At 63.3% G+C, this 183,667-nt stretch carries 154 protein-coding genes and 2 riboswitches; of the genes, 75 read left to right on the top strand and 79 right to left on the bottom strand.

From position 1 onward, the window contains the following. Window positions 1-112: 112 nt before the first annotated feature. From OUZ45_RS10870 to OUZ45_RS10860, 3 genes are all read right to left on the bottom strand, one after another. Window positions 113-688, bottom strand: a complete 576-nt coding sequence (locus OUZ45_RS10870) for a hypothetical protein (protein WP_266170072.1) — start codon at window positions 686-688, stop codon at window positions 113-115. 97 nt (window positions 689-785) lie between these two features. Beyond that, the gene (gene hemP, locus OUZ45_RS10865) at window positions 786-1,004 is read right to left on the bottom strand and encodes a hemin uptake protein HemP (RefSeq protein ID WP_266170071.1); all 219 of its coding nucleotides are present in this window, start codon (window positions 1,002-1,004) and stop codon (window positions 786-788) included. 185 nt (window positions 1,005-1,189) lie between these two features. Further along, window positions 1,190-2,158, bottom strand: a complete 969-nt coding sequence (locus tag OUZ45_RS10860) for a potassium channel beta subunit family protein (RefSeq protein ID WP_266170070.1) — start codon at window positions 2,156-2,158, stop codon at window positions 1,190-1,192. A gap of 149 nt (window positions 2,159-2,307) precedes the next feature. On the opposite strand from OUZ45_RS10860, the gene OUZ45_RS10855 reads away from it, so the two are divergent. The 9 genes from OUZ45_RS10855 to OUZ45_RS10815 all read left to right on the top strand — a co-directional run bounded on the left by OUZ45_RS10855 (window position 2,308) and on the right by OUZ45_RS10815 (window position 10,140). After that, window positions 2,308-2,718, top strand: coding sequence for an SRPBCC family protein (locus OUZ45_RS10855; RefSeq protein ID WP_266170069.1), 411 nt, complete (start codon window positions 2,308-2,310; stop codon window positions 2,716-2,718). Window positions 2,719-2,837: 119 nt separating this feature from the next. Beyond that, on the top strand, window positions 2,838-3,773 hold the full coding sequence (locus OUZ45_RS10850; RefSeq protein WP_266170068.1) for a DUF6662 family protein: 936 nt from the start codon (window positions 2,838-2,840) through the stop codon (window positions 3,771-3,773). Between the two features lie 9 nt (window positions 3,774-3,782). After that, entirely contained in the window at window positions 3,783-4,313 is a 531-nt protein-coding gene (locus OUZ45_RS10845; protein ID WP_266170066.1) for an FMN-binding protein, read from the top strand. Next, window positions 4,288-5,160 (top strand): FAD:protein FMN transferase, encoded by an 873-nt coding sequence (locus OUZ45_RS10840; protein WP_266170065.1) that lies wholly within the window; start codon window positions 4,288-4,290, stop codon window positions 5,158-5,160. The genes OUZ45_RS10845 and OUZ45_RS10840 overlap by 26 nt, the downstream gene beginning before the upstream one ends. Further along, on the top strand, window positions 5,157-5,636 hold the full coding sequence (locus OUZ45_RS10835) for a hypothetical protein (RefSeq protein WP_266170064.1): 480 nt from the start codon (window positions 5,157-5,159) through the stop codon (window positions 5,634-5,636). Before OUZ45_RS10840 ends, OUZ45_RS10835 begins: the two co-directional genes overlap by 4 nt. 279 nt (window positions 5,637-5,915) lie before the next feature. Next, window positions 5,916-6,377: a Csu type fimbrial protein gene (locus tag OUZ45_RS10830; protein ID WP_266170063.1), complete on the top strand. Its 462-nt coding sequence runs from the start codon at window positions 5,916-5,918 to the stop codon at window positions 6,375-6,377. A gap of 19 nt (window positions 6,378-6,396) precedes the next feature. Then, window positions 6,397-7,140: a fimbrial biogenesis chaperone gene (locus OUZ45_RS10825; RefSeq protein ID WP_266170062.1), complete on the top strand. Its 744-nt coding sequence runs from the start codon at window positions 6,397-6,399 to the stop codon at window positions 7,138-7,140. A gap of 62 nt (window positions 7,141-7,202) precedes the next feature. Then, window positions 7,203-9,599, top strand: a complete 2,397-nt coding sequence (locus OUZ45_RS10820; protein ID WP_266170061.1) for a fimbria/pilus outer membrane usher protein — start codon at window positions 7,203-7,205, stop codon at window positions 9,597-9,599. After that, window positions 9,592-10,140: a Csu type fimbrial protein gene (locus tag OUZ45_RS10815; protein ID WP_266170060.1), complete on the top strand. Its 549-nt coding sequence runs from the start codon at window positions 9,592-9,594 to the stop codon at window positions 10,138-10,140. Before OUZ45_RS10820 ends, OUZ45_RS10815 begins: the two co-directional genes overlap by 8 nt. On the opposite strand, the gene OUZ45_RS10810 is transcribed toward OUZ45_RS10815, so the two are convergent. Together OUZ45_RS10810 and thiL are read right to left on the bottom strand one after the other, a co-directional pair. Then, on the bottom strand, window positions 10,137-10,634 hold the full coding sequence (locus OUZ45_RS10810) for a phosphatidylglycerophosphatase A family protein (RefSeq protein WP_266170059.1): 498 nt from the start codon (window positions 10,632-10,634) through the stop codon (window positions 10,137-10,139). The genes OUZ45_RS10815 and OUZ45_RS10810 overlap by 4 nt on opposite strands. After that, window positions 10,631-11,614, bottom strand: a complete 984-nt coding sequence (gene thiL, locus OUZ45_RS10805; RefSeq protein WP_266170082.1) for a thiamine-phosphate kinase — start codon at window positions 11,612-11,614, stop codon at window positions 10,631-10,633. Before thiL ends, OUZ45_RS10810 begins: the two co-directional genes overlap by 4 nt. 142 nt (window positions 11,615-11,756) lie before the next feature. On the opposite strand from thiL, the gene OUZ45_RS10800 reads away from it, so the two are divergent. Beyond that, window positions 11,757-12,251, top strand: coding sequence for a nuclear transport factor 2 family protein (locus OUZ45_RS10800; RefSeq protein WP_266170058.1), 495 nt, complete (start codon window positions 11,757-11,759; stop codon window positions 12,249-12,251). Between the two features lie 195 nt (window positions 12,252-12,446). Here the strand turns inward: OUZ45_RS10800 and OUZ45_RS10795 are convergent, their stop codons facing one another. The 7 genes from OUZ45_RS10795 to OUZ45_RS10765 all read right to left on the bottom strand — a co-directional run bounded on the left by OUZ45_RS10795 (window position 12,447) and on the right by OUZ45_RS10765 (window position 18,238). Continuing rightward, window positions 12,447-12,968: a GNAT family N-acetyltransferase gene (locus OUZ45_RS10795; protein WP_266170057.1), complete on the bottom strand. Its 522-nt coding sequence runs from the start codon at window positions 12,966-12,968 to the stop codon at window positions 12,447-12,449. Further along, window positions 12,968-13,414 carry a transcription antitermination factor NusB gene (gene nusB, locus OUZ45_RS10790; RefSeq protein WP_266170056.1) on the bottom strand — a complete coding sequence of 149 codons (447 nt, stop codon included), beginning with the start codon at window positions 13,412-13,414 and terminating at the stop codon, window positions 12,968-12,970. Before nusB ends, OUZ45_RS10795 begins: the two co-directional genes overlap by 1 nt. After that, complete coding sequence (gene ribH, locus OUZ45_RS10785) at window positions 13,414-13,875, bottom strand: 6,7-dimethyl-8-ribityllumazine synthase (protein ID WP_266170055.1); 462 nt, start codon at window positions 13,873-13,875, stop codon at window positions 13,414-13,416. Before ribH ends, nusB begins: the two co-directional genes overlap by 1 nt. A gap of 47 nt (window positions 13,876-13,922) precedes the next feature. Beyond that, entirely contained in the window at window positions 13,923-14,888 is a 966-nt protein-coding gene (ldcA, locus tag OUZ45_RS10780) for a muramoyltetrapeptide carboxypeptidase (protein WP_266170054.1), read from the bottom strand. A gap of 121 nt (window positions 14,889-15,009) precedes the next feature. After that, window positions 15,010-16,101 carry a bifunctional 3,4-dihydroxy-2-butanone-4-phosphate synthase/GTP cyclohydrolase II gene (ribBA, locus tag OUZ45_RS10775; RefSeq protein ID WP_266170053.1) on the bottom strand — a complete coding sequence of 364 codons (1,092 nt, stop codon included), beginning with the start codon at window positions 16,099-16,101 and terminating at the stop codon, window positions 15,010-15,012. A 147-nt stretch (window positions 16,102-16,248) separates the two neighbouring features. Beyond that, window positions 16,249-16,890: a riboflavin synthase gene (locus OUZ45_RS10770; protein ID WP_266170052.1), complete on the bottom strand. Its 642-nt coding sequence runs from the start codon at window positions 16,888-16,890 to the stop codon at window positions 16,249-16,251. Between the two features lie 132 nt (window positions 16,891-17,022). Beyond that, window positions 17,023-17,202: riboswitch (FMN riboswitch) on the bottom strand. 124 nt (window positions 17,203-17,326) lie between these two features. Further along, window positions 17,327-18,238, bottom strand: a complete 912-nt coding sequence (locus OUZ45_RS10765; RefSeq protein ID WP_266170051.1) for a LysR family transcriptional regulator — start codon at window positions 18,236-18,238, stop codon at window positions 17,327-17,329. 89 nt (window positions 18,239-18,327) lie between these two features. Between OUZ45_RS10765 and OUZ45_RS10760 the strand changes: the two genes are divergently transcribed. Then, a complete protein-coding gene (locus OUZ45_RS10760; RefSeq protein ID WP_266170049.1) occupies window positions 18,328-19,338 on the top strand; it encodes a zinc-dependent alcohol dehydrogenase family protein in 1,011 nt (336 codons plus the stop codon). 118 nt (window positions 19,339-19,456) lie between these two features. Here the strand turns inward: OUZ45_RS10760 and OUZ45_RS10755 are convergent, their stop codons facing one another. The 5 genes from OUZ45_RS10755 to glyA form a co-directional block, all read right to left on the bottom strand. Next, window positions 19,457-20,482 (bottom strand): Gfo/Idh/MocA family protein, encoded by a 1,026-nt coding sequence (locus OUZ45_RS10755; RefSeq protein ID WP_266170047.1) that lies wholly within the window; start codon window positions 20,480-20,482, stop codon window positions 19,457-19,459. After that, window positions 20,479-21,318, bottom strand: a complete 840-nt coding sequence (locus OUZ45_RS10750) for a phytanoyl-CoA dioxygenase family protein (protein ID WP_266170045.1) — start codon at window positions 21,316-21,318, stop codon at window positions 20,479-20,481. The genes OUZ45_RS10755 and OUZ45_RS10750 overlap by 4 nt, the downstream gene beginning before the upstream one ends. A 10-nt stretch (window positions 21,319-21,328) precedes the next feature. Continuing rightward, window positions 21,329-22,450, bottom strand: a complete 1,122-nt coding sequence (gene ribD / locus OUZ45_RS10745; protein ID WP_425601684.1) for a bifunctional diaminohydroxyphosphoribosylaminopyrimidine deaminase/5-amino-6-(5-phosphoribosylamino)uracil reductase RibD — start codon at window positions 22,448-22,450, stop codon at window positions 21,329-21,331. 41 nt (window positions 22,451-22,491) lie between these two features. Continuing rightward, window positions 22,492-23,013, bottom strand: coding sequence for a transcriptional regulator NrdR (gene nrdR / locus OUZ45_RS10740; protein WP_266170044.1), 522 nt, complete (start codon window positions 23,011-23,013; stop codon window positions 22,492-22,494). An 84-nt stretch (window positions 23,014-23,097) separates the two neighbouring features. Further along, window positions 23,098-24,351 (bottom strand): serine hydroxymethyltransferase, encoded by a 1,254-nt coding sequence (gene glyA / locus OUZ45_RS10735; protein WP_266170043.1) that lies wholly within the window; start codon window positions 24,349-24,351, stop codon window positions 23,098-23,100. Between the two features lie 164 nt (window positions 24,352-24,515). On the opposite strand from glyA, the gene OUZ45_RS10730 reads away from it, so the two are divergent. After that, the gene (locus tag OUZ45_RS10730) at window positions 24,516-25,511 is read left to right on the top strand and encodes an aldo/keto reductase (protein WP_266170042.1); all 996 of its coding nucleotides are present in this window, start codon (window positions 24,516-24,518) and stop codon (window positions 25,509-25,511) included. Between the two features lie 439 nt (window positions 25,512-25,950). Here OUZ45_RS10730 and OUZ45_RS10725 read toward each other — a convergent pair whose 3' ends face one another. Then, entirely contained in the window at window positions 25,951-26,817 is an 867-nt protein-coding gene (locus OUZ45_RS10725; RefSeq protein ID WP_266170041.1) for a DUF817 domain-containing protein, read from the bottom strand. A gap of 230 nt (window positions 26,818-27,047) precedes the next feature. On the opposite strand from OUZ45_RS10725, the gene ettA reads away from it, so the two are divergent. The 3 genes from ettA (at window position 27,048) to OUZ45_RS10710 (ending at window position 30,721) form a co-directional block, all read left to right on the top strand. Next, complete coding sequence (gene ettA, locus OUZ45_RS10720; protein ID WP_266170039.1) at window positions 27,048-28,715, top strand: energy-dependent translational throttle protein EttA; 1,668 nt, start codon at window positions 27,048-27,050, stop codon at window positions 28,713-28,715. A gap of 152 nt (window positions 28,716-28,867) precedes the next feature. After that, a complete protein-coding gene (gene pyrF, locus OUZ45_RS10715; RefSeq protein WP_266170038.1) occupies window positions 28,868-29,695 on the top strand; it encodes an orotidine-5'-phosphate decarboxylase in 828 nt (275 codons plus the stop codon). Window positions 29,696-29,758: 63 nt separating this feature from the next. After that, window positions 29,759-30,721, top strand: coding sequence for an MBL fold metallo-hydrolase (locus OUZ45_RS10710; protein ID WP_266170037.1), 963 nt, complete (start codon window positions 29,759-29,761; stop codon window positions 30,719-30,721). A 41-nt stretch (window positions 30,722-30,762) separates the two neighbouring features. Here the strand turns inward: OUZ45_RS10710 and OUZ45_RS10705 are convergent, their stop codons facing one another. The 7 genes from OUZ45_RS10705 to OUZ45_RS10675 all read right to left on the bottom strand — a co-directional run bounded on the left by OUZ45_RS10705 (window position 30,763) and on the right by OUZ45_RS10675 (window position 41,664). Further along, the gene (locus tag OUZ45_RS10705) at window positions 30,763-32,310 is read right to left on the bottom strand and encodes a methyl-accepting chemotaxis protein (protein ID WP_266170036.1); all 1,548 of its coding nucleotides are present in this window, start codon (window positions 32,308-32,310) and stop codon (window positions 30,763-30,765) included. Between the two features lie 133 nt (window positions 32,311-32,443). Further along, window positions 32,444-33,637 carry an acyltransferase family protein gene (locus OUZ45_RS10700; RefSeq protein WP_266170035.1) on the bottom strand — a complete coding sequence of 398 codons (1,194 nt, stop codon included), beginning with the start codon at window positions 33,635-33,637 and terminating at the stop codon, window positions 32,444-32,446. Further along, the gene (locus OUZ45_RS10695) at window positions 33,609-34,769 is read right to left on the bottom strand and encodes a threonine aldolase family protein (protein WP_266170034.1); all 1,161 of its coding nucleotides are present in this window, start codon (window positions 34,767-34,769) and stop codon (window positions 33,609-33,611) included. Before OUZ45_RS10695 ends, OUZ45_RS10700 begins: the two co-directional genes overlap by 29 nt. Window positions 34,770-34,886: 117 nt before the next feature. After that, window positions 34,887-35,675: a virulence factor family protein gene (locus OUZ45_RS10690; protein WP_266170032.1), complete on the bottom strand. Its 789-nt coding sequence runs from the start codon at window positions 35,673-35,675 to the stop codon at window positions 34,887-34,889. Further along, window positions 35,672-38,236: a bifunctional lysylphosphatidylglycerol flippase/synthetase MprF gene (gene mprF, locus OUZ45_RS10685; protein ID WP_266170031.1), complete on the bottom strand. Its 2,565-nt coding sequence runs from the start codon at window positions 38,234-38,236 to the stop codon at window positions 35,672-35,674. The genes OUZ45_RS10690 and mprF overlap by 4 nt, the downstream gene beginning before the upstream one ends. Before the next feature lie 346 nt (window positions 38,237-38,582). Beyond that, window positions 38,583-40,574, bottom strand: coding sequence for an OPT family oligopeptide transporter (locus OUZ45_RS10680; protein WP_266170030.1), 1,992 nt, complete (start codon window positions 40,572-40,574; stop codon window positions 38,583-38,585). A 199-nt stretch (window positions 40,575-40,773) separates the two neighbouring features. Next, window positions 40,774-41,664, bottom strand: a complete 891-nt coding sequence (locus OUZ45_RS10675) for a LysR family transcriptional regulator (protein ID WP_266170029.1) — start codon at window positions 41,662-41,664, stop codon at window positions 40,774-40,776. A 122-nt stretch (window positions 41,665-41,786) separates the two neighbouring features. Here OUZ45_RS10675 and OUZ45_RS10670 point away from each other — a divergent pair, with 122 nt between their 5' ends. Next, the gene (locus OUZ45_RS10670; RefSeq protein ID WP_266170028.1) at window positions 41,787-43,031 is read left to right on the top strand and encodes an MFS transporter; all 1,245 of its coding nucleotides are present in this window, start codon (window positions 41,787-41,789) and stop codon (window positions 43,029-43,031) included. On the opposite strand, the gene def is transcribed toward OUZ45_RS10670, so the two are convergent. Continuing rightward, window positions 42,986-43,522, bottom strand: coding sequence for a peptide deformylase (gene def, locus OUZ45_RS10665; protein WP_266170027.1), 537 nt, complete (start codon window positions 43,520-43,522; stop codon window positions 42,986-42,988). The two genes, OUZ45_RS10670 and def, sit on opposite strands and share 46 nt — an antisense overlap. A gap of 360 nt (window positions 43,523-43,882) precedes the next feature. Between def and OUZ45_RS10660 the strand changes: the two genes are divergently transcribed. From OUZ45_RS10660 to OUZ45_RS10645, 4 genes are all read left to right on the top strand, one after another. Further along, a complete protein-coding gene (locus OUZ45_RS10660) occupies window positions 43,883-47,395 on the top strand; it encodes a hybrid sensor histidine kinase/response regulator (RefSeq protein WP_266170026.1) in 3,513 nt (1,170 codons plus the stop codon). An 86-nt stretch (window positions 47,396-47,481) separates the two neighbouring features. Beyond that, the gene (locus OUZ45_RS10655; RefSeq protein WP_266170025.1) at window positions 47,482-49,557 is read left to right on the top strand and encodes a carbon starvation CstA family protein; all 2,076 of its coding nucleotides are present in this window, start codon (window positions 47,482-47,484) and stop codon (window positions 49,555-49,557) included. Window positions 49,558-49,568: 11 nt separating this feature from the next. Then, window positions 49,569-49,763 carry a YbdD/YjiX family protein gene (locus OUZ45_RS10650; RefSeq protein WP_266170080.1) on the top strand — a complete coding sequence of 65 codons (195 nt, stop codon included), beginning with the start codon at window positions 49,569-49,571 and terminating at the stop codon, window positions 49,761-49,763. Window positions 49,764-50,388: 625 nt separating this feature from the next. Next, window positions 50,389-50,934: a DUF2127 domain-containing protein gene (locus OUZ45_RS10645; protein WP_266170023.1), complete on the top strand. Its 546-nt coding sequence runs from the start codon at window positions 50,389-50,391 to the stop codon at window positions 50,932-50,934. Here OUZ45_RS10645 and OUZ45_RS10640 read toward each other — a convergent pair whose 3' ends face one another. The 7 genes from OUZ45_RS10640 to xerD form a co-directional block, all read right to left on the bottom strand. Then, the gene (locus OUZ45_RS10640; protein WP_266170022.1) at window positions 50,935-51,846 is read right to left on the bottom strand and encodes a DMT family transporter; all 912 of its coding nucleotides are present in this window, start codon (window positions 51,844-51,846) and stop codon (window positions 50,935-50,937) included. It lies immediately after the preceding gene. Beyond that, entirely contained in the window at window positions 51,843-52,748 is a 906-nt protein-coding gene (locus OUZ45_RS10635; RefSeq protein WP_266170021.1) for a glycosyltransferase family 2 protein, read from the bottom strand. Before OUZ45_RS10635 ends, OUZ45_RS10640 begins: the two co-directional genes overlap by 4 nt. Window positions 52,749-52,867: 119 nt before the next feature. Beyond that, window positions 52,868-53,611, bottom strand: coding sequence for a hypothetical protein (locus OUZ45_RS10630; RefSeq protein ID WP_266170020.1), 744 nt, complete (start codon window positions 53,609-53,611; stop codon window positions 52,868-52,870). 10 nt (window positions 53,612-53,621) lie between these two features. Continuing rightward, window positions 53,622-54,767, bottom strand: a complete 1,146-nt coding sequence (locus tag OUZ45_RS10625) for a hypothetical protein (RefSeq protein WP_266170019.1) — start codon at window positions 54,765-54,767, stop codon at window positions 53,622-53,624. A gap of 68 nt (window positions 54,768-54,835) precedes the next feature. After that, entirely contained in the window at window positions 54,836-58,696 is a 3,861-nt protein-coding gene (purL, locus tag OUZ45_RS10620; protein WP_266170018.1) for a phosphoribosylformylglycinamidine synthase, read from the bottom strand. A gap of 251 nt (window positions 58,697-58,947) precedes the next feature. Further along, window positions 58,948-59,709 (bottom strand): DsbC family protein, encoded by a 762-nt coding sequence (locus tag OUZ45_RS10615; RefSeq protein ID WP_266170017.1) that lies wholly within the window; start codon window positions 59,707-59,709, stop codon window positions 58,948-58,950. A 112-nt stretch (window positions 59,710-59,821) separates the two neighbouring features. Next, window positions 59,822-60,733, bottom strand: coding sequence for a site-specific tyrosine recombinase XerD (xerD, locus tag OUZ45_RS10610; RefSeq protein ID WP_266170016.1), 912 nt, complete (start codon window positions 60,731-60,733; stop codon window positions 59,822-59,824). 44 nt (window positions 60,734-60,777) lie between these two features. On the opposite strand from xerD, the gene OUZ45_RS10605 reads away from it, so the two are divergent. The 5 genes from OUZ45_RS10605 to OUZ45_RS10585 all read left to right on the top strand — a co-directional run bounded on the left by OUZ45_RS10605 (window position 60,778) and on the right by OUZ45_RS10585 (window position 65,454). After that, entirely contained in the window at window positions 60,778-61,275 is a 498-nt protein-coding gene (locus OUZ45_RS10605; RefSeq protein ID WP_266170015.1) for an RDD family protein, read from the top strand. A 257-nt stretch (window positions 61,276-61,532) separates the two neighbouring features. Beyond that, complete coding sequence (locus OUZ45_RS10600) at window positions 61,533-62,282, top strand: class I SAM-dependent methyltransferase (RefSeq protein ID WP_266170014.1); 750 nt, start codon at window positions 61,533-61,535, stop codon at window positions 62,280-62,282. A gap of 100 nt (window positions 62,283-62,382) precedes the next feature. Continuing rightward, the gene (locus tag OUZ45_RS10595) at window positions 62,383-63,636 is read left to right on the top strand and encodes a polyhydroxyalkanoate depolymerase (RefSeq protein ID WP_266170012.1); all 1,254 of its coding nucleotides are present in this window, start codon (window positions 62,383-62,385) and stop codon (window positions 63,634-63,636) included. Window positions 63,637-63,654: 18 nt separating this feature from the next. Further along, complete coding sequence (locus tag OUZ45_RS10590; protein WP_266170011.1) at window positions 63,655-64,476, top strand: AraC family transcriptional regulator; 822 nt, start codon at window positions 63,655-63,657, stop codon at window positions 64,474-64,476. A 36-nt stretch (window positions 64,477-64,512) separates the two neighbouring features. Further along, entirely contained in the window at window positions 64,513-65,454 is a 942-nt protein-coding gene (locus OUZ45_RS10585) for a nitroreductase family protein (RefSeq protein ID WP_266170010.1), read from the top strand. Window positions 65,455-65,499: 45 nt separating this feature from the next. On the opposite strand, the gene ltaE is transcribed toward OUZ45_RS10585, so the two are convergent. Together ltaE and OUZ45_RS10575 are read right to left on the bottom strand one after the other, a co-directional pair. Beyond that, complete coding sequence (gene ltaE, locus OUZ45_RS10580; protein ID WP_266170009.1) at window positions 65,500-66,519, bottom strand: low-specificity L-threonine aldolase; 1,020 nt, start codon at window positions 66,517-66,519, stop codon at window positions 65,500-65,502. A 206-nt stretch (window positions 66,520-66,725) separates the two neighbouring features. Then, window positions 66,726-69,431, bottom strand: a complete 2,706-nt coding sequence (locus tag OUZ45_RS10575; protein WP_266170008.1) for a hypothetical protein — start codon at window positions 69,429-69,431, stop codon at window positions 66,726-66,728. 310 nt (window positions 69,432-69,741) lie between these two features. Here OUZ45_RS10575 and OUZ45_RS10570 point away from each other — a divergent pair, with 310 nt between their 5' ends. Then, window positions 69,742-70,878, top strand: a complete 1,137-nt coding sequence (locus tag OUZ45_RS10570) for a J domain-containing protein (RefSeq protein WP_266170007.1) — start codon at window positions 69,742-69,744, stop codon at window positions 70,876-70,878. 170 nt (window positions 70,879-71,048) lie between these two features. Here the strand turns inward: OUZ45_RS10570 and OUZ45_RS10565 are convergent, their stop codons facing one another. The 3 genes from OUZ45_RS10565 to lptF form a co-directional block, all read right to left on the bottom strand. Further along, entirely contained in the window at window positions 71,049-74,345 is a 3,297-nt protein-coding gene (locus OUZ45_RS10565) for a TonB-dependent receptor (RefSeq protein WP_266170006.1), read from the bottom strand. Window positions 74,346-74,663: 318 nt separating this feature from the next. After that, window positions 74,664-75,764 (bottom strand): LPS export ABC transporter permease LptG, encoded by a 1,101-nt coding sequence (lptG, locus tag OUZ45_RS10560; RefSeq protein WP_266170005.1) that lies wholly within the window; start codon window positions 75,762-75,764, stop codon window positions 74,664-74,666. Continuing rightward, entirely contained in the window at window positions 75,764-76,873 is a 1,110-nt protein-coding gene (gene lptF / locus OUZ45_RS10555; protein WP_266170004.1) for an LPS export ABC transporter permease LptF, read from the bottom strand. The genes lptG and lptF overlap by 1 nt, the downstream gene beginning before the upstream one ends. 99 nt (window positions 76,874-76,972) lie before the next feature. Here lptF and OUZ45_RS10550 point away from each other — a divergent pair, with 99 nt between their 5' ends. Together OUZ45_RS10550 and OUZ45_RS10545 are read left to right on the top strand one after the other, a co-directional pair. Next, window positions 76,973-78,469: a leucyl aminopeptidase gene (locus OUZ45_RS10550; RefSeq protein ID WP_266170003.1), complete on the top strand. Its 1,497-nt coding sequence runs from the start codon at window positions 76,973-76,975 to the stop codon at window positions 78,467-78,469. A gap of 74 nt (window positions 78,470-78,543) precedes the next feature. Beyond that, window positions 78,544-78,966 carry a DNA polymerase III subunit chi gene (locus OUZ45_RS10545; protein WP_266170002.1) on the top strand — a complete coding sequence of 141 codons (423 nt, stop codon included), beginning with the start codon at window positions 78,544-78,546 and terminating at the stop codon, window positions 78,964-78,966. 21 nt (window positions 78,967-78,987) lie between these two features. Here OUZ45_RS10545 and OUZ45_RS10540 read toward each other — a convergent pair whose 3' ends face one another. Then, the gene (locus tag OUZ45_RS10540; protein WP_266170001.1) at window positions 78,988-82,542 is read right to left on the bottom strand and encodes a hybrid sensor histidine kinase/response regulator; all 3,555 of its coding nucleotides are present in this window, start codon (window positions 82,540-82,542) and stop codon (window positions 78,988-78,990) included. 363 nt (window positions 82,543-82,905) lie between these two features. Here OUZ45_RS10540 and OUZ45_RS10535 point away from each other — a divergent pair, with 363 nt between their 5' ends. The 5 genes from OUZ45_RS10535 to OUZ45_RS10515 all read left to right on the top strand — a co-directional run bounded on the left by OUZ45_RS10535 (window position 82,906) and on the right by OUZ45_RS10515 (window position 87,994). Then, a complete protein-coding gene (locus OUZ45_RS10535; protein ID WP_266170000.1) occupies window positions 82,906-84,372 on the top strand; it encodes a GTPase in 1,467 nt (488 codons plus the stop codon). A gap of 501 nt (window positions 84,373-84,873) precedes the next feature. Continuing rightward, window positions 84,874-85,494 carry a YceI family protein gene (locus tag OUZ45_RS10530; RefSeq protein WP_266169999.1) on the top strand — a complete coding sequence of 207 codons (621 nt, stop codon included), beginning with the start codon at window positions 84,874-84,876 and terminating at the stop codon, window positions 85,492-85,494. Continuing rightward, the gene (locus OUZ45_RS10525; RefSeq protein ID WP_266169998.1) at window positions 85,491-86,069 is read left to right on the top strand and encodes a cytochrome b; all 579 of its coding nucleotides are present in this window, start codon (window positions 85,491-85,493) and stop codon (window positions 86,067-86,069) included. The genes OUZ45_RS10530 and OUZ45_RS10525 overlap by 4 nt, the downstream gene beginning before the upstream one ends. Beyond that, on the top strand, window positions 86,069-86,632 hold the full coding sequence (locus OUZ45_RS10520; protein WP_266169997.1) for a YceI family protein: 564 nt from the start codon (window positions 86,069-86,071) through the stop codon (window positions 86,630-86,632). Before OUZ45_RS10525 ends, OUZ45_RS10520 begins: the two co-directional genes overlap by 1 nt. Before the next feature lie 6 nt (window positions 86,633-86,638). Then, window positions 86,639-87,994, top strand: coding sequence for a GTP-binding protein (locus tag OUZ45_RS10515; RefSeq protein WP_266169996.1), 1,356 nt, complete (start codon window positions 86,639-86,641; stop codon window positions 87,992-87,994). Between the two features lie 148 nt (window positions 87,995-88,142). Here OUZ45_RS10515 and OUZ45_RS10510 read toward each other — a convergent pair whose 3' ends face one another. Beyond that, the gene (locus tag OUZ45_RS10510) at window positions 88,143-88,379 is read right to left on the bottom strand and encodes a glutaredoxin family protein (protein WP_266169995.1); all 237 of its coding nucleotides are present in this window, start codon (window positions 88,377-88,379) and stop codon (window positions 88,143-88,145) included. Window positions 88,380-88,470: 91 nt separating this feature from the next. Between OUZ45_RS10510 and OUZ45_RS10505 the strand changes: the two genes are divergently transcribed. From OUZ45_RS10505 to OUZ45_RS10490, 4 genes are all read left to right on the top strand, one after another. Continuing rightward, the gene (locus tag OUZ45_RS10505; protein WP_266169994.1) at window positions 88,471-89,853 is read left to right on the top strand and encodes an L-serine ammonia-lyase; all 1,383 of its coding nucleotides are present in this window, start codon (window positions 88,471-88,473) and stop codon (window positions 89,851-89,853) included. 187 nt (window positions 89,854-90,040) lie between these two features. Beyond that, entirely contained in the window at window positions 90,041-92,623 is a 2,583-nt protein-coding gene (locus OUZ45_RS10500) for a LysM peptidoglycan-binding domain-containing protein (RefSeq protein WP_266169993.1), read from the top strand. A 211-nt stretch (window positions 92,624-92,834) separates the two neighbouring features. Beyond that, entirely contained in the window at window positions 92,835-94,499 is a 1,665-nt protein-coding gene (locus OUZ45_RS10495) for an APC family permease (protein WP_266169992.1), read from the top strand. Between the two features lie 151 nt (window positions 94,500-94,650). Beyond that, complete coding sequence (locus tag OUZ45_RS10490; protein WP_266169991.1) at window positions 94,651-94,914, top strand: hypothetical protein; 264 nt, start codon at window positions 94,651-94,653, stop codon at window positions 94,912-94,914. A 72-nt stretch (window positions 94,915-94,986) separates the two neighbouring features. Here the strand turns inward: OUZ45_RS10490 and OUZ45_RS10485 are convergent, their stop codons facing one another. The 3 genes from OUZ45_RS10485 to metX form a co-directional block, all read right to left on the bottom strand. Beyond that, a complete protein-coding gene (locus OUZ45_RS10485) occupies window positions 94,987-96,072 on the bottom strand; it encodes a homoserine dehydrogenase family protein (RefSeq protein WP_266169990.1) in 1,086 nt (361 codons plus the stop codon). Continuing rightward, on the bottom strand, window positions 96,069-97,259 hold the full coding sequence (gene metB / locus OUZ45_RS10480) for a cystathionine gamma-synthase (RefSeq protein ID WP_266169989.1): 1,191 nt from the start codon (window positions 97,257-97,259) through the stop codon (window positions 96,069-96,071). Before metB ends, OUZ45_RS10485 begins: the two co-directional genes overlap by 4 nt. Before the next feature lie 87 nt (window positions 97,260-97,346). After that, the gene (metX, locus tag OUZ45_RS10475; RefSeq protein WP_266169988.1) at window positions 97,347-98,369 is read right to left on the bottom strand and encodes a homoserine O-succinyltransferase MetX; all 1,023 of its coding nucleotides are present in this window, start codon (window positions 98,367-98,369) and stop codon (window positions 97,347-97,349) included. Window positions 98,370-98,446: 77 nt separating this feature from the next. Beyond that, window positions 98,447-98,561: riboswitch (SAM riboswitch) on the bottom strand. Between the two features lie 189 nt (window positions 98,562-98,750). Between metX and OUZ45_RS10470 the strand changes: the two genes are divergently transcribed. Continuing rightward, window positions 98,751-99,494, top strand: a complete 744-nt coding sequence (locus OUZ45_RS10470) for a 2OG-Fe dioxygenase family protein (RefSeq protein WP_266169987.1) — start codon at window positions 98,751-98,753, stop codon at window positions 99,492-99,494. A gap of 45 nt (window positions 99,495-99,539) precedes the next feature. Here OUZ45_RS10470 and OUZ45_RS10465 read toward each other — a convergent pair whose 3' ends face one another. Continuing rightward, entirely contained in the window at window positions 99,540-100,331 is a 792-nt protein-coding gene (locus OUZ45_RS10465; RefSeq protein WP_266169986.1) for a hypothetical protein, read from the bottom strand. A 250-nt stretch (window positions 100,332-100,581) separates the two neighbouring features. On the opposite strand from OUZ45_RS10465, the gene OUZ45_RS10460 reads away from it, so the two are divergent. The 6 genes from OUZ45_RS10460 to OUZ45_RS10435 all read left to right on the top strand — a co-directional run bounded on the left by OUZ45_RS10460 (window position 100,582) and on the right by OUZ45_RS10435 (window position 106,356). Continuing rightward, window positions 100,582-100,935 (top strand): DUF1304 domain-containing protein, encoded by a 354-nt coding sequence (locus OUZ45_RS10460; RefSeq protein ID WP_266169985.1) that lies wholly within the window; start codon window positions 100,582-100,584, stop codon window positions 100,933-100,935. 91 nt (window positions 100,936-101,026) lie between these two features. After that, window positions 101,027-101,638: a M24 family metallopeptidase gene (locus tag OUZ45_RS10455; protein WP_266169984.1), complete on the top strand. Its 612-nt coding sequence runs from the start codon at window positions 101,027-101,029 to the stop codon at window positions 101,636-101,638. Between the two features lie 46 nt (window positions 101,639-101,684). Then, window positions 101,685-102,179 carry a GFA family protein gene (locus tag OUZ45_RS10450; RefSeq protein ID WP_266169983.1) on the top strand — a complete coding sequence of 165 codons (495 nt, stop codon included), beginning with the start codon at window positions 101,685-101,687 and terminating at the stop codon, window positions 102,177-102,179. A gap of 116 nt (window positions 102,180-102,295) precedes the next feature. Further along, the gene (locus OUZ45_RS10445) at window positions 102,296-103,465 is read left to right on the top strand and encodes a fatty acid desaturase family protein (protein ID WP_266169981.1); all 1,170 of its coding nucleotides are present in this window, start codon (window positions 102,296-102,298) and stop codon (window positions 103,463-103,465) included. A 138-nt stretch (window positions 103,466-103,603) separates the two neighbouring features. Next, complete coding sequence (locus tag OUZ45_RS10440) at window positions 103,604-105,205, top strand: peptide chain release factor 3 (protein ID WP_266169980.1); 1,602 nt, start codon at window positions 103,604-103,606, stop codon at window positions 105,203-105,205. 230 nt (window positions 105,206-105,435) lie between these two features. After that, entirely contained in the window at window positions 105,436-106,356 is a 921-nt protein-coding gene (locus tag OUZ45_RS10435; RefSeq protein ID WP_266169979.1) for a CPBP family intramembrane glutamic endopeptidase, read from the top strand. A gap of 101 nt (window positions 106,357-106,457) precedes the next feature. Here the strand turns inward: OUZ45_RS10435 and OUZ45_RS10430 are convergent, their stop codons facing one another. The 3 genes from OUZ45_RS10430 to OUZ45_RS10420 form a co-directional block, all read right to left on the bottom strand. Beyond that, window positions 106,458-106,928 (bottom strand): hotdog fold domain-containing protein, encoded by a 471-nt coding sequence (locus OUZ45_RS10430; RefSeq protein WP_266169977.1) that lies wholly within the window; start codon window positions 106,926-106,928, stop codon window positions 106,458-106,460. A gap of 58 nt (window positions 106,929-106,986) precedes the next feature. Next, window positions 106,987-109,455, bottom strand: coding sequence for an acyl-CoA dehydrogenase (locus OUZ45_RS10425; RefSeq protein WP_266169976.1), 2,469 nt, complete (start codon window positions 109,453-109,455; stop codon window positions 106,987-106,989). 80 nt (window positions 109,456-109,535) lie between these two features. Then, window positions 109,536-110,402 (bottom strand): alpha/beta fold hydrolase, encoded by an 867-nt coding sequence (locus tag OUZ45_RS10420; protein ID WP_266169974.1) that lies wholly within the window; start codon window positions 110,400-110,402, stop codon window positions 109,536-109,538. A 139-nt stretch (window positions 110,403-110,541) separates the two neighbouring features. On the opposite strand from OUZ45_RS10420, the gene OUZ45_RS10415 reads away from it, so the two are divergent. From OUZ45_RS10415 to OUZ45_RS10395, 5 genes are all read left to right on the top strand, one after another. Beyond that, entirely contained in the window at window positions 110,542-111,120 is a 579-nt protein-coding gene (locus OUZ45_RS10415; RefSeq protein WP_266169973.1) for a TetR/AcrR family transcriptional regulator, read from the top strand. Between the two features lie 126 nt (window positions 111,121-111,246). Further along, the gene (locus tag OUZ45_RS10410) at window positions 111,247-113,025 is read left to right on the top strand and encodes a phosphoenolpyruvate carboxykinase (GTP) (protein ID WP_266169972.1); all 1,779 of its coding nucleotides are present in this window, start codon (window positions 111,247-111,249) and stop codon (window positions 113,023-113,025) included. Between the two features lie 127 nt (window positions 113,026-113,152). After that, on the top strand, window positions 113,153-113,701 hold the full coding sequence (locus tag OUZ45_RS10405) for an RNA polymerase sigma factor (protein ID WP_266169971.1): 549 nt from the start codon (window positions 113,153-113,155) through the stop codon (window positions 113,699-113,701). Continuing rightward, entirely contained in the window at window positions 113,698-114,138 is a 441-nt protein-coding gene (locus tag OUZ45_RS10400) for a hypothetical protein (RefSeq protein WP_266169970.1), read from the top strand. The genes OUZ45_RS10405 and OUZ45_RS10400 overlap by 4 nt, the downstream gene beginning before the upstream one ends. Window positions 114,139-114,155: 17 nt before the next feature. Further along, window positions 114,156-115,058, top strand: a complete 903-nt coding sequence (locus tag OUZ45_RS10395; protein WP_266169969.1) for a DUF4097 family beta strand repeat-containing protein — start codon at window positions 114,156-114,158, stop codon at window positions 115,056-115,058. 93 nt (window positions 115,059-115,151) lie between these two features. Here OUZ45_RS10395 and OUZ45_RS10390 read toward each other — a convergent pair whose 3' ends face one another. Continuing rightward, window positions 115,152-116,069 (bottom strand): hypothetical protein, encoded by a 918-nt coding sequence (locus tag OUZ45_RS10390; RefSeq protein ID WP_266169968.1) that lies wholly within the window; start codon window positions 116,067-116,069, stop codon window positions 115,152-115,154. 261 nt (window positions 116,070-116,330) lie between these two features. On the opposite strand from OUZ45_RS10390, the gene OUZ45_RS10385 reads away from it, so the two are divergent. After that, window positions 116,331-119,234 (top strand): bifunctional diguanylate cyclase/phosphodiesterase, encoded by a 2,904-nt coding sequence (locus tag OUZ45_RS10385; protein WP_425601683.1) that lies wholly within the window; start codon window positions 116,331-116,333, stop codon window positions 119,232-119,234. Between the two features lie 31 nt (window positions 119,235-119,265). On the opposite strand, the gene hslO is transcribed toward OUZ45_RS10385, so the two are convergent. Beyond that, window positions 119,266-120,162: an Hsp33 family molecular chaperone HslO gene (gene hslO, locus OUZ45_RS10380; RefSeq protein WP_266169966.1), complete on the bottom strand. Its 897-nt coding sequence runs from the start codon at window positions 120,160-120,162 to the stop codon at window positions 119,266-119,268. Between the two features lie 222 nt (window positions 120,163-120,384). Between hslO and mtgA the strand changes: the two genes are divergently transcribed. Together mtgA and OUZ45_RS10370 are read left to right on the top strand one after the other, a co-directional pair. Beyond that, complete coding sequence (gene mtgA / locus OUZ45_RS10375; RefSeq protein ID WP_266169965.1) at window positions 120,385-121,128, top strand: monofunctional biosynthetic peptidoglycan transglycosylase; 744 nt, start codon at window positions 120,385-120,387, stop codon at window positions 121,126-121,128. Between the two features lie 190 nt (window positions 121,129-121,318). Beyond that, the gene (locus OUZ45_RS10370) at window positions 121,319-121,747 is read left to right on the top strand and encodes a CBS domain-containing protein (RefSeq protein WP_266169964.1); all 429 of its coding nucleotides are present in this window, start codon (window positions 121,319-121,321) and stop codon (window positions 121,745-121,747) included. 9 nt (window positions 121,748-121,756) lie between these two features. On the opposite strand, the gene OUZ45_RS10365 is transcribed toward OUZ45_RS10370, so the two are convergent. Continuing rightward, on the bottom strand, window positions 121,757-122,998 hold the full coding sequence (locus OUZ45_RS10365) for an NTP/NDP exchange transporter (RefSeq protein ID WP_266170079.1): 1,242 nt from the start codon (window positions 122,996-122,998) through the stop codon (window positions 121,757-121,759). 169 nt (window positions 122,999-123,167) lie between these two features. Here OUZ45_RS10365 and OUZ45_RS10360 point away from each other — a divergent pair, with 169 nt between their 5' ends. Further along, entirely contained in the window at window positions 123,168-124,769 is a 1,602-nt protein-coding gene (locus OUZ45_RS10360; protein ID WP_266169963.1) for a GMC family oxidoreductase, read from the top strand. 6 nt (window positions 124,770-124,775) lie between these two features. Here the strand turns inward: OUZ45_RS10360 and OUZ45_RS10355 are convergent, their stop codons facing one another. Beyond that, the gene (locus OUZ45_RS10355) at window positions 124,776-126,713 is read right to left on the bottom strand and encodes a M48 family metallopeptidase (RefSeq protein WP_266169962.1); all 1,938 of its coding nucleotides are present in this window, start codon (window positions 126,711-126,713) and stop codon (window positions 124,776-124,778) included. A gap of 53 nt (window positions 126,714-126,766) precedes the next feature. Continuing rightward, window positions 126,767-127,354 carry a LemA family protein gene (locus OUZ45_RS10350; protein WP_266170078.1) on the bottom strand — a complete coding sequence of 196 codons (588 nt, stop codon included), beginning with the start codon at window positions 127,352-127,354 and terminating at the stop codon, window positions 126,767-126,769. Window positions 127,355-127,409: 55 nt separating this feature from the next. Here OUZ45_RS10350 and OUZ45_RS10345 point away from each other — a divergent pair, with 55 nt between their 5' ends. Next, the gene (locus tag OUZ45_RS10345) at window positions 127,410-128,735 is read left to right on the top strand and encodes a serine hydrolase domain-containing protein (protein ID WP_266169961.1); all 1,326 of its coding nucleotides are present in this window, start codon (window positions 127,410-127,412) and stop codon (window positions 128,733-128,735) included. A 104-nt stretch (window positions 128,736-128,839) separates the two neighbouring features. Here the strand turns inward: OUZ45_RS10345 and OUZ45_RS10340 are convergent, their stop codons facing one another. The 4 genes from OUZ45_RS10340 to gcvT all read right to left on the bottom strand — a co-directional run bounded on the left by OUZ45_RS10340 (window position 128,840) and on the right by gcvT (window position 133,020). Next, complete coding sequence (locus tag OUZ45_RS10340) at window positions 128,840-129,877, bottom strand: energy transducer TonB (RefSeq protein WP_266169959.1); 1,038 nt, start codon at window positions 129,875-129,877, stop codon at window positions 128,840-128,842. A 343-nt stretch (window positions 129,878-130,220) separates the two neighbouring features. Next, window positions 130,221-130,763, bottom strand: coding sequence for a met regulon transcriptional regulator MetJ (gene metJ / locus OUZ45_RS20785; protein ID WP_345781258.1), 543 nt, complete (start codon window positions 130,761-130,763; stop codon window positions 130,221-130,223). Window positions 130,764-131,439: 676 nt separating this feature from the next. Continuing rightward, window positions 131,440-131,835, bottom strand: a complete 396-nt coding sequence (gene gcvH / locus OUZ45_RS10330; protein ID WP_266169958.1) for a glycine cleavage system protein GcvH — start codon at window positions 131,833-131,835, stop codon at window positions 131,440-131,442. 84 nt (window positions 131,836-131,919) lie between these two features. Then, on the bottom strand, window positions 131,920-133,020 hold the full coding sequence (gcvT, locus tag OUZ45_RS10325; protein WP_266169957.1) for a glycine cleavage system aminomethyltransferase GcvT: 1,101 nt from the start codon (window positions 133,018-133,020) through the stop codon (window positions 131,920-131,922). 178 nt (window positions 133,021-133,198) lie between these two features. Between gcvT and OUZ45_RS10320 the strand changes: the two genes are divergently transcribed. The 4 genes from OUZ45_RS10320 to OUZ45_RS10305 are packed head-to-tail and all read left to right on the top strand — an operon-like array spanning window position 133,199 to window position 136,752. Next, entirely contained in the window at window positions 133,199-134,344 is a 1,146-nt protein-coding gene (locus tag OUZ45_RS10320) for an ABC transporter permease (protein WP_266169956.1), read from the top strand. Further along, the gene (locus OUZ45_RS10315) at window positions 134,341-135,168 is read left to right on the top strand and encodes an ABC transporter ATP-binding protein (protein WP_266169955.1); all 828 of its coding nucleotides are present in this window, start codon (window positions 134,341-134,343) and stop codon (window positions 135,166-135,168) included. The genes OUZ45_RS10320 and OUZ45_RS10315 overlap by 4 nt, the downstream gene beginning before the upstream one ends. 1 nt (window position 135,169) lies before the next feature. After that, window positions 135,170-136,108 carry an MlaD family protein gene (locus OUZ45_RS10310; RefSeq protein WP_266169954.1) on the top strand — a complete coding sequence of 313 codons (939 nt, stop codon included), beginning with the start codon at window positions 135,170-135,172 and terminating at the stop codon, window positions 136,106-136,108. Beyond that, complete coding sequence (locus OUZ45_RS10305; protein ID WP_266169953.1) at window positions 136,105-136,752, top strand: ABC-type transport auxiliary lipoprotein family protein; 648 nt, start codon at window positions 136,105-136,107, stop codon at window positions 136,750-136,752. The genes OUZ45_RS10310 and OUZ45_RS10305 overlap by 4 nt, the downstream gene beginning before the upstream one ends. Here the strand turns inward: OUZ45_RS10305 and OUZ45_RS10300 are convergent, their stop codons facing one another. Beyond that, window positions 136,753-137,385: an alpha-ketoglutarate-dependent dioxygenase AlkB family protein gene (locus OUZ45_RS10300; RefSeq protein ID WP_425601682.1), complete on the bottom strand. Its 633-nt coding sequence runs from the start codon at window positions 137,383-137,385 to the stop codon at window positions 136,753-136,755. Window positions 137,386-137,390: 5 nt separating this feature from the next. After that, on the bottom strand, window positions 137,391-138,788 hold the full coding sequence (locus OUZ45_RS10295; RefSeq protein ID WP_266169952.1) for an amidase: 1,398 nt from the start codon (window positions 138,786-138,788) through the stop codon (window positions 137,391-137,393). A 204-nt stretch (window positions 138,789-138,992) separates the two neighbouring features. Here OUZ45_RS10295 and OUZ45_RS10290 point away from each other — a divergent pair, with 204 nt between their 5' ends. The 6 genes from OUZ45_RS10290 to OUZ45_RS10265 all read left to right on the top strand — a co-directional run bounded on the left by OUZ45_RS10290 (window position 138,993) and on the right by OUZ45_RS10265 (window position 149,075). Beyond that, entirely contained in the window at window positions 138,993-140,594 is a 1,602-nt protein-coding gene (locus OUZ45_RS10290) for an electron transfer flavoprotein-ubiquinone oxidoreductase (RefSeq protein WP_266169951.1), read from the top strand. A gap of 117 nt (window positions 140,595-140,711) precedes the next feature. Beyond that, window positions 140,712-142,703, top strand: coding sequence for a glycosyltransferase (locus OUZ45_RS10285; RefSeq protein ID WP_266169949.1), 1,992 nt, complete (start codon window positions 140,712-140,714; stop codon window positions 142,701-142,703). Window positions 142,704-142,718: 15 nt separating this feature from the next. Continuing rightward, window positions 142,719-145,559 carry a rhamnan synthesis F family protein gene (locus tag OUZ45_RS10280; RefSeq protein WP_266169947.1) on the top strand — a complete coding sequence of 947 codons (2,841 nt, stop codon included), beginning with the start codon at window positions 142,719-142,721 and terminating at the stop codon, window positions 145,557-145,559. A 163-nt stretch (window positions 145,560-145,722) separates the two neighbouring features. After that, a complete protein-coding gene (locus OUZ45_RS10275; protein ID WP_266169946.1) occupies window positions 145,723-146,469 on the top strand; it encodes an electron transfer flavoprotein subunit beta/FixA family protein in 747 nt (248 codons plus the stop codon). Between the two features lie 21 nt (window positions 146,470-146,490). Further along, on the top strand, window positions 146,491-147,435 hold the full coding sequence (locus OUZ45_RS10270) for an electron transfer flavoprotein subunit alpha/FixB family protein (protein ID WP_266169945.1): 945 nt from the start codon (window positions 146,491-146,493) through the stop codon (window positions 147,433-147,435). Between the two features lie 260 nt (window positions 147,436-147,695). Further along, entirely contained in the window at window positions 147,696-149,075 is a 1,380-nt protein-coding gene (locus OUZ45_RS10265) for a hypothetical protein (RefSeq protein WP_266169944.1), read from the top strand. Here OUZ45_RS10265 and OUZ45_RS10260 read toward each other — a convergent pair. The 9 genes from OUZ45_RS10260 to OUZ45_RS10220 all read right to left on the bottom strand — a co-directional run bounded on the left by OUZ45_RS10260 (window position 149,064) and on the right by OUZ45_RS10220 (window position 157,900). After that, window positions 149,064-149,507, bottom strand: a complete 444-nt coding sequence (locus OUZ45_RS10260; protein WP_266169942.1) for a hypothetical protein — start codon at window positions 149,505-149,507, stop codon at window positions 149,064-149,066. The genes OUZ45_RS10265 and OUZ45_RS10260 overlap by 12 nt on opposite strands. Further along, the gene (locus OUZ45_RS10255) at window positions 149,504-150,598 is read right to left on the bottom strand and encodes a glycosyltransferase (protein WP_266169941.1); all 1,095 of its coding nucleotides are present in this window, start codon (window positions 150,596-150,598) and stop codon (window positions 149,504-149,506) included. The genes OUZ45_RS10260 and OUZ45_RS10255 overlap by 4 nt, the downstream gene beginning before the upstream one ends. Then, window positions 150,595-151,548, bottom strand: coding sequence for a glycosyltransferase (locus OUZ45_RS10250; RefSeq protein ID WP_266169939.1), 954 nt, complete (start codon window positions 151,546-151,548; stop codon window positions 150,595-150,597). The genes OUZ45_RS10255 and OUZ45_RS10250 overlap by 4 nt, the downstream gene beginning before the upstream one ends. Continuing rightward, entirely contained in the window at window positions 151,545-152,198 is a 654-nt protein-coding gene (locus OUZ45_RS10245) for a NeuD/PglB/VioB family sugar acetyltransferase (protein ID WP_266169938.1), read from the bottom strand. Before OUZ45_RS10245 ends, OUZ45_RS10250 begins: the two co-directional genes overlap by 4 nt. Window positions 152,199-152,210: 12 nt before the next feature. Next, on the bottom strand, window positions 152,211-153,293 hold the full coding sequence (locus tag OUZ45_RS10240; protein ID WP_266169937.1) for a DegT/DnrJ/EryC1/StrS family aminotransferase: 1,083 nt from the start codon (window positions 153,291-153,293) through the stop codon (window positions 152,211-152,213). A 20-nt stretch (window positions 153,294-153,313) separates the two neighbouring features. Beyond that, a complete protein-coding gene (locus tag OUZ45_RS10235) occupies window positions 153,314-154,468 on the bottom strand; it encodes a class I SAM-dependent methyltransferase (protein ID WP_266169936.1) in 1,155 nt (384 codons plus the stop codon). Beyond that, complete coding sequence (locus tag OUZ45_RS10230) at window positions 154,465-155,844, bottom strand: ABC transporter ATP-binding protein (protein WP_266169935.1); 1,380 nt, start codon at window positions 155,842-155,844, stop codon at window positions 154,465-154,467. Before OUZ45_RS10230 ends, OUZ45_RS10235 begins: the two co-directional genes overlap by 4 nt. Beyond that, window positions 155,834-156,583 carry an ABC transporter permease gene (locus tag OUZ45_RS10225; protein WP_266169934.1) on the bottom strand — a complete coding sequence of 250 codons (750 nt, stop codon included), beginning with the start codon at window positions 156,581-156,583 and terminating at the stop codon, window positions 155,834-155,836. The genes OUZ45_RS10230 and OUZ45_RS10225 overlap by 11 nt, the downstream gene beginning before the upstream one ends. Window positions 156,584-156,736: 153 nt before the next feature. Beyond that, entirely contained in the window at window positions 156,737-157,900 is a 1,164-nt protein-coding gene (locus OUZ45_RS10220; protein WP_266169933.1) for a cystathionine gamma-synthase, read from the bottom strand. A gap of 216 nt (window positions 157,901-158,116) precedes the next feature. On the opposite strand from OUZ45_RS10220, the gene rfbB reads away from it, so the two are divergent. Genes rfbB through OUZ45_RS10195 form a run of 5 tightly spaced genes read left to right on the top strand, consistent with a single transcriptional unit; the run spans window position 158,117 to window position 162,953 of the window. After that, a complete protein-coding gene (gene rfbB / locus OUZ45_RS10215; protein ID WP_266169932.1) occupies window positions 158,117-159,166 on the top strand; it encodes a dTDP-glucose 4,6-dehydratase in 1,050 nt (349 codons plus the stop codon). Next, window positions 159,163-160,047, top strand: a complete 885-nt coding sequence (gene rfbA, locus OUZ45_RS10210) for a glucose-1-phosphate thymidylyltransferase RfbA (RefSeq protein WP_266169931.1) — start codon at window positions 159,163-159,165, stop codon at window positions 160,045-160,047. The genes rfbB and rfbA overlap by 4 nt, the downstream gene beginning before the upstream one ends. Beyond that, window positions 160,044-160,601 (top strand): dTDP-4-dehydrorhamnose 3,5-epimerase, encoded by a 558-nt coding sequence (gene rfbC, locus OUZ45_RS10205; RefSeq protein ID WP_266169930.1) that lies wholly within the window; start codon window positions 160,044-160,046, stop codon window positions 160,599-160,601. Before rfbA ends, rfbC begins: the two co-directional genes overlap by 4 nt. Further along, a complete protein-coding gene (gene rfbD, locus OUZ45_RS10200; RefSeq protein ID WP_266169929.1) occupies window positions 160,598-161,533 on the top strand; it encodes a dTDP-4-dehydrorhamnose reductase in 936 nt (311 codons plus the stop codon). Before rfbC ends, rfbD begins: the two co-directional genes overlap by 4 nt. A 7-nt stretch (window positions 161,534-161,540) precedes the next feature. Beyond that, window positions 161,541-162,953: a mannose-1-phosphate guanylyltransferase/mannose-6-phosphate isomerase gene (locus tag OUZ45_RS10195; RefSeq protein WP_266169928.1), complete on the top strand. Its 1,413-nt coding sequence runs from the start codon at window positions 161,541-161,543 to the stop codon at window positions 162,951-162,953. Between the two features lie 65 nt (window positions 162,954-163,018). On the opposite strand, the gene glmS is transcribed toward OUZ45_RS10195, so the two are convergent. The 5 genes from glmS to OUZ45_RS10170 all read right to left on the bottom strand — a co-directional run bounded on the left by glmS (window position 163,019) and on the right by OUZ45_RS10170 (window position 168,359). Beyond that, window positions 163,019-164,848, bottom strand: coding sequence for a glutamine--fructose-6-phosphate transaminase (isomerizing) (gene glmS, locus OUZ45_RS10190; protein ID WP_266169927.1), 1,830 nt, complete (start codon window positions 164,846-164,848; stop codon window positions 163,019-163,021). 159 nt (window positions 164,849-165,007) lie between these two features. Next, the gene (locus OUZ45_RS10185; protein ID WP_266169926.1) at window positions 165,008-166,378 is read right to left on the bottom strand and encodes a pyridoxal-phosphate dependent enzyme; all 1,371 of its coding nucleotides are present in this window, start codon (window positions 166,376-166,378) and stop codon (window positions 165,008-165,010) included. Between the two features lie 172 nt (window positions 166,379-166,550). Beyond that, window positions 166,551-166,778 carry an HP1242/YdcH family protein gene (locus OUZ45_RS10180; protein ID WP_266169925.1) on the bottom strand — a complete coding sequence of 76 codons (228 nt, stop codon included), beginning with the start codon at window positions 166,776-166,778 and terminating at the stop codon, window positions 166,551-166,553. A 379-nt stretch (window positions 166,779-167,157) separates the two neighbouring features. Further along, a complete protein-coding gene (locus OUZ45_RS10175) occupies window positions 167,158-167,802 on the bottom strand; it encodes a hypothetical protein (protein WP_266169924.1) in 645 nt (214 codons plus the stop codon). Next, the gene (locus tag OUZ45_RS10170) at window positions 167,799-168,359 is read right to left on the bottom strand and encodes a DUF4398 domain-containing protein (RefSeq protein WP_266169923.1); all 561 of its coding nucleotides are present in this window, start codon (window positions 168,357-168,359) and stop codon (window positions 167,799-167,801) included. The genes OUZ45_RS10175 and OUZ45_RS10170 overlap by 4 nt, the downstream gene beginning before the upstream one ends. 85 nt (window positions 168,360-168,444) lie before the next feature. Between OUZ45_RS10170 and OUZ45_RS10165 the strand changes: the two genes are divergently transcribed. Then, on the top strand, window positions 168,445-169,560 hold the full coding sequence (locus OUZ45_RS10165; RefSeq protein WP_266169922.1) for a PilT/PilU family type 4a pilus ATPase: 1,116 nt from the start codon (window positions 168,445-168,447) through the stop codon (window positions 169,558-169,560). 27 nt (window positions 169,561-169,587) lie between these two features. Here the strand turns inward: OUZ45_RS10165 and maiA are convergent, their stop codons facing one another. Beyond that, window positions 169,588-170,256: a maleylacetoacetate isomerase gene (maiA, locus tag OUZ45_RS10160; protein WP_266169921.1), complete on the bottom strand. Its 669-nt coding sequence runs from the start codon at window positions 170,254-170,256 to the stop codon at window positions 169,588-169,590. 151 nt (window positions 170,257-170,407) lie between these two features. On the opposite strand from maiA, the gene OUZ45_RS10155 reads away from it, so the two are divergent. Together OUZ45_RS10155 and OUZ45_RS10150 are read left to right on the top strand one after the other, a co-directional pair. Then, window positions 170,408-171,586, top strand: coding sequence for a phosphoglycerate kinase (locus OUZ45_RS10155; protein WP_266169920.1), 1,179 nt, complete (start codon window positions 170,408-170,410; stop codon window positions 171,584-171,586). Window positions 171,587-171,597: 11 nt separating this feature from the next. Next, window positions 171,598-172,239 carry an HAD hydrolase-like protein gene (locus OUZ45_RS10150; RefSeq protein ID WP_266170076.1) on the top strand — a complete coding sequence of 214 codons (642 nt, stop codon included), beginning with the start codon at window positions 171,598-171,600 and terminating at the stop codon, window positions 172,237-172,239. A 115-nt stretch (window positions 172,240-172,354) separates the two neighbouring features. On the opposite strand, the gene tkt is transcribed toward OUZ45_RS10150, so the two are convergent. Further along, window positions 172,355-174,364: a transketolase gene (gene tkt, locus OUZ45_RS10145; RefSeq protein WP_266170075.1), complete on the bottom strand. Its 2,010-nt coding sequence runs from the start codon at window positions 174,362-174,364 to the stop codon at window positions 172,355-172,357. Between the two features lie 239 nt (window positions 174,365-174,603). Here tkt and OUZ45_RS10140 point away from each other — a divergent pair, with 239 nt between their 5' ends. Beyond that, window positions 174,604-175,329 carry an outer membrane protein gene (locus tag OUZ45_RS10140; protein ID WP_266169919.1) on the top strand — a complete coding sequence of 242 codons (726 nt, stop codon included), beginning with the start codon at window positions 174,604-174,606 and terminating at the stop codon, window positions 175,327-175,329. Window positions 175,330-175,639: 310 nt separating this feature from the next. Beyond that, window positions 175,640-176,233 (top strand): porin family protein, encoded by a 594-nt coding sequence (locus OUZ45_RS10135; RefSeq protein WP_266169918.1) that lies wholly within the window; start codon window positions 175,640-175,642, stop codon window positions 176,231-176,233. A 184-nt stretch (window positions 176,234-176,417) separates the two neighbouring features. Here OUZ45_RS10135 and OUZ45_RS10130 read toward each other — a convergent pair whose 3' ends face one another. The 3 genes from OUZ45_RS10130 to pyk all read right to left on the bottom strand — a co-directional run bounded on the left by OUZ45_RS10130 (window position 176,418) and on the right by pyk (window position 179,612). Beyond that, entirely contained in the window at window positions 176,418-177,422 is a 1,005-nt protein-coding gene (locus OUZ45_RS10130; RefSeq protein ID WP_266169917.1) for a class I fructose-bisphosphate aldolase, read from the bottom strand. A 137-nt stretch (window positions 177,423-177,559) separates the two neighbouring features. Continuing rightward, window positions 177,560-178,012, bottom strand: coding sequence for an energy transducer TonB (locus OUZ45_RS10125; RefSeq protein ID WP_266169915.1), 453 nt, complete (start codon window positions 178,010-178,012; stop codon window positions 177,560-177,562). Window positions 178,013-178,136: 124 nt separating this feature from the next. Further along, a complete protein-coding gene (pyk, locus tag OUZ45_RS10120) occupies window positions 178,137-179,612 on the bottom strand; it encodes a pyruvate kinase (RefSeq protein WP_266170074.1) in 1,476 nt (491 codons plus the stop codon). A gap of 514 nt (window positions 179,613-180,126) precedes the next feature. Here pyk and OUZ45_RS10115 point away from each other — a divergent pair. Further along, window positions 180,127-182,142: an alpha/beta hydrolase family protein gene (locus OUZ45_RS10115; protein ID WP_266169914.1), complete on the top strand. Its 2,016-nt coding sequence runs from the start codon at window positions 180,127-180,129 to the stop codon at window positions 182,140-182,142. Window positions 182,143-182,176: 34 nt separating this feature from the next. Here OUZ45_RS10115 and OUZ45_RS10110 read toward each other — a convergent pair whose 3' ends face one another. Further along, a complete protein-coding gene (locus OUZ45_RS10110) occupies window positions 182,177-183,019 on the bottom strand; it encodes a S1/P1 nuclease (protein ID WP_323137545.1) in 843 nt (280 codons plus the stop codon). A gap of 62 nt (window positions 183,020-183,081) precedes the next feature. Next, the gene (locus OUZ45_RS10105; protein WP_266169913.1) at window positions 183,082-183,549 is read right to left on the bottom strand and encodes an OsmC family protein; all 468 of its coding nucleotides are present in this window, start codon (window positions 183,547-183,549) and stop codon (window positions 183,082-183,084) included. Window positions 183,550-183,667: the final 118 nt, after the last annotated feature.

Raw genomic sequence — 183,667 nt, 5'->3', positions numbered from 1 at the left:
CGGGCGCCGCCTCGACAGACAGCCAGTCTGCCTTCGCCGTCGCCCGGGCCGCAGGCGAGCTGACACAGCGGTGACGCCTACGTTGAATAGATCAGAGCATCCCTAGCCGTGGTCATGCCCCCCCGGCCAACTCAAGCGCATCGGCTCGGGCCACTTCGCGCGCAATGCCCTGCCCCAGGCTGGAGAGGCGGCGCGCGCCCCTGCTGCCGAGAACATGCAACCCACCCAGTCGCTGATGACGGAAATTCACCAGGCGAGCACACGCCGGACGAAACGGCCTCAGCACACGCCGAAATACAGGGCTGGCCTGCGGGGTGCCGGCGGTTAGCAGTACATCCCAGGCGAGATAGTCGGTATCGGGAAGCAGATGCAGACGTGCGCGCAGGCGCCCTTCCGCATCGATGCATTCGACCCATTCGCGCGGCCCTTCGGCGCCGATGACGCAATGAGTCGCCAGCCAACGCGTGCGCAGCAAAGGCATCAGCTCTGCTTGATCCACGAGCCAGCCGTGCGCCGGATGCTCCATCGCATCGCCATCCGCATGCATGGGCAGGTAGAGCACGCTGCCAAGCAACGGAAGACACGACGCCAACGTGTCCGGGCGGACATGCAGCCAATGTGTGTTGCCGGTGTGGGTGTGGAACTGCGGACAAACTGCCGCAAGGGCATGGGCGAACCAACCGAACATGGTCATTCTCCTGACAAGGAGACCCGGCTGGCGGCAAGGAGGGAATGCGCTGGCGATAGGCCTGTGGTGTTTGGAGAGTGGGCGTCCCCACCCTCGCTTACTTGGTGAGGATCAGCTTGCCGTTGCGGGTGAGGCGCAGGTGGTACTCGCTACCTTGGTGCGTAATCACCAGTTCGCGCTCACCTTCCAACAGCACCTGACTGGAAATGCGCCGTGTGGTGACGGCCGGCGCAGATGCCGGCTTCAGGCGTAGCAGGCTGAGCGGGCGAGACAGCAGTTCGGCCGGCTGAGGCAGGGAAAGCGTGGACATCGACATGAGCAACTCCGCGATCTGTCAAAGGGCGAAGTTGATGATAATCATTCTCATTTAAGTGTCAACAGCCTTGGTTGACGCTTCCCAGGACGGGAGTGGAGTAAGGGACACACGCGGCGACGGCACACCCCCTCCCCTGCCCCACGGGACTAGCTTCGCGTCGCAAGCAAGGGAGGAGCTAGAAGCGGTCACGCTACCGCTTGCTTGATCTTCGACAACACTGTCTCGTCCAGCTTCGGCAACACATCCAGCGCCGTCAGGTTGTGCTCCAACTGCTCCAACCTGCTCGCTCCCAACATCACCGTGGACACATGCGGATTCGCCAGACACCAGGCGATGGCCAGTTGTGCCTGCGTCACCCCGAGTTCTTCGGCGATCGGCTGCAATCGGCGCACCTTGGCGATGCGCTCGTCGCCCCGCTCCAGCTTCGCCTTGCGCAACCACTCGTAGCCCGGCTGCGCCAGGCGCGCATCGCCCGGGATGCCGTCGTTGTACTTGCCCGTGAGCAGGCCGGACGCGAGCGGCGACCAGATGGTGGTGCCCATGCCGAAGTCGCGGTACAGCGAGGCGTATTCCTCTTCTACACGTTCGCGGTGCAGCAGGTTGTACTCCGGCTGCTCCATCACCGGCGCGACCATATGGTTCTCGCGCGCAGCGCGGTGCGCCTCGCGAATCTCTTCCGCCGACCATTCGCTGGTGCCCCAGTACAGCACCTTGCCCTGGCGCACGAGGGTATCCATGGCGGCTACGGTCTCTTCGATCGGCGTGTCCGGATCGGCGCGGTGGCAGAAATACAGGTCCAGATGCTCTACGCGCAGGCGTTGCAGCGCCTGGTGGCAAGCTTCGATCACGTGCTTGCGCGACAGGCCGCGCTGGGTCGGCAGCGGGTTGTTCCGCGCGCCGAAAAACACCTTGCTGGACACACAGTAGCTGTCGCGCGGAAAGCGCAGATCGGCCAGCACGTCGCCCATCAGCGTCTCGGCCACACCGTGGTTATAGGTCTCGGCGTTGTCGAAGAAATTGACGCCGCGATCATGCGCCAACGCCAATAGGTCGCGCGCCAAGCTACGCCCTACCTGCTGCCCGAACGTGACCCAGGCGCCGAACGACAATGCGGAAAGTTGCAGGCCACTTTTGCCAAGGCGACGGTATTGCATGGGGAGGGCTCCAATCAGGGAATGAGCCAGCATGCCAAGAGCACGGCGTCAGCGTCCATGCCCTTCGGCTTGACCGGTGCTCCGATGGCCCACACGATACGGCCCGCCCGGCTGCCTAGCCGTCAGCCACTATTTCAAGGAAGCCGACGATGTGGACTCACGAACACAGCATGGAAACCAGCGCCTCGCCCACCCGCGTCTGGGCGCTGTTATCGGACGTGCCCGGATGGAAGCGCTGGAACGCCGGCATTGAAGAGATCCATATGCATGGGCCTTTCGCCGAAGGCACCACCTTCACCATGAAGCCCCCAGGCGAAGATGCTTTCACCAGCACCCTGATCGAAGTCGCCGCGTACGAAGTCTTCGTCGATGAAACCATCATCGACGGTACCCGCGTGCTGGTCGCCCACCGCATCGTGCCGCTCGCATCCGGGCGCACCCGGGTCACCTACAGCACCGAGATCACCGGCCCGGCCGCGGATATGTTCGGGCCGATGGTCACGGCCGATTTCCCCGACGTATTGAACGCCTTGAAGCAACTGGCCGAACAAACTGCCTGAGGCGAACCCGCCAGAGGTAGTGATTCGCAATATGTTGCGATTTTAATCGCGTGAATTGCAGATGCGAATCACTATCACTCATAATTGCACCCTGTTATTCGCACCACTCAGGGAGCTTTATGTCGCGTGCCTCCGCTCGCCGCTCGCGCGGCTTGCCCATCCTTTTTGCGCTCGCCGCCACCCTTGGGTTGAGCTTTCAACCCAGCGCCAAGGCTGAGGAGAGCCAGTTCGGCTACGTCTACACCACCGACCTGCTGCCCAAAGGCGCGAAAGAGGTCGAGCAATGGGCCACCTGGCGACGACAGAAAGTGGGCGGCCATTTCGATCAGATCGACGGCCGGACCGAGTTCGAATATGGCGTGACCGACAAGCTCCAGGTGGCGTTCTACGCTAACTATGTGTGGGCCCGCGCCTATCACAACGGCCCGTTCGGCGAGACCACCCCGCCGGAGCCGCTGTCCTATGACAAGCCCGGCCCGGATGACCACTACAACGCCAAGCGCTTTGTCGGTTTTTCGGGCGAGGCCATCTACCGCCTGTGGAGCCCGTACACCGATCCGCTAGGCGTTGCCGTGTACGTCGAACCCACGGTGGGCCCAGCCTTTCGCGAGCTGGAAACCAAGCTGATTCTGCAGAAGAACTTTCTGGATGATCGCCTGGTGACGGCGTTCAACTTCACCTACGCGCCGGAGTGGCGCTACGACCAGGTCGATGGCGACCCGACCCGCAAGAAATGGCAGGAAGAAACTGACATCAACGCGAATATCGCCGCGTCGTATCGCTTCGCACCGAATTGGTCGGCTGGCTTCGAGCTCGTCAACGAGCACGAATACAACAGCTACAACTTCAGAAAGGAATCGAACAACGGCTACTTCTTTGGCCCAGTGATCCATTACGGCGGCAAGCAGTTCTTTGTTACCGCGACCTTCCTTGAGCAGATGCCCTGGGCTACGTCGCATTCGGATTCAGTGCCCGGCGCGATTATCGGCCATCGCACCTTCGACAACGATTTCGAAAAGTATCGCCTGCGCATCAAAGCCGGCTGGTACTTCTGAGGCGATCCTATGAAATCACGATTCCTGCTGATTCCCGCCTATGCACTGGTGATAAGCGCACCGGTGCAGGCTACGGTATATCTCAGCGTCGAACAGGCGCAGGCGGTGATGTTTCCGGGTGCCAGCTTCACCCCGGATTTCGTCACCCTGACACCCGAGCAGATGAAGGCGATCGAGAAAGCCAGCGACGTCAACGTGCTCTCGCCGACTCTCAAGGTGTGGCGTGTTTCCACCGGCGGCTGGTTCATCGCCGACCAGGTGGTGGGCAAGCACGAATACATTCCCTTCGCGCTCGCCATCGATGCCCAAGGCGCGGTGAAAGCGGTAGAGATTCTTGAATATCGGGAAACCTACGGCGACCAGGTGCGCAACGAAGCCTGGCGCGCGCAATTCACCGGCAAGACCAAGGATGCGCCGCTCAAGCTCGGCAACGACATCAAGAGCATCTCCGGCGCCACACTGTCGAGCCGGCACATCACCGACGGCGTCAAGCGTCTACTCACGACCTACGACCTTGTGCTCGCCCACTCAAACCATTGAACGCGCGCGCCCGCTGCTCGGCACCACCGTCAGCGTTCGCGTCGAAGGCGCCGACGAAACGCGCGCGCATCGGGCGATCGATGCGGCGTTCGCGGCGGTCGAACGTGTGCATTCGCTGATGAGTTTCCACGACGCCGGCAGCGACTTGTCCCGCCTGCATGCCGCGCAGTCCGGCGAGCGCGTGATCGTTGATGCGCAGACGGCCGAGGTCTTGCACGAAGCCTTGCGACTCTCCGAACTGAGCGATGGCACCTTCGACGTCACCGTCGCAGAGCAGCTGGTGGCGTGGGGCCTGCTTCCCACACCGCGCAGCAGCCAGCTCCCCGCCACGGGAGCCAGCTGGCGGGACATCGATATCGATGCCGATAACGGTGTGCGTCTGCAACGCCCGCTGTGGATCGACCTCGGTGGTATCGCCAAAGGCTATGCCGTCGACCGCGCCATCGATGCCTTGCGTGCACACGGCATCGAACACGCCTGCGTCAACGCCGGCGGCGACCTGCGCACATTGGGCGAAGGGCCACACCTCATCGCCATAGCCACCGACGAATCAGCACCATCGCATCACCCCATACTCGAACTAGGCGAAGCCTCCGTAGCGACCAGCAGCGGACGCGCTTTCTCCGGCGCCGGCGTGGGACCGCACATCGACGGACAACACCGCGCAGGGATCGGACTGAGCCAGAGCGTCACCGTCGTCGCCGAGCACTGCATGCACGCCGACGCATTGACCAAGATCGTCATGGCGATGGGCATGCGCAGTGCCGACGTCCTCCAGCATTTCGATGCCGTGGCTTATCTGCAGGATGCATCCGGCCATTGGACATCCATCGGTGCCTCGGCATGACCGCGCATTCCCATCCGCACAACGTCGTCGGCCACCGGACACCACTCCGGCTGTCTCGCCGTCGCCGTCATATGGTGTACGCCATCGGCTGGACGCTATGGCTCAGCGGCGTGCTCTGGCTGCTGTTCCACTACGCCTTGATGCGCAAAGGCGAATTCGGCGACACCCCGCACCCGCTGGAACCATGGTGGTTGCGCCTGCACGCCGCGATGGCGTTCGCCACGTTATGGAGCTTCGGCCTCGTCTGGGGCGTCCACATCGTCGCGGGCTGGCGCACCCGCCGCCAGCGCCTCTCCGGCGGATTTTCCGTTGCGTTGCTGGTCTGGCTATCCGCCACCGGCTACCTGCTCTACTACCTCACCGACGACCATTGGCGAGGGATCAGCGCCGTAGCGCACTGGGCTACAGGCCTGGCGATGCCCGTGTTATTAGCCATCCATATCATGCTTGGACGCCGACGGTCCAAGCGGATGTAGGCGACCTCATCCGGAGCAACTCGCTGTTCTTGCTCTTGGTGTCGTGCGAAGCACTAGACATAGTTTTTGGTGTGCGGCCCATTGGCGTGTACAAAACGTCGAAACAGATGCAGCCCAAATGCATCTGCTTGCACCCTGCGTTGTAAAGATATAAACAGCTTGGCAAATTAGCCAAAGCTGAGGCTACTATGCGCCTGCCAATGGTTATATCTCTCCGCTTATCTTACGCACCGTATTGAGACTGGTTTCTGGTTTACTGCTTTCCAAAAAGGGGCCTCCATGAATGTTCTCTCGGCACGTAGTGTTTTTCTTGCGCTTCTTCTTGTGACTTCTGTCACGACCATGGCGGATACCAGCAGCATCGCCGTTCGCGCCAGCGTGCGCGGCAGTTGCGTCATTACCAGCGCGGACGATGTCGATTTCGGCACCCTCGAAACCGGTGATGTCACATCTCATGAGGCCACTGCAAACGTCCAGTATTGGTGCTCCAACGGCCTCTCCTACACGCTTGCCCTGGATGATGGCCTCCATGCCGGTGGTCCTGGCCAACCCGCCATGAAGCGGACGACTGGCGTGGAAAAGATTCCGTATTCGGTCACCATCACGCCGACATCGGGTATTGGCCTCGGCCCTACGCCCAGCCAAACGGCCGTGGTCAAAGCCACCATCGAAAAAGACCACGCCCAGGCTGCCTCCGTGGGCGATTACGAAGACACGCTAACCGTTACCCTCGAACCGTAAGCGGCCAAGGAGTCGCCTCATGCGCACAACCATGTATGGAAGCCTTGCACTCGGCCTGATCTTGTTTTCGAGTGCGGCAGGAGCCGTGAATTTTTCCGTAGCGCCGGTGCATCTCGATTTTGCAGCCAACCGCTCGGCCAGCATCGAGGTGAGCAATCCGTCCGACAAACCATTGGATCTGCAGATCCAGGCACAGACATGGACGCAGGGCGCCAACGGCAAAGATCAGCATGACGACACGGATGCCTTGAGCATCTACCCCGCGCGGCTGACCCTTCCTCCGCAAGGAAAGCGCACCGTGCGCATTGCACCCACCGGCAAAAGCGATCGCCCAGCCACCGAGCAAGCGTACCGGCTGTACATCACGGAACTGCCGCCGCCCCGTGCCAGTGACAAGCCGGCGGCCGAACACATAGCCGTACGCCTGCGCTTCGGACTGCCGGTATTCGTGCATCAACCCAAAGCCTCGCCGCATCTTGAAGGCCTCGTGGTCGGCGGTTCGAACGGCGCCGTGGACGTCAAGGTATCCAACACGGGTTCGGCGCATGCGCGCCTGACCTCCGTGACATCCGTTCCAGAAGGCCCGTCGCAGAGCAAGCTGGATGAGTGGTACCTGCTTGCCGGCAGCTCCCACGTTTATCGCGTGGCGGTGCCCACGGCGCTGTGCCAGCAAGACCACTTCACACTGCGCTTGGCGACCGACAACGGCAAGCCCACCGACATACCTGTGAAAGTGCCCAGGGAAACCTGCGGCAGGAGCTGACCTCGCCGCATCGGGAGCCGATCCGCGCCATCCAGCGCGGGTTGGGAAGGAGCATGTGCTTGATGTTTCGGACGGATCGTCCACACCCGTGGATGCGCCGCAGCGGGTTGGCCTGGTGCATGGTCGCGGCGCTCGCGACGATGCCGCCGGTGATCGCCCAGGAAACACCTCCATCGACGAACGTCCGGCACGCGCTCACCGAAGTGATGTGGACGATCGACGTCAATCACGACAAACCGTTCGAAGCCGATGCGCTTACCGACGGCGAACACGTTTACCTGTCGGAAGCCACGTTTGCGCGCCTGGGGTTTCAAGCCGATGCAACCCCTCCCGCGCCAATGCATCCATTCAAGGGCAGGAACTATTTCCTGCCGCAGAACATCCCGAGAGTGGAGGCAAAGGCCGATTTCGATCGCCTGGCCTTGCATCTGCTGGTGCCCGGCACGCTGCTGAAGTCGCAGGCGATCGAACTGACCCGCAGCAATGTACGGCCCATCACCCCCACACCCTATTTCTCGGGCTTCCTCAATTACAGCTACAGCCAGACGCGTTCGCAAAACGCCGTCTACCAGTCGGCATGGCTTTCGCCTCACGTACGTGTCGGCGGGTGGTCCCTGTTCGACGATCATGTGCTGCAGGACAGCCCAGAAGGCTTTCATCAGACACGCCTTCGGACGACCGCGTTCCGCGACTGGCCCAGCGATGCGCTGCGTTTCAGCGTCGGCGACAGCGTGCTGGACACCGGAGATCTGGGGATAGCCATCCCGTTCGCCGGGCTGCGCCTGCAACGCACCTACAGCTTGCAGCCCGGGGAGATCACCACGCCTACCGCAACCGTCGCCGGCGTCGCGCAGGCTCCGTCAGTCGCCCAGATCTACATGGATGGCGTATTGATCGGCGAAACCCGCGTCACGCCCGGGCCTTTCAGTTTTCAGAATCTGCAGAATTACGGCGGCCTGCGCACCATCCAGGTGGTGCTTCGCGATGCCACCGGTGGCGAACAGCTGTATCGCGTTCCGTTCTACTTCGCCAACAACCTCCTGAAAGCGGGCCTCGATACCTTCGACATCGGCCTGGGCGCACTGCGTCAACGCATAGGCAGCGGCGACTACGCCGACTACGCCGGCGCCCTGTCCTACCTCTATGGCGTGACCGATAACTGGACCGTGGGTCTCCATGCCAGCGCTGTCCCAGGTGACCGTCGCGTCACGCCGCTGACCACGATTGGCCTGGGGCCACTCGGCACGGTCACCCTGATCAACGCGTGGCGCGACCATCACGGCCTGCACCGTCGCGCCAGCGAACTCAACTACAGCACGCAGTGGCCGCGAACGCTCTGGCGCTTTCAATGGCGACATAGCCAGCGAGGCTTTGACGACCCGCTGCCCGGCAGCGGTATCGAAAGCGTGCTGCCCGACTTGCGTGCACGCGACAGCTACACGATAGGGCTCTCACAAGCGCTGGGCCGGTTAGGCAACGTGTCGATCAACTTGGCCGAACTGCGCAGGTTCGATGGCAGCGTGCTGCATAGCGCCTCAGCCTCCTGGTCCACCGGCCTGCCAGGACGCGGCTTGTTCCAGCTCAGCGGCCTGTCGACCCATGGCGCAGGCACCCGCCTCCGCGGCTTCATGGCATCGATCATTTATGCGTTCGGCCAACGCGGCCATGTCAACACCGGTTATCGGCGGACCACTGGCAGCGACCCGCAAATCTACGCGCAAGCCTCCTCGGATCCACCGGTGTCCGGTGGGTTCGGCTACCGCCTCTACGCAAGTCATCAGGAAGGCTTGAACGACCGCGACGTCGATCTGGAATGGCGCACATCGTGGATGGATATGAGCGTGGGTGCGCGGCAAGTGGAGGCCGGCGGCGACGAGCGCCATGCCCAGCGATTCAGCATGGCCGGATCGCTCGCCATGGTCGGCGGCCGCGTCTATGCAACACCGACCGTCGACAATGCGTTCGCGGTCGTGTCGGTGGGCTATCCGGGCGTCGGCGTCTATCGCTCCAGCACACTGGTCGGAAAAACAGACAGCCAGGGCACGCTGCTCATCCCCCAATTGGCGCCCTATGCGGGCACGCGACTTTCGGTGAAGGAGGAGGACCTGCCGCTGGACGTCGATCTCGTGTCGCCCAGTATGGAGGTCGTACCACCTGATGGCGCTGGGCTACTGCTTCACTTCGTCCTTCCGAAGATCGCCGCCGTAACGGGCATGCTGCGTTTTTCGCCCTCGCTCGGGGCGGCCCCTATCGACAATCACACCATCAAGGTGACGACACCTTCAGGTGCGGTCGTCGAGTCGCGCACCGGCGACCGCGGCTTCTTCGAACTGGAACAAGTCACGGAAGGCATGTACCGCATCGATGTCGACGGTATCGATACCCGGTGCAACGCGCATCTGAGCATACCGGCGCATGCGCCGCCCATTTGGCAGGCAGGCGAGGTGATCTGTGAATAGATGGCTGAAGCCGGCAAGCCTGATGCTCTTGCTAGGCACAGCAGCCTGCGGCGCCGCGCAAGCACAGTTCACCCTGCCGCCCTCCCCTCACCCCATCGACAGCATGCCTGCGGCGCGGCATGCCGCGTCGCGCAGCGCCCCGGCGGTACCGAACGCCGACGCATGCCACATGATCATCAATGACTTTTACTTCGGCACGTACACGGCGGGTCAAAGTGCTGTACTGCTGGGAACGCTAGGCATCACCATCCATTGCGATACCCCCATGGTGGTTCAATTGTCCGTATCGCCAAGCGCCAACATGCCCGACTTCGTGTCACGCGCCATGAAGAAAGTCGGAGGCGACGATCTGCTGCATTACCAGCTCTTTACGGATTGGACTCGAACCAGGATTTGGGGCGATGGCAGCGGGCAGACCTCACTACTCGTCCTGGATACCTCCGATAGCGACACTGCAAATGCTTTCGGCAGTGTCGGTGCGTTGCAGAACGTTTCGGCTGGCGACTATGTGGATGACGTGACGGTGACACTGGAGTTTTAGCGAATTTGTGCGAGCACACCCAACACGACGGCGGCGAACAGCCCGGCCACGACGTCGTCCATCATCACGCCGAGCCCCCCCTTCAACCGACGATCGAGCCAGCCGATGGGCCAGGGCTTCCACACGTCGAACAGGCGAAACAGCGCGAAGCCGGCGAGCACTGCCCACCATGGCGCCAGCAGAGCCGGGGCAAGCGCAATCCATTGCCCGATGAATTCGTCCCAGACGATGCTGCGGTGGTCGTCCACGCCCAGCGCACGGCCCGCGACGTCGCACGCCCACACGCCGATCGCGAAACCAAGCACGATCACGAGCAAGTACAGCGGCATCGATAGATGGCGAAGCAACAGCCATGGCAGCAGCGCGGCAAGCGATCCGAAAGTGCCTTGCGCTATGGGTGCAAGGCCCGAGCCGAAGCCGCAGGCAAGCCAGCCGGCCGGACTCGAGATAAGCACGCGGCGCTGCGCATCAGTGAGGGTTTTCTTGTCGCTCATGCCGCGAAATGATCCCAGCCTTGCCGCGCTGGTTCCAGCCAGGAACCATCCGCCTCGCGTACGCGCACACCGCTGCCTTCGACAATGCGACCGATGCGCGTAGCGCCACAACCGAGACGCGCCAGGTCGGCCTGCACATCGGCCACCCGCGTCGAAGGTACGGTGAAGCACAACTCGTAGTCGTCGCCACCACTCAGGGCAAAATCGCGCGTGCTGGTTTCGTCGAACAAGCCAAGCAGCGCGGAAGAACGCGGCAACAGCACGCTATCGATCTCGGCGCCGACGCTGCTCTCCTCACAGATGTGGCCGAGATCGGCCAGCAGGCCATCGGATATGTCCAGGCACGCATTCGCACGATCGCGCAACGCAACACCGGCGGCCAGTCGTGGCGTCGGGCGATTCAATCGACCCACTAAATAGTCGCGCGGTGCATCGCCTGCCTCGACACGCCCGCCGTGCTGCAGCAGATACAAACCAGCGGCCGCATCGCCCAGCGTGCCGGTGACAAGCACGACATCGCCGACCTTCGCGCCGGCACGCGTGAGCGCCTTGCCCGGTGGCACGAAGCCGTGCACCGCCACGCTGATGGTCAACGGCCCGCTGGTCGTGTCGCCCCCCACCAGAGCCAGACGATGCGGCTGTGCGAGTTGCGCAAAGCCTTCGGCGAAGCCATCGATGAAAGCCTGAATCGCGTCGGCGGATTGCGCTTTGGGCAGGGTCAGCGCGAGCAAGGCCCAGGCCGGGCTCGCGCCCATCGCGGCAAGGTCAGAGAGATTCACCGCCAGCGACTTCCAGCCGATATCGGCCGGCGCGGTATCGCGGGGGAAATGCACGCCTTCGACCAGCGTGTCGATCGTCACCGCCAGCTCCTGCCCTTCCGGCACGGCGAGCAGTGCGGCATCGTCGCCAATGCCCAGGCGCACGTCGTCGCGGCCTTGCGCGGTACGTTCGCGAATGCGGTCGATCAGGCGGAATTCCATGGGCATCGGCAGCTGCTAAACAGCGCAAAGCAGACCATCTGCGCAGGGACAGTGCAAGCTGGCATCTAGGCAAATGGTCATGCAGTCGCCCGGTTGCTGCCTCGCTAGACTCCGCTGACCGCCCTTTCGAAAGGCTTTGCACATGCGTATCCAGCTGTCATCCACGCTCGCTCCCTTCGCCGCGCTGGCCTTTATCGCGATGCTCGCGCTGGCACCCTTGGCATCCGCTCGCGCCAGCACCCCGGAAGAACGAGCCGTTGAAGAACAGGCCGTGCTCGCTCCGTTCCAGTCGGTGCTCGACGCTATTGCCAAGCGCGACCACAACCTGATGCGCGACAACCTGCTGCCAGGTGGCATGGCCACGCTCAAGCGCGGCGACAAGATCACGCAGCTGCATTTCGACACGTTCATCGACCACATCCCCGTGACTGGTTCACAGCAGCTGCTGGAACGCATCCATGACCCGCTGGTGCGGATCGACGACGATATCGCTGTGATCTGGACGCCTTACGAGTTCCTGATCGACGGCAAGGTCGATCACTGCGGCACCGATATTGCCCATCTGGTGAAGCGCGAAGGGCGTTGGTTGATCGCTGGCATCGCAGATACGCAGCGCATGGACTGTCCGGCGAAGTGATGTCTTTGGTGGCGATGCCCCCGCCGGAGCTTGGGTGAGGTGTTCGCAAGGGCTTACCCCCTCCCAGCCTCCCCCTGCAAGCAAGGGGAGGAGCTAAGAGCTCGCGACGTCCTGCTCCCTCCCTTGCTTGCAGGGGAGGGTTGGGGAGGGGTAAGCCCTTGTGACAGCCTGCCCTACTAGCTTCCGCGAGCCCTATCAGCGAGCAAACACGATGGTCGGCTTGCCGTGATATACGGTGCGCTGCCACTCGCGGAAGCCCGCCTTCTCCGCCACGCGAATCGACGGCACGTTCTCGGGCGAGATAATGCACACAGCGCGCAGGTGGCTGAAGTTCTCCTGCCCCCACGCCGTAACCGCAGCCACGGCTTCGCCCGTATAGCCCTTGCCGTGAGCGTGGGGCGCCAGCGCCCAGCCAAACTCCAGCATGCCTTGCAGCGAAGGGGCGATATCGCGCTTCAGATCGGCATGGCCGATATCGCCGATGTAACGGCCGCTGTCTTTTTCCTCAACGGCCCAATAACCGTAGCCAAGCAGGCCCCACATACCGGCATAACGCAGCATGCGATCCCACACTTGCTCGCTGGTGAAGGGAACGCCGCCGATGTAGCGCGTGACTTCGGGGTCCGACCAGATCGCAAGGCAGGTGTCGTAGTCGTCGATGCGATGTGCGCGCAGCACGAGGCGCTCGGTTTCGAGCACCGGCACCTGCATCGACATCAGCCCCTCTTCTCCGTCGCGCGCAACGCACCGGCGAGCTTGTCCAGCACGCCGTTGACGTAGCTGTGGCCATGGTCGGCGCCGAAGCGCTTGGTGACCTCGATGGCCTCGTTGATGATCACGCGGTACGGCACATCCGGGCGGTACTTCAATTCGTACGCCGCGATGCGCAGCGCGGCGCGCTCGATCGGATCGATCTGCCCGACCTCGCGGTCCACATAGGGCTTGAGGCTGTCGTCGATGGCGTCGATGTTGCGCTCCACGCCGTGCAGCAGATCCTCGAAGTATTCGAGGTCGGCCACTTCCATGTCCTGCTCGTGGCGGAACTGATCGATCACCGCGTTCATGTGGCTGCCGCTGAGTTGCCACGCGTACAGCGCCTGCAGAGCGCGACGGCGGGCGCGGGAGCGGGCGGCGAGATCGATGCCTTCGGGACGCTGGCTCATCACAGCTTTCCGTACAGGTTGACCATCTCGAGCGCAGCGATGGCAGCGTCGGCGCCCTTGTTGCCGGCCTTGGTGCCGGAGCGCTCGATGGCCTGCTCGATGTTGTCGGTGGTCAGCACGCCGAACGCCACCGGCACGCCGGAACTGTACGCCGCCTGGGCCAGGCCCTTGGCGCATTCGCCGGCCACGTAGTCGAAGTGCGGGGTGGAACCACGGATCACCGCGCCCAGCCCGATCACCGCAGCGTACTTGCCGGAGTTGGCCAGCTTGTGCGCGGCCAGCGCGATTTCCCAGGCACCGGGCACGCGGATCAGCTCGATGTCGTCGTCTTTCACACCATGGCGCACCAGCGCGTCGCGCGCACCGGCCACCAGCGGCTCCACGACGAAGCCGTTGAAACGGCCAGCGACGATGGCAAAACGGCCCTTGGGCGTGGCGAAATCGCCTTCGATGATCTTCATGGTCAATGTGTTCCTGGTGGACCGCGGGCCCATGTGAGCCGCGTATTTTACGGGATTTCGGGAAGCCTGCCCGGATCGGGCCGCGAAGCGCCCTCCGGCAGGTGCGGATAGCCGCCGAACGACAGCGTCGCCTGCCCCGCCGCCACGCGCAGCCGTGCTGGAGCGCCGAACGGCAGGGTCAGTTTGTCTGGCTCGTGCCCCCAGGGCAGGCCGTGGACCACCGGCACCCGCGTCACGCGGCTGATCTGGGCGAAACCGGCGTCGAGGTCGTAACCGTTGTCGTAGGCGCTGGGGCGGCACTGGCTGAAGTCGCCCAGCACCAGGGCGCGCTGGCGATCCAGCACGCCGGAAAGGTGCAGCTGGTAGAGCAGACGCTCGATGCGGAACGGTGGCTCGCCGATGTCTTCGACGTACAGGATGCCGCCATCGATCGCGGGGAAATACGGCGTGCCGATCAGGCTACACAGCACCGCGAGATTGCCGCCCCATAGCGGGCCTTCCACGTCCAGCTCGGCATCGCCCGGCGCGCTCCAGCTTCCGCTCGCCTGCGGCGAGGTCAGCGTCTGCCAGAAGTGCTGCCAGGTGAAGGCACTGGGTTCGGCCGCACCGAAATCCGGCCCCAGCATGGGTCCGCCGAAGGTGGTGAGCCCGCTGCGCGCGTAAAGCGCCAGCTGGAGTGCGGTGAAGTCGCTGTGGCCGACCAGCAAGGCTCCGCCGTCGCCGAGGCGTTCGCGCAGCGCGTCGTAGTGGAGGTGTTCGAGCAAGCGGGTGGCGCCATAGCCGCCCCGGATCATCAGCGCGATGTCCGGCAGCACGTCGGCCGTGGCCAGCGCGTTGATATCGGCCACCCGTTCGGGATCGGCTCCGGCGTAGCGCAGGTCTGCGCGATCCAGCACGTCCAGACCGTCCAGCTCACAACCCGCAGCGCGCAAACGCGCCACGCCGCGCGCCATCGCGGGGCGATCATGGGGGTAACCGGAAGGGGCGATCAGGCGGATGGTCGTCGAGGTCATGGCGCTGGGTCGTTGAGGGAAGCCGGCAGTATGCCGTCGGCAAGATGGCCTGCGCATGGCGAGCGTCAGGCGCTGCGCGGCAGGTTGGGACGAGCGTATGCAAGCCCCAACCCATGCGTACTCACACGTGCTCGACCACTTCCAGGCCGAAGCCGGCGAGGCCCACCAGCTTGCGCGGCGTGCCCAGCACGCGCAGCCGATGCACGCCGAGGTCGGCCAGCATCTGCGCGCCCAGACCCAGCTGGCGCCACTCCTGCTGTTGCACCTCTTCTGGCGCCTGCGTCGTCGGCTGACGATTCAGGCGGCGCAGCAAGGCATCGGGCGTGTCTTCGCCAGACAACACCAGCAGCACACCGCGGTCTTCGTCGGCGATGCGACGCAAGGCCGACGTCACGGTGAGACCGAGATCATCGCGCTGAAGATGCAGCACGTCCGACAAGGTGTTGCGCACATGCACGCGCGACAACACGGGCTCGCCGTCGTTGACCTTACCGCGGACCAGAGCGAAGTGCAGGCCGTGGTGAATCGCATCGCGGTAAGCGACCAGCCGGAACGAACCGAACTCGGTTTCGACCTGTTCTTCGTGCACCCGCTGCACGGTCTTTTCGGTTTCCAGGCGATAGCGAATCAGGTCCGCGATCGTGCCGATCTTCAAACCATGCTTCCGCGCGAACACTTCCAGCTCGGGACGACGCGCCATCGAGCCGTCTTCATGCAGAATTTCGATCAGCACGGCGGACGGCTCCAACCCCGCGAGCGCGGCGAGATCGCAACCGGCTTCGGTATGCCCGGCACGCGTCAGCACACCACCCGGCTGCGCGGTGAGCGGGAAGATATGCCCCGGCTGCGACAGATCCTGCGGCTTCGCATCCGACTTCACCGCCACCTGGATGGTGCGCGCACGATCATGCGCAGAGATACCGGTGGTGACGCCTTCGGCCGCTTCGATCGAGACGGTGAAGTTGGTTTGATACGGCGAGGTGTTGTCGCTGACCATCGGACGCAGGCCGAGCTGGCGCGTGCGCTGTTCGGTGAGCGTAAGGCACACCAGGCCGCGTGCTTCGCGCACCATGAAGTTGATGTCTTCCGGCCGCACCATCTGCGCAGCCATGATCAGATCGCCTTCGTTCTCGCGATCTTCATCGTCGAGAAAGACGACCATGCGGCCGGCGCGGATGTCTTCGAGAATTTCGGGGATGGTGTTGAAAGCCATGTATGGGATCTCGGAGTAATGTTCGTTTTGCCCCTCCCCCTGCTCACAGGGGAGGCTGGGAGGGGGTAAGCCCTTGAGTCAAGCTTCACGATTCACGTGAGGGGCTTGACCCCACCCCAACCCTGCTTCACGCAAGGGAGGGAGTCATTAGGCGAAGCCGTGCTGCTTGAGGAACGCCTCGTCGATACGGGGCGCTTCACCGCTGCCGATCAGCCGCTCGATATAACGCGCCACCACGTCCACCTCGATATTCACCGCATCGCCCGCGCGGCGCGCATGGAAGGCGGTGTGTTCGACGGTGTGCGGAATCAGGTTGACGCCGAAGCGGTTGCCGGAGACCTCGTTGACGGTGAGGCTGGTGCCGTCGATGCAGATCGAGCCCTTGGCGGCGATGTAGCGCGCGAGTTGCGCGGGCACTTCAAACACCCAGCGCAATGAACGGCCGTCCGGCGTGATGGACACCACCTTGCCCACGCCATCGACATGGCCGGAGACGAGATGGCCACCCAAACGGTCGGCGAGGCGCAGCGCTTTTTCCAGATTCACCGGATCGCCGGCTTTCAACTTGCCCAGCGTGGTGAGCGAGAGCGTCTCGTTGGAGACATCCGCGCTGAAGCCACGCGACTCTAGCGTTACGGCGGTCAGGCACACACCGGAGACGGCAATGCTATCGCCCAGCTGCGCGTCGGAGAGATCGAGATCGGCCGTATCGACATGCAGGCGCACGTCGCCGCCACGCGGTTCCAGCCGCGCGATGCGGCCTACGCTCTGAATGATGCCGGTGAACATCAGTGCACCTCCTGCATGGAGGCGTTGGGATGACTATGACTCTGGTCGGACATGAAACGTTTCCCGCGTTGGAAGCCAGCGAAAAACGCCCCAAGGCGCATGGCACGCGCACGCCGATAAGGGCGAGCGCGGTACCGTCTTCTCTTATCCGGACTTTCTGGAAACTGCTGCCAGCTTCCAACCGTCGGCTCCGGCATCGGACCGGATCTGCTGACCCTTCGCCATACTTGCGAAGGCGCTCGCGGGCTCGTTGTCAGGTCACCCTTTCAACCTACCGCCGGTGGGGAGTTTCGCCCCGCCCTGAAGACGCTATGAGTTTGCCGGGAGACCCGGCCGGCGGATTCTAGCACCCATCATCCCCTGGACTTCGGATAGCACGATGCCTCCAGGCAAACGCAGCGTTCCATGGGGCGCACGACCATCGCCTGCTCCGCCCTCAATCCGCGGCCAGCGCTTCGACCAGATAGTCGATCAGCCGCCGCAAGGCCGGCGTGCGATCCGCACCGGGCAGCCACACCAAATGAATCGGCGAACTGGCCAGTTGCCAGTCCGGCAATACTTCGATCAGACGGCCGTTGGCGACCAGGACATCGGCCATATAGTCGCCCTGGATCGCGATGCCGACGCCGGCCAGCGCGGCATCACGCACGGCCTGCGAGTCGTTGCTGGTCAATACCGGATCGATACGCACCGAACGGCGCCGACGCTGCTGGCTGAACTGCCATAAGGTGCCGGTGCGCAAGCCGCTGAAAGCGATGCAGCGATGTGCCTTCAAGTCGGCCGGGTCGGCCAGGGCCGGCGCGGATGCCAGATACCCGGGCGCAGCGCATAGGTAGCGCCGCATGATGCCCACCCGGCGCGCCACTAGTTGCGTGTCGGCAAGCCGGCCCACGCGAAGCGCCAGGTCGATCTTCGCCTCGACCAGGTCGACATAGGCGTCATCGTAGACCGCTTCCACCCGAATCTTTGGATGACGCTGCATGAAGGACGCCAGCAGCGGTGCGATGCAATGACGCCCGTAAGCCGCCGGCAAGTGCAGGCAAAGGCGCCCGGACGGCTCGTCGCCACGCGGACGCAGCTCGGTCGCCAGCTCGGAAATCACGCCTTCCAGGCGCAGGCAATGCGTCAGCAATTGTTCGCCGCGCGCCGTCAGGCTCATCCGCCGTGTCGTGCGCAGAAACAACTTGGCGCCCAACGCGCTTTCCAGCGCGGCGATGCGCCGGCTCAACACCGACGGCGTACAGCCAGCCTCGCGCGCCGCCTGCGAAAAATTCAGCCGCCGGGCCGCCACGGTGAAACCGCGCAGTTCCCGCAGGCGGGTCGGCGTCAGCTCGAATGATTTGTTCATAGAGTGAATTAAAGATATGCCAATTCGATGAATTATCACCGAAGCCAGTTAGGCCGACCATGCCGCCATTCCCAACACGGAGCATCGTCATGCGCGCCTATCAACTCCCCGCTTTTGGCCTGGAACACCTGCAGCTCGTCGACTTGCCCGCGCCCCGCCCGGGCCCGGGCGAGGTGCTGGTGAAGATGGAAGCCGCCTCGCTCAACTATCGCGACCATCTGCTGGTCAGCGGCCAGCTCTACCGCGGCGTGAATCTGCCGATCGTGCCGGTCTCCGACGGTGCCGGCACGGTGCTGGAGGTCGGCCCCGGCGTCACCCGCTTCAAGCCGGGCGACCGCGTCACCACGTTCTACAAATCGCGCTGGCTCGCTGGAAACGTCAGGCCGGAATGGGAAGGCGCCGATCTTGGCGGCCCCTACGATGGCGCCATGCGCGAGCTGGCTTGCTTCGACGCCTACTCGCTGGCCCATGCGCCCAAGCATCTCTCCAGCCTGCAGGCCGCCAGCTTGCCGATCGCGGCACTGACGGCCTGGCAGGCCTTGGAGATGGCACGGATTACGACCGGACAGAGCGTGCTGGTGATTGGCACCGGAGGCGTCGCGCTGTTCGCGTTGCAGTTCGCCAAGCTGCGCGGCGCGAAGGTGATCATGGTTTCGTCCAGCGACGAAAAACTCGAACGCGCCAAGGCGCTCGGTGCGGACGTCGGTATCAACTATGCGAAACAGCCCGCATGGGGCAACGCCGTGCGCGAAGCCAACGGCGGCATCGGCGTCGATGCGGTGATCGAAAACGCCGGCGCAGCCACCCTCGCGCAATCGCTCGAAGCGGTAGGCATGCACGGATTCATCGGCTTGATCGGATTCATCAGCGGCATCGATGCGCCCTTGTCGCTGACCAAGGCGATCCTCAAGCGCGTGCACTTGCAGGGCATCTCGGTGGCTTCGCTGGAAGAGCACGAGCGCATGGTGCGGGCCGTCGAGGCGACTGGCCTGGAGCCGGTGATCGATCGCAGCTTCGGCTTCGGCCAATTGCACGAGGCCTTCGAATACCTGGTCGAAGGCAAGCACTTCGGCAAGATCGGTATCGATTTTGCGAGGTGATGGCCGGTGCGGGTTCCGCTCGCATTCCTCAACGGCAGGGCTTTCGCGAGCACCCGCCCCTCCCCCCAACCCTCTCTCCCCCCAACTGAATAGGGATGGGGGGAGAGGGTGCAAAGCGTCAACGGCCGTTAGTCTGGCCGGTCATGCGGCGGTAATCGCGCAGCACCTGATCCATCACCCAGCTGGTGCGCGCGCCGGTCTCGGCGTTGGATGGGCAGGCCCCGGCCTGCCCGGCGAGTTCAGCCACGATGGTTTCGATCAGCGGCTGCTGGATGTGTGCCGGATTGTCGATACGGAACTCCTTCACACCCTCCGCGTTCTCGACGCGGATGGGACCGTCACCAAAGGTGGCGAAGGCGATGCGACCGTGATCGCCGATCACTTCGATGCAGTCGTGATGCTTGAAGCTGTCGAAATTCCACAACCCCGTGCCGAGGATGCCGTTGCCGAAGGCGAACGACATGGCGACGGTGTCTTCCGGCGGATAGGCCTTGAGTTGATTGCTGGCGTGACCGCTCACGGAGACGATGGGACCGAACAGCCAATCCAGGATATCCAACGTGTGGCAGCCGATATCCATGAAGATGCCGCCACCGGAAATCTCCGGGCGCACATGCCATGGCAAGTTGCTGCTGTCGTGATAGCGCGGGTGGTGCGGTTCGTACAACACCGTGTTGACGATCCTCGGTGTACCAATGGCCTTCGCCTCGAACAGCAGCTCGCGCACCTTGTGGAAGCGCGGCAGCATGCGGCGGTAATAGGCGACGAACACCGGTACGTTTGCCTCGCGCCCGGCGCCAATGATGGCCTCGCACTCGGCGTGATCCATTGCCATCGGCTTTTCCACATACACCGGCTTGCCCGCGGCGATGCTCATCAATGCGTAGTGCTTGTGCGTTGACGGCGGTGTCGCGACGTACACCGCATCCACCTCGGGATCGGCGATCAAGGCGGCCGCATCGTCATACCACTTCGGTACGCCATGGCGCTGGGCATAGTCACGCGCCTTCTCGCCATCGCGGCGCATCACCGCGACCAGCGCGGAGTGCGGCGCCTTCTGAAAGCCCGGGCCACTCTTCACCTCGGTAACGTTGCCGCAACCGATGATGCCCCAGCGAATGACTTTTACGCTCTCGCCGCTCATTTGATGACGAATTCCTTGCTGATGAATTGCTGGTGCCAGGCATGGTACTGGTCGACCTGCGGATAGCGCTCGCGCTCGGCGATATGCGCTTCCAGGGCGGCGCGCACGTTCGGGGCCAGGCTGCTCAGATAGTCCGCGGTGTACTCGCGATGATCGAGCACGCCGAAATGGCAAGTCGGCTCGCGCAGGCTGGAATGAAAACCGAGATGGATGGTGATGCGCCGCTCCGCCAGCACACCGGCGTAACCACGATGCACTGCGTAGTTGTTGTAGAACACCGCCTGCCCCGGCTGCAGCACCAGCTGAAGGCCATCCTCCAACGGCTCGGCATCCACCGGTGCGATGCGCAGGTCGTTGCCGAAGATGCGCTGCTCCGCTTCGTTGAGTGCGCGGCGATGACTGCCGGGCACGATCCACAAACAGGGATCGGGCGTGAGCGAGATATTCGCCTGCACGTAGTTGTAGTGGTAGTCGTCGCTGAACCAGTGCGGGTCGATTTGATCATCCGGCACCTGCATCAGATCGCGGTGCCAGCCTTGCCGGTAATCGACACCGGCGTCGGCGCAGAACAGCGAAGCGCCGTCGATGATGATGCCCTCGCCGAGCAGGTCGGCGGCGATCGCGCAAATGGTCGGATGGCAGATGATGTCCTGGATCGCACGGACATCTTTGCCCGGCTGCAGGAACTGCAGGTTCATCATCTTCCCGCGTTCGCCGCGCTCGCGCCGCGCCGCGTCGACACCGTCTACGTAACGCGCAACTTCACCGGCATCCAGCACCTGGCGGATTACGTAACCCTGGGTTCGGAACTGCTCCAGCTCCGTGTGGGAAAGCATGTGTGTACCTCTAAACCATGTTGTCGCGGGCTGTCGGCGCGGGACGCAGCCTCAGCCTGATATCCGATCCCAGCATACGCTGGTCAAGTAGCTGGAGATTCCAGCGTTCGCCCATGTCACTCAAGGCAGGCAACTGCAGCAGCGGACGCCCATGATTGCCCAACAACAGAGGTGCCATATAGATCAGCAACTCATCCGCCAGACCCGCGGCCAGCAAGGCGCCGCAAAGCGTTGCGCCTGCTTCCACGTGTACCTCGTTGCAGCCACGCTCGGCCAGCAGGCGAAGCACCGCCGCCAGATCCAATTGCCCGTTCTGCTCAGCTACCAACGCACGCTCGACGTGGGCGACATGCGTCGGCTCGACAACGCCAGCCGCATGCAGCACGAGCGTTGGTGCAGCGTGGTCGAGAACATGGCTTGCCGTTGGCGTGCTCAGCCGGCGATCCAGCACCACGCGCAGCGGCGCCGTGAACGCTTCGCCTTCCGGCAGGCGCACAGTAAGGCGTGGGTTGTCCGCCAGCACGGTGCCGCTGCCGGTGAGGATCGCGGAGCTGCGTGCACGCCAACGCTGCACGTCGGCACGCGCGGCATCACCAGTGATCCACTTCGATTCGCCATTCGCCAGTGCGGTGCGTCCATCCAGACTCATCGCCAGCTTCACGCGCACCCAGGGACGGCCACGTTCGATGCGGCTGAAGAAACCGATATTGAGTTCGCGCCCCGCCTCCCGCATCAACCCGGACTCGACGACGATGCCGGCGCCGCGCAGCTTGCCGATGCCACGGCCAGCCACCTGCGGAAAAGGGTCCTCGGTAGCGATCACCACGCGCGATACGCCAGCGGCAACCAACGCGTCCGCACAGGGTGGCGTACGCCCGTGATGCGCACAGGGTTCCAGCGTCACATACGCGGTCGCGCCACGGGCGCGCTCGCCAGCCGCACGCAACGCGAACACTTCGGCATGCGGCTCGCCTGCGCGCTGATGCCAGCCTTCGCCCACCACCACGTCGCCGTGTGCGATAACGCAGCCGACGCGCGGATTAGGTTGGGTCGTGAACAGGCCACGCTCGGCCAGGCGCAGCGCGTGCGCCATATGCTGATGATCGATTGCACTGAAGGGGATGGGCGACATGCGAGGCATTCTCGCAGAATGCTGCGGACGGCGGAGAAGAGTCAGCTCTTCTTACTACGCTTGATGCCGCCCTCGCCCAGCAGCGAGAGCTGCAGGTTTTCGAGCCCAGGCAGATCGCGCTCGAGTTTCTCGATCTCCTCGCGGAACGCCTGCACGTCTTCGAACTTGCGATAGACCGAAGCGAAGCGCACGTAAGCCACCTGATCCAGCTTCTTCAGCTCGCGCATCACCAGCTCACCCACCTCCCGCGACGGCACTTCGCGATCGCCGCTCTTGCGCAGGTCGTTGACGATGGTGCGCACGGCCACATCCACCGCGTCGCTCGCCACCGGCCGCTTCTGCAAGGCGCGCTCGAAACTCACGCGCAGCTTGCGTTCGTCAAAGCTCTCGCGCCGTTCACCGCTCTTCACGATGGCCGGCAACTTCAGCTCGGCCGTCTCGAAGGTATTGAAGCGCTCGCCGCACTGCGGACACTCACGACGACGGCGCACGGTGGCGCCGTCCTCAGCAAGCCGCGAATCGATCACGCGGGTGTCTTCGTGCTGGCAGAAGGGGCAATGCATAGGTCAGGAGTGAGTGTAGAGAAGTGAGCAACGAGAGAAAGGGCTTTTACTCACTTCTCACTCCTCTTCACTGATTTCTGACTCTCAGCCGTAAACCGGGAACTTCTTGCACTGCGCCGTGACTTTTTCACGCACCGTGGCGATCACCGCCTCGTCGGCCGGCGCGTCAAGCACGTCGCAGATCCAGCCGGTCAGCTCGATCGCATCCGCTTCCTTGTAGCCGCGGGTGGTGATGGCCGGCGTACCGATACGCAGGCCGGAGGTGACGAAAGGCTTGCGCGGGTCATTTGGCACGGCGTTCTTGTTGACGGTGATGTGGGCCTTGCCCAGCGCCTCTTCCGCGTCCTTGCCGGTGACGTCGCGGCCGATCATGTCGACCAGCATCAAGTGATTCTCGGTACCGCCGGACACGATCTTGTAGCCGCGCTCGATAAAGGTCTTGGCCATGGCCTTGGCGTTCTTCACCACTTGCGCCTGATAGTCCTTGAACGACGGCTCCAGCGCTTCCTTGAACGCCACCGCCTTGGCGGCGATCACGTGCATCAGCGGGCCACCCTGGATACCGGGGAACACGATGGACTGCAGCTTCTTCTCGATCTCTTCGCCAACGTCCTTGGCGATCACGAAGCCGCCGCGCGGACCGCGCAGGGTCTTGTGCGTGGTCGAGGTAACGATGTGCGCGTGCGGGACCGGGTTCGGGTACACACCCGCGGCGATCAAGCCTGCGACGTGAGCCATGTCCACGAACAGATAAGCACCCACCTTGTCGGCGATAGCGCGGAAGCGCGCCCAGTCCATCACCTGCGAATAAGCGCTGAAGCCAGCGACGATCATCTTCGGCTTGTGCTCGACGGCGAGGCGCTCGACTTCGTCGTAATCGACCAGGCCCTGCTCGTTGACGCCGTACTGCACGGCGTTGAACAGCTTGCCGGAGATGTTGACCTTGGCGCCGTGGGTCAGATGGCCGCCGTGCGCCAGCGACATGCCGAGGATGGTGTCGCCCGGCTGCAGCAGGGCCAGATACACCGCCTGGTTGGCCTGCGAGCCGGAATGCGGCTGCACGTTGGCGTAGGTAGCGCCGAACAGCTGCTTGAGGCGGTCGATGGCCAGCTTCTCGGCCACATCCACGTACTCGCAACCACCGTAGTAGCGCTTGCCGGGATAACCTTCGGCGTACTTATTGGTCAGCACGCTGCCCTGGGCTTCCATCACACGCGGGCTGGCGTAGTTCTCCGAGGCGATCAGTTCAACGTGATCTTCCTGGCGACGGGCTTCGTCGGCGATGGCCTGGGCCAGTTCAGCGTCGTAACCGGCGATCGTCTCGTTCTTCGGGAACATCCTGACCTCTGCATGTGGCGAGCGGGGATAGAGCCGGAAAGTGTAGCGCCCGGGGGGCTTAGCGGCCACCGCCAGGCGAGCGGTGGCCATCCGCCCTATCTCAACGCTTGCCGGAAGGCGAAACCCGGGGGCAGCATGAGCATCTCTAGACCGGAGCCCAGTCCATGAAATGGCGTTCTCTCGGCAAGCAGAACCTGCACGTCTCCGCCCTGGGCCTGGGCTGCATGGGCATGTCCGACATGTACGGCGCTACCGAGCGAAGCGAGAGCAGCGCCACCATCCTCGCGGCGCTCGATGTGGGCATCAGCCTGCTCGACACCGGCGATTTCTACGGCATGGGCCACAACGAGATGCTGCTCGGCGAGGCCCTGGCCGACCGGCCGCGCGACGGCTACCTGCTCAGCGTGAAGTTCGGCGCACAGCGCGGACCGGGTGGCGAATGGCTGGGCTACGACGCGCGCCCCTCGGCGGTGAAGACCGCCCTCGCCTACTCGCTCCGGCGGCTCCGCACCGACTACGTCGACATCTACCGCCCTGCCCGGCTAGACCCGAACGTGCCGATCGAAGATACCGTGGGCGCCATCGCCGACCTGGTCAAGGACGGCTACGTGAGGCACCTGGGCCTGTCCGAAATGGGCGTCGACACCATCCGCCGCGCCTCCAGCGTGCTGCCGGTGGTCGACCTGCAGATCGAATATTCGTTGATTTCGCGCGGCGTCGAACAAGCCATCCTGCCCGCCTGCCGCGAACTGGGTACCGGCATCACCGCCTACGGCGTGCTATCGCGCGGCCTGATCAGCGGCCACTGGTCGAAGGAACGCAGCACCGACGCACGCGACTTCCGCACCCACAGCCCGCGCTTCCAGGGCGACAACCTCAACCACAACCTGGCCCTGGTCGACCTGCTGCGCGAACTGGCCCAGGCCCGTGGCGTAAGCGTGGCGCAGCTGGCCATTGCCTGGGTGCTGGCGCGTGGCGAAGACGTGGTACCGCTGATCGGCGCACGCACGCGCTCCCGCTTGACTGAGGCACTGGGTGCGCTCGACGTCATCTTGAGTGCCGACGACCTCGCCGCGATCGGGCGCGCCGTGCCTGCTGGCGCGGCAGCCGGGGACCGCTACAGCACGCAGGGCATGGCATCGCTGGATAGCGAGCGATAACGCGCTGCGGCCAAAAACCTCAAGCCGCAAAGTAGCGCCGTTGTACCGAGCGCCCACACCCCTCCCCAACCCTCCCCTGTCCCACGGGACTAGCTTTGCGTCGCAAGCAAGGGAGGGAGCAAAAGCAAAGCGATGCAAAGCGAGCCCGTGACGGGTCCCCTGTGCAGCGGTGAGGGCTGGACGATCAGGCCCCGAAGGGGGCATCGACAGGACGTCGATGCCTTTTCGACACGACAGGGACGTCGTGTCGAAAAGCCCGGCCAGCCCTCACGGACCCGCAGGCGAAGCCGGAGGGCGCGGAACCGGGGTGGCCTCTCTTTTGGTTACTTTTCTCTGGCCAAACAGAGAAAAGTGACCCGGCCTCCGGCAGGAGGACGGAAGCCCGCCGCAGGCGAACCAGGCCGCAACAACGCAACAACCGAGCGATACCACATCGGCATCACCGCCCCTTCCCCAAGCGCCTCCCAGCCACCGCCGACACCATCACATAACTAATGATCATCAACAGCAACCAAGCCCCCAGCTTGCCCAGCGGCACCATGCTCCACCCATGCCGCTGCGCCGGGTAACGCCAGGCCGCAGTGAACGTACCCACGTTCTCCGCCAGCCAGATAAAACCCGCCACCAACACAAAACCCAGTAACAGCGGCATCCGCCGATAAGCATCGCGCACCCGAAACAAGATCCAGGTCCGGCCGAACAGGATCGCCACCGCCGCAAACAGCAGCAGCCGGGCATCCGGCAAATAATGGTGCGCAAAGAAATTGAGGTAGATCGCCAGCGCCAGCCATGCCGTCGCGCCAAACGACGGATGGCGCACAAAACGGAAGTCGAACAATCGCCACGCCCGCGCGATGTAGCTGCCAACCGAGGCGTACATGAAACCGGTGAACAGCGGCACGCCGCCGATACGCAGCAGCGAGGCCTCGGGGTACGCCCATGAGCCCACCGCCGTCTTGAACACCTCCATCGCGGTGCCAACCAGGTGGAACAACAGGATCACCCAGGCCTCCTCCCGGCTTTCCAGCCCGAGCAGGATCAATGCGCCCTGGATCGCCAACGCCGCCAGCGTGAGGAAGTCATAGCGCGCCAGCCAGGCGCCTTGCGGATAGAAGGCCCAGGTCAGCACCAACAAGGCCACCATGCAGCCGCCGAAGAGGCAGGCCGACGCCTGCTTCACTCCAAAGCAGACGAACTCGTGCAGTGCCACGGCCCAGCCGCCGCCCCGCAAGGCCCATCGCTCGGCCCGGGCGTCGAGCCGCGCCATCCCGCGCATCAGCGCCTCTCCCGCTCCCAGCCGTTCCATAACACTCCCTCCGGCCCATCCAAAGAACGACGCAGGATGGACGATGGGCATGGCGCACGGACGCCGGAAGATGGCGGCCAGCGGCCAACTGCCGCGAAAACGCGGGCAATCATCACCTCAGACCGTCACCGGCAATGCCCCGCCACCCGCTATAATGCGCGGTTTGTTACCCACGCCCAGCGCATCGCCCACCTTTCCGGACAGGCGGCGCGCACGCCTCCGGAGACTCCATGAGCTCGCAATACATTTACACCATGAACGGGGTCAGCAAGATCGTTCCCCCGAAGCGCCAGATCATCAAGGACATCTCGCTCAGCTTTTTCCCCGGCGCCAAGATCGGCCTGCTGGGCTTGAACGGCGCGGGCAAGTCCACGGTGCTGAAGATCATGGCCGGCGTGGATACCGATTTTCAGGGTGAAGCCCGCCCGCAGCCGGGCATCAAGGTCGGCTACCTGGCGCAGGAGCCGCAGCTGGATCCGGAAAAGACTGTGCGCGAAGCGGTCGAAGAAGGCGTTTCCGTCATTCTCGACGCGCAGAAGCGTCTGGAAGAGGTCTACGCCGCTTACGCCGAGGAAGGCGCCGACTTCGACAAGCTGGCGAAAGAACAGGAGCAGCTGGAAAGCATCCTCGCGGTGAACGACGCCCATGCGCTGGAGCGTCAGTTGGAAGTGGCCGCCGACGCGCTGCGCCTGCCGCCGTGGGACGCCAAGATCGGCCCGCTGTCCGGTGGTGAAAAGCGCCGCGTGGCACTGTGCCGTCTGCTGCTGTCCAAGCCCGATATGCTGCTGCTCGACGAGCCGACCAACCATTTGGACGCCGAGTCGGTGGATTGGCTGGAGCAGTTCCTGCAGAACTACCCGGGCACCGTGGTGGCGGTCACCCATGACCGCTACTTCCTCGAGCATGCCGCCGAGTGGATTCTCGAACTCGACCGCGGCCGCGGTATTCCGTGGAAGGGTAACTACACCGACTGGCTCGAGCAGAAGAGCGAGCGTCTGGCCCGCGAAGAAGCCGCCGAAAAGGGCCGTCAGAAAGCCCTCGCACGAGAGCTTGAGTGGGTGCGTTCGGCCGCCAAGGGCCGTCAGTCCAAGGGCAAGGCGCGTATCAACCGCTTCGAGGAACTGAACTCGGTCGAGTACCAGAAGCGCAACGAAACCAACGAACTCTACATTCCGCCGGGCGAGCGCCTGGGCCAGGAAGTGATCGAGTTCAAGAACGTGTCCAAGCAGTTCGGCGATCGCCTGCTGATCGACGACGTCTCGTTCAAAGTGCCGCCGGGCGCCATCGTCGGCGTGATCGGCCCGAACGGCGCCGGCAAGTCCACCCTGTTCAAGCTGATCACCGGCCAGGAACAGCCCGACCAAGGCGAGGTCAAGCTCGGCCACACCGTGCAGCTGGCTTACGTCGACCAGTCGCGCGACAGCCTCGATCCGAACAAGAACGTGTGGCAGGAAATCTCCGACGGTGCCGACATCATCACCATCGGCAAGTACGAGCTGCAGTCGCGCGCCTATATCGGCCGCTTCAACTTCAAGGGCACCGACCAGCAGAAGATGGTCGGCAGCTTGTCGGGCGGTGAGCGCGGCCGACTGCACCTGGCCAAGACCCTGATGCAGGGTGGCAACGTGCTGCTGCTCGACGAACCGTCCAACGATCTGGACGTCGAAACGCTGCGTGCGCTCGAAGACGCGATGCTTGAATTCCCCGGCTGCGCGATGGTCATCTCGCATGACCGCTGGTTCCTCGACCGCATCGCCACGCACATCATCGCGTTCGAAGGCGATTCGCACGTGGAGTTCTTCCCCGGCAACTACAACGAGTACGAGGCCGACAAGAAGCGCCGCCTCGGCGATGAAGGCGCCAGGCCGCATCGCGTGAAGTACAAGAAGCTGGCGTAATCGCAACACGAGACGTCATTCCGGCGAAAGCCGGAATCCAGTTAGGCCAATCGTGCGAAGCACACCTCAGCGGTGCCGCCTCTTCAAACGCATACGCCACTGGATTCCGGCCTGCGCCGGAATGACGAACACAAAGATCACCGGAGACCACCATGAGTTTCATGCAGGCATTGCAACAGGCATGGGCACGCAACAACTCACTGGTCTGCGTCGGCCTCGATCCCGAGCCCGCGAAATTCCCCGCCCACCTGCGTAACGACGCGGATGCGGTGTTCACCTTCTGCCGCAACATCGTCGACGCCACCGCCGACCTGGTCTGCGCCTATAAGCCGCAGATCGCACACTTCGCCGCACTGCGCGCGGAGGATGCGCTGGAGCGCCTGATCGCGCACATCCACGCTAATCACCCGGGCGTGCCGGTGATCCTCGACGCCAAGCGCGGCGACATCGGCAGTACGGCGCAGCAGTACGCCAGCGAGGCATTCGATCGCTACGGTGCCGACGCCGTCACCTTGAATCCGTATCTCGGCCGCGACTCGATCCAGCCATTTCTCAATCACGCCGATAAGGGCGTGATCCTGCTTTGCCATACGTCCAACCCGGGCGCAGCCGACCTGCAGGATCTCTCCGTGACTGACGAACACGGCCACACCATGCCGCTATACCAGCACGTAGCGAAGATCATCGCGCGCGACTGGAACAGCCACGGCAACTGCGCCCTGGTCACCGGCGCCACCTGGCCAGAGCAACTGGCCGAAGTGCGCGCACTGGTCGGCGACATGCCACTGCTGGTGCCGGGTATCGGCGCGCAGGGGGGCGATGTCGAAGCCGTGGTGCGTAATGGCCGCACGGCCCATGGCGCCGGCCTGATGATCAGTTCCTCTCGCGCCATCCTGTACGCCGGCAACGGTGAGGACTTCGCCCACGCGGCACGCAAAGCCACGCTGGAACTACGCGACACGATCAATAGCTATCGCTGAACGTTCTTTTCATGCCACCGGGATCGCGGCATAGTCCGGGCTTCTCTGGCGCTTGGCGTTGTCATGCACACCGATAGCGAGATCGATCATCGCCGCCGCCGGCTACTGAAGGCCGCTGGCCTTTCGCTCGGCCTCGCCGCCTGCGGCGCCCTACCCTTCGCGCTCCGCGCCGCACCCGCCTCGCGCTCGCGCCTGATCCTGCTCGGCACGGCTGGCGGCCCTACGCCAAAACCGAATCGCGCGGCACCGGCGCAGGCCATCGTGGTGGATGGCGTCATCTACGTGATCGATTGCGGCAACGGCGTGGCACAGCAGATGGTGAAGGCCGGGCTCGATCTTGGCGCCATTCGCAACGTCTTCATCACCCACCAGCATTCCGACCACAACGCCGACTACGGCAATCTGTTGTGGCTGGCCTGGGCAGCGAAACTGCACACGGGTGTCGACACCTGGGGACCGCCGCCGCTGGCGAAGATGACCGAGTTGTTCCTGCAAATGAACGACTACGACATTCGCACACGCATCGCCGACGAGGGACGCCCTGCCCTGGCACCGCTGATCGCTCCGCATGAAATCACTCGCGGCGGCCTGGTGATGCAAGACGAGCGGGTCAAGGTCACCGCCGCACTGGTGCAACACCCGCCGGTCGCACCCGCTTTTGCCTATCGCTTTGACTGTCCGGACCGCTCCATCGTGTTCTCCGGCGATACACGGCCGTCAGACGCGCTGATCGAACTCGCGCACGGCGCCGACGTGCTGGTGCACGAAGTGATGTATCTACCCGCCCTGGAAAAACTGATCGCAAGCGAGCCGAACGCAGCCTACCTGCGCGAGCACCTGCTCGCCAGCCACACCACCACCGAACAGGTCGGACGCGTCGCCAGCGAGGCGGGCGTAAAAACCCTGGTGCTGTCGCACTTCGTGCCGGGTGGCGATGCCTCGCTTGCCGACGAGGTATGGCGCGACGCGGTGGCACCGCATTTCAAGGGACGGCTGGTGGTAGGGCGCGACCTGATGGAGCTTTGAAAGCGCGCCGCAGGTTGGGGTTCGCTGGCGCTCAACCCAACCTACGCCACGACGTTGACCTTGAAGAACGCCATCTGGCGCAGCAGATCCTGCGCCAGGTGCAGTGCGCTACAGCTGGCAGCGCTGGCCTGTTCCACGAGTGCAGCGTTCTGCTGAGTGACACCGTCGATGGTGGCGATGGCGATGTTGACCTGGTGGATGCCTTGCGACTGCTCCTGCGAGGCTGCGGCAATTTCTTCGACGATGCCACTGACACTACGGGCGCCGGTCTCGATGCCCTGCAGCGCCTGACCGGTCTTGCCGACCAGTTCGGTGCCATGCGCGACTTTTTCGTTGCTGTCGTTGATCAGCCGCTTGATGTCTTTGGCGGCGGCAGCGCTGCGTTGCGCGAGGTTGCGCACTTCGCTGGCGACGACGGCGAAGCCGCGGCCATGCGCACCGGCGCTGGCCGCTTCAACCGCGGCGTTGAGTGCGAGCAGGTTGGTCTGGAACGCGATCTCGTCCATCAGGCCGATGATCTGCACGATATTGCCGCTGGCGCCGCGGATGTCCTGCATGGCCTCGATCGCCGCCTTGGCGATGCGGCTGCCGTGCTCGGCATTCTGGCGCACGCTGTAAGCCAGGTCGCGCGCTTGTTCGGCGCCCTCAGCGTTGCGGGTGACGGTGGCGGTCATTTCCTCCATGGAGGCGGCGGTTTCCTCCAGCGAGGAGGCTTGCTCCTGCGTGCGCTGCGATAGATGGTCGTTACCCTGCGAAATATCGCGCGCGGCGGCGGTGACCAGCTCGGAAGTGCTGCGCACGCTGCCGACCATTTCAGCCAGCTTGCTGTCCATCGTTCGCAGGGCATGCAGCGTATCGCTGAACTCATCACTACCCTCTACCAGCAGCGCATTGTTGAGGTGGCCTTCACTGATCGCCGTGGCCAGGCCGCGGGCGCGCATCAACGGGGTCATGATGCGGCGCGTGGTGAGAAAGGACAGGATGGCGGCGATCAGGATGGCGCAGCTGACGGTGGTGCCGGCGGCGATCATCGCAACGCGCGCGCGGGCATGCAGTTGGGGCTCGATGCCGCTGACCCGTGCATCGGCATCGGCGGCGAGCGATAGCGAGAGCTCGTCCAGCGCGCGGATGGCATCCTTGAACTGGGTGAAGTAGGTATTCGCTTCGCGAGTGCTGGCGAGGGTGCCGGAGACGACGCGCTGCATGGTCGCGCTGTAGCCGTCGGCGTAAGCGTGCAGGTGCTCGGCGAATTTGGCTGCCGCCACGGCGCCGGCCGGGAAACTGCGCATGGTCTCCAGATCGCGCACCGTGGTGTCGTGAGCCTTGGTCCATTTGGCGCGATAGGAGGCCACGGTATCGGCATTGCCGATGTTGATGAAGCTGTCCTTCTCGTAACGGCGCAGCTCCAGCAGATCGGCCTGGATGCGGCGCACGGTGGTGGAGAACTTCACGTCGCCTTGCAGTGTAGCGACTGCGGTACGGTTGAGGCCCGTAATGCCCCAGGCGCCCACCGCCGCGGTGGTCAGTACCAGCAATGTGAGCAAGCCGAAAGCGGCGGTGAGGCGGGTGCGGACGGTAATTCTTTTCATGGGCATTCAACTACGAAACGACAGGTGGCGTTACGTAGAAGGTAACGGCGCGGGTGGTTGCTTCTTGAGCAGTACCCGGCCACACAGGCCGGCGGGTGCCGTGCCTACCCACTCGTCAGGTTCGCGCAAGCGCTCACCCTAATCCAGGGATGCTCGCTGGCGATTCGTGCTGCGATTCGGGACGAAGCAGGCGCCCACGCAGCCACCGCTCGCATGGCGTGGACAGATAGCACTCCACCGCTATGCCAAGTAGCCAGCACAGCGGCAGCGCCGGCAGATACCACACCCATCCCCAGCGCAGGTCGCCGCCGGTAGCCTGGAACAGCCGCACGATCGCAAAGACCACGAACATATGCGTGAGGTAGATCTCGTAGCTGAGGCGTCCCCACCGACGCAGCCAGCCGAAACCCGGAAGCGGACGCGACGGCCCAAACGCCTCGCGTTGATGGCAAGCCATCAGCACACAGAGCGCCGAGAACGTGAGCAGCAACATCACGCCATCCTGCAGCAGCGGCCACAGCCAGTGCATGCCGATGAACACCGCAACCAGCCCCGCCGATCCGATCCATTGCAGCAGGCGCATGGCCCAGCGCGGCGCCTGCCAACGCGCCACCATCAAGGCGCCAAGCACGCCGGTGGCGATGGCCGCCATGCCCGGCAGGTAAGCCTTCTCCTTCCATATCTCATTGCCGTCCAGCGAGGCGAGCGCCCATGGCAAAGCCAGCGCCAAAACCAGCAACAAGGGCGCCAGCAATCTGTCGCGCCGCATCAGCAGGCATACCAACGGAAAACCGAGATAGAACACTTCCTCGATCGACAGGGACCACAGCACGTCCCAGTTGCCAGGCAAATAACCGGTCTGCCCTTCGTACCAGTTCAGGTGCAGTCCCAGCGCGGCAAAAATCGCGCGCGGAAGCGACTGGCCTTCTCGGGCAATGACGTAGTCCTGCACATCCAGCAGGTGCAGTGCGCTGAGCACCGCCACCAATGCCAACAGACAGGGCACGATGCGCGCAAAGCGACGCGCATAGAACGCCCGCACGTCGATCTGGCCGAGAGCTCCCCAGCGGCGTATGGCATTGCTCGCGATCAGGAAGCCGGAGATCACGAAGAACACGAACACGGCCTCGTAGCCGTTGAAGTTCAACGCACTCAGCAAACGGGCCGGAAGCACGTCCGCCAACGCCGTCTTCTTCAGTGGTATGCGCAAGCCAATGTGATGCAGCACCACCAGCAGGATGGCGATGCCGCGCAGAAGATCGATGCCGGCATTGCGCCCGGCATCGGCGATGGGAGACTCAGCTAGCGAAAACTTTGACGATCTCACCGGGATCCTTGCGCAGCAGGGTTTCGTTGAAGGTCAGCGACAGACGCCCTTGTTCGATGTCGCCAACATGGATATTCGCCGCGCGCAGACGCTGCACCAATCCCTGCTGCCGGCCGCTCGCCACCTGGAGGAAATGGATGTTGCTGCCGTGTTCCACACGCTGCACGGTCAGACCGTCGACCTTGGCCAATCCGGCCAGCAACTGATCCCCAGCAACGCGGACGCGCGCGAAGCGCTGCTCGAAACCGTCCAGCCCATCGAGCGCCAACAAGGCCGCCTGCCAACCGTGATAAATAGTGCCGCCGAAGATATGCCGCATTTCGCGCGCCTTGGCGACCGTGGTCTTGGTGCCGGCAAGGATGGCGCCGAACGGCGCGCCCAAATACTTGTAGAGCGACACATACACCGTATCGAACAGTGCGCTGTATTGGTCGACAGCGAAACCATCAGCTCCCATGTTGAGCAATAGGCGCGCGCCATCCAGATGCGTGCCGATGCCTTTCGAACGAGCCAGCGTGGTGATCTTTGCCGCGGCGTCGTAGGGCACCATCGCACCGTCCGCGCGGCGCACTGGGCTTTCCAGCGACAAGGCGCCGATCGGCAACGGATACGCGGCTTTCTCCGCCAGCGTGATGGCGGCCTCCACTTCGGCCAGATCCGGCGTCGCCCGTCCCGGAGCCAACGGCACCAGATTGATGCCGCTGAGCGTCGTCACCGCATCGCTCTCATCGCGATAGACATGGCTCTCCTGTTGCACCAGCGCACGCCGATGCTCGCCGCACAACACACGCAATGCCACCTGATTGGCCAAGGTGCCGGTGGGAAGGAAGGCGGCGTCCTCCTTGCCGAACAAGGCCGCGAAACGCTGTTCCAGTTCCGCCACGGCGCCCCTTGCCAGATAACCGTCGCTCACCTTGTCGCGCGACTGCAACAACTGATCCAGCCGGGCCAGCACGTCGCGGTTGTAGCGAGGAACGGCGTCGCCGATCAGGATGACCGCGTCGTGGATGTGGTCGGGATCGTCCGGGCTCTTCGGCGACATCGACGCAGGGAGCGCCGACGCACCGAAGGCGGGAAGCAGGCCGGCCGCACCGGCTGCGAACGAAGAGAGGAGAAAATCGCGACGATCCATGGGCAAACCTCGCAGGTAAGGCGCAACCGGAACACCCGGATGGGATCGGCGGATCTTAAAGCCCGTTACCGCGAGGGATATCGGACAAAGGTCATGCCGCGTCAGCTGACGCAGGCATCACGGAACGGTAGACGCCGCGGGCAGGTCCGAAATCATCTGCCGCGCCAGCCCTTCGTAGTCGTAATCGAAGTGGTGGTCGCCCGGCTTCCGGTACACCTTGATCCACGCCGGCAGACCCGAGGTGGCGCAGATGGTCTCGTCCTCATCGTCCTTGCCGTAGTAGCACATCACCGGCGGCTTGCCCTGCAAGGCGAGCAAGGGCGGTCGCGCGTCGTAGTGCTTGACCGGATTGAGCCACTGGAAGAAATCCTGGGTGTGGGTCTTCCACCAGCCCTCGACCATATAGCCTTCCATCTCGATCTCGAAGTTGGCGTCCTTGCTGGGCGACAGCAGCACCACTTGCGCCACGCGAGCACGATTCTCCGGGCTGAGATGGTCGACCACGGAGGGCAGCACGTCCGCACCGAACGAGAAGCCGATCAGCCACACGCGCTTCTTGCCGAGCTTGTCGGTGTACTGGGAGATCAAGGCATCGAGGTCGGCGGCGGAGGCTTCCGGCGAACGCTCCCGCCAGTAGTACTGGAGCAGGCTCACGCCGAGTACCGGAATGCCGTGATCGGACAGGATGGCGCCGAGTTGCTTGTCCAGATCGCGCCAGCCGCCATCGCCGGAATAGAAGATGGCGACCACGTCGTCGCGGCCGGCCATCGGCGTCACGCCGGTCTTCGCCGGCAGAACCAACAGGGATTCCTGCATGGTCGCGTGATGCCATGGCTGCCAGACCAGCAGGCCGCCCGCAGCGGCGATCAACACCGCGATGGAAAAAATCTTCGTAACACGTTTCATCGACGCACCATACCCGAGAGCCCACCCGAGATCAGGCTGGCGACATTGGCCAGTACCAGCGGCAGCGCAATGCCCCCTGGTACGGCGAGATAACGCGGCTCCCATTCGGGATCGAACTTGTCTTTGTATTTGTACAGGCCGCGGAAGTTGTAGAAACGCTCGCCGCGGCCGAACAGCATCGCGCCAAGGCGACTCCACAGCGGCGCGGTACGCCGGTTCTGCAGGCCCGACAGCGGTGCCATGCCCAGGTTGAACCAGCGATAGCCCTGCTGCTTCGCCCACTGCATGAGTTCGATGAACAGGAAATCCATGATGCCCGAGGTGCCGTCCGGCAGATGGCGCATCAAATCCAGCGAAGCTTCGTCCTTGCTGTCGGTGAGGAACAAGTTGGCGAACGCCACCAGCTGCTCGCCCTGCCACACCACCGCCATCGGCGTGCGTGCGAGGTAGTGCGGATCGAAGCTGCCCAGCGAGAAGCCCTTCTCGCGCACGCCCTTGTCGCGCATCCACGCATCGGAAATCTGCTTGAGCCGCGGCAGCAGCGCCGGCACCGATTCGGCCGGCACGATTTCCATGCGCATGCCTTCGCGCGTGAGTTTGTTGATCGTGTTGCGCAGCACCTTCTTCGACTTGCCATCGAGATTGAAGGTGTCCAGGCGCACGCGGGCTTCCTCACCGATCTTCAGCAAGTTCATGCCCACTTCCAGGTACAGATCCAGATCCTCCGGACGCACCTGGTAGAACAGCGGCCAGCCACCGGCACGCTCGCACTGCTCACGGAAGGTCCACACCAGCTCGCGGCGCGTGTCGTCGTCCTCGCCGACAGGGTCGCCCATAGCAACCCAGCTGCGGCCTTCGACGTCGTACATGATGAAAGCTTTGTCTTCCGCGTCGAACAGCAAGGTCTTGTCGCCCATCAGCGCGAGATGCGCCTGCGCGGAGGAGTAGTGCTTGATGAGCGGCAGCGCCTTGGTCAGCTCCTCCTCGTTCGGCAGGCGCAGCTTGGGCCGCGCCGGGCGGATCAAGTTGGCCAACGCGAACAGCAGGCCCACCGCCATCGCGCCCACCAGCGCGCGCAACGCGCGCGGCGCACCGCCGTGATAGAAGCTGAACTCCCACCACAGGTTGGTGCTGTACTCCACGTGCTTGTAACTGAAAGCCACCAGCCAACCGGCGCAACCGAGCACAGCGAGGATCGCGATGATCCAACCCACCGAGAAGGTGGCGCTGAACAGCGAGGCGCGGCGATAGAACAGCTTGTGCGCCGGCGCCAGGCACAGCGCCAGCAGCGACAACAACGTGGCTTCTTCGTAATCGATGCCCTTGAGCAGCGACAGCACCGCACCCAGCAGCAACAGCACCAGGGTCAGCACATAGGCCGCGTCCAGCCGACGCTGCAGGCCGCGCGCGAGGATCAGCAACAGCATGCCGACCATGCTGGCCAGGAAGTGCGAGAACTCCAGCACTGGCAGCGGCAGCACATGGCGCAGGATTTCCATGCGTCCTGGCAACGCCGACGTCGCGCCCGAGAACAGCAGCACCGCACCCGACACCAGGGTCAGCCCGGCGAAGAACGGCGGCAGCAACCCCGTGAACCACGGTGCCAGCAACGCCTTACTGCGCATTCCACGCACTTCGCGCAGCAACACCATCATGGTGGCGGCGCATAGCGGCAGGAAGTAGTAGATCAGCCGATATGCGGCCAGCGCGCCCAGGATCGGCGCTTCAAGACCTTGGTTGCCGGTGGCGCCGAAGCCGGCCAGCATCACCGCTTCGAACACGCCCAGGCCACCCGGCACGTGGCTGATCAGGCCAGCGATCTGCGCCAGTACGAAGATCGCCATGAAATGGCCGAAGCCGGTGTCGACCTCGTTCGGCATCAGCAAGTAAAGCACCCATGCCGCCAGCCCCCAGTCCACCGCACCGGTCAGGATCTGCCGCGCCGCCGTCATCGGCGACGGCAGATTCACATGCCAGCGCCACAGGCGCAGCGGCCGGCGCAGCAACCGATTACCGCCCAACCACAGCAGCGGAATCAGGGTAAGCACGATGGCCACCGGTATGCGAAAGCCGGCCAGCGGAAGGAACGGCGGTACCGGCACCAGCAGCAAGGTGACGCCGGTCAGTGCGATCAGGCCCAGCCAGAAACTGACCGTGCAATACAGCACCACCTTCGCCACTTCGACAGTGGACAGACCCGCCTGGATATAGAAGCGGTACCGGATGGAGCCGGAGATCAGCAGCGCCATGCCCAGCGCATTGCTGAAGGCGTAACTGATAAAGGAGATCAGCGTGACGCGTGCCCGCGGCAGCTGGCGCCCGATCGAGGCCAGGCCGAACCAGTCATACAGCGTCATCACCCCGTAGCTGGCCGCCGTGAGCAGCACGGCGAGCACGATACGGTGATTCTCCAGTCCATGGACGTAGCGCGCCACCTGGCGATAGCTCACCTCGCTCGCCAGCGAATGCAGGGCCCATAGCGCCAGGCACAGCATGCCCACCGACAACAGCGGTCCGGCGAGCCGGCGCAACCAGACGGCGCTCAGACTCGGGCTTACCAAGATACCTGCCGGATTCGGGGCCTCCGCCCCTTTTTGCTCCACCACTCGACCACGGCCTCCACAACACAATCAGGGCATGCGGGAAGACAGGAACCAGGGCCTGACCGCCCCGTGCCGTCTAGGCACACAAACGCTCGCCGGCCGGGCCAGCTCCACCCACCGCAACGGTAAAGAATAGCCTGTCGAACCTGCATCCGTTCTTTATCGGTGCGATTCGTCCCCTTGCCGACACGGAGTCGAGCGTGCCGCAGTGTACGACCTGCCCCTGCCTGGATGGTGACACGGGCATGTCAGCGCCCCTTGACTCTCCCCTGCAGGCAGCAGGGGGAGAGTAAGGGCGGGTAGATCAGCCTGCCGAACGCCCCATGCGGGCGATCCAGCGATACAGCACCACCACGATCGCAGCGAAGGCGATGCCGCCGATCCACTGGGCGGTCGGCCCGAAACTCTCGCCGACCAGGGCCAGCGGCGCCCCCTTGCCGGAGAACGCTACGATCGCAGCGATCACCACGCCGATCACGCTCTCGCCGACGATCAAGCCGGAAGCCAGCAACACACCAAGCTGCTTGGTCGCCTCCGGCTTGGCTGAACGCTCCGCGCGCTTGTCGAAGTACCAACCGATCACCGCGCCGACCACAATCATCAACGTGCTTTGCGTGGGCAGGTAAATGCCCAGGCCCACGGCGAGCGGCGGAATGCGCATATGCTTGGTGGTACGCGACAGCACCTCATCCACGGCGATGATCGCAACGCCGATCCAGATGCCGGTGACGATCAGGCTCCAATCGATGTTGTTGGTAATGACGCCTTGCGCCAGCGCCGAGATCAGGCCCGCCTGCGGCGCCGGCAACGCATGGGCGCCCGCACCCGGCACACCCACAAAGCCGTAAGCGTGGTTGAGCAGATCCAGCACCGGCGGAATGACCGCCGCACCGGCGATCACGCCGATGACCAGGGCCACCTGCTGCCGCCACGGCGTGGCGTCCACCAGCTGACCGGTCTTCAAGTCCTGCAGGTTGTTATTGGCGATTGCCGCAACAGTGAAGATCACCGACGTAGTAAACAGCGCAAACGCCACCAGGGCCTTGCCCGCCTCGACCGGCACATAGGGCTTGATGCCGGCCACCAGTAGCAACGCCGCGCCGATCACCACCAAAATGCCGACACCCGACAGCGGGCTGTTCGACGAACCGATCAGACCGGCCATGTAGCCGCATACCGTCGAGACGAAAAAGCTCATCAGCACGACGTAGGCCACGCCGCCGATGGCCAGCACCGCCAGATGGTCGCCCAGTCCGCTGGTGGTGGCGAAATAGCCGAGCAGCCACGCGATCGGCACGAAGCAGACCAGGGTGATGATGCCGACGATGCCGATCGGGATGTCCTGTTCCGTGCGCGGCAGCGTATCCGCCTTGCCGGCCTTGCGGACGCGCGCGGCGGCCATCGCCGAAGTCAGTCCGCTGATCACCGGCTTCACCAGCTTGGCCAGCGTCCAGATCGCCGACACGCCGATGGCGCCGGCACCGACGAAGCGCACCTTGTGGCTCCACGTCGCCTGCGCCAGATCGGCGACCGCGCCGGAGGCCTGCGCCAGCAACGAGTAGTGGGGAACGCCCCAACCCCAGCCGATCAACGCACCGACCAGCATGGCGATACCCACCGACAGACCTACAAGGTGGCCGATCGCGAACAGGGCAAACGAGAGGTTGAAGTCGAAACCGCTCACCGCGCCCTTGTCGCCGACGCGGAAATAGCTCACCACATCGCCAGCGAACACCTGCGTGGCCACCACCACCGCGAACACGGCGGACACGATCGAGCCCCACAACACCGCCAGCAGGCCGGCCTTGCCTTCTTCGACACTGCCGTCGCCGCCGTCGCCGCCGCTGCCTACCTTCAGCACCTCGGCACAGGCCAGGCCTTCCGGGTACGGCAGATCGGAATTGGTCACCAGCGCGCGGCGCAGCGGGATCGAATACATCACGCCGAGCACGCCACCCAGCGCGCAGACCGCGAACGACGTCCAGAACGGGAAGCCCGTCCACCAGCCGATCATGATCATGCCCGGCAGCACGAAGATGATCGAAGACAACGTGCCCGCCGCCGAGGCGATCGTCTGCACGATGTTGTTTTCCTGGATCGTCGAATCCTTGAAGCTGCGCAGCAGCGCCATGGAAATCACCGCCGCCGGAATCGACGTGGCGAAGGTGAGGCCGGCCTTGAGGCCGAAGAACACGTTGGCTGCGGTGAACACCAGGGTGATGATCACCCCCAGGATGATGCCGCGGATGGTCAGCTCCTTGCGCGCATCCGCGCCTGTCGCGAGATTGGTGCTCACGAATGCTTTCCTGTCATGGTGGATTCTCCCGTGGTTGTGCTGTGGGCGGCGTTGGAATGAGATGGCGGCCGCTCGCCATTCTAACGAGCCTGACTCTAACGAGCCCGTTCAAAGGCTCTTAGTTTCGCCACACTTTGGCCTTCTAGCAAAGCGCGGTGCAGCAGAAACTCTAGGGCCCCTCATTGCAGCCCGGCGCTTTTCATGCCTCGGGCACCCAGCGCGACGCCACGAAATCGATGAAAGCCCGCGTGCGCGCCGGCAGCTGCTTGCTGGCCGGCCATACGATGTGCACCGGCATGCTGGGCAGACCATAGGGCGCCAGCACCTGCTCCACCAGCCCTTGATCGAGCAAGCTGCGCACCTGCCACAACGGCGCCAGGCCGATGCCAAGGCCTCCGGCCACCGCCACATTGCAGGCCGCGGCATTGTTGGCACTGAAGCGTCCTTCTACTTCGACGGGCAGCGATTTGCCGTGGCGCGTGAACGTCCAGGTCTGCGCATCCCTCGCCGAGCGCCGCAGCACGCACTCATGCCGTGCCAGCTCCGCAGGGGTGCGCGGCCGGCCATGGATGGCCAGATAGCCGGGCGAGGCGAAGGCGATCTGGCGCAACCGTCCCAGCAGGCGCGCCTGCAGGCGACTATCCGGCAATTCGCCCAAGCGCACGGCGGCATCGAGACGGTCGCGCAGCAGGTCCGCGTGGCCGTCGTCCACCACCAGCTCTACCTCTACGTCGGGGTAGCGCTCCATAAAGGCGGCCATCAGAGGCACCACGTGCACCGGAGCGTATTGGGTGGAGCCGCCGATGCGCAGGCTGCCTTCGATCTTCGCGCCATGCTCGGCGAGCGAGGAACGGGCCAGATCGATGTCAGCCAGTGCCGCCTTGATGCGCGCATGGAAGGCCAGCCCCGCCGCGCTCGGCTGCGCGCGGCGGGTGGTGCGATGGATCAGCTCCACGCCCAACTCGCGTTCCAGCCCGGCAAGTACGCGACTCACCGTCTGCAAGGAGCAACGCAGGTGCCGCGCCGCTGCGCTGAGATTGCCCTGTTCCACCACCGCGATAAAGACGCGGTAGTCATCGATGCCAGCCATGAAGGATGCCCTGATCTATTCTCACTATTTACGTGATAGTACCTACCTTAACTCGTCGATTCTCTCTCACAGCACCCAGCCCAATACTTCCAGCCCCACGACATACATCCCTGGAGCTGCCCATGACCACGCCCCTCCCGCCTGTGCGCCTGTTCGCGCTCGCCACGGCGGTGATCGTGCTGAGCCTTTATCTGGCACAGCCGCTGGTGGGGATGATCGGCCCTTCGCTAGGCCTGTCGCCCGCGGCCGCCGGACTGATCACCACACTGACCTTGGCTGGGTATGCACTCGGCTTGTTCCTGCTGGTGCCGTTGTGCGATCTGGTGGAGAACCGCGCCCTGGTGCTGGTCACCCTGGCCGTGCATGTCGCCGCCTTGACGATGGCGGCCTGCATCGACACACCGGCCGTGTTTCTCACCGCCAGCCTGCTGGTAGGGCTCAGCGCTTGCGCGATTCAGATGCTGATTCCGATGGCCGCCGCCATGACCGTCGAAGCGCGACGCGGCCAGGTGATTGGCAACGTCATGAGCGGCCTGTTGCTGGGGGTGATGCTGTCGCGTCCGCTAGCCAGCCTGGTCGCCGGACGCTTGGGCTGGCACGCGGTGTACGGCCTGCTCGCTGCTGCCGTTGCCTTGCTGCTGGTGGCACTGATGTGGGCCCTGCCACGCCGCCGCCCCGTGGGTGATCACCGCTACGTCCAGCTGATCGCCTCGCTCTGGGGGTTGCTGCGCGAAGAAGCGGTGCTGCGCCGGCACGCAACGACCGCCGCGTTGTGCTTTGCCGCCTTCAATGCGTTCTGGAGCACGGTGGCGCTGCAACTGGCGCGTGCGCCGCTGTCGCTCGGTAACACCGGTATCGCCTTGTTCGCGCTGGCAAGCATCAGTGGTGCGGTCAGCGCGCCGATCGCCGGCCGGCTGGGCGATCGCGGCAAGACTCGGCTCGCTACCCGCGCCGCGCATGTGGGCGTCGTCGCTGGACTGGTGCTGGCGGGGCTGGCCGGCATGCCCTGGGCAATGGCGCATATCCCACCGGCCTTGTTGCTGATGCTATTGGGCCTCGCCGCGATCCTGCTCGATGCGGGCACCATCGCCGATCAGGCGTTGGGACGGCGCGCCATCAACCTGCTTCGCCCTGAAGCGCGAGGCCGCATCAATGGTCTGTATACCGGCCTGTTCTTTCTCGGCGGCGCCGCAGGTTCCGCGGTTGCCGGGCTGGCCTGGGTCTTGGCGGGCTGGAGCGGCGTGTGCCTGGTCGCCCTCGCTTTTGCGTTGGCGGCGTGTGTTGCTGGCCATGCTGGAACAGCTGGCCGAGCATCCCTAGCTCACTCGTCCGCAACGTCCATGCCCGGAAACAGCACCTCGGTGTAACCGAACTTGCTGAAATCCGTGATGCGCGAGGGATAGAGCCGGCCGATCAGATGATCGCATTCGTGCTGCACCACACGCGCATGGAAGCCATCCGCCTTGCGATCGATGTGCCCGCCCTTGGGATCGATACCCTGGTAGCGGATCAGCGTGTAGCGATTGACCGCGCCGCGCAGGCCGGGCACGGACAAACAGCCCTCCCAGCCCTCTTCCATGTCCTGCGACAGCGGCATGATCATCGGATTGAGCAGGATGGTCTGCGGCACCGGCGGCGCATCCGGGTAACGCTCGGAGCTGTCGAAGCCGAAGATCACCAGCTGCAGGTCGACACCGATTTGCGGGGCCGCCAACCCTACGCCACCGGCGTCGTGCATGGTGTCGAACATGTCGGCGACCAACGCATCGAGTTCGGCTGTGCCGATCATCGCGTCGGGTACGGGTGGAGCGACACGCAGCAAACGCGGATCGCCCATCTTCAGGATTTCGCGAATCATGGAAGCCTCGCTAGCGACATTACTGGCCTACTGACTGTGGTCCACCGGATGTGAATGCAAGCGCCAAGACAGATGATCCCGTAGGAGCGCACCCTGTGCGCGATGGCGTAGCGCTAATGTAGATAAGCCATCGCGCACAGGGTGCGCTCCTACCTGTAAACCGCATGCTTAGCTGCCGAACACCTTCAATCGTATCCCGGCAGGACCCTCCCACCGAAGCCTCAGGCTGAAGGCGCGCTCGACATGCAGGTGTTGTGACTCCTGAAACTGCAACCGGCCGTGCTATGGGGCATCATCGTCCCTCCTCGCTCCCCCTGATAGTCCAGGCGCCCCTGCCGCGCCGCCAAGGAGACTGCACCTTTGCTTTCCGCATTGATCCTACAGGCGCTGCTGGCCACAGCCAGCGCGTCGCCGCCGGCATGGGTCGACCCTAGCTTCCGCAACTATGGGGTGGCCGAGGGGCTACCCAGCAGCGGCGTCGATATGCTGGCGCAGGACGGCGATGGTTACCTGTGGATCTCCACCGAATCCGGGCTCGCGCGCTACGACGGCAGCAGTTTCAGAGTCTGGCGGCACGATCCACGGGATCCCCATTCGGTATCCGCGGTACCACTGGCAACGCTCATGGTGGATGAGCAAGGACAACTGTGGGGCGGCAGCCGCGACGGCCTGGTGCGCTACGACCCGGTCCACGAAAACTTCATCCACTGGCGCCACGCCCCGACCGATCCGGCATCTCCCGGCAGCGACGACGTCACCGCGTTAACGCGCGCAGGCAGGGGGCCACTGTGGGTCGGGCACTTCGATGCAGGGATCGACCGCCTGCGCGAGGACGGGCGCGGCTTCGACCATATCCGCCACGATCCCGCCGATGCCGGCAGCCTTGCGTCGGACATGGTGTATTCGCTGCTTGCCGAAGAGGATGGGACGCTCTGGATCGGCACCGGCCTTGGTCTCGACCGGCGCACGCCGGACGGACGGATCAACCATGTCGTGTTCGAACGGCCCGACGATGCCTTCCGCGATAAGCCGTTGCGCATCTATCGGCTCGAGCGCATCGACAAGGTGCTCTACATCGCCAGCAACTTCGGGCTGTATGAGCTGAGCCCGTCCGCGCCCGCGGCTGTGTTGGTGGCCCCGGGCATCCTGCCCCGCAAGGCCGTGCTCTCGGTGGCCGACGATGCCCAGGGCCAGCTGTGGATTGGCACCAACGACGACATGTATGTGCGCGATGCCAACGGCCGCTATCACCGCATCCAGGCGCAACCCCTGCTGCGCCAGGGCCTGCCGAACGGCTATGCCGCCAGTCTGCTGCGCGACCACGAAGGAGGGCTGTGGATCGGCACCATGAACGGCCTCGCCTATCTCTCGCCAAGCTGGGCCGACTTCCGCTTCATCACTCATACGCCGGAAAATCCGGACAGCATCGTACCCGGCGTCTATCGCGCAGTAGCTACGCGCAGCGACGACCACGCGTGGATTGCGGGGAAGAATGGCGTGATCGACCGCCTGGACCTCGTTACCGGCAAGGCCCGCCATGTTCCGTTCCAGATACCCCAGGGACGCAACGTCAACAGCATGGCCGAGGATGCACGCGGCCGCCTGTGGCTGAGCTCGGTGAGCGGCAACTTCGTGCTCGACGGCGACAAGGCCATCGAGTTCAAGGCGCCGATGGCCGAGCGCATCGTGTTTGGCGAGGACGGCACGGCCTACCTGCAGGCCGACGGCGGCGTGTTTGCCTGCGACCCGGATACCTTCAAGGCACACCCCCTTGCCTTCGACGAACGCGCCAAAGGTGTCGCCATCGCTGACATGCGCTTGCACGATCACGCGCTTTGGTTTGCGACGGACGCCGGCGTGATGCGCTGGGCGCCAGGCGATGCGCGGGCCGCTTTCGTCGATGGCGTGAAGGCCACCGGCTATAGCGCACTGGATCTGCGCGACGGCCAGTTGTGGATGCTGGACGACGAGAACCTCTATACCTACCGGCTGGAGAATCAGCGCGCCACGCCGGCGGGCACGTTCCCCATCTACCGGCAGCGCACGGTCAGCGACATATTGGGCATGCACGCCGACGGCCTGGGCCGGGTCTGGTTCTTCTCGCGCAGCGGGCTGTGGCGCTACGACCCCGTCAGCGGCAACGTGCGCGAGCTGGGCCTGGATCAGGGGCTGCCGGAAGGCCAGTTCAGCAACGTATCCAATGCCGAAACGCCCGACGGACGCGTGTTGGCGGCGACTGCCAGCGGCATCGCGATTTTCGTCCCGGAAACCATCCGCGAGCTTTTCCGCGAACCGCGCGTGCGCCTGGAAGGCGGCCGTGTTCGCCGGAACGGCGAGGCGCTGCGGCTCGTTCCCATCGAGCAGCCGTGGCTGTTGGGGTGGAGCGACCGCGACCTCACTATCAATGCCCGCGCACTGACCTACATGGCGCCAGAACGCACGCGCTACCGTTTCCGCCTGGATGGCCTGGACAGCGACTGGGTGGATAGTGGCGCTCGCGGCGACCGTACCTTCACCCAGCTGCCCGGCGGCGACTACACCTTGCATGTGCAGGCCGCTGGTCCCGACGGCGTGTGGGGCGAGCTGCCGGCGCCACTGCGCATCCATGTGGACAGCCCGCCTTGGCTGCGCTGGTGGGCGTGGCTGAGCTATGCCGCCCTGCTCGTGGTGCTGTTCGCCGCGGTGCTCGCGGCCATGCGCCGCCGGCAAGCGCAGCGCCATCGCCTGGAGCTGATCACCCAGGAACATCACCTGGCGCAGTCAGCGAACCTCGCCAAGACCGAGTTCCTTGCCGAGCTCGGCCACGAACTCCGCACGCCGATGACCGGAGTACTGGGCATGGCCGAGCTGCTGCTCAGCCGGCCCCTGGAGCCGACGGAGCGGCGTTATGCGCAGACCATCCGCAACTCCGGCGAGGTGTTGCTGACCCTGGTCAACGATGCTCTCGATCTGGCACGCATCGAAGCGGGACGATTGCAACTGACACCCGCCCCCTTCGATCCGCGCGCTTTGCTGCACGACGTGGCGGAGCTGCAGCGCGGCAAAGCCGTCACGAAGGGGCTCGATCTGTGCGTCATGGTGGCCGACGCCGTCCCCGCCGAGGTGCTTGGCGATGCGGTGCGCGTCAAACAGATCCTGCTCAACCTCAGCAGCAATGCACTGAAATTCACTGAGCATGGCGAGGTCCGACTGGAACTGGGCATGCAGCCGGAAGGGTTGTGCTTCACCGTCAGCGATACCGGCCCTGGCATTGCTTCGGCCGACCAGGCCAAGTTGTTCCAGCGCTACGAGCAGCTTGAAAGTCCTCAACGCGGCTCGGGCAGCGGCCTGGGTTTGTCGATCTGTCGCGAACTGGCGACGTTGATGGGCGGCTCGGTTGCGCTGGACTCGACGCCGGGACAAGGCAGTGTGTTTCGCGTCGTGCTGCCGTTGCCGGCGATCGCTGGCGGCGTCGCCGAACGCCGGCCGGCCAAACCGCACGAAGGCCCCGCCTGGCATCTGCTGTTGCTGGAGGATGAGCCGATCGTGGCGGCGGTGATCGTCGGTCTGCTGGAGGCGCAGGGGCACACCGTTCGCCATGCGTCGAACGGCCTGCGTGCACTGGAATGGCTGGAGCAAGAGCGCTTCGACGCGGCCTTGGTCGATCTCGATCTACCGGGATTGGATGGGTTCCAGTGGGCACACCTGGTGCGCTCCCGCGAAACCGACGAGCGAATGCCGATGGTGGCCGTCACCGCGCGCTCCGGTGGCGATGAGGAAACCCAGGCGCGGGCGGCCGGCATGGACGACTTCCTGCGCAAGCCTCTGCACGGCGAACAGCTTTCCCGCACCTTGGCGGGGTTGATCAAAATCAGACAGCCGGCCTCGACCTAAGGCTAATACTCGCGGGCGCACAATGGGATTGACCCCCGTTGCGACGGGGACGACTCTTGCCGAGGATTTTCAGAGGGAGTCCGCTCATGCAAACCGCTGTCACCCAACCGAGCCCGGCAGGCAAGATCCTGTGGGCCGCCATCGCCATTGTCGGCGCATGGTGTTTAGGCGTCGTGGCCTTGCGCCGCGGCGAGCCGATCAATGCCATCTGGCTGGTGGCGGCAGCGATCGCGGTATTCGTGATCGGCTACCGCTTCTACAGCAAGTTCATCGCCAACCACGTACTGCGCATGGATGCGAGCCGCGCCACACCGGCCGTGTTGCGCAATGACGGCCTGGACTATGTGCCGACCGACAAGTGGGTGGTGTTCGGCCACCACTTCGCCGCGATCGCTGGCGCCGGCCCGCTGGTGGGTCCGGTGCTCGCCGCGCAAATGGGTTACCTGCCCGGCACGCTGTGGATTTTGCTCGGCGTGGTGTTCGGGGGCGCGGTGCAGGACTTCATGATCCTCGGCCTGTCGATCCGCCGCGACGGGCGCTCGCTCGGCAACATGCTGCGCGACGAGCTCGGCCCGGTGGCCGGCGTGGTCGCGATGTTCGGCGTGCTGGTGCTGATGATGATCGTGCTGGCGGTGCTGGCTTTGGTCGTGGTGAAAGCGCTGACACACAGCCCGTGGGGCACGTTCACTGTGGCCTGCACCATTCCCATTGCGCTGTTGATGGGCGTGTATCTGCGCTTTATCCGCCCCGGCAAGATTCTGGAGGTGTCGATCATCGGCCTGGTGCTGCTGCTGGCGTCGATCTGGTTCGGTGCCTATGTCGCCGCGTCGCCGACCTGGGGGGCCGCGTTCAATTTCGACGCAAGGGCATTGGCCTGGCTGCTGATCGCCTACGGCTTCTGTGCCTCCGTGCTGCCGGTGTGGCTGCTGCTGGCACCGCGAGATTATTTGTCCACCTTCCTCAAGATCGGCACGGTCGTGCTGCTTGCACTGGCCATCTTCCTCGCCGCACCAACTTTGCAGATGCCCGCCGTCACCAAGTTCATCGACGGCACCGGCCCCGTATTCCAGGGCAACCTGTTCCCGTTCCTGTTCATCACTATCGCCTGCGGTGCCGTCTCCGGCTGGCATTCGATCATCGCCTCCGGCACCACGCCCAAGCTGCTCAGCAGTGAAGGCGAAGCACGCATGGTCGGCTACGGCGGCATGCTGATGGAGGCCTTCGTGGCGATCATGGCGCTGGTTGCCGCCGCTTCGCTGCATCCGGGCGTGTACTTCGCCATGAATTCACCGAGCGCGTTGATCGGCACTACCGCGCAGGATGCGGCCACCGCGATCAGCCAATGGGGTTTCGTAGTGACGCCGGATGAGTTGCTCAACACCGCCAAGAACATCGGCGAGGGCAGCATCCTCAGCCGTGCCGGTGGTGCGCCGACGCTAGCCGTAGGCATGGCCCAGCTGCTGCACGGCATCATCCCCGGTGAAGGCATGATGGCGTTCTGGTACCACTACGCCATCCTGTTCGAAGCGCTGTTCATCCTCACCACGGTGGATGCCGGCACACGCGTGGGCCGCTTCATGATCCAGGAGATCGCCGGCCTCATACACGAGCCGCTGAAGCACACCGAATCATGGACCGGCAACCTGGTCGCCACCGCCGTCTGTGTGGGCCTGTGGGGTTACTTCCTGTACCAGGGCGCGGTCGATCCACTGGGCGGCATCAACACCTTGTGGCCACTGTTCGGCATCGCCAACCAGATGCTCGCCGCCGTGGCGCTGATGCTGGCGACGGTAGTGACGGTGAAGCTCAAGCGCGAGCGTTATGTGTGGGTGCCGGGCATCCCGGCGATCTGGCTGGTGGTGTGCACGCTCACCGCCGGCTGGTACAAGCTCAGCGGCTCGATCAGCTTCACCGCCGCCGCGCAGAAATACGCCCAGGCCATCGCCGACGGCAAGCTGCTGGCCCCGGCGAAGAGTGCTGCGGAGATGCAGCGTATCGTCACCAATAACTACGTCGATGCCACGCTCACTGCAATCTTCATGCTATTGATCCTCACCATGCTCGGCTTCGCCCTCAACGCGATCGCCAAGGCATGGCGCATCAACCACCCGACTGCGCGCGAAGAACCGTACGTAGCCCTGGGAAGCGTGACCACCCGATGAGGGCTGCGATGATGAAACCGAACCTGCAATCCATCTGGAAACGGGCGGTGCAAACCGCCCGCCTCTGCTGCGGCGTGCCCGACTACGACGTCTACATAAAGCATCTACGGGAGCACCACCCGGAGCGCGATGTGCCGACCTATGCGGAGTTCTTCCGGGAGCGGCAGGTGGCGCGGTACAAGGGGACGGGTGGGCGCTGCTGTTGAGCGCATTCTGGAGGCCACACAGAGACCCTGCGTGGCCTTCTCGCTTCATTCCTCGCAGGTAGACCAGACTTAGGTTGTCTTCATTGCCTCACTGCCGGTAGCGATCTTCGCCGATAGCACCAGCACAGCTCGACGCGTATTCAAGTAATGCGAGCTTGCTGAAGACGGCAATGTGCAAATTTTGCACATTGCCGGATCGGATAAACCGGTACGGTTCTGATGGCGGAATCCGCCCCGGTACAGAAGGACACCATGATCCGGCTGGTCATTAACGTGCTCGCCACTTCGACCTGACTTGCGCCAGGCATTCCCTACGTTTGATGCTCTTAGAGCCTGTTCAAAATCTCTACGCCGGAACATAGGGAGGGGGCAGCGCTGTGGGGTGTCTTTTGTGTTCGCGTCGATCGTTGAGTTATCGCGACCTGGCCGCTTACGCAGCGGGCGAGCAGTTCAATACAGAACCAGAGACTTTGAACAGGCTCTTAGCCTTGAAGGATGCTCGCCCAGCCGCATGTACCATGATTCAACGCCCTCGCCCACCACAGCATGGGTTTTCTGCCGCACGAGTATTCCCGCCCCGCCCCCTCCGGGAGACAATGCCCTGACTCCCCCGCCCTCAGCCGCCATGCCCCATAGCGATCACCACATCACGCAGCCCAGTTCCGAAATCGAGGCGCAGCACAGCGTCGGTCTGCGCATTATCGCGATCTACAAGGCGGTGAAGACCGTCTGCCTGATCCTGGTGGCCATCGCGGCATTCCGCCTGAACAAACAAGTGAACTTCGAGCATCTGGTGCACTGGCTGGAACATCTATCGCTGACCGACAGCAACAATCTGCGCTGGCGGCTGGTCAATACGCTGGTGGAATGGGGGCCGAGCAAGTTCGTCGCCATCGGTATCGTGGCGCTGGGCTATGCCGCTATTTTCGCTACCGAAGGCACCGGGCTATGGCTGCGCAAGCATTGGGCGGAATGGTTCACGGTCATCGCCACCGGCTCGTTGATTCCGCTGGAGCTGTATGAAGTCGTGGTCCACTTCACTTGGCTGAAGCTGGCCGCCTTGGTGGCGAACATCGCTATCGTGGTTTACCTGGTGCGCATTGCGATGCAGCCGCATCCGTCCAGAAAGAAGAAAGCCGACGCGGCAGCATCAACACCTCGCATCGGATAGCTACACTTCGTGATGGATCGCCTCGGCCGACATGGCGGTGACATCACCCTGTCGACGGGGCGCGAGTTCCACCAGATACATCGCCGCTAGTACCAGCGCGCCGCCGGCGAGCATGCGCCAGGTCAGCGCCTCGCCGCCGAAAATCACAGCAAACGCGGCAGCGAACACCGGCTCCGTCGTCATCACGATCGCCGCGCGTGTGGCGCTGAGATGAGCCTGCGCCCAGGTCTGCATGAGCATGGCGCCGGCACCGGCCGCCAGCGCCATGTACACCACGGCGATCCATGCCGCGCGATCTGGCGGCAACGAGGGTCCATGCGGCGAAGTGGCGAGCAGGCAGATCGTCGCGATCGCCAGCATCTGCACTGTCGACAACGCGAAAGCACTGCCTGGCCTCGACCAAAGGCCCAGGCCGACAATGTGCAAACCGTAGAGCAAGGCCGAAACCAGTGTGAGCCACACGCCGTAGCCGAGACTCAACCCGTGCAGCGCCAGCAGACTCAAGCCGCCCAGAGCGAGCAGCACGGCAAGCCAGGTGATCGATGGCAGGCGTTGGCGCAGCAGCACCGTGCCCAGCAGCGGCGTGAACACCACATACATCCCGGTGGCGAAACCACTGATACTGGCTGAGGTGTGCTCGAGTCCGCGGGTCTGAAGCAACTGGCCGATCCCGTACACCGCGCCCAGCGCCAGGCCTTGCCACCATTCGCGCCGCGACAACTGCAGCAGCGACCGATGGAACAGCAGCAGCATGGATAGCGAGGCGATCACGAAGCGCACCGCCAGAAAGTCCGCCACCGGCATGCGCCCCACCAGATCCTTGATCAGGAAAAAGGTGGAGCCCCAGATCGTGGTGACCGAAATCAGGCCCAGCGTGGCGAGCCCTGCGGCACGCGAACGCGAGGCGCTCATGCCCTGCGGGATGCTGGGACGAGACGGCGCACCAGCAAGCGCGCATATTGCCCAGGGATTTGCAGCAGGAAATGCGTCCAGATGCCCAGCCACACGACCGCGGCCAGCCAAAACCTGCGCGCCGCCGGATCGAACTTGCGGAACCAGCGCCACATGCCGCGGTGCTTGTGCCAGCTGACAAAGACCGGCCGATGACGGCTGGAGCCGCCCTTCCCATGCACCACGCGCACGTCGCCGGCCAACCAGACCTGGTAGCCGGCATCGCGCGCGCGGCGGCACAAGTCCAGATCTTCGCAGTGCAGGAAGTAGCCCTCGTCGAACCCCTTCAAGTACTCGAATACGCGGCGCGGCATCAACATCAGCGCGCCGGAAATGGCCTCGGCCTCGACGGGCCCCTCGGGCATCGCCCCCCCGATATTGACGCCCTGGCCTTTGCGCCCGGACACACTGCGCAAGGCCCGGCTCAGCAGCGGGTCGCGCCGGTAGGACGCCGGGTCGGGCACGCCTTTCTCGTCGCACACCACCGCCCCGACCACGCCAGCCTTCCGATGGGTTTCCAGCATGCCGAGCAGGCGGTGCAGGCTGTCGTTGTCCAGCAGGCAGTCCGGGTTGAGGATCAGCAAAGTCTCGCTACGCGCTTGCGCGGCGCCGCGATTTACCGCGGGACCGAAACCGAGGTTGGCATGGTTGTACAGCAGGCGTAGCCGCGGCTCGTTCTCCAGCGCACGCTCGATCGCCTGCGGCACGCCATCGGACGAGCCGTTGTCGACCAGGATCAATTCCAGCGGAACGTCACAGGCCATCACGTGGCGTACACATTCGCGCAGCGTCGGACCGCTGTCGGCGGCCACGACGATCACGCTGACGGCGATGGGTGAGAAATGGAAAGCGGAGGTAGTCACCACTCAAGTATGCGCGAGGCGGGTCGCGGCGTGAATCGGGAAATGCGGATCGGTATACCGCCTCGTTCCCCGCCGGTCGGTACGGCCTAGGGATGCCCTGAACAGGCTCTTAGACTTGCTCAGAGCATCCCAAGCACTTCGTGGAGGTTGACCGGCATGCCATCGACTTGCCGGGACAACCACGGCTGCCCGCCTTCCCATCCATAGAGGTGCCAGCCGTGCAGGCGATGCAGTTTGCCGGCATCGCGGTCCCACAGCACATCGCCGCGTCCATCGGGCAGTTGAGCAGCGAACCAGCGGCCGCCTGGGCTGAAGCAGTAGCGCGCGCTCAATCGGTCAAACCCGCGATCGGTGAAACGGTAGCTGCCCGCCTCGTAGTTGGCCGTGCCGCCGCGCGGATCCACGATGACGCCATTCGCTTCCCGCCACGCAATGGATTGCAGCTCGATGATGTGCGCCGCAGGACCGACCGGCGCCAGCGCCAGCTCGCTCCATTCCGGCTGCACGGTGGCCGTGGCCCGATGTTGGACACGATGGAACAACAGCGATTCCAGCAGCGCCACCAGCGAGAACCCCACCAAAGCGCCCAACAACGCCGCTCCCCAGGCCAGCAGATCGCCGCCCATCGCGCGTTGTACGGCGAACAACAGGCCAGGCAACCCCCACTTCAGGCCGCGGCGACACCCTTCGGCGTACTGCACCGAGCGCCGGGCGTACACAGCAGCGCCGAGCGCGAGCCCTAGCAGCAGAACCAACCCGAGCCACCAAGGCAGCAAGGCGAGCAGCACCAGCCAGGATGCCGCTAGCAGCAAACTCAGCAGGGTGTGCAGGGACCATGACGATGGCGGCAGGAACCGGTGCATGCCGCCATTATCAGCTAGGGATGCTCTGCCAGCCCGTGAGCCGGGTCCAATGCCAGGCCGCGATGGACGTGGGCGCCGCATCGACTTGCCAAGCGTGCACGCGCAGGGTCTGCCCCGCGGCGTCCCAGGCATCGTGCAGCCCATAGACGAGCAGGCCGCTGTCAGCGCCATTCACCGCCAGCCGGAACTGCGGCCGATGCAAGCTTTCGAGGGGATCGAAAAGGGCGGCGAACGCATCCGGCAGCCGCATGTCGAGGGTCGCGATATGCGGCCCGGCCGGCGGATGCGCGGTCTGTCGCGAAAGCGGCAGGGATTCGACAAACCGGCGTGGCAGCCAGAGGTCGCGCAACGGCAGATAGTCGTCAGTCTGTTCCGGTGTGGCCACCTGATGCAGTGGATACGACACGCCCTCCCTGCCCTGTGACAGCCACGGCCCTTCGGCGCTCCATCCGCGCACATGCCAGGACGGCAACGCGTAAAGGCGCCGTTCGAGATGATCGTGCAGATAGTCGCAGCAGCCAGGGTGGTTTTCCGGCCTCGAGGCGAGGAACCAGCGACCATCCGGGCTTTCGGCATAGCTCGCGCCGGCCCAGCCGATCACCACCAGGCCGCCGGACAACAGGAAGTCACCGGTGGGAGGGCCGAAGCGGATTTCACCGTTGACCAGATAACACGGCCGCTTCGATGCGAGCCGTGCCGCGCGGTCTTCCACACCGCCCCAGGCCGGCACGTCTTGCCATTGCAGGGATCTCAGGTGGGGGGTCTTGCCCGGCGCAGTGTTCGGCGCCGCAGGAACCGCTTGCGCATCAGCGGGCGCGTTGGGCGCCTCATTGAGCAGTCCGTAGCGAGTTTCCACCCACGCCTTCAGCAGAAAGCCGAGCAGCGCCAACAGCACCGCTACAAACCACGCCCCTGCACCGCCGCCCATCGCTCGCGCCAACGACACGGCCAGGCCGGCTAGACCCAGCATGCCGTAGAACACCAGCCAGGAAACGACGCGCCTGGCCTTCAATCGCGGCAAGCCCAGCGCGGCGGCCTCCATCGCCATCGCGCTCGGCACGCCGGCCCACCAGGGGAGGCTAGCCAGCACCGCCACCCAGGCCAGCCCGAGCAGAAGGAGAAAGAGCGTGATTACTATCGAGTCACGAGTGCGCACGGACGCAAATCGTCGTCAGTTACAACGCTGGCGGTCGGTAGCATCCTTGCTACTCATCGCATGTCCCCTCAGCCGCACCACACGCGTGCGTTGCGGAACATGCGCATCCACGGCGAATCCTCGCCCCACTGTTCCGGATGCCAACTCATCTGCACGCTGCGGAAGACGCGCTCGGGGTGCGGCATCATGATCGTCACGCGGCCATCGGCGGCGGTAAAGCCGGCCAAGCCGCCTGGCGAACCGTTCGGGTTGAGCGGGTAATGCTCGGTCGGCCTGCCGCGGTTGTCGACGAAACGCAGCGCGCCGCCGGACTTCGCCGGGCTGCACGCCTGCGGAAAACTCACGCGGCCTTCGCCGTGCGCTACGGCCACAGGAATACGCGAGCCAGCCATGCCCTTGAAGAAGATGCTCGGCGTGTCGAGCACTTCCAGCGTGGCCAGACGACCTTCGTATTGCTCGGACGTGTTGCGCAGGAATTTCGGCCAGTGCTGCGCGCCCGGGATGATGTCCTTGAGTTGCGACAGCATCTGACAGCCGTTGCACACACCGAGCGCGAACTTGCTGGTGTCGGCGAAGAACGCCGCGAAGTCGGCGCGCAGCATCTCGTTGTACAGGATCGACGTGGCCCAGCCGCGGCCGGCGCCGAGCACGTCGCCATAGGAGAAACCGCCGCAAGCCGCGAAACCGCGGAAGTCCGCCAGCTTGATACGGCCGCTGGCCAGGTCGGACATATGGACGTCCACCGCCTCGAAGCCGGCGCGACTGAGTGCCGCCGCCATCTCGACCTGACCGTTCACGCCCTGCTCGCGCAGAACCGCCACGCGCGGCTTGGTGCCCTTGGCGATAAACGGCGCGGCAATGTCGTCAGCTAGGTCGAAGCTGAGCTTGGGACTGATGCCCGGATCTGCGTCGTCCAGGCGCCACTCCAGTTCCGCATCGGCGGTGAGCGGGTTGTCGCGCAGACGCTGCATGGCGTGGCTGGTTTCGTTCCAGGCGGCAAACAGCGTGGTCCAGTTCCACTTGAAAAGAGTATCGCCCCCCTGGAACAGCTTGATGCCGAGCTTTTCCTTGGGACGGCCAATGCGGTAGCTCATGCCAGCCAGGCCATGCTTGACCAGCAGCGCTTCGAACGCCTCGCGGTTGGCCGTAGCTACCTGCACCACGGCGCCCAGCTCTTCGTTGAACAGCGCGCGCAACGCTGCCTCGCCCCAGCCCTCGAGCTGGATTTCAAGGCCGCAGCGGCCGGCGAAGGCCATTTCCAGCAAAGTAACGATGACACCGCCATCGGAGCGGTCGTGATACGCCAGCAGCAGGCCACCGGCGTTCGCTTCCTGCACCAGATCGAACAGCGCCTTCAGCTGCCCGGCGTCATCCAGATCCGGCGGCACGCCGCCGCTGCGGTTGAACACCTGGGTCAGCGCCGATCCACCGAGACGGTCGCGGCCGGCGCCGAGGTCGAGCAGCCACAAGTCGGAATCGCCGCGATCCAGACGCAGCTGCGGCGTCAGCGTGCGACGCACGTCGGTGACGCGAGCGAAGCCGGTAATCACCAGCGACACCGGCGACACCGTTCGCTGTGGCTGATCGCCGTCATTCCACACGGTCTGCATGGACAGCGAGTCCTTGCCGACCGGGATCGAAATATCCAGCTCCGGGCACAGCTCCATGCCGACGGCCTTCACGGCGTCGAACAGCGCGGCGTCCTCGCCCGGGTGATTCACCGCGGCCATCCAGTTCGCCGACAGACGCACTTCGCTCAGCGAGGCGATCGGTGCGGCGGCGAGGTTGGTAATGGCCTCGCCCACGGCCAGACGCGCAGCGTCGGCACTGTTGAGCAGCGCCACCGGCGCACGCTCGGCCATCGCCATCGCTTCGCCGGCATAGCCGTCGAAGTCGGCGATGGTCACCGCGCAATCGGCCACCGGCACCTGCCACGGACCGACCATCGGATCGCGATGATTGAGGCCGCCCACGGTGCGGTCGCCGATGGTGATGAGGAAGTTCTTGCTGCCGATCGTGGGCAGACGCAGCACGCGCAACAGCGCCTCGTCCATGCCGATACCGGTGAGGTCTGGCACCACGTCGATGCGCGGCTTGATGCGCTTGGCATCCCGATGCATGCGTGGCGGCTTGCCGAACAACACGTCCATCGGCAGGTCGATCACGGTGAGGTCGCGGCGCGGATCGCGCACCGTCAAACGGCGCTCTTCGGTGGCATCGCCGACCACGGCGTACGGGCAGCGTTCGCGTGCGCAATAGGCTTCGAACTCCGCCAGATCGGCCGGCTCGATCGCCAGCACGTAGCGCTCCTGCGACTCGTTGCTCCACACCTGCATCGGCGACAGCGACGGGTCGTCGCACGGCACCTTGGAAAGATCGATCACGCCGCCGACGCCGGCATCGTTGAGCAGCTCGGGGATGGCATTGGAAAGACCGCCCGCGCCCACGTCGTGGACACTGACGATGGGATTCTTGTCGCCACGCGACCAGCAGCTGTCGATCACCTGCTGGCAACGGCGCTCCATCTCGGCGTTGTCGCGCTGCACGGAGGCGAAATCCAATTCCGCGCTCGACGTACCGGACGCTACCGACGACGCCGCACCGCCACCCAGGCCGATCAACATGGCCGGGCCGCCAAGCACGATCACCTTGTTGCCCGGCTGCACATCGCGCTTCTGCACGTGATCCGCGCGCATATTGGCGAGGCCGCCAGCGATCATGATCGGCTTGTCGTAACCACGACGCAGGCCGGCTTCGCCGGTTTCATGCTCGTAGGTACGGAAATAGCCACCCAGACACGGGCGGCCGAATTCGTTGTTGAACGCAGCGGCGCCAAGCGGGCCGTCGCGCATGATCTCGAACGCCGACGCCATGCGTGGCGGCAGCGGGCGATCCACTTCCCACGGCTGCGGTTTACCGGGAATGCGCAGGTCGGACACCGAAAAGCCGGTGAGGCCGGCCTTCGGCTTGGCGCCGCGACCCGTCGCGCCTTCGTCGCGAATCTCGCCGCCGGCACCGGTGGCCGCACCCGGCCACGGTGCGATGGCGGTGGGGTGGTTATGCGTTTCCACCTTGATCGCGTATTCGATGCGCTCGTTGTGCGTGCGCCACACGCCATCGTGATCGGCGTAGAAGCGCTTGCCTTCGTTGCCCTCGATCACCGCCGCGTTGTCCTTGTAGGCGGACAGCGTGTAGTTCGGCGAATGCTGATGCGTGTTCTTGATCATGCCGAACAGGCTCTTTTCCTGAGCCTCGCCGTCCAGCGTCCAGCTGGCGTTGAACACCTTGTGGCGGCAATGCTCGGAGTTCGCCTGGGCGAACATGAAGAGTTCGGCGTCGGTGGGGTCGCGCCCCATCTCGGCGTAGCGCTCGGCCAGGTAGTCGATCTCATCGTCGGCCAGCGCCAGACCCAGCTCGGCATTGGCCTTGGCCAGCGCAGCACGGGCATCACCGCCCAGCGCGATATGCACCAGATCGCCAGGCTGGCCGGCGAGGAACAAGCCCTTGGCATCTTCGATGCGATGAAGCACCGACTGCGTCATCGCATCGCACAGCACCGCCATCACGGCGTCGTATTCCGGCGCGTCGGCGGCTGGCAGGCCGATCACCTGCCAGGCGATGCCACGCTCCACGCGACGCACCGGGAAGCCGGCGCCATGCAGGATGTCGGTAGCTTTGCTCGACCAAGGCGAGATGGTGACCAAGCGCGGCACGACCCAAAGCGAGGCGTGCTCGGTCGGGGCATCCTTGGCCTCTAGCACCTCCAGCAAGCGCTGGCGCTGCTCGCCCTCCGGGGCGACGTCGGCGTCGATGAAATAGACAAACCACGAAGCCTGCACGCGGGCGCCACGATGCAGGGCATCCAGGCGGGCATTGAGGCGTTCGAGGCGGAACGGCGAAAGGGCGCTCTGCCCGTCGAGTGCGATCATGCGGGGAACGGGAGCTATGCGAAGGAAGCGCGCATTCTACCCTATGCTGCAGAACAACATCGCAGGCGACGCTAGAAACGAGCAGCGGCGCCACCTGACGTAGCTCCCCTTTCTCTCGGGAGAGGGGTTGGAGTGAGGGTTCGGGGCTTGCGCGAGTCCTTAGCAGGTAGCTCCGCCCGACCCCTCATCCGCCTGCCGGCACCCTCTCCCCCAGGGAGAAGGCATCAGCCACGCAGGCTTGAACCGACCGATCAGCCGCCGACGGCCTTGCTGCGCTTGTCCAGCGCCTTCAGCAATTGCTCCGGGGTCATGTAACCGCCCAGCACGCTGCCGTCCTCGGCCACGATGGTCGGCGTGCCGGTGATGCCCAGGCGCACACCCAGGTCGAATTCATCCTTCACCGGGTTCGTGCACGTGGTCGCCTTGGGCGCCTGGCCCGCCTTGGCGGCAGTGAAGGCCGCCTTGCGGTCGGCGGCGCACCAGACCGATACCATCTCGGTATAGGTCGGTGTGGGGTTGCCAGCCGTGGTGTTCACACCCTCGCGCGGCCAGGCGATGTATTCCAAGGCGATGCCCGCCTTGTTGAAATCGGCCACATGCTCATGCAGGGCGCGGCAATAGCCGCAATTGACGTCGGTGAACACGGTGACCGTATGCAGCGGCTTGGCCGGCGCGAACACGATACGGTCCGAGGTCGGCACCTTGGCCAGTTCGGCCTTGCGAAACTCCGCCCAGGCCGCGTCGCTGATGTCCTTTTTGCTGCCCAGATCGATCAGGTTGCCGGTCATCATGTACTTGCCGTCGGCGCTGACATAGACCAGCTGGCCGGAGGCGATCACCTGATAGAAGCCCGGCAGGGGGGAAGGCTTGATCGACTCGATCTTCACCTTGGCAAGGCCCATCACGGCTTGGCGAACGGCGTTCTCGGCGCTGGACGGCGCCGCCACATCGGCCGCAAAGGCCTGGGAGGCCAACAGGCTGGCGCAGAGGGCCAGCAACCACTTCTTCAACATGTCAAACCTCGCTCGCTTCCGGTTCCGCGCTCGGGAATGACGGCGGAAGCGCTTGATTCTCGCACAGCTGGATGAATGACTCCGTCAGACAATTCTCAGTTGTGCCCGGCAATTATCCGCGCGGATGGTGCTGCGCATGCAGCCGCTTGAGGCCTTCCTTCGCCACCAGCGTATAGATCTGCGTGGTGCTGAGCGCACTATGCCCAAGCAGCATCTGCAACGCGCGTAAGTCGGCGCCGTGGTTGAGCAGGTGGGTGGCGAAGGAGTGGCGCAGCACATGCGGCGAGATGCGTTTGGACACGATCCCCACTTGCACGGCGTAACGCTTTACCAGCGTCCAGAACATCTGGCGGGTCATGCCCTCACCGCGCTTGCTGAGGAACAATGCCGCCGGCTGCCGCCCCTTCGCCAGTACCGGCCGCGCGGCGGCGAGATACGCCTCGATGCGCTCCAGCGCCATCTCGCCCACCGGCACCAGGCGATCCTTGCCGCCCTTGCCCGTCACGCGCAGTACGCCCTGGCGCAGGTTCAAGCCGGCCAACGGCAGCTCCACCAGTTCCGACACGCGCAGGCCCGAGGCATACATCAGTTCCAGCATGGCGCGGTCGCGCAAGCCCAGCGTGGTGGCGACATCCGGCGCGTTGAGCAGCCCTTCGATCTCACGTTCCGCCAATGCCTTCGGCAGGCTGCGCGGCATCTTGGGCCGCTCGATCAGCAGGGTCGGGTCCTCGAAGCCCGGCTCGTTCCGCGCCACAAAACCGTAGTAGCGCCGGAACGCCGACTGCCGGCGCGCCAGCGAGCGCACCGCCACCGGCTGCGCCCCGTGATACTCCGAAAGATGCTGGCGCCGCGCTGTGTGCAGACCTAGCCCGCGACCGGCCAGCCAGCGCGCCAACCCTTCCAGGTCGCGCCGGTAGGCGTCCAGCGTGCGGTCGGACAAACCATCCTCTGACCACACTCGTTCGATAAAGGCGGCGATGCTGCGCTCATCGGCATCGGCGATACTTGCTGACTTCTCTGACATGCGCGCGATGCTGGCCATTGCGCGCGCCCGACGCAAGCGAACCGATGAGCACAAGCCTCCAAGTCCCGCCCTGCCCGCTGTGGCGACGCCTGATCGCACTGGTCTACGACCTGCTCGCGGTGATCGCGATGGTGATGGTGGTCGGCTACGTCTGCCAGCGCATCACCGGCGGGCAGCTGATCAGCACCGGCGACCACGCACGCATCGCGTGGTGGTATCAACCGCTGCAAGGCCTGGTGGTATCGGCGTACTTCGTGGTGTCGTGGCTGCGTGGTGGGCAAACGCTGGGCATGCGGCCTTGGCGCATCCGCGTGACGCGGGCTGACGGCGGTCGCCTCTCGCTGCCGCAGGCGTTGATTCGCTTGATCGTGGCGGGCGCGCCGCTGCTGTTGCTGGAACTCGCCCCATGGATCGGTACGCGCGGTGCGCTATGGGCCGTCGCCATCACCTGGGCCGCATGGTTCGCCATGGCGTTGATCGATCCGCGCCGCCGCGCTATGCACGACATCGCGGCCAGTACGGAATTGCGGCGGATCGGCTGACGGTTTGCTTTGGCGTCTGCGGATGCTGGACTGAGGAGGGGCTTTCTCAAGGGCTTACCCCTCCCCAGCCCTCCCCTGTCCCACGGGACTAGCTTCGCGTCGCAAGCAAGGGAGGGAGCAGGTTGTCGCGAGCTCTTAGCTCCTCCCCTTGCTTGCAGGGGGAGGCTGGGAGGGGGTAAGCCCTTGCGACCACCTCACCCATTCCCAGCAACCTGCTTCACACCCGCCTCAGCACGCTCCGAGCGACACTAACCGTCATGCCCAGTCCAAGCGCTCTAACTCAGCCCCCCAGCGACGCCGACCTGATCCGCACCAATCACAGCTTCTATGAATCGCTGTGGTCCGAAGCCCGGCTGGTGCCACCCGAACGCTTCAACACCTGGCCACTGGTCAGCGAGCTGGCCACAGCCGCGCCGCGCCGACTGGAAGTTGCCCCCGGTCTGCGCCCCCGCCTGCCGCTCGAAGGCACCCGCTTCGTCGATCTCAGCCATGCCGCACTCCGCAAGCTAGGCCAGCGCGGGGCGGAAGCCGTGCACGGCATGATTGGCGCCCTGCCCTGGGCCGATGCCAGCTTCGATCTGGTCTGCGCCTTTGACATCCTTGAGCACGTGGCTGACGACCAAAGTGCCCTGGCGGAACTGGCGCGCGTCGCCGCACCCGGCGCCACCTTGCTGATGTCGGTGCCGCTGCACCCCGAAGCCTGGACCGCGTTCGACGACTTCGTCGGCCACTGCCGCCGCTACGAACCGGCCCAAATCGAAACCCTGCTTGCCCAGCACGGCTTCTACATCGAACGCAGCGCCATCTACGGCATGCAGCCCAAATCCTCGCGTCTGCTCGAACTGGGTCAGTGGTACCTCATCCATCAGCGAGAGCGCGCCATGTGGTGGTACAACCGGGTGTTCATGCCGCTGGCACTGCACCTGCAGAAACCGCTGCAATGGCGGCCCGGCATGGGCGATACGGAGGGTGTGGACGAGCTGCTTCTGGTCTGTCACAAACGCTAAGCAACTGATTCAACTACAGCTAGCTGATTTGCGGCATCGCAGCAGACCGCCGCCAGACCGGGTAAGATGCCGTCTTTCGAACCCCCGGTGGTCCCGCACCATGCTCTACCAGATCCACGAGTGGCAACGCTCGATCCTCGGCCCGCTCAGCTACTACGCGGACGCCAGCGCACGGATGCTCGCCGACCAAGCCAGTCCTTTCGCCCACATCCCCGGCGCCCAGCGCATGGCGGCTGGCTACGAGCTGCTGCATCGCCTGGGCAAGGAGTACGAAAAGCCCGCTTTCGGCATCCACCAGGTAGAGGCTCACGGCCAGGAGATCGCTATCGTCGAGCGCGTGGCACTGGACAAGCCGTTCTGCCAGCTCAAGCGCTTCAAGCGCTTCAGCGACGATCCGGACACCATCGAAAAGCTCAAGACCGACCCGGTCGTGCTGGTGGTCGCGCCACTCTCCGGTCATCACTCGACCCTGCTGCGCGACACCGTGCGCACCCTGCTGCGTGACCACAAGGTGTTCATCACCGACTGGGTCGACGCGCGCATGGTGCCTACCAGCGAAGGCACGTTCCATCTCGATGACTACGTGGCCTACATCGAGGAATTCATCCGCCACATCGGCGCGCGCCGCCTGCACGTGATCTCGGTGTGCCAGCCCACCGTGCCGGTGCTCGCCGCCGTGTCGCTGATGGCCGCGCGCGGTGAAGACACCCCGCTCAGCCTGACCATGATGGGCGGCCCGATCGAACCACGCAGCAACCCCACCGGCGTCAACAACCTCGCTATCAAGCAGCCGCTGAGCTGGTTCAAGGGCAACCTGATCCACACCGTACCGTCAAACTATCCCGGCCGCGGGCGCGAGGTGTATCCCGGCTTCCTACAGCACGCCGGCTTCGTCGCGATGAACCCCAATCGCCACCTCAACTCGCACTGGGATTTCTACCTGGACCTGTTGCGCGGCGACCTTGACGACGCGCAGGCGCACCGCAAGTTCTACGACGAATACAACGCCGTACTCGACATGCCGGCCGAGTACTACCTCGACACCATCAGCACCGTGTTCCAGCAAGCCCTGCTGCCGCGTGGCCTGTGGGATGTGGCGGGCGAGCGCGTGAAACCCAGCGCGATCAAACACAGCGCCCTGCTCACCGTGGAAGGCGAACTGGACGACATCTCCGGCCTCGGCCAGACCGAAGCCGCGCATGACCTGTGCAGCGGCATTCCCGCCGATCATCGCGCGCACAAGGTGATCGAAGGCGCCGGCCACTACGGCATCTTCAGCGGCCGACGCTGGCGCGAAGTCGTCTATCCGCAGGTGCGCGACTTCATTCGGCGCTTCGACCAAGCCGTCGGCTGAGCCAACACCCAGGACGACATGAAGATCGTTCACCGCCTTCCCGCCGCACCGTTGAGATCAGTCATCGATCGCTACTGGAGCTGGGAAGGCGCAGACGCGCTTCGCCTGCTGCCGTTGATGCCCAGTCCGGGCGGACTGGAGATTTTCTTCCATTACGGCCGTCCGTTTGCCGCACGCAACGACTGCGGCATGGACACCTTGCCACAGGCGCACCTGAGCTGTGTTCGCACGCAGCCGGTGGAATTGTTCCAACACGGTGGACTGGGTTTCATCGCCGTACGTATAAAGGCGGGCGCAGGCACTCAGCTCACTGGCATGCCGGTCACCTTGTTCGCCGACAGCTTCATCGCGGCGACGGATGTCTGGGGCGAAGCCGCGAACGATTTGCTCGAACAGATCGCGCAGGCGTCCTCCATGGACGAACGCGTAGCGCTGCTGGATAGCTTTTTCCTGGCACAGCGCCAGCGCCCTCGTCGCGGCGCCGCCATCGACTTGGCGGTCGGTACGTTGCTGCAACAGCCATCGCGCGTAGCCGACATCGCACGAGACGTCGGCCTCGGCGCACGCCAGCTGGAAAAGCGCTTCCGCGCGGCCACTGGACTGACGCCCGCGCGCTTTCGCCGGCTGGCACGCCTGCGCCGCTCGATCCGCAGCCTGCTGCTGGCACCGCCCCAGACCACATTACCCCAGGCCACACTCACCACCCTGATCGACACGGCCTACTACGACCAGGCGCAGCAGGTGCGCGAGTTCCGCGAACTCACCGGCTTCACGCCTGGCGAGCTGCGCCGCGTCGCGCCGGACTATTCGCATTTCTACAATCCGCCCTGGCCGAAATGACCGAGGCTGGCGGCTCCCTTCCCCAGGAGCCACGCCATGATCTTCGTTGCCGAACTGCAAGCGCGTGAGGATTCGATCGGCACCGTGCACGCCTTGCTTGCCGACCTCGCCAGAACCACCGCCGCCGAGGATGGCGCCCTCGCCTACAGCGTGCGCCAACACCTCGACGACCCCACCCGCTTCCAGGTCAGCGAGCACTACCGCGACCACCTTGCCTTCGAGCAGCACATGGCCTCGCCACCTGTGCAACACGCCCTGGCGCGCTTCGCCCAGCTACTACAGGCGCCACCGGCGGTGTCCCGCTATGAGGAAAAAGCTGCGCTACCCCGAACCCAAGGAGCCAGCCTGTCCGTCGCCGACGCCATCCGTCAGCGACGCGCGGTGCGTCACTACCGCCCTGACGCGGTCGATCCGCGCGTGCTGGACGAACTCATCGAACTCACGCTCGCCGCACCGTCGAGCTGGAACCTGCAGGATCGCCAGCTGGTGATCGTCACCAGCGAAGGCGGACGTCAGGCCTTGGCGCACGCCACCGGTGGGCAGCCACAGCCTCAAGAGGCACCGGTGATGGTGGTCTTTCTTGCCGACTGCATGGCGCACACGCACGATCGCTCCGACATCGTGAATCTGGCTCGCACCAACGGCGCCTGGAGCGAGGCCTTCGCCAACTTCTTCGCCGCCGAATCGCAATCGTTCCAGGAAGCATTGGCTGCTCGTGGCGCACTGCGCGAGTACGCGATCAAAGACGCGATGATCGCCGCCAGCTTCTTCATGCTCGCCGCGCAAAGCCGGGGCCTGGCGACGTCCCCCATGAACGGCTGGGACGAAGCCCTGGTGAAGCAGGCGATCGGTGCCGAGCGGCGCGACGACCTGGCCGTAGCGCTGCTGGTCTCCCTGGGGCACGCAGCGGAACAGCCACTGGCGCCCGGAAGGCGCCCCGCGACGATGAATGTATTTCGAGAGCGAGTGCCGGATTGAGAGCTTGATGCCCGCCCTTATCCCAAGGGCGGGCACCATCAGCCGTCAGCCGCCTGCAAAGAAGGCGTGGAACGCCTCCACCGTGCGCGCCACACCAGCATCGTCGACATCCAGATGCGTCACCAACCGCAGCGTGGGCAGATAACCGATGCTGATGCGCACCCCAGCCGCACGCAAATGGGTGTCTAAATCGCGCAAGCGATCCGCCGGCACATCGATAAACACCATATTGGTGTACTGCCCCAGCAATCGAACGCCCGCGATCTGACCAAGCTGCTCGGCGAGCGACACCGCACGCGCATGGTCCTCCGCCAGCCGCGCCACATGATGATTCAGCGCATACATCCCCGCCGCCGCCAACATGCCCGCCTGGCGCCAGCCACCACCGGCCACCTTGCGCCAGCGCCGCGCCTTGTCGATCAGCGCCGCCGATCCCAGCAACACCGAGCCCACCGGCGCACCCAGCCCCTTCGACAGACACACCGACAAGCTGTCGAACAGAGCCGCAATCTCACGCGCCGGCACGCCACTAGCCACCGCCGCGTTGAACAGCCGCGCGCCATCGAGATGAAAACCCAGCCCTCGCTCGCGGGCAAAATCGCGCGCGGCCCGCAGATAGCCCAACGGCAACACCCGACCATGCCAGGTGTTTTCTAAAGCAAGCAAACGCGTGCGAGCGAAGTGCGGATCGATCGGCTTGATCGCCGCAGCCAGCTTGTCCAACGGCAGCGTGCCATCGGCATCATGCGCCATCGGCTGCGGCTGGATCGAGCCCAGCACCGCCGCGCCGCCGCCTTCGAACTTGTAGGTATGCGCATCGGCGCCAACCAAATATTCGTCGCCACGCTCGCAGTGCGACATCAGCGCCAGCAGATTGGACTGCGTGCCCGTAGGCACAAACAACCCCGCCTCGAAACCAAGGTCCGCCGCCAGCCGCGCCTGCAGCGCATTGACCGTCGGGTCCTCCCCATAAACATCGTCGCCCACGTCTGCCGCCACCATCGCCGCTCGCATCGCGGGCGTGGGCCGGGTCACCGTATCGCTGCGCAGATCCACCCATTCCACGTGATCGTCTCCCTGCCGAAACAGAAGCCAAGCTTGGTCTTCTGGCCGGCGCGTGACAAGCCAACCGCCTTCCGTCTCCCGGTCGGCATTCGACAGGCAGGAGGCGAACCGCCCCGGCCCGTCGAGACCATCGGCCCAGGTCAGGGTGCTGGTAGGCCCCGATATCGATCAAGCCCGCGCTGCGTGTGCGCGGGCGCAAAGCCCAGTCACGGTTCGTCCTCCGGGATGATTCTCGGTCTCTTGGTCTTTCGTTTAGATGGCTTCAGGGTAGGCTCCGTTGCCGTGCTGGCATCCTGCGGCAAATCGTCGACCTCATCCGCTGCCGTCGACTTTATCGAGGGCGAAGATGAGGATGAAAGCGCAGGCTGCTTACGCTTTGTCCCTCCTGTCGTTACTGCAGCCGTTAACGGTGTTGGGAGCGAACTGGACGATGATGGTGACGATAAAGACTTCTTGGCCGGCCGCTTACGCACAGTTTTCGATGCACTCGCGCGTGGTGACGGCGTGGTGGACCGAGAAGATGAAGACGGCGAACCACTTTTTATCGCGCGCTTACGCACAGCCTTCTTTGCACCAGCATCCGCCTTTCGCGTGGTGGACCGGGAAGACGAGGAGGAAGATGAAGACGCCTTATCACCGAGCGGTAGTGGGGCTATACCGAACGACTTCGGTCCGGTTCGATAAATCAGCCGCGACTGATTCTCGCGCGCAATGATCTCCGCCTTTTCAATGGCACGAATTTCCGCATGCATGGCGAGGAAAGTCGATAGCAGCGCCTCCACGAATATGCGCTCATCACTTCCCGGATCAGTCGCCCGTATGGCTTCACGGAACCCATCGAACGTTTCCTTCGAAAGCCCATATTTTTCCGCGTAAACGGTTTTATAGGGTCTGCGGAAATCGGGAAACTTCGCCGCCAGCTGATGTTTTATCCGGCCAGCGCCAAGGTAACCTTCAAAAGGCGTCTCGCGCTCTGGCAAGATCACTTGCCCGATATTGATACGCTTTTGCCGCTGCAGTTCAACCAGCGCTTCTGGCCCGTTCTCTTCATAGTCCGTCAACGGATGTAGCGAGACGTATATACGTCCGGAATAGGGATGTTTGGGTGTGCCGTGCTCGTCGTACTCGGGCTCCAGCACTTCGCTTTCATGGCCTTTATACGGCTTCAAGCCATAGGCGTAGCGAGCAGCGTGAGTAGGCACGTCACCTGTGGATACTTTGGGGTTGCCACCGCCCGTCAGACCCTCAAACAAGGGATACAGTGGATCTTCTTCATCCAGATCGCCACTGACAAATTGGCCAAGCGCCTTGTGGTAGGCATCATAATTCTGGCTATAGAAGTGTGTACTGATGTCGGCCAACGACGTGGGTTTGAAATTCTCCGTGGCACGCCCGACTGCCTTGCGGGTTGGTTCGAGCGACTCTTTTGGCTTCGGCGCTCGCAAGGCCAGCAATGTCTGCTTGATGCTTTCGGCAACCTCAAGGATCTGGCTTTGATAAGCATTACGCGCCCCCTCCCTCCCTTCGGCACTATTGAGATAGTAAAAGCCGCCGGGGCCCAAGGACCCTTCATCCAGAGCAGCGCTGGAGAACGCTGGCTGGTTTCTTTCGTCCAGCCCGCGATGGCGAGCTCGCTTGCGCTTCGTAAAGCTCTTGTGAGAATAGAACAGCCCCCGGTATTGGGCGACGACAAAGCGTGAGGCGAGCTGTCTTTCCGCATCACCGATGGACAAACCTCCGGCCAGGAGCTCATTGAGCTTGGCCAGATCTTCGGCCTCCTGCGCGGTCGGCTTTGTAGGAAGCGCTGCTCTATCAGCAACCTTGACGCTTGGATAAAGAAACTTGGGGCTCTTGCGAAAGAGCTTCGGTGGCCTCTGGCCCTTTTTGAATATCACTTTATTGATGGCGTCCTGCCTGGAGCTCTCTGCTTCCTCGATGTCGGAATCACTTAGTTTCGTTGTTTCGACCAGCTTCGATAGCTTGGTCGTCGCCGCCTTTGGCTTGAGCAGCACCGACTCGCGCGCGATCCGCTTTGCCGTTGCCTTTTTCCGAGCATCGCTGGCGACGTACTGAGCTTCGTCTTCGGTGTCGCTACCGTCGGTATCCGTACCGGAGTCAGAGTCACTGTCGCTGAAGTAAGGGTTTTCATAGTGCTGGCGCTTACCTTTCTCTCTATCCGCATCTTCGGCACGCTGCTCAAGCGTCAGGCTCTGCACCAGGACCAGTTCCCGCCGCGCAGCATCATGCGGCGCATCACGCTCGCGCAGCTGACGATATAACGCCTCCAATTCACCCGCCGTGTATTCGTCCTCATCCAAGCCAATTTGGAATTCGAGCAATTCGTCGTCGGCATCGGAGGGAACATCGCCACTGCCACGTACCACTGCCTTCGTTGTCCTCAACACCAGCGGCACGCTGCGAACGACACCCCTGGCCCAGTCGTCGACATCGCGCATGGTGACCCGTATATGCTCGGTCAACCAGGTATCGATAAGAGTCCTTTTATCCTCATCACGCTCGATATCCGCAAATTGCGCGGAAAGATCCGGCCTCAATGCAGCGACGTAGTCTCGCGCGCGCTTCAATGATAAGGCGCTGAGCTTGCGGGTTGCGGATGTCGCGAAATAGCACTGCATCACGCCGGGCCCGACTGAGGTAGATACAACAGGCACGATCGCAGAGGAGTTGGCCGCCGAAAAGTTTGCGGCACGCGCACCCATCACATCGGCTTCGGTTAACGGTGCGGGGACTATGCCCGGTGATCCTGCATCCGTCGCGTGACGTTGCGCTGGCGCCGTGCTGTAGTGCAATTCTCCCGGCATATGCACGAGCGTCATGCCGCGGCCGGTGGAAGATACCTCCACCGACGAGCTCATACGTGGCTTGGCGATAACGGGCAGGTATCTACTCACGATGCATCATGCTAGCTAGACGTGGCCCACATTAGAACGGGTCTCTCCAAAGCACATGCCAGCAGGCGTTGGCGACCAGGGCGCCCGCTCAGAGCAGGAGGTGTCGTGACAGATGCGCCACCTCCCACTGCGTTCAACCGCGTCGAACAAGGGATGCTCTGATCTATGCCACGCACCCGGCATGACGTCCAGAAGGCTTGCAGGGTGGGTTGCGCGGCACTGGGCAGACTGGCCCGCGTGGCGCAGCCTGCGGGCCTTCTGGACGGCAGCCAAGTTAAACTGATGCCATTGATTCGACCGGGGCTTATCCGTGACGCGAAACCAACTGAAATTCGTCAGCATTGCACCCGGTGCAGATCAGGCCGGCCTTTCGAAAGAGCAGAAAACCTTTAATTCGCTGATCAAGCAGATAGAGAAACGGCGCGCGACACTGCGAGATTGGGAAGCGATCACCCCTCATATCCAGAAAAAGGTGCTCGACGAACTGCTCCCCCTGGTGAAAACATCTCAGGACATGCTGGCCGGATTGGTGCGCGCCATGGATCAAGCACATGACCTCAAGGGCCTGACAAAGACCGAACGCCGCATGCTGTCGAAAGTCATTGCCGTGCTCGCCGGCGACCTGGCCGAAAAACTCGACGATGCCGAACTGAAGGCGATTTACAACCGGCATAGCGACCTCGACTTCGACAGTGAGCTCGCCGCTAACGTCGATGCGATGAAACAGACCGTCGAGGATATGTTCGGCTTGGATCTTGGGGAGGACATCGCCTCGTTCGAAGACGTGCTGGGACGCGCCCAAGATCATATCGAGCAGAAGATGAGGGACGAAGAAACCCGCGATAGCGCGCGCAAAGAACAAAAGTCCAAGCAGCGAAAAAAGACCGCCAAGCAAATAGCCGCGGAAGAAAAAGCACGTACCGAACAGGCGCAGCTGAGTCTTTCCATTCGCGAGGTCTATCGAAAACTAGCTAGTGCGCTTCACCCCGACCGCGAAACCGATCTCGCCGAACGCAAGCGCAAAACGCTTTTGATGCAGCAGGTCAATCAGGCCTATGAGAAGCATGACTTGCTGAGGCTGCTGGAATTACAACTTGAGCTGGAACACATCGACCAGGCAGCGATCGACAACATCAACGAAAGTCGCCTGACTCACTACAACAAGATCCTGAAAGGGCAGATCGGCGAACTGGACCGCGAGCTACTCGATGTCGAAGCAAGGTTCCGCGATCAATTCAACTTGAACCCTTTTGAGCCCCTTACGCCCAAGTCCGCCTCACGCTCGCTTGCCGCTGAGATCAAGGGAGTCAGAGGTCACATCCGCCATATTGAATCCGACATGCTGGCATGCCAAGACATCAAGCAGCTCAAGAAGCGGCTGAAACTTTGGCATCAGGAAATCTCCATGCGTGATTTCGACGCCGAGCTGCAAGACATACCGTTCTGAGGGTCTATGGAGTTTGAAGGATGACGGGGCGGGAGCTACTTGGCAGCGCAGTTCGCCCAGCCGTTCATGCAGCAACAGATGCAGCGACTGTAGGAGCTGGCGATGCAGCATGGGCATGGCATGTCGCATTACGACATACCATGCCCCGTCCCGCGTTCATCGTTCATCGTCTAAAACGTGTAGCGCACCGTCGCCTGCACCGACCAACGCGACTGCGCGCGGTCGTCTTCAAGCACGTAGCCGCCGCTGTTGAAGTTGCCGGCCTTGTCGGTCGGCAATGCGTAGACGTACTTGCCGGTGGCCGGATCGACGCCAGCGAAGTTGGCGAGGCTGCGCATGTAGGGGTAGCCCACATCGTGCACCTGGCCCCACTTCTTGTTGAACATGTTCATCACGTTGAACAGGTCCAGCCGCAGCTCACCCTTGTTGCCCTTGAAGATGCCCGGAATTTCCTGACGGAAGGCCAGATCCAGCTCGTTCACCCACGGCGAGCGCGCATCGTTGCGGCCGGCCACTTGGCCCTGGTGATCCTTCAAATAATTCTCGCGCTGGATGAAGGCGTAGAACTGGTCGATGGCCTGCTGCGGCGTGCCCTTCTGGAACAGCACATCGCCCTGGCGCGGGATGTACATCAACCCAGGCGGTGCAGAAAGACCCGCCGGCTTGATGCCGCTGACGTCGTTGCCGAACACCCAGCTGTATGGCTGGCCGGTGTGGCCGTCGTAGAACGCGCTGATGCTGGTGGCGTAGTCGCCGAAGAAGCGATGCTGCCAGGTGAGCGAGGCGATGACACGGCGTGCGATTTCGAAGTTGGTGTGGCCAGCCTTGTCGGCGTTCGGATTGACCACTGCGTCGTTCGCCCAAGTGCTGGCGGCGACCTTCTCATTGCCTGAGCTGACGTCGGTGGCGCGGCCGAACACCAGACCGAGCGAGCCCGACCAATCCGAATCCGCCGTAAATGGACGGCTGAGCTTGAGCGTGAGGTACGTCGCCTCGCCGTTTTTGGTGTTGCTCAGGTAGATCACGTTGCCAAACTGCGGATTGCGGTTCGCACGTGCGGCGGCACAGCTGCGATCAGGCGTGGCACACAGCGTCTGGCCGGTGGGGCTTTTGCCGTTGGCGAGGAACGCATTCGGATCGGTGGTGTTCCAGTAGCTCAGACGGCCATCCGGCAATGCGCCCGTGGACTTACCCAGGTTGAGATCCTGGAAGTAGATGCCGTCGCGCGTGGACAGGTGCTCCACCTCGGCGGTGAACACCGTGTTCCACCACGGCAGCTGGCGATCGAAGCCCAGGCTCATCTTCCACACCGACGGCATGCGGAAGCGTGCATCAGTCACGTCCACTTCGGGCGAACCGCCCTTGCGCGCGCCCGCCGGGATCAGCGGGTTGTTCGGGTCGGCCGAAAAACCGATTCCGTTGGATGCCGAGTAGCTGGTCAGCGTCACGCCGTTATTGGTGTATGGATTGGACAGCCATACGCCCGGAGGCGCGCCTTCCGAAAGGCCCACGCCGCCGCGCAACTGCATCGCGCGTTCGCCGTCGAAGCTGTAGTTGAATGACACGCGCGGTTCGAACAGACCATTGCCGTCGAAAGTCGCGTTGTTGGGCACGCCCGGGAACGCCGCATTGAACGCCGGGTTGGCCAGCGGCGACTGATTCACCTTGGGCAGGTCGTAGCGGAAGCCGTACTGCAGCGACAGGTTGCCGATCTGCCAGGTGTCCTGCGCAAACAGGCCCCACTGGTTCAAGGTCCAGCGCGCGGCGATGCTCTGCAGGTCGCCGTTGGTCGGGCGGAACACGCTGTATTGGAACCAGTTGCTGTTGGCGAACGCATCGATGCTGGGGAAGGTATACGCGCCGAACTCGGTGCGTCCGAACAAGTTGTAGAACTTGTCGCGCTGGAAGTCGAAGCCGACCTTGACGCTGTGGTCGCCTAGCGCCCAGGTGCCAGCGAAGAACGTGTTGAGGCTCTTGATGTTCAGCACGTTGTAGTGGCGAAACTCTTCCTCACCCAGGTACACACTCGGCCCCGTGATGGTGCTGCCGCTGATGTTGCCGTTGGTGAACACCCGCACCTGCGGCTGTTGCGCGTACGGTATCGGGGTGGCGTCATAGGTGGAGTACGACACTGCCGCTTCGGTGGAAAAGCTGTCGGTCCACGCGTCGTACGCATTCAGCACGTACTGCTTGCTCTCGCGATTCTTGGTGAACCAGTAGCTGGAAAGGCTAAGGCTCGGCGCGGTGGACGAGGTGCTGTAGCCGTTGAGGTTCGGCTGGGTGCTCTTCACGCGGTCGAAGCGGAAGCTCACGCGATGGCCGTCGGCGATGTTCCAGTCCAGCTTGAACAGGCCGCGCTTCTCGTCCTGGTTCGCACCGGCGGCATTCACCACACCCGGCTGCATGCCGAGCTTGCCGGCGATCTGCGTGATGCGGTCGATGTCCGACTGCGCGATCGGCACGATATTGCCCTTGCCCGAGCCGAGCGGACCGAAGTTCGGTGCCGCGGCAATGGTCTTGGACTCTTCCACGTTGGCGAAGAAGAACAGCTTGTCCTTGATGATCGGCCCGCCGAAGGTGGCGCCGCCGGTCCACTGGCGCTTGAAGCCGGTGAAGGTGTTGCCCGCCTTGTCCTCACCCACCATGTTGTTGGCGTTGCGGAAGGCGTAATAGGCCGAACCGTGGAAATCGTTGGTGCCGCTCTTGGTGACGATGTTGATCGCCGCGCCCACTGCGCGCTTGTTGGCCACGTCGTAGTTGGCGGTGGAGATGTTGTATTCCTCGATCGCATCCAGCGCCACCGGCTGGTTCAGTGCCGGCAGGCCGTTGTCTTCCAGGCCGAAGGAATCGTTGGTCGGCACCGCGTCGATGCTGATGTTGTTGTAGCGGCTGTTCTGGCCCAGCGAGGAAATCTCGCCCTTGCTCTTGTTGGTCACCGTGATCATCGGATCGAGGCGCGCGATGTCCTGGATCGAACGGTTCGGAATCGGCAGCATCTTCAGCTCGCGCTGCGACACGTTGGTGCTGATGCCCTTGGCGTCAGGCTGGAATATCTGCGCCATCGCCACGCTGGAACTGTCCGCGCTTACCTGCACGCCTTGCAGATTGGTGGCGTTGGAGGCCGTGGCGCCGAGGTTGAGATCGATGCTGCTTTCCTGTGCCAACTGCAGGTACACACCATCCTTCTCGCCGGAGGCCTGGCCGTCCTTGCTCACCGTGATGTCGAACGGGCCGCCCACGCGCAAGCCCTGCGCCTTGTAGCGGCCGTCCGCATCCGTGGTCACCATTTGAGTGGTGCCCGAAGGCACGTGCACGATCTGCACCTTGGCCCCGGCCACCGATTTGCCGGCGGCATCCAGCACACGGCCGCTGAGCGATGACGACGTGTTCTGTGCGAATGCGGTACTGCTGATCAAAAGCGAAGCAATGGCGAGCGGCAACATCCGCCCACGCAGAATGACCTTCATGTCGACCTTTTCCTTGTTGCGCAGCGGACTGGTTCCGCCCCCAGAGATGCCGCCCAAGACGGGCAGCGAAATGCGGGAGATTAGACAGCCTGTGTTACGCATCCGTGATGGCCCAAAGGTCATCGTCCCATCCGGATCCACGGTAGGAGCGCACCCTGTGCGCGACAAACCAGCAGCCGGTTTGCACGCCGAAGCCGCCGGCAGGGCCAGGGCCATGGATGGTCCGAGTGAAAGCTCTGCGCTGGCAGGGCCAATGCTTAAAAAGCGCGGCCCTCGCGAACCGCTTCGCGCACAGGGTGCGCTCCTACAAAAGTAGGATCAGCCGTTCTTGCGGAAATACAGCCAAGCCACCAGCGCCAAAATCATCGCCGGCAACAGATTCGCCAGCAGCGGCGGCAGGCCATACACGGTGCCGAAGTTCACCATGGCCTTCTGCAGGAAGTACCAGCCGATGGCCAGCAGCATGCCGATGAACATGCGCTTGCCCAGGCCGCCCGAACGCAAGGCGCCGAACGCGAACGGCATGGCGCATAGCACCAGCACCAGCACGTTGAGCGGGTACAACGCGCGCGTCCAGAACGCCACCGCGTAGACGCCCGGGTTCTGATTATTGGCTTCGAGGTAGTTGATGTTGCGACGCAGGTCGCGCATCGGCAGGTACTGCGGCTGGATCACCGACTGCTCCAGCACCTGCGGGTTGAGGCTGGAATCCCAACGCTGGATGGCAGCCGTCGTGCTGTGTGTGCCCTGATCGTCCAACGTGGTGCTGCGCACGTCGCTCATCACCCACTGGTGGCCATCGTGTTCGGCGGTCTTGGCCCAATCGAAGCGCGACACCTCGCCGTTCGGCATCAACGTAAACACGCGCACATCGGCCAGCTGCACCGTGCTGTGTGTGCCGTTCTGTTTGGCAATGGCGGCCTTGGCGTTGATGATGCGGTCGCCATCGCGCGCCCACAGGCCGGTGTTGTTCGCCATGCCCAGGTTGTGCGACTTCATCCTGAGCTGCATCGCCTGCGCCTGGCGATCGCCCCAGGGTGCCGCCGTCTCACCGAGAATCACCACGCCCACGATCAGCGCCACCACCACGCCCATCGCCGATGCGCCAATGCGCAGCTTGGACATGCCGGCCGCACGCAGCGCCGTCAGTTCGCCACTGGAAGCGAGGCTACCCAGGCCCAGCAGACCGCCGATCAGTGCCGAATGGACGAACATCTCGTACATGCGGCGAGGGAACGTAATCAGGACGTACACCACGGCGTTGCTGAGCGTGTAGCCATTGCGGCCCACCGCGCCGAGCTGACGCAGAAACTGCAGCACGGCGTCGAAACCGGTCAGCAGCAGCCACACCATCAGCAGCGAGCCGAGCACGCTGGTGCCGATCAGCCAGTCGACGCGTTTGACCCGAAGCGCGGCCATCAAGTGGTGCCCTTGCGCGGCCGGCGGGCCGTGTACTGGTTGCGGAACATCCACGCGGCCCCCGCGAACAGCAGCAGGCTGACCAGCCACATCGGACCGGCGTTGTGCCAGTGGCCCTTGATGATCTGGCTGCGACAGAGCACGAGCAGATTGAAATAGAGGAAGAACGCCAGCACCGCGAGCAGCATGCGACCGTAGCGAGGCTCGCGCGGACTCTGCCGAGACAGCGGCAGCGACAACATCATCAGCACTACGGCCATCACCGGCACCGTGATGCGCCAGGCGAATTCGGCGCGTGCATTGGGCGTATTCACATGCGACAGCGCAAAGGTGCCTAGCGTGTGCGCCGGGTCCTCGTCGCTATTGTCGTTCTGCACATTGGACAGCGACGCATCGTTGCGCTCGTACTGCATCTTGCGCCAGTTGTCGGCGCCCAGTGGAATCTCGTACTGCCAGCCATCATGCAGTGCCAGATAGCGGCCATCGCCGTTGCTGTCCTGATACAGCTGGCCGCTCTTGCCGGTCACCAGCTTCACCACCGAGGGGCCGCCCTTCTTGCCCGCGCGCTCGGTGACGATCAGGGTGTTGCCCAGCACGCTGCCGTCGCGGCTCAGCGTGTCCACAAAGATGATGCCACCCTTGCCCGGCAGCTCGGTGAAGCGGCCGGCATCGAGGCCAGCGGCGATCACCGAACGATTCGCCTCAGCCACCAGCGCGTCAGAGGTGCGGGTGGCCCACGGACCCAACCACAGCGACACCAGCCCCACGATCAGCGCCAGCCCCATGGCGAGGATCGCCACCGGACGCAGCAGGCCACCAGGCCCCATGCCGGACGATGCCAGCACATGCATTTCGCTTTCGCGGTACATCCGACCCAGCGACCAGAACACGCCGAGGAAGCCCGCCAGCGGCAGCAGATTGGCCAGGCCGTCGAGCATGTTCAAGCCCAATACCTGGAACATCACACTGGCCGGAAAGCTGCCATTCGCCACTTGCTGCAGCACGCGAGCAAAGGCCGAACCGGCCAGGATCACCAGCAGCACTACGGCCACAGCGGCCACGGTCTGGGCCAGCTCGCGCAGGAAGTATCGATCGAGGATGCTCAGCATGAGGTAAAGTGAAGGGCTCCGTGCCTCGCCCCAACCGGGCCGGCAAACCCCAAGTCTAGCCTGTCCGCGCCGCTGCCGGACTTTCGCAGGATCTTATCGATGACGCTTCAGTTCAGTCTTGGCCCCGTCGCCCCGGAAACGATCGACACGCCGTGCGTGGTCGTCGGTGTTTACGAGAACGGCATGTTTACCAGTGCCGCCGCACGCGTGGACACCGCCGCCCATGGCGCGATCAAGCGCCAGGTGGAAAGCGGCGACATCAGCGGCAAGGCCGGCACCGCCACGGTGCTGTTCGGGCCGGAGGGCGTGGTGGCCAAGCGCGTGCTCGTGATCGGCCTGGGCGGACAGAAGTCGTTCGACAGTGCGCGCTATCAGAAGGTGAGCATCGAGGCCGCGCGCGCACTCGGCCGCCTGCCGATCGAAGCCGCCGTGTCCTGCCTCACCGAAGTGGATGTGCCGGGCCGCGATGCCGCCTGGCGCGTGCGCACCGCGGCGCTCGCCGCCGACTACGCTGCGTATCGCTACACCGCCACCTTCAAGCCGCGCGAAAAGAGTGCGCAACCGGAACTCGCCGCCATCGCTTTTGCAGGCAGTAGCGACGCCACGCCCGGCCTGGAGCAAGCCGCCGCGATCGCCGAGGGCGTGCGCTATGCGCGCGAGCTGGCCAACTTGCCGCCGAACATCTGCAACCCCGCCTACATCGCCGACCAGGCCAAGGCTTTTGCGGATGCGCACGACACGGTCAGCTGCAACGTGCTCGACCACGTGGAGATGGAGAAGCTCGGCTTCGGTTCGCTGCTGGCCGTCGGTCGCGGCTCGGTCAACAAGCCGAAGCTGGTCGTGCTGGAATACAAGGGCGGCCATGAGGGCGACAAGCCGTACGCTTTCGTCGGCAAGGGCATCACCTTCGACACCGGCGGCATCAGTCTCAAGCCCGGCCCGGGCATGGAAGAAATGAAGTTCGACATGGGCGGCGCCGCTGGCGTGCTCGGCGCGTTCGTTGCCGCGGTGAGGATGGAGCTCGCGCTCAATCTAGTGTGCGTGGTGCCCGCGGTGGAGAACATGCCGGACGGCGACAGCTATCGTCCGAGCGACGTGCTGACCAGCCTGTCGGGTCTCACCATCGAAGTGCTCAACACCGACGCCGAGGGCCGCCTGATTCTGTGCGACGCGCTCACCTACACGGCGCAGACCTTCCAGCCGCAGGTGCTGATCGACGCCGCCACGCTCACCGGTGCCTGCGTCATCGCACTGGGCAAACATGCCAGCGGCCTGATGAGCAAGCACGACGACCTCGCCGCCGAACTGCTCGCCGCCGGCGAAACCACGCTCGACCGCGCCTGGCGCATGCCGCTGTGGGACGACTATCAGTCCCAACTGGACTCCGGCTTCGCCGACGTCGCCAACATCGGCGGCAAGAACGCCGGTGCGATCACCGCAGGCTGTTTCCTGGCGCGCTTCACCGAAGGCCAGCGCTGGGCGCATCTGGACATCGCCGGCACAGCCTGGGACGAGGGTCGTAAAGGTCTCGCCACGGGCCGACCGGTGCCGTTGCTGGCGCAGTGGTTGCTGGATCAGGCCAATAAGAGCAAGTAAGAAGCAAGGGGCGAGTCGCGACGTGGCTGCCCCTTACTTACTTCCTCACTCCCTCACCCACTCACTCGCTCTATATGCCCCGCGCCGATTTCTACCTGATCGACAAGCCCCGCTTTCGCGAACAGCCGCTGTTGCTGGTGTGCGAACTGGCGAAGCGTGCCTATGCAGCGCAACAGCCTACGCTGATCCTGGCGCGCGACTTCGCCCAAGCCGAGGCCATCGACGAATTGCTGTGGGATTTCGATGCGGATGCTTTCATCCCGCATCAGCTCGCGGGCGACGATGACGACGCGAACACGGCGGTGCTGATCGTGCCGCCGGGCATCGATACGCCGGACCGGCCGATGCTGATCAACCTGCGCGAGACCTGCCCCGCCGGCCACTACGAGCGCGTACTGGAAGTGGTCGCTGCAGAACCCGCCGAGCGCGACGGTTCACGCACGCGTTGGGGCGAATACAAGCGACTGGGCATCGACGTCGCCAAGCACGACATGTAGGAGCGCGCACAGGGTGCACTCCTACGAGGAGACGCGCCCCGCAGCGGCAGTGGTGCCCGCCAGCGCCTCTGCCAACTGCTCACCCGTCAGCGGCTTGCGCAGGAATCCATCCATGCCCGCCTCGCGCGCACGCGTTTCCTCATCGCCACCGGAACGTGCCGTGATCGCGATGATCGGCAGGCGTTCGCCATCGGGCTCGCGCTGACGGATCAGGCGCGCGACCTGGAATCCGTCCACGCCGGGCAGATCCAGATCCATCAGCACCGCGTCGCAGCCGCCCTGGGCCAGCTCGGTCATTGCCGCCAGACCGTTACCGACGTAACGCACGCCATGGCCTTGGCGCTCCAGCAGACCGCGTATGACGGCCGCCACGATGACGTCGTCTTCCACCAGCAAGACCTGCAAACCTTCAGCACTCCGCGCACGCGCTGGTGCGGCGACAGCCGTGACCTCACCCTGCACGACCTCCAGCGGCAGGCGCACATGGAAACTGCTGCCGTAGGCCACCTTCGACTCCAGTTCGATACTGCCGCCCATCAGCGCCACCAACTCGCGGCAGATCGCCAGGCCCAGTCCGCTCCCGACGCGACGCTGCGGCCCGGTGGCCTGCTCGAAGCGCTGGAACAGGCGCGCCTGACTGGCCTCGGGAATACCTGGGCCGGTGTCGATCACGCTGAAACGCAAACCGCCCCCTTCGCATACAGCACGCAACGTCACACCGCCGTGCTCGGTAAACTTCAGTGCGTTGTTGGCGAGATTGAGCAGGATCTGTTGCACGCGCAACGCGTCGCCCAACACTCTCGCCGGCAGATCGTCGGCCATCGCCACCTGGAAATGCAGACCCTTGTTACGCGCCTGACCCTGCCCCAACTGGGCCACTTCCTTGACCAGGGTGCGCGGATCGAACGGAGCCACTTCCAGCGACAGCTTGCCTGACTCGATCCGGGCCAGGTCCAGTGCATCGTTGAGCAGCTTCAGCAGCATGTTGCCTGAGCGCTGGATGGCCTCGGCATACTCGTGTTGCTGCAGGCCGAGCGGCGTGCTCAGCAACAGCTCGGCCATGCCCATCACGCCGGTCATCGGCGTGCGGATTTCGTGACTGAGGGTGGCCAGGAAATGCGTCTTGGCCGCGCTCGCCTGTTCGGCAAGGCGACTGCGCTGTTCGGCCAGCTGAATCTGGTGGCGCTGCGCCAGCCGGCGGCGCCAGATCAGCAACGCTAGCCGCCCCAACAACACGACGATCAGTACGTACCCGCACCACGCCCACCAGCGTGCCCACGGCGGCGCCTGCACGTGAATGCGCAACGGTGCGCCCAGCGTGCCCCACTCGCCATTCGCGCCCGCGCCCATCACTTCCAGTGTGTAGTCGCCCGATGTCAGGCCGGCGAACTCACGCTCGCCACGCGCGCCCGTGTCGACCCAGTCGCTGTCGAAACCGCCAAGCCGGAAACGGTAGCGATTGGCGGCCGTGTTGATATAGGAAAACACCCGCGCTTCGATGCTCAGGCCACGGTCGCGCCAACCCAGCTCCAGCGCATCCTGCCGCAATGGCCGAGCGTGCATCCCATTTTGCGTGCGCACGCCGACGCCAGTGATCGACAGCGGCGGAATGAAACTGCCGTCATCCGCCTGGTTGGGATTGAAGCCGATCACGCCACCCATGGTGGCCGCATAGATATTGCCGTCTGGCATGCGCGCGAAGCCACGGGAGAATTCACCGTTGCTCAATCCGTCCTGCAGCCCGAAGGAACGGAAACTGCTGCTTTCCGGATCGAAGCGCCACATGCCGTCGCGACCCAATATCCATACCCGTCCCTGCTTGTCCACGGCGAGATCGACGACGTTGACGGAAGGCCAACCGTAGCGTGCGTCGATCTTGCGCTCCAGCGCCAGTCCGTCGCCTTCGTAGCGATACAGCTCCAGGCCGTCCGGCCGGGCCAGCCACATGCCGTCCGCGGTGAAATCGAAGGCATCCACCGCACGGTCGTTGCGCACGCCGGGCACAGGTTCGAAATGATCGCGGGTCGCATCGAGCCGGAGCAGGCCGCCGTCGCTCGCGTACCAGAAAATGCCATTCTTCAAGGTGAGCTGGCTGCCCCAACGCCCTTTTTCGTCGGCCGGCTTGATCGCCACGGGCGTCACCGCCAGCGTCTCCTGATCGATCCGAAACAGGCCCTCGCTGTAGGTCCGCACGTACATCTTGCCATCCGGCCCGAGCTCCACTTCCAGCGGATGCCCCATGCCCTGTTCAGCCGGAGGCACTAAGTCCAGCTTGCCCTGGGTATATCGATAGACACGACCCTGGGTCACGATCCACAAGCGGTTCTGCGCATCTTCCGTCATACCCACCACATCGCCGCGCATGTCGGACAGCACGTGTTCGACCTCGCCAGTGGCGGGATCGAGCTTGTCCACGCGACCGCTGCGCGCACCCACCCACACGCGCCCGTCGTGGCTTCGCGCGACGGTGGTGGCGACCGAATCGCGCAGGCTGCTGGCATCGTCAGGAATGTGGGTGAAGCGACTCACCTTGCTCCAGCCCGGCGCCAGGTAAGCCACGCCGCCGTCGAACAGCGCGACCCACAAGCCACCCTCGCGATCGGGCAGCACTTTCCACACCCAGATGCCGGGCAGGTTGCCGTACAGCAGCGGCTGGTTGGCCACTTGCTTGACCGCACCGCCTGGCCCCTCCTGCAGGTACAGACCATGCTGAGTACCGATCCACAGGCGACCGGCGCGGTCACGTGCGCTGCTCAGCACGTTGATGTCTGCAACGTCCTGGCAAAACTGTCGCGCGATGCCATCCTTGCCCACCACCAGCAGGCCGCGTGCCGAGGCGATACGCACTTCGTCGCCGTCGCCTTCGATGCGCCAAGAGTCGATGGGCTCCGAGGAATGCTCCTGCGGCACGGCGCGGATCCGGCCATCGGGATCGCGCACGAAGACGCCATTGGCGCCGCCGATCCATAAACGCTGCTGCGGATCGACATACAACGCTGCAACCGCGCCGAAGCCCGCCGAGTCGTTGCTAGGCGCCGGAGCGGAAATATGGTCGAAGCCCTGGCCATCAGGACGCATACGATCGAGGCCATGCGTTGTGCCAACCCATATCGTGCCGTCCGAGGCTTGCGTCATGTCCCAGACCTTGTCGCTGCTCAGGCTTTCCGGCTTAGCCGGGTCGTGTCCCCAATGCTGGAACTTGTCAGTCAGCGGATCGTAGCGATTGAGGCCCGCCTCCAGCCCGCCGGCCCAAAGCTGGCCTGAGCGGTCGAAGAACAGGGAGCCGATGCCGTTGTCATGCAGCGAATCCGGATCGTCCGCCACGTGGCGGAAGACCTTGAAACCCACACCGTCGTAGCGCGCGATACCGCCCTTGGTGGCGAACCACATGGCGCCATCAGGCCCTTGCGCCACGGTATACACACTGCTGCTGGGCAGACCGTTGACGGTGCCGTAGCTGCGGAACTGGGGCGTGGGCAGCATGCTGCTGCCCGGTGCGGATGTCGGTGCCCCCATACCGGTATCGACCGGCTGGGACGCAAGCAGTGCGATGCTCAACAGCAGTGACGACAGCATGATCTCCCCTAAGAGCCTGTTCCGTATCTCCGCGTAGCCCGCGTTGATTAGCTTTGGGCGCAAGGGGGTGGAGCGTGGCGCAGTGCCTGACTGGTGGTCAGGCCCAGCCGCGCGCCGCCGCATGGCGCCCAAAGCTAATCAACCCTCCGGGCCGGGTCTGTTTGCCCGCATGCCGGCGTCATCACTCGGTTGTGTACGGACGTACACGCCCTCGTTCTTCACTTGGCCTGCGCGCAAACAGCTCCCGGCGCGGGCCACGCGGAGATACGGAACAGGCTCTAACTACCGATCATGCCAAAACATCCGGGTCTTAACGAGTGTCGCCGCACCGTTTCACGGCCCGCGGCATGACTAGAATGCCCCATGTCCCGACGTCCAAGACTGTTGTTGGCCGCACTCGCCATCGCCGCCCTGCTGTGGCTGTTGTTCGCCGCCGCCGAACGTGCCCTCGCCCTGGCCCAGCGATTCCTGCAACTGCCTTCGTGGCTGCAATGGACGCTGGGCATCGCCATCGGCCTATTCGCTCTCGCCGGTCCGGGTGTGCTCTGGTGGTTGCTGCGCCCCAGGCGCAAACGGCGTGCCGTGCCGGCACCGGACCGTGGCAGCCTGGAACAGCGCATCGACCAATTGCAGACACGCGGCACCAACACCGGCGCGCTCGGCGCCGAACTGGGAGAACTGGATCGGCGTCGCGCCACCGCCCGCGTCTACGTGGCCTTGTTCGGTGAAATCTCCACGGGCAAATCCACCCTGATCCGCGCCCTCGCACCACATGCCCTGGCGGCCAGCGATGTCCGGGGCGGCACCACCCGCCAGGTAACTCATGTCGACGGTCTGCTGCCCGATGGCCGTACCTTGGTACTGGCCGACGTGCCGGGCAGTCGCGAGGCCGATGGCGATGCCCATGAAACACTGGCTCGCGAGGAAGCCTTGCGGGCCCATGCCGTGATTTATGTGTGTGCAGGCGAGCTCACGCGCAGCCAAGCGGAAGAGGTGCGCTGGCTGGGCGATTTCGGCAAGCCGCTGCTATTGGTACTCAACAAGGCCGATCAATGGAGCGGCGCAGAGCTGGACCTGCTGTTGCAGCGCCTGCGCAAACAGACCCGCGAGATCGCCGCCAACGTCGTAGCGGTCAGCGCGGGTGGCAGTGAACGCTACCAGCGGGCGCTTGCCGACGGCGGCATCGAACAGGTCGAGCGTCAGCGCAAGCCTGCCATCGAGCCGCTATTGAAGGCGCTGATGCGGCTCACTTCAGCCGGCGCGGAAGGGCTGGAGCAGCAACGCGAGCACGCCGTGCTCGCTGGCCTGCACGAAAAAGTCGGCACGCTGGAGGCGCAGACGCGCAGCGCCGAGGCCGAACGCATCGTGCGCAAGTACGCGCGACGCGCGGTGGTTGGCGCGCTCGCGGCGGTAGCGCCCGGCAGCGATCTAGTGATCCAGGGCGCATTGGCTACTGCTCTGACCCGCGAACTGGCCGAGCTGTACGGCGTGCGCGTCAGCGAGCTTCAGGTCGAGGACTTTGTGCGGCAGGCCAAGCTGACGTTGCGTACGGGGAGTTCCATCGTGCTGGCTATTGCCGGCAATGCGCTCAAGGCGTTTCCAGGATTGGGCACGTTGGGTGGCGGCGTGCTGCATGCGTTTGCTTATGCGTTGATCTTCGACAGTATGGGGCGGGCGTTGGCGGCGTCGCTGGCTGAGCGCAAGGCGCTGGATCAGGACGATGCGGGTGCACGGCTCAAGGCGTTGCTGGCGGATGCGGGGAGTACGCGGGTGCGGCAGTTGGCAACGTTGACGATGGATGCGCTGCGCGAGCGCGACGAAGGTGGTTGAGCGCTTTCACCCGGGCGCACATTTGCTCCCTCTCCCCGCCGGGGAGAGGGTTGGGGAGAGGGGCGGGTGCTTGCGATGCCCTTTCCTTTCGTCATTCCGGCGAAGGCCGGAATCCAGTGGAGTTATCGCCTGATTGTCGCGTCTGCGTACACGGGCTCGCCTGCGGCGGGCTTTCGAACCGCTGCCGCGGTCCGAGTCACTTTTCTCTGTTTGGCCAGAGAAAAGTAACCAAAAGAGAGGCCACCCCGGTTACGCGCCCTTCGGGTTCGTGAGGTCTGGCCGGGCTTTTCGACACGACATCCTTGTCGTGTCGAAAAGGCGCAGGCATCCATGCCTGCGCCCCCTTTGGGGCCTTATCGTCCAGCCCTCACCGCTGCACAAGGGCCCTGAGATCAAGAGCAACGGCAGGGGCGCAATTCGCTGCCATACGTCTCTAAAGAAACAATCCGTTTCACATCCGCCTGCTGGCGCCGCCATCGCTGATCGGCCATTCTTTCGCCTATGGTCATCTCGCGCCTGACAAACCGGCTGTTCCTATTCGCTATCGGGGCATTATTGAGCTGCGCGGCGGCGCAGGCGGCACCGGCGACGTATCGCTATGACACAACGCATAGCCAGATTGTTTTCAGCATTGACCACAACGGTTACTCGCGCCCGTTCGGACGTCTGCATATCGCGCGTGGGTGGTTGCGTTTCGATCCGGATGATTGGAGTCAGTCGGCGACCGAATTGGATATCGACCTCGGCAGTCTCGATATGGGCGATGCGGAGTGGAATGCCGCGGTGCTGAAGCCTTCGTTCCTGGATAGCGAGAAGGCGCGCTATGCGCATTTCGTCAGCACCTCCGTGGAGCGCAAGGACGCGACGCACGGCGTGCTGCATGGGCAGCTCTCGCTGCGCGGTATCACTCGCGCGGTCGAATTGCCTTTTACCTTTAACCGGCTGGCCAAGACCATCTACGGCCTGCACACCGTAGCTGGCTTCTCGGCTTCGGCCATGCTGGATCGCAACGACTTCGGCATCACTGCCAATCCCGGGGCCATTGGCCGCACGGTAGCGGTGTGGGTGGAGTTGGAAGCTATCCTCGACGACACCGCTCAGTCCAACAAGGAGTCTCCATGAGCTTGCGCAGCAACGACCGCCGATGGGGTTCGATCGCCAAGTTTTTCCACTGGATCACCGCACTGCTCATTCTGGGCAACGGCATCTTCGGCCTGATGATGGATCTGGCCAGCAATCCGATGCAGAAGATCAACTGGCTCGCGCTGCACAAGTCGATCGGCCTGACTGTGCTCGCGCTGTTTCTTCTGCGTCTGTTGTGGCGCTGGGGTGACAAGCGCCCGCGCGAGGAGCCGGCACCCCGCTGGCAGCAGCTGGCCGCGCACGCCACGCATGCGGTGTTGTACGTATTGATCGTCGCGCTGCCGCTCACCGGCTGGTGGCTGAACTCGGTCGCGGGCAAGCCGCTGCAGTTCTTCAAACAGTTCAACTTGCCGGCGCTGACCGCGGCCAATCATGACCTGAAAGGCACGGTGGAAGGTATCCACGAATACTTGTTCTGGTTCCTCGTGCTGGTGCTGGTGGCCCACGTGGGTGGCGCGCTGAAGCACCACTTCATCGACCGCGACAACACCCTGCTCCGCATGCTCCCTTTCCGCCGCCTGCGCGACGACTCCCCCTCTCAAGGAGAACACTGATGAAGCTCCCCGCTCTGACCCGTTTCGCCCCGCTCCTACTCGCGCTGGCCCTGCCCGGCCTCGCCAGCGCCGCCGATTACACCGTGCAACCGGCCGGCAGCAAGCTGGGTTTCTCCGACAGTTTCCAGGGCGCCGGCTTTGACGGCACGTTCGGCAAGTGGACGGCGGCGATCAGCTACGACCCGGCCAAGCTGGCCAGCTCGAAGTTCGACGTGGAAGTGGAACTCGCCAGCGTGAAGACCGGCGATAACGACCGCGACGGCGCGCTACCGGGTGCGGATTTCTTCAACGTCGCCAAGTTTCCCAAGGCGCATTTCGTCACCACCGGCTTCCGCCAGAACGGCGCGCAGGTGATTGCCGACGGCAATCTCACCCTGCGCGGCGTGACCAAGCCGTTGAGCCTCAATGTCACCTTCAAGCCGCAGGGCACCGGCGCCACGCTGGACGTGGCCGGCACCATCAAGCGCCTCGACTTCGGCGTGGGCGGCGGCGACTACGCCGATACCTCGGTGATCGGCGCCGACGTAAAAGTCACCGCGCACGTCGTACTCGCGGCGAAATAAGCCTGTATGAGCGAAGCGACGCTGTGGCAGCGCCTGCGCCGCTGGCTCACGCCAGAGGATGCAGGCGCCGCCACAGTGACGCCAACCGCCAACGGACATCCCGACACGCGCATGGCGGACAGCCTGCGCCACCTGCTCGATGATCCCGGTATTCCTCCTGACATCCGCAGCGAACTCGCTGCGGATTTCGGCCGTGTGGAAGCCATGCTCGATCGGCTGGAGCGCGGCGAGCTGCACGTGGCCGTGTTCGGTCGCGTGTCCACCGGCAAATCGGCGTTGGGCAATGCCCTGCTCGGACGTGAAGCGTTCGCGGTCGGTGTCTTGCATGGCACCACTACGCAAGCCGCGCAGGCCGTGCTGGATGAAGCTATCCAGGATGGCCTGGTGCTGATCGACACACCCGGCATCAATGAGCTGGATGGCGAGGCACGCGAGCGGCTTGCCTTCGAGGTGGCGGAGGTCAGCGACCTGGTGGTGCTGGTGGCCGATGGCGACCTTACCCGCGACGAGCTCGATGCGCTGAAACTGCTTGCCGCCACCCAGCGCCCCGTGCTGCTCGCACTGAACAAGTCGGATCGCTACAGCGTCGACGAACGCGCCTCGCTGCTCGCCCATCTGCGCGAACGCACGCAGGGCTTGGTGCGAGGCGAAGACGTGGTGGCGGTTGCCGCACACCCATCGCCGCAGCGCGTGATCGACATGGACGACCGTGGCCGCGAACACGCGCACGAACGGTCAGGACCACCCGACGTCGCCGCGTTGCGCGAACGCTTGCTGGCCATCGCACAGCGCGAAGGCAAGACGTTGTCCGCGCTGAATGCCGGTCTCTATGCCGGCCGGCTCACCGATCAGGTCAGCGCGCGCATCGCCGAAAGCCGCCGCCTGCTCGCCAGCAAGCTGATCCGCCATTACTGCCTGGCTAAAGGTGTGGCCGTCGCACTCAATCCGATTCCGGTTGCCGATCTGCTGGCCGCAGCGGGGCTCGATGCGGCGATGGTGCTGCAACTGTCGCGCGTCTACGGGTTACCGTTGACGCGCGCCGAATCCGGTCGCCTCGTCGCCGTGATTTCCGCACAGTTGATTGCGCTGATGAGCGCGATCTGGGGTGTGCATTTGGTGGCTACCACGTTGAAGGGCGTCAGCGCCGGTCTTTCCGTCGTCTTCACCGCCGCAGCGCAAGGCGCCATGGCCTGGTATGCCACGGTGTTGATCGGTCGCGCGGCGGAACGCTATCTGGTGGCCGGCAAATCCTGGGGCGAGCAAGGCGCCAAACGCGTGGTAGCGGAAATCGTCGCCAGCCTGGATCGCGATTCGATTCTGCGTGAGGCGCGCGAGGAAATCCTCAAGCGGCTGAAGCGCTGACGAACTGAGCCCTGCAGGAGCGCACCCTGTGCGCGATGGCACAACGCTCCGTAGGTGTCACTCGGGCCATCCTTGGCCCTCGCCCTGCGGGCGGCTCACGCCGTGCAAACCGGCAGTCCTGCCGGTTTGTCGCGCACAGGGTGCGCTCCTACAGCGGTGCGTCCAGGAAGGTGCGTAACGTTACGGCGTCGAACGGCCAATCCAATTCCCGCCCATCGCGCAAGTCACGCAGCACCGGTACACGCGTGCCGTAGCGATCTTCCAGGGTGGGATCGTCGTCGACCCACACGCTGTCGAAATCGGGCGAGCGCGCCTCGGCCATCACCGCGAGCGCCTGGTCGCATAGGTGGCAGTAGTCGCGCTGGTAAAGGATCAGGTCGGCCATGGGTGGTTTAAACAGACGGCGGCGTATGGCTGTCGAGAAGGAAGGGCACGCGTAGAATACCGGGTTCCCCTCCCAGCCTTGCAGCACAGCCATGGCCGTTAGCGTATTCGACCTGTTCAAGATCGGCATCGGGCCGTCTTCCTCGCACACCGTGGGCCCGATGCGCGCCGCGGCGCGTTTTGCCGAGCGCTGGCTGGAGGAAAAAGGTGTGCTCGGCCGCGTGGCGCGCGTGCGTGCCGAGCTGTTCGGCTCGCTGGCGATGACCGGCCGCGGCCACGGCACCGACAAGGCGGTACTGCTCGGCTTCGAAGGTGAACACCCCGACACGGTCGATCCCGATCGCATTCCCGAAACGCTGGAGCGCATCCGCACCACGCATCGCCTGCGTGTGCTGGGCAAGCACGAGATCGATTTCGAGGAAAAGCGCGATCTGGTATTCAACAAGCGCCAGAAACTGCCGTTCCACACCAACGGCATGCGCTTTACCGCCTACGACGCCAACGGCAACGAACTGGGCACGCGCGACTACTACTCGGTCGGCGGCGGCTTCGTCGTGAACCAGGACGAGGCGGCGGAAGACCGCATCGTCGCCGATACCACGGCGCAGCCCTACGCGTTCTCTACTGGCGATCAGATGCTCGCGTTGTGCGCACAGCACAACATGACCATCGCGCAGTTGATGATGGAGAACGAAAAGGTCTGGCGCAGCGAGGCGGAAACCCGCGCAGGCCTGCTGACCATCTGGAAGGCCATGCAGGATTGCGTCAATCGCGGCCTGCGTTCGCCCGGCGTGCTGCCTGGCGGCCTCAAGGTGACGCGTCGCGCACCGGCGATGGCCATCGAATTACGCAATGAGCCGGAAGCGGCGCTGAAAGATCCGCTCACCATCCTCGACTGGGTCAATCTCTACGCCCTCGCGGTGAACGAGGAAAACGCAGCGGGCGGTCGCGTGGTCACTGCGCCCACCAACGGCGCGGCTGGCATCGTGCCGGCGGTGCTGCACTACTACCACCGCTTCTGCCCCAAATCGAACGACGACGGCGTGATCGAATTCCTGCTCACCGCGGCGGCTATCGGCATCCTCTACAAAGAAAACGCCTCCATCTCCGGCGCCGAAGTCGGCTGCCAGGGCGAAGTGGGCGTGGCCTGCTCGATGGCGGCCGGCGGCCTTACCGCTGCACTCGGCGGCAACGTGCTGCAGGTGGAGAACGCCGCCGAGATCGGCATGGAACACAATCTCGGCCTCACCTGCGATCCGATCGGCGGTTTGGTGCAGATTCCCTGCATCGAACGCAACGCGATGGGCTCGGTGAAGGCCATCAATGCCAGCCGCATGGCGTTGAAGAGCGACGGCAAGCACCGCGTCTCGCTGGACAAGGTGATCGCCACCATGCGCGACACCGGTCGCGACATGAAGGACAAGTACAAGGAAACCTCGCGCGGCGGTCTGGCGGTGAATGTGATCGAGTGCTGATCGGGAGCCAGGAGCGGCAAGAGCGCCGCAAGCTTTATCGCCCTGGCTCTTCCTCGTTCCCGATGCCCTGCTTCCGGTTCCCGTCCGTGGGGGCTTGATCAGAGCATCCCTAGGGAAACCCCTTATTGCAGCAAGATGACAAGCAACCTCAAATGCAGGGGACTGTCCCCTGGCTTGGAGGTTTGTCATGCGTCCTGCAGATTCAGGTTCCGTCGCTCCGTACACCCCACAGCTCCTGCCACCGCAGCCGCAATACACGGTGCAACCACACGACACCGTGCAAAGCGTCGCCAAGGCGCATAACGTCACGCCGGAAGAGTTGGCGCGAACCAACCGCATAAGCGTGGATAGCGATATCTCGCACATCGCCGCACTGACTCTGCCGCCTCATGCCGTGATGCTGGCCAAGGACGATCAGACCCAGCCGCCACAGACGCCTGCGCAGAAAACCGATGCCGCGACAGCCGCCTACGACGCTGCCGTCAAGCAGCGCGATGACGCTATGCGCAATGCACCGCACAACGGCGCGATTCGCCAGGACATCTCCACCAGCGAATCGGCCAACGTCGATCAGACCCAGAAAGCCATGGATGCGGCGATCAAGGACGAAATCGGCAGCCAGATCGCCACCCGCAACGCTGGCGTACCTGCAGAGTTCCAGACTCCCACCGATCAGGTCGTCAAGAGTGCCGGCGACGCGATCATGGCGCGGCACCAGGGCGATTCGGTGGCGCAGTCGGCCATCGGCGCATCGGTCAGCGCCTATCAAACGCAGCAAAAGGTCGACTCGCTGGTTCCCTCGTTCTCCGGCTCGTGGAGTGCGCAGGACGAGCTGGCCAGGCTTAGCGACAACCTCAGGGGACAGCCGCAGGACGTTATCGATCATGTCGTTGCCGACCCTCGCGTGCAGGGATGGATCAACGATGCGGCGCATGAAGCGGCTGGGAAATCGTCAACTGACTGCGCCAAATATCTTGCCGATCTTGTCCAGAACACCCAACCGGATCTGGCCCGACAAGTCATCGAGAAGTGGTGGAGCCCGTCTGATCCCAACGATCTTCGCGCCCAGACCTCACCGATCGGCGTCGCTTCTTATGCTGCAAGCGACGCTGATGTCTACAAGAATCTCGCCAGTGTCTACAACGCACTTGGTGATGACCCGAAGGCGCAGGCGCTGCAACAACAGATCGCGAGCACGATCGCCAACCAGCAACAGGACAACCCCTCTTTCGCGCAACACACATTCACGCAAGCCATCAGCGATGGCGGTGGCGCGAAGCTGGCCATCGATGTGGCCAGCCAGATGCAGGCTGCAGGAAAGCACGATGCTGCGCTGAGCATCCTGTCCGCGGCAACACTCGGCACGGCGAACCTGCAGAAACAGGCGATATCGCAGGACATGCAGGACTACGCCAAGCAGACGCAGGAACTCAATGAGCTGATCAAGGATCTCGGCCCCGGCCTGACCCAGGAGCAGGAGCAGCATGCGATCAACAAGTACATCCAATCCAAGGGCAAGGATTGGCAGGATCAATTCGCCGGAATCAAGGACAAGCTGGTAACCGATGCGAGAGCGTTCAGTGGCGACGTCGGCGCAATGTTGAACATGCCCGACAACCTCAAGCCATTTGCTCCGACGCGAGAGGGTCTGGGCAAGATGCTGGATGACGATACGACGCGCAAGGCCATCGCGTTTGCGGCCACGCAAGATCCCAGCATCTTCGAAGGCAAGAACGCAGGCGAAGCCGCCAAGCTCATGCTCGAGGTTTCCCACAAGAACAAGGAATTCGTAGCTGCCGTGGGGCCGGCTTACGTCGCACGCAATCTGTTGCCAGCTCTTTCCAGCCTCAACCCCAACGATCCGGCCAGCGTCAGCAAGGTCAACGATGCACTGGCAAACCTCAAGGATGTCGCCGGATGGATGGGGCTGCCCAAGACCGATATCGACGAGGGGACTGAGAAGCTGAAGAAGGAAGTTGAGGCACTGCAAACCGAGTCGCTGGATGACGCCAAGCTGGGCAAAGGCATCAATGCAGTGGGCGCAACGTCCAAGGAGCTGAGTGAACTGAAGGAAATGAGCTTCAGCAGCGGAGCCTCCGGCATGCTCTTTCGTGCGGCCGCGCTCGCCATCTCAGGCGGTGCCTTGCTCAATCAGACCGGCACCACCATGGACGACCCGAGCACCAAGAACGAACTCGCGCAGCTGGCCCTCTCCGTCGGCGCCGTCCAGGATACGGCCGCCTTCGGTGCCGCCGTCGGCGCGGTCGACCGCAATGGCAGCCTTGGAAAATGGGGACTCGGTGCGAACCTGGCAGGCCAGGCCACCGAAAAATTCGTCGGCGTCCTCAACGTTTTCTACTTTGCGAATTCCGCTGGGGAAGCGGCCAGCAAGAACGACGTCCCGACAACGCTTCTGTCGGTTGCCGGACTAGCCGGGGCGGGCCTGACCCTGTTCGGCGGTTCCGAGGCATTGGGTGGCTTGGCCGGCCCCATAGGCTTCGGCATCGCCACAGTTGCTGCGTTGGGTATAGGTGTATCCGAACACTACGCCAAGGAACGCGAATACAAGGAAGCGGAGAACAAATTCCTCGAAGGAGCCGGAATCGAAAACGCCGGTGCGCGCTCACAGTTAATAAGTGTGGGCGGCGAACAACTCGATGCCATGCGCGCGCGCGGCATGTCGCCGGAACAGATCCAGGATATCGCCGAGAACCATCCGGAATGGATGCACATCGCCTACACGAACGACCCCTTGGGTCGTCCGTACTGACGACGCCCGGTTCCAATGAACGACACGGGATGCCTTGTGGCATCCCGTGTCGTTTCTGCATTCCGCTCGGCAAACTCTCCGCCTTCCGCAGGGCGCCCGTGCGCCGCCGCACGGCCCCGCGGCTTACGCCCCATGCGCCGGTCTGTCATCATCCGCAGCTTGTGCCGCCCGGAACGGTGGCGCGCTGAACCTTCGATATCTGGGAATTCGTATGTCCTCTTCCAGCCCCATCCGACGCGAAGTCGGCCCCTTCGCGCTCATGCTCACCGGCCTGGGCTCCATCATCGGCTCCGGCTGGCTGTTCGGTGCATGGCGTGCCGCCGGCCTGGCGGGCCCCGGCGCCGTATGGGCCTGGGTGCTCGGCGCGGCGATCATCATGACCATCGCGCTGACCTATGCGGAGCTGGGCTCCATGTTCCCCGAGTCGGGCGGCATGGTGCGCTACAGCCACTACTCGCACGGTTCGCTGGTGGGTTTCATCGGCGCTTGGGCCAACTGGATCGCCATCGTGTCGGTGATTCCGGTGGAAGCGGAAGCTTCGGTGCAGTACATGGCCTCGTGGCCGTGGCAGTGGGCGCATGACTTGTATATGCACATGCCGGACGGGCATGGTGAACTGTCGGTACCGGGTTTATGGATCGCCGCCGTGCTGGTGATCATCTACTTCCTGCTGAACTTCTGGAGCGTGAAACTGTTCGCGCGCTCCAATACCGCGATCACCATGTTCAAGCTGATCGTGCCGGCGGCCACCGGCCTGGCGCTGATCGCCAGCGGTTTCCACAGCGAGAACTTCTCCGTCGGCGTGCATGGTGATTCGCACTCGACCGACTTCGCTGCGGTGCTTACCGCCGTGGCCACCGCCGGCATCGTTTTCAGCTTCAACGGCTTCCAGAGCCCGGTGAACCTCGCTGGCGAGGCGCACAACCCGGGTAAGAGCATCCCGTTCGCGGTGATCGGCTCGATCGTGCTGGCCACCATCGTCTACATCATTCTGCAGGTGGCCTACATCGGCGCGGTGCCGCCGGAGATGCTGGCCAAGGCGGGCTGGCACGGTATCGATTTCCGTTCGCCGTTCGCCGAGCTGGCGATCATCGTCAACCTGCACTGGCTGGCGATGCTGCTGTACGTCGATGCCTTCATCAGCCCCAGCGGCACCGGCATGACCTACACCGCCACCACCGCGCGCATGATCTACGGCATGGAGCGCAACGGCACGCTGCCCAAGATCCTCGGCCGCATCCATCCCAAGTGGGGTATCCCGCGTCCGGCGATGTGGTTCAACCTGCTGGTGTCCTACCTGTTCCTTTTCAGATTCCGCGGCTGGGGCACGCTGGCGGCGGTGATCTCGGTGGCCACGATCATCTCCTACCTCACTGGTCCGGTGAGTGCGATGACCCTGCGCCGCACCGCGCCGGAGCTGCACCGCCCGCTGCGTATCGCTGGCCTGCCGATCCTCGCCGCCGTCGCCTTCATCATGGCGACCGAGCTGCTGTATTGGGCCAAGTGGCCGCTGACCGGCGAGATCATTCTGCTGATGGTGGTCGCACTGCCGGTGTACCTCTACTACCAGGCCAAGGCCGGCTGGCACGACTTCGGCCGCCAGATGAAGGGCGCCTGGTGGTTGGTCTGCTACCTGCCGACGCTGGCCTTCGTGTCCTGGGCCGGCAGCACCATGTTCGGCGGCAAGGGCTACCTGCCCTATGGCATCGACCTCGCCGTGGTCGCAGTCATTGGCCTGGTGTTCTACGTGTGGGGCGTAAAGGCCGGCTGGCGCACGCCGTCGGTGGAAGCGGCGCTGCTGGAGGCGAAAGCCCATCCAGGTGCGCCGGTGGTGCCGCCGGATGAGTACGAGGCCGAGCGCATCACCGGGCATTGAACACGCCCTCTCGTGAAAAGCAAAAAGCGCGGCCTAGAGCCGCGCTTTTTTATGAGTCGGACAGTCCCCTGTTTATAGCTCGTGTCCACACGATAAGATCATCGGACTCAGGGCGTGCCAAATTGGTCGACCCGATATCAAGGAGGATGTCATGACGCCGTTCCTGTGGTTCAGCCTGTCGCTTCGCATCATCGGTGCATGGACAATCGTCACGGGCCTCGAAATGGCGGTGACCGCGTTTAACGTCGCTCGCGGCTTGAGCAGCGCGGCGGAATACTCGGCCTGGGCCTTCTTCAATCAGACCGTGGCGCACCTGGCGATCGGCCTCATGTTAGTCAAGTTCGCCCCCATGCTTGCGCAGTGGGCCTACCCTCGCTCCAAGGCTCGGCCGCAAGAAGAAAGCGCCGACGTCTGACCGCCGCGCTCAAAGCAAACCAGCACGGGCTATCGGCAGGCGGAGGGGCGCTAGCGTGCACCCCTGCCAGTTTCAGGTGAGAGAGAGCACATCACCCAGCAACGCCTGCGCCGTCACCTCCGGCCCCGCACCCGGCCCCTGAATCACTAGCGGCTGTGAGTGGTAGCGCGTGGTGGTGAGGGCGAACTGGTTGTCGGTGCCGTAGAGGCGCGCTGCGGGATGGGTGGCGGACACTTCGACCAGGCCTACGCGCGCACGACCGCGCTGATTGAGCCGGGCAAGGAAACGCAACACGCCACCGCGTGCTTTCGCCTCGGCATGGCGCTGTGCCAATGGGGCATCGAGTTCTTCCAAACGTGACAGGAAGGTCTCGGTATCCACGCCGCGCAAAGCTTCCGGCACCAGACTCTCCACTTCCACCTCGTCGGTACCGAGGGCGAAGCCGGCGTTGCGAGCGATGATGAGTAGCTTGCGCGCGACATCCTCACCGGAAAGATCGGAGCGTGGATCAGGCTCCGTGTAGCCGAGCTTGCGCGCTTCACGCAGCAGCGCGGAGAACGGCTGACTGCCATCGTACTGGTTGAATAAGTACGACAGCGAGCCGGAGAAAACACCCTCCAGTGTCAGCAGCGCATCGCCGCAACCACGCAGACGCCGTAGGGTGGACAACACCGGCAGGCCGGCGCCGACGGTCGCCGCGTCGCCATAACGCGCACCGCTCGCGGTGGCCGCCTGCAGCGCGCGCCACCCTGGCAACTCGCCGCCGGCCAGCGCTTTGTTGGCGGTGACGACGTGATACCCCTTCGCCAGCCATTCGGCGTGACGAATCGCCAGCCCGGTATTGGCGGTGGCATCGATGATCACTTTCACCGCTGCCCCGCTGCCATCGAGTGCGCGCAGCAGGGTGGCATCGTCACGCGCGTCGCCGTTGCTTTTCAGCTTTTCGCGTAGACCGCGGTCGGCGAGTTGAGCCGGCTCGGTCTGCTGCCGGCGCGAATTGGCGACACCTACCAGCCGCAGCTTCGCGGCGGCGGGTGTGTTGAGCAGCTTGAGCAGCGCGCCGCCGACAACACCGGTACCGAGCAGCACCAGCGCCACGCCCGATGCCGCAGCTGTGGGCTTTGCGGAATCAGGCGCCTCCGCCAGCACCGCGCTCATGCCGTCACCCGGCGTTTCGACCCTGCCGAAGCCTGCGCACGAGCGAGCGCTGCATCGAGATCGCGTAGCAGATCGTCACCATCCTCGATGCCGACGGACAGGCGCAGCAAACTGTCGGCGATACCGGCGGCGTGGCGCGCTTCCGACGCCATCGAGGCGTGCGTCATCGAAGCCGGGTGCGCCACCAGACTTTCCACGCCGCCCAGCGATTCGGCCAGCGAGAAGAACGCCAGGCCATCGACGAAAGCCTCGATCTGCGCGACCTCGCCTTCCAGCTCGAAGCTGAGCATGGCACCGAAGCCCTGCTGCTGACGTGCGGCCAAGGCATGACCCACGTGGCTCTCGAGGCCCGGGTAGTAGACCTTGCGTACGGCCGCATGGCCGTCCAAACGCTCAGCGATGCGAACCGCGTTTTCCTGATGCTGACGCAGCCGCACACTGAGAGTGCGCAGGCCGCGCAAGGTGAGGAAGCTGTCGAACGGCGCGCCGGTGAGGCCATTGCAGTTACCCCACCACTTCAGCTGCTCGGCGACGGCGGCATCGCGCGCCACGACCGCGCCGCCAACCACATCGCTGTGGCCGTTGATGTACTTGGTGGTGGAATGCACCACCACATCCGCCCCCAGCACCAACGGCTGCTGCAATGCCGGCGAAAGGAAGGTGTTATCCACCACCACCAGCGCGCCCACGGCGTGCGCAGCCTGGGCGACGTGGCGGATATCGGTGATACGCAGCAGCGGATTGGAAGGCGTTTCCACCCATACCAGCGCCGGCTTGGAGGCCAGGCCATTGGCGAGTGCCACGCTGTCGGTGAGATCGACGAATTCAACGCTGAAGCGACCTTTCTTCGCCCAGGCGTCCAGCAGGCGCCAGGTGCCGCCGTAGCAATCATGAGCGGCCAGCACTTTCGCTCCGGCCGGAACCAGCTCCAATGCCAGTGCCACCGCCGCCATGCCGCTGGCCGTCACCACGGCACCTGCACCCTGCTCCAAATCAGCCAGTGCGTTGCCCAGCTGGTCGCGCGTGGGATTGCCGCTGCGCGAGTAGTCATAGGCACGCTTGCCGCCCAGGCCGTTGAAGGCGTAGTTGGTGGACAAGTGCAACGGCGGCACCACAGCGCCGTGCTGGGTATCGGATTCGATGCCGGCGCGCACGGCGCGGGTACAGGGGGCGGTGGTCTCGCTCATGGTGGATCTCCGTGCGTGGCTTGGTGCCGAGGGGCGCGATGCGTAAGGCGCGATGTTTAAGGGATGCGACGTTTAAGAGCAGAAAGTTCAGGCCAGCGCTTCGCGCAGCAGCGGCGCGAGGCGATCGGTTTCTTTGAGAAAGGCGTCGTGCCCATAAGGCGACTCGAGCACTTCCAGCGTGGCCGGACCATGCAGGCGACGCTGCAGCTCGCACAGGTCGGACAGCGGCACCAGGCGATCGGAGGGAAAGCCGATCAGCGTGGCGGGCGCGGCAACCTGCTCTGGCGTGACGTCGTGCAGATCGATGGATTCGGACAGGGCCAGGAAGCGCTCAACGTCGAAACGCTCGACGAAGCGGCGGCCGGCATGCTCCAAGTAATCCTCGACCGGGAAATGAAAGCGACCGTCGCGAAATTCCGGCGCGGCGGTGAACCGGCGCGAGAACTCCTCGCTGCCACGGTAGGTGGTCATAGCCAGCTGACGCGCCAACGCCAGCGCCTGTTCCGGCTGGCCGGTGCTCTGGCCAAGGCGCACGATGCCGCGCTGCACCGAGCGCTGCGCGGTGGCCAGCGGATGCGGCCGATGCGCGCCGGCAAGCAGCACGAGGCGGCCCAACGCATAAGGATGGCGCGCTGCAAAGGCCAGCGCAGCCATGGCGCCGTAAGAGGAACCCACGAAGGCATGCACACGGCGGATGCCCAAGGCTTCAACCAGGGCAGCCAGCGCATCGGCCTGGTCTTCGCTGGAGATGGCGCCGACGCCATCCAGGTCGGCTGGCGTAAGCCAGTCGATGGACAGTACGCGGTAGCGATCGAGATCCACTGGCAGGCCGGCGCCTACCGCCTCCTGCCACCAGCCCGGCGCGGCTTCGCAGTCCAGCGCCACCACGTCGCGATCCGCGGAGATGCCGCCCTGCACGATCACGGTCGGTGCATCCGGCGCGCCACACCACAGGTAACGCACATCGACCTCGCAAGGACGGCTGCCGTACTTGGGTGTGAAGCGGACACGGCGAGAGCTGCGTTGAGTGGTGAGGCTTGGGCGCACAGCACCCGCCACCGTACAAGGGCTGGAAACAACGGGTGGAACGGGCAGTGGCTGGCTGGGCATCGTCTCTCTCCGGTCGGCATCGCCCTGCGGATACGGAGAGGTCGCCATGCATTCGGCAACAAAGCCAATGCAGAGCTCGCCCATCTCTCGTCGACGCCGTAGCGCCTCCGCAGGAGTTGGCACCGTTGCGGAATAGCTCCGCAGGTTGCCCCGGCTTCAAAGGGCCTGTCCCTCAGCCGGTCTCGATGAGTGGGCTGGACTCTATAGGCCATCACCATGAAGTGTCAATAGACGTCTAAACGTCTACACATCCATTTACATCACTCAACGAAGGAAGCCCCCACCAAGCCTGCCCGCAAAGGGCCAGCACACAACCCCATAGCCCGCCCCGCCAAGCGCTATGCTTTGTCACCCCATATCCCTGATTGGCCCATCCCACCCATGACCACCCACCAGGCAACCAGCCCCCAGGCCTTGCAGGCCCTGCTCCAGCTCGACGGGTTTGCCTTTGTCACCGGCCCGACCATGCAAAGCCTGCTCGCAGCCTCAAGCGGGCTGGACGACTGGCCTGCCTTCGCTGCCAGCTGGAACGAGCTTGGGCCGGATACCTACCTCGCCGCCAAGGGCCGCCACCGTCGCCGCCGCCATGCGGTGTTTTCGGCGGGTGCTACGGGTGAAATCCGGCGCGAACCAGATCAGCCGCACTACCAGAGCCTGGACTACAACAACTTGCAAGGCGGCATCGAGCGCTGGTTCGAACCCATGCTGCCGGCGATCGCCGATGGCCCCAGCCTGCGCCGCATCCTTGGCTTCAGCCGCGACTTTTTCGGGATGCTCGCGCCAACTGTCCGCCAGTGGCGCATCGAAGTGCATCAGTTCCGGATCGAAGCCCGCGCCGATGCGGCCGGCGAGCCCACCCCGGAAGGCGTGCATCGCGACGGCGTGGATTACGTGCTGGTGCTGCTGATCGACCGCGAGAACATCGAGTGCGGCACCACCACCATCCACAAGCCGGATGGCGAGCTACTGGGCAGCTTCACCCTTACCCACCCGCTGGATGCCGCCGTGGTGGACGACGCACGGATCTGCCACGGCGTGACGCCGGTGACGCCGCTCGATCCGCAGCGCACCGGGCATCGTGACGTATTGGTCGTGACTTTTCGAAAGGCGCCGGCTGCCGACTGAGCTTCACTGGCCAGCAGCAGGCTGCCTCAGCCTTTGAACAGGCTCTTACTGTTTCATGGCGACGAACGAGCTGGTGGTGCCATGCAACTTGTCGTCGATGGCGATGTTCATGCTCTTGCCATCCGGCGACACGGCCATGGTGGCCACGCCGACCACCTTGCCGTCGCGCAGGTCGGTTTCGACCATGCCGTGCTTGCCCTGCCGCTTCACCGTAACGGTAGTGATACCCGGATCACCGCGATAGGGCGCCTCCTGGCCATCCACCTTGGCGGTGTAGGACTGCCCCATGGGGGTGCTCATGCTCAGGTTGCCGGCATCCTCCCTGAAGGTGATGGTCAAGGCGTTGTCCGATACTCCCGCATAGCTGATGGTGCGCCAGGAGCCGGAAAGGGCGTGTCCGCCCGCCACCCCCTTGGCGACCCGCGTCATGGTGGCCTTTCCCGTCATCGGCGCCGCATTGGTCGCGCTGCTGTCGCTGAATTCGACCTGGGCGGTTTGTCCGTCGGGCGTCACGCTCGTGGTGGAGGTCATGACCACCTTGCCGGCCTTCTTGCCGGTGCTCTCGACGGTGTGGTCGTCCACGACCTTGACCGCCAGGGTGTCGAAATAGGGATAACCCTTCACCGGCTGATCCGTGCCGTCGGCCTTGACGCTGATGGGCGGCGCGCAGGTCTTGCAGTCGTACATGCCGTTCTGCAATACGAACACATCCGGCTTCTTGGGCAGATTCGCCTTGCCCATATCGATCTTCCAGGTGCCGTCGAAGGCGCTTTGCGCCAAGGCAACCGCGGGCACGAGCAAGGCCGCCAGCAAGGCGGCACGCATTAAAGCCTTCATGGTTGTTCCTCCACGGTGTGAACGATGGCCAGGAACAGCCGATAGCCTCCCCGGACGCCCCTGCCGCTCGGGCAACCTCCAGCGGAATCCCAGCCGGTCAAACCTACGCCTGGCGCAGGCACGGGGCAATCGACTGAAAGTGCTAGGAATGCCTCCATCACGCGTGATCACGAAACGGGTTTACCCGCGCCGCCGCGACTGCAACACTTCGTGGCACCCCACGGCCAAAACCCATCAAGGAAAGCGATCCGTGTCCACTATCGCCAGCATCGTCATCGCGCTTGTCGCACTGCTGCACCTGTGGTTCCTGGTGCTGGAAATGTTCCTGTGGGACAAGCCGGCTGGGCGCCGCGCCTTTGGCCTCACCCCGGAATTCGCTACCCAATCGAAGGTGCTGGCCGCCAACCAGGGGCTATACAACGGGTTCCTGGCTGCCGGCCTGATTTGGGGTTTGTTCCTTGGCGCCCAGGGCTTGCAAGTGAAGTGCTTCTTCCTTGCCTGCGTGCTGATCGCCGGCATCTATGGCGGGCTCACCGCAAGCCGCAAGATTCTCTGGATACAGGCAGCACCGGCAGCGCTTGGCCTGATCCTTCTGTCGATTTAAGTCGCCTTACACGGAACGTCCACACATGAATGCAAGCACGCAGCAACCCATCCATCGCGAAGCCGTTGGCTAAAACTACGACCCGGCACGCATGCAGCGCGCCCGCGAATTGAGCTGGGCTGCACTGCAAGGCATCCGCGAACGCATGCACCCCGGCATCAGCGAAGACGAGGCGAAGGCCGAAGCGGACGAGGTGTTCCGTGCGCTGGGCATGGATCGGCTGTGGCATCCGGTGATCATCCGCATCGGCGAGAACACCACCAAGATCTACCGCGAGCGCTCGACGCCGAATGTGCGGCTGGGCGAGAACGACATCTACTTCATCGATCTCGGCCTGGTGTTCGATGGCCACGAGGGCGATGTGGGCGACACCTTCGTGACCAGCCATGCGCCGGAGAAGCTGGCCTGCGCTGAAGCCGCCCGCACGCTGTTCAAGGTCGTTGCCGATGCATGGCGCACCCAAGGCCTGAGCGGCGAGGCGCTGTATGCCTTTGCCAGCGAGCAAGCCGAGGCCATGGGCTGGCGCTTGAACCATGCCATCAAGGGCCATCGCCTCAGCGACTTCCCTCATTCGGTACACAAAGCCGGCGATCTTGGCGAACTCGGCTCCACACCCTCCAGTGGGCTGTGGATTCTGGAGATCCAGATTGCCCATCCCACTGAGCCCTATGGAGCGTTTTACGAAGATTTGCTAACCCGCTAGCGCGGGATAGGCTATCGCCCTTGTGTTCCCATGCAGGAGCGCTGCGATGAGCTTCGACAATCGTCCGCTGGAAGGCGGCTGTACCTGCGGCGGGGTGCGCTATCGCATGACCAGCAAACCGCTGATCGTGCACTGCTGCCACTGCCGCTGGTGCCAGCGCGAGAGCGGTGCTTCGTTCGCGCTCAATGCCATGATCGAGACGAACCGCGTCACCCTGCTCAGGGGACGGCCGCTGTTGGAGGCCATCCCCTCCTTCAGCGGCAAGGGCCAGACGATTGCCCGCTGCCCTGACTGCCTCATCGCCGTATGGAGCCACTACGCTGGCGGCGGCGACACCTTCGCCTACATTCGCGTGGGCACGTTGGACGAACCCGACCGGCTACCACCGGACATCCATATCTTCACCTCGACCAAGCAACCCTGGGTGGTCATTCCCGACGGGATGCCTGCCGTCCCCGAGTACTACTCGCGGGAGGCTTACTGGCCTCAATCCAGCCTCGAACGGCGCCAAGCCATGCTGGCGGGCAGATCGAAGCCATAGCCGCGGCACCCATTCAACACGCCCTCTCAGGTTCAACGCGGGCCACGCAGAGATATTGAACAGGCTCTTATCAGTGCATCGACTACCATGCAGCTTCTCCCTCCCGAGTGCATTGCATGTCGCCTGAGTCACCCCATCGAACGGCCGACGCCGTTCGATCCCCGCACGCGGATGCCTTCACGGATCGGCTGAAATTCAACGCCGACAATACGTTTCAGCGCGAACTGCGGCGACGTGTCGAGGACTATTTCAAGCGCAGCGGACACAAGCAGCGCGACAGTGCGCGCATGTACCTGAAGACAGCGATCATTCTGGCCGCCTTCGTCGCCTCGTATGTGCTACTGGTGTTTTTCGCGGCGACGTGGTGGCAGGGCCTGTTGCTAAGCGTCGTGCTTGGCATCGCCACCGCGCAGATCGGCTTCAACATCCAGCACGACGCCGGCCACCAAGCGTATTCGGAGCGCCGCGGGATCAACAAGTGGATGGCCATGACGCTGGATCTGGTCGGTGGCAGCTCGTATGTCTGGCATTGGAAACACGCGCACTTCCACCACACCTACGTCAACATCGACGGCTACGACAGCGACATCAGCCTCGGCGCCCTGGCACGATTCTCGCCGCAGCAGAAACATTACTGGCATCATCGCTGGCAGCACATCTATCTGTGGATGCTCTACGGCCTCACGGTGGTGAGCTGGCATCTGCATGACGACTTCCGCGACATCATCACCGGCACCATCGGCAAGCGCCGGGTCCCACGGCCGCGCGGCAAGGATCTGGCGGTTTTCGTGCTCGGCAAGGTGGTCTTCTTTGCGCTCGCTTTCGGCCTGCCGCTGGTATTCCATTCGGTGGGCACTGTCCTGCTCTATTACGCCGCGGTCGCCGTGGTTACGGGTTTCCAGCTTGCGCTGGTGTTCCAGTTGGCACACGCGGTCGAAGAAGCGGCGTTCCCGTTACCGAGCGAGCCCGGGCGCATGGCCAAGCCATGGGCGATCCATCAGCTGGAAACCACGGCGAACTTCTCACGCGATAGCCGAGTGATTACATGGCTGGTTGGCGGCTTGAATTTCCAGGTCGAGCACCATTTGTTTCCGCGCATCTGCCATGTGCACTATCCGGCCATTTCGCGCGTGGTCGAGGCGACCTGCCACGAATACGGCGTGCCCTACCACGCGAATCGCTCCTTGGGTGCCGGCATCGCGTCGCACTATCGCTGGTTGCGGCGCATGGGCAGGCTGGACCCCGCACCGACACCGCTGGTGCCCGTACTGGCACCGCAAGCCTGAGTCTCAATAGACGAGCGCTGGGGCCCATATCGGGGTGGCGTGAGCCAAGGTCCGCCACCCTCTCCTCCCAAGCCATGGCCGGCCGCGGCACCGTTCCACGGTATCATTGCCGGTTCGCGCCCCTTCAGCCTTTCTCGCATGTCCACCCATCTCACCGAAACCCGCCGCCGCCGCACCTTCGCCATCGTCAGCCATCCTGATGCGGGCAAGACCACGCTGACCGAAAAGCTGCTGCTGTTCGGCGGCGCGATCCAGATGGCCGGCTCGGTGAAGGGTCGCAAGGCCGCACGCCATGCCACCTCGGACTGGATGGCGTTGGAAAAGGAGCGCGGCATTTCGGTGACCTCATCGGTGATGCAGTTCCCGTATGAAGGGAAGATCGTCAACCTGCTCGACACCCCTGGCCACGCCGATTTCTCGGAAGACACGTATCGCGTGCTGACCGCGGTGGACTCGGCGCTGATGGTGATCGACTGCGCCAAGGGCGTGGAAGAGCGCACCATCAAGCTGATGGAAGTGTGCCGCCTGCGCGACACGCCGATCATGACCTTCATCAACAAGCTCGACCGCGAAGGCCGTTCGCCCATCGATTTACTGGACGAAGTGGAATCCGTGCTCGGCATCGCCTGCGCGCCACTGACCTGGCCGATCGGCATGGGCAAGCGCTTGAAGGGCGTGTATCACTTGCTGCTGGACGAAGTGCACGTGTTCGAGCCGGGCAAGAACTTCACCCGGCAGGACTCCACCATTTTCAAGGGCATCGATGCACCAGGCCTGGAAGCGGCCATCGGCGCCGAGGCGATGCGTGAGCTGCGCGACGAGCTGGAACTGGTGCAGGGCGCCTCGCATCCGTTCGATCTCGACCAATACCTCGCCGGCAAGCTCACTCCCGTATTCTTCGGCTCGGCGGTGAACAACTTCGGCGTGCAGCTGCTGCTGGATTTCTTCATCGAGCATGCACCTTCGCCCAAGCCGCGCGGCACGCTGACGCGCGAGATCGAGCCGGCCGAAGAGAAGCTCACCGGCTTCGTGTTCAAGATCCAGGCGAACATGGACCCGGCGCACCGCGACCGCGTGGCTTTCATGCGCGTGTGTTCGGGCACCTACACCGCCGGCATGAAGATGGTCCAGACGCGCACCGGCAAGGACGTGCGCATCGCCAACGCGCTCACCTTCATGGCCAGTGATCGCGAGATTGTGGAAAGCGCTTTCCCGGGCGATGTGATCGGCCTGCACAACCACGGCACCATCAGCATCGGCGACACTTTTTCCGAGGGTGAGCTGGTGTCGTTCACCGGCATCCCCAACTTCGCGCCGGAACTGTTCCGCCGCGCACGCTTGCGCGATCCGCTGAAGATGAAGGCGCTGCAGAAAGGCTTGGCGCAGTTATCGGAAGAAGGCGCCACGCAGTTCTTCCGCCCGCTGATGAGCAATGACCTGGTGCTCGGCGCCGTTGGCGTACTGCAGTTCGATGTGGTTGCCTATCGTCTCAAGGACGAATACGGCGTGGACGCGAGCTTCGAGACGGTCGGCGTCGTTACCGCACGCTGGGTGCATTGCGACGATGCAAAGAAGCTGGAGGAGTTCCGCGAGAAGAACGCGATGAACCTCGGCATCGACGCGGCGGGCGAACTGGTCTATCTCGCACCATCACGGGTGAATCTGCAGCTGGCGCAGGAGCGTTGGCCGCAGGTGCGCTTCTCGGCTACGCGCGAGCATGCGGCCTCGGTCGAGGTTTGATGCTCTGATCGTGCATGGGTAGCTCGTTGCAAGGGCTTACCCCTCCCAGCCTCCCCCTGTCCCACGGGACTAGCTTCGCGTCGCAAGCAAGGGGAGGAGCTAAAAGCTTGCGACGCCCTCTCGTCCAAGCAACAGCATATGCTTCCCGCCCATCGCAAGCGTGACCGACGCCACGGGAGCAACACATCCCTGCATTGTTACCCTGCAAAAAAACAGGGGAACCACGCGTCATGCAAACGGAACAGATCGCCTTTATCACCCCAACAACGGCACCTGCCTGGCAACGCTGGCTGGTGTTCTCGCCGGTCGCGCGCATCGCCACGTTCGTCGCGATGATGATCATCCTCAGCGTAGCCGCTCACACCACGGTGGGCTGGCTGGGCTGGGCTGCCAAGAGTGCCAGCCCGCTGCATCAGGCCCTGGCCAAGCTGTCCATGCAATTGCTGCCGGTCGTGCTTGCCTACCTAGCCCTGGTCAAGCTGGTCGAGCGGCGCCGAATCACCGAGCTGTCGCCACGCACGCTGCCTGCCCTGGGTGTGCTGGGCCTTGTCATCGGCGCCGGCCTGATCAGTTTCGTGATCGGCGTGCTTTGGCTCGCCGGTAGCTACCACGTAGTTGGCACCAACCCCGGCGTGGACTGGCTTCCAGCGGTGCTGGTCGTCGGCGTTGGGGCCAGCATCGGCGAGGAAATCATCACGCGCGGCGTGCTGTTCCGGATCATCGAGGAAGGTCTTGGCACCTGGTGGGCCCTGGCCATCTCGGCCGTGTTCTTCGGCGCCGCCCATATCTTCAACCCCGGCGCCACGCTATGGAGTTCGGCGGCCATCGCGATCGAGGCCGGCATCCTGCTCGCTCTGCTCTATCACGTCACGCGCTCTCTATGGGCCTGCATTGGCATGCACGCGGCCTGGAACATCCTGCAGGGCACGCTGTACGGAGTCGCGGTCTCCGGCACCCATGCGGACGGCCTGCTGGTCTCCACCCTTACCGGCCCGGACTGGCTCAGCGGCGGCGCATTTGGCGCCGAGGCCTCGGTGGTGGCCCTGTTGACCTGCTCCACAGCCAGCGCCGTCTTGCTGGTGATTACCTTGCGCCGCGATTCCATCGTGCCGCCGGCATGGCGGCGGAAGGCCAAAGCCGCCACTAGCTAGTGATACCTAGCCAACACGGTCGACTATCGCCTGTCGGCATGGCTGACACTGCGCAGGGATTCACCTGCGCCCGCACCGCTCCAAAGAGTGGCAAGCCATGGCTAGTGACGATTGCGCGGCGAAACCCACATGCTGATGCGCGCGCGAAAAACGTCCTGGCCACCAGCATCGCGCACACTGACGTTGACCGGCCACTCATAGCCGCTAGTAGATTCGATCGCGGGACTTTCAGGCGTGGCCACCGCATGCAGGGTGCCCACCGCCTTCGCCAGATATTCGACCGTCATGCCTTTGGGAATCCAGCGCATGCTGGCCGGGATCGAGACATCGGTCATCGTGCCTCCGCTCAGCTCGGCCAGGTTGCACAGCGCGATCGCGTGCACCGTACCGATATGGTTGTGCACACGACGGCGATCGCGGATGCGTATCTCGCAGCGCCCCGGTTCCAACGCCAGGAAACGCGGCGCGATGGTGGCGAAGTAAGGCGCCTTGAAACAGATAAGGCGCGAGAACAGCCACTGCCCACAGGGCCACGAAGCGAGGCGGCGATAGGCCGATAGTGCTGCGCTCACCGCAGCACTCCTGCGAGGACGGAGCGAGTGCTCCGTCCTTCTGAAGTGACGCGTTTGATCATGCCGCGTCCGCGAGTTTCTTGTGATCCGCGCGGGTTACCGCCGCACCCAGTTCGGACGGATCGAAGTCGTCCACCGAGATGAACTCGAACACGCCTTCGCGTACGCGCTTGAGCAAGGCCGCTTCGGCCGCATCGATCACACCAGCCTTCTCCGCCTCGACCAGCTGAGTGAAATAGTCGTGCGAGGTGAACTGCCCCGCTTTCTGCGCCTTACCGAACTTGCGATCGACGGGCTCCGCGGCAATCACGTCCGGTAGCAACGCATTCATGCGGCCAATCGTGTTGTTGGCAGTCGGGGTGAGATAGACCCATTCAGTGAGGCGATCGCGAGCTTCGCCCGGCGCGGTGATGATGGCGGCGACGCGACGGCCCAGGCGGTCCGACGGCGGCACTTCGCGACGGCCAAACGGAAACACCAGCGCGCGCAGCAACCACGAGATCGGCTTCACCGGGAAGTTGCGGATCGCGCCATCCAGCGCCATCTGTGTGCGCCACATGCACTCGTGGAAGGCCCAGGCGAGCAGCGGGCGATCCGCTTCCGGGCGGCCGGTATCTTCATAGCGCTTGAGCATGGCGCTGGCGATGTACAGATAGCTCAGCACGTCGCCCAGGCGGGCCGACAGCTTCTCCTTGAACTTCAGCTTGCCGCCGAGCACGCCCATGAAGGTGTCGGCGCACAGCGCCAGCGCGGCGGAGTAGCGATTGAGCTTGCGGTAGTAGCGGCGGGTGTAGGCGTCACCCGCGGTCTCGCCGATGCGGGAACCGGTGATGCCCAGCGTGAAGGCACGCACGGCATTGGAGACGCCGAAGCCGAGATGACCGAACAGCGCGCGATCGAAGGTTTTCAGGCGCTCGCTGTAGTCGTCGATGGTCAGCGACTGCATTTCCTTCAGTACATAGGGATGGCAGCGGATGGCGCCCTGACCGAAGATCATCAGGCTGCGCGTCATGATGTTCGCGCCTTCCACCGTGATCGCGATCGGCACACCCTGCCACGCGCGGCCGGCGTAGTTCTTCGGACCGAGCTGCACGGCCTTGCCGCCGTGGACGTCCATCGCATCACCCGCGATCACGCGGCCCCATTCGGTGGCGTGGTACTTGGCGATGGCGGATGGCACGGCGGGCTTCTCGCCGCGATCCACCGCGGCGGCGGTGGCACGCGACAGCGCGGCGGTGGCGTAAGTCAGGCCACCGATACGCGCCAGCGCTTCCTCCACGCCCTCGAAGCGGGCGATGGCAAGGCCGAACTGCTTGCGCATGCGCGCATAGGCGCCGGTGGCGGCCACGGCAGCGCGCACACCACCCGTGGCATTGGACGGCAACGAGATGGCACGACCGACCGAGAGACATTCCACCAGCATGCGCCAGCCATGACCGGCCATGTGCGGGCCACCGATCAGCGTCGACAGCGGTACGAATACATCCTTGCCGTGCAGCGGACCGTTCTGGAACGGCACGTTCAACGGGAAGTGGCGACGGCCGATTTCCAGGCCCGGCGTGGTGCGCGGCAACAGCGCCAGGGTGATGCCCATGTCTTCCTTGTCGCCCAGCAGCTTCTCCGGGTCGTACATGCGGAAGGCGAGGCCGACCACCGTGGCGACCGGCGCCAGTGTGATGTAGCGCTTGTCGAAGGTGAGCTTCACGCCAACGGTCTCGACGCCATCCACCATCTGCTTGCAGACGATGCCGAAGTCGGTGATCGAGGTAGCATCGGAACCTGCATATGGACCGGTGAGCGCGAAGCACGGAATCTCTTCGCCCACGGCGAGGCGCGGCAGGTAATAGTTCTTCTGCTCATCGCTGCCGTAGTGCAGCAGCAGTTCGGCCGGGCCAAGCGAGTTGGGCACGGCGACGGTCGAGGCCACGGTCGCGGACATGGTGGCGAGCTTCTGCAGCACGGCCGAATGCGCCAGCGCGGAGAAACCGAGACCACCGTATTGCTTCGGAATGATCATGCCGAAGAATTTGTGCTTCTTCAGGAAGGCCCAGACGTCCGGCGGCAGATCGGCCAGTTCGTGGGTGATCTGCCAGTCGTCGATGATGCCGCACAGCTGTTCCACCGGGCCGTCCATGAAGGCCTGCTCCTCGGTGCTCAGCTCGGGCTTGGGCTGCTTGAGCAGTTCGTGCCAGTCCGGCTTGCCGGAGAACAGCTCGCCTTCGAAGCCGACCGTGCCAGCCTCGAGCGCGGTCTGCTCGGTCTCGGATAGCTTGGGCGTCACCTTGGCGAACAGCTTGAGCAGCGGCGCGCTGATCTTCTTGCGGCGGAAATCCACCATCAGCAACGGCGCAGCAATCGCCAGTTCGATGATCAGCAGGATCACCATCGTCCACGGCGCTTGCGCGATCAGGCCGACCACCAGCGTGGTGGCCACCGTAGCGATCGCCCAGGTACGCAAGCTGCTGCGATGGTAGGCACAAGCGCCGGTGGCGATGAGCGCCGCCAGCAAAGTCAGGATCACGGACATCACAGCACCTCGTTGCGTATGGCGTTGTTGCAGAAGACAGGCATGAGCATCAATCGGTCAATACCGCATCCATGCGGCGGTTAAGCGTTCAGAGCACGCACGAATCGTGCGATCTCGCGAGTGAAAGCATCGTTGGCATCGCCGGCCACCATGTGGGTCGCCCGCGCCAGTTCGATATGTTCGGCATGCGGTACCAGTTGCAGGAATTCACCTACGGTGTCGCGCGACACCACGTCGCTGCGACCGCCGGATAGCAACAGCACCGGCACTTGCACCTTGGCCGCCGCGCTCATCAGGCGTGGCTGGTAGCGCTCGCTCTCGCTTACCAGGCTACCGCCGAGCAGTGCCGGATCCCAATGCCAGCGCAGGCGCCCATCCGCACCTTCGCGCAGTAGCGGACGCAGTTGTTCTTCACTCTTGCGGCCGGCGCGATGCGGGAGATAGATGGCGATCTGCTCGGCCGCTTCGGCGTAATTGGCGAAACCGTCCGGATGCGCCTGCATGAAGGCCAGGATGCGTTCCACGCCGGCGGTTTCCCAGCGCGGCGTGATGTCCACCAGCACCAAGGCACGAAACAAACCGGGATCGATCTCGCCCGCCACCACCAGACCAAGCAGGCCGCCCATGGATGCGCCCACCAATACCGGCGGCGAAGGTTGGGCATGTGCGAGCTGCACGAGATCGGAGACGAACTGCTCCATGTGGTACTCGCCACCCGGCACGCGATCGCTTTCGCCGTGGCCGCGGCTATCGAAGCTCACGCAGCGACAACCTGTCTGGGACAGCGCTGCCGCCGCAGCCTTCCAGGCACCGCGTGTCTGACCGAAACCATGCGCGAACAGCAGGGTGGGCTGGCCTTCCGGATGACGCACGTCGACCGCCAGCTCGACACCATCAGCGGTGGCAAAACGGGAGGCGTGTGAAGCTGGTAGCGTGACAGTAACCATACGGATGAGTATGGATTGTCATCCAAGCTCCCGTCAATCGTCGCCCTCCATTGCGGCGAGCAGCCCATAACTCCAAGTCAATTCAGCATGTTGCACGGCAGCGGATTGCAAAGCACCGGACTGGGGCTACCATGCGGTGATGAATGTCAGCGCTAAACCCGAACGTACCCGCCTCTCCGCCGAAGACTGGGAAGACGCCGCTCTCAAGCTGATCGCCGACCAAGGCGTCGGCGCTCTGGCCGTAGAGGCCCTGGCCCGCCAACTGGGCGTGACCAAGGGCAGTTTCTATTGGCACTTCCGTACCCGCGAAGCCTTGTTGCAAGCCGCGCTTGAGCGCTGGGAGCAGTACGGCGAGCGCGAGGTGATCAGCCAGATCGAGGCGATGCCCGACCCCCGCGCGCGCTTGCCGGAGCTGTTCCGCCGCGTGGCGCACGAGTTGGCGCCGCATCGCGTCTACGCCGCCCTGTTGAAGGCGCTGGATCACCCGCAGGTGGTGCCGGTGATGGCGCGCGTATCGCAGCGGCGCATGGAATTTCTGACCACCATCTACCGCGAAGCGGGCCTGCCGCCGGCCGAGGCCTTGAACCGGGCGCGACTAACTTATTCAGCCTACGTCGGCTTCCTGCAGTTGAACTTCACGCTGGGTCTACCACGCATCAGTCATGAAGAGTTCGACGCGTACGTCGAACACATGATCGCGACGCTTACACCGAGCTGAAAGGCAAGCCGCATCAGCATCTTGGCGGCCCTTCGGGGCCGTTTTGCTGCACCTCACCTTGCAATGCCAGTGCACGCAAACTACCGTTTCTGCTCTTTTTTATCCTAAGACCAGAGTGAGGAACGCATGGCAAGCAAGCTGGAGGCGCTGCAGCGCTGGGTGAATGAGGTGGTGGCGCTGACGCGCCCTGCCCACATCCATTGGTGCGATGGCTCGGACGCTGAATACCGTGAGCTGGTGCAGCAGATGCTGCAGACCGGCGATCTGATCGAACTGAACCAGCAGACCCACCCCGGCTGCTATCTGCATCGTTCGAACCCCTCCGACGTGGCACGCGTCGAACACCTGACCTTCGTCTGCACGAAGGACGAGAACGACGCCGGCCCGAACAATCACTGGATGGCCCCGGCCGACGCGCACGCCAAGATCGATGAGCTGTTCGACGGCTGCATGGAAGGCCGCACCCTGTACGTGATCCCGTATTGCATGGGTCCGATCGAGTCGCCGCTGGCCCGTTGCGGCGTCGAGATCACCGACAGCCCCTACGTGGTCGCCAACATGCGCACGATGACGCGCATGGGTGCCGCCGCGCTGGCGCGCATCGAGCGCGAGGGAAGCTTCGTGAAGGGCCTGCACTCCATCGGCGAGCTAGACCCGGAACGCCGCTTCATCATGCATTTCCCTGAAGAACTGACGATCAAGTCGTACGGCTCCGGCTACGGCGGCAATGCGCTGCTGGGCAAGAAGTGCCACGCGCTGCGCATCGCCAGCTGGCAAGCCAAATCCGAAGGCTGGCTGGCCGAGCACATGCTCATCGTCGGTATCGAGAACCCGAAGGGCGAGACACATTACGTCGCTGCGGCCTTCCCGTCCGCCTGCGGCAAAACCAATCTCGCCATGCTGATTCCGCCGGAAGGCTATCGCCAGGACGGCTGGAAGGTATGGACCGTGGGCGACGACATCTGCTGGATGCGCCCCGGCGCAGACGGCCGTCTGTACGCGATCAACCCGGAAGCAGGCTTCTTCGGCGTGGCGCCGGGCACCAGCGACAGCAGCAATCCCAATGCACTCGCCAGCATCGCGCGCGACACCATCTTCACCAACGTTGCCGTCACCGCCGATAACCAGCCGTGGTGGGAAGGTCTACCGGGCACGCCCGTCACCGATTGGCAGGGGCGTCCCTACGACCCGGCGAATGGCCCCGCCGCACACCCCAACTCGCGCTTCACCGTGAGCGCAAAGCAGTGTCCGACGTGGTCGCCAAAGGCCGAGGATGCACAGGGCGTGCCGCTCAGCGCCATCGTATTTGGTGGCCGTCGCCCTTCGTTGGTGCCGCTGGTATTCGAAGCGCGCGACTGGGCGCATGGCGTACTGGTCGGTGGCGCCATGGGTTCGGAGACCACCGCCGCCGCCACGGGTGCGGTGGGCGTGCTGCGTCGTGATTCGATGGCGATGAAGCCGTTCTGCGGCTACCACTACGGCGACTACTTCAATCACTGGCTGTCGTTCGACCAGCCGGGCGCGAAGCTGCCGAAGATTTTCCACGTCAACTGGTTCCGCAAGGGCAAGGACGGCAAGTTCCTGTGGCCTGGCTTTGGCGACAACCTGCGTGTACTGGAGTGGATGATCGCCCGCGTCGAAGGCAAGGTCGAAGGCGAAGCGACACCCATCGGCACGCTACCGGCTGAAGGCGAACTGCGCCTCGACGGCATCGATCTGGACAGCGCCGCCCTCAACGAGCTGCTCGATATCGATCAGGCTGGCTGGAAAGCCGAACTGGACGCCATCGGCGAGTATCTGCACAGTTTTGGCAGCCGCATGCCAACACGTTTGCTCGAAGAACAGCAGCGCGTAGCCAAGGCACTCGCCGCGGCTGAACCGCAGCGGGAAGCCGTCGCTTCCTGATATCCCCAAGTGGCCGGACCGTCATAGTCCGGCCACCCTTCTTTCCGCGCACGATCTAAACCTTGCCGCGCCACCGCGCATCCAAGCTGGCAAGATGATCAGCGCCTGCCCCGCCACCGGAAACGACATGTCGCCCGCCCCGATCGTAGGGACCGACGAAGCGGATGACGTACGCGCGGCCGCCGCCGGAGATCGGTCCGCCTTCCAGCGGCTCTACCGGCAACATGTGGACCGCGTCTACGGTGCGGTCTATCGGCTGGCCGGCTACGACCATGCGCGCGCCGAGGACCTGACCCAGGATGCCTTCGTGCGTGCCTGGCAAAAGCTGGCAGGGTTTCGCCACGAAAGCGCGTTCGGCACCTGGCTGTACCGCCTGGCAGTAAACGTGGCGCTGATGGACATCCGCTCCCGCGGTTCCGACCCGGTGAGCACCATGGACGAAGACGACCTGCCCGAGCATGGCGAAACTCCATTCTGCGCCGCCGAACGCGAGGAACTCGAACGTGCCATCGGGCGCTTGCCACCGCGAGCCCGAGCCGTCCTGATCCTGCACGATGTCGAAGGCTGGCGACACGAAGACATCGGTGCCGAGCTCGGCATGGCCGTCGGTTCGTCGAAAGCACAGCTGCACCGCGCACGCGGCTTGCTACGCAAAGTTTTAGGAGAAGCGTCATGAACGAACTCGATTGGCACCGCCAGATGCGTGCACTGCGCGAACCGGTGTCGCCGCGGCGCGACCTGTGGCCGCGCATCGACGCCGCCCTGGAGTTCAACGCCGCCGAGACAAAAGCCCCACCGGCGCGCGCATCGCGCAAGCAAGCCTGGTTGCTTGCCGCCAGCTTTGTCGGGCTTTCACTACTCGCCGGCAGCCTCAACACGCGCCTGCAGCAGGTGGAGACATCGTCCACGCCACTCACCGACGCCCATGGCGTCGACCGCTGGAAGCCCACCGATCCGCGCCTGGCTGGCGCGGCGGTGGAGCTGGATGCAGCGCGCATGGAATTGCAGCAGGCCATTGAGCAAGCTCCCCATTCGCCCGCACTACAGCGATTGCTCGACCGCACCGAAAAACGTCAATCGCAGCTGCGTCAGATGGAACACCAGGCAGGCTGAGTCACCGGAGCACACTCATGAAAACCGCACGCTACGTCCCTCTCCTGCTGGCCTTGTCGATCGGCCAGGCCCTGGCCGATACGCCCATCAACCTTAGCCACGATGCCAGCCCAAACGTGCGCCTGGATATCAGCAACGTCAAAGGCGCGGTCACGGTCACCGCCTGGGATCGTAATCAAGTGCAGGTCAGCGGACGACTCGGCGACGGCACCAGACCGCTGAGCATCGAAGGCACCAACAGCAACCTTTCGATCAAGGTGGAGCCGCTGGGCAAATCCGGCTGGTTCAACTGGAACAGCGATACTGCCATGGGCAACAGCACCCTGGATGTGCGCGTACCCAAAGGCGCCTCGCTCGACGTCGAAGTCGTGAGTGCCCCGATCAGTATCGACGGCATCGACGGCGGCCGGATCAAGGTGAATTCGGTAAGCGGCAAGGTTCGGGTCAATGCACGCTCGCCCTCGGTCGAGGCAGAAAGCGTTAGTGGCAGTGTCGAGCTCGCCGGCCATGCCGAGAAGGTCAATCTGCAGACGGTGAGCGGCGACATCCTCGCACCCGCCGTCGGTAACGAGGCAGAGTTGCAGACAGTGTCCGGCCGCCTCCGCGTCAGTGGCGGCCCCTGGAGGCACCTGAACCTCAGTACGGTTTCGGGTGATGTGCAGCTGTCCGGCGGCATGGCCGCGGGAGGCCGTATGGACGTCGACAGCATGAGCGGCGACGTGCAACTGCAGGTGCCAGGCAGCCTTTCCGCCGTCATCCACGCCAACACTTTTAGCGGCGACTTGCGCAGCGATTTCGGCACACCAAAAAAGGTGGAGGACGGCCCGGGCTCGGAACTCAATACCACCGCTGGTGGTGGTGGCAGCAAGGTCAACATCGAAACCTTCAGCGGCGACCTGCGCATTCGCAAGCAGGACTGAGCATCTGGCGATCGTTCTAAGAAACTGGGTGGTCGCCGTACAAACAAAAACGCCGTCGCAAAGCGACGGCGTTTTTGTTGAATCCGTGGGATCTCAAAGATCCTGGTGATATTGCACGTAGGGCGTGCGCGATTGATCCGGCTCCGGACCCGCCGGCGTGCTCACCGCATTACCGGACGACCACACATTTTGCGCACCAATACTCAGCTCGCCCTGCCACGGCAGACGCCAGGTGACGCCGAGATCGATGCTGCTCCAGCGGCGATCCGCATTGAGGCCGGAACCGGGGATGCCGACGGTCGGCTGCATTACGCGCCCCACCACACCGCCGCTCAGTGGGCCACGGTCGACCCCGAAACTGATGGCCTTCTGGTCCAGCGTATTGACGCCCAGCAGATTGCCCGGCAGCAGACGAACACGGCCCACGCTGGCACCAAGATCAATGCCGCTCTTGCTGTCCAGCGCCAGGCGGCCACGCGCGTTGAGCTGCGCGCTGCTGTCGAAACCGGACAAACCGTTGACGCCTGGGGCGGCACCGGGGAGCAGCCGCGGCAAAACGGCTGCATTAGGCGTGCTGTTGGCGCCCACGCTGAGACCCACGCTATAGCGGCCGCTGTTGTAGGTCGCGCCGATTTCGCTGCCGATCACACGCGGCGCACGGTTGTTGATCCAGCTGTGCTCGCTGACGCCAACGTGCGCCTGCAAATTGGGCCCGAGCCCGTAGGTCAGGTCAGTGGACATCGCACGCGATGCATCGATCACACTGAACTGCAATGGCGCATCGTTGCGCTGGGCGGCTGCGAAATTGCCACTGTCGACCTTCAGCGCAAGCCAGCGGCCGTCGCTGCCACGCCATAGCGGCATCCCGGCATCGGGCCCCAACTGAACTACCTGATCGGGCTTCTGCATCAACAGGCGGTTGGCCAACTCATGCGTATCGCCAGCCAACGACTGCCCTGCCGCGACAAGCGGCATCAGCAGGATCGGCATGGATAGCAGTAAGCGTCGCATGAAGATGAGACCGAGAGTTCCGTCAAATAAGGCCAGTACCCGCTCCCCGCGGGTTTCGGACAGGCCAAAGCTTACCATATTTTACTTTTTACTAACACCCTGGTAATGCCCTTTATTTCAGTGATCTAACCCGCAGAACGGCATGGAATGGGCCCACATCAGGTTGCCCATGACGGGGTGGGTGACTTTTCTGCAGCGACAATTCTGAATAGAGGCGATATAAAGGCGCATCTCAACCACGCATGGACCGGTTCGCGCCGGATGAGTTCAGCACCCACCAGCAGCGCCCTTATGCCCCTGCCCGCAGACGAGAACACGGCGGCGTTGCATACGGCTGTGGAAGGTTTGTTCCGGGCGACCGACGCCGCGAGCATCCAAGCGGCCTGTGAGACTGCGATCGGTGCCCTGGGCATCCAGGGAACGCTGCGCTGGCGCCTGCTGGAGAACTCGCCCGCACCCGACCCGGACCTTCCGGAGCACCTGGACCTGGCCGAAGACCCCCAGGGCCTGCGCATGCTGGTCCTGCCATTGCCAAGCAACCCGTTGCCGGACCATCTGCGCGACCAGCTCGCCTGGCTCGGCCGGCTGGCCTCCTCGCGCTTGCGGCAATTGGCCGAAACCTCGCGCCTGTACGAAGCCATCTCCCGGCTGGCCCTGGCCGAACGCCTGCAGCGCGCGCTGTATGCGATCGCCGACCAGGCCAGCACCGAACACAACATGGCCGAGATGATGCATTCGCTGCATACCATCCTCGGCAGCTTGATGTACGCAGAGAACTTCTACATCGCGTTGTATGACGCCGCCACTGACAGCGTGCGCTTTCCATACTACGTAGACACAGAGGACAAGGACCCGCCCTTGCCCGAGCAGAGCGTGCCGCTGCAAGAGATGCGCCACAGCCTCACCTGGAATCTGCTGCAAAGCGGCCAGGCCGTCATGGGCTCGGTCGATGAGCTGGCGCGTCAGTTCAATGGCCAGTTCGTACTGCTTGGACCCGTCTGCGAGCATTGGCTGGGCGTGCCGCTGCTACGTGACGGCCGCGTGGTCGGCGGCATTGTGATGCAGAGCTATCGCGAAGACACCCACTACACCCAGCACGACCGCGAACTGCTGAGCTACGTAGCCAAGCACGTGCAGACGGCGCTGGAGCGCCGCGAAGCCCATGCCGAGCTGGAACGCCGCGTCACCAGCCGCACCGCCGCGCTGCGCGAGGCCAACCGCGTGTTGCGCCAGCAGGTGCTGCAGCGTCAACGCGGGGAACGCCTGCAGGCTGCGCTGTTCCGCATCGCCGAACTGGCCAATGCCTCGGAGAGTCTGGAGAACTTCTACGCAGCCGTGCATCGCGTCATCGGCGGTTTGCTGTACGCGCGCAATTTCTACATCGCGCTGCTCGACGAAGAACCCAACCAGCTCACCTTCCCCTATTCGGTGGACGAGTTCGATACGGTGCGCCTGCCCCGCTCGCACGGCCGAGGCCTGACCGAATACGTGCTACGCCATGGCAAACCGCTACTGGCTGCACCAGAGGATGTCGACCGCCTGTGCCGGATAGGCGAAATCGGCCAGTACGGTTCGCGCTCCATCTGCTGGCTGGGCGTGCCACTGATCTGGGGCGAACGCGCCATGGGTGTGCTCGCCGTGCAGAGCTATTCGCCCGAACACACCTACGATGTGCGCGACCAGGAGCTGCTGACCTTCGTCAGCTACCACGTGGCCAACGCACTGCAGCGCAAGCACACCACCGAATCACTGAAGCAGGCTTACGCTGGCCTCGAGCGCCGCGTTACCGAGCGCACCCGTGCTCTGGCGCTGGCCAACCGCGACCTGCGCGAACAGATCGCCGAACGCGAGCGCGTCGAGCGCCGCTTGAAATACGAAACCCTGCACGACTCGCTCACCGGCCTGCCCAATCGCACCCTGCTGCTGCAGCGTCTCGAACAGGCGCTGCAGCGCTACCACGGCAATGCGCAGGACATGTTCGCCGTACTGTTCATCGATCTGGACCGCTTCAAGGTCATCAATGATTCGGTCGGCCACCTGGTCGGCGACGATCTGCTGTTCCAGGTCGGTGGCCGTATCCGGGCCTGCCTGAAGACCCGCGACGTGGTCGCGCGCCTGGGTGGCGACGAGTTCGCCGTGCTGGCCGAGGGCATTACCGATTCGAAGATGGCGCTGTTGATCGCCGAACGCATCATTTCCGAGCTGCAGACGCCGTTCCGTCTCGGTGCCAAAGAGATCTTCACCTCCGCCTCCATCGGTATCGCGCTGCCCGGCCCGCACTACCAGCGCCCGGAAGAACTGCTGCGCGACGCAGACGCTGCGATGTACCGCGCCAAAGACGAAGGCCGCCACCGCGCCGCAGTGTTCGACGACCGCCTGCGCCGTGAAGCGCTGTCCTTGCTGGAAATGGAAGGCGACCTGCGCCGTGCGCTGAGCCGCAACGAATTCGTGCCGTTCTATCAACCCATCGTGTCGCTGGAAGACGGCCAGACCGTGGGTTACGAAGCACTGCTGCGCTGGCGCCATCCAGACCGCGGCCTGCTGACGCCAAGCGATTTTCTTGCGGTGGCGGAAGAAAGCGGGTGTTCCGAAAGCATCGACTGGCAGATCTTCGACCAAGTCTGCGCACAGGCAGAAGCATTGGCGGGTGCCGATGGCTTCGTCAGCATCAACGTCTCCGGCCGGCACTTCCGCTCGGCGGACCTTGATCGCCGCTTGCTCGACTTGCTCGAGGCCCACCGTCTGCCGCCGCACTGCCTGCGCATTGAGGTCACCGAGCGTGCGCTGCTGGAAAACGCCTTGCAGGTGAAGCGCATCCTCGACACGCTGCGCGCGCATGGCGTCGGTATCGCGCTGGACGACTTCGGCACCGGCTATTCATCGCTGAGCTACCTGCACCAATACCCGATCGGCACGCTGAAGGTGGACCGCTCGTTCATCACCGAACTCCCGCGCGAAGGCAGCCACAGCCTGGCCGTGGTGCGCGCGATCCAGGTGCTGGCCGATTCGCTGCAGATGCAGGTCATTGCCGAAGGCATCGAAGAAGAGGCCCAGCGTGATGCGCTGCTGCGTGTCGGCTGCCGCTACGGCCAGGGCTTCCTGTTCGCCATACCGAGAGCGGCCGATGTATGGCTGCAGCGCGAATATCATTTCGCGCTGCCTTAGGGATGCTCTGAACCCGCCTACACTTCCGTGATTACTGCGCCGTATCGGGCGCACTCACGGCGGAATGGCTCAGCAGATGCTCCGCGTCGATGCGATCGAAGGTGTAGCGCTGCGCGCAGAACTCACAGATCACCTCGATCTCACCTTCGTTCGCCTCTAGCGCGGCTTCCACTTCGTCGCGGCCGAGCGAACGCAGCACCGCCTCCACGCGCTCGCGCGTGCAGCTGCAGCCGAAAGCCAGCGATCGCGGCTCGAACAGGCGCACCGACTCCTCATGAAACAGCCGGTACAGCAGCTGTTCCGGTGGCGTTGCCAGCATTTCCTCCTGGCCCAGCGTGGCAGCGAGATGCAGGATGCGGGTCCACGCATCCTCATCGTGCACCGCGTCGTAACCACCTTCGCCCGGCAGGCGCTGCAGCATCAGCCCCACGGCGTGCTCACCATCGGCCGCCAGCAGGATCTTGGCCGGCAACTGCTCGGACTGGCTGAAATAGTTTTCCAGCGCACCGAAAAGATCGGGATGCTGCAAATCCACCAGACCCTGATAGCGTTGCCCGCGTTCGGGGTTGCCAATGGTGATGGCCATGATGGCGTCGGGCAGCTGCACCAGCTCCAGCGATTCGGGCAGCGGGTCGCTCCAGCGAGCGAGACCGCGTAAACGCCCCTGGTCGGTGCACTCGGCGAACAACAGGCGCAGTGCGCCGCTGCTCTTCAGCTCGATCGACAAAGTGCCTTCCAGCTTGATGTTGCCGGTCAACAATGCACTGGCCGTCAACGCCTCGCCGAGCAACGAGCGCAGCGCGGGTGGATAGCTGGCACGGCCAGCCACTTCACGCCATGCCGCTCCAAGCCGCACCAGCACGCCGCGCACACCGGCGCGTTCCAGCAGAAAGCGATGCAGCACGTCTTCGACAAGCACAGTTTCCACGGAACTCAACCTCTCTGGACAAGGCGCGATTTATGGGGGCGCCAGGGCGCAGACGCAAGCCGCTGGGCGGCGATCGCGGTCTCGGAGGTGCCCCCGACTGTGCGGTCTGCGCACAGACGGCGATGGAGAGAGGAATTTTATGCCAATCCTCGCCGGGCATGGCAGCAGCCATCGCTGTGGGCCAGCCACTTATACTGCCGCGACCTTACCGCCTGCGCCGCCATGCTCCAACGACGCCCATTGTTCGCTCGCCTGCTGCGTTCGCTCGCCATCCTTGTGTTGGCCTGGGTCGCCCTGAGCTGGCTGATCGTTCTGGTGCTGCGCTTCGTGCCGCCCTGGACCTCGGCGGTGATGATGGAACGCCAGCTGGGCGCATGGATCCATGGCGAGAAGAACTTCCAGCTACGTCATCGCTGGGTGCCCTGGCCGCAGGTGTCGCCTTATGTGCCGATGGCCATGGTGGCCGGGGAGGACCAGAAATTCCCGTTCCATCATGGCTTCGACTTCGATTCCATCCAGGACGCGATGGATGCCGCGGATGACGGCAAGCGGCTGCGCGGCGCCAGCACCATCAGCCAGCAGACCGCCAAAAATCTCTTCCTGTGGAACGGCCGCAGCTTCGTGCGCAAGGGCCTGGAGGCGTATTTTACCGTGCTGATCGAGCTCACCTGGCCCAAGCAGCGCATCCTCGAGGTGTATATGAACGTCGCTGAGTTGGGCGACGGCATCTATGGCGTTGGCGCAGCCAGCGACGTGTTCTTCCGCATGCCGCCCTCGCGCCTGAGCGCAGCGCAGGCAGCGCGACTGGCCGCCGTGCTGCCTAGCCCACGGCGCTTCAAGGTCGATCGGCCAAGCCCTTACGTGCTGAGTCGTGCAAACTGGATCCAGCAGCAAATGGGACAGCTGGGTGGGCCCGGCTATCTGCAAGGCTCCGCCCCGTCCTCGCAGGTGCGCCGCCAGCGATGAAGCAACGGCCGCTGCATTTCACCGAAGAACAGCATCCTCCGCGGAAGGCAGATTGAGCACTTCTCGCCACAGTGTCGGAGCAGCGGAAACACCCCCTGGCTCGACTTCACACGGGCGCTACACCTCCATTGCGCGGTGGCGCTAGACTGGCGATCAGGCGACCGTCCACGGTAACCCCGGAGGCTCAGGCATGCATCAGGTCAAGCATTTGCTTCAAGGCAAGGGCAGTCAGATCTTCAGCATCGCACCGGAAGCGCAGGTGCTCGATGCGATCAAGCGTATGGCAGAACGGCGCGTCGGCGCCCTGCTGGTGATGCGCGGCGAGCAACTGGTCGGTATCGTTTCCGAACGCGATTACGCTCGCAAAGTGATTCTGCAGGGACGCTCTTCAGCCCAGACGGCGGTGTCGGAAATCATGAGCAGTCCCGCTCTCACCGTCAGCCCGGACACGGATGTGCTCGACTGCATGCGCCTGTGTACCGACAGCCGCATCCGTCATCTGCCGGTGGTCAGCGACAACCGGGTCGTCGGCGTGATTTCCATCGGCGACCTGGTGAAAGCCGTGATCGACGCGCAAGCCGAGCAGATCGAGCAACTGCGGCGTTACATCAGCAGCTAAGTAAGCCCGTTATGGTCCGGCCTTCGCCGGATGCGAGCGCTCCGGCAGCAAGTCCGGCGAATGGCCCGCGCGACGCGCCACCCACGCCGCGAAGGCGGAAATGCCGGCGCCAATCATGGCCATGCCAGCCACACCCACGCCAAACTTGCCGAGCAAACTCACGCCACTGGTCACCACGACATCGCCGAAGCGCCACACCGCCGTTTCGACGAAATTTTTGCCTTTGTAGCGCGTTTCACGCGGCACCCGCGTGTACAGCGCGTCCACGGCGGGCTTGGTCATACCGTAGGCAAAACCGCGCGAGCCCACCATCATCACTGCCAGCGTCGGCACACTGAACCCGAGCAGCTCAACATGGCTGGCGCCCATCCCTACGACCGCAAGCAGCAACACCAGATTCACCAGCGCCGGCACGACCAGACCCCAGCCTGCGCCGTGACGTGTCATCAGCCAGCGCGTGAAGGTCAGCTGCAGGCCCGCACCGAGTAGATTGGTGACCAGATCCAGATCGTTGTAGAACGAGGTGCGCGCCACGGTGTCAGTGAAATGTGCCTTGGCGTAGTCGGCCATCAAGGCATAAGCCAGCGTACCGATGCCATCGCCAAGCACCATCATGATGGCCATGTAACGCAGAAATGGGCGCGACCACAGCTCCTTGACGCCGGCCCACAACGAACCACCCACCGGCTCGCTCTGCTGGGCATCCCCGTCACGGCGTTCCTGCTGCGCAGAGAGCCGCAACAGCAGGCCCAGCGCCAGCAGCAACGCTGCTGCCGACACCACCAGCAGCATTGCCACGCCGATCTGCTGCACAAGGAACTTGGTGATCAGGGGACCGAAGATGGCACCAGCCATACCCCCAAGTGCGATCAGCGGGAACACCTTGCGCGCTTCGACGCTGCTGAAGATGTCCGCCATGAAACTCCAGAACAGCGACACCACGAACAGGTTGAACACGCTGACCCAGACGTAGAACACCACGCCAAGCTCACGCGCGCCAATGCGATCCTGCGCCACGAAAGCCGGCACGAAAGCGAACAGACAAAACACAAAAAAAGAATAACTCCAGCCCAGCAGCTGCTTGCGCGGAAAGCGCGCCACCAGCATGCCGAACACGGGCGTGAGGAGGAGCATCACGCCGAACACCACCGAATAGAACAGCGGCAGCGATTGCGAACCCACCGCCCCGCTCAGCTGGTCACGCACCGGGCGAACAATGTAATAAGCCGTCATCACAAAGAAGAAGGCCAGTGCGGACAACGCGGGGGCGTAATGCTGGCCTGTCGCAACCTGATCTGCCGTGGCCCGATCTGTCGCGGCACGTTTGGACGAGTTCACCGGGGGACATCCTGCAAGAGTCGCGGCGAAGACTAGCATGCGACCATGACGGCCAAGCCAGCATCCCTAGGGAATTGGACGGATGATTTACGACTACGTGATCGTCGGTGCCGGCTCTGCCGGGTGCGTACTCGCCCATCGACTCAGCGCTCGACCGAACCAGCGCGTACTGTTGCTCGAAGCGGGCCCACGCGACTGGAATCCATTGATCCACATGCCTGCCGGCATCGCCAAATTGGTCGGCGACCAGCGCGGTCTGGCGCGGCTCTATGGCGGCCACCGGATCAATTGGGGCTACCGCACCGAACCCGAGGCACAGCTTGGTCAACGCCGCTTGTGGTGGCCGCGCGGCAAGACCCTGGGCGGCTCCAGCGCCATCAACGCCATGTGCTACATCCGCGGTGTACCCGCCGACTACGACGGCTGGGCGGACGCTACTGGCGACGCTCGCTGGAGCTGGCAACACGTGCTGCCGTGGTTCCTGCGCAGCGAAGACAATCGCCGCGGCGCCGGGCCCTGGCACGGCAGTGGCGGCCCGCTGGGCGTCGACGATTTGCGCTATCACAGCGAACTCTCGGAGGCTTTCATCGAGGCAGGCATCAGCGCTGGGTACGCTCGCAACACCGACTTCAACGGCGAGCGGCAGGACGGTTTTGGTTTGTATCAGGTCACCCAGCGCGACGGGGCGCGCTGCTCCGCTGCCGCGGCCTACCTGGCGCCTGCGATGCAGCGGCCTAACCTGACGGTACGCACTGGCGTGCTGGTCGAACGGGTGCTGATCGAGAACGGCCACGCGGTCGGCGTGCAGCTCAATAGCGAACGCATTGAAGCAAGCGAAGTGATCCTGGCCGCCGGTGCGATCAACACACCCCAGCTGCTGATGCTCTCTGGCGTGGGCCCGGCCGACCACTTGCGCGAGTATGGCATCGCCGTGCGGCTCGACCAGCCGGATGTAGGTGCGCATCTGCAGGATCACCTGGACATCTGCAGCGTGACGGGCACGACCAGCCAGGCCACCTTCGACCACCTCAACGATGCTGCCGTGGCGTGGCGTTATCTGCGCCATCGCGACGGTATCGGCAGCTCCAACGCGGCCGAGGCGGGCGGTTTCGTGCGCAGCCGCTTCGCGCCGGACGAGCGCTGCGATATCCAGTTCCATTTCATCCCCGCGCAACTGGACGACCACGGCGCACGCGCGCTGCCCGGCCGCGGCTATACCGTGCATGCGTGTTACCTGCATCCGCGCAGCCGCGGCCGGCTACGGCTGCATTCGGCCGATCCGACGCAACCGATCGGTATCGAGGCGAATTACCTCAGCGACCCGGAAGGCCACGATCTGAAGATGATGATCGAGGCAGCCAAGCTGTCGCGCGAGATCCTTGCGCAATCCCCGTTCGATGCTTATCGCGGGCACCCCGTACAACCCAACCGCGAATTGCGAAGCGATGCCGAGTACGCCGACTTCATCCGCCGCCGCACCGAAACCATCTATCACCCGGTCGGCACCTGCCGGATGGGACGCGATGGCGCGTCGGTGCTGGACAGTGAATTGCGTGTGAGGGGAGTCGAGAGCCTGCGTGTGGTCGACGCCTCCGTCATGCCCTCGCTGATCACCGGCAACACTAATGCTCCCACCATCATGATGGCGGAACGGGCGAGCGCATTGATGCTCGGCGACATCTGATCGACTTCACGCCATGCACAAAGCGGCCGGTGGTGGGCTGTGCAGGCTGGCGCAGATCAAGCGGAACAGCACCGCCTCATCGCCACTCACCTCGCCATCGGCCTTGATCGCTCGTAGCAAGCCCTGCAGCACCAACTCCTTACCCACCGCCGTGAGTTGATCCAATTCATCGAGCGCCTGATCGAACGCTGCTTGCCACATGGCTGGGAGCACCGGCCAGATCACTGCCTCGCCCGGCAGGGCATCCTGCATCGCGAGCAGCCAGGCCCGACGTGCCTCCGCTTCGCTCGCACTGCCGTGGCAGGCCAGCACCGCCCCGACCAGCGCATAACTTTCCCGGCAATCAATGAGCTTCTTGGTACCGGCCGTAGACTCACGCGGCGCCTGCTTCGCTTCCTGCAACTGGGTACGAAGCTGTCGGACCAGACAGTATTCCTGCAGATCGATCCGGCCATCCGCACGCACCAGTTCATCGACCGTACTCAACAAGGTCTCGCGACGCCCGGCAGACAGGCGCTTCAACGATGGGAACGCGAGCGCGAGCAGCAGCTGCCGATGCTTGGCTGGCAACGCGCGCAGACAGCCCACGCTGGCCACCGCCTCATGTGCCATGTCATCGCCAAAAGCGGCGGCGATCAGCCGTTGCTGGCGCGATTGCAGCTCGGTCTCACTCGAAAGCGTCAGCGACAACACCAAGCCCAGGGCGGATTCTGCCTGCCGCGTCGCCTGAACCAGATCGTCCGGCAAGCGGGCTGGCTGGATATCAAGTGGCGCCTTGCTTGAGGTGTCCGATGCACCGAACCGTGCGTACAAGCCCACGGCGGGGGCCTCGCCCGCAAGCTGCGTTCGCGCGGAAGCTGCTTTCGTGTCGGTTCGCTCGACGGCATCGCTTCTGTCTGGCGACGACGGCTCCTCGTTCTCCTGCTGCTCCGCTGCCTCCATCTTGGCCGCGAAGAGCTTCAGCGCCCGCTCGCTGAACCAAGGCTCCAGCGCACGGATACGCTCCATCACCGGCGGGTGTGTGGCGAACAAGGCGTTGAAGCTGCCTGCCTCACCGAACAACATATGCGCCACCTCCCCGGCCCGGCTCGCATGCAAGTGCGAACCCTCGTCGAGCACGGCGATCTTCTTGAGCGCGTTCGCCAGGCCAGTGGTTTGTCGGGTGAATTGCACCGCGGAAGCATCGGCCAGCAGTTCGCGCGAACGGCTTACGGCGGCCTGGATCAGCCGTGCGAAGAAGTAGCCCACATAGCCAGCCACGATCAGTACCAGGCCCAGCGCGGTGATGTGAAAGGTGAAGCCGCGACGGCGATCACCCGAGTCCGAGTCCGATGCGGTCAGCTTGCGCCCCAGCAAACCCAGCACCTGGATGCCGAACAGCAGGCCCATGATGCGGATGTTCAAGCGCATGTCGCCATTGAGCACATGACTGAACTCATGTCCGATCACGCCCTGCAGTTCGTCGCGGGTGAGACGATCGAGACAGCCCTGCGTCACGCAGATGGCTGCGTCGTCCGGTTCGTAACCCGCGGCGAAGGCATTGATGCCGTACTCGTTCGACAACAGATAGATCGCCGGCACGGGCACGCCAGAGGCAATCGCCACTTCCTCGATCACGTTACGCAGGCGTCGCCGTTGCGGATCCTGGGTGTCCTCAGGCACCCGCTCTGCGCCCACCGATTCGGCCACCGCCTTACCGCCACTCGACAAGCTGCGGATGCGATACAGCGAACAGGCGAGAATGCCGCCAATGATCAGCGCGCTGGTGGCAAACAGTAACGTCCGGCCGGTACGCGGCGGCATGGCGAACAGCATGAGGTGGCTCCACACCCACCACACCACCACGTCGACCATGGCGACAATCACCAGCACTGCCAATGCGAACAACAGCACCAGCTGCCGGCTGGCAGCGCGCTGTCTCGCCTGCTCCGCGAAGAAATCCATCGCCGCGCTTCCCCCAAGAAAGCCGCCGCGGCCGGAGCCGCGACGGATGGCGATCAGGCGAAGGAAACCTTCGGGGCCGCGCGCACCGCCGGATCCTCGATCTGCAGCGGCTCGGCGGGCGAGAAGGCGAACTGGTTGGAAATCACCGAGTTCGGAAACACCTCGCGGCGGTTGTTATAGGTCATCACGGCGTCGTTATAGGCCTGGCGGGCAAAGGCGACACGGTTCTCGGTCGAACTCAGCGCCTCCGAGAGCTGCGCCATGGTCTGGTTGGCCTTGAGGTCGGGATAGGCCTCGCTGAGCGCGAACAAGCGGCCCAGACTTTGTGTTAATGCATTCTCGGCGCCGGACAGCTGCTGCATCGCAGCGGCGTCGCCGGGGTTGGCCTTGGCGCCTGCGAGCCCGCTGACTGCAACATTGCGCGCCTGCACCACCGCTTCCAGGGTTCCACGCTCATGGGCGAGGTAAGCCTTGGCGGTTTCCACCAGGTTGGGGATCAGATCATGTCGACGGGTGAGCTGTACATCGATCTGCGCGAAGGCGTTCTTATAGCCGTTACGCGCGGTCACCAGTCCGTTGTAGAGCGACACGAAGTACACGACAATCAGGACGATTGTCACAAGAACAATCAACAAGCCCATCGCCATTCCCCCTTGTTTCGTGGCGCGTTTCGCGCCAATACCACGCCAGAGTAGCATGCAGTTTCGCAAGATTTTCCTGTTGATCGCCAGTGCGCTTGGCCTGACTAGCGGCCCGCTGCTCGCCTCTCCCGCCGCTCCTGCGCAGGTCGCTATGCAGAGCGCTAATGCGGCGCCTCAGCACTTGCCGCCGGAACAGGTCAAGGCCGCCCTGGCCGCCTACCAGCAATGGCTTGAACGACTCGAACAGCGCCATGCTGTAGCCGGCCTTGCGACCGCCGTAGTGATCGACGACAAGGTGGTCTACGAGCACACCTTCGGCTACGCCAACGCGACGACGCAGGAGCCCATCACGCCAGAGACGGTGTTCCGCCTGGCCTCGCTGTCCAAGGCCTTCGCCACGGCGTTGACCGGTGTGCTCGTCAATGATGGCAAGTTGAGCTGGGACACCAAGCTGGCCGACGTGCTGCCCTTCTTCAAGCTCAAGGATGCGCAGGCGGCAGAGAAAGCCACGGTACGCGACATCCTGGGGCAGCGCCTGGGTCTGCCGCGCAATACCTACGACAACATGCTCGAAGGTGATGTCTCCTACGAGGAGCTGGTGCGCAAGCTCGACGAGGTCGACATGACCTGCGCCGTGGGCCAGTGCTACGGCTACCAGAACGTCGCCTTCAGCATGATCGGCGACGTGATCTACGCCATGACAGGCGATTTCTTCTACCGCCAGGTGGACAAACGCATCTTCTTGCCGCTGGGCATGAAAACTGCCAGTTATGGGCGCGAAGCGCTGGAGTCGAGCCCGAGCTGGGCGCGGCCGCATCACCCGGCTGGCCCCGGCGGCTGGCGTCCGTTCGAACCGAAAGAGGCTTACTACCGCGTCGCACCGGCAGCCGGTGTCAACGCGAGCCTGCGCGACATGGAGCAATGGCTGATCGCGCAGATGGGCGGTCGTCCGGACGTCCTTCCAACGGCCCTACTCGACGTGCTGCACACACCGGAGGTGGCAACGCCAGTGGAATTGCGCGCGACACCCTGGCGCCGCGAAAGGGTCAGCGACGCTCATTACGCGTTGGGTTGGCGCGTCTTCCAGTACGGCGGGGAAACCTTGGTGTTCCACGCCGGCGCCGTGGAAGGCTATCGCACCATGATCGGCTTCTTTCCCAAGTACCACACTGGCGTGGTGACCATGTGGAACTCGGCCGGGGCCATGCCTTCGGGCCTGATGCCAATGGTGTTCGACAGCATGCTGGGCCTCGAGCACGTCGATTGGGCCGGCGTGGAAAGCGATGCACCGCCAGCCGGCACGGCCAAGGCCACGTCAGGCAAGGGCAAGGCGCGACGCGGCACCAAGGCCGCCTCCGGCAAGCGCGGGCATCGAAACTAAGAGCTTGTTTTCATCGTCCGCATAGACCGATGACAAAGAAAGAGGCGCTGCATGTTCCCATGCGCGCCTCTTGTCCTTCATCCCTTCGGCAGCCTGCCGTCAAGTCACAACTTGAACTCGATGCGCTGGCTCTTGCTCGATGCCACCGGCGAGCCACCTTGCATCGCCGGCTGATACTTCCAGCGGGTCACTGCGTCGATCGCCGCTCGGTCGAATACGTGACGCGGCTGGGCGTCGAGCACCTTCACGTCGTTGACGCTGCCGTCCGCGGTGATAGTGAAGGCCAGTTCCACCCAACCTTCCTGGTTGGCACGCATGGCGGCCGTCGGGTAACGCGGTGCGGCGTTCTTGACCAGCACGGCAGCATGCGTACCGGTGCCGCCGGCATCACCGCTCGTCGCGGCCGCCGCGGTGTTCGCGCTCGCCTGCGGGCGAGCGGACTCGGAAGCCTGCTGTTGCTGCGCCAGACGCGCTTGTTGCGCCTGGCGCTGCTCGGCAGCCGCCTGCTGGGCCTTCTGTTCCGACGCCTTGTCGGCCTCCGCCTTGTCCGCGGCTGCTTTCTGGGCGACCAACTGCTGCTTTTCTTTGTCGGCAGCAAGCTGCTGCTCGCGATCCAACAGCTTGCGCTGGGCATCCAGCTTGGAGCGCAGGATGGTCAGCGTGTAGTTAGCCGAATCGGCCTTGGCGAGCAGATCGATCTGGCGCTGCGCATCGTTGAAATCGCGCTGGTTGATCGCCTGCTCGGCCGCCGTGGCGGCAAAGGGGAAGGTTTCGCGCAAGGCGTCGGCCGCCACCTGATTGCCCGGCTGCTTCTGCAGCGCCTTCAGGTAGAACTCGAACGCATTGTTGCCGGCCGGAGCGAGCAGGCGTTGCTCGTTCATCGCGCGCCGCGCCTCAGACAACAGCTGATTGACGCTCATCGCTTCCACGTTAGCCGGCGGTGGCGGCGCCTCGCGACCGGAGGCCACCGGCGTCGACGGATGGCCGCCTGCGTCAGTCTGCATCAGGTCCTGATGAGGCTTGATGATGAGGAACCACGCCGCTGCCGCAAGCACAGCAAAGACGATGAGGATGGCAATAACAACGGGCTGAATAGCCCCCCGCGCGTGCCGACGCGCATGACGGATATATCGGGTATCCATGGTCTCTCGCTGAGTGGCATCAGATACCCGCGCTTTTTCCCCCTGTGAATCCAGGAGCGGCAAACCTCCCCAGGCTCGCCGCGGCGCGGATGTGCAAAAGGTAACCGCAATGAAGCATCACGGCAAATCGCGCGTAGCTTCACGGCTTGGCCGCCCGGATTGCGCTAGCCGCCTTCCCCTCGCCCGGCCTCGTCCGGCGGTTGTCGCGGCGAGGCTTTACATTTTTCAAACCCCAGAAACGAAGCGTCCCAGCATAGGCCGGGACGAATCGCTCTTTCGAAGTGCCCTCCCTGCGCTGGGCACCGCAGGGAGAGAAATCGGTACAACCTAGTTGTAGTCGTGCTTACTTCTTGGCGGTCTTGGCTTTTGCGGTCTTGGTGGCCTTGACCACCTTGGCAGCAGCAGCCTTCTTCACGGTGCGCTTCTTGGCGGCCTTCTTGGCAACCTTCTTCACGGCGACCTTCTTTACGGCAGCCTTCTTAGCAGCCGCCGGACGCTTCTTGGCGACAGCCTTCTTGGCGACCTTGCGAACGGCCTTCTTGGCGGCCGGCTTCTTGGCAACCGGCTTCTTCGCGGCGGCCTTCTTCACGGCGGTTTTCTTGACGGCCTTTTTAGCGGCCGGTTTCTTGGTGGCTTTCTTGGCAGTGGCCATAGTTCGTCTCAGCTCCTCATCAGTTGGCAGTGGTTGCCCAGTAAAAGCATGCAGGAACGCCTCAACCAGCAAATCGCTATTGGTGGCGTGCCTAAGATTGTTCACTTGACGACGGGTACGTTCGTCCGACAGGGGCTGCAGAACGTGCAGCGGAATGGAGACCGTAATCTTGCGTACTGCCCCGGCCTTTTCGCCGTGCTCGACATACGGCTTGATGAATTTCGATGATGCCATGACGCCTGTTCCCCGTTATCTGGAGCGAAAGCTATTCCCGAACATTTCAGCTGTCAATTGATTTTAATCATGAAATCAATCCGCCTCACCCATCCCATCCAGCCCGGAAACCCTGTCCCACAAGGCATTCCGGGCCACATGGCTATATTTGATTGGACGTCTATACACCCAAACAAATAAATACCAACAAAAGCAAAATCTGCACAAAACCCGCATAAAACAGGGTTTTTATGAATATCGCTCGATTACGCATGCGCCCGATGAAACAACGCAACTCGTTGGCGCGCAAAGACTTAGCGACACCCCGTTCGGCGGGCTCCCATGGATGAACGAAACTCGACTGAGCGCCGGCACCCTCACCCCACGCGACGACCCGAAAATCGCGCTCAAGACATCCCGACGGGCATCGACGAACACGTCACTCGACGCCTCGACGCTTCGACAATCCGATCCGATTCGCCACGCAGGCGCGTCATCGCATCGGTCATCGCGAACCTGTCAACTCGATCACCATCGATGGGCATGCGCCGCGAGGAGGTCGGGCGTGAATGCGACAAACGCATCGTGATGAAGCCGTGTACGCGATACCGCAGAGGCGATCTGCACCACCTTGCCCCCCGACACACCGACGGCCGCTTTCGCGGCCGTCGGATCATCCACCGTGTGCCGCGAGCGATCAGTGATCTTCGTTCTCGATCACTTCGGCGTAGGCGTCCGCGTCGAGTAGCTCGTTGAGCTCATCACGGTTGCTGATGCGCACCACGAAGATCCAGCCGTCGCCATAGGCGTCCTCGTTGATGGTTTCCGGCTTGTCGGCCAACGCCTCGTTGACCTCGACCACCTCGCCCGACACCGGCGAGTAGATGTCGGAAGCGGCCTTCACCGACTCGACCACCGCCGCGCCGTTGCCGGCTTGCACGCTGGCGCCGATCTCCGGCAGCTCCACGTAGACCAGGTCGCCGAGCGCGCTCTGGGCATGGTCGGAAATACCTACACGCACCAGGCCGTTGTCTTCGACACGGGCCCACTCGTGGGACTTGAGAAACTTCAGATCGCCGGGAATCTCGCTCATGATCGGGTCCAGTCGTTGGGTTCGTCGGGGGTGAAGGCGGCCATTCTAGCCACTTCACCCGAATGGCAAAACTCGTTATTGACGTCAGATGCCTTCGCAGGCTTTACCGTCGCGCACGAAGGGGTACTTCACCAAGCGCACCGGTACTTCGCGGCCGCGGATATCCACCCGCACATCGCCCGGCTCACCGGCCGGGATGCGCGCGAAAGCGACAGCCTTGTTGAGAGTGGGCGCGAAGCTGCCAGAGAGAATCTCACCCTCGCCGTTCGCGGTGAGCACCTTCTGGCCGTGGCGCAGCACGCCCTTTTCGTCCAGCACCAGGCCCACCATCACACGCTTCACGCCATCGGCCTTCTGCGCTTCCAGCACCTTGCGACCAATGAAGTCGCGGCCTTCGTCGAGCGCGATGGTCCAGCCGAGGTTGGCCTCCCATGGCGAGACGGTCTCGTCCATGTCCTGACCGTACAAGTTCATGCCTGCTTCCAGGCGCAACGTGTCGCGCGCCCCCAGGCCTGCCGGCGCCACGCCGGCAGCGGCGAGCGCTTCCCACAGTGCCACGGTGTGCTCTTCCGGCACGATGATCTCGAAGCCGTCCTCACCGGTGTAACCGGTGCGCGCGATGAACAGCGGCATGCCATGCGGCCCCTGGGCAGCCGCCGCGGCGAACTTGCCGAGCTTGCGAATGCGCTCGCGATCCACTTCGTGCAGCAGCCCCATCACCTTGTCGCGCGCATTCGGACCCTGCACGGCGATCATGGCGAAGTCGGGGCGCTCCTTCACTTCCACGCCGAAGGCCTTGGCTTGCAGCTCGATCCAAGCCAGGTCCTTCTCGCGGGTGGAAGCATTCACCACCAGGCGGAAATGCTGCTCGTCGAAGAAGTACACGATCAGGTCGTCGATCACCCCACCCTGCTCATTGAGCATGCAGGAGTACAGCGCTTTACCCTGCACTTTCAGCTTGTCCACGCTATTGGCCAACAGGTGGCGCAAGAACTCCCGGGCCCGTGTGCCGTGCAGGTCGATCACGGTCATATGCGAGACGTCGAACATGCCGGCGTCGCGACGCACCACATGGTGCTCCTCGATCTGCGAGCCGTAGTTGATCGGCATGTCCCAGCCACCGAAATCGACCATGCGAGCGCCGAGCGCACGATGGGTGGCGTTGAGTACGGTCTTCTCGGTCATCGCTATGCGCCTCGGGGAAAGGCGCATTATCGCCGTCGCACCGGGGCATTCCAAGCTGCCAGGCGTGATGAACCCCTCGCTCAACCCATGCGGAGGCGTATGCGTTCCCTTGCAAGCACCCTCGCGCCGACAGTACGCGTGCCGACAAAACACATCCGTACCCATTAAGATCCCGCCCATGAGTTCATCGACGGCGACTGGAAGCGCACAACTCGATGCCAGCGCGCAGCCTCCTTGCCTGCGCATCGCGGGCGATTGGACACTCGCCCATTACGTTGTACTGGAGCGCAACGTCGATGCGCTAACCACCCCACTCACCGATGCCACCCAGGTGGACCTCGCCGCCCTTGGCGAGCTGGATACCGCGGGCGCTTCACTGCTCGTGCGCCTGCTGGGCGCCAAGCGCATGGCCGACCTCGCACGCGAAGCGCCTGGCCTGCCCGCCGCGCGACGTGCGCTGCTGCAGACCGTGGGCTCGGCGCTGGATGCCTACCGCAAACCAGCACGCAAACCCAAGACGTCTGCCATCACGGAAGTGCTCGCCCGTATTGGCGGAGCGATGGAGAGCGTCTGGCGCCAGCAGCTGCAATTGCTGGGTTTCATCGGCCTCACCCTGGAGGCCCTGGCCCGCAGCCTTCCCCAGCCGCGTCGCTGGCGCATCACTTCGCTGGTATCGCATATCGAACAGACCGGGCTGGACGCCGTACCCATCGTGGCCCTGCTTACCTTCATGGTCGGCGCGGTGGTGGCGTTTCTTGGTTCCACGGTGCTCGCCGATTTCGGCGCCAGCGTCTATACGGTGGACCTGGTCGCGTTCTCCTTTTTGCGCGAGTTCGGCGTGCTGCTCACCGCTATCTTGATGGCTGGCCGTACCGCCAGCGCCTTCACCGCGCAGATCGGCTCGATGAAGGCGAACGAAGAGATCGACGCCATTCGCACGCTGGGCCTGGACCCCGTGGAGCTTCTGGTGCTGCCGCGCGTGCTCGCCCTGCTCGTCTCACTTCCTCTGCTGACCTTTCTCGCCATGATCGCCGGCATCGCCGGCGGCGGCGTGGTCTGCGCGCTGACGCTGGATATTTCACCCGCCATGTTCCTGTCGCTGTTCAAAGCCGACATCGGCGTGCGTCATTTCATCGTCGGCCTGGTCAAGGCGCCAGTGTTTGCCTTCCTCATCGCAGTGATCGGCTGCCTCGAAGGATTCAAGGTCAGCGGCAGTGCGCAGTCGGTGGGCGAACACACCACGTCCAGCGTGGTGCAATCGATCTTCGTGGTGATCCTGCTCGATGCGCTGGCTGCGCTGTTCTTTATGGAGATGAACTGGTGAGCGCCCTTCCCGTCGACAAGCCGGCCGCCGATGTGCCGGCCGCCGAGGCGGTGATCCAGGTACGCGACCTGACCAACCGCTTCGGCAGCCAGGCCGTGCACGAGCATCTGGATCTGGACGTGCGCCGCGGCGAAATCCTGGGCGTGGTCGGCGGCTCGGGCACCGGTAAATCCGTACTGCTTCGCACCATCGTCGGGCTGCGACGCCCCACCTCGGGCCGCGTGCATGTGTTCGGCGAAGATTTGCTGAGCTTGCCGCCGGAGCGTCGATCGAAAGTGGAGCGCCGCTTCGGGGTGCTATTCCAGAACGGCGCGCTGTTTTCCTCGCAGAGCATCGTGGAGAACGTGGCCATGCCGCTGATCGAACACATCCGCCTCAAGCGCGCCGACGCCGAAGGGTTGGCAGGGGTGAAGCTGGCCCTGGCCGGCTTGCCGCAAGGCACGGAACACAAATATCCGTCGGAGCTCTCCGGCGGCATGGTGAAGCGCGCCGCGCTGGCCCGCGCATTGGCGCTCGACCCGGAGATCCTGTTTCTCGACGAGCCCACCGCCGGGCTCGATCCGATCAGCGCGGCGGCCTTCGATCAGTTGATCCTGACCCTGCGCGATGCACTCGGCCTCACTGTGTTCCTGGTCACCCACGACCTGGACACGCTCTACACCACCTGCGACCGAGTCGCGGTGCTGTCACAGAAGAAAGTCCTGGTGTGCGACCGCATCGACGCGGTGGCCGCCACCGACGATCCCTGGGTGCAGTCCTATTTCCACGGCCCACGCGGACGCGCCGCATTACAAGCTGCAGATGCATTGCGAGAGGTGAACTGAGATGGAAACCCGTGCCCATCATGTGTTGATCGGCCTGTTCACGGTGATAGTGGTAGCTGCCGCGTTGCTGTTCGGCCTGTGGCTGGCCAAGTCCAGCTCGGACCGGCAATTCAGCGAATACGACATTGTCTTCAACGAGGCGGTGACCGGCCTCTCTCAAGGCGGTGCCGTGCAGTACAACGGCATCAAGGTCGGCGACGTGACGCAGCTCAAGCTCGACCCGAAGGACCCGCGCCGCGTGCTCGCCCGCATTCGCGTGGGTGCCGACACACCGGTGCGCCAGGACACGCATGCCAAGCTGGCGATGACGGGCGTCACCGGCATGGCCATCATCCAGCTCAGCGGCGGTTCGCCCAGCAGCCCGGCACTGGTGTCGAACGACGGCCGACCGGCGGTGATCGTGGCCGATCCATCACCGCTCAGCCGTTTGCTCGCCAACGGCGAAGATGTGATGACCAATATCAACGACGTAGTCTCCCGCGCCAACCAGCTGCTGTCGGAAGACAATGTCAGCCGCATCAGCCGCACGCTCGATCATCTGGACAAGGCCACCGGCGCTATCGCCGACCAGCGCGACGATATCCGCCAGCTGCTTCACCAACTCGCCGAAGCCGGTAAACAGGCCAACGCCACCCTCGCGCAAACTGAACAACTGGCGCGCAACGCTAACGGCCTCGTCGATGGGCAGGCGCGCGCCACGCTCGATAGCGCGAAGAACGCGATGGCGTCGCTGGAGCGTTCCACCAACGCCATCGATCGCCTGCTCAACGACAACCGCGCCGCGCTCAACGGCGGCATGCAGGGGTTGAGCGAACTCGGCCCAGCCGTGCGCGAACTGCGCGATGCCGCGGGTTCGCTGCGCGGTATTTCACGCAAGCTCGACGATAACCCGGCCGGCTTCCTGCTCGGCCGCGATCGCAGCAAGGAGTTCGTGCCATGAGGATCGCCATCCGCCACCTACCCCGCCTGATCGTGGCGCTATCGCTCGCTTCGCTGGCCGGCTGTTCGGTGCTGCCCAAGGCCGAGTCACCGGACATCTACCGCCTGCCGTCCACGGCGCTTCCCCATGCCGAAGCTGGCGCGGTGAATTGGTCGCTGCGCATCGATACGCCGCAAGCCGACCGCGCCGTCGATAGTGTGCGTATCGCCGTATTGCCACAGGGCGATGTGGTCAGCGTGTACCAAGGCGCGCGCTGGAGCGACCGGGTGCCGACGCTGCTGCGCAATCGCCTTCTGGAAGCGTTCCGCGACGACGGCCGCATCGCCGCATTAAGCAGCGACGACACGAGCCTGCAGGCGGATTACGCACTCAACGGTGACCTGACCGCGTTCCAATCGGAATACCGCAACGGCCAGCCGGTGATCGTGGTGCGCTACAACGCTCGCCTCGTTCGCAACAGTGGTATGCGTATCGTCGCCACGCATCGGTTCGAGATCAGCCAACCGGTGAGCGGCACCGCCGTTCCCCAAGTGGTCGCTGCGTTTGGCCAGGCTAGCGATGCGCTGGCCAACCAGCTGGTGACGTGGACGTTGCAGCAGCGTACCGAGCTTGCTGGCGCGGCCGGTCACAATCCGCCGCCTTGATCAGGCGCCTCGCGGATGTATCCAGCGGAACGTCAGGTTGATCCGCGCCCCTGCGCTCGCCCCTGCCCTGGGCAGATCGTGCTGGTACAGCCGCTGAGTCTCACCAGCCATACACAGCAGGCTGCCGTGCGGCAGGTCGATGCCGAATGCATCGCGTCGTCCACTTCCTGAAGTGCGCAAGCGTAGGCGAAAACGTCGTTCTGCCCCCAAGCTCAACGAGGCAATGACCGGCTGTGGTCCAAGTTCGGGCTCGTTGTCGCTATGCCAGCCCATGGAGTCTTGGCCGCTCCGGTAGAGATTGGCCAGCACGCTGTTAAAGCGCGCGCCGCAGGCCACCTCCACGCGAGACCGGAGAGACGCCAGCGTGGCGCTCCACGGATGCGGCTCGAAACGCGTGCGGGAATAGGTATAGCTGGCATCGGCGTCGCCGATCCAGCAACTCAGCCTCGGCGAATCGACTTCTCGGCCGAAGATCCGGATGCGATGCGTTTCCCAGGCAATCGATTCGAGCAGGTCCGCGAACAGCGCATCCGCCTCCGCCTGATCCAGCCAATGCGGAATCCACCGCAGTTGCGCACCTGGCAAAGGAATGGTTTGCCACACCTTCGACACGTTGTCGCCGAACAGGCCCATGGCGATCAGGCGATGACCGGGTAGCTCGGCTCCGCATCCAGCGTCGCCGCACAGACGGCTGCCAGCTCGAGCAAGCGCAGATCCGAGCCGCGCGCGCCGACCAACTGCAGGCCAATCGGCAAACCGTTCGGCAAGGTGCCCATGGGGATGCTGACCGCAGGACAGCCCGCGAGGCTGGCAAAGCTGGTCAGGTCGGCCTGCGAATCGGGCACCGGACCGTCCAGCGGGAACGCGCCCTGCGGCGTGGTGGGCAGTACGAGGACGTCGACCTGCGCGAACAGGCGACGCATCTTCAGCGTGGCCGCATCCAGCACACGGTCAGCGATGGCGTAATCCGCCGCGCTCTTGGTGGCGGCATAAGAAAGCATCTGGCGGAAGCGCTCGGATACCGGATGGTTGGTATCGGCAAGGTCGTCGGCAAAGGTGCTGAGCATCTCCGCCTCCATCAAGAACAGACCGGCGCGGCGGGTACGCGCGAAATTCCAGTCGGTGAAATCTACGGTGCGACGCTCACCCAGTTCGCGCGGCAGCTTGGCCAGCGCCGCTTCAAACACCCCAACGACAGCAGGCTCCACGCCTACGGCCGCCAGGTCCGGCAACAGGCCGCAGCGCAGGTTGCCAGGCTCCCAGTCCGGCAACGCGAACGCCACACGGCGGCGGCGCGAACGCGCATCGTCGGCGTCGTAACCGGCCAGCACTTGCAGCAGCACGGTGAGATCGTCGACACCTCGGGCCAGCAGACCCACGGCATCCAGCCGCCGCGCCGCCGGCACCAGACCGCGCGCGGAAATCTCGCCGTGGGTCGGCTTGAGCGCATATACGCCGCAATAACTCGCGGGAATCCGGATGGAGCCGAGGCTGTCCGACCCGATCGCCGCCACCGCGAGCCCGGCCGCAACAGCCGCCGCCGCGCCACCCGAGGAACCGCCCGCCGAATAGCCATGACGATGCGGGTTATGGGTAGGACCAAAGTGCGGATTGTTGGTAGCCGCCCCCAGCGCGCCCTCATCCATATTGGTTTTGCCGATCAGCACCGCACCGGAGGCGCGCAACCTCGCTACCGCGTGGGCATCCATCTGCGCCGCCTGCGTGCGGCCCGGCAAACCCGCGCGGGTGGTCCAGCCAGCCACGTCAAAATTGTCCTTGATCGCCACCGGGAGACCGTCCAGCCGCCCGATAACGCCATCGCGGCGCCGATGCTGGGCCGCCTGAGCCTGTTCCTGCAACAGGCCGGAGCTCAGACCCACGAAAGCATTGAGTTGCGGATTCAGGCGATCGATAGCCGCCTGGTAAACATCGGCCAGCGTCTGGGGCTGGACCCGGCCAATCGCCAGCCAGTGAAGCAGCTGGCAAAGCGAGGCGCGGCGCAGGTCGTGGTCGGCAATCGGCGGCAATGGGTTCATGAATACTCCCTTTCAAGCGGGTTCGATTATCGCCGTCAGCGATGAATCGTTTGCAAGCGTTATCGCACCATGCGTTGCCGCATCGGGCCCGAAGCCGGACAATGGCGCGTTGAGTGACCCCAGTCACCCGGTTCCGCCCGCGCAACCACGCACGGCGACACCACCGCCAGCCACTGATTGCCAGCCAAGACTATGGAGCCCGCCATGAGCGAACGCGAAACGATGGAATACGACGTGATCGTCGTCGGCGCGGGCCCGGCTGGCCTGTCGTTCGCGATCCGGCTCAAGCAGCTCAAGCCCGATGTGAGCGTGTGCGTGATCGAGAAAGCCTCGACCATTGGCGCGCAGATCCTGTCCGGCGCAGTGATCGAACCGCAGCCGCTCGACGCCCTGCTCCCCGGCTGGCGCGACAACCCACCACCAGTCTGCGTGCCGGCCACCGAGGACGAGTTCTGGCTGCTCAGCAAAACCGGCAGTCGCAAGCTGCCGGTGCCGCCGGGCATGAAGAACCACGGCAACTTCATCGTCTCGCTCGGCGCCATGTGCGCCTGGCTGGCACCACAGGCCGAAGCGCTGGGCGTGGACGTATTCCCCGGCTTCGCCGCTGCCGACATCGTCTACAACGCTGATGGCTCCGTCGCCGGCGTGCGCATCGGCGATATGGGCGTGGCCAAGGACGGCTCGCACAAGTCCAGCTACACCCAGGGCATCGACATCAAGGCCAAGGTCACCGTGCTGGCCGAAGGCGCCCGCGGCAGCCTGACCAAGCAGCTGATCAAGCGCTTCGCGCTGGACAAAGACAGCGACCCGCAGGGCTACTCCATCGGCATCAAGGAGTTGTGGCAAGTACCAGCCGGCCGCGTGACCCCAGGCAAGATCGTGCACAGCTTTGGCTGGCCGGCGGACAGCCACATCTACGGCGGCAGCTTCCTGTACCACCTCGACAAAGACCGCATCGCACTCGGTTACGTCAGCGGCCTCGACTACAGCGACCCTAATTACCAGCCATGGGAAGCCTTCCAGCAGTGGAAGAACCACCCTTCGGTCAAGGCATTGCTGGAAGGCGGCACCATCCTCTCCGCCGGCGCGCGCGCCATCGTCACCGGCGGCTACCAGTCGCTGCCCAAGGTCGAGATGCCCGGCGCACTGCTGATCGGCGACACCGCCGGCCTGCTCAACGTACCGAAGATCAAGGGCACCCACCAGGCGATCCGCAGCGGCATGCTCGCCGCCGAACACTTGGCCGCCCATGAACTGAACCCCGCCGGCTTCGACGCAAAGCTACGTGGCTCGGAAGTGATGGCCGAGCTCAAGAAGGTGCGCAACATCAAGCCCGCCTTCAAGAAGGGCCTGTGGTTCGGCATGCTCAACGCCGCGTGGGAAACCGTTACCGGCGGCGCTTCGCCGTGGACGCTGAAAAACAAAGCCGACTGGTCCTCACTGCACAAGCTAGGACAGCAGGAAGAGCCTAAGCGTGACTATGTGCAGCGAGAGCTGGCGCCGCGTGATCGCCTGGCTGAGGTTTATTTTGCGGCTACCGAGCATGACGAAGACCAACCGATCCACCTGCATGTTGCCGATACTTCGATCTGCGTGACGAAGTGCGCTGAGGAATACGGCAACCCCTGCACCCGCTTCTGCCCAGCCAATGTCTACGAAATCGTGCAGGATGAAGCAGGCAAGCGTTTGCAGATCAACGCGGCGAACTGCGTGCATTGCAAAACCTGCGACATCAAGGACCCGTACCAGATCATCAACTGGGTGACGCCAGAAGGTGGGTCGGGGCCGAATTATCAGAACTTGTGATGTGAGGACATTGCGCTGTCCGCTCGACTGACCTGGCGCTTTAAACGCCTAAACTATGCGCTGCAGCGTTTCCGCGGCAGCGTCGCGCTGCGCGGCTGGCGTGACACGCTTGCCCGAGTGCGACAGGAATTCGAGCGTCGTCCCACATTCGACGACTCGCTGCACATCGAACCACTCGATGTACCGTTCAAACCGTTCGCGCTGCCCGTCTCGAATCAGCCGCTGGTTTCGGTGATTATCCCCATCCACGGCAAAGTGACGTACACGCTGGCCTGCCTCCGCTCCGTCGCGCAGTACGCGCCGGAAGCTCCGTTCGAAGTCATTGTCATCGACGACGCCTCGCCCGATGACTCGGTCGCACGACTGGCGCATGTCGATGGCCTGCGCTTGCTGCGAAACGAGCGCAATCTTGGTTTCGTCGGCAGCTGCAATGCCGGAGCGGCCACTGCGCGCGGCGAGTTCCTGCTGTTCCTCAACAACGACACGCAGGTCATGCCGAACTGGCTCGATGGCCTACTAGGCTGTTTTGGCGACCGCGACGACTGCGGCATCGCAGGCAGCCGGCTCGTCTATCCCGACGGACGATTGCAGGAAGCGGGTGGCCTCGTGTTCGCCGATGGTAGCTGCTGGACCTCAGGGCGATTTGAACAACGCGATGCGCCCGCATGGCGCTATCGCCGGGAAGTGGATTACGTCAGTGGCGCGTCCCTGATGATCCGCCGCAATGTGTTCGAACAGGTCGGTGGTTTCGACCAGCGCTATGCGCCAGCCTATTACGAGGATACCGACCTAGCCTTCGCCGTGCGACGGCTAGGTCTGAAGGTCTATTACGAGCCTTCCAGCACCATCATCCATTGCGAGGGCATCAGCGCGGGCACCGACTTGCATGTCGGCATAAAGCGCCATCAGGTGACGAATCAGGCGACGTTCGTTACCAAGTGGGAGGACGCCTTATGCGCCCAGCCCCCAGTGGGCACCTCGTTGCTGCGCGCAATGCGCTGGCGTCGCCGGGGCCGCGTTCTCGTTGTCGACAGCATGACGCCCGAACCCACACGCGACTCGGGTTCGCTGCGACTGAGCGCCATTCTCCGACTGCTCGACGAACAGGGTTGGGCCGTGTCGTTTCTTCCGGACGATGGGCGCGCGACCGACGAGGAAATCCGCGCACTCGGTGCACTGGGGACCGAGGTCCTGTGCCGCCCCTGGGTTTCCGACCTGCCGCACTGGCTGAGAGCGCATGGCCACGAGCTCCGCGCCGTTATGCTCTGCCGTCACACTGTCGCTGGCCAATACGTAGCGTTGGCGCGCAAACTGGCACCCAAGGCACGCTTGTTGTTCGACACCGTGGACCTACACTTCCTTCGCGAACGGCGCGCTGCCGAGTTAAGCGGCAGCGCTGCGATGGCTCGTCAGGCACAGGCCTCACGCAATAGCGAACTGGCGCTCATCGCACAATGCGATGTGACCTTAGTAGTGAGTCCGCACGAGCAGGCCCTGCTTGCCGCCGAACTTCCGCATGCAAAGGTCGAGCTGCTGTCGAACATCCATGAGGTGCACGGCTGTCGGCAGCCACACGCGACACGGCGCGACTTCGTCTTCATCGGCGGCTTCGGCCATCCGCCCAATGCTGACGCCGTTCGCTGGATCGCCTCAGATATCCTTCCAGCCCTTCGCCTGCAACTGCCCGACGCGCGCGTGCATGTGCTCGGTGACATGCCTGATGCGGCTCGAGATGAATTCAATACGCCAGGACTGGAACTGCATGGCCGTGTTCCCGATCTTGCTCTTTGGCTGGATGGTGCATTGGCGTCACTCGCGCCACTGCGTTTCGGCGCTGGCGTGAAGGGCAAGATCAACATGGCGATGAGCTATGGCGTGCCCGTGATTGCCACGCCATTGGCGGTTGAGGGCATGCATCTGGAACAGGGCCAGGATGTATTGCTGGCCGACACCGCGGACGGTTTCGCGCATGCCGCGCGCCTGCTCCAACAGGATAGCGATCTGTGGTGCCGCCTTTCGGCCGCATCCATCGACAATGTAAAACGCCACTTTTCCTCGCGCCTCGCCTATCAGGCCCTGGAGCGCGCGCTAGAGCCACCAACCCACTGAGGCGAGACCGGACCAATGCCGTCGCTCGCCAAACTTTCAATGTTTCTTCGTGATGCTATTCACCGTCACGGCGGTGGCTTGGCGGGTATTCGGTCCGTCGCCACCCGAAGTCTCAAGGTAGTCCGGGCACTAGGTCTGCGCGGTCTCCTCTGGCGTATTCGCGCGGCGCAGCAACGCAACGCTGCGCTTCCGCCGCCGGATACGATGGCGCTGAACCTTGCCGCCCCGCTCGCCCATGTGGAATTCAGCATCGGTGTGATGGCGCATGTGTTCTACCCCGACCTGCTCGAGGAATTGGCCGGATACCTCACGCGCATTCCTCTCCCTTACACCCTGATGGTGTCGGTGGTCGATGATGCCGCCCGCGCACAAGCCGAGGCCAGCCTCTCTGCTCTGCCTCGGCTGAGTGCACTGCATGTCCGCATTGTGCCCAACCGCGGGCGCGACATCGCTCCGCTATTGGTCACCTTCCGCGAAGAGATCCTCGCGCTCGATCTGATCTGCCATGTCCACACGAAGAAGTCCCTCTATGGTGGCCAGGACCAATTTGGCTGGCGCGGCCATCTGTTCGAATCGCTGCTTGGTTCGCCGGAACGACTGTCATGGATTTTCGGCATGTTCCAGGCCAATCCGCAGTTGGGCATCGTTTATCCGGAGAGCTACGCTAACGTTCCTTTGTGGGGACATACCTGGCTCAGCAACGCCGAATGGGGCCGACGGCTAGCAGAGCAACTCGGCTTCGACATCGACACAGCGGACTATCTAGACTTCCCCGCTGGCTCCATGTTCTGGGCGCGAACCCGCGCGCTCCGCCCCTTGTTTAACCTTGGTCTGCGTATGGATTCGTTCCCTCCGGAACTGGGGCAGATCGACGGCACCTTGCAGCATGCGATCGAGCGCATGCTTTGCCTCGTCACCCGGCATCAGGGGATGTTCGTCGGCATCCTGCCCTCCGATGGCAGGCTGGCGTTAACGCAGGAAAGCGAACGCAATCGCCAACTCTATTTCGATGCACCGTTGCGCCAGAAGATCGACTATTTTGCGACGGACGCGACATGGTTGTCGTTCGACGTCTTTGATACGCTGGTCCTCCGGCCATTCCTCACGGCACATGGTGCGCGTGACTTTCTTTCGCTGCTCGTGCGCAAGCAATTCGGCATCGACGATTTCGGCACGCTGCGCACGCAAGCCGAAGCGAGAGCACGCGCACGGACCGGCAAGGACGTTGACCTGACTCGCATCTATGCAGCGCTGCAGGAAGACAGCTCCCTGCCTGCCGACGTTGTCGACGCAATCAAGGCATTGGAACTTGCTACCGAACGGCGCCTACTCAAACCTCGCCAGGAGTTGATGGGCGCACTCGAATCCTTCGCCGCCGATCGACAACGAAAGATTGTTGGCGTGTCAGACATGTATATCGCCGAGCCTGACCTGCGTGCGCTGCTACCCGCAGCCATCGGCCACGCGCTGAGTCGGCTGTACGTGTCCTGCGACACCGGTTGGCGCAAGGATACCGATGCTGGCTGGCACGCGTTGCTGGCAGCGGAGCACGCCGATCCAAAACGTTGGCTGCACATCGGAGACAACGAACACGCAGACATCATGCGCCCGTTACATGCGGGCATGCTCTTTCCGGTTCACGTCCTCCGCCCTGCGGCCTACCTTGATGTTGTGCCGACACTGCGCAGCCTGCGTCCGTCAGCAGAACAACGTGGCCGCTGGTCGCACGAACTCTGGCTCGGACTGGTCGCTAATCACCTCGCGCAATGGGGCGACCAACAACCACAGTGGTTTACGCAGGCGGTGCGGATCGAGCATCCCGAGACATTCGGCTATGTAGTCCTTGGGCCACTGCTAGCCGACTATCTCACGTGGCTGGCCCGAAACGCGCTGCAACGGGGCTCGAAGAAGATCTTGTTTCTCAGCCGCGAGGGCTACCTTCTGCATCGCCTCTATCAGCGCGTGCAGGAGCGTGTTCCCGCTCTCGCCAGCGTCGAAGGGCGTTATCTGCTCGCATCGCGCCGCGGCGTCAACACGCCCGCCGTGCGCTCCATCGCTGATTTGGCACCCGTCTTTCGCAAGCCATACACGGGCTCCTTTTTTGGCCTTCTAGACTCCCGGCTTGGCCGCGACGTAGCTATGGCCGCGCAGCAAGCCCTAGGCGAGGCCACCCTCGACGACGAGGTGTATTTGCCGGAAATGGCAGACGAGCTAATCCAGCGCTTGCATCCCATGGCATCGACACTGTCAGGTATTGCCCAACGCGAGCGCACCGCATATCTGGCCTATTGGAAAGAACAAGTGAGGGATGGTGACCAGCCCATCGTCGCGGACGTCGGCTACGAGGGTAGCATCCAGGCGCAATTGTCCCGCGTCACTGGTGAGCCGCTGGGCGGCGCCTACTTTGCAGTAACGCGCAAGATCGACGAGGTGCTGACGGATGATCAATGGGCCGTCGCCCGCTTCCACGATGATCGGCGCGAGGCGAAGGAGGCACCGGTGCTGCAGCATCACTTGCTGCTGGAATCGTTACTCACCTCGCCGTCGGGGCAGTTTTCCCATTTCGAGCAGAACGGCACCGAACTCTTTCCACGGTATCGCGACGACAAAGAACATAGCCGTCGCTGGACAGTCATCAGCAAAGTGCAGTTCGGCGCTGAACATTTTGTCACGGACCTGCTGGATGTCGTTGGCGAGCACATGCTCGATCTAGACACATCCGCGCTTGCCGTGCAGGTGCCTCTGCATTGCGCAGGCACCGGGCGCTGGCAGCTCGGAGCGTGGAGCGAAGAGCTCACGGTGGACGACGGATATACCGGGCGTGGGCAGGTCATGACACGTCCTGACTCCCCCTGAGCACCGCGGCCTGGTATCACCTCGTGGCGAGACTCGATCATGCATCGAGTCAGGCCGCGTACGGCACCATTCGCTCCCGCATGGTACCCCCAATCTGGTTAGAATGCCCGTTCAAACAAACGTTCAAGCGCCCCGTGGGCGCCGGCAACTCAAGGAACCGCTGATGAAAATTTTGGTCGGCTACAAGCGTGTCGTGGACTACAACGTCCGCATCCAGGTGAAGCCCGATGGTACGGGCGTGGTGACGGATGGCGTTAAGCTCTCCGCCAATCCGTTCGATGACATCGCGCTCGAAGAAGCGCTGCGCCTTCGAGAGAAGGGCGTCGCCGAGGAAGTCGTGGTCGTGGGCATCGGCCCGGCCGACTTGACGGCTCACCTGCGCAATGGCTTGGCCATGGGCGCCAATCGCGCCATCCACGTGACGACCACTGATACCGTGCAACCACTCACCGCCGCCCGCGTGTTCCAGAAGCTGATCGAGAAGGAACAGCCGGGCCTGGTCATCCTCGGCAAGCAGGCCATCGACGACGACGCCAACCAGACCGGCCAGATGTTAGCCGCCTTGTGGGATCGCCCGCAGGCCACGTTCGCCAGCAAGGTCGAGATCGCCGACGGCAAGGTTACGGTCACCCGTGAAGTGGACGCCGGCCTGGAAGTAATCGAAGCAGAGCTGCCCGCAGTGATCACCACCGACCTGCGCCTCAACGAGCCGCGCTTCATCAAGCTGCCGGACATCATGAAGGCGAAATCCAAGCCGATTGATACGATTGAGTTCGCTTCGCTCGGCCTCGAGGACAACGCTCATCTCAAGACCACGCACTACGCCGCGCCAGCCAAGCGCAGCAAGGGCGTGATGGTGAAGGATGCGGCCGAACTGGTCGCAGCGCTGAAGCAGAAGGGTCTGCTCTAAGCAGCCTACGGGAGACAAGACATGAGCAAGATTCTCGTCGTTGCCGAACACCTGGGCGGCAAACTCAACTCCTCCACTGCGCGCGCCGTGAGCGCGGCCGCGGCCATCAAGCCAGAAGCAATTGACGTACTGGTGCTGTGTGATAGCGCCGATGCTATTGCCGCCGAGGCCGCCAAGATCGAAGGCGTCAGCCGCGTACTCACCATCACACGCGCGGAAAACATGCATCCACTGGCTGCCGTGCTGGCCCCGCAAATCGCCAAGGTCGCCGCTGGCTACAGCTACGTGTTCGCACCCTCTACTACCTTCGGCAAGGACGTGCTGCCGCGTGTCGCCGCCCTGCTCGGCGTGGGCCAGGTCAGTGACGTGATGAGCGTGGAAGGCAGCCACACATTCAAGCGCCCAATCTACGCAGGCAATGCCATCATTACGGTAGAGGCTGACGCTGGTTCCACCGTGGTGGCCACCATCCGCACGGCATCGTGGCCGGCGGCGGCCAACAGTGCCAGCAGCGCCCCTGTCGAGGCCATCACCGTCGACGCCGCGCTGCCCTCGCACACCCGTTTCGTCGAACTGCTGCAGGGCAAGAGCGATCGCCCTGACCTGCAGAGCGCCAGCAAGGTGGTGTCCGGCGGCCGCGGTGTCGGCTCCAAGGAAAACTTCGAGATCATCTACAAATTCGCGGACAAGATCGGCGCCGCCGTGGGTGCCTCGCGCGCGGCCGTCGACGCCGGCTATGTGCCCAGCGACATGCAGGTCGGGCAGACCGGCAAGATCATCGCACCGGAGCTGTACATGGCCATCGGCATCTCCGGCGCCATCCAGCACCTCACCGGCATCAAGGACGCCGGCACCATCGTGGCCATCAACAAGGATGGTGAGGCGCCGATTTTCGAAGTGGCCGACATCGGCCTGGTCGGCGATTTGTTCAAGCTGATTCCGGAATTGGAAGCGGCCATCGACTGATTGGCTTGCATTGCGGCACGGCCTTCGTTGCCGTGCCGCCACTGCGGCCAAGGGATACCCTCCGTCATCAACCTCACCGCCGTTCTCCAGATCATTGCGGTCAGCGTGTTGCTGTCTCGATGGCTACTGCCGCTCACCGGCATAGAATGGCATCGTGAGACCCTCGCCCACATCGCGGGTGTGCTCGTTCCAGTGGTCACCAGCTATTTCGAGCACAAACACCTTTCTTTCCGTTCAACGAATGGCACGGGGATAGCGCCATGACCAGATATGCCCGAATCGGCGGTCGCCTGACCGCTCTGGCTGCAGTGATGACATGCATCATCGCCGCTCTTGCGCACGCAGCATACGTTCACCTGTACGGCGTCGAGGTTCCCTACTGGGATCAGTGGGGTGCCGAAGGGCTCTACCTGCTGAAGCCTTGGGCCGAGGGGCAACTGACATGGCAGCATCTCGTTGCCCCTTGGAACGAACACCGGATTATGTTCACGCGCGTCATCTCAATCGCGCTCTACGAAGCCTCCGGGAAGACCTGGTCCGTACTGCGAACAGAATATTTCAACACCTTCCTCTATGCGCTCATTCCGAGCTTGATGATGATGTACGTTGGACGATCTGACGCCACACGCAAAGAGAAGGCGCTGATGGCTCTTGCCATCGTTACGATTGCCGTACTGCCTTACGGCTGGGAAAACACACTAGGGGCCTTTCAGAACCAGTTTTATCTAATGATCCTCGGTACACTGGCTGGGGTCGGACTTGCCGCATTTGGTCGCCCAAGCATCGCCAATCTCGTCGTAATGGTTGGCATCGCTGCGACAAGCATACTAACCATGGGGCCCGGCATCGTCGCCGGACCGGCAATCGGCCTCGTGCTGGTGAGCCGCGCATGGCTCAGTCGCATACCGTGGACGCGCGCGCTGGTCACAAGTGCGGCCCTGCTGGTGGTGACGTCCTTCGGCTATTTGCTGACGCCACAACTGCCCAACCAGGCCGCACTACATGCTCAGGATTTCCGCGAGCTGATACATGCATTGCTGATTACTGCGGGGTGGCCGGCGTCGTCCCCACGAGCGGGAGCTGTATTAATCTGGCTACCTGCCCTCGTCGGCGCGTGGATGATTTTTCGTCGACGCTGGGACGGCACGCTGGACGTGCTGATGCTGGGCCTCGCGGCATGGACGGCGGTTCAGATCGTCGAGATCGCCGTCTCGCGAGGGCATGGCATGGCGGTGGTTACCCCCCGATACACTGACATCCTTGTCATGGGGCTGCTTGCCAACCTATGGTTCGGCATCCGCGTGGCAGGTTGGACCAACGCGCATCCGATCACCGCACTTGTCCGACGCATCCCAGTGCTATTGCTGGTCCTTGTCATGACACAAGGATTTCTGTCTTCGGCACCGGTCGATTCCGCCAATATGGCGGAGCGTCGCGACCAGTCACTGATGCAGCAAACCCACGTTCAAGCGTACCTCCAGACAGGCATTCCGGCAGAACTGGACCAACCAGTTCCGGCGATTCCGCTCCCTGATCCAGCCGCCCTGCGCGCCACTCTCGGCGATCCAACGATACGAGGCATGCTCATAACGACGCCGACGAGCGCGCAGCCTATGGGTACGAAAATCTCAGCGCACTGAAAGGACGAACGACGTGGCACATGTATAAGTGTGCCCGTCCACGAACTGAACCACCGAGGCCACGTACCGGCCACTTACAATGCGGGTCAGGTCGATGCTCTGCTCGAACGCGCCGACATGGGTGTCGCCAACGTGAAGGGCAACCGCCACATCCGGCCTTTCCCCGGAAAGCAGCAAGGGGCGCTGATAAACGAGTCCATCCCCCCGTTCGAAACGCACAGCTACAGCGGGGGCGGGCCCACCAAGCGCAGGGAGAAACGCCCATCCCTTCAGAGGCAAAGGCTGGCCCGTGTCGAAGCTCGCAGGGGGAACGCTCTCGATATAGCACACCTTGCCGACATCAACTGCTGGGGGAATGGCGGCAGGTGAGCAGCCGGCCATCAGGCATGAGGCAGCGAACGTAATAACCATCAAACCGGACGAGTAGTTCATGATCTACTCGGAACGAAAGCGCGCCAGGCCAGACCGGCAGCTCGCCGCAACGCCTGCTTTCGCCCTTCGGGCTGGAGTGCAGGCGGGCGCGGCATGAGTGCTTCGTGTTCCGACATGCGCGCCTGGAACCAACGATCATCGATATTGTAATCGCTCGCCAGAATCGCTCGCAGCGAATCGTCGTCTAAGAGCTCCCGAAGCTTCGATAGCCCAGTCATTCGATAAGGTGCACCGAGCCACTGATTGGGCCGCATGAGCTGTAGTACTCCTTCGATCCTTAGATGAGCCTCCGAGGGAATGGAAGGAACGTGAAGCACATCGGAGAACCCCTCGATCAACTGCTCTCGCGTCGCAGCATCGAAGAACCGCTCGGCCAACAGGAAATGCTCATTGATCGTGCGTCGCGCATTCGGACCAATGTCGGAGCTAGCGTTCTCACCGGGAAGAATCCGAAAGTCGATCAGATCCTTTTCCACAATATGGATGGGATATCGCTTGATCAAACGAATCCACATCTCGAAGTCCGGCAACTGACGCAGTCGGTTGCTGTACAAGCCGACTTCATCGTAACAACGCCGTCGAATCAACATGGTCGGGTGACAGATGCAGTTACCGAGGTCGAAAAACCGACGTAGCCATTCGCCTTGATTGCGGTTCGCCTGGTCGAAAATCGTACCGAACGGCAACCCCGACTTGGCTATCGGGAACGCGTCGCGATCGATAAAACGCGCACGACCAAAGGTCGCGCCGAGCCCGGGGCGACTATCCATGAGACGCACCTGCTCGGCCAGCTTCCCCGGGAGCCACATATCATCAGAATTCAATAGCGCGACAAATTCACCGCGTGAAGCCTGAACGAGCTCGTTGGTGACGACGCACGCACCTCGATTCACGGTATTAGGAAAGAAGCGAATGCGTTCGTCACTGACTGAGGCGACTACTTCTCGAGTGGCATCGCGTGATCCATCGTCCGAGATCAGAAACTCGAAGTCGACACCTTCCTGTGCAAGCACGCTATCGATAGCTGCCCTCACGAATTTCTCGTGATTGTAGGTCGGCATGATCACCGATACGCGTGGCAACATGGTCATGACGCGCTCCGCGTGATGATCTTATACAGAGCGCGACGGAATGCGACTGGCACGATCCAACGTGCTAGCGGCAACACGAAAGGAGGGAACCACTCGCGAATACGCGTCCGCTCCTCGCTTGCACCCAGTACACCGGGAGCAGCGTGGCCGATCTCACCACTCTCAATGACATGATCCAGCCGATGCTTAAGCGCAGAAAACTCAGGAGTGAACATGTTGCCCGTGAGATCGTCATACTGCGGGAGCAGATCGCGCTGTACCTTCAGCTTTTCGATGGTAGTCAAGACACTCCAGACACCGTCGCCGTGAATGCGGTATACCGACATGGGCTCATGCAAGAACGCAATGAGGGACTGCCTGGCAATCAAAATATTGATAATCCAGTCATACGATTTGTAATCGTACACCTCGACCGGGATCGCTCGAAGCGCACTCAGTCGATACATACAGGTGGAAAAGTTGCCCACCACATTGTCAGCGATAAGTTCGCGAGCTCCCAACAACATGTGGCCGGTCCCGGGCGCCCATCGCGGCGTGAACTGTGCCCGGTTCTCTTCGAACACATAGTAATTGACGGAGCAAAGATCGCATTCGAGCCGGACATCGAGAAAGTCGCGCTGCTTTGCCAGCTTGTGCGGCGCCACCCAATAATCGTCTCCCTCCAGAACGGCCACGTAATCACCATCGCACGCAGCGAATGCGCGTTTATAGTTCCGCGTGACTCCCAAATTGCAATCCGCCTCCAGAAAGCGGAAGTCCAGATGGGGATGCTCCGCCGCGAACGCTCGAACGATATCTAGCGTTCCGTCCGTAGAGCAGTCGTCCGCCACAACAACCGTAACTGGCTCATCAACGATCTGGCTCGCCACACCATCGAGCGCGCGCCTAACGTACTTCTCGTGGTTGTACGTAATCAGAAGGATGTTGATCCGGGATACACGACTGCTCATTTTTTCTCCAAAACTCTGGCGGGATTACCTACCACCGTGGTAAACGGTGCAACATCCTTCGTCACTACGGCTCCCATACCCACCACCGCACCTTCACCGATCACCAATGGCTTGGCCTTGCTTCCTTGGCGAAGGATAGCCCCCGTACCGATATAGGCATGATCCCCAATAGTGACGTTTCCATTGCATTTCACGCTCGGTGCAAAAGTGACGAAGTCCCCCACAATGCAGTCGTGAGCGACATAAGCGTAGATGTTCGAATGAAAGAAACGCCCGATTCGTGCATTGGATGTGATAATGGTCTTTGACGACAGGATCGCCCCCACACCGATCTCGTTGGCGTCAAGGATCTCGGCCGAAGCCGCAATAATGGAGAATGCAAGAATTCCTTGCGATTCACAGGCAGCGGCGATACGCGCGCGTACCTTCGAGTCGCCGATTGCGATATTGAAACGCCTCTCACCCGGGGCAGCGAAAAACTCCTCGCTACTCAGAACTGGATAGCCATTGACCTCACGCTCGGTAACATCACCTTCGACGACAAACACCACGCGATCATCCGGGGCCGGCGACGCAGCAATCATGTCGCGAACGAGCGGGATAACCTCCCGACCGTAGCCGCCCGCACCGAAAACTCCGTAAGTGGTCATGGATGCTCCTGATCAGTAACGAATGTAGCGCTTAATGAGGCGACAGATCATGTCAACCTCTTCCTCGGATAGCGTGTGATAGAGGGGAAGACACATGACCCGCCGCGAGAGATCCTCGGCCACGGGACAGGATTCGGTGGACACGTAGGGCAGTGTCGACAGCGACGGAAAGAAGTAACGGCGCGGAAAAATATTGTGCAGCTGGAGGCCGTCGATGATCTTCAACAACAATGCTTCGTCTTCGACCGCCACAGCGTAGTAGGCATGATTGAAGTCTGTACCCTGCCGCGATACCGGCCGCTGGATGGGAAGTCCGGCAAGATTACGGTCATAGCGTTCCGACAAAGACTTTCTTACCCGCAGAATATCGTCGAGATATTTCAGATTGCACAAACCCATGGCCGCATGGACTTCGGAATTCTTGCCGTTGATGCCGACCTCCTGAAAGGCCGTAGGGCTGATATGACCGAAGTTACGCATTTCCGCCATGCGCTTTAACACGGCGGGATCGCGAGCAATCACCGCTCCGCCCTCGATCGTGTGGAATAGCTTCGTCGCGTGGAAGCTCGAAGTTGCGACGTCTCCATAGCTAAACAGGCTGCGATTCTTGTAGCGGGTCCCGAAGGCGTGAGCGGCGTCATAAATAACGCGAAGGCCATGCTTCGCTGCGATCGCTTCTATGGCGTCCACATCGCACGGATTTCCGTAGACATGAGTCGCCAGAATCGCTGATGTGTGTGGCGTGATCTTCGCCTCGATCTTCTCGGGATCGATGTTGAAATCCAAAGGTGAAATATCTGCCATTACAGGCACACACCCCTCCCAGCACACCGCCGAAGACGTGGCGACGTAACTGAAGGGCGTGGTGATGACTTCACCTGTTATGTTCAATGCCTTCAATGCCAGCTGGATCGCAATGGTGCCGTTACTGACGAACAGAAGGTGGTCCAGATCGAGGCGCTCCTTGAGCGCAACTTCAAGTTCGTTGACCAGCGGCCCGTTATTTGTGAGCCACTCCCGCTCCCAGACGCCCTGGAGATAGGTGTGGTACTCCGCCAGTGGCGGAAGAAATGGCTTGGTAACATTGATATTCATCGGCGATTCCGTAAATGCACTCAGACAACACTGGAGGATTTGAAAAAGCGGAATAGTATGCGTCCGGGAAGCGAGGCGCGCAGTCTCGCCATGTACTCTTCATGGCGGCGCAGCGTAGCCGCGAGCTCGGTGACGTGTCCGGCCCGCTCTTCGGACTCGGTCGAGACCCGTTCCAACTCCTGCCTTACACGCCCCAGTTCGGCGTGTACACCATGTAACTCGGCGACGGTATCGGTAATTGATTGAGTCTCCACCCGGAGGCGAACGTTCTCAGCCTCAAGACGAGCGCTCTCGGCCTGGAGGCCCGCGATCTCCGCCTGAACGCTCGCGCGCTCTGCCTGAAGGCTCGCGTTCTCTGCCAGAACGCGAGCGTTATCTACCCCCAGCCGCAGGATCTCTGCCTGATTAGCGCGGTGGCTGGCCTCCAGATCGAGTAGCAATCGTCCGCGCTCATCTGATTCAGCGCTAATTGCCGAAATCCGCGTATTCGCGATCTCACGGGCAAGCGTAAGTTCTGATTCGGATACAGCGAGCCGGATGCGCAGATTCTCAAGCTGTTCGCCTTGCGCCGCGAGCAAATCAGATACGCCGCGACCAAAGTTGCCCCGTGAGGCGGCAACCGTCATATCCGATTCGGCGCGGAGCGGAATACGCGCTTCAACGATAATCTCATTATTGAGTGGTCGTGTTTCGAGACCCACAAGTATAGGATCGTCGCTCTTTTGCCATTCGACGAAGCGAACATCGCCAAAACCCGCTGCGCGAAAAATACGTAGCATTTCAGGGCGATCGTAAATGAAACAATGACCCCAGTACCGCATGCCTTGGTTGATCATGCGCGCCGGCGTGCCTGGCTGCCACAGTTCGCCCCACCCTTCGGTCAGGGCGCCGACGTAGTTATCGACGAGCCATGCGAGGTCGGGCGTAGTGATACGAAGCACACCATCGGGGCGCAGCACACGCCTGCACTCCTGAAGAAGACGCAGCGCCTCATCATATTCAATGTGCTCGATCACGTGCTCGGAAAAGATATGACTCACCGAGGCCGAATCGAAGGGCAACGGCCCGCGCAGATCCAACCGTAGATCCGCTTCGGGCGCCTCAAGATCGATATTCAGCCAGCCGGCGAGCGATACCGCCCCTGATCCGAGGTGCAGTTTCAATGCATCGTTCACGCAACACCCAGTTGTTCGACGGTCAGCTCATTCCTCCAGTGCACGGCGGCATAGATGGGCAATGAGCGGCCACGCCCCACCTGGAACTGCAGGGCATAGGGGACGAAATCGCAAACGTCGACCGCCCCAACAGCAAGATCTTTCGGAATAGAGGCCATGCACGCGAAGTTGTACTGTCCTTCGCGCAAACTCGCTTCAAATGTCCAGTTGATTACATAGCGCTGCCCGGCACGTAGGTCGCGCAGCTGGTTATTGTTCTCCTGACCGGTATCGGAATAGACGAGCTCGACGCCCTTCATGTCACGAATGTGGTAGGCGACGCCGATCTCCGGAAGATCCTGCTGTACTTCAAGAATCATCCGGAGCGTCACACGCTGCTTGAACTCGATCGACTGGATGTCCCGCCCCCACTCGTCGACAAGACGTACATTCAGAAACCTGATGCGCTGATTGTAGATGCGCTGATAGTCCGCCCGTGCATTGAATGTGGTGACATCACCAATTACGTCCTTATCCGGACTGACTGCGTGATTAATCGCCAGGCTGCTCGATGGACTTGACTGCCCTGGAGAAGCATTGACAAGTTTTGCGTAATACTGTTCGACAACCTCATTGGTATCTCCCATCGCCACGATTGAGCCGCTTTCCAGAAGGATCGCCTTGTCGCATAGCGATTTGACCGAGTGCGTATCGTGACTCACGAAAAGTATCGTCGTACCTTTCTTGATCAGCGATCGCATAAGCGCGGCGCACTTCGACTGGAAGAACGCATCACCTACGGAAAGTGCTTCGTCGACTATGAGGATCTCAGGGTCGACATGGGCCACGACGGCGAAGGCCAGACGCACATACATGCCACTGGAGTACGTCTTGACCGGCTGTTCTATGAAGGCACCGATATCGGCAAAAGCGAGAATGTCCGATAGGCGCGCGTCGATCTCTTCTCGAGTCAGGCCAAGCACTGCCCCATTGAGGTAAACGTTTTCCCGTCCAGTGAACTCTGGATTAAAGCCCGAACCCAGCTCTAGTAGGGCCGCTACGCGCCCGTGCGTCTCGACATCACCTTGGGTTGGCGTCAACGTGCCGCAGATGATCTGCAACAGGGTGGACTTGCCAGAACCGTTACGGCCAATGATACCGACGGTCTCGCCACGCCCCACCTCGAACGTTACATCTCGAGTGGCCCAGAACTCCTCGTAATATCGAGCCGAGGGCATCCGCAGCAGGCGGCGCAGTCGCGGAAGCACAAACTGCTTCAAGCGATCGCGCGGAGTTGCATAGATGTGATAGCACTTGCTGAGACCGCGAATGCGAATGGCGACCTCGGCTTGCGGCACGGCACCGATGCCATCAGTGGCTGTGATATCAGAGCACATCGGCGAATCCCGGACGCGTCTTCTGGAACCAGACATAACCGATCCACGCCATCGAGGAGGAGGCGGCAAGGTAGATGAACAGCCCTCCGAAATTCGGTAGCGCGCCCCAAATCACTACCTGCCGGGCCTGTTCGATGATGAAAGTTATTGGATTGGCCAACAACCAGGGACGGAATTGTTCCGGCACCGCCGTTATCGGATACACCACCGGCGCCATGAACATCATCACCATCGTCACGATGCCCACGGTCTGCGAAACGTCGCGCAGAAACACGCCCAGAGAGGCGAGGATCCACGAAATACCGGTGATCAACACAAGGAAAGGAAAGAGGACCACCGGAAGCCACAGCACCGTCCAATTGACGAAACCGGAGATCAGAAAAAATGCTGCGAGAAGAACCCCGAGACTGATTGCCGCATGGAACAGCGCCGCTCCGATTGAAATGATCGGCAGCAATTCAACAGGAAAAACAACCTTCTTGACGTAATTCTGGTTAGCCAATACCAGAGAAGGGGAGCGGTTGATCACTTCGGCGAACAGCCCGTGGATGATCAGGCCAACAAAAAGTATAAGAGCGAACTGCGCCCTGCTTTCGCTTCCTGTAGCGCCCCAACGCGCCTTAAACACCACGGAGAACACGAACGTGTACACGGCGAGCAAAAGGATTGGATGGAACAGAGACCAACCCAGGCCGATGGCGGAGCCCTTGTAGCGCCCCACGACCTCGCGGGTCGTCATTTGAAGTAACAATTGCCGATGGGTCCATAGGCTACGGACTATGGAAGCAGGCGATGTCGGTTGTGCAGCATGTGGATTCATTCGTATCTCAGTATCGAGCGGTGGTCTTCCCGTGACCGCCACATTTGGGCCCCTGTGCGCTTAGTCATCGACTCAGACGGACAATGCCTGTTCGAGATCAGCGATTAGGTCCTCGGCATCCTCGACGCCGACGCTAAGTCGCACCAAGTCACCCGTGATGCCGAGAGCCTGCCGCCGTGCCTCTGGAATGGAGGCATGCGTCATCAATGCGGGGTGGTTGACCAGGCTCTCGACCCCACCAAGCGACTCGGCAAGAGTGAAGAGACGTGTCCGCTCACAGACGCGTTTGGCTGCGGCCTCGCCACCTTTCACACGGATGGAAATCAGTCCGCCGAAATCATCCATCTGCCTTGCTGCAAGGGCATGCTGAGGATGACTGGTGAGACCAGGATAGATGACCTCACTAACCGCCCCGTGCCCGGCCAACCAAGCCGCAATCCGCATCGCGTTGTCGCAATGTGCCCTCATCCGCAAAGCCAGAGTCTTAAGCCCTCGGAGCGCTAAAAAGCTATCGAAAGGACCCTGAATCGCGCCTGCCGAGTTCTGCAGAAATGCCAACCGATCCGCTAGAGGCGCATCAGCCGCAACTGCGACGCCCCCTACCATATCGGAGTGGCCGTTGAGGTACTTGGTGGCCGAATGCAGCACGATATCGGCCCCGTGTTCAATGGGCCGCTGCAACATGGGCGATGCGAAGGTATTGTCCACTACCAATAGCAGACCGTGCTGCTTGGCGAACGCCGCAACCGCGTCGATATCGACCAGCTTCAGCGTCGGGTTGGTGGGCGTTTCCACCCAGATCATCTGGGTTGCTGGGGTCAGGGCGGCTGCGAGCGCCCCAGCGTCGTTCAGGTCGACGTAAGACACTGATAAGGCCGCAGTCCGCGTGCGCACACGCTCGAACAGACGATAGGTACCACCATAGAGATCGTCCATGGCGATAACGTGGGAGCCGCTGTCCAGCAGCTCCAGTACCGTCGCGGTGGCCGCCATACCGGAGGCGAAGGCAAATCCGGCGTGTCCACCCTCCAGGGCGGCCACGCACCGTTCATAGGCAAAACGAGTCGGGTTCTGTGTACGTGAATACTCGAACCCGGTGTGTACGCCTGGGCTTTCCTGAGCATAGGTCGAGGTAGCGTAGATGGGTACCATCACTGCGCCGGTGGTCGGATCGGGAGATTGACCGGCATGGATAACCCGGGTCGCCAGCTTCTGCCCGGTCTCAGTAATTGCCATGTATCTTCACCACTATCAAGGACAATTGGGCGGCCGGCGCCATGGGGGGAGCGGACCGCGAGCTAACGGGAGATCATACACTGCCGGCGGCAGTGGAATGGGGCTGCACAACAGTGGGGCGCGTGAACTACCGTTTAGTTTGGCGCCTTCAGGGCGGGAGGCATCCCCCTTCATCCATGACACAATATCGGCCTCACGGTTCACTCCAGAGGACACATGGAAACCCTGCTCGTTACCGGCGGAGCCGGCTTCATCGGCGCCAACTTCGTTCTTCAGGCCATTCACGATGGCCTGAAAATTGTCAATCTGGACAAACTCACCTACGCGGGCAACCTCCAAACCCTCCAATCGGTGGCGGGGAATCCTTTACATATTTTCGCCCAGGGCGACATCGGCGATCGCGAACTGGTCGCCCGGCTGCTTGCTGAACACCGCCCGTGCGGAGTGGTCAATTTCGCCGCCGAGAGCCACGTCGACAGGTCGATCGACGGCCCTGCGGCCTTTGTCGAAACCAACGTCGTGGGCACACTTGGCCTGCTAGAGGCAACCCGCGACTATTGGCGCACCCTGACCGGGGACACGGCACAGGCTTTCCGCTTCCTGCATGTTTCCACTGATGAGGTCTACGGCTCACTGGGGGCTGAGGGTTTCTTCACGGAAACCACACCTTACGCGCCCAACTCACCCTATTCGGCCTCCAAGGCGTCGTCGGACCATTTGGTTCGTGCCTTTCACCACACCTACGGCCTACCGACCCTTACAACGAACTGCTCGAACAACTACGGTCCGTTCCAGTTTCCGGAAAAGCTCATCCCACTCGTCATTCAGAAGGCACTTGCAGGTGAGCCGCTGCCGATCTATGGCGACGGCATGAACGTCCGTGACTGGCTCTTCGTCGAAGACCACTGCAGTGCTATCCGCCGTGTCCTGGAGGCAGGCCGGGTGGGTGAGACCTATAATGTGGGCGGCAATTCCGAACGCGCAAACCTGACCGTGGTCAGAACCATCTGCGCGATCCTGGACGAGGTCGCCCCCCTCCCGAACAACAAGCCGCACGAAAGCCTGATCACCTTCGTACGGGATCGCCCGGGGCATGATCGTCGTTACGCGATTGATGCCAGCAAGCTTAAGGACGAACTCGAATGGACACCGGCTCAAACGTTTGAATCCGGCATCCGTGCCACCGTGCAGTGGTATCTCGACAATAGGGCATGGGTTCAGGGCATTCTCGACGGTAGCTATCAACTGGAGCGGCTCGGGGCATGACAACCAAGGGCATCATCCTCGCCGGCGGCTCCGGCACACGCCTGTATCCGATCACCCAGGCGGTCAGCAAGCAATTGCTGCCGGTCTATGACAAGCCGATGGTGTATTACCCGCTGGCTACACTCATGCTGGCGGGCATCAGGGACATCCTGATGATCAACACGCCGCATGAGCAGGCGCTATTCGAGCGCCTGCTGGGTGACGGTTCCCAATGGGGCATCAACATCACCTATGCCGTGCAGCCATCACCCGATGGACTAGCGCAGGCCTTCATCATCGGCCGTGACTTCGTGGGTGGGAAGCCGAGCTGCCTGGTGCTTGGCGACAATATCTTCTATGGCGTCGGGCTCACCGAGCGCCTGAAGCGCGCTGCCGCGCGCGAGCACGGCGCGACCGTTTTCGGCTACTGGGTGAGCGATCCGGAACGTTACGGCGTTGCCGAGTTCGACGCGCATGGCAAGGTGATCGGCCTGGAAGAAAAGCCCCAGCAACCGCGCTCGAACTACGCCGTCACGGGGCTTTATTTCTACGATGGTCGCGCATGCAATTTCGCAGCTGAACTCAAACCATCCCCGCGCGGCGAGTTGGAGATCACCGACCTCAACCGACGCTATCTCGGCGATGGCTCCCTTCATCTCGAACAACTTGGCCGTGGCTATGCGTGGCTCGACACCGGTACGCATGAATCGCTGATGGAAGCAGGCAACTTCATCCAAACGATTGAGCATCGCCAAGGCCTGAAGGTCTGCTGCCCTGAGGAGATTGCCTACCTCAATGACTGGATCGATGCTGAGCAATTGCTACGCCTCGCAGCCCCCCTCTCCAAGACCGGCTACGGCCAGTATCTGAACAACCTGACCAGGCAGGGTCACGTCCGATGAAAGTGATTCAAACGTCCCTGCCTGGCGCTGTCATCATCGAACCACAAGTCTTTGGCGACGCTCGAGGGTATTTCTACGAGAGCTACAACAAAACCAAGTATCACGAAGCCGGCATCACCGCCGAGTTCGTTCAGTCCAATGTGTCGCGTTCAGCCAAGGGCGTGTTGCGCGGGCTGCACTATCAGTGGCCCAACCCGCAGGGCAAGCTGGTGAGCGTGCTGGAAGGTGAAGTGTTCGATGTAGCAGTCGACATCCGTCGTGACTCTCCCACGTTCGGTCAGTGGGCCAGCGTGATGCTAAGCGCGGAGAACAAGCGACACTTCTGGATTCCCGAAGGATTCGCGCATGGCTTCTGCGTGGTGTCCGACTTCGCCACGTTTAGCTACCAGTGCACCGCACTTTATGATCGCGCAGCGGATGCAGGCGTGCGGTGGAATGATGCCGACATTGGCATCGACTGGCCGTTGAGCCAGCCCTTGCTGTCCGAGAAAGACGAAGTGGCACCCTTACTCAAGGACATCCTCACCGAGCGCTTGCCGGAGTATGTCCGTTGAAGATTGCCCTGCTCGGTGCCAACGGCCAGTTAGGCCAGACCTTCCTCAAGGACGGCACCCTGGCGAGCCTCGGCAAGCTGATTCCCGTCACGCGCGACGGTCATGTGTTTGATGGGAGTCAGGGCGAAGCAGGTGACCTCTCGACGCCTGAAGACATCGCCGCTCTGCTTGACCGCATCAAACCCGATGTCATCGTCAATGCAGCCGCATACACGGCTGTAGATCGTGCCGAACAGGAAGAGGGACTCGCTATCCGCATCAATGGCACGGCAGTGGGTGCCATAGGCGCGTGGGCCGCGGCGCACGACGCGCTCGTGATGCACTATTCGACTGACTACGTGTTCAATGGTCAGGCCAAGCACCCCTACGCCGTGAATGCGCCTACGGCGCCTCTGAGTGCCTACGGGCGCAGCAAGCTCGCTGGCGAGCGGGCCTTGGTCGCGAGTGGCGCGCAGCATCTGACCTTTCGCACAGCCTGGGTCTATGCGGCTCACGGGCGTAACTTCCTGCGCACGATGCTCCGTCTGGGTGCGGATCGTGACGAGCTGCGCGTGGTTGCAGACCAGTACGGCGCCCCCACCTCGACGCACATGATCGTACGCGGCAGCACGGCTGCGCTGCGGGCATGGATCCATGCCGCACCAGCGGCGCGACCCGCTCTGGCAGGCACATACCATCTAGTGGCGAGCGGCACGACCACCTGGCACGGTTTTGCTACAGCCATCTTCGATGCAGCCTTTGAACGGGGAATGATCGCACGCAAGCCTGTAGTCATAGCGATCGGCACGGCCGATTTCCCGACGCCCGCCGCCCGGCCCGCCTATTCCGTGCTGGACAACAGCCTCTTCGAGAAGCGGTTCGCCACTACACTTCAGGATTGGCGCCATGGCTTAAGCGAGGTCATGGACGAACTTTCAACCGGCGCGCGTTGAGTCGATCATGCTCATTCCTTTAATCCTTAGCGGTGGATCTGGCACGCGTCTGTGGCCGGTATCGCGCAAGAACCTTCCCAAGCAGTTCCTGTCGCTCACGGGCCAGGGGACGTTGTTCCAGCAGACCCTGGAGCGCACCCGCCTGCTCAAGGACGTGACCAGCCCCATTGTCGTGGCCAGCGAGGACCACCGTTTCCTCGCCGCCGAGCAATTGCTTGAATCGGGAATCGAGGGCGCCACTATCGTGCTCGAGCCCGTTGCGCGAAATACCGCGCCAGCGATCGCCCTCGGCGCGCTTGAGGCTATTGCACGGGACCCTGACGCGGTTTTACTCGTGCTGCCAGCCGATCACCTTATCGGCGACGCCAAGAGTTTCACCGAGGGGGTGGAGCTTGCGCTGCCCGCCGCCCGCGATGGCTGGCTAGTGACGTTTGGCATCCGCCCGGATCGCCCGGAAACCGGTTTTGGCTATATCCGTCGCGCCGAGCCGATTGGCACTGGTGCCTACCGGGTTGCCGAGTTCGTCGAAAAACCGGCACTGGCGACGGCCGAGTCCTATCTCGCGGACGGCGGTTACGACTGGAACTCGGGCATGTTCTTGTTCAAGGCATCGCGGTATCTCGATGAACTCCGCCAACACGCACCCGAGATGCTCGAAACCGTACGCGCCGCGCACGCGTCAGCCAAAACAGACCTCGACTTCGTGCGTATCGGCACAGACACTTTCGCCAAGGTGCCGGACAATTCGATCGACTACGCGGTCATGGAGAAAACCCAACGCGCTGCGGTTATACCTGTCGCCTGTGACTGGAGCGATATTGGCTCCTGGTCGGCACTGTGGCTCGCGGGAGTGCGCGACACGCAGGGTAACTTGCGCGATGGCGACACCATTGCCGTGGACACCAGCAACTCCCTGCTGCGCTCGCACAATCACCACCTGCTAGCTACCGTCGGCGTGGACAACCTCATCGTGGTTACCACGCCCGACGCCACGCTGGTAGCCCATCGCGATGCTGCGCAGGACGTGAAGCGCGTGGTCGACGAGCTCAAATCGGCCGGGCGCACCGAGCATTCGCTGCACCGCGTGGTCCGTCGCCCCTGGGGAAGTTATGACTCCCTCGAATCCGCCGAGCGGTTCCAGGTCAAGCGCATTGTGGTCAAGCCAGGTGCAGCGCTTAGCCTCCAGAAGCATCACCACCGCGCTGAGCATTGGATCGTGGTATCGGGTACGGCGGAAGTGACCTGTGACGATAAGGTGTTCTTGCTCGGCGAGAACCAAAGCACGTACATTCCGCTCGGAAGCGTGCATCGCCTGAGCAACCCGGGCAAAGTACCGCTCGAAATCATCGAGGTGCAGTCGGGCAGCTATCTTGGCGAGGACGACATTGTTCGACTGGAAGACGTCTACGGCCGCTCCTGAGCGTTGCCGTTCACACCATGAAAAAGCCGCGCAAATGCGCGGCTTTTTCATTTCTGGACACAGGGTTACTCCACGGTCACCGACTTGGCCAAATTACGCGGCTGATCCACGTCAGTACCGCGCAACACGGCCACATGATAGGCAAGCAACTGCATCGGCACGGTAAATACAGCCGGCGCAATGAAATCGCCGCCACCGTCCATGCGCAGGATCGTTCCACGCGCAGCGTTGCCGTCCATGCTCGCCGCGCCATCGGCGAAAACCAGCAGTTCACCGCCACGCGCGCGCACTTCCTGTAGATTGGACTTGAGCTTGTCCAGTAGCGGGCCATTCGGGGCAACGGCGATCACCGGCATATCTTCGTCCACCAGCGCCAGCGGGCCGTGCTTGAGTTCACCCGCTGCATAGGCTTCGGCGTGGATATAGGAGATTTCCTTGAGCTTAAGCGCCCCTTCCATCGCCACTGGGTATTGCACGCCACGCCCCAGGAACAGCGCATGCTGACGGTGGATCAGGTGCTCGGACAGCTCAATGATCTGCGGTTCGAGCTGAAGCGCTTTTTCGATCATTCGTGGCATGTGCTGCAGCTGGGTCGTCAGGTCCGCATAGCGCGCACCATCGAGGCCACGCTGATGGGCCAACTGCAGGGTCAGCAAGCCCAGCGCCGCAAGCTGCGTGGTGAATGCCTTGGTTGAGGCCACGCCAATTTCCGGGCCCGCACGTGTCATCAGCTTGAGGTCCGCTTCGCGCACCACTGAGGACTCGGGCACGTTGCAAATGGCTAGCGTGCCGAGGTAACCGCGCCGACGCGATTCGCGCATCGCGGCTAAGGTGTCAGCGGTTTCTCCGGATTGGGAAATCGCCACGAACAGGGTGTCCTCCGGCACCACCGCCTCGCGGTAGCGATATTCGCTGGCCACTTCCACGTTTACCGGCAGGCGCGCGTAATCCTCGATCCAGTACTTGGCGACCAGACCAGCGTGGTAGCTGGTGCCGCAGGCGATGATGTGGATGCCCTTGGCCCTCGCCAGCAGTTCGTCGCCACCGACACCGAAGATGTTTGGCAGTACGCCGTTCGGGCCGATACGTGCTTCCAGCGTGTCGGCCACGGCACGCGGCTGCTCGAAGATTTCCTTTTGCATGTAGTGGCGGTATTCGCCACGCTCGACGGCATCGGTCGACAACTCGCTCTCGTGGATAGAGCGCTCTACGACCTTGCCGTCCTGCCCGAAGATGCGTACTTGGTCGCGGCTAATCTCGACGACGTCGTGTTCTTCGAGGTAGATGATTTTGTTGGTGACCTGGATCAGCGCCTGAGCATCGGAGCCGAGGAAGTTTTCGCCAATACCGACACCGACCAGCAGCGGTGCACCGCGGCGGGCACCGACGACATGACCTGGCTCAGCGTCACTGATCACCGCGATGGCATAGGCGCCTTCCAGCTCATGCACGACCGAAGAGACCGCGTCGAGCAGGGACTTGCCGGGGGTCAGGCGCTCATTGATCAGCGCCGCCATGACTTCGGTGTCGGTCTCCGAAGTGAAGGCATGCCCGCGCGCCTCCAGCTCAATGCGCAGCGCGGCATAGTTCTCGATGATGCCGTTGTGTACCAACGCGATGCGGCCAGCGACGTGAGGGTGCGCATTCACCTTGTTCGGCACGCCATGGGTGGCCCAGCGCGTGTGGGCGATACCGGTGCCGCCGGGGAACGGATCGGCGAGATAAAGCGCCTCCATCTCGCGCACCTTGCCCTTCTCGCGAACGCGGCGGATCTCGCCGCTCTGGAGCACAGCCAAACCGGCGGAATCGTAGCCGCGGTATTCCAACGCTTTCAGGCCGGCAATCAGCAGGGGCGCGACATCGCGCTGGGCGGTGGCGGCAACAATTCCACACATGGGCTAACGAACCTTTATAAGAAAAGTGACGGCGCAGGCGTATCCGGCGCAGGCCGCGACTTTGTCGGGAACCCATTTCAACAAACTTTCGTAAGCGTCCAAGCCATAGTAGTGACCGCGGCTGGCGCTAATAAGCATCGACCTTTCCGCCGCGGGCGCCTAGTGCACCTTACGACGTAGGTAATTCAGCAGATCGATGCGGGTAATCAGGCCCAGGAACTGCTCACCATCCACCACGATAGCCACATGGCCGCTTTCGAATACCGGCAGCAGGGCCTGGATCGGCGAGCGTACGTCCAGCATCTGCAGGCTGCTGATCATGGCGGTGGAAACGGCATCGCGGAAACGCGTCTCATCGGCATGCACATGCATCAGCACGTCGGATTCGTCGAGGATGCCCACCAGTTTGTTGCCATCCATCACCGGTAGCTGCGAGACGTCGTACAACTTCATGCGGGTGTAGGCTGTCATCAGCAGCTCGCCGGGGCCCACCACCACGGTATCGCGTTGGGCGAACGGGCGCAGCAGCAGGTCGCGCAGGTCGCCGTGCTGCTCGCGCTCGATAAAGCCGTTGTCCAGCATCCAGTAGTCGTTGTACATCTTCGACAGGTACTTGTTGCCGGTGTCGCAAACCAGGGTCACCACGCGCTTCGGCGCGGTCTGCTCGCGGCAATACTTGAGCGCGGCGGCCAGCAAGGTGCCGGTGGAGGAACCGCCGAGCACGCCCTCCTTCGCCAGCAGCTCGCGCGCCGCCAGGAAGCTTTCCTTGTCGGTGATGGCGTATGCCTTCTTCACACGGGTGAAGTCGCTGATGGACGGAAGGAAATCCTCGCCGATGCCCTCCACCATCCAGCTGCCCGACTTGGTGGAGAGCACGCCTTCGTTGATGTACTGGGCGAGGATCGAACCCACTGGGTCGGCCAGGACGAATTCTGTGCTCGGCGACGCTTCGGCGAAGTACTTTGAAAGCCCACTGAGGGTGCCCGAGGAGCCGCAACCGACGACGATGGCGTCCACCTTGCCGTCCATCTGCTCGAGGATTTCCGGACCCGTGGTGGCAATGTGTGCCGCCGGGTTGTCCGGGTTGCCGAACTGGTTGATGAAGTAGGCCCCGGGCGTTTCGCGCGCGATGCGCTCGGCCATGTCCTGGTAATACTCGGGATGGCCCTTGGCGACATCCGAACGGGTGAGCACCACCTCGGCACCCATCGCCTTGAGGTTGAAGATCTTCTCGCGGCTCATCTTGTCCGGCACCACCAGAATCAGGCGGTAGCCTTTCTGCTGCGCCACCAGCGCCAGGCCAAGGCCGGTGTTGCCGGCGGTGCCCTCCACCAGCGTGGCGCCGGGCTTGATCTTCCCGGCCTTCTCGGCGCCCTCGATCATCGATAGGCCGATGCGATCCTTGATGGAGCCGCCCGGGTTGGCGCTCTCTAACTTGAGAAACAGCTCGCACGGGCCAGCATCCAGGCGCTGCGCGCGCACCATCGGGGTGCGACCGATCAGTTCGAGGACACTTTGGTGGACCGTCATGGGGACTCCGCTGGGTTGGAATCGGACCACTCACGCCACGGCAGCCCGAAGGACATGGATGATAACCGAGCGGGTTGTGCCGAATCTTCGCGAACGCCAAAAACGTGTCGGCCCCGGTGGCCGTTCCCTTGCGGGTGGCTCCGGGGCCGCGGTTATGCGAAAACGCGCAGAATCAGTGGATGAGGTGCTTGCGGTCGTCCCACATGCGTTGCAGACGCTCCTTGGCGTGGAGCTTTTCTTTCTTCATGCCCGACAGGGTCATGTCGTCAATGGGGAGCACACCGATCTCGGCGTCGTGCACCTTGCTGTCGAGTTCCTTGTGGTGTTGGTAAAGCCGGCGAAACTCCGCGTCAGCTTTCATCAGGGCTTCGACATCATCACGCTGCTGGTTTTCAAACATGATCCGACCTCCTCGCGAGTGACCGCGGGCGCGGGATCGGTGCGCCCGCAAACGGTGAAGAGCCATGCACACACCCACACCCCATGCCGGTGTACCGGGACATGGGTCGATGGAAAAGAGTAGGTAGGCGCATGATTCAGGTCAGTAACCCATGAAGCGGAGATGCCTCATGGGACATTGACCCTACTCCCCGAGCAAGGGGTGTGCAAGCAAGCACTGAGAACCCAATCGGGGCGCGGCCTGACGCGATAAACAGCTGTCAGAGCATGCAATTTGCACGCAGCAATCATTGGACTCGGCTCGCCCAAGAACATGTCCGGCATGAACTATTGTCATGCCGGACATCACGCAAGGGAGAAGCCCGACAGGCTCCGCCCGATTACTTCTTCCCCTGCCCCTTCTTGGGCGGCGGCGGGGTATCCGAACCGTCGCCACTTTGCATCTGAGAACGCATGGCCTTGGCCGCCTGAGTTGCGAGGTCGGCCTCCTTGCGAGCAGCGTTGGCCACCTTGCTCTGGGCGGCGGCAAGCTTGCGTGCCTGCTCAGCCTGAGCCTGAGCCTGCTGGGCCTGAGCGGTAGCGGCGGCTCCTTCCTCCTGCAAGCGGGCGGCCTCTTCCTGCGCCAGCTGATATTGCAGACGCTGGCGCTCCAGTTCGCGACGTGCCGCATCGGCTTCGCGGCGGCTACCGTCGAGCTGGATCTGGTCGTGTTCACGATCGAGCTGGTTGATCTTCAGCTGGGCATCCTGCAACTGGGCGGTTGCCTTGGCCAAGTCGACACGGCGCTCGGCCACGTACAGGGCGTGCGCACGGTCGCGTGAGCGCGCCTGAGACAGCCGTGCGATGGCGTCTCGGGCGCGGGCCTGCTCGCTTTGGGCGTAATTGCCCAGACTCGGGTCCCGGGACAGCTGGTCAAGGCTGTTATTGAGGCGAGCGATATCCAGATCGTCCTTGGCCGCATGGGCCGCGCCCACGGTGGCGAGCGCCAGAACCAGAGCGGACAGTGTGGTGTTCAGGGGTTTCATGGGTGGCCTCCCTGGTCATTCGACTGAGGCAAGGTCTGGAAGCCCTGCCCCTGCGGAATGGGCTGGAGCATGGACGACGACGGCGCCGGCATGTCGTTGGTGGGCTGTTGCGCCGGCAGGCCGCTCTGCTGACTTTGCGGCGCCTCGTGACTGCTCAGCGACTGCTCGATCTGGTCGCGCAGACGGCTGTTAGCCTCGGCCTTGTTCTGGATCTGCGCACGGGCCGCACCCAGTCGAGCCTTGGCGCGCGCCAGCTCGGCATCCGCCTGCGCCTCTTCCGCCAAGGCGGCGGCGTCCTCGTACTTGCTCCTGGCCATCGCAGCCTGAGCCTGCTGGAACTTGTTTTGCGCGAAATCGAGGTCGACTGGCGCGTAGTCAGCCGCCCCGGCGTCGCGGGCGGCCCGCAATTGACTCTGGGCCAGACTCATGGCGCCATCGGGCGGCGGCACGCTGGCGCAGCCGCCGAGCGAGGCCAGAGCCAAGGCCAGAACCAGGGTAGAAACCGCCGTCCGAACGCCTTTCGAGCGCCCGTTCAGCGGGAAAAAGATGTGGACCATCACTCATTCCTCTAAGAGTGTCGCAGCGTATTGTGGGCGGGCATAATCCACTATTGCAACGCGCACAAAATTTCAGGGGACACGAGTGGACATTGGTTACTTCCTCAAGCTTATGGTGGACAAGGGCGCGTCGGATATGTTCCTGACGACCGGCGCCCCCGTGAACATCAAGGTCGAGGGCAAGTTATACCCGCTGGGCAACACCGGCCTGCCGGGCGGCATGGTGAAGAAAATCGCCTATTCGTTGATGGACGAGGGCCAGGTGCCCCAGTTCGAGCGCGATCTGGAACTCAACATGGCGCTGGCGGTGAAGGAAGCCGGCCGTTTCCGCATCAACGTGTTCAAGCAGCGCGGCGAAGTGGGTATGGTGATCCGCGCGATCAAGAGCGAGATCCCCAGCATCGACCAGTTGCAGCTTCCGGGCATCTTCCGCGATCTGATCATGGAGCCGCGCGGCCTGATCCTGGTGGTTGGCGCCACCGGCTCGGGCAAGTCCACCACCCTGGCGGCGATGATCGACCAGCGCAACCAGAACTCCTCCGGCCACATCCTCACCATCGAGGATCCAATCGAGTACCTGCATCGCCACAAGAAATCCATCGTGAACCAGCGCGAAGTCGGCCTGGATACGCACAGCTATCACGAGGCGCTGAAGAACGCGATGCGTGAAGCGCCGGACGTGATCATGATCGGCGAGATCCGTGACACGGACACGATGGAGGCAGCCATCTCCTTCTCCGAAACCGGTCACTTGTGCCTGGCTACCCTGCACTCCAACAACGCCGACCAGACGCTGGAGCGCATCCTCAACTTCTTCCCGGAATCGGCTCACAAGAACGTGCTGATGAACCTGGCCCTGAACCTGCGCGCGGTGATCAGCCAGCGCCTGGTCATCGGCAAGGACGGCCGCCGCCTGCCGGCCACCGAGGTGTTGCTCAACACGCCGTTCATTCGCGACATGATCCGCCGCGGCCAGATCCACGAGGTGAAAGAGGCGATGGACCGCAGCCTGCAGGAAGGCATGCAGACTTTCGACCAGTCGCTGTATCGCCTGTACAAGGAAGGGCGCATTGAACTGGACGAAGCGCTCAACAAGGCCGACTCGCGCGACGGCCTGGCGCTCAAGATCCGCCTGTCCGAAGGCGGCGGTGCGGACAACACCGAACTGGTGGGCAACGACCCTTACGGCATGGGTTTCTGACCCCTATCGACTGCTCGCCGCCAGTCGTTAGTGGCTCGGCGGCGGCGCATCGTGCTGCACTTCGGGCACCGCTTTCCGAAAAGCTTCCAGCTCGGTGCAAGCGGCATGGATGCGGAGGATGGTCGGGTAGTCGTCCATCGGCAGCTTCCAGCGCACCGCGTTGTACACCTGCGGCACCAGGCAAGCATCGGCCAAGGTTGGTGTGTCGCCGTGGCAGAAGTGGCCGGTCGCCACATTGCCGGCCAGCATGGCCTCCAGCGCCTCGAATCCCTCCCCGATCCAGTGGCGCGACCACACGCCACGCGCCGCATCGTCAGCGCCAAATTGGCTGCCGAGGTACTGCAGTACGCGCAGGTTGCCCAGTGGGTGCACGTCACAGGCCAGCAATTGCGCCAAGGCGCGGACGCGAGCGCGGCCCGTGGCATCGGCGGGCAGCAATGGCGGTGTGGGCCGCGTTTCGTCGAGGTATTCGATGATCGCCATGGACTGGGTAAACACCTGTCCGCCTTCCACCAGGCAAGGCACCAGCTCCTGCGGATTCAGCGCCTGATAGTCCGGGGCGTGCTGCTCCCCTCCCTCGCGCACCAAGTGTATCGGGCGCGACTCGTAGGCCAATCCCTTGAGGTTCAAAGCGATACGCACGCGATAGGCCGCACTGGAACGCCAGTAGCCGTACAACACCAAGTCCGGGGTCATGGAAATGTCCTTGCGGGGTAACCAGAAGTCGAGCGCCTAGGATAGCTTCGGCGCGGTTTGCATCGCTGCCGGGCGGGCAGGACAATAAGCGGTTCGCGCCTTCGGGCGTCCCTCCATCGCCTCTACGTTATTCAAGCCTGGGAGTTCCGCTGTGTCCGTCATCCGCATGAGCGATCTTGATTTGCGCGGCAAGCGCGTGTTGATCCGCGAAGACCTGAACGTACCGATCGAGAACGGCCGGATCACCTCCACCCAGCGCCTCGACGCATCCCTGCCCACCATCAAGGCTGCCCGCGACGCCGGGGCCAAGGTGATGGTGTTGTCGCACCTGGGCCGCCCGAAGGAAGGCCAGTTTGACGCCGAGTCGTCGTTGGCCCTGGTGGCGCAATGGCTGGGCGAAAAACTGGGCAACCAAGTACGCCTGGTCGCCGACTACCTCGACGGCGTCGACGTAGCTGATGGCGAGGTGGTGGTGTTGGAGAACTGCCGCATGAACCTCGGCGAAGGCAAGGACGATGAAGCGTTGTCGAAGAAGTACGCCGCGCTGTGCGACATCTTCGTGATGGATGCCTTCGGTACCGCGCATCGCGCCCAGGCCTCAACTCATGGCGTGATCAAATTCGCCCCGATCGCCGCCGCCGGCCCGCTGCTGTCGGCCGAGCTGGACGCGCTGGGCAAGGCGCTGGGGCACCCGGCTCACCCGCTGCTGGCTATCGTCGCCGGTTCCAAGGTATCGACCAAGCTCACCCTGCTGGAAAACCTGATCGGTAAAGTGGATCAGCTCATCGTTGGCGGCGGCATTGCCAATACCTTCATCGCCGCGGCCGGGTATTCGGTTGGCAATTCGCTGTACGAGCCGGACCTGCTCGACGCCGCCAAGAAGGTGATCGCCGACGCCAAGCGCCGCGGCGCCGAGGTGCCGATGCCGGTAGACGTGGTAGTGGCGCCGGAGTTCTCCGCGCACGCCTCGGCCACAGTGAAGCTGGTGGACCAGGTGAAGGACGACGAGATGATCCTCGATATCGGTCCTGAAACGGCCAAGCTCTACGCGGAATTGATCGCCAAGGCCGGCACCGTGGTGTGGAACGGTCCGGTCGGCGTGTTCGAGTTCGACGCCTTTGGCAAGGGCACCGAAACACTGGCCCGCGCCGTGGCCGCGTCCAGCGCGTTCTCTATTGCCGGCGGCGGCGACACCTTGGCTGCTGTCGAAAAATACGGCATCGAAAAAGACGTCTCCTATATTTCCACTGGCGGCGGCGCCTTCCTCGAATTCCTCGAAGGCAAGGAACTGCCGGCAGTGGCCGCACTCAAGGCACGCGCCACGAAGTGAGTCGCTCGCCGATGCTTTGCCTGTTCGACCTCGATGGCACTCTGATCGATTCTGAGCTGGGCATCACTACTTGCGTCCGGCACGCCCTTGAGCAACTGGGTGTGCCGGCCCCAGCCGAATTGCGGCATTGGATCGGCCCGCCGCTGCGTTACAGCTTCGCACCGCTGCTAGACCACGACTCCGTGCGCATCGAAGCCGCCGTGGAGCATTACCACGACCGCTTCCATGCCATCGGCTGGCGCGAGCACACGGTGTATCCCGGCATCGAAGCGATGATCGAGCGCCTGCGCGACGCCGGCCATGCGCTGGCGGTGGTGACAAGCAAACCGTATCGGCATGCCGCGCCGATCATTGAAGCGCTGCCATTCGGCCAGGTCTTCAGCCGCGTCTATGGCCCTGACCCGAGCAGCCCGCATTGCGAGAAGGCGACGATGATCGCCGCTGCCTTGGCCGACTTCGGCACACCTCCGGAAAACACAGCGATGATTGGCGACCGCCATTTCGATATCGATGGCGCGGTGGCCAATGGCGTGCGTGGCATTGGGGTGCTATGGGGATTTGGCAGTCGCGATGAATTGGAAGCAGCGGGGGCCAGCGCTATCGCGCGCGATCCTGCGCATCTCAGCACCTTGCTGACCACCACCGTACCCTGATTGCGCGCCGCTGCATGATGGCTACCTAGGCCGGTCGCGCACAGGGTGCGCTCCTATAAAAAAACGCCGCGACGATCGCGGCGTTTTTTGTTTCTGGCTCGGCTTTCGCGAGGGTTTAGCCAATAACTCGCTTCACCGCATCCACCACGTGAGCCACGGTGAAGCCGAAGTGCTCGAACAGATGCGGCGCCGGCGCGGAGGCACCGAACGTGGTCATGCCAACCACTTCGCCATCCAGGCCGACGTACTTGCTCCAGAAGTCAGCAGTCGCCGCCTCCACCGCCACACGTGCACGGCACCAGCCGGGTAGCACCCCTTCGCGATATTCCAGCGGCTGAGCATCGAACACTTCGGTGCATGGCATCGACACCACGCGCACCGGCACGTTCTGCTGCGCCAGCGTGCGGGCGGCTTCCATCGCAAGTTCCACTTCCGAGCCAGTGGCGATCAGGATGGCCTTGAACGTGGTGTCCTGTGGATCGGACAGCACGTAGGCACCTCGGGCAATGTCCGTCACCTGCTGTTCGGTGCGGTGCTGATGCTTGAGGTTCTGGCGCGAGAAGATGAGGCAGGCCGGCGCACCCTTGCGCTCGATCGCCACTTTCCATGACATCGCCGACTCCACCGCGTCGCACGGGCGCCACACCTGGTTGTTCGGGATGTAGCGCAGACTGGCCAGATGCTCCACCGCCTGATGGGTCGGGCCGTCTTCGCCCAGGCCAATCGAGTCGTGGGTATAGACGTGGATGGCGTGCGCCGGAATCAGCGCACTCATGCGCACGGCGTTACGTGCGTAGTCGGAGAACACCAGGAAGGTGGCGTCGTACGGAATGAAGCCACCATGCAACGCCAGGCCATTGGCGATGGCGCTCATGCCGAACTCGCGCACGCCGTAATAAATGTAGTTGCCCTTGCCGTCGGCGCTATTGCCGTTGGCGGCGTCCAGGCTGCCTTTCCATTTGGTGAGGTTGGAGCCGGCGAGGTCAGCCGAGCCGCCGATCAGTTCCGGCAGCAGCGGGCCGAAGGCTTCGAGCGCCATCTGCGATGCCTTACGGCTGGCCACTTCCGGGCCTTCCGCCTGCATCTTGGCCACGTAAGCCTGCGACTTCTCGGCCCAATCAGCCGGCAGTTCGGCGGCAAGGCGGCGCTTGAACTCGGCAGCCAGCTCCGGATGGGCGACGGCATAAGCGGCAAAGGCCGTATCCCAATCCTGCTCGCGCTTAGCGCCCGCGGCCTTGTGGTCCCAGCCGGTGTAGATATCGGCCGGAATCTCGAACGGCGCGTAATGCCAGCCCAGCTGCTCGCGGGCGGCTGCGATCTCGTCCTTGCCCAGCGCGGCGCCGTGACTCTCTTCCTTGCCCTGCTTGTTCGGCGCGCCGAAGCCGATGATGGTGCGAGCGCAGATCAGGGTCGGCTTGTCGCTCTTGGCAGTGGCGACGGCGATCGCCTTCTTTACCGCCTCGGCGTCGTGACCATCGACGCCGCGAATCACATTCCAGCCATAGGCTTCGAAGCGCTTGGCAGTGTCGTCCGTAAACCAACCATGCACTTCACCGTCGATGGAAATGCCGTTGTCGTCGTACACAGCGACCAGCTTGCCCAGCTGCCAGGTGCCGGCCAGCGAGGCGACTTCGTGCGAAATACCTTCCATCAGGCAACCGTCGCCGAGGAACACATAGGTGTGGTGATCGACGATGTCGTGGCCCGGGCGGTTGAAACGCGCCGCCAGCACCTTTTCGGCCAGCGCGAAACCCACCGCATTGGCCAGGCCCTGACCCAGCGGACCGGTGGTGGTTTCCACACCAGGGGTTTCACTGGCTTCCGGATGGCCGGCTGTCTTCGAATGCAGCTGGCGGAAGCGCTTGAGCTGATCCATCGGCAGGTCATAGCCGGTCAGATGCAGCAGCGCGTATTGCAGCATCGAACCGTGACCGTTGGAGAGCACGAAGCGATCGCGGTTGAACCACTTGGGGTTCGCCGGGTTGTGGCGGAGGAAATCGTTCCACAACACCTCGGCAATGTCGGCCATGCCCATCGGCATGCCGGGATGGCCGGATTTAGCGGCCTCGACAGCATCCATGGCTAGGGCGCGGACGGCGTTGGCGAGTTCGCGGCGGGTGGTCATCAGGTGGTTCTCCGGGGGCAGGCGGCGGCGAAAAACAGCCATTGTCGCCGATCGTCCACCTGCTGTCGTCAGAAAAGACTGGCCTTAATTCGGGCTTAATATTACACCAGCCAGTATTGAAACCCTTCAGGCTGGCCCCGCTCTAATCCTCTTTCAGGTTGTCAAAGGCCTGACCGACCGCGCTTGCCCTTCCCCCTAAATCCACGGCACGCGGCGCGCCCCAAGAAGAGGAACAATCAATGAAGAAGTCACTACTTGCCCTTGCGTTCATTTCCGCCGGCTTTGTCGCCATCCCGGCCTTCGCCCAGGACGCCTCCGCGGCCAATGGCAACTATCAGTCCAATCAGCCGGTAGGCAGCGGCAACTGGTTCACGGACCTCAATGTCGGCCGCACCAGTGGCAACAGCAACGGCGGTTTCGGCAGCAACGGCGGTAGCTTCAACTTCCTTCACGGTGATCGTGGCCGTCGCACGGGCTACGGCCTGACCGGCGGTTATCGCTGGAAGGTCGGCCAGGACATGGGCCTGGGCTTGGAGTTGGGCTACGCCGACCTCGGCAACTTCCGGGTCAAGAACGTGTTCAACTCGCAGGACGTGAACCAGCGCACCACCTCCGATGCCTTGCGCGGCTGGCTGGTTGGCGCCAATGGCCGCATCAATCTGGTTCCCCAGTGGTACCTGAGCGCACGTGGCGGCTACTTCCACGGCAATGACAACCACAACAATTACAGCAACAGCCTGGGCCAGAATCTGGGGCTGAGCAGCGGCGGCAACTCCGGCCGCGGCGGCTACTACGCGGGTGTCGGCACCGGCTGGGACGTCAACGAGCACTTCGGCGTCGGCGTGCACTATGACTATTTCAAGGTCAGCACCGGCAAGATCAAGGACAACGCCACCGGCGTGGAAGTCAGCGGCCTGAAGCGCTCCACCGGCATCGTGTCGCTCAACGGCGAATACCGTTTCTGATCGCCAGCGACGTGCAGCACCACCAAAACGGGCGCCTTGGCGCCCGTTTTCATTCGGGCCGTCCCTGGCCCTCACCCTGCGGGCAGCTTATGCAGTGCAAACCGGCAGTCCTGCCGGTTTGTCTTTGGAATCACAAACCTGCCATAAAACTTAATATTAACTTAATAGTGTACTAATCAGTATTGAATCTTCTCATGCGAGCGCCATCTAAGGTCCTGTGTCGCCCATAGCCCCCATGGCGGCATGCGGCGTCGAGCCCTTTCCCCAACCCGGCCGGCGACCGACCTTGTCAAAAAACAGGAGACTCTCCATGAAGAAGACACTACTCGCCCTCGCTTTTGCTACCACCGGCCTGATGGCTGTCCCCACCGCCTTCGCGCAGAACGCGCCCAGCGACAACGGCGGCTTTTTCATCAACGGCAATGTGGGCCGCACTTCCATCAACAAGGGTCCGTACGACGACCATGACACCGGTTACGCCCTCAACGGCGGCTACCGCTGGTCGCTGGCCCCGAATTTCGCGCTGGGCGCCGAGGTGGGCTACAACGACCTGGGCAACATCCACCCGAAGAACATCTTCAATAGCAACCCGGTAGTCGACCGTGGCAAGAGCCAGCTGCACGGCTGGACGGCCGGCGCCAATGCCCGCTTCAACATCGACCAGAACTGGTACATCAGCGGCCGCGGCGGCGTGTACAGCTGGACAGGTCACGGGCTCAGCAACGACGTCAACCCGATCCGCAAGAGCCTCAGCGACACCAGTTGGTACGCAGGCGCGGGCTTCGGCTACAGCTTCACCAACAACGTCAGCGTGGGCCTGAACTACGACTACTTCAACGCCAAGAAGAACCATGTGGACCTGAGCACCGATATGGTGTCGGTCAGCGCCGAGTATCGTTTCTGAGTAAGGCAAGTCGCTCGCTATGGCGAGCCGTAAGAAGTAAGGCAGTTAGTAGCAAGTGCAAAACAAAAAGGGCGCCGGTATGCCGGCGCCCTTTTTTGTTCCTTACGGCTTGCGCAGCGAGCAACTTCTCAGGCTGTGCAGCAGCCTGACTTACTAGCCGGCAGCAAGCCGGCACTCACCGCTCTTAGCCGTTCCACCGACCCAGTGCAGCCAGGCCATTGTCCTTGGCGCGGGCGGCAACAGTCTTCTGGGCATCGGCGTAGTTCGCCTTCATGTCCTTGGCCCACAGCTTCAGCGCCGCCTGCTGCATGGCACGGCCGTAGGAGAACGACAGCGGCCACGGGTGCGGACCCATGCGGTTCATGGCGTTGAGGTGAGCGGTGGACTGCTCGTCAGTCTGGCCGCCGGAGAGGAACACGATGCCCGGCAAGGTGGCCGGCACGGTGGTCTTCAGCACGCGCACGGTGGCTTCGGCCACTTCTTCAACGTCGGCCTGCTCGTCCGCGTCCTTGCCCGGGATGACCATGCTGACCTTCAGGATGGAGCCTTCCAGCATCACGTTCTGCTCATACAGCGCATTGAACAAGCTGCGCAGCACGGCTTCGTGCACTTCGTAGCTGACTTCGATGCTGTGGTCGCCGTCCATGATCACTTCCGGCTCTACCATCGGCACCAGGCCGGCTTCCTGGCACAGCGCGGCGTAACGGGCCAGCGCGTGGCAGTTCGCTTCGATAGCGGTGGAGCTCGGGTTGTCTTCGCTGATGTTGATCACAGCGCGCCATTTGGCGAACTGGGCGCCCAGCTTGGCGTATTCCTGCAAGCGCTCGCGCAGGCCATCAAGGCCCTCGGTGACCACGTCGCCCGGGAAGCCGGCCAACGGCTGCGGACCCTTGTCGACCTTGATGCCCGGGATGATGCCGAGCTTCTTCATCAGCTGGGTGAACGGCACGCCGTCCTTGGTGGACTGACGAATGGTTTCGTCATAGAGGATCGCACCGGAGATGTGCTCGTTCAGGCCCGGGGCGGTGAGCAGCAGCTCACGGTAGGCGCGACGGTTCTCTTCGGTGTTCTCGATGCCGACGGCCTCGAAACGCTTCTTGATGGTGTTGGTCGACTCGTCGATGGCGATGATGCCCTTGCCAGGTGCGACCATCGCCAGGGCGATGCTTTCGAGATCTTCGATGCTCATGACGGCTCCGTGGAACGAGGCGGCCATGGGCCGCGCTAGATGATGGGTGCCTCCCCGTTGCCGGGTCGGACAGGTTCAAAGAGCGCGATTATAGCCCGTTCGGGAAAACCGTTGCCCCATCTTCTGGGGGGCGTCATTCAGTCCTGGGCGTAACCAGGCAACTGGCAGGCGGCCACCAGCTTGGCTTTCTGGGCGGGGTCCATCGTGGTGGTGTTGAACGGCACCACGTAATACGTAGCGATCGGCTCACTACCCCGGTTGGTCAGGGAGGGGCCGTAGCGGAGGTTCTTGACGATGCTCACGGCGACCTGGCCCAGATCGCTATCGGGCGCCACTTTGCGCAGCTGCACATCCCGCGGCACGCCGTCGGAACCGATCTCATAACTCACCGCGGCGCAAACGGGCTTATCCAAATTGCGGCCGCTATTGGGAATGTCCGCATCGACCTTGGTGTTGAGCATGATCCAGTGGGCCGACAGGTGTTCCGGCCCCACCATGCGCGCCTGCGACTGTGCCAGCACCGGGGTGACAGCGGCCGCGACGAGGGTCAGGCAAAGCCCTTGGAGCATGGGGCGAAGCATCGTTTTCATGGGCAAACTCCTTGCACTGGCACGCGGGGAACGGGATTGCAGTGTAGCCGCGGTACACACCGGCGGCGCACTGCCAGCAAGCCTGCCCGCTGGCGCGTCAGTCGCCGTTGCCGACGCCCATTGTTTACAGATCGCGCAGGCTTTCCACCATGCCGTCGGCGCCCACCGAAAGCAGCTTGAGTGTGTTGGTGCCACCGCCACGGCCGATATGGTCGCCGTGGGTCATCACCACCCGATCGCCCTCACTCAGTTTGCCCTGGTTAAACAGCAGGCGGACCGCTTCACGGGCCGACGCCGCCGGGGTCAGGTCGCTGGCATGGGTGAACTGCACCGGCAACACGTCGCGCAACATCAGCATGCGACGGCGCGCGTCGGAGAACGGCGACAGCGCATAGATCGGCACCGCGCTGCGATAACGGGACAACCACTGTGCGGTGGCGCCGGATTCCGTCAACGCGACGATGGCACGCACGCCCAGTTCGCTGGCCAACAGCATCGCAGCCAGGGCAATAGCCTGATCGGTGCGATCCAGTCGATGGCCGGCGGTAGCCAGATCTTCTTTTGGCTCAAACTGACGCTCGGCACCGAGACAAATGCGGCGTAGCGCAGCCACGGCCTTGTCTGGATGCGCACCCGCAGCGGACTCCTCCGACAACATCACCGCGTCCGTGCCGTCGATGACCGCGTTGGCAACGTCGAGCACTTCGGCACGGGTCGGAATGGGCGAACGCACCATCGACTGCAGCATCTGCGTGGCGGTGATCACCGCGCGGTTGCGCTGCACCGATTCGCGAATGATTTTTTTCTGCAAGCCAGGCAGCTCGGCATCGCCGATTTCCACACCCAAGTCGCCGCGCGCCACCATCACCACATCGGAGGCATCGATAATTTCGCCCAGCACGGGAATCGCGTCAGCACGTTCGATCTTGGCCACCAGCGCCGCATTGCCGCCAGCTTCGTGCAGGAGACGGCGCGCCTGATCCATATCGGCGGCGGAGCGCACGAAGGACACGGCAAGAAAGTCGGCACCGATCTCGGCCGCCAACTTGATGTCCGCCTTGTCCTTGTCCGACAGCGCTGCAACCGAGAGGCCGCCGCCCTGGCGGTTGAGACCCTTGCGATCCGACAGCTTGCCCGCCACCAGCACGCGGCAGCGCACTTCGGCACCCACCACGCTCTCAACCGTGAGCGCGACCAGACCATCGTCCAGCAGCAGCACATCGCCTGCGGCGACGTCATTCGGAAGATCGTGATAGCTCACACCCACGCGCGTGCTGTCACCGGGAGCAGCGCCTGGGCTGCAATCGAGTACAAAGCTGTCGCCAACGCGAAGCTCCACCGGACCGTTCGCGAACTTCTCGATGCGTATCTTCGGCCCCTGCAAGTCGGCAAGCACGCCGACCTCGCACCCAGCCTTTTCGGCGGCCAAACGCACGGCGTTGGCACGGGCACGATGGTCGTCCGGCTGACCATGCGAAAGGTTGAGGCGAACCACGTTCACGCCTTCAGCGATGATTTTCTCGAGCATGCCCGGCACGTCCGTGGCGGGTCCGAGGGTGGCAACAATCTTGGTGCGGCGCAGCGGATTTTCATTCGTCATCATTCGAGGCTAGCAGAACTGTTTCGCTGCGCCAGGGGGGGTTGCGTGCATGTTTTCTCTGACCCTGCACGACCTCGTTCCGGCTGCTGGCGATACGTCTACCACTTGAGCTAACTGGTATTACTTGTCGACGATGGTCATAGCAACGAGCGACATGACTGGTATGGCACGCGCGCAAATAAGCCGCCGCACAGCAACAGGCCATCCACGCATCAAAAAGACACTCGATGAGGATGTCGGCTATGGCCCTTTACGTGCTCCGATGCGGGTCGGAAAGGCAGGCCATGGCGCCGGAACAAGTCTTTCGCATCGCAGCAAAACCTCATCTGCAAAACGCAACATTCCTGACCTCAAAGCAAGCCGGAACACTTCGGCTCACCGGCGCAGAACTCGCATGCGGATCGCCAATCCGACAAGGTTTGCCCACCGCAATCGGACAGGGATAAATTGCCGTCTGGACGCCCGGAGCGCTGTCCGGGCTAGCGCCAGCCATGCCACTGCCAAGGAGGACATCGTGACGACATCACACCGGTGGCTGCTCGCTACCCTGCTTTCGGGACTGACTTGCCTCGCCGCGCACGCAGAGAGCGCGGCCGATGCCAGCAGCAAATCCAGCACCCCGCCCATCGACGACTTCGTGCGGCCCGCGGACTTTTCCCAGATGACCATCTCGCCGGATGGCAAATATCTGGCCGCGGTCGTGCCCATCGCCGACAAGCCGCACGAAAATCTGCTGGCCGTCCTCGACGGCAAGACCGCCAAGATCGTACGGGTGCTGCACTCGGGCAGCGAGGCCTTGATCGCCCACTATTTCTGGGTGGGCGACAACCGTCTGGTGGCGACCATGGCGGTAAAACACGATGGCCTGGATACGCCCTGGCTGACCGGCGAGCTGTTCGCCATCGACCCGGACGGCACCCATCAGATCAACTTGTTCGGCTATCGCGCGGGCAGCAGCAGTACCGGCACGCACATCACCTCGCGCGAAAGCCGCTACGCCTTCGCATCGCCCATCGGCATGGAGCCCGTGGAGCAAGACCAGATCCTGATCGCGATCAACGATTACACCCAGGCGGCCAAGGGAAGCTACACCGAGATCGAGCGACTCAACGTTCGCACCGGACGAACCGTGCGCGTAGGCGCCTCACCGGCACTCAATGCCCATCTGCTGGCGGATCATGCCGGCCAGGTCCGCGTCGCCTATGCCGACAATGAGTCCACCGGCGATGTGCTTTGGCTGCGGGCGGACAATGACGCGCCCTGGAGCCTCGTCAACGATCCCGCCAAGTCGAGGGTGGGCATCGTACCCATCGGCTTCAATCGAGATAACAGCCAACTCTACGTGCGGGTATCCCAAGGCGAACGACCCGATGCCATCGAACTCATGGACGTGGCCAGCGGAAAGCGCACGCGACTCTACCAGGGGCAGTTCGCCGACCCAGGCGACTTGCTGCCGACGGCCGACGCCAAGGACTACTACGCCGTCGTCACCGAGGACGGCAAGCGCGCGCTGCACTATTTCGACGAGGACAGTAAGGAAGCGCGGCTCAGCAAAGCCCTGGCCGTCAACTTCCCCGATCAGCTGGCGTACTTCTCCAGCTTCACCCGCGACGGCAAGCACGCCATCGTTCACGTCATCAGCGATCGCAATCCGGGCGATTTCTACCTGTTCGACCTGGACAGCCACGAAGCTCAGTACCTCGCCAGCGCCAAACACTGGATCGACCCGAAACGGATGAGGCCGATGCAGCCGATCGAGCTGAAAGCCCGCGACGGCCTCGACCTGCACGGCTTCCTCACCCAACCGGCGGGGAACACGCCGCACCCGCTGATCGTGCTGCCGCACGGCGGACCTCACGGCATCGCGGATGCCTGGGGATACGACAACGAAGTGCAACTGTTCGCCAGCCGTGGCTACGCCGTGCTGCAAATCAATTACCGCGGCTCCATAGGTTATGGAGGCCGATTTCAGCACCTCGGCTACCGGCAATGGGGCCTGGGCATGCAGGACGACCTGACGGACGCCACCGCATGGGCGATCAAGCAGGGTTATGCGGACCCGCAGCGCATCTGCATCTACGGCGCCAGTTACGGTGGCTACGCCGCGCTGGAAGGCGTTGTGCGCGAGCCGGAGCTGTACAAGTGCGCGATCGGTTATGCCGGCATTTACGACCTTCGCGTGCAGATCGACAAAAGCGACACGCACAAGACCGATCGAGGCCAGGCCTACCTGCGGATGGCCCTGGGCGAAGATCGCGACGATCTGCTGCGCCGTTCCCCGCTGAACGGCGCCGAGCGAATCAAGGCCGACGTCTTGCTACTGCACGGCAAGGACGACGAGCGTGTGCCGTTCAAGAATTTTCAGGAGTTCACCAAGGCACTCGACCAGTACGGCAAGCACTACGAAACCTTGGTCGAATCGCGCGAAGGCCACGGCTTCTTCCTGCCTGCACATCGGGAGGAGGCTTATCAGAAGATGCTGGACTTCCTGCAGCGGAACATCGGCACGACCAGTAGCGCCCCACGCTGAGATGCATGGGTCGCCGCATCGGCGACCCACCCGCTCAACCTTCCGTCAACGCGAGATTGAGTATTTCGGCAAGCCTGCGCCCGGCCTCGCGCAGGCGCAGCTCCGCTGTCGGCAGCTGCGCGTCCACATAAGCCTGGTCGATCTTGTGCCCTTCCGGATAGATGTTGCGTGTGGCGAGGCAGGACTCCTCGGCCCATTGCGCGTAGTCGTTGTCCAGCGGAGCGATCGGCGGCGGCAGAGGCACGGCGCCGCGCGATTCCAACTCCTGCGCATAAGGCTGCCAATCCTTGCCATGCGTACCGAGCAAGCCGGAATCCCACACGCTGTGCAGGTTGGTGCCTTTATCGTTGAACTGCACCTGATAGGCGTTGCCGCCCTTGTCGTCGCGGTAGCCGGCATGCAGCGGCTGATGGATGTCGCCGATGAAATGCACCACGAACTTCAGCGCTTCGCGACGCGCAGCATCCGGCTGGCTGCGGTCCTTGAGCACGTCCACGTAGTGCGAGATGCCATCCACGACGCACAGCCCGTCCGGGCAGTCGCGCGGCGGCGTGTAATCGCAAGCCTCACTGCGGAAATTGATGTAGTGCAACCGGCTCGTTTTGTCCCACAACGCCTGCTGCGCCGGATCGTTGCGCAAGTCGTCCGCCCAGCTCGCGATATCGGCCAACGCCTTGGTGTGGTCCGGTGCCAACAGACGCTCGACCGCCGCTTCGGCACCAGGGCTCAGATGCCGCTGCGCCAGCTCCGCGACGATGTTGTGGCCCTGGCGCCCCCAGGCGTGAGCGGAAGGCGCCATGACGAGAGTGACTAACAGGCTGGCGAGAACGCGGCGCGTCGGGAACGTGAGCTTCTGGAGCATGGGCTTCTGAAACATGGGCACCTGAGTGGGGTTGTTCGATCAAGCGGCCACGGAGTCTGCCACAGCCGTGTTACGAGTCAGCTCTTGGCCGCGTGCAGCAAGGTTCCACTGCTATCGCGCACGCTCACGTCCACCGGCACGCCCTGGCGCACACTCTCGGTGACGATGCAGAAATCCTCGAACTGGGCCAGCGCGCGGTCGAGATGGGAGAGATCAGCTTCCCCGTTCGATAGGCTCAGCTCCACGGCAATGCGCACCACCCGCCAGCGGCCGTGCTCGTTGCGGGCCAAGGTGGCCCTGGCTTTCGCACCCAGCTGACTCGGCTCGTTCTTGTACTTGCGCAGGGCGAACAGCAGGCTGGCCGATAGGCAGTTGGCCACCGCCACCGCCAGCATGCGCGAAGGATTGGGGCCGGCGTCATGGCCCAGCGGCGGGGTTTCGTCGGTCACCAGGTCCGGTATGGCGGTGTCGTCGAAGCGCACCCGGAACTCGTAATCCGACACCTGTTCCAGCGTGACTTCGATGCTCTGCTGCTCGTCGCTCATGACCCAGGGACCCTCTGATCGATTCTACGTAGGCGGCATGATATCCAGAAAGGGCGTTGCCGCTGCCGCGTGGCGAAGCGCCTGACTGGCCGTCAGGTCGAGCCGCGCGGCAGCGGCA

The sequence above is a fragment of the Dyella subtropica genome (assembly GCF_026283965.1).
Taxonomy (GTDB): Bacteria; Pseudomonadota; Gammaproteobacteria; order Xanthomonadales; family Rhodanobacteraceae; genus Dyella_D; species Dyella_D subtropica.
This window is presented reverse-complemented; position numbering and strand designations above follow the sequence as displayed.

Coding starts and splice junctions, on each gene's coding strand:
- OUZ45_RS10870 (WP_266170072.1), bottom strand. CDS start 688: ATGTTCGGTTGGTTCGCCCATGCCCTTGCGGCAGTTTGTCCGCAGTTC.
- hemP (WP_266170071.1), bottom strand. CDS start 1,004: ATGTCGATGTCCACGCTTTCCCTGCCTCAGCCGGCCGAACTGCTGTCT.
- OUZ45_RS10860 (WP_266170070.1), bottom strand. CDS start 2,158: ATGCAATACCGTCGCCTTGGCAAAAGTGGCCTGCAACTTTCCGCATTG.
- OUZ45_RS10855 (WP_266170069.1), top strand. CDS start 2,308: ATGTGGACTCACGAACACAGCATGGAAACCAGCGCCTCGCCCACCCGC.
- OUZ45_RS10850 (WP_266170068.1), top strand. CDS start 2,838: ATGTCGCGTGCCTCCGCTCGCCGCTCGCGCGGCTTGCCCATCCTTTTT.
- OUZ45_RS10845 (WP_266170066.1), top strand. CDS start 3,783: ATGAAATCACGATTCCTGCTGATTCCCGCCTATGCACTGGTGATAAGC.
- OUZ45_RS10835 (WP_266170064.1), top strand. CDS start 5,157: ATGACCGCGCATTCCCATCCGCACAACGTCGTCGGCCACCGGACACCA.
- OUZ45_RS10830 (WP_266170063.1), top strand. CDS start 5,916: ATGAATGTTCTCTCGGCACGTAGTGTTTTTCTTGCGCTTCTTCTTGTG.
- OUZ45_RS10825 (WP_266170062.1), top strand. CDS start 6,397: ATGCGCACAACCATGTATGGAAGCCTTGCACTCGGCCTGATCTTGTTT.
- OUZ45_RS10820 (WP_266170061.1), top strand. CDS start 7,203: ATGTTTCGGACGGATCGTCCACACCCGTGGATGCGCCGCAGCGGGTTG.
- OUZ45_RS10810 (WP_266170059.1), bottom strand. CDS start 10,634: ATGAGCGACAAGAAAACCCTCACTGATGCGCAGCGCCGCGTGCTTATC.
- thiL (WP_266170082.1), bottom strand. CDS start 11,614: ATGGAATTCCGCCTGATCGACCGCATTCGCGAACGTACCGCGCAAGGC.
- OUZ45_RS10800 (WP_266170058.1), top strand. CDS start 11,757: ATGCGTATCCAGCTGTCATCCACGCTCGCTCCCTTCGCCGCGCTGGCC.
- OUZ45_RS10795 (WP_266170057.1), bottom strand. CDS start 12,968: ATGTCGATGCAGGTGCCGGTGCTCGAAACCGAGCGCCTCGTGCTGCGC.
- nusB (WP_266170056.1), bottom strand. CDS start 13,414: ATGAGCCAGCGTCCCGAAGGCATCGATCTCGCCGCCCGCTCCCGCGCC.
- ribH (WP_266170055.1), bottom strand. CDS start 13,875: ATGAAGATCATCGAAGGCGATTTCGCCACGCCCAAGGGCCGTTTTGCC.
- ldcA (WP_266170054.1), bottom strand. CDS start 14,888: ATGACCTCGACGACCATCCGCCTGATCGCCCCTTCCGGTTACCCCCAT.
- ribBA (WP_266170053.1), bottom strand. CDS start 16,101: ATGGCTTTCAACACCATCCCCGAAATTCTCGAAGACATCCGCGCCGGC.
- OUZ45_RS10770 (WP_266170052.1), bottom strand. CDS start 16,890: ATGTTCACCGGCATCATTCAGAGCGTAGGCCGCATCGCGCGGCTGGAA.
- OUZ45_RS10765 (WP_266170051.1), bottom strand. CDS start 18,238: ATGAACAAATCATTCGAGCTGACGCCGACCCGCCTGCGGGAACTGCGC.
- OUZ45_RS10760 (WP_266170049.1), top strand. CDS start 18,328: ATGCGCGCCTATCAACTCCCCGCTTTTGGCCTGGAACACCTGCAGCTC.
- OUZ45_RS10755 (WP_266170047.1), bottom strand. CDS start 20,482: ATGAGCGGCGAGAGCGTAAAAGTCATTCGCTGGGGCATCATCGGTTGC.
- OUZ45_RS10750 (WP_266170045.1), bottom strand. CDS start 21,318: ATGCTTTCCCACACGGAGCTGGAGCAGTTCCGAACCCAGGGTTACGTA.
- ribD (WP_425601684.1), bottom strand. CDS start 22,450: ATGTCGCCCATCCCCTTCAGTGCAATCGATCATCAGCATATGGCGCAC.
- nrdR (WP_266170044.1), bottom strand. CDS start 23,013: ATGCATTGCCCCTTCTGCCAGCACGAAGACACCCGCGTGATCGATTCG.
- glyA (WP_266170043.1), bottom strand. CDS start 24,351: ATGTTCCCGAAGAACGAGACGATCGCCGGTTACGACGCTGAACTGGCC.
- OUZ45_RS10730 (WP_266170042.1), top strand. CDS start 24,516: ATGAAATGGCGTTCTCTCGGCAAGCAGAACCTGCACGTCTCCGCCCTG.
- OUZ45_RS10725 (WP_266170041.1), bottom strand. CDS start 26,817: ATGGAACGGCTGGGAGCGGGAGAGGCGCTGATGCGCGGGATGGCGCGG.
- ettA (WP_266170039.1), top strand. CDS start 27,048: ATGAGCTCGCAATACATTTACACCATGAACGGGGTCAGCAAGATCGTT.
- pyrF (WP_266170038.1), top strand. CDS start 28,868: ATGAGTTTCATGCAGGCATTGCAACAGGCATGGGCACGCAACAACTCA.
- OUZ45_RS10710 (WP_266170037.1), top strand. CDS start 29,759: ATGCACACCGATAGCGAGATCGATCATCGCCGCCGCCGGCTACTGAAG.
- OUZ45_RS10705 (WP_266170036.1), bottom strand. CDS start 32,310: ATGAAAAGAATTACCGTCCGCACCCGCCTCACCGCCGCTTTCGGCTTG.
- OUZ45_RS10695 (WP_266170034.1), bottom strand. CDS start 34,769: ATGGATCGTCGCGATTTTCTCCTCTCTTCGTTCGCAGCCGGTGCGGCC.
- OUZ45_RS10690 (WP_266170032.1), bottom strand. CDS start 35,675: ATGAAACGTGTTACGAAGATTTTTTCCATCGCGGTGTTGATCGCCGCT.
- OUZ45_RS10675 (WP_266170029.1), bottom strand. CDS start 41,664: ATGGCTGGCATCGATGACTACCGCGTCTTTATCGCGGTGGTGGAACAG.
- OUZ45_RS10670 (WP_266170028.1), top strand. CDS start 41,787: ATGACCACGCCCCTCCCGCCTGTGCGCCTGTTCGCGCTCGCCACGGCG.
- def (WP_266170027.1), bottom strand. CDS start 43,522: ATGATTCGCGAAATCCTGAAGATGGGCGATCCGCGTTTGCTGCGTGTC.
- OUZ45_RS10655 (WP_266170025.1), top strand. CDS start 47,482: ATGCAAACCGCTGTCACCCAACCGAGCCCGGCAGGCAAGATCCTGTGG.
- OUZ45_RS10650 (WP_266170080.1), top strand. CDS start 49,569: ATGAAACCGAACCTGCAATCCATCTGGAAACGGGCGGTGCAAACCGCC.
- OUZ45_RS10645 (WP_266170023.1), top strand. CDS start 50,389: ATGCCCCATAGCGATCACCACATCACGCAGCCCAGTTCCGAAATCGAG.
- OUZ45_RS10640 (WP_266170022.1), bottom strand. CDS start 51,846: ATGAGCGCCTCGCGTTCGCGTGCCGCAGGGCTCGCCACGCTGGGCCTG.
- OUZ45_RS10630 (WP_266170020.1), bottom strand. CDS start 53,611: ATGCACCGGTTCCTGCCGCCATCGTCATGGTCCCTGCACACCCTGCTG.
- purL (WP_266170018.1), bottom strand. CDS start 58,696: ATGATCGCACTCGACGGGCAGAGCGCCCTTTCGCCGTTCCGCCTCGAA.
- OUZ45_RS10615 (WP_266170017.1), bottom strand. CDS start 59,709: ATGTTGAAGAAGTGGTTGCTGGCCCTCTGCGCCAGCCTGTTGGCCTCC.
- xerD (WP_266170016.1), bottom strand. CDS start 60,733: ATGTCAGAGAAGTCAGCAAGTATCGCCGATGCCGATGAGCGCAGCATC.
- OUZ45_RS10605 (WP_266170015.1), top strand. CDS start 60,778: ATGAGCACAAGCCTCCAAGTCCCGCCCTGCCCGCTGTGGCGACGCCTG.
- OUZ45_RS10600 (WP_266170014.1), top strand. CDS start 61,533: ATGCCCAGTCCAAGCGCTCTAACTCAGCCCCCCAGCGACGCCGACCTG.
- OUZ45_RS10595 (WP_266170012.1), top strand. CDS start 62,383: ATGCTCTACCAGATCCACGAGTGGCAACGCTCGATCCTCGGCCCGCTC.
- OUZ45_RS10590 (WP_266170011.1), top strand. CDS start 63,655: ATGAAGATCGTTCACCGCCTTCCCGCCGCACCGTTGAGATCAGTCATC.
- OUZ45_RS10585 (WP_266170010.1), top strand. CDS start 64,513: ATGATCTTCGTTGCCGAACTGCAAGCGCGTGAGGATTCGATCGGCACC.
- OUZ45_RS10565 (WP_266170006.1), bottom strand. CDS start 74,345: ATGAAGGTCATTCTGCGTGGGCGGATGTTGCCGCTCGCCATTGCTTCG.
- lptG (WP_266170005.1), bottom strand. CDS start 75,764: ATGGCCGCGCTTCGGGTCAAACGCGTCGACTGGCTGATCGGCACCAGC.
- lptF (WP_266170004.1), bottom strand. CDS start 76,873: ATGCTGAGCATCCTCGATCGATACTTCCTGCGCGAGCTGGCCCAGACC.
- OUZ45_RS10550 (WP_266170003.1), top strand. CDS start 76,973: ATGACGCTTCAGTTCAGTCTTGGCCCCGTCGCCCCGGAAACGATCGAC.
- OUZ45_RS10545 (WP_266170002.1), top strand. CDS start 78,544: ATGCCCCGCGCCGATTTCTACCTGATCGACAAGCCCCGCTTTCGCGAA.
- OUZ45_RS10540 (WP_266170001.1), bottom strand. CDS start 82,542: ATGCTGTCGTCACTGCTGTTGAGCATCGCACTGCTTGCGTCCCAGCCG.
- OUZ45_RS10535 (WP_266170000.1), top strand. CDS start 82,906: ATGTCCCGACGTCCAAGACTGTTGTTGGCCGCACTCGCCATCGCCGCC.
- OUZ45_RS10530 (WP_266169999.1), top strand. CDS start 84,874: ATGGTCATCTCGCGCCTGACAAACCGGCTGTTCCTATTCGCTATCGGG.
- OUZ45_RS10525 (WP_266169998.1), top strand. CDS start 85,491: ATGAGCTTGCGCAGCAACGACCGCCGATGGGGTTCGATCGCCAAGTTT.
- OUZ45_RS10520 (WP_266169997.1), top strand. CDS start 86,069: ATGAAGCTCCCCGCTCTGACCCGTTTCGCCCCGCTCCTACTCGCGCTG.
- OUZ45_RS10515 (WP_266169996.1), top strand. CDS start 86,639: ATGAGCGAAGCGACGCTGTGGCAGCGCCTGCGCCGCTGGCTCACGCCA.
- OUZ45_RS10510 (WP_266169995.1), bottom strand. CDS start 88,379: ATGGCCGACCTGATCCTTTACCAGCGCGACTACTGCCACCTATGCGAC.
- OUZ45_RS10505 (WP_266169994.1), top strand. CDS start 88,471: ATGGCCGTTAGCGTATTCGACCTGTTCAAGATCGGCATCGGGCCGTCT.
- OUZ45_RS10500 (WP_266169993.1), top strand. CDS start 90,041: ATGCGTCCTGCAGATTCAGGTTCCGTCGCTCCGTACACCCCACAGCTC.
- OUZ45_RS10495 (WP_266169992.1), top strand. CDS start 92,835: ATGTCCTCTTCCAGCCCCATCCGACGCGAAGTCGGCCCCTTCGCGCTC.
- OUZ45_RS10490 (WP_266169991.1), top strand. CDS start 94,651: ATGACGCCGTTCCTGTGGTTCAGCCTGTCGCTTCGCATCATCGGTGCA.
- OUZ45_RS10485 (WP_266169990.1), bottom strand. CDS start 96,072: ATGAGCGCGGTGCTGGCGGAGGCGCCTGATTCCGCAAAGCCCACAGCT.
- metB (WP_266169989.1), bottom strand. CDS start 97,259: ATGAGCGAGACCACCGCCCCCTGTACCCGCGCCGTGCGCGCCGGCATC.
- metX (WP_266169988.1), bottom strand. CDS start 98,369: ATGCCCAGCCAGCCACTGCCCGTTCCACCCGTTGTTTCCAGCCCTTGT.
- OUZ45_RS10470 (WP_266169987.1), top strand. CDS start 98,751: ATGACCACCCACCAGGCAACCAGCCCCCAGGCCTTGCAGGCCCTGCTC.
- OUZ45_RS10465 (WP_266169986.1), bottom strand. CDS start 100,331: ATGAAGGCTTTAATGCGTGCCGCCTTGCTGGCGGCCTTGCTCGTGCCC.
- OUZ45_RS10455 (WP_266169984.1), top strand. CDS start 101,027: ATGCAGCGCGCCCGCGAATTGAGCTGGGCTGCACTGCAAGGCATCCGC.
- OUZ45_RS10450 (WP_266169983.1), top strand. CDS start 101,685: ATGAGCTTCGACAATCGTCCGCTGGAAGGCGGCTGTACCTGCGGCGGG.
- OUZ45_RS10445 (WP_266169981.1), top strand. CDS start 102,296: ATGTCGCCTGAGTCACCCCATCGAACGGCCGACGCCGTTCGATCCCCG.
- OUZ45_RS10440 (WP_266169980.1), top strand. CDS start 103,604: ATGTCCACCCATCTCACCGAAACCCGCCGCCGCCGCACCTTCGCCATC.
- OUZ45_RS10435 (WP_266169979.1), top strand. CDS start 105,436: ATGCAAACGGAACAGATCGCCTTTATCACCCCAACAACGGCACCTGCC.
- OUZ45_RS10425 (WP_266169976.1), bottom strand. CDS start 109,455: ATGTCCGTGATCCTGACTTTGCTGGCGGCGCTCATCGCCACCGGCGCT.
- OUZ45_RS10420 (WP_266169974.1), bottom strand. CDS start 110,402: ATGGTTACTGTCACGCTACCAGCTTCACACGCCTCCCGTTTTGCCACC.
- OUZ45_RS10415 (WP_266169973.1), top strand. CDS start 110,542: ATGAATGTCAGCGCTAAACCCGAACGTACCCGCCTCTCCGCCGAAGAC.
- OUZ45_RS10410 (WP_266169972.1), top strand. CDS start 111,247: ATGGCAAGCAAGCTGGAGGCGCTGCAGCGCTGGGTGAATGAGGTGGTG.
- OUZ45_RS10405 (WP_266169971.1), top strand. CDS start 113,153: ATGTCGCCCGCCCCGATCGTAGGGACCGACGAAGCGGATGACGTACGC.
- OUZ45_RS10400 (WP_266169970.1), top strand. CDS start 113,698: ATGAACGAACTCGATTGGCACCGCCAGATGCGTGCACTGCGCGAACCG.
- OUZ45_RS10395 (WP_266169969.1), top strand. CDS start 114,156: ATGAAAACCGCACGCTACGTCCCTCTCCTGCTGGCCTTGTCGATCGGC.
- OUZ45_RS10390 (WP_266169968.1), bottom strand. CDS start 116,069: ATGCGACGCTTACTGCTATCCATGCCGATCCTGCTGATGCCGCTTGTC.
- OUZ45_RS10385 (WP_425601683.1), top strand. CDS start 116,331: ATGAGTTCAGCACCCACCAGCAGCGCCCTTATGCCCCTGCCCGCAGAC.
- mtgA (WP_266169965.1), top strand. CDS start 120,385: ATGCTCCAACGACGCCCATTGTTCGCTCGCCTGCTGCGTTCGCTCGCC.
- OUZ45_RS10370 (WP_266169964.1), top strand. CDS start 121,319: ATGCATCAGGTCAAGCATTTGCTTCAAGGCAAGGGCAGTCAGATCTTC.
- OUZ45_RS10360 (WP_266169963.1), top strand. CDS start 123,168: ATGATTTACGACTACGTGATCGTCGGTGCCGGCTCTGCCGGGTGCGTA.
- OUZ45_RS10355 (WP_266169962.1), bottom strand. CDS start 126,713: ATGGATTTCTTCGCGGAGCAGGCGAGACAGCGCGCTGCCAGCCGGCAG.
- OUZ45_RS10350 (WP_266170078.1), bottom strand. CDS start 127,354: ATGGGCTTGTTGATTGTTCTTGTGACAATCGTCCTGATTGTCGTGTAC.
- OUZ45_RS10345 (WP_266169961.1), top strand. CDS start 127,410: ATGCAGTTTCGCAAGATTTTCCTGTTGATCGCCAGTGCGCTTGGCCTG.
- OUZ45_RS10340 (WP_266169959.1), bottom strand. CDS start 129,877: ATGGATACCCGATATATCCGTCATGCGCGTCGGCACGCGCGGGGGGCT.
- metJ (WP_345781258.1), bottom strand. CDS start 130,763: ATGGCATCATCGAAATTCATCAAGCCGTATGTCGAGCACGGCGAAAAG.
- gcvH (WP_266169958.1), bottom strand. CDS start 131,835: ATGAGCGAGATTCCCGGCGATCTGAAGTTTCTCAAGTCCCACGAGTGG.
- gcvT (WP_266169957.1), bottom strand. CDS start 133,020: ATGACCGAGAAGACCGTACTCAACGCCACCCATCGTGCGCTCGGCGCT.
- OUZ45_RS10320 (WP_266169956.1), top strand. CDS start 133,199: ATGAGTTCATCGACGGCGACTGGAAGCGCACAACTCGATGCCAGCGCG.
- OUZ45_RS10310 (WP_266169954.1), top strand. CDS start 135,170: ATGGAAACCCGTGCCCATCATGTGTTGATCGGCCTGTTCACGGTGATA.
- OUZ45_RS10305 (WP_266169953.1), top strand. CDS start 136,105: ATGAGGATCGCCATCCGCCACCTACCCCGCCTGATCGTGGCGCTATCG.
- OUZ45_RS10300 (WP_425601682.1), bottom strand. CDS start 137,385: ATGGGCCTGTTCGGCGACAACGTGTCGAAGGTGTGGCAAACCATTCCT.
- OUZ45_RS10295 (WP_266169952.1), bottom strand. CDS start 138,788: ATGAACCCATTGCCGCCGATTGCCGACCACGACCTGCGCCGCGCCTCG.
- OUZ45_RS10290 (WP_266169951.1), top strand. CDS start 138,993: ATGAGCGAACGCGAAACGATGGAATACGACGTGATCGTCGTCGGCGCG.
- OUZ45_RS10280 (WP_266169947.1), top strand. CDS start 142,719: ATGCCGTCGCTCGCCAAACTTTCAATGTTTCTTCGTGATGCTATTCAC.
- OUZ45_RS10275 (WP_266169946.1), top strand. CDS start 145,723: ATGAAAATTTTGGTCGGCTACAAGCGTGTCGTGGACTACAACGTCCGC.
- OUZ45_RS10270 (WP_266169945.1), top strand. CDS start 146,491: ATGAGCAAGATTCTCGTCGTTGCCGAACACCTGGGCGGCAAACTCAAC.
- OUZ45_RS10265 (WP_266169944.1), top strand. CDS start 147,696: ATGACCAGATATGCCCGAATCGGCGGTCGCCTGACCGCTCTGGCTGCA.
- OUZ45_RS10260 (WP_266169942.1), bottom strand. CDS start 149,507: ATGAACTACTCGTCCGGTTTGATGGTTATTACGTTCGCTGCCTCATGC.
- OUZ45_RS10255 (WP_266169941.1), bottom strand. CDS start 150,598: ATGACCATGTTGCCACGCGTATCGGTGATCATGCCGACCTACAATCAC.
- OUZ45_RS10250 (WP_266169939.1), bottom strand. CDS start 151,548: ATGAGCAGTCGTGTATCCCGGATCAACATCCTTCTGATTACGTACAAC.
- OUZ45_RS10245 (WP_266169938.1), bottom strand. CDS start 152,198: ATGACCACTTACGGAGTTTTCGGTGCGGGCGGCTACGGTCGGGAGGTT.
- OUZ45_RS10240 (WP_266169937.1), bottom strand. CDS start 153,293: ATGAATATCAATGTTACCAAGCCATTTCTTCCGCCACTGGCGGAGTAC.
- OUZ45_RS10230 (WP_266169935.1), bottom strand. CDS start 155,844: ATGTGCTCTGATATCACAGCCACTGATGGCATCGGTGCCGTGCCGCAA.
- OUZ45_RS10225 (WP_266169934.1), bottom strand. CDS start 156,583: ATGACGACCCGCGAGGTCGTGGGGCGCTACAAGGGCTCCGCCATCGGC.
- OUZ45_RS10220 (WP_266169933.1), bottom strand. CDS start 157,900: ATGGCAATTACTGAGACCGGGCAGAAGCTGGCGACCCGGGTTATCCAT.
- rfbB (WP_266169932.1), top strand. CDS start 158,117: ATGGAAACCCTGCTCGTTACCGGCGGAGCCGGCTTCATCGGCGCCAAC.
- rfbA (WP_266169931.1), top strand. CDS start 159,163: ATGACAACCAAGGGCATCATCCTCGCCGGCGGCTCCGGCACACGCCTG.
- rfbC (WP_266169930.1), top strand. CDS start 160,044: ATGAAAGTGATTCAAACGTCCCTGCCTGGCGCTGTCATCATCGAACCA.
- OUZ45_RS10195 (WP_266169928.1), top strand. CDS start 161,541: ATGCTCATTCCTTTAATCCTTAGCGGTGGATCTGGCACGCGTCTGTGG.
- glmS (WP_266169927.1), bottom strand. CDS start 164,848: ATGTGTGGAATTGTTGCCGCCACCGCCCAGCGCGATGTCGCGCCCCTG.
- OUZ45_RS10185 (WP_266169926.1), bottom strand. CDS start 166,378: ATGACGGTCCACCAAAGTGTCCTCGAACTGATCGGTCGCACCCCGATG.
- OUZ45_RS10180 (WP_266169925.1), bottom strand. CDS start 166,778: ATGTTTGAAAACCAGCAGCGTGATGATGTCGAAGCCCTGATGAAAGCT.
- OUZ45_RS10175 (WP_266169924.1), bottom strand. CDS start 167,802: ATGAAACCCCTGAACACCACACTGTCCGCTCTGGTTCTGGCGCTCGCC.
- OUZ45_RS10170 (WP_266169923.1), bottom strand. CDS start 168,359: ATGGTCCACATCTTTTTCCCGCTGAACGGGCGCTCGAAAGGCGTTCGG.
- maiA (WP_266169921.1), bottom strand. CDS start 170,256: ATGACCCCGGACTTGGTGTTGTACGGCTACTGGCGTTCCAGTGCGGCC.
- OUZ45_RS10150 (WP_266170076.1), top strand. CDS start 171,598: ATGCTTTGCCTGTTCGACCTCGATGGCACTCTGATCGATTCTGAGCTG.
- tkt (WP_266170075.1), bottom strand. CDS start 174,364: ATGACCACCCGCCGCGAACTCGCCAACGCCGTCCGCGCCCTAGCCATG.
- OUZ45_RS10140 (WP_266169919.1), top strand. CDS start 174,604: ATGAAGAAGTCACTACTTGCCCTTGCGTTCATTTCCGCCGGCTTTGTC.
- OUZ45_RS10135 (WP_266169918.1), top strand. CDS start 175,640: ATGAAGAAGACACTACTCGCCCTCGCTTTTGCTACCACCGGCCTGATG.
- OUZ45_RS10130 (WP_266169917.1), bottom strand. CDS start 177,422: ATGAGCATCGAAGATCTCGAAAGCATCGCCCTGGCGATGGTCGCACCT.
- OUZ45_RS10125 (WP_266169915.1), bottom strand. CDS start 178,012: ATGAAAACGATGCTTCGCCCCATGCTCCAAGGGCTTTGCCTGACCCTC.
- pyk (WP_266170074.1), bottom strand. CDS start 179,612: ATGACGAATGAAAATCCGCTGCGCCGCACCAAGATTGTTGCCACCCTC.
- OUZ45_RS10110 (WP_323137545.1), bottom strand. CDS start 183,019: ATGTTTCAGAAGCCCATGCTCCAGAAGCTCACGTTCCCGACGCGCCGC.
- OUZ45_RS10105 (WP_266169913.1), bottom strand. CDS start 183,549: ATGAGCGACGAGCAGCAGAGCATCGAAGTCACGCTGGAACAGGTGTCG.